We start from the raw sequence: 230,686 nt of genomic DNA on the forward strand, positions 1-230,686 counted from the left end.
TCGTGCGCCTTGGCCTGATCCGGTGCATCGCTGTTCTTTTGCAGGGCGAACAGCGACATGACGAAGCCGGGGGTGCAGAAGCCGCACTGCGAGCCGTGGCACTCGACCATGGCTTTCTGCACGCTGTGCAGTTCGCCCTGGTGCTTGAGGTCTTCGACGCTGATCAGTTGCTTGCCGTGCAGCGACGAAACAAAGGTCAGGCACGAATTGAGGCTGCGATAGCGTATGTGTTCGCGGCCGGCGTCATCCGTTTGCAAATCGCCGACCACCACGGTGCAGGCGCCGCAGTCGCCGCTGGCGCAGCCTTCTTTGGTGCCGGACTTGCCCACATGTTCGCGCAGGTAATTGAGCACGGTCAGATTCGGGTCCAGGGCGTGCTCGCTACGGAGTTCCTGGTTAAGTAAAAACTGGATCACGGAAGGCCTCGCAGACTCATTATTGTTGTTAACCGACTTCAACCGAATTTAGCAGGTCTGACTTTTCGGTCAATGGTTTTCTGACTTAAAGGTCAGGAAAAACGGTTTTGTCGATTAACCTGTGCTCTATTGAGTATTGACCCTGAGCGGATCCACTGCTTTTTTGCTTGAATCGTGCCAAAAAGCGCCGTGCGGGCACTCCGCCATGCACCTGCATTTGCGCTACACTGCGCCGCTTGTGCAGATCGAAGAGTTTGAAGGACAACCATGACGTTCAAGGCGCCGGACAGCCTCGCCGAGCAAATCGCTCACCACCTCGCCGAACGCATCATTCGCGGCGAAATGAAGCCGGGAGAGCGCATTCAGGAACAGAAGGTCACGCTGGCCCTCAATGTCAGCCGCGGATCGGTCCGCGAAGCCCTGCTGATCCTCGAACGCCGCCACCTGATCGCGATCCTGCCGCGACGTGGCGCCCATGTCACCGAACTCACCGCGCACAAGGTGCAGAGCCTGTGCACGCTGATGAGCGAGCTGTACATCCTGCTCGGCAATGCGGTCGCCAATGGCTGGCAGACCCAGGCCGACATGGCGCCGTTCGTGCAGATTCAGCAGCGCCTGACCGCCAGCTACGAGCGTCAGGACATCCGCACCTTCGTCGACGACAGCTTCGCCGTGATGCGCGCTGCGTACCCGTTTGCCAACAACCCGTACCTGCAAGAGACCGTCGAGAACCTGCAGCCGGCCATGAGCCGTGCGTATTTCCTCGCCCTCGAACAGCGCAAGGCCGAAATGAGCGAGTTCCTCGAACTGTTCGAACGCCTGCTGGCCGCTGTGCTCGCCCGTGATTTGCCGCAGATCCGCATCGTGCTGACGGCTTACGCCCAGCGCAGCTGCGATCTGGTGGTCTCCGCTCTGACGGTTGCCTGAGCGTGCGGCTGAAGTGCATCAAACTGGCGGGGTTCAAGTCCTTCGTCGATCCGACCACGGTGAACTTCCCCAGTAACATGGCGGCGGTCGTCGGGCCGAACGGTTGCGGCAAGTCGAACATCATCGACGCCGTACGCTGGGTGATGGGCGAAAGTTCGGCGAAGAACCTGCGTGGCGAGTCGATGACCGACGTCATCTTCAACGGCTCGACCAGCCGTAAACCGGTGAGCCAGGCGAGCATCGAACTGGTGTTCGACAACTCCGACGGCACGCTGGTCGGCGAGTACGCGGCTTACGCCGAGATCTCCATTCGCCGCAAAGTCACCCGCGACAGCCAGAACAGCTATTTCCTCAACGGCGCCAAGTGCCGTCGTCGCGACATTACCGATATCTTCCTCGGCACCGGCCTCGGCCCGCGCAGCTACTCGATCATCGAGCAGGGGATGATCTCCAAGCTGATCGAAGCCAAACCTGAAGACCTGCGCAACTTCATCGAAGAAGCGGCAGGCATCTCCAAGTACAAGGAGCGCCGGCGCGAGACCGAAAACCGCATCCGCCGCACCCACGAAAACCTTGCGCGTCTGACCGACCTGCGTGAAGAGCTTGAGCGTCAGCTCGAACGACTGCACCGTCAGGCCGAGTCCGCAAAGAAGTATCAGGAATACAAATCCGAAGAGCGCCAGCTCAAGGCGCAACTGTCGGCCCTGCGCTGGCAGGATCTGAACGATCAGGTCGGCCAGCGCGAATCGATCATCGGCAACCAGGAAGTCAGTTTCGAAGCACTGGTCGCCGAGCAGCGCAATGCCGATGCGGCCATTGAGCGCTTGCGCGACGGGCACCACGAACTGTCCGAGCGCTTCAATCTGGTGCAGGGACGCTTCTATTCGGTCGGCGGCGACATCGCCCGGGTCGAGCAGAGCATCCAGCACGGCCAGCAGCGCTTGCGCCAGTTGCAGGACGATCTGAAAGAGGCCGAGCGCGCGCGTCTGGAAACCGAATCGCACCTGGGCCACGACCGCACGCTGCTGCTGACCCTCGGCGAAGAGCTGGACATGCTCACCCCCGAGCAGGAAGTCACCAGCGCCGCTGCCGAAGAAGCCGCCGCTGCGCTGGAAGATTCCGAAAGCGTCATGCACGGCTGGCAGGAGCAGTGGGATACCTTCAACCTGACCGCTGCCGAACCCCGGCGCCAGGCCGAAGTGCAGCAGTCGCGGATCCAGCAGCTGGAAACCAGCATGGAGCGCCTGGCCGATCGGCAAAAGCGTCTCGCTGAAGAGCGCGATCTGCTTTCCGCCGACCCGGAAGACGCGGCGATCATGGCGCTCAACGAGCAGCTCGCCGAATCCGAAGCGACCCTCGAAGATTTGCAGACCAGCGAAGAAGCGCAGGTCGAAAAACTTGAACAGCTGCGTCAGGAACTGCAACAGGCACTGACCGCGCAGCAGCAGGCGCAGGGCGATTTGCAGCGCCTCAACGGGCGACTGGCCTCGCTGGAAGCCTTGCAGCAAGCCGCGCTCGATCCGGGCACCGGCACCGCCGAATGGCTGAAGGAACACAACCTTGCTGAACGTCCGCGTCTCGCCGAAGGCCTGAAGGTTGAGGCTGGTTGGGAGCTGGCGGTGGAAACCGTGCTCGGCGCCGATCTGCAAGCGGTGCTGGTGGACGACTTCAGCGGTTTCGATCTGTCCGGTTTCACCCAAGGCGATCTGCGCCTGCTCAGCCCCGCCAGCGATGGTGTGCGGGTAGCGGGCAGCCTGCTGGATAAAGTCGAGGCGCAGATCGATCTGTCGCCATGGCTCGGCCAAGTCAAACCGGTCGACAGCCTCGAACAAGCGTTGGCCCTGCGCAGCCAGTTGAGTGCCGGGCAGAGCCTGATCAGTCGCGACGGTTACTGGGTTGGCCGACACTTCCTGCGGGTGCGTCGCGCCAGTGAAGCCGAGAGCGGCATGCTCGCCCGTGGCCAGGAAATCGAGACGCTGCAGGCCGAACGCGAAGAGCGCGAAGCCACGGTCGAAGCCATGGAAACCCGTTTGCAAACCCTGCGGGCGCAACAGCGTCAGCAGGAAAACGGCCGCGAACACTTGCGTCGTTTGCTGCAGGACGAAGCCCGCTCACAAGGTGAATTGAAAGCCCAGCTGTCTGCCGGTAAAGCCAAGGCCGAACAACTGACGCTGCGCCGCACCCGCCTCGATGAAGAGCTGATCGAGCTCGGCGAGCAGCGCGCACTGGAACACGAGCAGATCGGCGAAGCGCGCATGCAATTGCAGGAAGCGCTCGACGCCATGGCGCTGGACACCGAGCAGCGCGAATTGCTGCTGGCCCAGCGTGACAGCCTGCGCGAACGCCTTGACCGCGTGCGTCAGGAAGCCCGTCAGCACAAGGATCACGCCCATCAACTGGCGGTGCGTCTCGGTTCGTTGCGCGCGCAGCACGATTCCACGCGGCAGGCGTTGGAGCGTCTGGAGATGCAGGCCGAGCGCCTGACCGAAAAGCGTGAGCAGTTGAGTCTGAATCTGGAGGAGGGCGAGGCCCCACTGGAAGAGCTGCGCCTGAAACTCGAAGAGCTGCTCGACAAGCGCATGACCGTCGACGAAGAACTGAAGACCGCGCAGATCGCGCTGGAAGACGCCGACCGCGAACTGCGCGAGGCGGAAAAACGCCGGACTCAGGCCGAGCAGCAATCGCAACTGATCCGTGGCCAGCTCGAACAACAGCGCATGGAATGGCAAGCGCTGACCGTGCGGCGCAAGGCGTTGCAGGATCAATTGCTCGAAGACGGCTACGATCTCAATGGCGTGCTCGCGACATTGACCCCCGAGGCCAGTGAACGCGCCGCCGAAGAAGAACTCGAACGGATCAATGCGCGGATTCAGCGCCTGGGCGCGATCAACCTCGCGGCCATCGACGAATACACGCAACAATCCGAGCGTAAACGTTATCTGGATGCGCAGGACGCCGATCTGGTCGAAGCACTGGAGACCCTGGAAAACGTCATTCGCAAGATCGACAAGGAAACCCGTAACCGCTTCAAAGATACCTTTGATCAGATCAATGGCGGATTACAGGCACTTTTCCCGAAAGTTTTCGGTGGCGGCAGCGCGTATTTGGAACTGACGGGCGAAGATCTACTCGATACAGGGGTGACGATCATGGCGCGGCCGCCAGGAAAGAAGAACAGCACCATCCATTTGCTCTCCGGCGGGGAAAAAGCCCTGACCGCACTGGCACTGGTTTTTGCGATCTTCAAATTGAATCCGGCGCCGTTCTGCATGCTCGATGAAGTTGACGCGCCACTGGATGACGCTAACGTTGGACGCTACGCACGATTGGTTAAAGAAATGTCGCAGACCGTGCAGTTCATCTATATCACCCACAACAAGATCGCCATGGAAATGGCCGATCAACTGATGGGCGTGACGATGCACGAGCCGGGTTGTTCGCGATTGGTTGCAGTGGATGTCGAGGAGGCGATGGCGATGGTGGACGCCTGAGTCAGCGTGGTGTCGGAAGGGTATGAGTAGTCTGTAGGACTTTTTTACCGACTTCGACTTGCTGGCCAATCGACATATTCGCGCAAGCCAATGTGACAGACGGTGTAAAGTTGTCTTTGGTCGTGCTAGTTTAATGTCAATTTTTCGTATACGTGGGCAAAACGCCTGTCAGAACATAGAGTTGGCGCCACGTTTTAAAGCGGTTTGCACAATGTAAACCCCTTATTTTTCAGCATTTTTTATAGAGGCACGGGATTACATGGAAATCGGTCTGCGCGAGTGGCTGATCGTCATCGGCATCATTGTGATAGCCGGTATTCTTTTCGATGGCTGGCGCCGTATGCGCGGCGGCAAGGGAAAACTGAAGTTCCGTCTTGACCGAAGTCTGTCCAACCTGCCGGACGAGGACACCAGCGCTGAGCTGTTGGGCCCGGCCCGCGTGCTGGATACGCATAAAGAGCCGCAACTGGACGAACACGATCTGCCGTCGGTGAGCATGCCGGCCCGCGAAGCACGCGAGCCTCGCGAATCCGGTTCGAAACGTGGCAAGCGCGGCAGCAATGGTCCGGCCCAGGGCGACCTGAACCTCGACCTGGACCTGGACGGCGGCCCGAGCTTCAGCAGCCGTGATGATGACTTCGTCGACGACAGCAAGCCGGCGCCGGCCGTTGCCGACAAGGATCAGCCGCAAGCCGAAGAAGTGCTGGTGATCAGCGTGATCTGCCGCGACGCCGCCGGCTTCAAAGGCCCGGCATTGCTGCAGAACATTCTCGAAAGCGGTCTGCGTTTTGGCGAGATGGATATTTTCCACCGTCACGAAAGCATGGCCGGCAACGGTGAAGTGCTGTTCTCCATGGCCAACGCGGTCAAGCCGGGTATCTTCGATCTGGACGACATCGACCATTTCAGCACCCCGGCGGTGAGCTTCTTCCTCGGCCTGCCAGGCCCGCGTCATCCGAAGCAGGCCTTCGACGTGATGGTGGCGGCAGCGCGCAAGCTGTCGCAGGAACTGAACGGCGAGCTGAAAGACGACCAGCGCAGCGTGCTGACCGCGCAGACCATCGAGCACTATCGTCAGCGCATCGTCGAATTCGAACGCCGCGCCCTGACCCAGAAGCGCTAAGGCCTAAGATCAAAAGATCGCAGCCTCGTTTCACTCGACAGCTCCTACAGGAATCATGCTTTTCTGTAGGAGCTGCCGCAGGCTGCGATCTTTTGATTCTGCTGCCAATGAAGTATTGAGATAGAGCAGCCTCGGCTGCTCTTTTGCTTTATGAGAGAACACCCATGACCGCCGCCCAAAACCGCATTCTAGAGCTGCGCGCTGAACTCGATCAGCACAACTACCGCTACCACGTCCTCGACGAGCCGAGCATTCCGGACGCCGAGTACGACCGGTTGTTCCACGAGCTCAAGGCGCTGGAAGCGGCCAATCCGGAATTGATCACCAGCGACTCGCCGACCCAGCGTGTCGGCAGCGTGGCGCTGACCGCGTTCACCCAGGTGCGTCACGAAGTGCCGATGCTCAGCCTCGGCAACGCCTTCGAAGAAACCGACATGCGCGAGTTCGACCGTCGGGTGACCGAAGGTCTGGATCTGCCGGCCGGCGATCTGTTCGGTGGCGGTGCGGCGGTGGAATACAGCTGCGAGCCGAAACTCGATGGCCTGGCGGTCAGCCTGCTGTATCAGGACGGCGTGCTGGTGCGCGGCGCCACCCGTGGCGATGGCACTACCGGTGAAGACATCAGCGTCAACGTGCGCACCGTGCGCAACATCCCGTTGAAGCTGCATGGCACAGGCTGGCCGGCGACTCTGGAGGTGCGTGGTGAAGTGTTCATGTCCAAGGCCGGTTTCGAGCGCCTCAACGCCTCGCAACTGGAAGTCGGCGGCAAGACCTTCGCCAACCCGCGCAACGCCGCTGCCGGCAGCCTGCGTCAGCTGGATTCGAAGATCACCGCCAACCGCCCGCTGGAATTCTGCTGCTACGGTATCGGTCAGGTGTCCCACGATATCTCCGACACCCACATCGGCAACCTCAAGCAATTGCAGAAGTGGGGCATGCCGATCAGCCACGAGCTGAAACTGGCCAAAGGCATCGGCGAATGCCTGGATTACTACCGCGACATCGGTGAGCGACGTAACGCGCTGGCCTACGAAATCGACGGTGTGGTGTTCAAGGTCAACAGCATCGCCGATCAGCGTGAGCTGGGCTTCCGTGCTCGCGAACCGCGCTGGGCGATCGCGCACAAATTCCCGGCCATGGAAGAACTCACCGAACTGCTCGACGTGGAGTTCCAGGTCGGTCGCACTGGCGCGGTCACTCCGGTGGCGCGGCTGAAGCCGGTCAAGGTCGCGGGCGTCACCGTGGCCAACGCCACCCTGCACAACATGGACGAAGTGGCGCGCCTGGGCCTGATGATCGGCGATACGGTGATCATCCGTCGCGCCGGTGACGTGATCCCGCAGGTGGTGCAAGTGGTCACCGAGCGTCGCCCGGAGAATGCGCGTCCAGTGGCGATTCCAGAGAACTGCCCGGCCTGCGGCTCCCATGTCGAGCGCACGCAACTGGTCAAGCGCAGCAAAGGCAAGGAAACCATCAGCGAAGGCGCGGTGTACCGCTGCGTCGGCCGTCTGGCCTGTGGCGCGCAACTGAAGCAGGCGATCATTCACTTCGTCTCGCGCCGGGCGATGGACATCGAAGGCCTTGGCGACAAGAGCGTCGAGCAACTAGTCGATGAAGGTCTGGTCAGCTCGCCGGCCGATCTGTACGCGTTGAAGTTCGACGACATTGTCGATCTGGAAGGCTTCGCCGAAGTCTCCAGCAACAAGCTGTTGGCGGCCATCGAAGACAGCAAGCAGCCGGGATTGGCGCGGTTCATTTATGCGCTGGGCATTCCCGATGTCGGCGAGGAAACGGCCAAGGTGTTGGCGCGCTCGCTGGGTTCGCTGGAGCGCGTGCAGCAGGCGTTGCCGCAAGTGCTGACCTACCTGCCGGACATCGGCCTGGAAGTGGCGCACGAGATTCATAGTTTCTTTGAAGATGCGCATAACCAGCAGGTAATCACCGAGTTGTTGGGACATGGCCTGCAGATTCAGGATCAGGGCGAACTGGGTGCCGAGTTCGCCGCCAGCACCACCCTCGGCGGTCTGCTCGACAAGCTGCACATTCCCTTTGTCGGCCCGGGCGGTGCGCAGAAACTGGCAGACAAGTTCGGCTCGCTGGACGCGGTAATGAATGCCGACTGGCTGGACATGCGTCAGGCGCTGCCGGAGAAGCAGGCCAATTCGGTGCGCGAGTTTTTTGCTGTGCCCGAGCATCGGCAGATCGCCGAGGCCGCCGAGAAACAGCTGCGGGATTTCGGCATGCACTGGCTGAGCGAGAAGAAAGTCGTCGAAGGCCTGCCGCTGTCCGGCGAGACCTGGGTGCTGACCGGCAAGGTCGAGTTGATGAGCCGTGATGTGGCCAAAGAACACCTGGAAAGCCTCGGCGCCAAGGTGGCTGGCTCAGTCTCGGCGAAGACGCATTGTGTGGTCGCAGGGCCCGGTGCCGGCTCGAAACTGACCAAGGCCAATGAGCTGGGGGTGAAGGTGATGGATGAAGAGGCGTTTATCGCGTTCCTCAAAACCCATGGCATTTCTGCCTGATACCGTTTAGTTCGGCAGCCTGCTTTTGTGGCGAGGGAGCTTGCTCCCGCTCGGCGACGAAGTCGTCGTAAACCCTGCAAACCCGGTATACCTGAAAGAAAGCAGGGGGAGCGCTTCGCACTCCAGCGGGAGCAAGCTCCCTCGCCACATCAACAGTGTCACTCAGCAGCTGCGCTGTATTCGGGAACATTGTTGACTGCAGGATGATCTAGTCTTGGCAAGCCCAAGGGAGAGATCGCCATGTACCGCTTTTTCGAGCAGCTCAGTTCTCGCATTGTCGCGCCGTTCATGGGCGAATCTTCACGCAACAGCAAAATCTGGCCGTGCCGCTGCGGCCAGTCGCTGTTCTTTCGCAACAGTCAGTGCCTGGCTTGCAGCGCCTTGTTGGGCTATCAGCCTGAAGAAAGTCGCCTGACCTCGCTGCAACCGGGGCCGCAGGACGGCAACTGGACACTCGATGCCGATCCCGACGCCGGGTCGTTTCGTCGCTGCGCCAACCTCGATACGCCCGCCGCGTGCAACTGGTTGCTGCCGGATAACGGCCACGACAGCCTGTGCATCGCTTGCAGCCTCAACCGCACCATCCCCGACCTGTCGGTTCCGGAAAACCCCGAACGCTGGCGCAAAGTCGAAATCGCCAAGCGCCGGCTGGTGGCGCAACTGATCACCCTCGGGCTGCCGGTCATCCCGAAAACCGTGGATGAGGCCACCGGTCTGGCCTTCGACTTCATCGGCGTCGACCTCGAAGGCAATGCGCCGATGACCGGCCACGCCAACGGCCTGATCACCCTCGACATCAAAGAAGCCGACGACGCCCATCGCGAGCAGGTGCGGGCGGCGATGCATGAACCCTATCGCACGCTGCTCGGGCATTTCCGGCATGAGGTCGGGCATTATTATTGGGATCGTCTGATCGCCAATGGCCCGTGGCTGGAACCGTTTCGCAACCTGTTCGGCGACGAGCGCGCCAGTTACGCCGAAGCGCTCGACCGTCATTATCAACAGGGTGCGCCGCAGGATTGGTCGCAACACTACGTCAGCGCCTACGCGACCATGCACCCATGGGAAGATTGGGCCGAAACCTGGGCGCATTACCTGCACATGATGGATGCGGTGGACACCGCACTGGGTTTCGGCATGAGCGCGCGGGAAATGGACTTCGACTACCAGCCGTTTCCGCCCAGTACCCTGTACGACCCGGAGCACCCCGGCGGCGCGGCTTTCCTGTCGTTCGTCAATGCGTGGATCGAACTGGCGGGCATGCTCAACGAGCTGTCACGCAGCATGGGGCAGCCGGATTTCTACCCGTTCGTGCTGCCGGCGGCGGCGATTGCCAAGTTGCACTTCATCCATCTGGTGATCCAGCAGGCGGGCGGCAAGGCGGACGAGGTGCTGACCCTGTAAGAGCTGCCGCAGGCTGCGATCTTTTCGGGCGCAGCGCATGTCCTTGAACCCGTTCATATTTTTTATCTGAAACCAACGGTTGTAACTTCATCTCAGATAGGTACAATGGCGCGGCTCGCCGACAGGTGAGTGTCGTTATGGTGACCCCATCGGTCCCCCCGCAACGATTACCCGTGAACCTGGTCAGAGCCGGAAGGCAGCAGCCACAGCGGGAACATTGTGTGCCGGGGTGTGGCTGGTGGGGTTACCACCTTAACGAACGAAGATCGCTACAACAGAACTGCATGGGTTTCGCCCACTGCGGTTTTTTTATGCCCGCGATTTGGGCTTTCACGCCAGCCCCTGTGGGAGCGAGCCTGCTCGCGAAGGCTGCTACCCGATGCCTGTTCAGTCACCAAGGTTGAACAGTGGCATACTCCACCGTCTTGCTGCGCGCGTCGTTGACAAGTTCGCGCCCTGGCTACGAGGTTGTATGCACCCGGAACATCACGATTTATCCACCGCCGTGTACTTGCCCGTGACGGACGAGACCTGCGCGAGTCTGTTGCAGCCCGATGGCGCGAAAACCCTTGGCGAGCTGACGGATGCGCAACTGGCCGCCGTGCTGGTCATCCAGAATCTGGCTCAGGCCGCGGAAAAGGATCTCACCGCCGCTGCGGCGGAGAAGGTGCTGGCGCGACTGATCGCCTGGGCGGTCGATGGCGGGACAGGGCTGCTGTCCGAGGCGCAACGACTGTTCGACCCACGCCAGTTGTACTTCGGTCTGAACGCCATCAGAGGTTTGAACCTGCGTTTACTGTTGGCCGACGAGGTGTCGGCGCAGGACTACCTGCTGCCCGATGGCAAGTGGGATGACGAGTTCAAGACGCGCCACCACGCGATCAACAATCCTTTCAGCCAGCAGATGATCAGCCCGGCGCATCGCGAGCGCTGGCTCAGCGCCGCGCAAGACAAACTGGTCAGAACCTTCCGCGCCAACCTCGATGAAGACCTGCACGTGCAAGGCTATGCCGGGATCGGCAAGAGCCACCTGGTCGGTGCCTTGACTGAGTGCCTGGACCCCGGGAAAACCCTGTTGCTGGCACGTACCCCGGAAAAACTTGCGACCCTGTGCCAGCGCATGGGCGTTGCCAGTGAGCGCAAGCCCGGCATCACCTTTGAGGCGTTCGCCCGCGGGCTGATTTACGGACGCAAACCGCAGCCGCCAGGCGCCGCCGGCCGAGTCGCGAGCAAACAGAGTCTGGCCCAGGAGTTGAATATCCTTGGCTTTCGCGAGCATGACGCGCAACGAACGCTGAACGTCTGCCTGGAAACCCTTGAGCGCTATTGCCAATCCCGGGACTACAGCCTGTCGGCGCATCATCTGCCGTATTTCAAGCTGTCCTTGTCCAGCCTTGAGTCGAAGGTACTGCTGGAGTATTCGAGCCGCGTCTGGACTTACCTTGAGGCCAATCCGGCGTGGGGCCGGCAGAGCGGCTTCGAAGCGTTGTTGCTGATCAAACGGGCAAGTCTGGCGGGCTGCGTGGTGCCGCCGCGTTATACCCATGTGCTGATCGACGAGAGCCAGGACATTCCCGCTTCGCTGCTGCAGATTATCGAGCGTGGCCGACAGGTGCTGATCACATTGGGCGATGAGTACCAGCACGCCGAGCGCGACCTGGTGAAAAGAAAGCGTGAAGTGCGCCAGAGCGATATCACCTACTCGGTGCGTTCGGGGCGCAATGTCGAGCGTCTGGTCAATCCGCTGATTTCCCGGCACTCGGAGAAGAGCAAGGTGCCCTTCGAAGGCGCGCGTGAGGCGGACGTCGGCATCGAGTTTTATCCGCAGGGCTTTGTCCCGCCGGAAGGCTGTGTGGTGTTGACGGCGTCACCGTGGGACACCATGAAGTGGGCCATGCAGCTGCACGATGCCAATTGCCTGTTCAGTTTTGCCGACATGAAGGCGCAGCGCGACCTCGAACACTTCATGATCACCGCCATCGAACTGTTCAAGGTCGACTTCTACAGTGCCGAACACAGCGAGAAGGGCCCGCATCGCTATTTCAGCGATCTGCCGAAGTGGCAGCAGGTGCGCGATGCCAACCAGTTCGACGAGGCGTTTCTGTGGGTCGAGGCCGAGCTGGAGAAGGGCTTCAAGGTGGCTGACCTGACCCGGCTCAACCGGATGATCGGCGGCCCCGGCAAAAGCTGCCTGCTGATGCAGGCGCAAGAGGCGGGCGGCATGGAGTTCGACCGCGTTCTGCTGACGCCCGAGCTGCTGACCAACGTGCAGTTCAAGGACGCCTACGCGTTCGATCAGCGAATCTGCGCCGTGTACATCGCCATCTCCCGCGCCCGGCAGCAGCTTTACCTGCCGTACGACGTGGTCGAGTGGATCGAATTTCACGACTACCAGAAATTCCGCGAGTCGCACGGCTACTGAATAATTCTCTGTCGGAAATGCCCCCACCCCTGTGGGAGCGGGCTTGCTCGCGAAGGCGGTGTGCCAGGTAACGAATCAGGTGACTGACACACCGCCTTCGCGAGCAAGCCCGCTCCCACAATGGGTTATGGGGTGGCTTCAGCGGACCCGGTATACAACCGGATAATCTCATCAATCTCCCCCGACATTTTCATCCGCAGCAACGTGCGCAGGATCCGCTGCACCGGCACCTGTGGGTCATTCCTCACGTAGCAGCCGACATGCTGCTCCTGCAGCACCGCGACGCCGTGCAGTTACCTACGCGTTCGATCAGCGAATCTGCGCCGTGTACATCGCCATCTCCCGCGCCCGGCAGCAGCTTTATCTGCCGTACGATGTGGTCGAATGGATCGAATTTCACGACTACCAGAAATTCCGCGAGTCGCACGGCTACTGAATAATTCTCTGTCGGAAATGCCCCCCCTGTGGGAGCGGGCTTGCTCGCGAAAGCGGTGTGCCAGTTAACGAATCAGGTGACTGACACACCGCGTTCGCGAGCAAGCCCGCTCCCACAATGGGTTATGGGGTGGCTTCAGCGGACCCGGTATACAACCGGATAATCTCATCAATCTCCCCCGACATTTTCATCCGCAGCAACGTGCGCAGGATCCGCTGCACCGGCACCTGCGGGTCATTCCTCACGTAGCAGCCGACATGCTGCTCCTGCAGCACCGCGACGCCGTGCAGTTGCTGTCCGGGCAGCAGGCGCTGATTGAACCAGTCCAGCGTCCATTGATTGCTCACCGCATAGCGGTAGCGGCCGGCCAGGAGTTTTTCCAGCACTTGTTCCTGATTACGCGCGTCCTCGCGTTGCAGGCGATCGGCATCGAACAGCGGTTGCAGGGTCGGATAGGTATAGCCGAGCACGGTGCCGATCGATTGGCGGGGGAGGTTGGCGGGATCGACCCGGGGCGGCCGCGCTCACGCTCAGACTGATCCCCAACAAAGCTCCCAAGGCCCAACGCATAAATGCTCCGATGAGTCCCGATCACGAGCGAAATTGCCCCGCCAACAGCAGCTCAACCAGATTAGACGAGCACACCGGATGCAATTTTGCCCTTGCTCCGCTAGCATTAGCCGCTTCAGCTTCCTTCGTTGCGACGGTTTTCGATGAGTTATCAGGTTCTTGCACGTAAATGGCGTCCGCGCTCGTTCCGCGAAATGGTCGGCCAGACCCATGTGCTCAAGGCTCTGATCAATGCCTTGGACAGCCAGCGGCTGCACCATGCGTACCTGTTCACCGGTACGCGCGGGGTCGGTAAGACCACCATTGCGCGGATCATTGCCAAATGCCTGAACTGTGAGACAGGTATCACTTCCAGCCCCTGCGGCGAGTGTTCGGTGTGCCGCGAGATCGATGAGGGGCGCTTCGTCGACCTGATCGAGATCGACGCCGCGAGCCGGACCAAGGTCGAAGACACCCGCGAACTGCTAGACAACGTGCAGTACGCGCCGAGCCGTGGACGCTTCAAGGTCTACCTGATCGACGAAGTGCACATGCTCTCCAGCCATTCCTTCAATGCGCTGCTGAAAACCCTTGAAGAGCCGCCGCCGTACGTCAAGTTCATCCTGGCGACCACCGACCCGCAGAAACTTCCGGCAACGATTTTGTCGCGTTGCCTGCAGTTCTCGCTGAAGAACATGACGCCCGAGCGCGTGGTCGAGCATCTGACCCACGTGCTCGGCGCCGAAAACGTGCCGTTCGAAGACGACGCGCTGTGGCTGCTGGGCCGCGCCGCTGACGGCTCGATGCGTGACGCCATGAGCCTGACCGACCAGGCCATCGCCTTCGGTGAAGGCAAGGTATTGGCCGCCGACGTGCGGGCGATGCTCGGCACGCTGGATCACGGCCAGGTCTTCGACGTGCTGCACGCGCTGATCGAAGGCGACGCCAAAGCGTTGCTCGAAGCCGTGCGCCATCTGGCCGAGCAAGGACCGGACTGGAATGGCGTGCTCTCGGAAATTCTCAATGTGCTGCACCGCGTCGCCATCGCCCAGGCGTTGCCTGAAGGTGTCGATAACGGCCATGGCGACCGTGATCGGGTGCTGGCGCTGGCGCAGGCGCTGCCGGCCGAAGACGTGCAGTTCTATTACCAGATGGGCCTGATCGGTCGCCGCGACTTGCCGCTGGCGCCGGATCCCCGTGGTGGTTTCGAAATGGTCCTGCTGCGGATGCTGGCCTTCCGGCCCGCGGACACCGCGGACGCCCCGAGGCAACCGCTAAAGCCAGTGGGGATCAGCCAGGCCACAGTTGATTCCGCAAACTCAGTGGCTGCCGCGCCCAAGCCTGCGCCGGTAGTCGCTGCGGCTGTTGCACCTGCACCGGTTGTTGCGCCAGCGCCAGCGCCTGCAGCTGTGGTTGCCGCTGCACCCGCGCCAGCGCCAGAAGCAGATCCTGAACCAGAGCCAGTCGCCGCCGAAGAAGTGGTCGACCTGCCGTGGAACGATCCGGTCGAACCCGAGCCGGAACCCGAGCCGGTGCAGCAACCAGCCGTCGAGCCGGTGCTGGAAACCGCCAGCGAGCAGCCCGAGTTGCCGCCGATGCCGCTGCCGACCCCGGACAGCGTGGTGCCGGATGCGCCGGAGTGGGCGGCCGCGCCGATTCCCGAGCCGTCGGTCGCCGACGTCGATGCCGCCACCCCGGGCATGGACCTCGACGACGAACCGCCGCTGGACGAAGACTACATCGAGCCGGACATGGATTCGGCCTACAGCTACCTCGACGATCTGGCCAGCGAACACACTGCCGAGCCGGCCCCGGAACCCGAGCCGGAGCCTGCCGCCGCGCCGGCCACCGGTCTGGCGTTGCAATGGCTGGAACTGTTCCCGCAACTGCCGATCTCCGGCATGACCGGCAGCATCGCTGCCAACTGCACGCTGATCGCGGTCGATGGCGACCACTGGCTGATGCACCTGGACCCGGCGCACAGCGCGCTGTTCAACGCCACGCAACAGCGGCGCCTGAACGATGCGTTGAACCAGTTCCACGGTAGCACGCTGACCCTGACCATCGAACTGATCAAGCCCGAGCAGGAAACCCCGGCGCAGGCCGCGTCCCGTCGCCGGGCCAACCGTCAGCGCGAGGCGGAGGAATCGATCCACGGTGATCCGTTCATCCAGCAGATGGTCCAGCAGTTCGGTGCAGTGGTGCGACACGATACTATTGAACCTGTCGATGCCTTGGTCGCCCAAGGCTAATAACTGAGGGCGTCCGGCCTCGCTGGCCGGGCGCTGTTTTGATCCAAGTACTTTTGAGGTGATTCCCATGATGAAAGGTGGCATGGCCGGCCTGATGAAGCAGGCGCAGCAGATGCAGGAAAAAATGGCCAAGATGCAGGAAGAACTGGCCAACGCCGAAGTCACCGGCAAGGCTGGTGGCGATATGGTCACCGTGGTGATGACCGGTCGTCACGACGTGAAAAGCGTCAGCATCGACCCAAACCTGGTTGAAGGCCTGAGCGAAGACGACAAGGAAATGCTCGAAGCCGTGGTCGCCGCCGCCGTCAACGACGCCGTGCGCAAGATCGAAGCCAACAGCCAGGAAAAAATGGGCAGCATGACCGCCGGCATGAACCTGCCAGCAGGTATGAAACTGCCGTTCTGATTCGCCTTTGCGGGTTGGATGAGCTACAAAAAGTGCCAGGCATCGCGCCTGGCATTTTTGTTTCTGCCTGAGTGTCATGTGTTGGCAGAGCTGACGCTTTCGCGAGCAAGCCCGCTCCCACCTTTGGAATGTGTTCTTCCTGTGGGAGCGGGCTTGCTCGCGAAGGCGTCGACTCGGCCTGACTGAAGAAACATCGAACCCACCACCGCCGCCAAAGGTCTGCTCCCTATACCGCCGAATTCATCATTCACAGGAGACGCTGACATGTCCGACCCTCTGACCCTCAATCAACGCTTCGTCCTCGCCTCGCGCCCGGTCGGCGCGCCGACTCCGGAAAACTTCCGTCTGGAGCGCGAAGCGTTGCCGGATCTCGAAGACGGCCAGGTGTTGCTGAAAACCCTGTACCTGTCACTGGACCCTTACATGCGCGGACGCATGAGTGACGCGCCGTCCTACGCCGCGCCGGTACAAATCGGCGAAGTGATGACCGGTGGCGCTGTCAGCCGTGTCGAGAACTCCCGTCATCCGAAATTCCACCAGGGCGATCTGGTGGTCGGCCTCACCGGCTGGCAGAGCCACAGCATCAGCGACGGGCGCAACATCATGCCGATTCCGTCCGGCCTGCCGAGCCCGTCAATGGCCCTTGGTGTGCTGGGCATGCCGGGGATGACCGCGTACATGGGCTTGATCGACATTGGTCAGCCGAAAGAGGGCGAGACCCTGGTGGTCGCTGCGGCGTCCGGTGCCGTCGGCTCGGTGGTCGGTCAGGTAGCGAAGATCAAGGGCCTGCGCGCCGTGGGTGTGGCCGGTGGCGCCGACAAATGCAAATACGTGGTCGAAGAGCTGGGGTTTGATGCCTGCATCGATCACAAGGCGCCGGACTTTGCCGAACAACTGGCCAAGGCTTGCCCGAATGGCATCGACATCTATTACGAAAACGTCGGCGGGCATGTGTTCGACGCCGTGGTGCCGTTGCTCAATCCCAAGGCGCGGATCCCGCTGTGCGGGCTGATTGCCGGTTACAACGCCACTGAAGCGCCGCAAGGCCCGGATCGTCTGCCAATGCTGCAGCGTACGTTGCTGACCAAGCGCGTGCGGATTCAGGGCTTCATCGTGTTTGATGACTACGGCGACCGTCAGCCGGAATTCATCAGCCACATGGTGCCGTGGGTGCGCGACGGCAAGGTCAAATTCCGTGAAGACGTTGTGGAAGGCCTGGAGCAGGCGCCCGAGGCGTTTATCGGTCTGCTGGAGGGGCGCAACTTCGGCAAACTGGTGGTGAAGGTTGCCCAAGACTGAGCATTTGACGCTGGCCAGAGGCGCGGGTATAAACCGCGTCTCGTTGTTTTGTCGGACTTTTTACCCATGAGCTTCAGCCCTTTGATTCGCCAACTGATCGACGCCCTGCGCACCTTGCCGGGCGTGGGTCAGAAAACCGCCCAGCGCATGGCGTTGCAGTTGCTCGAACGTGACCGCAGCGGCGGCACGCGCCTGGCCCAGGCTTTGAGCCAGGCCATGGAAGGGGTGGGTCACTGCCGTCAGTGCCGCACGTTGACCGAAGACGATCTGTGCCCGCAATGCGCCGACACGCGCCGCGACGACACGCTGCTGTGCGTGGTGGAAGGGCCGATGGACGTCTACGCGGTGGAGCAAACCGGTTTCCGTGGACGCTACTTCGTGCTCAAGGGCCACCTGTCGCCGCTCGACGGTCTCGGGCCGGAAGCCATTGGCATTCCGCAGTTGATGGCGCGCATTGAAGAGGCGGGCACTTTTACTGAAGTCATCCTCGCAACCAACCCGACGGTGGAAGGTGAGGCGACCGCGCATTACATCGCTCAGCTGCTCAGCAACAAAGGCCTGATCGCCTCGCGGATTGCCCACGGCGTGCCGCTGGGTGGGGAGCTGGAGTTGGTGGATGGCGGGACGCTGGCGCATTCGTTTGCCGGGCGTAAACCGATTTCCCTCTGAGTTCAGCGGTGCCTTGACTGGCGCCTTCGCGAGCAAGCCCGCTCCCACATTGGAATGCATTCTCCTGTGGGAGCGGGCTTGCTCGCGAATGGCGCACCTCGGTGTGACTGATTCACACAAACATATTGAAAACCAAGCAAGCGCTCGGTTAACGTCGGCCAACCCTTCGATGGAGTTCGCCGATGCCTGCCTTCCAGGAATACTTCGACCCCAGCCACCAAATGGTCCGCGACAGCGTCAGACGTTTCGTCGAGCGCGAGATCTTGCCGGACATCGATGCGTGGGAAGAAGCCGAAGGCTTTCCCCGTGAGCTGTACCTGAAGGCCGGGGCAGCGGGGATTCTCGGTATCGGTTATCCCGAAGCGCTGGGCGGCAGCCACGAAGGTGATGTGTTCGCCAAAGTCGCCGCCAGCGAAGAGCTGATGCGCTGTGGCTCCGGTGGTCTGGTCGCCGGCCTCGGTTCGCTGGATATCGGTCTGCCACCGATCGTCAAATGGGCCCGGCCCGAGGTGCGCGACCGCGTGGTGCCAGCAGTGCTCAGCGGCGAGAAAATCAGCGCCCTGGCGGTCACCGAGCCCGGCGGCGGTTCCGACGTCGCCAACCTGCAAACCCGCGCCGTGCGTGACGGCGAGTTCTACCGGGTCAGCGGCAGCAAAACCTTCATCACCAGCGGCGTACGTGCCGATTTTTACACCGTCGCGGTGCGCACCGGCGCGCCGGGTTTTGGCGGCATCAGCCTGCTGTTGATCGAGAAGGGCACCCCAGGCTTCACCGTAGGCCGCCAGCTGAAGAAGATGGGCTGGTGGGCCTCGGATACCGCTGAACTGTTCTTCGACGCCTGTCGGGTGCCTGTGGGCAATCTGATCGGCGCCGAGAACATGGGCTTCGCCTGCATCATGGGCAATTTTCAGAGCGAACGATTGGCACTGGCGCTGATGGCTAACATGACCTCGCAGCTCGCGCTCGAAGAAGCGCTGAAATGGGCGCGCGAGCGTGAGGCCTTCGGCAAACCCATCGGCAAATTTCAGGTGATCAAGCACCGGCTGGCCGAGATGGCCACGGCGCTGGAAGTATCGCGCGAGTTCACCTACCGCCAGGCGGCGAAAATGGCGGCGGGGCAGAGCGTGATCAAGGAGATTTCTATGGCCAAGAACGTTGCCACGGACACGTCGGACCGGATCACCACCGAGGCAGTGCAGATTCTTGGCGGCCTGGGTTATATGCGCGAAAGCCTGGTGGAGCGGCTGTATCGGGATAACCGCATTCTGTCGATAGGCGGCGGGACGCGGGAGGTGATGAACGAGATTATCAGCAAGCAAATGGGACTTTAGGTTTGCGGTGAGGCTGCCGGCCCCTTCGCGAGCAAGCCCGCTCCCACATTGGATCTGTGGCGTTCACAAATCCCCTGTGGGAGCGGGCTTGCTCGCGAAGGCGGCAGTACAGACGCCGCTTACTTGTCAGTCAAAGCAAACTGCGTCAGACAGAAAGTAGGGATGCCCATATCTTCCAGACGCTGCGAACCCCCCAGCTCCGGCAGATCGATAATCGCCGCCGCCTCATGCACCCGCGCGCCCATGCGGCGTATCAGGTTGGCCGCAGCGATCAGCGTGCCGCCAGTGGCGATCAAATCATCGAACATCACCACCGAATCGCCTTCACACAGGCTGTCGGCGTGCACTTCGAGGAAGGCTTCGCCGTACTCGGTCGCGTAACCTTCGGCCAGCACGTCCGCCGGCAGTTTGCCTTGCTTGCGGAACAGCACCAGCGGCTTGTTCAACTGATAGGCCAGCACCGAGCCGATCAGGAAGCCGCGCGCATCCATCGCGCCGATGTGGGTGAAGTCGGCTTCCACGTAACGGTGGGCGAAGCTGTCCATCACCAGGCGCAGGGCCTTGGGCGACTGGAACAGCGGGGTGATGTCGCGAAAGATCACGCCCGGTTTCGGGAAGTCGATCACGGGGCGGATCAGGGATTTGATGTCGAAGGAATCGAAGACCATCGTCGAGGTGTCCTGGCAGGGCTGCAAACGGCGCAGTATACCCGCGGCTGAAACGCTTCGCTCAACCGCGGATCGAGATCAGCCCTCGAGGGAGCCGCCGGCCAGGGCGCAAAGCTGGATCGGGTCGAGGATGTGGATCTCTTTGCCCTCGGCGGCGATCAGTTCGTTCTGCTGGAAGCGGGTGAACACCCGCGACACGGTTTCCACCGCCAGGCCCAGATAATTGCCGATTTCGTTGCGCGACATACTCAGACGGAACTGGTTGGCCGAGAACCCGCGAGCACGGAAGCGTGCCGACAGATTGACCAGGAACGTGGCGATGCGCTCATCGGCGGTTTTTTTCGACAGCAGCAGCATCATTTGCTGGTCGTCACGGATTTCGCGGCTCATCACCCGCATCAACTGACGACGCAGTTGCGGCAGTTGCAGGGCCAGTTCATCAAGGCGTTCGAAAGGAATTTCACAGACCGAGGTGGTTTCCAGCGCCTGAGCCGACACTGGGTGTTTTTCGGTGTCCATGCCGGACAGGCCGACCAGTTCGCTCGGCAGGTGGAAACCGGTGAGCTGTTCTTCGCCGCTGTCGCTCAGGCTGAAGGTCTTCAGGGCGCCGGAGCGTACTGCATAAACGGAATCGAAGGTGTCGCCCTGGCGGAACAGGAACTCACCCTTTTTCAACGGGCGGCCACGTTTTACGATTTCGTCCAGCGCATCCATGTCTTCCAGATTCAGAGAAAGTGGCAGGCATAGAGGGGCCAGGCTGCAATCCTTGCAATGGGCCTGGTTGTGAGCGCGCAGTTTGACTGGCTCGGACATTTCTTAAATCCTTGTGGGAAAACACACATAAGCCGTAAGGGTAACCCACGGGAGGACATTCAGGCCAGTCTGCGGCGAGTTTGTCCCACGGGCGTAAAGCCGCAGGGCAAGTGGCCGATAAAGGGGTATCACCACGCATGCAAGGAATCGCTTCGATGGCCGCCATTGACACGCTGAACCCCGGTAACAGCGGCGTTGCGTCTGCGCCGAGCACCGCCAGGACAGGGACCAGTGACGAGCAGAATGCCGCCTCTGCGCCGTTGGCAACCCCGACCTTGGTCGAGGGCGTCAAAGTGTCGCTGTCCGGCGCCTCCATCGAAAAATCCTTCAGCGTCGGTGGCGAGAACAGCGACATCGAAGACAGCGGCTTGCCCGAGAATGTCCAGCAGTTGCTGAAGATGATCCGCAAACTGCAAAAAGAGATCGCCGAGAAGAAAGCCCGGATGGCGGCGGTCATGTCCGACAGAACCCTGACCAATGAAGCCAAAGTCAATATGCTCGCCGCGCTGCGCGGTGCCATCGCCGCGCTGAATACCGGGCTGATCAGCGCCAATCTGGCCCTGTCCAAAGTCATGGATCAGTCCGGCCTCACTTCCGAGCAGAACCTCAAGCTCGGCTCACTGCTGACGAAAAACTAGATCACCCGCGAGAAACGCTGGCGGTTCTGCTGTTCCAGATACGCGTCGAACACCATGCACACCGAGCGCACCAGCAGGCGTCCGGCAGGCAACACTTCGATGCGTTCGCGCTCCAGCTTGATCAGCCCGTCATTGGCCATGCCTTGCAGTTGCGGCCACAGCGCGCCGAAATAGCCCTGAAAATCAATGTTGAACGCTTGCTCGATTTCGGCGAATTCCAGGCTGAAATTGCAGATCAGTTGCTGGATCACGGCACGCCGCAGGCGATCGTCGGCATTGCACACCAGGCCACGGCTGGTCGCCAGTTGCGCGGCGGCGAGGGTGTTCTGGTACTGGTTCAGATCGCTATTGTTCTGGCAGTAGAGATCGCCGATCTGGCTGATCGCCGACACCCCCAGACCAATCAGGTCGCAATGGCCGTGGGTGGTGTAGCCCTGAAAGTTGCGTTGTAGGGTCTGTTCTTCCTGAGCAATCGCCAGCTCATCGTCGGGCAGGGCGAAGTGATCCATGCCGATGTAGCGGTAGCCGGCGGCGGTCAGTTGTTCGATGGTGCGCTGGAGCATCTCGAGTTTTTGCGCAGGGCTTGGCAGCTCATGGCTGTTGATCCGCCGCTGCGGCATGAAGCGCTCCGGCAGGTGCGCATAATTGAACACCGAGAGTCGGTCCGGTTGCAGGCTGATGACTTCCTCGACGGTGCGCGCGAAGTTCTCCGGTGTCTGCTTGGGCAGACCGTAGATCAGGTCGATGTTGATCGAGCGAAATTGCAGGGTGCGCGCGGCGTCGATTACTGCGCGGGTTTCTTCCAGGCTCTGTAGGCGATTGACCGCCCGTTGTACCGCCGGATCAAGGTCTTGCAGGCCGATGCTGACCCGATTGAAGCCGAGTTCGCGCAGCAGGCCCATGGTCGACCAGTCGGCCTCGCGTGGGTCGATCTCGATGCCGTAGTCGCCGGAATCGTCATCCAGCAGATTGAAGTGTTTGCGCAGGTGCGCCATCAACTGCCGCAGTTCGTCGTGGCTGAGAAAGGTCGGGGTGCCGCCGCCGAAGTGCAGTTGCTCGACTTTCTGCGCCGGTTCCAGGTGGCAGGCGATCAACTGGATTTCCTGCTCCAGCCGTTGCAGATACGGCTGCGCTCGCCCGCGATCCTTGGTGATGACCTTGTTGCAGGCGCAGTAATAGCAAATGTTCGCGCAGAACGGCACGTGCACGTACAGCGACAATGGGCGCAACGCCTTGCGGCTGTCGCGCAGGGCATGGAACAGGTCGAAGGTGCCGACCTGGCTGTTGAATTGCACGGCCGTCGGGTACGAGGTGTAGCGCGGCCCCGCCAGGTCGTAGCGGCGGATCAGATCAGTGTCCCAACGAATGGCGTCGAGCATGCGGGCATTCCCCCGGATAGGCTGGCAGTGTGGCGAGTCTATCGGGGTGCGGCGACGGGGCTGTTGATTTGCATCAAGAGCATAAGAGCAAAAGATCGCAGCCTGCGGCAGCTCCTACATTTGGAATCTGTTCCCCTGTAGGAGCTGCCGAAGGCTGCGATCTTTTGCTGTTAATGGCCCATCAACCAATGTTGGTGAGGGCCCGGAAGCGTCCAGATTCCGAACACAATCACCAGCAGGCCCCCGGCCATGCGCACGCTTCGTTTGCGCAGTAACGCTGTCACCCGCTCGGCCGCCAGCCCGGTCGCCAGCAGCACCGGCCATGTGCCCAGCCCGAACGCCAGCATCAACAGCGCACTGTCCAGCGCATTACCCTGGCTCGCCGACCACAGCAGCGTGCTGTAAACCAGTCCACACGGCAGCCAGCCCCACAGCGCGCCGAGCAATAACGCACGGGGCAGTGTCGACACCGGCAGCAAGCGATTGGCCACCGGCTGAATGTAACGCCACAAACCACGACCCAGGCTTTCGATGCGGGTCAGGCCGCTCCACCAGCCGGCCAGATACAGGCCCATGGCGATCAGCAGCAACCCGGCGAGAATTCGCATGACCATCGCCGCCGGGCTGTTCGCCACCGCCCAACCGGCGAGGCCGATCAGCAAACCGGCGGTCGCGTAACTGAGGATGCGTCCGAGGTTGTACGCCAGCAGCAGACGAAAGCGTCGGCTGCGCTGCTCCTTGGGAATCGCCAGGGTCAGCGCGCCCATCAGGCCGCCGCACATGCCCAGGCAATGCCCGCCACCGAGCAGGCCGAGGATCAGTGCCGAGACCAGCAGAGGCGCCAGCTCAAGCATGGGGTGGCGCCTTGTCCTGCGGTTTGTCGGATTTGGCTTCGTCCACGGCGGCGGTGTGGTTCGGGTCCTGATCATCGAACAGGATGCTGTGGGCCGGGCCATCGAGGTCGTCGTACTGTCCGCTGTCCACCGCCCAGAAAAAGATGTACACGGCGATGGCCACGATCAGCAGGGCGGCCGGGATCATCACGTAAAGAGCTGGCATCGGTACTCCAGGCCCGCGCGGCTCAGGCCGGCAACGGGCGGGTTTCTGAACGGGTGCCGGCGGCCGGCGCGCTCGGCAGGCGAGTCAGGCGCAGGGCGTTGAGCACCACGGTCAACGAACTGATCGACATGCCGACCGCCGCCCATACCGGAGTGATCCAGCCGAGGGCGGCGAACGGCAACATGAGGCCATTGTACAGCGCTGCCCACAGCAGGTTCTCGATGATTACCCGACGGGTTCTGCGCGCTAAGGTAAAGGCTTGTACCAGCGCGTCGAGGCGGTTGGACAGCAGCACCGCGTCGGCGCTGGTTTTCGCCAGATCGGTGGCCGAACCCATGGCCACGCTGATGTCGGCAGCAGCCAGCACCGGCACGTCGTTCACACCATCGCCGAGCATCAACACCTTGCGTCCTTCTTGATGAAGCTGTTGCAGCACCTGCAATTTGTCGTCCGGACGCAGACCGCCACGGGCTTCGTCGATACCCAGTTCGGCGGCGACGCTGGCGACCATCGGCGAGCTGTCGCCGGACAACAGCAGCGTGCGCCAGCCACGGGCCTTGCAGGCGGCGAGCAGGGCGGGCGCATCGTCGCGCAGGCGATCGTCGAGAACGAACCACGCCAGCGGCCCTTGATCGTCCCCCAACAGCAGCCACTGACCCGGTTCATCCGGCATCGCCGGCAACGGCGAACCGCTGAGGGCGCAGACAAACTCGGCCTGACCAATGCGCAAACGCTGCGCGCCGACCAGCCCTTCGAGGCCAAGTCCCGGCGTGCTGTGCACTTCTTCAGCCGCCAGTGGCGCGCGCCCGAAGGCACGAGCAATCGGGTGTTCCGAACGATTTTCCAATGCGGCGGCAAGGCTCAGGCACTGGTCACTGTTCAACGCGCCCAGTGGACGGATCGAACGCAAAACCAGCCGCCCCTCGGTGAGCGTGCCGGTCTTGTCGAAGATCACCGTGTCGATCTGGTTCAGGCCTTCCAGCACATGGCCGCGTGTCAGCAACAGGCCGAGTTTGTGCAGGGTGCCAGTGGCGGCGGTCAACGCCGTCGGGGTTGCCAGCGACAGCGCACAAGGGCAGGTCGCCACCAGCATCGCCAGGACGATCCAGAACGCCCGCGACGAATCCAGCTGCCACCACAACAGGCCGATCGCTGCGGCCGCAATCAGCGACAACAGCAGGAACCACTGCGCAGCGCGGTCGGCGATTTCCGCCAATCGCGGTTTCTCGGCCTGGGCGCGATCAAGCAGACGGACGATGGCCGACAGGCGCGTGTCCTGACCCAGTGCCAGTACCTCGACGGTGAGTGCGCCTTCGACATTCAGCGTACCAGCGGTCACCGCATCGCCCAGCGTGCGCGGTTGCGGCAGGTATTCGCCGGTCAGCAGCGATTCGTCGATGCTCGACTGGCCGTCGAGGATCTTGCCATCCGCCGGGAGGATCGAACCCGGTTGCACCAGCACCCGGTCGCCCAGGCGCAATTCGCTGAGCAGGATGCGTTCGCTCTGGCCATTGGCGTCGAGGCGCAGGCACGAGGCGGGCAACAGGTTCACAAGCTGCGCGGTGGCAGCGGCGGTACGTTCGCGGGCGCGGCGTTCCAGATAGCGCCCGGCGAGCAGGAACAGTGCAAACATCCCGACCGCATCGAAATACAGTTCGCCGACCCCGGTGATCGAGGTCCAGATCCCGGCGATGTAGGCGCTGCCGATCGCCAGTGACACCGAGACGTCCATGGTCAGGTGGCGGGTGCGCAGATCGCGCATCGCACCTTTGAAAAACGGCGCGCAGCTGTAGAACACGATCGGTGTGGTCAGGAACAGCGCGACCCAGCGCAGGATCGTGTGCAGTTCGGGGCTGAGGTCGATGTTGAATTCCGGCCAGGTCGCCATGGTCGCCATCATTGCCTGGAACCACAGCAATCCGGCGACGCCGAGCTGGCGCAGGGCGAGGCGGTTTTCGCTGGCCAGTTGTTCGCTGGCGCGGTCGGCCTGATACGGATGGGCGGCGTAACCGATGTGGCGCAGCTCGGCGAGGATCTGGCTCAGCGGTAACTGTGCGTCGGCCCATCGCACATGCAGGCGATGGTTGGACAGGTTCAGCCGCGCCTCGGCCACTGCCGGCAGGCTGCGCAGGTGTTTCTCGATCAGCCAGCCGCAGGCGGCGCAACTGATGCCTTCCATCAACAGGGTGGTTTCGGCGAGTTCGCCCTCGTGACGGACGAAGGGTTTTTGCACGTCGGCGCGGTCGTACAGCACCAGTTCATCGGTCAATTGCACCGGCAAGGCTTCGGGATTGGCCGAAGCTTCGCTGCGATGCTGGTAATAGCTTTCCAGACCACCGGCGACGATGGCTTCGGCCACGGCCTGGCAGCCGGGGCAGCAGAACTCGCGGGACTCCCCGAGCACGACGGCGGTGAAGCGACTGCCTGACGGGACGGGCAGGGCGCAGTGGTAGCAGGGGAGTGGGGTGGTCATTTAGTTGGCCATAAAAGCGATATTGGCAAAACTGACTTGGCTTTTGTGGCGAGGGGATTTATCCCCGATCGGCTGCGTAGCAGTCGTTAAGCTTGCGCGCGCAATGCCTGAAAGAAAGCAGGGGGCGCTGCGCGCCCCATCGGGGATAAATCCCCTCGCCACAGTGCAGATTTTTATTTATCCAGGTCTTCGGCGCCCTGCAGCGGTTCATCACCGAGCAGCAGATCCTTGTCGTGGCTGACCTGTTCTTCTTCGAACATGCGCCACACGTGGTCGTCCTGCGTGCCCAGCAATTCGACAAAACGCCGGCCTTCGACCTTGTCACCGAGCTGGCCAATGTAACGGCCGGTTTCGGTTTCGCTGCGGGTCAGGACGATCTTGCGATCCTTCTCCGGCTGGGTCGGCGAGATCAGGTTCAGTTCCAGGGTTTTCGGCTGGCTGTCGCCGCTCAGGCGCAGGTCGACTTCGCCGGTCAGGTCATCCAGATGCACGCTGGCGCGCATCTTCAGATCCTGCGCCAGCAGCTCGCGATCCAGCGAGCGGTTGATGCCTTTGCCGGCCTCGTAGTAGTTGTCGTTGACCAGGTTGTCCGGGTTGTTCACCGCAATGGTCACCATCGACAGGGTCAAGGTCACCGAACAGGCCAGAATCCCGATGATGATCCATGGCCAAAGGTGCTTGTACCAAGGGCTGGCGGCGTTTGCTGCGGGCATGTTCAGTTCTCTCAACGGGTTTGTGGGCCGATGAATCGGCTCTTGGCTTCTACGTGAACGCTGTCGTCATCGGCATCCTTGAGGATGAATTTCACCTCGTTGGTGCTTGATGGCAATTGTTCCGGTGCGCTCGACAACTCCACCGGCATGCTGAAGATTTCGCCGGCCGGGACCTTGATCTCGCGTTTGCCCTGCAGGCGCAGATCCGGCAGACCGGCGGCTTCCAGCACGTAAGTGTGGTCGCGCTGATCCTTGTTCATGATCTTCAGGCTGTAGACGTTTTCGATCCGGCCTTCGGCGTTCTCGCGGTACAGCACGCGATCCTTGCTGACGTCGAAGCCGACCAGCGAACGCATGAAGAACGCGGTCACCAGCAGGCTGATCATTGCCAGCAGCACCACCGCGTAGCCAATCAGGCGTGGCCGCAGTTTATGGGTTTTCTGGCCGGACAGGTTGTGTTCGGTGGTGTAGCTAATGAGGCCACGCGGGTAGTCCATCTTGTCCATGATTGCGTCGCAGGCGTCGATGCACGCGGCGCAACCGATGCACTCGATCTGCAGACCGTCACGGATGTCGATACCGGTCGGGCATACCTGAACGCACATGGTGCAGTCGATGCAATCACCCAGGCCCATGGCCTTGTAATCGACACCTTTCTTGCGCGGGCCACGGCTTTCGCCGCGACGCGGGTCGTAGGAAACGATCAGGGTGTCCTTGTCGAACATCACGCTCTGAAAGCGCGCATACGGACACATGTAGATGCACACTTGCTCGCGCAGCCAACCGGCGTTGCCATAGGTAGCGAGGGTGAAGAAACCGACCCAGAAATACGACCAGCCATCGGCCTGGCCGGTGAAGAACTCGATTACCAGCTCACGGATCGGCGAGAAGTAACCGACAAAGGTCATACCGGTGACGAACCCGATCAGCAGCCACAGCGAATGCTTGGCGAGCTTGCGCAGGAATTTGTTGCCGCTCATTGGCGCTTTATCGAGCTTGATCCGCTGGTTGCGGTCGCCTTCGGTGACCTTCTCGCACCACATGAAAATCCACGTCCATACGCTTTGCGGACAGGTGTAGCCGCACCAGACGCGGCCGGCGTAAACGGTGATGAAGAACAGGCCGAATGCCGCAATGATCAGCAGACCGGACAGCAGAATGAAATCCTGCGGCCAGAAGGTCGCACCAAAGATAAAGAACTTGCGTTCCGGCAGGTTCCACCACACCGCCTGATGCCCGCCCCAGTTCAGCCACACCGTACCGAAATACAACAGGAACAGCGCGGCACCGCCGATCATCCGCAGATTGCGGAACAGGCCGGTGAAGGCACGGGTGTAGATTTTTTCTCGAGAGGCGTAAAGGTCGACGCTGCTGTTCGCGTTTTGGCTCGGTGGTGTGACGTCGTGTACCGGAATCTGGTTGCTCATCATTGCATCCCACGGCAGTGGACAAATGCCTCGGTCGATACGTGCCGACCGCGGTCAGAAAGGGGTGTTGCAGTGGCGCAATGATACGCCTGTCGCTCTAACTCAAGGGTGCGACCTTTGGTCGCGTTGGGAAAAAGGCATTATTGGTGTAGCGAATGCAGCAAAGCCTGATGCAGATCAATTGACTTGTTGAGTATGGACGGTTTTGGGGTGGCGGCTAATTCAATGTTCCCATGGGTTGATCAGGGCGACGCCGCTCGAGCGGAAATCACCGACATTGCGCGTGACCACCGTGAGTCCATGCACCAGGGCCGTGGCAGCGATCAACGCATCGCTTTCATTGGCCTCGTCGGGAACATGCAGGCTGGCACAACGCAGTGTCACCGCGGCATCGACCGGCAGGATTCGGGCTTCGAATGCCGGCATGACGTGACGCGTCAGCCAGCTGCGCAACAGCTTTCCTTGAACAGGATCACGCCGTTCCATTCGCAGTACTCCGGTTTCCAGTTCTTTCAAAGTAATGGCGGAAATGTACAGGCGCGGGGCGATGACGCCTTTGGCCCAACTGACCACATTGGCATCGGAGGCTGATCAACCGGGAGAGGGTTTTTGCTGTCATTCAACATCGCGGCTTCATCCTTGAAGTGGCTCCGATGAGGGTCACCGGGCTGTGGAGGACCCTACAGAGCATAGCGAATCGAGTCCATCAGGCATGTGTCTCAAAGTATTAATTTCGAAGGTGATTTTAATATTCTGGAAATATCATTAGTTAATTAATGGGTTTTGTTTTCTTGTTTTTTTCGAATAGCTTAGTGGCTGTTCTGCAGCGTGTTAGTTGCATGTTCATGTGTCGAAAATTAACGGAATAATGGAATGTTATGAAAATCAAGGAAGTTAAAAACTTTTTCGTGTGTCTGTGCCTGTTGTCACTGACTTCTCTCGCCAGTGCCAATGAAGGTGCTCCGCAACACATGGTGTTCGCCTCGGATCCGCAATACCCGTGGACGGAGAAATCGGACAGTGGTGAAGATGAATCGAGTGCAGATTTCGAGAAGCGCGCGAAATGGCTGGTGGAAACCCAGTTCGCGAGCATTGCCCAGTTCCGCAGCGAGATGGGCGGGCAGGACGCTGTGCCTTTAATGATCAACGGTGACATGACCGCATTCGGCCATGGCTGGCAGCGCTCTTACATCGGTTCGATGCTGAAGAAACACTTTGGTGAACACTTTCTCTACGGTCTGGGTAATCACGATTATCAGAACAACGTGAATGACTGTTTCAGCGAAAATTGTGCAGCGGGCAGTATTGTTGATTACCGTGATCATCATGTCGATAAAGTCGATGAGTTCGATCTGGAAATTACCGGTAGTTTTTTGAACAAGCATTATCTGGGTAGTCTGGCTTATTCAAAGAATATCGGTGAAGTGCACTTGGTGCAGTTGAACAATGAGCCCACTTACACGGTGAAAATTTCCCATGCGTTGAATCCGACCACCTTCGACATCAGGGAGTCGCTGGACTGGCTGGAAAATGATTTGCGAACGGCGCGCGCGCAGGGTTACGCGATCATTATCAACATGCACAAACCCTATGAGTGGAAAGGCAGTTGGGATCAAGAGAAGCGCTTTCGCGAAATGATTGAAAAGTATCAGGTGACGGCGATGTTCGCCGGGCATTTCCACGGCGAGGGTGGCAGCCAGACCTCCATGGGGGGCGTGCCGGTGTTTCTCAGCGGTTCGGCTTCTCAGCAGACGTACCTGACCGCCAGTTTTTCCAAGGATCGCAAGCAATTGGAGGTGAGTCTGGTCGAGGACAATCAGTGGCGCAAACGTACGCCGGTGGCCACCGTGCCGGTGAAGTCGATCTGGGCCAGTGCCCCATAAAAAAATCCCCCGCCAGGGCACTGGCGGGGGATTCTTCATTGCATCAAGCGTTGGCCTTACTGGGCCTCTGCTTCCGGGGCTTTTTCACCGTGGGACAGGCTGTAGACGTAGGCCGCCAGCAGGTGCACCTTGTCGTTGCCTTGCAGTTGTTCCTGCGCAGGCATCTGGCCCTGACGGCCGTAACGGATGGTCTGCTGCAGTTGTGCGAAGCTCGAACCGTAGATGAACGCGCCCGGGTGGGTCAGGTCAGGCGCGCCCATGGCCGGGGTGCCTTTGCCTGCTGGACCGTGGCAGGCCACGCAGTTGGCTGCGAACAGTTTGCCGCCGTTGGCCGGGTCAGCCTTGGTGCCTTCCGGCAGTTTGCGGCCATCGAGTTGGGTCACCACGAAGGCAGCCACGTCGGCTACGCCTTGCTCGCCAATGACGTCGGCCCAGGCCGGCATCACCGCGTGACGACCGCCCATGATGGTGGTCTTGATGGTTTCCGGCTCGCCGCCCCAGCGCCAGTCAGCGTCGGTCAGGTTCGGGAAACCATAGGCGCCCTTGGCGTCGGAACCGTGGCACACCGAGCAGTTGGAGGCGAACAGACGGCCACCCATTTTCAGTGCTTGCGGATCCTTGGCGACTTCCTCGATCGGCATCGCCGCGAACTTGGCGAAGATCGGACCGAATTTAGCGTCCGAGCGGGCCATTTCCTTTTCCCACTCGTGCACGCCGGTCCAGCCGGTCTGGCCGTTGGCGAACGCGGTCTGCTTGTCGTTATCGAGGTAGTTGTAGCCCGGCAGCAGGCCTTTCCAGTTGCCCAGGCCCGGGTACAGCACCAGATAACCCAAGGCAAACACGATGGTGCCCACGAACAGCATGAACCACCATTTCGGCAGCGGGTTGTCGTACTCCTCGATCCCGTCGAAGGAGTGGCCCACCGTCTCGTCCGTCTGCTCGCTGCGCTGGCCCTTGCGGGTCGACAGCAGCAGCCAGGTCAGGGAAAAGATCGTACCGAGACTGAGGACTGTGACGTACAGACTCCAGAATGTAGTCATTCTTTGTTACTCCTAGAAGCTTGCTCGACGTGCTTGATGGCTTCGGGATCATCCGCAAAAGGCAGCAAGGTTGCGTCTTCAAACTCCGACTTGCGCTTGGGGCTGAACACCCACAACGCCAAACCGATGAAGGCCACCATCACGACAACGGTGCCCAGGCCGCGAATCATCCCGATATCCATGAAGAATCACCGTTTGCTTTTGATGATGGTGCCCAGGCCCTGAAGGTAGGCCACCAGCGCGTCCATTTCGGTTTTGCCCTTCACGGCATCTTTTGCACCGGCGATGTCTTCGTCGGTGTAAGGGACGCCGAGCGTGCGCAACACTTCCATCTTCTTGGCCGTGTCTTTGCCGTCGAGCTTGTTTTCCACGAGGAACGGGTAAGCCGGCATTTTCGACTCAGGCACCACGTTGCGCGGGTTGTACAGGTGCGCACGTTGCCAGTCATCGGAGTAACGACCGCCGACGCGAGCCAGATCCGGGCCGGTACGTTTGGAACCCCACAGGAACGGGTGATCCCAGACACTTTCACCGGCGACCGAGTAGTGGCCATAGCGTTCGGTTTCAGCGCGGAACGGACGGATCATCTGCGAGTGGCAGCCGACACAACCGTTGGCGATATAGACGTCGCGGCCTTCCAGTTCCAGTGCCGAGCGCGGCTTCATGCCTTCGACCGGCTTGTTGGTGACGTCCTGGAAGAACAGCGGAACGATCTGGGTCAGGCCGCCAATGCTGACGGCGATGACCATGAAGAAGGCCAGCAGGCCAATATTCTTCTCGACAGCTTCATGCTTCATCAGTGAGCTCCAACAACAGCGATCTGGGCGGCGGCTTCGGCTTCAGCCGCGTTCGAGGCGCGCACGGTGCGCCAGACGTTGTAAGCCATCAGGAACATGCCGCTGGCGAAGAAAGCACCGCCCAGGGCACGGACGATGTAGCCCGGGTGGCTGGCCTGCAGCGCTTCGACGAACGAGTAGGTGAGGGTGCCGTCATCGTTGATTGCACGCCACATCAGGCCTTGAGTGATGCCGTTGACCCACATCGAGGCGATATACAGCACGGTACCGATGGTCGCGAGCCAGAAGTGCGCGTTGATCAGGCCGACGCTGTGCATCTGCGCACGGCCGAACAGTTTCGGGATCATGTGGTAGATCGCGCCGATCGAGATCATCGCCACCCAGCCCAGAGCGCCGGCGTGAACGTGGCCGATGGTCCAGTCGGTGTAGTGCGAGAGCGAGTTGACGGTCTTGATCGCCATCATCGGACCTTCGAAGGTCGACATGCCGTAGAACGCCAGAGACACCACGAGGAAGCGCAGGATCGGGTCGGTGCGCAGCTTATGCCAGGCGCCCGACAGGGTCATCATGCCGTTGATCATGCCGCCCCAGCTTGGCGCCAGCAGGATGATCGACATCGCCATGCCCAGCGACTGTGCCCAGTCCGGCAGTGCGGTGTAGTGCAGGTGGTGCGGGCCGGCCCAGATGTACAGGGTGATCAGCGCCCAGAAGTGCACGATCGACAGACGATAGGAGTAGATCGGACGCTCGGCCTGTTTCGGCACGAAGTAGTACATCATCCCGAGGAAGCCGGTGGTCAGGAAGAAACCCACGGCGTTGTGGCCGTACCACCACTGGATCATCGCGTCGGTCGCGCCCGAGTAGGCGGAGTAGGACTTGAAGAAACTTACCGGCAAGGAGGCGTGGTTGACGATGTGCAGCATCGCGGTCACGACGATGAATGCGCCGTAGAACCAGTTACCGACGTAGATGTGTTTGGTCTTGCGCTTGGTGATGGTGCCGAAGAACACCAGCCCGTAGGAGACCCAGACAATCGCCAGCAGGATGGCCAGCGGCCATTCCAGTTCGGCGTATTCCTTGGTGGTGGTGTAACCCAGCGGCAAGGTAATGATTGCGCCGACGATGACCGCCTGCCAGCCCCAGAAGGTGAAGGCGGCGAGGCTGTCGGAGATCAGTCGCGTCTGGCAGGTTCGCTGCACGACATAGTAGGAAGTGGCAAACAGTGCACAACCACCGAAGGCGAAAATCACCAGGTTTGTGTGCAACGGGCGCAGGCGTCCAAAGCTCGTCCACGGCAGACCGAAGTTCAACTCCGGCCAGACCAGTTGCGAGGCGATGAAGACACCGAGCCCCATGCCAAGGATCCCCCAGACCACCGTCATGATGGCGAACTGGCGGACTACCTTATAGTTATAAGCAGTCGGACTGATTGCTGTGCTCATTCTAAGGTTCCACGGTTTAGGTGTTTTATTAGGATTAAAATCGGCCGCAAGTATGCAGAGAGCAGGGGGTCATTGCAACGCGCCATGACCTGGGTCAATGCTTTCCAACGCTGATTCTGCGGCCTTTCCATACGCCGCGTAAGGTCAAAATTGGCCTCGGACAAAATGTCGCAGCGGACGAAAAAAGCGAGGGGGTCAGGTCGCTTGTAACGGGGTGTGTTCAAACGCTCAGTTCGGGTGACGGACGGTAAATGGCACGACAGCCGGTATCTACCGGCGTTTGCGGCCACATCAGTCAGCCGGTTCGCAGAACACAGCAGTCAGCGTTGACCTGGAACCAGCACAAGCCAGTCCGCATCGAGCAAGCGTAGACCCGAATCCGGGGAACCGAAAGGAGAGGGTGTGACGGGGTGCGACAATGCGTCGCAAAGGGGCGGGATGCTGCCGCACCGAGAATGGTGCGGCAGCGGTGTGTGCAATGCTTACTGTTTGCTGTCTTCAGTAATCAGTTTTTCTGTACTCAATCCATGGCTCAGGCTGTACACATAAGCGGCGAGCAATTGCACTTTATCATTGCCCAGCAATTCGTTCTGTGCCGGCATGTGACCTTGGCGACCATGGCGAATGGTCTGCTCAAGCTGCGTCAAACTGGTGCCATAGATAAACCCGGCCGGGTGCGTCAGATTCGGCGCGCCCATGGCTTCAGTGCCGTGGCCGGTTGCCCCATGACAGGCTACGCAGGTGGTGCTGAACGCTTGCTGTCCGGCTTGCAGGTCAGCCTTGCTGTCCGCGGGCAGCGGCAGGCCGGCCAGTTCGTGACGTACATACGCGGCGACGTTCTTCACCCCGGCTTCGCCCAGCACTTCGCCCCAGGCCGGCATCGCCGCCATCCGCCCACCCATGATGGTGGTTTTGATGGTTTCGGCGTCGCCGCCCCAGCGCCAGTCCTCGTCGGCCAGGTTAGGGAAGCCGAAAGCCCCCTTGGCGTCGGAACCGTGGCACACCGAGCAGTTGGAGGCGAACAACCGGCCACCCATTTTCAGCGCCTGCGGATCCTTCGCCACTTCCTCCACCGGCATGGCGGCGAATTTGGCGAAGATCGGCCCGAATTTGGCGTCGGCCTTGTTCATTTCCTTTTCCCATTCGTGCACGCCGGTCCAGCCGTCCTCGTAGCCGGGCAGGATGCCTTTCCAGTTGCCCAGGCCCGGATACAGGATCAGATAGCCCACGGAAAACACCAGCGTGCCGGCGAACAGCATGAACCACCATTGCGGCAGCGGGTTGTCGTACTCCTCGATGCCGTCGAAGCTGTGGCCCATGGTCTGGTCGACGCTGCCCTTGGTCTCGCCCCGGCGGGTGCCGATCAGCAGCCAGGTCAGGCCGATCAGGCTGCCGATGGTCAGTACGCAGATCCACGTACTCCAGAAGGTGGTCATGGCCGGGTACTCCTTGGTTCAGGTGCTTGGGTAATGTCGGGTTGCGGCTCGTCGGCGAACGGCAGCAGGCGCGCTTCGGCGAACTCCGGCGTGCGCTTGCGGTTGAACACCCAGATCGTCAGGCCGACGAAGGCGACGAACACCACGACGGTGCCGAGGCCGCGAATCAGCCCTGCACTCATTTCAATGATCATCGTGCTCACCTCTTGCTCTTGATCGCAGTGCCGAGCACTTGCAGGTAGGAGACGAGGGCGTCCATTTCGGTCTTGCCCTTGAGGCTGGCGACCGCGCCGCTGATGTCGTCGTCGGTGTACGGCACGCCGAGGGTGCGCATGGTCTTGAGCTTGGTTTCGGTGTGGCTGCTGTCGACCGCTTGCGTCACCAGCCACGGGTAGGCCGGCATTTTCGATTCCGGTACGACGTTGCGCGGGTTGTACAAGTGCGCGCGGTGCCAGTCATCCGAGTAGCGCGCGCCGACTCGGGCCAAGTCCGGCCCGGTACGTTTCGAACCCCAGAGGAACGGGTGATCCCAGACGCTCTCACCGGCCACCGAGTAGTGCCCGTAGCGTTCGGTTTCGGCGCGGAACGGGCGGATCATCTGCGAGTGGCAACCGACGCAGCCTTCGCGGATGTAGATGTCGCGGCCTTCCAGTTGCAGCGCGGTGTAGGGCTTCATGCCTTCCACCGGTTTGTTGGTGACGTCCTGGAAGAACAGCGGGACGATCTGGGTCAGGCCGCCGATGCTCACGGCGAACACCATCAGCAGCATCAGCAGGCCGACGTTCTTTTCAATCGTTTCGTGTTTCATGGCGGACTCCTCAGGCCATCTGCGCGGCAGCAACGACGTCAGCAGGCTGCGAGGCCCGCACGGTGCGCCAGGTGTTGTAAGCCATCAGGAACATGCCGCTGAGGAAGATCGCCCCACCCACCAGACGCACGATGAAGCCTGGGTGGCTGGCCACCAGGGTTTCGACGAAGGAGTAAGTCAGCGTGCCGTCCTCGTTGACTGCGCGCCACATCAGGCCCTGAGCGATGCCGTTGACCCACATCGAGGCGATGTAAAGCACGGTGCCGATGGTCGCGAGCCAGAAGTGCGCGTTGATCAGGCCGATGCTGTGCATCTGCTCTTTGCCGAAGACTTTCGGGATCATGTGGTACAGCGCGCCGATCGAGATCATCGCCACCCAGCCGAGAGCGCCGGCGTGAACGTGGCCGATGGTCCAGTCGGTGTAGTGGGAGAGCGCGTTGACCGTCTTGATCGCCATCATCGGCCCTTCGAAGGTCGACATGCCGTAGAACGCCAGCGACACCACGAGGAAACGCAGGATCGGGTCGCTGCGCAACTTATGCCAGGCGCCCGAGAGGGTCATCATGCCGTTGATCATGCCGCCCCAGCTCGGTGCCAGCAGAATCAGCGACATCACCATGCCCAGCGACTGTGCCCAGTCCGGCAGCGCGGTGTAGTGCAAATGGTGCGGGCCGGCCCAGATGTACAGAGTGATCAGCGCCCAGAAGTGCACGATCGACAGGCGATACGAATACACTGGACGTTCGGCCTGTTTCGGCACGAAGTAGTACATCATCCCGAGGAAACCGGCGGTGAGGAAAAAGCCTACGGCGTTGTGGCCGTACCACCATTGCACCATCGCGTCGGTTGCACCGGCATACACCGAGTAGGACTTGGTGAAACTCACCGGCAACTCAAGGTTGTTGACGATGTGCAGGATCGCCACGGTGATGATGAACGCGCCGAAGAACCAGTTGCCGACGTAGATGTGCTTGGTCTTGCGCTGCATGATCGTGCCGAAGAACACGATGGCGTAGGCGACCCAGACGATGGTGATCAGGATGTCGATCGGCCATTCCAGTTCGGCGTATTCCTTGGAACTGGTGTAACCCAGTGGCAGGCTGATCGCTGCCAATAGAATCACAAGTTGCCAGCCCCAGAAGCAGAACGCGGCGATTTTTGGCGCGAACAATTGCGTCTGGCAGGTGCGTTGCACCGAGTAGAACGAACTGGCGAACAGCGCGCAGCCACCGAAGGCGAAGATCACCGCGTTGGTGTGCAGCGGGCGCAGACGGCCGAAACTGGTCCAGGGCAAATTGAAGTTGAGTTCAGGCCAGACCAATTGGGCCGCGAGAAAAACCCCGAGCCCCATGCCGACGATGCCCCACACCACCGTCATAATGGCGAATTGGCGGACCACCTTGTAGTTGTAGGCGGTACTGATAGAAGTGTTCATGGTTCCCCATCCACGGTTCAGCCGAAGTGAGCGCGCGCAGAAAACGCCGCGAATCCTTCGTCTGGAGTTATAGGCAGACTAAAAGCGAGGCAAGCATGGACAAACAGCACAAGGCCAGTATTGACGGGGATCAATGGGCGCAGTGCGTGCGGGATCGTGGGTGGCTTTGGGACGCCGCTGTTGGCGAGGCTTCGGCGACTTTGATCCTGGCGCATGGGGCAGGGGCGCCGATGGACAGTGAGTGGATGACGGATATGGCTGGGCGCCTTGCTGCATCGGGCGTGAACGTGTTGCGGTTCGAGTTTCCGTATATGGCGCAGCGGCGGGTGGATGGTAGTAAACGGCCGCCTAATCCGGCGCCGAAACTGCTGGAATGCTGGCGTGAGGTGTATGGCTTGGTGCGACTTCATGTCGCTGGGGTTTTGGCGATTGGCGGGAAGTCGATGGGCGGGCGGATGGCCAGTCTCCTGGCTGATGAGTTGGGCGCTGATGCGCTTGTCTGTCTCGGTTATCCGTTTTATGCGGTTGGGAAGCCTGAGAAACCGCGGGTTGAGCATCTGGCTTCTTTGCGGACTCGGACGTTGATTGTTCAGGGGGAGCGGGATGCGCTGGGTAATCGGGACGCTGTCGAGGCTTACGATCTATCGCCGAGTATTGAGGTGTTTTGGTTGGCCTCTGGGGATCATGATTTGAAGCCGTTGAAGGTTTCCGGGTTTACGCATTCGGACCATTTGGCTTCGGCGGTGGAGAAGGTTGCCGGGTTTCTTCGTTGAGGTTTGGTTGGGGGGGATATCCGTTGCTGCGGGTGTGGCTGATTACGGTTTCGCCCTTACGGCGAGTCACTTTTGACAAACGCCTCAAAAGTAACCAAAAACGCTTGCTCCTGCGTTCGGCCCGCTCGCTGGGGCTCGGGGTTCCTTCGCTCCGGGATCCATCCGGGCGCAGCGCCTACGGTTTGCTTCGCTGCACCTCCTCTCGCTGTGTTTGGCTGCGCCAAACGGTCGCTGCGCTCCCACGCCCGGATGAACCCCTCCACTCAGCCTTCCGATGTCGCCCGTGGATCAAGATCAAGAGCTGCAGCCGAGCTTGCGCTCATCCTGTTGAGTGGTGAGGGGCAAGAGCGGTGCGCGTTCTGCTCTTGCCTTTGTGTGGAGCCTGACAGCCGACCATTCTCTTACTGATGTAACCCGGCCCCACTGTGGGAGCGGGCTTGCTCGCGAAGGCGGCCTGACAGCCGACCAATTCCTTACTGAAGTACCCGGCCCTACTGTGGGAGCGAGCTTGCTCGCGAAAGCTGTCTGCCAAGCGCCATCCATTTCAAACAGGCAATAAAAAACCGGAAACTTTCGCTAACCGGTTTTTCAGGATCAAAAGATCGCAGCCTGCGGCAGCTCCTACAGGGAGTCATTCTTGCAAATTACATTGAAGGGGTACTCCTCCGGAGTTGCTGCGAGCATGCCTGCCAAAGTTAGCCAGCATCCGACGGTCTCAGTCTCGTCATGGTGAAAGTCCCCTTGGGATTCAGGCGATAGCGATGACTTTTGAATACGGCCTCGAATGATCCCGTAGCGATGTCCGTTTCAGCATCATATTTAACGCTGAGGATCGCCGAGTCGGCGTCCACCGAAGCCATTCCGATAAATCCCGGTGGCGCAGGGATCCAATGGCTGTGGACAAATGTCAGCCCGTCGTCGAGGTTATAGACGCCCGTGAGTGCCTCATCGGATTGGTAGGGCAGCGTCATGGAGAACGAAAAATAGCTTTCATCGTCGAAATTTCCTGTTCCACCACTGATGGACCAATACCGCTGACCCAAGAACTCGTCCTGATAGAAAGATCTGAATTTCGCTGTTTTCCGTTTACCGCCCAATCTCCATTGAAACCTGTCATCACTGACGAGTGGTTTTTTCGGGAGAAACATAACGTGAGTGGTCATTGTTAAACCTGCCTTTTCGAGTAAGAGGAGGTGTTACAACCGACTGCAATTACGGTTTCTCTTGATACCCGCTCGGATAACGGTGCGTCTACTGTCAGATCTGACAGGTGCACAAGCAATAAAAAACCCGGAAGCTTTCGCTGTCCGGGTTTTTTGCGGGGAGATCAGCAAGTGTTTTGCTTTTAGCGGTTAAACCGCTCCACCAACGAATACTGGGTATTCGCCGTCTTGGTCAGCTCTTCACTCAGCAATGCCGAGTTATGCGCTTGCTCGGACGTCTGGTCTGCCAGTTCCGAAATGTTGCTGATGTTGCGGCTGATTTCTTCAGCAACAGCACTTTGCTCTTCGGTGGCCGCGGCGATCTGCGTGGTCATGTCGGTGATGTTGGCCACGGCTTCGCTGATGCCGACCAGTGCCTGATCCGCTTCCAGCACTCGTGCCACACCTTCTTCCGCCTGGCGATGGCCGGCTTCCATGGTCTGCACGGCACTCGAAGCCGTCTGCTGCAGCTTGGCGATCAAGGCATGGATCTGTCCGGTGGATTCGCTGGTGCGTTGCGCCAGTTGACGGACTTCATCAGCGACTACGGCAAAACCACGGCCCATCTCGCCGGCACGTGCCGCTTCGATGGCGGCGTTGAGGGCGAGCAGGTTGGTCTGGTCGGCGATGCCTTTGATCACGTCGACCACGCCACCGATTTCGTCGCTGTCCTTGGCCAGTTGGGTGACGGTCAGGCCGGTTTCGCCGACCACCACCGACAAGCGCTGGATGGCTTCGCGGGTTTCGCCGGCGATGTCACGGCCGCGACCGGTCAGACGGTTGGCTTCCTGCGTCGCGTCAGCCGTACGCTGGACGTGGCTGGCCACTTCCTGAGTGGTGGCGGCCATCTGGTTGACGGCGGTGGCGACCTGTTCGGTTTCCACGCGCTGACGTTCCAGACCGCTGGAGCTGTTGTGCGCCAGGGCGTCGGACTGTTTCGCTTGATCGGTCAGGTGCTCTGCAGTGTCCTGCAGACGGGTCAGGCAGGTTTTCAGGCGGGCTTCCTGGCTGAGGATCGACATTTCCAGACGCGCCTGCGCGCCACGGCTGTCGGTGTACATCTGCGCGATCAGCGGGTCGGAGGTAGTCTGTTCGGCCAGGCGCAGCAGGCGCTTGAGCCCGCGTTGCTGCCATTGCAGACCCATCAGGCCCAACGGTACCGACAGACCGGCAGCGAGGGCGAAGCCCCATTGCGAGTTCAGGGTCGCGCCGATCACGAAGCTCAACTGGCTGACCAGTATGAATGGCAGCCAGTCCTGCAGCACCGGCAGCCATTTGTCGCTGGAAGGAATTGCCGACTTGCCCTGGTTGATGCGTTGGTAGAGCGCTTCGGCACGGCGGATCTGTTCGGCGGTGGGTTTGATCCGCACCGACTCGTAACCGATCACCTGATTGCCCTCGAACACCGGTGTCACGTAGGCGTTCACCCAGTAGTGGTCACCGGATTTGCAGCGATTCTTGACAATGCCCATCCATGGCAAGCCTTGTTTCAGTGTGCCCCACATGTGCGAAAACACCGCAGCCGGGACGTCAGGGTGACGAACCAGGTTGTGCGGCGCACGGATCAGCTCTTCACGCGAAAACCCGCTGATTTCGACGAAAGCGTCGTTGCAGTAGGTGATCACGCCTTTGGCGTCGGTTGTGGAAATCAACCGCTGCTGAGCCGGGAAAGTCCGTTCGCGTTGTGTAATGGGCTGGTTATTACGCATGGTTTTTCAATCCGCAAGGCTTTGAAAGGTTGTCGGCGCTGTCAGGAAATTATTGAAGTTTTTTTTCAGATATAAGTACGGCGTCGCAAAACCGCTCTTGCTTCAACCGGCCAGCATCGGATAGGTGAACAGCGCAAAATGCAGCAGGTTCAGCCCGAAATGCGTGGCGATCGCCGCAGCAAGGCCACCAAAACGGTAGGCCAGACCATAGCCGACACCTGCCAGCCCCGCCAGCAACACCCAGTGCCATCCCGCGCCCACATGCGCCAGGGCAAAGATCAGCGACGCCAGCAGCAGAGCGAGGTTGTCGCCGTGGGGCAGGTGCTTGAACAGTCGGCTCAAGCCGCCCTGTATATAGCCGCGAAACAGCGCCTCCTCGACCAGCGTCACCAACAGCAGATTGTTCAGCAGCCACAGCCACGCCTGATCGGGCCACTTCGGCGCCCAGGCAATCATGCCGAACAACAGCGCGCCGCCCAGCGCCAGGACGGCGCTCAACGTCAGGGCGAGGACGCTGGCGTACACCGTCGAACGCAGCGTGCGTGCCGCGACAATCCATGGGCAGGCGAGCAACAGCCAGAAGCCGATCAAGGGTTTGTCCAGATTCAGGTACATCGCGAACGGCACGGCGTCGTCGGTGAAACGCAGCGGGGCGATGGCCCGGCCGTTGGCGAACCCCGGCAACCAGTGCAGCGCCAGTGACAGGGCGAGGAAGATAAACAGCGCGTGCCCCAGCAGACGCGCCACCGGCACTTGCTGTTGGCGTACGGCGAAACCGCTCACCAGCAATAGTCCCACGGAGATCAGCGCGAGCCAGCCGAGTTGGCCAAAGCTCAACGCCAATCCATAACCGAGGCTGAGAAGTGCCAGATAGAGCCATGGCAACGCCTTCATCGAAAGTCCTTGTGCAGAATTTTGTGGAAGGGCTTTCTACACGGGTGAGGGCGTTGGGACAAGTAAAGCTGTGGCGGGATGCGGGGACAGGCTGCAAACCTGAGGCCATTCACAAAACCCATTGTGGGAGCGGGCTTGCTCGCGAATGCGGTGTGTCAGGCGATAACAATCTCGACGGATACACCGCAATCGCGAGCAAGCCCACTCCCACAGTAGATCTGTGTGTAGCTGAGGGATCAGCGCAGATCGAGTTTCGCCGCCGCGCGCTCGGTGATTTCCGTGCGCAGTTTCAACGAAGGCGCCGCGCGGTGCCGAGCCTCATCGACGACAGCATTCGGCGCCGTCTGCGGGCTGCCCGATTCAAACGGCGGTGCCGGCGCATATTCCAGCTGCAGTTGAATCAACTGCGCCGCCTCGGCACCCACCAGTTCAGCCGCGAGCACCAGCGCAAAGTCGATGCCTGCGGTAATTCCGCCACCGGTAAACAGATTGCCGTCGCGTACCACCCGGTCCTGCACCGCAATCGCGCCGAGTTTCGGCAGCAGTTCGTGATAGGCCCAGTGGGTGGTCGCGCGTTTGCCTTTCAGCAGTCCCGCCGCGCCCAGTACCAGCGAACCGGTGCACACCGACGTCACATACCTGGCCTGCGCCGCCTGGCGTTTGATGAACCCCAGCGTCTGCTCATCTTCCATCAGCGGCCCGACCCCGGCGCCGCCGGGAATGCAGATCACATCCAGATTCGGGCAGTCCTCGAAGGTGGTGGTCGGTTTCAACAGCAGGCCGGTGCTGGCGGTGACCGGCACCAGATCTTTCCAGATCAGATGCACCTGCACGTCCGGCAGCGAGGCCAGTACGTCATAGGGACCGGTCAGGTCGAGTTGCTGCACCTGCGGAAATAACAGAAAACCGATCTGCAACGTCATGGGGTTTTTCTCCAGTTGAGGGGTGGACGGCTTCACTGTAGGCGCGTAGGTTCTGGCGTATACGCCAATAACCCCACGAATTACGCCAAATGCCCAAAGCCATTCACGTACTCGCGTTCGCCAACATGCAGATCCTCGACGTCACTGGCCCGCTGCAAGTGTTCGCCTCGGCCAACGACATCGCTCGCCAACGCGGCTTGCCGGTGCCTTATACGCCGTCGGTGATTGCCAGTGAGGGCGGCGCGGTGATGTCGTCGGCGGGGTTGGCGGTGCTCGCCGAACCGTTGCCGCAAGACGCCAGCGACACGCTGATTATCGCGGGTGGTTGGGGGATCTATCCGGCATCCGAAGATGAGTCGCTGGTGGATTGGGTACGCGAGCACGCAGCGAAATGTCGACGCGTCGCCTCGGTGTGTACGGGGGCATTTCTACTGGCGGCCAGTGGCTGGCTCGACGGACGTCGCGTGGTCACCCACTGGACCCGCTGCGAACAACTGGCGCAGCAGCACCCGAAGTTGCAGGTCGAAGCCAACCCGATTTTCATCAACGACGGCCCGGTCTGGACCTCGGCCGGCGTTACCGCTGGCATTGATCTGGCGTTGGCGATGGTCGAGGAAGATCTGGGCCGCGACATCGCCCTCGACGTCGCCCGGCATCTGGTGGTGTTCCTCAAACGCCCCGGCGGGCAATCGCAATTCAGCGTGACCCTGGCCCTGCAGAATCAGGGCAATCGCTTTGATGAGCTGCACGCCTGGATCGCCGAAAACCTCACCTGCGACCTCGGCGTCCCGACCCTGGCCGAACAGGCCGGCATGAGCGAACGCAGCTTCGTCCGCCACTACCGCGCCGACACCGGCCAGACCCCGGCCCGCGCCATCGAACTGATCCGCGTCGAAACTGCGCGGCGCCTGCTCAGTGATACAGGGCTGCCGGTGAAACGGATTGCGGCCAATTGCGGGTTTGGCAGCGAGGAGACGTTGCGCCGCAGTTTCCTGCGGGCGATCGGGGTGACGCCTCAGGCGTACCGGGAGAGGTTTTCGGTCAGTGCTGGCGAAGCAGATTCAGCGATGCCCTTCGGGGCAATTACCCGAACAGAACCTTCTGCCAATGATCTTCGCTGATGATCGCAATCGGCACGCCGCTGTCTCTCAGTTCAACGGCCTTCTTGATCTTGGTGCCGTAAGAGCTGTGAAGCCACTGATCATTGCCAATGCTGCCCACTACCAAATAGTGAATCTTTTTGCTGACGGAACCACCAATAAGGCCGCCGCGTTCAAGGATCTGCGACTCACATTCTTTACGTGGTCCATAGGCCATGACGCCTGTAAACAGGAAGACCCGATCAACCAGGCATAACTGCGGGGCAGGGTTGTCGAGAGGAAGGCTGGTCGGAGCGGCAAACGTTGTTGTTTGTGTTGGTGCGGTTGGCAGACCGGTGAACTGATGCAGCATTTCCAGCAGCTCCGCAGACTCGTCGGCGTCCAGAACTCCGTCGCTGAGCATGTCGGCAAGACGTCTGTAAAGGATGTTCACAACCGGATCGTCCAGGTGCACCAAATGGGTTTCAATCCAGGTTCTGAGAAACTCGGCCTCTTGCTGGTTGATCGTGCCGTCAGCGGCAAGCCCGGCTGCGATGCCGATGAGAGCATCGACTGAGCGCCGCTCGATCCTTGCCTGGTGAAAGAACACGCTGCTGTGAAATTCCTGATGCAAATCGACCATCGTTGCTTCTCCTTAAGCCTCGGCTTCCGCCACCTGATTGAAGTACTTCGTCCGATCCGGGGTAAACGTCACCCGCATCTTCGTTCGCGAGCAGGTCAGCGAGCGCTCTTCACCCAGAGCAATATCCAGATCCTCGCCACGCAAGCCCTGCCACTGCGCCAGGTATTTCAGCGAGCCGTATTTCTCGTTTTTCTTCAGGCTGCGGCTCACGCCGCCTTTCCAGCCGAGTACCGGCAGTTCGCCGGCGAGGCATTGTTGGGCGAGGTCGGGGAAGCGGGTGGCGCGCTGGCGGCCGATTTCCCAGCACTTGATCAGGCCTTTGTCGGCGGCTTCCCAGAGTTGGGTGCGGGTCAGGCCGGTGCGCAGGGGCGTGGCGATGGGGCGGTGGACGTGCTGGGTCATTCTGGTTCCTTGAATTCGGGTTTTATTGGACAGCTCCGCTGTGCCCGTTGCGGTGGATGGTAGGGGGGGATGTAACAGCTGGCAACAGGGTATTTCAGGGTGTAAGTGCAGGTTGCGGGGGAGGGAGTGGTTCGGGTTTGTTTAGACGGAGTAGGGGCTGAATGACCTGGCATGTGGCGAGGGAGCTTGCTCCCGCTCGGCTGCGAAGCAGGCGCAAAGCCAGGCAATGCGGTTCTTCTGAAGAAATGATGGCGCAGGGATTGGGGTCGCTTCGCGACCCGGCGGGAGCAAGCTCCCTCGCCACAGAAACTCACCAACGTTTATTTTTGTGTAGGAATTCGTCCTGCAAAATCCGAGTTGAAGGGATATTTCCGACAGAGTGCGGCGAATATTACGGCTGCCACTCACCCTTCTCCCCACTCAAACGCCGATCAAGAAAACTCGCCGCACTGATCAGCGCCAGATGCGTCAGCGCCTGCGGGGTGTTGCCCAGATGCCGGCCATGGCTATCAAACTCTTCGGCGTACAGCCCCAGCGGGTTCGCATAACGCAGCAATTGCTCGAATTCCAGATGCGCCTTTTCCACCTGACCGGCCCGGGCCAGGCATTCGACGTACCAGAACGAGCAAGCGGCGAAGGCGCCTTCGGTGCCGGCCAAACCGTCGATGTTGGCGTCATCGTTACGGTAGCGGTAGACCATGCCGTCGCGCACCAGAGACTTTTCGATCGCTTCCAGAGTCGACAACCAGCGTGGGTCCTTGGCGCTGACGAAACGCACCAGCGGCATCAGCAGCATCGAGCCGTCGAGCGCGGTGCCGCCCTTGTACTGGACGAAATGCCCGCGCTCTTCGTCCCAGAAGTTGTCCCAGATGTCGGCGTAGATCGCCTGCCGGGTCTGATCCCACTGGACGAACGGCGCGGGCAGCGAGCGTTTCGAGGCCAGGCGGATGGCCCGGTCAAGCGCCACCCAACACATCAGTCGCGAGTGCAGGAAGTGATGCTGCTCACCGCGCATTTCCCAAATGCCTACGTCGGTTGTCTGCCAGGTCTCACACACCTGATCGACCACTTCGCGCACATGGTTCCAGCCCTGGTGGGAAATCGCGTCGCCGTACTTGTTGACCAGGTACACCGCGTCCATCAGTTCGCCAAAGATGTCGAGCTGAATCTGGTCGTACGCGCCATTGCCGATGCGCACTGGTTGCGCGCCGCCATGACCGCAGAGGTGAGAGAGTTCGGTTTCCGGCAGTTCCTGACGACCGTCGATGGCATACAGAATGTTCAGTTTCGTTGGCTGGCCGCAGCAATCGCTGACCCGCCCGCGCAGCCAGCCCATGTAGGCGTTGGCCTCATCGACAAAGCCCAGACGCATGAACGCGTAGACCGTGAACGAGGCGTCGCGGATCCAGGTGTAGCGATAGTCCCAGTTGCGCTCGCCGCCGGGGGTTTCCGGCAGGCCGAAGGTGGCGGCGGCGAGGATTGCGCCGTGCTTGCGCGAGGTCAGCAACTTAAGCGCCAGTGCCGAACGATTGACCATCTCCCGCCAGCGCCCGCGGTAGTTGGACTGGCCAATCCAGTCGCGCCAGAACTTCAGCGTGCGCTCCAGGCACATTTTTGCGCCGTCATCCTTGAAGCGCGGATCGTCGGCGCCACCGAGGACGAATTCGGCGTGCTGATCCTGTTTCAAGTTGAAGGAAGCAACGGCCGCTTCGCCATCGATGTGCAGCGCCTGATCCGCCACCAGCCGCAACGAAGGCTGACCCTCGGCGCTGAAAATCACCGATTGTTGATCCATCTGCGCCCGAGTGTTGGCGCGCGCGTAGTCATGGCGCACTGCGCAGCGCATGTGAAAGGTCGCTTCACCGCTGACCACCCGCACCCGGCGCATCAGCAGCGGCAGGTCATCGACACTGTCGCCGATCGGCAGCAGGTCGGTGATTTCCACCACCGCATACTCGCTGAGCCAGCGCGTCTGCAGCACGTTAGTGTCCGGCAGGTAGATCTGCTCGCGCCGGGCATCTGGCAAGTCCGGCGCGAGCTGGAAAATTCCTGCCTCGGGCGTGTCCAGCAACGAACAGAAGATCGACGGGCTGTCGAATTCCGGCCAGCAGAAAAAATCCACGCTGCCCTTGTCGTTGACCAGTGCGGCACTGCGCAGGTCGCCGATGATGCCGTGGGCGTCGATCGGGCTTTGTCGTTCAGGATGATGCTCAGCCATTGCCACGAAACTCCGGATAAAGACTCATGCCGCCGTCGATGAACAGGGTGGTGCCGACGATGTAGTCGGCGGCGTCGGAGGCGAGAAAGACCACCGCGTTGGCGATGTCTTCGACGTCGCCGATGCGCCCGTAAGGGATCAGCTCCAGCAGTTTTTCACCGGCAGCGCCTTCGGTGGCTTGCTGATTGATTGCCGTGCGAATCGCCCCCGGCGCGATGCCGTTGATGCGGATGCGCTGCTGGCTGACTTCCTGGGCGAGGGTCTGCATCAACTGATCGACGCCGCCCTTGGACGCCGCATAGTTGACGTGCCCGGCCCACGGAATGCGTTGATGCACCGAACTCATGTGAATGATCTTGCCGGCGGCACGGGACACGCCTTCGCGCACCCCTTGGCGGTTGAAGATCCGCAGCGCGGCGCGGGCGCAGAGAAACTGGCCGGTGAGGTTGACGCCGATCACCGTGTTCCAGTCTTCCAGGGTCATGTCGACCGCCGGCGCATCCTTTTGCAGGCCGGAATTGGCCACCAGAATGTCCAGCGCGCCAAAGGCCTCGAGGGTCTCGGCGAACAACCGTTCGACCTCGTCTTCCTTTGAAATATCGGCGCCGATGGCCAGCGCCTGACCGCCGTCGGCGATGATTTGTCGCGCCAGCGCTTCGGCAGGTTCCGCCTGACGGTTGTAATTGATCACGACAGCTGCGCCGGCAGCGGCCAGCGCTTTGGCGGCGGCGTGGCCGATGCCGGAGCTGGCGCCGGTGACCAGTGCCACTTGGCGGGCGAGGGATATTTGCATGCGAAGTCGTGCCTTGATTGAGGGCTTATTTAGCTGACTGGTTGCAAGCCGGGAGAGTTCATTCGACGGTGCGGTGTTGTGGTGAATATGCCGGCCTCTTCGCGAGCAGGCTCGCTCCCACGGTTAGAATGCGTTGCCCCTGTGGGAGCGGGCTTGCTCGCGAAGAGGCCTTCACATTCCACCAACAATTCCTCGCTTCCACGCTCGTCTGCCTTTATGGCAACTTGGCGGCCCTTGATGAGGCTGTCCCCATGGCAAACCCCTACCGCGAATTATTCACCGCCCCCGGCGCCCGGGCTTTTGTACTGGCCGGGATGATCGCGCGCATGCCGATTTCCATGACCGGCATCGGCGTGATCACCATGCTTTCGCAGCTCAAGGGCGGGTACGCGCTGGCCGGTGCGGTGGCGGCGACGTTTGCCCTCGCCACGGCGTTTTGTGCGCCGCAGGTCTCGCGTCTGGTGGATCGTTTCGGCCAGGGCAAAGTGCTGCCGCTGTCGGCATTGATCGGTGGCGGGGCGCTGCTGATGTTGCTGCTGTGTACGCGTTTGCAGGCGCCGACCTGGACGCTGTTCATCTTCGCCGCGCTGGCCGGGTGCATGCCGAGCATGTCGGCGATGGTGCGTGCGCGCTGGACCGAGATCTATCGCGGCCAGCCGCAATTGCAGACCGCCTACGCGCTGGAATCGGTGCTCGATGAAGTCTGTTTCATCGTCGGCCCGCCACTGTCGGTGGGTTTGTGCGTGGTGGCGTTTCCCGAAGCCGGGCCGTTGGCCGCGCTGCTGGCACTGGCGATCGGCGTGACCGCGTTTGTTGCTCAGCGCAGTACCGAGCCGGCGGTGCACCCGCAGGAATCACAGCATCAGGTTTCGATCATTCGCTCGACCGACGTGCAATGGCTGCTGGCATTGATGCTCGCCATGGGCGTTATCGTTGGCGTCGTCGATGTGGTCAGCGTCGCCTTCGCCCAGCAGCAGGGCCAGCCGGCGGCGGCGAGCATCGTGTTGTCGGTGTACGCCATCGGCTCGTGTCTGGCCGGTATCGCGTTCGGCGCGATGCGTTCGAAACTGCCGTTGCCGCGTCTGTTTCTCTACGGCGGCGTGGCGACGGCGGTGACCACACTGCCGTTGTTGCTGGCGAGCAATATTGTCGGTTTGTCGCTGGCGGTGTTTGTCGCCGGGCTGTTCTTCTCGCCGACGCTGATCGTGGCGATGGCGCTGATCGAGCGCATCGTGCCGCCGGCCAAATTGACTGAAGGCCTGACCTGGCTGGTGACGGGCTTGAGCATCGGCGTGGCGATTGGCGCCGCCGGCTCGGGCGCTCTGGTGGATGCTTTCGGTGCACGCAGCGGATTCTGGCTGGCGATTATGGCGGGGGCGGTGGTCCTCATGTCGGCAGTACAAAGCTTCCGCCATTTGAAATGAGCTCACCATTGTGGGAGCGGGCTTGCTCGCGAAGGCGTCAGATCAGTCGACATCGATGTTGAATGAACGACCGCTTTCGCGAGCAAGCACGCTCCCACAGGATTTACGGGGTTACCAGCCTCTGCCCGAATTCACCCAGAAATTCACTGACAGCGACGTCGACACCGATTCCACCTGATGGAACCAGCCCTCCGGCAAAAACAGCAGATCCCCGGCCTCCAGCGTCACGCGCAGGAATGTCACATCGCGTGCTGCAGGAAAGCGCTCATAGTCCGGCGCATCGGGGTTGAAGTCGCAGCCGTCCAGGCCACCCTTTGGCGCCGTCGACCAGGTGCCCAGTGCTTCGCGGTGATGCGGGGCGGCGAGGGTGAACTGCTTCTGGCCCCAGACCTGCGCGAACAAGTTGTCGGTGTCGTCGCGGTGCAGCGGCGTCAGCGTGCCTTTGGGGCCGATCCAGATCCGTGGCGGGATGAACAGCGAGGCATCGAAGTAGGGCGGGTACTTGATCTGCTGCAGCAATTGCGCCGGCAAGATGTTGTTGCCCATGTAGGCCGGCGGTTCGCCGTCAGCCCGTTTGACTGCCGGTTGATCCAGCGAGGCAATGAACTCGGCCATCGACGTCGAGCGGAAATCACGTTCGGTGGAAAAGGTTTTCTTCACGTAATCGCCGTGGCGGGTGATGCCCTGCAGTTCGGCGAAATGCACCAGTGATTCTTCGCGACTGAGCTTGAACAGCGGCCAGTCCTGCAGGGCATTGCTGATCACCACCGGGATGCCGTTGGGCAAATACTTGCTTTTGAACTCGCTGACCGACAAATCATTGCGCGCATGGCGCTCGATGCGGGTCTGAGTCGGCAGGCCGGCGGTGAGTTTTTCGCTGAAGCGTGGCGGGGTCGGGTAGCGCTTGTTCATGTCGACTTTTTCCACCACGGCGCCACCGTGCATCGCATGCTCGATGATCTGCGGCAGCAGCGTCGCCAGGCCCATGTTGCCGCCGATTTTCAGACGGCCGCTGGCGAACAGTTCTTCGACATTGACCCGGCCGCCCATGATCCCGAGAAAATCGCTCTCGGCCACTTCAATGGTCACGTCGGGGCTGGGATGGCGTCCGGGCGCGGTGCGGCTGCTGGCCTTGACCTCGGACCAGTAGGCCTGCTGCGGGCCAAACACGAATTGGAAAACGCCTTCGATGCCGACGGCACCGGCGTTGGCGAACAACTTGCCCAGGATGCTCTGCAGGTCCACGGTGAATCCTCATTATTGGTTTTGGCCTGAACAGTTAACGAGCGCCTGTTGGTGCAATTTACCGGTGCACGACTAATTTGCCGGGCGGGTAATCCGTTTCTCTCTACAGACAAATTTTTCGAGGAAAGCCGGGTGAACAAGCTGACCCTGCTGTGCCTGCCGTACTCCGGCGCCAGCGCCATGGTCTACAGCCGCTGGCGGCCAAAACTGCCGCAATGGCTGCAATTGCAACCGGTGGAACTGCCGGGGCGCGGCGCACGTTTCGACGAGCCGCTGCACACGGATATGCGTGTGCTGGCGATGCAACTGGCCAAGGAATTGCGGCCGAATCTCAAGGCGCCGTATGCGTTGTTCGGCCATAGTCTGGGCGCGTTGCTGGCCTGCGAAATCGCTCATGCGTTGCGCCTGTTGGGCTGTCCGGAACCGGTGGCGCTGTTTGCCTCGGGCACGGCGGCGCCGACGATGCGCGCCGATTACGATCGCGGTTTTGCCGAGCCGAAAACCGACGCCGAACTGATCGATCAGTTGCGCACACTCAACGGCACCAGCGAAGAAGTGCTGGCCAATGCCGAACTGATGAGCCTGACCCTGCCGATCCTGCGCGCGGATTTTCTGCTCTGCGGCAAATTCGAGCCGTTGCAGCGGCCGTTGCTCAACTGCCCGGTGCACGTACTGGGCGGCAAGGCAGATCGCGCGACCACCGAGCAACTGATCGCCTGGAGCAAGGAAACCCGCGGCAGCTTTTCGGTGGACATGCTCGCCGGCGGGCACTTCTTCATTCATGAGCATGAGGCCAAAGTGCTCAAGGTGATCAAGGATCAACTGGAAGGGCATCATCGTCGGCATGCCATGGCCGCCACCGCCTGAACAGCGCATCACCCAATGTGGGAGCGGGCTTGCTCGCGAAAGCGGTATTTCAGTTATTGCATCGTTGACTGACACACCGCTTTCGCGAGCAAGCCCGCTCCCACATTTGATTTGTGTTCATGAAAAAAGCCGCTCAACCGCCCGCCTGACAGTTGTTCTCATTCGCTAATTTTTCCGGTCTGCATTCGTTTTATAGGGACGACGTGCCTTTGTGCTTCCTGCCTACTGATCCGGATGCTGAGAAATGAATGCTGAAGACTCCTTGAAACTTGCTCGCCGGTTTATCGGGTTGCCCCTGGAAAAGCGCCAGATGTTCCTCGCGGCCCTGCACAAGGAGGGCGTGGATTTCGCGCGGTTCCCGATACCGGCCGGCATCGCAGCCGAGGATCGTCAGGCGCTGTCTTACGCGCAGCGCCGCATGTGGTTCCTGTGGCAACTCGACCCGCAGAGCGGCGCCTACAACCTGCCCGGTGCGGTGCGGCTCAACGGGCGGCTGAACCTGGCGGCGCTGGAGCAAGCCTTCACCAGCCTCGTGGAGCGTCACGAAACCCTGCGTACGGTGTTCCAGCGCCAGGCCGATGACAGCCTGCTGCAAGTGCCAGCCACCGCGCCGCTGCTGATTAACCGGGAAGACTTCAGCGCATTGCCGGCCAGCGAGCGCGAGCAGGCGGTGATCCGCGCCGCCGAACAGCAGTCGGTGCTGCCATTTGATCTGGCGGTCGGCCCGTTGCTGCGAGTGACCTTGCTCAAGCTCGCCGAGCAGGAACACGTGCTGCTGCTGACCCTGCACCACATCGTCTCCGATGGCTGGTCGATGAACGTGTTGATCGACGAATTCATCCGTTGCTACGACGCGTTCGACGCCGGGCAGGCGCCGCAATTGCCGCCACTGCCGATCCAGTACAGCGACTATGCGCTGTGGCAACGCCGCTGGCTGGAGGCCGGTGAGCAGGCGCGCCAGCTCGACTATTGGCAAGCGCAACTGGGCGACGAACACCCGGTGCTGGAGCTGCCACTGGATCATTCGCGCCCGGCGATGCCGAGCTATCGCGGCACTCGTTACGAGTTTGCGGTCGACGGCCAACTCGCCGAGCAACTGCGTAGCACCGCGCAACAACATCAGGTCACCGTGTTCATGTTCCTGCTCGGCGCTTTCAATGCGCTGCTGCACCGTTACACCGGGCAGACCGATCTGCGTGTCGGCGTGCCGATCGCCAACCGCAATCGCGGCGAGATTGAGGGCCTGATCGGCTTCTTCGTCAACACCCAAGTGCTGCGCACGCAGCTGCACGGCCAGACCCGGGTCGATGAACTGCTGCGGGCGGTCAAGGAAACCGCGCTCGGTGCCCAGGCGCATCAGGATCTGCCGTTCGAGCAACTGGTCGAAGCGCTGAAGCTGGAACGCAGCCTCAGCCACACACCGCTGTTCCAGGTGATGTACAACCATCAGCCGCACGTGGCTGATATCGCCACCATCAGCACCGCATCCGGCCTGCAACTCGACAGTCTCGACTGGCAGAGCCGCACCACCCAGTTCGACCTGACGCTGGACACCTGGGAGAAGGGCGGCAAGCTGCACGCCGCCCTGACCTACGCCAGCGACCTGTTCGATGCACCGACCATCGAACGCATGGCGCGGCACTGGCTGCGCTTGCTGACGGCGATGGTCGCTGATCCGTCGCAGCGCATTGGTGAGTTGCCGCTGCTGGAGGCAGACGAGCAGCGCATGCTGGTGCACGACTGGAACAACGTCCATGCGCAGTACCCGAGCGACACGCCGATTCATCATCTGATCGAAGCGCAGGTCGCGCGTACGCCGCAGGCATCGGCACTGGTGTTCGGCGAGCAGACCCTGAGTTACGCCGAACTGGATGCCCGGGCCAATCGCCTGGCGCATCTGCTGCGCGAACAAGGTGTGCAGGCGGACAGTCTGGTCGGCGTTTGCGCTCTGCGTTCGGTGGAAATGGTCGTCGCGCTGCTGGCGATTCTCAAGGCCGGCGGCGCCTACGTGCCGCTGGATCCGGAGTACCCGCAGGAGCGTCTGGCCTACATGATCGAGGACAGCGGCATCAGCTTGCTGCTGACGCAACAGGCGCTGCTGGCAGCGCTGCCGACTGACGGCGTGAAACTCATCACCCTGGATCAGCCGGGGCTGCTCGACCGTTACAGCGATAGCCGTCCGGAGGTCAGCGTTGATCCGCTGAACCTGGCTTACGTGATTTACACCTCGGGTTCCACCGGCAAACCGAAGGGCGCTGGCAACAGCCACGCGGCGCTGGTCAACCGTTTGTGCTGGATGCAGGAAGCCTATGCGCTGGACGCCAGTGATTCGGTGCTGCAGAAAACCCCGTTCAGTTTCGACGTGTCGGTGTGGGAGTTCTTCTGGCCGCTGCTGACCGGCGCGCGGCTGGTGGTAGCTGCGCCGGGTGCGCACCGTGATCCGCTGCAACTGATCGATAGCATCAACCGCTATGGCATCAGCACGCTGCACTTTGTGCCGTCGATGTTGCAGGCGTTTATTCACGAGACCGGCGTGGAAAGCTGCAGCGGTCTCAAGCGGATTGTCTGCAGCGGTGAAGCGTTGCCGCTGGATGCGCAGCTGCAGGTTTTCGCCAAGCTGCCGAACGCCAGCCTCTACAACTTGTATGGCCCGACCGAAGCGGCCATCGACGTCACCCACTGGACCTGTGTCGATGAAGGCGCGGACAGCGTGCCGATCGGCCGGCCGATCGCCAACCTGCGCACCCATGTCCTCGATGCCGAATTGCTGCCGGTGCCGAGCGGTGTCGCCGGTGAACTGTATCTGGGCGGCGCCGGGCTGGCGCGCAGTTATCACCAGCGCCCGGCGCTGACGGCGGAGCGTTTTGTGCCGTGCCCGTTCCATGACGGCGCGCGCCTGTACCGCACCGGTGACCGTGTGCGGCAGCGTGCCGACGGGGTGATCGAATACCTCGGGCGTCTCGACCATCAGGTTAAGTTGCGCGGTTTGCGCATTGAGTTGGGTGAAATCGAGACCCGCCTGATGCAGCACTCGCTGGTGCGTGAGGCGGTGGTGCTGGTGCAGGGCGGCAAGCATCTGGCGGCGTATCTGGTGCTGGAGCAGGCGCAGGCCGACGAACAGTGGCAGCAAGACGTCAAGGCGTGGCTGCTCGGCAGCCTGCCGGAATTCATGGTGCCGACCTACCTGATCACCCTCGATAAATTGCCGGTCACCGCCAACGGCAAACTCGACCGCAAGGCCTTGCCGCAACCGGATGCCGCACCGCAACAGGCGTTCGTGGCGCCACAGGACGCCATGCAAAAAGCCCTCGCGGCGATCTGGGAAGCTGTGCTCGGCCTCGAACGCGTCGGCCTCGAAGACAACTTCTTCGAGCTGGGCGGCGATTCGATCATCTCGATTCAAGTGGTCAGCCGCGCGCGGCAGGCCGGGATCCGTATCAGCCCGCGTGACCTGTTCCAGTACCAGACCGTGCGCAGTCTGGCGCTGGTCGCGAGCCACGATAATCTGTCCTCGGTGGATCAGGGCCCGGTGACCGGCGACGCCGTGCTCGGGCCGATCCAGCAGGATTTCTTCAGCCGGGCGATGCCGGTGCGCGAGCACTGGAACCAGTCGTTGCTGCTGACCCCGCGTGAGGCATTGAACGCGCAATGGCTCGATGCGGCGCTGACGCACCTGATCAATCACCACGACGTCTTGCGCCTGCGTTTTGTCGAAAGCACCGAAGGCTGGCAGCAAAGCCACGGCCCGCTGCTGAGCAGCGCTGAGCTGTGGCAACGCGATGCCGAATCTGCCGAACAGTTGCAGGCGCTATGCAACGAAGCTCAGCGCAGCCTCGACCTGCAAAACGGCCCGCTGCTGCGCGCGTTGCTGGTGACGATGGCCGACGGCTCGCAACGACTGGCACTGATCATTCATCACCTGGCGGTCGATGGCGTTTCCTGGCGGGTGCTGCTGGAAGATCTGCAGCAGGCTTACGAGCAACTGGCGGCGGGTGGCGGCATTCAGTTGCCGGCGAAGACCAGCGCGTTCCAGAGCTGGACGGTGCGTCTGGCGCAGGAAGCGTCGCGTTTCGATGAGCAATTGAACTATTGGAAAGCCCAGCATCAGGGCGCCGAGGATCTGCCGTGCGACCGCCCGGATGGCAGCCTGAAAAATTTGCATGGCGAGAAAATCGAATGGCGCCTCGACGCCGAGCGCACCCGCCAGTTGCTGCAACAGGCGCCCGCCGCGTATCGCACCCAAGTCAACGATCTGTTGCTCACCGCCTTGGCGCGCACCATCAGCCGCTGGAGCCAGCAGCCGGGCACGCTGATCGAACTGGAAGGCCACGGCCGCGAAGACCTGTTTGATGACGTCGACCTGACCCGCACCGTGGGTTGGTTCACCAGTCTGTTCGCGGTCAACCTGACCGCCAGCGCTGATCTCGACGGCTCGATCAAGGCGATCAAGGAGCAACTGCGCGCGGTGCCGGACAAAGGTCTGGGTTACGGCGTGCTACGGCATCTGGCCGCGCCGTCGGTGCGCGCCGAACTGGCCGCGCTGCCGCAGCCGCGTATCACCTTCAACTACCTCGGCCAGTTCGACCGCCAATTCGACGAGACGGCGCTGTTCGTGCCGTCGGTTGAAACCAGCGGCGTGGCGCAGGATCCTTCGGCGCCTCTGGGCAACTGGCTGACCGTGGAAGGTCAGGTGTATGGCGGCGAACTGTCGATGAGCTGGGGCTTCAGCCGCGAGATGTTCGACAGCGCCACGGTGCAGCACTTGGTCGATCAATACGCTATCGAATTGCAGGCGCTGATCGAACACTGCTGCACGCTACCCATTGCGCAAGCGACGCCATCGGACTTCCCGCTGGCTCGGGTGACTCAGGCGCAACTGGATGCGCTGCCGGTGCCGGCCGGTCAGCTCGATGATGTCTACCCACTGTCGCCGATGCAGCAGGGTTTGCTGTTCCACACCCTCTACGAGCAGGCGGCGGGTGAGTACATCAACCAATTGAGCGTTGACGTGCTAGGCCTTGACCCTGAGCGTTTCCGCGCCGCGTGGCAGGCCACCGTCGATGCGCAGGACATTCTGCGCAGCGGTTTCGTCTGGCAGGGCGAACTGGCGCAACCGCTGCAGATCGTCCACAAACAGGTGCAGTTACCGTTCAGCGTTCTCGACTGGCGTCAGCGCGACGATCAGCCGGCAGCCCTCGCGGCGCTGGCCGATGCCGAGCGTCAGCAAGGGTTCGATCTGAGCCATGCACCGTTGCTGCGTCTGGTGCTGGTGCAGACCGCTGCCGAGCAATGGCACCTGATCTACACCCATCACCACATCCTGATGGACGGCTGGAGCAACTCGCAGTTGCTCGGCGAAGTGTTGCAGCGCTACAGCGGTCGCACCCCGGCCCATGGCGGCGGACGTTATCGCGACTACATCGCCTGGCTGCAGCGTCAGGACGGCCAGCTCAGTCAGGACTTCTGGAACGCTCAGTTGGCCGCGCTGCAAGAGCCGACCCGACTGGCCCGCGCCGCTACTGGCGGCGAGCGCGACAGTGGTCACGGCGACCATTACCTGACGCTGGACGTGCCGCGCACCCAGGCGCTGGAAGCGTTTGCCCGCCAGCAGAAAGTCACCGTCAACACCCTGGTGCAAGCTGCGTGGCTGCTGTTGCTGCAACGCTACACCGGTCACGAAGCGGTGGCGTTCGGTGCGACCGTGGCCGGGCGTCCGGCGGATTTGCCGGGCATCGAGCAGCAGGTCGGCCTGTTCATCAACACCCTGCCGGTGATCGGCACGCCGCGTCCGGACCAAAGCGTTGGCCAATGGCTGCAAGCGGTGCAGGCACAAAACCTCAGCCTGCGCGACTTCGAACACACGCCGCTGGCGGATATCCAGCGCTGGGCCGGGCAGGGCGGTGAGGCGCTGTTCGACAACATTCTGGTGTTCGAAAACTACCCGGTCGCCCAGGCGCTGAGTCAGGCCGGGCAGGGCCTGCAGTTCGGTGATGTCGGCAACCTGGAGCAGACCCACTACGCCCTGAGCGTGGCGGTCACCCTCGGTCAGCAACTGGCGCTGCACTACAGCTTCGACCGCAGCCAGTTTGCCGGTGAGGTGATCGAAGGCATCAGTGCCCACCTGCTGCAATTGCTTGAGCAATTCGCCGTGTCGGCCGAACGCAACCTTGGCGAAATCGCTCTGGCCAGCGCGCAAGAGCATGCCCGCCAGCAAGCCGAAAACCAGCCGCAGCCGTACCCGGTGGACATCGCTGTGCATCAGCGCATTGCTGCGCTGGCGGTCGAGCGTCCGCAGCGCACCGCGGTGATCTTCAACGGTCAGCACTTCAGCTATGGCGAGATCGAGCAGCGTGCCAATCAACTGGCTCACGCGCTGATCGCCCGTGGTGTCGGCGCCGAGACCCGGGTCGGCGTGGCCCTGCCGCGCAGCGAGGCGGTGATCGTCGCGCTGCTGGCGGTGCTCAAGGCCGGCGGTGCCTATGTGCCGCTGGACACCAGTTATCCGCGTGAACGCCTGGCCTATCTGATCGAAGATTCGGGGCTGGCGCTGCTGATCAGCGATTCGTCGGTGTCGGCGCAATTGCCGGTGGCCGAATCGGTGCCATTGCTGGAGCTGGATCGTCTCGACCTGCGCCAGTTGCCGATCACGGCGCCACAGGTGCCAGTCGATCCGCATAACCTCGCGTACGTGATCTACACCTCCGGCTCCACCGGCAATCCGAAAGGCGTCAGCGTTGCCCACGGCCCATTGGCGATGCATTGCCAGGCCATCGGTCAGCGCTACGAAATGCGCGACAGCGACTGCGAATTCCACTTCATGTCGTTCGCCTTCGACGGCGCCCACGAACGCTGGCTGACCAGCCTGACCCACGGTGCTTCGCTGCTGATTCGCGACGACACGCTGTGGACGCCGGAGCAGACCTACAACGCGATGATCGAACACGGCGTGAGCGTGGTCGCGTTCCCGCCGGTGTACCTGCAACAACTGGCCGAACACGCCGAGCGTGTCGGCCACCCGCCGAAAGTACGGATCTATTGCTTCGGCGGCGATGCGGTGCCGAACGCCAGTTTCGAGCGGGTCAAACGCGCGCTCGATCCGGACTACATCATCAACGGCTACGGCCCGACCGAAACCGTGGTCACCCCGTTGATCTGGAAGGCTGGCCGTGAAGAGCCATGCGGTGCCGCTTACGCGCCGATCGGCAGCCGGATCGGCGACCGCAGCGCCTATGTGCTCGACACCGATCTGAACCTGCTGCCACAAGGCATGGCCGGTGAGTTGTACCTTGGTGGTACCGGGTTGGCGCGGGGTTATCTGAACCGTCCGGGGCTGACCGCCGAGCGTTTTGTTGCCGACCCGTTCAGCGCAAATGGCGGCTTGCTCTATCGCACCGGCGACCTGGTGCGCCAGCGTGTCGACGGCACGTTCGACTATCTGGATCGCATCGACAATCAGGTGAAGATTCGCGGTTTCCGTATTGAATTGGGCGAAGTCGAAGCGGCGCTGCAAGCCCTCGACGGCGTGCGTGAAGCGGTGGTCGTGGCGCAGGAAGGCAGCGCCGGCAGTGGCAAGCGGCTGGTGGCCTACGTGGTCGGTGATTCGGCTCGTGCCGAGTTCACCGAAGACCTGCGCGCGCAGCTCAAGGCCAGCCTGCCGGCGCACATGGTGCCGGCGTATGTTCTGCGTCTTGAACGCATGCCGCTGACGCCGAATGGCAAGCTCGATCGCAAGAACCTGCCAAAACCGGACGTCAGCCAACTGCAACAAACCTATGTCGCGCCACAGACGGCGCTGGAGCAGCAACTGGCGGCGATCTGGCAGGACGTACTCAAGCTTGAGCAAGTCGGTGTCAGCGACAACTTCTTCGAACTGGGCGGCGACTCGATCATCTCGATTCAGGTGGTCAGCCGGGCGCGGCAGGCCGGGATCCGCTTCAGTCCCAAAGACCTGTTCCAGCACCAGACCATTCAGGCTCTCGCTACAGTCGCGCAGACCGGCGAGGCGGTGCAGCCCATCGATCAGCATGCGCAAACCGGCAAAACCGCGCTGCTGCCGATTCATCAGGCATTCTTCACCGAAGCGATTCCCGACCGTCACCACTGGAACCAGTCGGTGATGCTCAAGCCGACGCAGGCGTTGGACGCTCAGGTACTGGAGCAAGCGCTGGATGCGTTGGTCGTTCAGCACGACAGTTTGCGTCTGGACTTTGTCGAGCAGGCCGCGGGTTGGTCGGCGCACTACCGCGACGTCGCCACGCAAGCGGGGCAAACCATTCTCTGGCAAGTCGAGGTCGCTGATCTCGCCGCCCTTGAGGCACTGGGCGACAAGGCCCAGCGCAGTCTGCAACTGAGCGGCGGTTCGCTGATCCGCGCGGTGCTGGCGAACCTGGCTGATGGCAGTCAGCGCCTGCTGCTGATCGTCCATCACCTGGTGGTCGATGGCGTGTCGTGGCGGATTCTATTCGAAGACCTGCAAAACGCTTATCGCCAGCTCCTCGCAGGTAAGCCTGTGCAATTGCCGGCGAAAACCAGCGCCGTCAAAGCTTGGGCGGCAGCGTTGCAGGACTACGCTCAAACCCCGGCGTTGCAGGCCGAACTGGGCTTCTGGCAGCAGCAGTTGCAGGGCGCTTCGGCGGCCTTGCCTTACGACCGGCCGCAGGGTGGTCAGCAACACGATCAGGCACTGACCCTGCGCAGCAAACTGGATCAGACCCTGACCCGTCAGCTGTTGCAGGAAGCTCCGGCGGCCTATCGCACCCAGGTCAACGACCTGTTGCTGACCGCGCTGGCGCGGGTGCTGGTGCGCTGGACCGGGGACGACAATGCCTTGGTATTGCTTGAGGGCCATGGTCGCGAAGACCTGTTCGAACACATCGATCTGACCCGCACCGTGGGCTGGTTCACCAGCGTATTCCCGGCACGCCTGGCACCGGCTGCGGAACTCGGCGCGTCGCTCAAGCAGATCAAGGAACAGCTGCGGGCGATTCCCCACAAAGGCATCGGCTTCGGCGCACTCGCGCACCTCGGTGATGAGCCGGCGCGTGCCACCCTGCAAGCCTTGCCTGTGCCGCGCCTGACCTTCAACTATCTTGGCCAGTTCGACGGCAGCTTCGACGCTGCCGGCGATGCTCTGTTCGTGCCGACCAGCGAGTCCGGCGGCGCAGAGGTCAATCTGCAAGGGCCGCTGGGCAATCCGCTGGCGCTCAACAGCAAGGTGTTCGGCGGCGAGCTGGACCTGAGCTGGACCTACAGCGGCGCGATGTTCGACACCATCACCATCCAGCGTCTGGCCGACGACTATGTGCAGGAACTGACCGCGCTGATCGGCCACTGCTGCGACACTGGCAACCGTAGCGTGACGCCATCGGACTTCCCGCTGGCGCAACTGTCGCAAGCGCAACTCGACGCACTGGTGCTGGAGCCGCAAGGCATCGACGACATCTATCCGCTGTCGCCGATGCAGCAGGGCATGCTGTTCCACACCTTGCTCGAACACGGCAATGGCGACTACATCAACCAGATGCGTCTCGACGTCGACGGCGTCGATCCGCAACGCTTCCGCGCGGCGTGGCAGGCAGCGGTGGATGCGCATGACATCCTGCGCAGCGGCTTCTTCTGGCAAGGCGATCTGCCGCAACCGGTGCAAGTGGTGCAGCGTCAGGTCGAGGTACCGTTCAGCGTGCTCGACTGGCACGGCAGAACTGATCTGGAGGCAGCGCTGCAAACCCTCGCCGATGAGGAGCGCGCCCTGGGTCTGGACCTGAGCTGTGCGCCGCTGATGCGCCTGGTGCTGGTGCGCACTGCAGCCGAGCGTTATCACCTGATCTACACCAACCATCACATCCTGATGGACGGCTGGAGCAGCGCGCAGTTGCTCGGCGAAGTGTTGCAGCACTACAGCGGCGAAGCGGTCGCCCGTGGCGCGGGTCGCTACCGCGATTACATCGCCTGGCTGCAACGCCAGGATGGCGCGGCGGCTGAAGCCTACTGGCGGGCGACGCTGGGCAATCTGCAGGAACCGACACGTTTGGCCAATGCCATCGCGCGGCCGCAGGCCGGTTTGCCGAGCGTGGGTTACGGCGATCATTACCAGGTGCTGGACGCTGAGCTGAGCCAGCGCCTGGGCGAGTTTGCCCGGGCCGCGAAAGTCACCGTCAACACGCTGGTGCAAGCAGCGTGGCTGCTGCTGTTGCAGCGCTACACCGGCAAGGATTGCGTGGCGTTCGGCGCCACCGTCGCCGGGCGTCCGGCGGACTTGCCGGGTGCCGAAGCGCAGATCGGCCTGTTCATCAACACGCTGCCGGTGATCGCCGCACCGCCCGCGCAGCAGAGCGTGATCGCCTGGCTGCAAGCAGTGCAGGCGCAGAACCTCGCCTCGCGCGAGTTCGAACACACACCACTGGCGGATATTCAGCGCTGGGCCGGGCAGGGCGGTGACGCGCTGTTCGACAGCCTGATGGTGTTCGAGAACTACCCGATCGGCGAAGCACTGGAACGCGGTGCGCCGCAAGGTCTGCGCTTCGGCGCGGTGGCCAATCAGGAGCAGACCAACTATCCGCTGACCCTGCTGGTGAACATGGGCGCGCAACTGTCGGTGCATTTCAGTTATCAGCGCGACAGCTTCGCTGCGGCCAGCGTGGCGCAGTTGGGCGCGCATCTGCAGCGTCTGCTTAGCCAGATGGCGGATGGCGGGGAACGGTCGCTCAGTGAACTGAACCTGATCGACCACCGCCCGCCGGTGAACATCGATTTCGTTACCGAGCAGTGCATCCATCAAGCCATCGCCAATCAGGTGGCGGCGACCCCGGATGCCTTGGCGGTGACCTTCGCCCATAAGCAACTGAGCTACGCCGAACTGGATGCCCACGCCAACCGTCTGGCGCATAAATTGGTAGAACTGGGCGTCGGCCCGGAAGTGCGCGTGGGCGTGGCGATGCCGCGTTCCGAGCAGTTGCTGATTGCCTTGCTCGCGGTGCTCAAGGCCGGTGGTGCCTATGTGCCGCTGGACCCGGATTACCCGGCGGATCGCGTTGCCTACATGCTGGAGGACAGCCGGGCGCGGGTGTTGCTGACCGAACAGGCGGTTGCCGCGACCCTGAGCGTGCCAAGCGAAACCCAAGTGCTGCTGTTGGATCAGCTGTCGCTGATTGGTTATTCGGCCGTTGCGCCACAGACCACAGTGCAGCCGGACAACCTTGCCTACGTGATCTACACCTCCGGTTCCACCGGCAAACCAAAAGGCGTGGCGATTGCCCATCGCAACGTCATGGCGCTGATCGACTGGTCGGCCAAGGTCTACCGCCGCGACGACATTCAAGGCGTACTGGCCTCGACTTCGGTGTGCTTCGACCTGTCGGTCTGGGAACTGTTTGTCACCCTGGCCAACGGTGGCTCGCTGATCATCGCCCGTAATGCGCTGGAGCTGGCACAACTGCCGGCGCGCGATCAGGTGCGTCTGATCAACTCTGTGCCGTCGGCGATTGCCGCGCTGCAGCGTGCCGGGCAGATTCCGCCGAGCGTGCGCATCATCAACCTGGCGGGTGAACCGCTGAAACAAGCCCTGGTGGAGGCGCTGTATCAGCAGTCGACGGTCGAGCACGTCTACGACCTGTACGGCCCGTCGGAAGACACCACCTATTCGACCTGGACCCGCCGCAGTGCTGGCGGTCAGGCACGGATTGGTCGTGCGCTCGAGCACAGTGCCAGTCATCTGCTCGACGCCGATCTGCACGCTGTTCCGCAAGGCGTTTCGGCCGAGCTGTACCTGTCCGGCGCCGGCATCACTCGCGGTTATCTGGGGCGTGCGGCGATGACCGCCGAGCGCTTCGTACCGAATCCTTTCGTCGGTAACGGCGAGCGCATGTATCGCACCGGCGACCTGATTCGAGAGCGCGAAGAAGGCGAGCTGGAGTACATGGGCCGGATCGACCATCAGGTGAAAATTCGTGGATTCCGCATCGAACTGGGGGAGATCGAGGCGCGATTGCTCGCACAACCGGCAGTCACCGAGGCGGCGGTGCTGGCCGTCGAGAGCGACACCGGCGCGCAACTGGTGGCGTATGTGGTCGCCCCGCAACTGGAGATGCACGACGGGGACGCGCAGCGCCAACTGCGCGAGGGACTAAAGACTGGCCTCAAGTCTTCGTTACCTGACTACATGATTCCCGCGCACCTGCTGTTCCTTGAGCAGTTGCCACTGACCCCCAACGGCAAACTCGACCGCAAGGCCCTGCCGGCGGTCGATGCCAGCCAGATGCAGGCCGCGTATGTCGCGCCGCACAGTGAGCTTGAGCAGCAGGTCGCGGCGATCTGGCAGCAAGTGCTCGAAGTGCAACGCATCGGCTTGAACGATCACTTCTTCGAACTCGGCGGGCACTCGCTGCTGGCGGTCAACGTGGTGTCGCGCATGGCTCTTGAACTGGGCCTGACGCTGACCCCGCAACTGTTATTCCAGCACCCCGTCCTGAGCGATTTTGTCGCTCGACTCGATACAGGAGGCGGGGCAATCAACGAACAGAAACTGAGCAAGCTGGAAGCCCTGCTTGACGATATGGAGGAAGTCTGATGGACAAGAGTGTTGCTTTGAGGGTAGCCAAGCGCTTTATCACTCTGCCGCTGGACAAACGTAAGCTGTACCTGGAAAAGATGCTCGAAGAGGGCGTCTCTCCGGCCAACCTGCCGATCCCGGAAACACGTTCCGGGTTTGCGGCGATTCCTCTGTCGTACGCTCAGGAACGTCAACTGTTCCTCTGGCAAATGGACCCGCACAGCACCGCGTATCACATCCCCAGCGCCCTGCGCCTCAAGGGTCGGCTGGATGTGGCGGCGCTGGAGCGCAGCTTCAACGCCGTGGCGGCACGCCACGAAAGCCTGCGCACCACTTTCGCCGAGCAGGGTGAAAGCTTTTGCCAGGTGATTCACCCGCAGTTGCCGCTGAGCATCAGCCTGACGCCATTGCCGGAGGGCCTCGATGCCGCCGGGGAAGACGCCGCGATCAAGGCCTTCGTCGAGAACGAAACCGCACGCCCGTTCAATTTGCAGCAGGGCCCGCTGTTGCGGGTGGCGCTGCTCGAAGTGGCACCGGACGATCATGTACTGGTGCTGATCCAGCACCACATCATCTCCGATGGCTGGTCGATCAAAGTCCTGGTCAACGAGCTGATCCAGCATTACGCCGCCGACACCGCCGGGCAGCCGCTGAGTCTGCCGGAGCTGGAAATACAATACGCCGACTACGCGATCTGGCAGCGGCACTGGCTGGAAGCGGGCGAGCGTGAACGCCAGTTGGCCTACTGGGTCAAGACCCTGGGCGGCGAGCAGCCGGTGCTGGAGTTGCCGATCGACTTCCCGCGTCCGGCCGTGCAAAGCCTGCGCGGTGCGCGGCTGGAGCTGAACCTGCCGACAGACCTCGGTGACGCCCTCAAACAGCTGGCGCAGCGCGAAGGTGCGAGCCTGTTCATGCTGCTGCTGGCGTCGTTCCAGGCGTTGCTGCATCGCTACAGCGGTCAGGCGCAGATTCGCGTCGGGGTGCCGACCGCCAACCGTAACCGGGTCGAGACCGAAGGCCTGATCGGCTTCTTCGTCAACACGCAGGTGCTGAGTGCCGAGGTCAGCGGGCAGTTGCCGTTCAACCAGTTGCTGGCTCAGGTCAAGCAGGCGGCGATGGCCGCGCAGGCGCATCAGGATCTGCCGTTCGAGCAACTGATCGAAGCCCTGCAACCGGAGCGCAGCCTGAGCCACAGCCCGGTGTTCCAGGTGATGTTCAACCACCAGACCAGCCGCGATCAGGGCCGCAGCGCCGCGCAGTTGCCGCAGTTGAGTGTCGAGGACGTGCAGTGGGAAGGGCGCACCGCGCAGTTCGACCTGACGCTGAATACTTACGAGTCCAGCGACGGCTTTGCCGCCGAGCTGACCTACGCCACTGATCTGTTCAAAGCTGAAACCGTCGAGCGTCTGGCACGTCATTGGCAAAACCTGCTAAGTGGCATCGTCGCCGCGCCGAGCCAGCGCGTCGGCGAATTGCCGTTGCTGGAAAGCGCAGAGCACGGCGTGCTGTTGCAGGACTGGTTGCGCAGCGCCGACCGCAGCGCGCAAGCCGAATGCGTGCAGCAGGATTTCTCCCGGCGTGCGCAGCAAACACCGCAGGCCACTGCACTGATCATCGGCGAAGACGTGCTGAGCTACGGCGAGCTGGATGCCCGCTCCAGTCAACTGGCGCACAAGCTGATCGAGGCCGGTGTCGGCCCGGATCAACTGGTTGGCATCGCCGTCGAGCGCAGCGCGGAAATGATCGTCGGCCTGCTGGCGATCCTCAAGGCTGGCGGTGCTTATGTGCCGCTGGATCCGGCGTATCCGCAGGATCGCCTGGCCTACATGATCGAGGACAGCGGCCTGCAATTGCTGCTGACCCAAAGCCATTTGCAGGCGCAGCTGCCGATCCCGCCGGGCGTGCAAACGCTGCTGCTGGATCAACCTCGCGAGTGGCTGGCGGCTTATCCACAGACCGCGCCGGAAGTGGCAGTCAATGGCGAGCATCTGGCCTACACGATCTACACCTCCGGTTCCACTGGCAAACCGAAAGGCGTGATGGTGCGCCACGCGGCGCTGAGCAATTTTGTCGCGAGCATGATCGAACAGCCGGGCATCTGTGCCGCCGATCGCATGCTGTCGCTGACCACCTTTTCGTTCGACATTTTCGGCCTGGAAATCTACGGTCCATTGCTGGCCGGCGCCTGTGTGGTGCTGACCGGCAAGGACGTGCATCAAGACCCGCAAGCGGTGCTCGAACTGATCGATCGTCATGCCGTGACTACGCTGCAAGCCACGCCCTCGACCTGGCGCATGCTGCTGGACAATGAACAGGCGCCAATCCTGGCGGGCCGCACGTTCCTCTGTGGCGGTGAAGCGCTGCCGCAGGAACTGGCACAACGCATGCTCGCACTGACGCCGAGCGTGTGGAACCTCTACGGCCCGACCGAAACCACTATCTGGTCGGCGCAGCACGCCTTGAGTGCGGACAGCAGCCGTCCATTCCTCGGCACGCCGATCGACAACACCGCGTTGTACATCCTCGGCAGCGACCTTGAGCTCAATCCGCTCGGCGCCCCGGGTGAGCTGCTGATCGGCGGCGACGGCCTCGCTCGTGGTTACTTCCAGCGCCCAGGCCTTACCGCCGAACGTTTTGTCCCGGATCCCTTTTCGACTACCGGCGCGCGTCTGTACCGCACCGGCGACCTGACCCGTTACCGCGCCGAGGGCGTGATCGAGTACATCGGGCGGATCGACCATCAGGTGAAAATCCGTGGTTTCCGGATTGAACTCGGCGAGATCGAAGCGCGTTTGCTCGCCCTCGATAGCGTGCGCGAAACCGTGGTAGTCGCTCAGGATAGCCCGACCGGCCCGCAACTGGTCGGCTATGTGGTGCCGACCGCCGACGATATTGATGAAGGCGAACTGCGCGCCGCATTGAAAGCCAGCCTCAAGGCCGAGCTGCCGGAATACATGGTGCCGGCGCACCTGTTGTTCCTCGCGCAACTGCCGGTGACGCCGAACGGCAAAGTCGACCGCAAAGCCTTGCCGGCACCTGACGCCAGCCAGTTGCAATCAACTTACATCGCCCCGCAAACTGCCACGCAACACAGCGTTGCCGAGATCTGGCAAGCAGTGCTCAAGCTTGATCGCGTAGGCCTGAGTGACAACTTCTTTGAACTGGGCGGCCACTCGTTGCTGGTCACGCAAGTGGTCTCGCGGGTGCGTCAGGCGCTGAACGTTCAAGTGCCGCTGCGCACGTTGTTCGAACACAGCACGCTGGAAGACTTCGTCGCCGCGCTGGGTGTCGATCAGGCACATCAGCAGCCGCCGATTGTTGCCTTGCCACGCCTGCAACCGCTGGCGCTGTCCTATGCCCAGGAGCGTCAATGGTTCCTCTGGCAACTGGAACCGACCAGCACCGCTTATCACGTGCCGGCGGCGTTGCGTCTGCGCGGTGAGCTGGATCTGCCGGCGTTGCAGCGCAGCTTCGACGCGCTGATCGAGCGCCACGAATCGCTGCGCACCTGCTTCGTCGAACAGCAGGGCCAGACCCTGCAAGTGATCCAGGCTCATGGCACGCTCGATCTGCAGGTGCAGGACGTGGCAGCGGATCTCGACGAGGCGGCGCTGCAAGCGCTGGTCGCCGCCGAAACCCTGCACCTGTTCAATCTGCAGCAAGGCCCGTTGCTGCGGGTCAAACTGCTGCGTCTGGCCGCCGACGACCACGCACTGGTCATCACCCTGCATCACATCGTCTCCGATGGCTGGTCGATGAATGTCATGGTTGATGAACTGGTGGCGTTGTATGCCGCCTACAGCCAGGGCCAGAACGTGCAATTGCCGGTGCTGCCGGTGCAATACGCCGACTACGCCGTGTGGCAGAAACAGTGGATGGACGCCGGTGAACGCGAGCGTCAATTGAGCTACTGGACAGCACAACTCGGCGATGGTGATCAACCGCTGCTGGAGTTGCCGACCGACCGTCCGCGTCCAGCCGAGCAGAGCTATCGTGGCGCCCGTCGCGATATCCCGCTGAGCCTCGAACTGGCCACCGCGCTCAAGCACCTGGCGCAGCGTGAGAATGTCACGCTGTTTGCGCTGTTGCTGGCGTCGTTCCAGACCTTGCTGCATCGCTACAGCGGTCAGGCCGATATCCGCGTCGGGGTGCCGGTGGCCAACCGCAACCGGGTCGAGACCGAAGGCCTGATCGGCTTCTTCGTCAACACCCAAGTATTGAAGGCCGAGTTCGACAGTCAGCAGACGTTCCGCAGCCTGCTGCAGCAAGTGAAAAACACCGTGCTGGGTGCGCAGGCGCATCAGGATCTGCCGTTCGAGCAACTGGTCGACGCGCTGCAACCGGAGCGCAGCCTCAGCCACAGCCCGCTGTTCCAGGTGATGCATAACCATCAGAGCCAGGTGCGTCAGGCGCAGGGCGCCACGCGTCTGCCAAAACTGGCGATTGAAGGCTTGCCTTGGGCGTCCAATACAGCGCAGTTCGACCTGACCCTGAACACTTTTGAATCGAGCGACAACGTCTGGGCCGAGCTGACCTATGCCACCGACCTGTTCGACGTCGAGACCATCGAGCGCCTGGCGCAACACTGGACCCGTCTGCTGCAAGGCATCGTTGCCGACAGCGCTCAGCGCATCGCCGAACTGCCGCTGCATGACGCCGCCGAACGCGCGGCGACCTTGCAGCAGTGGAACCCGGCCATCCGCGATTTCCCGAGCGAGCAGTGCCTGCATCAACGGATCGAACAACAAGCCGCCCGCGCCCCGCAAGCGATTGCCGTGAGCTGTGCCGGGCAGTCCCTGAGCTACGGCGAGCTGAACAGCCGCGCCAACCAGTTGGCCCACAAGCTGATTGCCAGCGGTGTCGGCCCGGACGTGCGCGTCGGTCTGGCGGTGGAGCGCAGCCTCGACATGCTGGTCGGCCTGCTGGCGATTCTCAAGGCCGGCGGCGCCTATGTGCCGCTGGACCCGACGTACCCGGAAGAACGCCTGAGCTACATGATCGGCGACAGCGGCATCGCCTTGCTGCTGACCCAGAGTCATCTGCTGGGGCGTCTGCCGGTGCCGGATTCGCTGCGCAGCCTGATGCTCGATCAGGAACGTGACGGTCTGGAAGGCTACAGCGACAGCAATCCGCAGGTGCGCATGAGTCCAGACAACCTGGCTTACGTGATCTACACCTCCGGTTCCACCGGTCAGCCGAAGGGCACATTGCTGGCCCATCGCAACGTGCTGCGCCTGTTTGAGGCCACTGATGCGTGGTTCGATTTTGGCGCCACGGATGTCTGGAGCCTGTTCCATTCCTACGCCTTCGACTTCTCGGTGTGGGAGATTTTCGGGGCGCTGCTGTACGGCGGCAAACTGCTGGTGGTGCCTTACGAGGTCAGCCGCTCGCCGGAAGATTTCTTCGCCTTGCTTTGCCGCGAAGGCGTCACCGTGCTCAACCAGACGCCGTCGGCGTTCAAGCAATTGATGCAAGTGGCCTGCGCCCCGCAGCACGCGGCGCAAGCACTGGCGCTGCGTTACGTGGTGTTCGGCGGCGAGGCGCTGGAGGTCAAGAGCCTGCGTCCGTGGTTCGAGCGTTTCGGCGATCAGGCACCGCAACTGATCAACATGTATGGCATCACCGAAACCACCGTGCACGTGACCTACCGGCCGATTTCGCTGGCCGACTTGCAGCGTGATGCCAGCAGTCCGATCGGCGAACCGATTCCCGATCTGTCCTGGTACTTGCTCGACGGAGATCTGAACCCGGTCGCCAAAGGTTGCATCGGTGAGCTGTACGTCGGTCGTGCCGGCCTGGCTCGCGGTTACCTGAACCGTGCGGATCTGACCAGCCTGCGCTTCATTCCCGACCCGTTCGCCGCCGATGGCGGGCGTCTGTACCGTACCGGTGACCTGGCGCGCTATCGCGCCGACGGCGTGATCGAATACATCGGCCGGATCGACCATCAGGTGAAGATTCGCGGTTTCCGTATCGAACTCGGCGAGATCGAAGCGCAACTGCTGGAACAGGCTGCCGTGCGTCAGGCCGTGGTGCTGGCGCAGCCGGGCCTCAGCGGTCAGCAACTGGTGGCATATCTGGTGCCAGGCGACGCCGCGCTGCTCGACGCAAGCCCGGCCGAACAGGCGCTGTGGCGCGACAGCGTGCGCACCGAACTCAAGGCCAATCTGCCGGATCACATGGTCCCGGCGCACCTGTTGCTGTTGGCGCAATTGCCGTTGACCGCCAACGGCAAACTCAATCGCAATGCCTTGCCGTCACCGGACGCCAGCCAGGCGCAGCAGACCTATCAGGCGCCGCAAAGCGCGATGGAGCAGGGTCTGGCCGCGATCTGGCAGGACGTGCTGAAGCTGCCGCAAGTCGGCATCCACGACAACTTCTTCGAATTGGGCGGCGACTCAATCATCTCGATTCAGGTGGTCAGTCGCGCCCGTCAGGCCGGCATCCGCCTCAATCCCAAAGACCTGTTCCAGCACCAGACCGTGCAGCGTCTGGCGCTGGTCGCGCAGTGGGGTGGCGACGAATCGACGATTGATCAGCAAGCCGCGAGCGGTGCAGCGTTGCTGCTGCCGATCCAGCAGCAGTTCTTCGCCGACGAGATTCCGCAGCGTCATCACTGGAACCAGTCGGTACTGCTGCAACCGCGGCAGGCGCTGGACGCTGAAAAACTCGAGCAGGTGTTGCGCGCACTGGTCGCTCATCACGATGCCTTGCGCCTGAGCTTCACCCAGCGCGATGGCGGGTGGCAGGCCGAGCATCGCGCGGTCGAAGCGCTGCCGCAGAACCTGCTCTGGCAGGAACAGGTCGCGGATGCCGCCGCCCTTGAAGCCTTGGGTAATCGCGCCCAGCGCAGCCTCGATCTGCAACACGGGCCGTTGCTGCGTGCGGTGCTGGCAAATCTGGCCGATGGCACTCAGCGTTTGCAGTTGGTGATTCATCACCTGGCGGTGGACGGCGTGTCGTGGCGGATTCTGCTGGAAGACCTGCAGAACGCTTATCAGCAACTGCTCAACGATCAGCCGCTGAGCCTGCCGTCCCGGACCAGTGCCTTCAAGAACTGGGGTGAGCACTTGCAGCGCTACGCCAACAGCCCGGCGTTGCAGGCAGAGCTGGCTTGGTGGCAGGCCTGCCTGAGCGATGTGAGTACCGATCTGCCGTGCAAACGCGTTGACGCCAGTCAGGACAATCGTCTGGCCCAGACCGTACAAACCCGCCTCGGCGCCGAGCTGACACGGCAACTGTTGCAAGAGGCCCCGGCGGCATACCGCACTCAGGTCAACGACCTGTTGCTGACGGCGCTGGCGCGAGTCATTGGACGCTGGAGCGGGCAGGCGTCGACGCTGATCCAGCTCGAAGGCCATGGTCGCGAAGAACTGTTCGACGGTGTCGATCTGACCCGCACGGTGGGCTGGTTCACCAGCCTGTTCCCGGTGCGCCTGACGCCGGCAGACACGCTTGGCGAGTCGATCAAGCAGATCAAGGAACAGCTGCGCTCGATCCCCAACAAGGGCATCGGTTTCGGCGCTTTGCGTTACCTCGGTGATGCGCAGGCGCAGCAGAGCCTGCAGGCCTTGCCGAGCCCGCGCATCACCTTCAACTACCTCGGGCAGTTCGACGGCAGTTTCGCCGGCGACGAGGCTGCGCTGTTCGTGCCGTCGCCGGACAACGCCGGCCTCGATCAGAGCCCGGAGGCGCCGCTGGGCAACTGGTTGACCCTCAACGGTCAAGTGTATGGCGGCGAGCTGCGGGTGGGCTGGACGTTCAGCCGCGAGCGTTTCGACAGCGCGGTGATCGAAGCCCTGGCCGAAGATTACGCCGCAGAACTCGCAGCGTTGATCGGCCATTGCCTGACCCCGGGCATCGAAGGCCTGACCCCGTCGGACTTCCCGTTGGCCGGCCTGACGCAGGCGCAGCTTGATCAGTTCCCGCTGGCAACGCGCCAGGTCGCCGATGTGTATCCGCTGTCGGCGATGCAGCAGGGCATGTTGTTCCACAGCCTCTACGAGCAGGCCACCGGCGATTACATCAACCAGGTCCGGCTCGATGTCGAAGGCCTCGATCCGCAGCGCTTCCAGCAAGCCTGGCAGGCGGCGGTGGACAACCACGACATCCTGCGCAGCAGCTTTGTCTGGCAGGGTGAACTGGCGCGTCCGGTGCAGGTGGTGCACAAGCAACTGGACATGCCGTTCCGCGTGCTCGACTGGCGTGATCGCGACGATTGCCAGGGTGATCTGAATGCGCTGGCGGCAGCCGAACAGGCGCAAGGTTTCGACCTGAGCCAGGGGCCGCTGTTGCGCATGGTCGTGGTGCGTCTGGACGAGCAGCGCTGCCACTTGATCTACACCAACCACCACATTCTGATGGACGGCTGGAGCAACTCGCAATTGCTTGGTGAAGTCCTGCAGCGCTACAGCGGGGTTGCCCAGCCGCCACTGGCCGGACGTTATCGCGATTACATCGAATGGCTGCAACGGCAGGACGTGCAGGCCAGCGAGCGTTACTGGACCGCGCAACTGGCTGATCTGCAAGCGCCGACCTTGCTGGCGCAAGCGTTGCAGGCGCAGCGCGGCGATGCACCGCGCGACGGCCATGGCGAACATTTCTGCGTGCTCGATGCTGAGCAGACGCGGCGTCTGGGCGAGTTTGCGCGCCAGCAGAAAGTCACCCTCAACACGCTGATTCAGGCGGCATGGCTGCTGCTGTTGCAGCGTCTGACCGGCCAGCCGTGTGTGGCGTTCGGCGCCACGGTGGCGGGGCGTCCGGCCGAGCTCAAAGGGGTCGAGCAGCAGATCGGTCTGTTCATCAACACCTTGCCGGTCATCGCCAGCCCGCAGTCGCCATCGAGCGTTGGCGAATGGTTGCAGAGCGTGCAGGCGCAGAACCTGGCCTTGCGTGAGCATGAACATACCCCGTTGTTCGACATTCAGCGCTGGGCGGCTCGCAATGGTGAGGCGCTGTTCGACAACATTCTGGTGTTCGAGAACTACCCGGTGTCCGAGGCGCTGGCGCAGGGCGCACCACAAGAACTGCGCTTCGGTGAAATCCACAATCATGAGCAGACCAACTACCCGCTGACGCTGCTGGTGCACTTGAGCGACGAGCTGTCGATGCACTTCAGCTACCAGTGCGAAAGCTTTGCGGCGCACAGCGTGGTGCAACTGGCTGGGTATCTGCAGCGCTTGCTCGGGCAAATGACCGAGTCGGGGGAGCGTTCGCTCAGCGAACTGAATCTGATCGAGCACAGCCCGCAGGTGAGTACCGACTTCTCCACCGATCTGTGCATCCATCAAGCCATCGCCCGTCAAGTGGCGGCGACCCCGGATGCCTTGGCGGTGACCTTCGCCCATACGCAACTGACCTACGCCGAACTGGACGCGCAGGCCAACCGTCTGGCGCACAAACTACTTGAGTTGGGTGTCGGCCCGGAAGTGCGCGTGGGCGTGGCGATGCCGCGTTCCGAGCAGTTGCTGATTGCCTTGCTCGCGGTGCTCAAGGCCGGTGGTGCGTATGTGCCGCTGGATCCGGACTACCCGGCGGATCGCGTGGCTTACATGCTCGAAGACAGCCGGGCGCGGGTGTTGCTCACCGAGCAGGCCGTTGCCGCGACCCTGAGCGTGCCGGGCGATACCCAAGTGCTGCTGCTGGATCAGCTTTCGTTGAGCGATTATTCGGCTGTTGCACCACAGACTGCGGTGCAACCGGACAACCTCGCCTACGTGATCTACACCTCCGGCTCCACCGGCAAACCCAAAGGCGTAGCAATTGCCCATCGCAACGTCATGGCGCTGATCGACTGGTCGGCCAAGGTCTACAGCCGCGAGGACATTCAAGGCGTGCTGGCCTCGACGTCGGTGTGCTTCGACCTGTCGGTCTGGGAGCTGTTTGTCACCCTCGCCAACGGCGGCTCGCTGATCATTGCGCGAAATGCGCTGGAGCTGGCGCAACTGCCGGCCCGCGATCAGGTGCGCCTGATCAACACTGTGCCGTCGGCGATTGCCGCACTGCACCGCGCGGGGCAGATTCCGCCGAGCGTGCGCATCATCAACTTGGCGGGTGAACCGCTGAAACAAGCGCTGGTGGAGGCGCTGTATCAGCAGTCGACGGTCGAGCACGTCTACGACCTGTACGGCCCGTCGGAAGACACCACCTATTCGACCTGGACCCGCCGCAGTGCCGGTGGTCAGGCGCGGATTGGTCGTGCGCTCGATCACAGTGCCAGCCATCTGCTGGATGCCGATCTGCACGCTGTTCCGCAAGGCGTTTCGGCCGAGCTGTACCTGTCCGGCGCCGGCATCACTCGCGGTTATCTGGGGCGTGCAGCGATGACCGCCGAGCGCTTCGTACCGAATCCTTTCGTCGACAACGGCGAGCGCATGTACCGCACCGGCGACCTGATTCGAGAGCGCGAGGAGGGCGAACTGGAGTACATGGGCCGGATTGACCATCAGGTGAAGATTCGCGGCTTGCGTATCGAACTGGGCGAAATCGAAGCGCGTCTGCTGGCGCATGCCGCCGTGCGTGAAGCGGTGGTCGTGGCCAGCGAAGTCTCGGGTAGTCAGCAGCTGATTGCCTATCTGGTGCCGAGCGATCCGGCGATCATCGACGCCAGCGCCGAGCAACAGGCCGAACTGCAGCAAGCCCTCGGCAATTGGCTGGGTGCGACCCTGCCGGATTACATGGTGCCGAGCCATCGCCTGTGGCTGGCGCAACTGCCGCTGACCCCCAACGGCAAGATCGATCGCAAGCGCCTGCCAGCACTGGAGCTGAGTGCCGCGCAGTTGCATGTCGAACCGGCGAATGCCACCGAGCAAATGTTGGTGGAGATCTGGAAAGAGGTGCTGGGCCTTGAGCAGATCAGCACCCACGACAGTTTCTTTGCCTTGGGCGGCGACTCGATCATCTCGATTCAGGTGGTCAGTCGCGCCCGTCAGCAAGGGCTGGAGCTGAGCCCGAAAGACCTGTTCCAGCAACCGACCATTCAACAATTGGCCCTGTGCGTGCAGGCTGCCGAAGGGCGTGTGGCGCCGGAGCCGGCGCTGATCGACCTGCCGCTGCACGGCTTGAGCGAGGCGCAGGTGGCGCAACTGCCACTGCCGGCCGGGCAACTGGACGGGCTCTATCGCTTGTCGCCAATGCAGCAGGGCATGCTGTTCCTTGGCCTGAATTCGCCGGAAGCGGATCTCTACGTCAACCAGTTGAGCGTTCCGGTGCAGGGCCTTGAGCCGCTGCGTCTGCAAGCCGCGTGGGAAACCGTCAGCCGTCGCCACGACATTCTGCGCACCGGTTTCCTCTGGCAGGACATGGCCGAGCCGCTGCAATTTGTGCTCGCCGATCCGCAGTTGCCGTTCAGTCTGCTCGACTGGCGTGAGCAGGATCATTCGGCCGAAGCCTTGCAAGGCCTGGCGGATGCCGAGCGGGCCAAGGGCTTCGACCTTGACCAGCCACCGCTGCAACGGCTGACGCTGGTGCAAGTCGGCGAGCACAGCTATCAACTGATCTGGACTTACCATCATATTTTGATCGACGGCTGGAGCAGTTCGCAGTTGATCGGTGAGGTGCTGAGCCAGTATTCCGGGCGACCACTGGCCGACGCGGTGCCGTACCGCGGTTACATCAACTGGCTGCAGCAGCAGGACGCGAATGCCAGCGAAGGTTTCTGGCGTCAGCACCTTAGCCTGCTCGACGAGCCGACCTATCTGGCGGACGCGGTGACGCGCACCGGCAGTGGTCGCGGTCACCAGGCGCTGTACAGCCGTTTGGGCGCAACCCGCACCGAGCAGTTGAAAGCCTTTGCCCAGTCGCAGCAGGTCACCCTCAACACCTTGGTGCAGGGCGCGTGGCTGGTGCTGCTGAGCCGGTACAGTGGGCAGCGTTGCGTGGCGTTCGGCGCCACCGTGGCGGGGCGTCCGGCGAGTCTGCCGGCGTCGGAATCGATCCTCGGCCTGTTCATCAACACCTTGCCGGTGATCAAGGACGTGCCGGCCGAGCAGGCCGTGGGCGCCTGGTTGCGCGAGTTGCAGGATTTCAACCTGGAACTGCGCGAGCGCGAATACACCCCGCTGACCGACGTCCAGCGTTGGGGCGGGCGTGCCGGGCAGTCGCTGTTCGACAGCATCATCGTGTTCGAGAACCACCCGATCGATCAGGCGCTGCGCGAGTGGCGCGATGATTCGCTGAAGTTTGGCGAGATCAATAACTCGGGCCTGACCAACTTCCCGATGGACCTGATGGTCACCCTCGAAGACGGGCTGGTGATCGAGTACATGTTCCTGCGCGAACATTTTGATCTGGCGACTGTGGAAGGCATCCGCAGCAACATGGAAGGCCTGCTCACCGCACTGGTTCAGGACGCCGGGCAGGCGCTGGGACGCATCGGTCTGCCGACCGGGCAAGTCGCGCCCGCGCCGGACGTTGTCGCGCAAGCGCAGACCAAGCTGGTGCACCAGCGCATTGCCGGTTGGGCCGCGCAACGTGCCGAACAAACCGCAGTGATCTTCAATGAGCAAGCCTTCAGCTACGGTCAGATCGAAGCGCGGGCCAATCGTCTGGCGCATGCGCTGATCGCCGAAGGTGTCGGTCCGGAAGTGCGGGTCGGTGTGGCCCTGCCACGCAGCGAAAACATGATCGTCGCGCTGTTGGCGGTGCTCAAGGCCGGGGGTGCCTACGTGCCGCTGGACGCGACTTATCCGCGCGAGCGCTTGAGTTATCTGATGCACGATTCGGGCATCGCCTTGTTGCTCAGCGATTCGAGTCTGCGTCAGGTGCTGCCGACCCAGGCCAACCTGCATGTGCTGGAACTCGATCAGCTGGATCTGCGCACTCAGCCGGATTCGGCGCCGCAGGTCGCGGTGCAGCCGGGCAACCTGGCTTACGTGATCTACACCTCCGGCTCCACCGGTCAGCCGAAAGGTGTCGGCGTGGCGCACGGGCCGCTGGCGATGCACTGCCAGGCGATCGGTCAGCGTTACGAAATGAGCGCGGCCGATTGCGAATTGCACTTCATGTCGTTCGCCTTCGACGGCGCGCATGAGCGCTGGCTGACCACCCTGACGCACGGCGCGCGTTTGCTGATTCGCGACGACAGCCTGTGGACTGCGGAACAGACCTACGACGCCCTGCATCAGCATGGCGTGACCGTGGCCGCGTTCCCGCCGGTGTACCTGCAGCAACTGGCCGAACACGCTGAGCAGCACGGCAATCCGCCGCCGGTACGGATCTACTGCTTCGGCGGGGACGCGGTGCCGGTGGCGAGTTTCGAACTGGCCAAACGCGCACTGCAACCGCAGTACATCATCAACGGCTATGGCCCGACTGAAACGGTGGTCACGCCGCTGATCTGGAAGGCCGCGGTCGACGATCAATGCGGCGCGGCCTATGCGCCGATCGGCAGCGTGGTCGGCGAGCGCAGCGGTTATGTGCTCGACAGCGATCTCAACCCGCTACCGGCCGGCATTGCCGGTGAGTTGTACCTGGGGGGCGCGTTGGCGCGCGGTTATCTGGGGCGTGCCGGTGGCACCGCCGAACGTTTCGTCGCCAACCCGTTCAGCGCCGATGGCAGTCGCCTGTACCGCACCGGCGACCTGGTGCGCCAGCGTGCCGACGGCACCGTCGATTACCTCGGGCGGATCGACCATCAGGTGAAGATCCGTGGTTTCCGCATCGAGCTGGGTGAAATCGAAGCGCGTCTCAAGCAGCAGTCGGGCGTGCGTGACGCCGCCGTGGTGGCCCGCGAGGGTGTCAGCGGCAAGCAACTGCTCGGCTACGTACTGGTCGCTGCCGAGACGCCGGCCGACGGTTTGGGCGAACGTCTGCGCGAGCAACTCAAGGCCAGCCTGCCGGATTACATGGTGCCGGCACACCTGATGGTGCTTGAGCGCATGCCGCTGACGCCGAACGGCAAACTCGACCGCAAGGCCCTGCCGAATCCGGATGCCGAACAGCGTCTGGCCTACGTCGAGCCGCGCACCGAGCTGGAAAAAGCCCTGGCGAAGATCTGGCAGGAAGTGCTGAAAATCGAACGTGTCGGGCTCACCGACAACTTCTTCGAACTGGGTGGCGACTCGATCCTCAGCCTGCAAGTGGTGGCTCGCAGCCGCGTGCTCAAGGCTCAGGGCCTGAGCCTGAAACTGCGCGACCTGATGCAGAAACCGAGCATCGGCGAACTGGTAGCGAGCGTTCAGGGCACGGCGGAAAAAGCCTCCGGGCTGCTGGCGATGAACGCCGAGGTCAAGGGCGTGGCGCCGTTATTCTGCCTTCATGCCGGTTTCGGCACGGTGTTCGACTACGAGCCGCTGGCGCGGCGCCTGAGCGGTCAACGCCAGGTGTTGGCGATTCAGTCGCGGATGCTGCTGGATCCGGCGTTCAACGACACCTCGCTGCAGGAAATGGCCAGTGATTACCTGGCGCAGATTCGTCAGAAACAGCCGCAGGGGCCTTACCACCTGTTGGGCTGGTCGCTGGGCGGTACGCTGGCGATGTTGATCGCCGCGCAACTGGAGCAGGCCGGGCAACAGGTCAAGTTTGTCGGGCTGGTCGACAGCTTCGTGCCGTCGGCGGCGGTCGACGCCGGGGCGGTCGATGACTGGCAAGCCGACCTGCGCGACTTCCTGCAGGTAACGCTGCCGGACGCCGCACCGGGCCTGTCCATCGACGGTGAAGAAACGCCGCACAACCTGCGTGCGCTGTTCAAGCGTGCCATCAGCGCCGAGCGCGGAGCGTCGACCTATGTGGCGCTGGGCGCCGAAGAACTGGCGCATGTGTTCAGCGTGGCGCGCCGGCTCAAGCAGCTGTCGCTCAAGCTTGAGCGCTGTGCGCCGCTGACCGTCAACCCGGTGTGCTGGTGGACCTTGGGTCGCGAAGCCGAGGCACTGGAGCTGGCGGCGCAACTCGGCCAGCCGGGCATGGGCGGTGAATGGCTTGATTGCGGGCACTTCCAGATCCCGCGCGATGAAACTTTCCTGTCCGAGGCTGAAGAAATGCTCGGCCAGATCGTTGAATCAGTAGTCATGTCCTGAACCCTGCTGTGAAACCCAAGTAAAACCGATCGGGCGCTGATGGCGCCCGATCGCTTTGGAGATTTGAATGTCATTGAATCCTGATATCGCCGCATTTCTGCAATTGGTCGGCAACGGCCGGGCCAGTGGCAAACGCGTCGGCATGCACGAGTTGAGCCCGACCGAGGCCCGTGAACAATTCGATCAGTCATCGTTGCTGATGGACGCCGGCGGTGAAGAACTGGCCGTAGTCGATGAGCTGCAATTGCCGGTGCGTGACGGTGCACTGTTGAACGCACGGATCTACAGCAATCATCCGTTGCAGGCGGGCGCCGGACGTCCGGCACTGTTGTATTTTCATGGCGGCGGCTATGTGGTCGGCAGCCTCGACTCGCATGATTCGCTGTGCCGCGCGTTGGCTTCGCTGGCCGATTGTGTGGTGCTGTCGGTGGCGTATCGACTGGCACCGGAACATCGTTTCCCGACAGCGGCCGACGACGCCCGCGATGCCTGGGACTGGCTGGTGGCGAGTGCTGCTGATCTGGGCATCAATGCCGCGCGCCTGGCGATTGCCGGTGACAGCGTCGGTGGCAGCCTGGCCACGGTGCTGGCTGCGCAACTGACGGATGCTGCTGTGCAGCCGCGTTTGCAGGTGCTGATTTATCCGGTCACCGATGCCAGTCGCAGCACGCCTTCGATCGAGCGTTTTGCCGAAGGCTATCTGCTGGAAAAGGCTTCGCTGCAGTGGTTCTACGTGCACTATCAGCGTGATGCCAGCGATCGTCTTGATCCGCGTTTCTCGCCGTTGCTCGGCGAAGTTCCGGCCGATGTCGCGCCGGTGCTGATGGTGTTGGCCGAGTGTGATCCGTTGCACGATGAGGGGGTGGCTTATGCCCGGCATTTGCAGGCGGCGGGGGTTGTTGTGGATTTGCAGGTGTACGCGGGCATGACCCATGACTTTATGCGGATGGGGGCGATTGTTGATGAGGCTGAAGAGGCGCTGGGGTTGATTGCTGGGCGTTTGGTAGAGGTGTTTGCTTTGGCTTGATGGGGTGGGTGGGGTGAATATCCGTTGCTGCGGTAACGGCCGCCTAGGGTTCCGCCCTTACGGCGGGTCACTTTTGGCAAACGCCCCAAAAGTAACCAAAAGGTCTATGCCCTGACGTTCGGCCCTCGCTTAGGCTCGGGTTCCTTCGCTGCGGGATTCATCCGGGGGGCAGCGCCTACGGTTTGCTTCGCTGCACCTCCTCTCGCTGTGTTTGGCTGCGCCAAACGGTCGCTGCGCTCCCACCCCCGGATAAATCCCTCCACTCAGCCTGCCGACGGGCCCTGAGATCAAAAGCGGTACTCGAGCTAACGCTCATTGTGTTGAGTGGGGCGGCTTCGCCGCATGCGGGGCACGCAATCTGAACTGTAGGAGCCAGCCTGCTGGCGATGGCGGCCTGCGAGCCGACCAAATTTCTAACTGAATACACCCATTCCAATTGTGGGAGCTGGCTTGCCAGCGAAGGCGGCCTGACAGCCGACCAAACCCCAACTGAATGCACTCAATCCAACTGTGGGAGCGGGCTTGCTCGCGAAGGCGGCCTGCCAGTCGACCAAACTCCAACTGAATGCACTCAATCCAACTGTGGGAGCGGGCTTGCTCGCGAAGGCGGCCAGCCAGCCAACCAAACTCCAACTGAACACACCCAATCCGTGCAGGAGCTGCCGAAGGCTGCGATCTTTTGATCTGCTTTGGCTTTGGCTTTGGCTTTGGCTTTGGCTTTGGCTCTTGATGTGGCTCTTGATGTGGCTTTTGATCTTCAGCCCCTTCGGCAGGCCGAGCGTAGGTGTCCATCCGGGGGATAGGCGCGCAGCGCCATGCGGCGGAGCCGCATACATCGAGAGGAGGTGCAGCGAAGCAAACCGTAGGCGATGCCCCCGGATGGACACCGTAGCGAGGGAACACTGAGCCTCAGCGAAGTGCCGTACGCCGGGGGAAGCCTTTTTGGTTACTTTTTCGGCGTTTGGAAAAAGTGACCCGCCGTAAGGGCGGAACCATAGGAGGCCGTTACCGCAGCAACGGATATCCCCCCAAACCCCCAAGAGCCTGGTCGGCCCAAAGGCCGCCAAGTCTCCCAAAAAAAACGCCGGCAAATGCCGGCGTTTCAGTGAGCGCTAAACGTATTACCAGTTATAGGTCACGTCAGCAGTCATGGTCCGGCCTTCGCCGTAATAGCAGTCGAGGGTACCGTTGCACGCGGCCACGTATTTCTCGTCGGTGAGGTTCTGCAGGTTGGCTTGCAGTTTCACGCCTTTGACATGCAGCGGCGATTTTTCCAGGTCGTAGGAGACCATGGCGTCATACACGGTGTAGGACGGAATCTGGAACGAGTCCGACTCGTAATCCGAACCGTAGCTGCTGCGCACGTAACGGGCGCCCAGGCCCATGCCGAAACCGGCGAGGGCGGTAGAGATGTCGAAGTCATAGTTGACCCACGCGGAGGCGGTCAGCGGTGGACGCATGGCCAGGGTGCGACCTTCGCGACCGTCGTTGTCCTTCTCCCACTTGGTCTGGTTACGCGACACCGCCGCCAGCACGCGCAGGTTGCGGGTGACGTTGACCTTGCCTTCCAGCTCGATACCGCGCGAACGCACGGAGCCGCTCTGGGTGCTGAAGCCCGGGTTGTTGAGGTCGGTGGTCAGCATGTTGTCCTGGTCGATCTGGTACGCCGACAGCTGAATGAAACCGTCGATCGACTTCGGCTCGTACTTGACGCCGACTTCGTACTGCTTGCCGGTGGTCGGTTCGAAGGCGCCGCCGCTCATGTCGGTACCGGTTTGCGGCAGGAAGGATTCGGCGTAGCTGACGTACGGCGTGATGCCGTTGTCGAACTCGTAGCCCAGGCCGGCACGACCGGTGAACTTCTCGTCCTTCTGGTTGCTGTGGCCGCCGCTCAGCGGTTGCTTGTTGTCGGTTTCGGCGAAGTCATAACGACCGCCGAGGGTCAGGAACCACTGGTTCCAGCGCAGTTGATCCTGAGCGTACAGGCCGGTCTGAGTAATGGTGTTGTCCCATTTGTACGGCTGACGGAAATTGATCTGGCTGCCATACACCGGGTTGTACAGATCCAGACCTGGAGCGGTGCGGTCGTACAGGCCGAGGAATTTCGAATTGTAGTGGTAGTAGTCCACGCCCAGCAGCACGGTGTGCTCGACGTCGGCGGTGTGGAACTTGGCCTGGGCGATGTTATCGATGCCGTAGACCTTGTTGTGCTGCGACCAGTCCACGCCGTAACGGGTCTGGTAGCTGCCGTCGTTGAGACCGGTGACCGGGTTGGTCGGGAACGCATAACCGTGCAGCGGCGCCACGTACTGGTCGTTGATGTCGGCGTAACGCGCGTTCTGCTTCAGGGTCCAGACGTCGTTGAGTTCGTGGGCGATCTCGTAACCGACCACGAACTGCTCGCGATGGTACTTGTTCACGTCCGGCTCGCCGAGGAACAGGCTGCGGCTGATGCGCCCGGCCTGGCTGCGATGCACCGTGCCGTTGGCCGGCAGGCCCTGGGCTTCCGGTACGTCGTGGTCTTTCTGGTACTGACCGAACACGGTGATGGTGGTCTGGTCGTTGGGCAGCCAGGTCAGGCTTGGCGCCAGCAGCATGCGGTTCTGGCTGGCGTAGTCGATGGCCGAGCCGCTGTCGTTGACCACACCGGTCAGGCGATAGAGGAATTCGCCCTGATCGTCGATCGGGCCGCCGAGGTCGAAGGCACCGTACTTGCGGTCATAGCTGCCGCCACCGAGCTTCACTTCGTGCAGCGGGGTCGCGGTCGGACGCTTGCTGACCATGTTGACGATACCGCCCGGCTGGTTCTGGCCGTACAGCACCGAGGCCGGGCCCTTGAGCACTTCGACGCGCTCCAGGGTGTACGGGTCGATCTGCAGCGAACCGCCGGTGCTGCCGCCGCCGTAAGGCATGTGCAGGCCGTCGAGGTACAGCGGAGTAGGGGAGAAGCCACGGGAGGTCGGTTCGTCGAAGATCTTCACCCGATCCGAGAAACCGCCGCCGGTCATGCCGGGCGTGTATTGCAGGGCCTCGGTGACGGTCTTCGAGCCGCGCATCTTGATTTCGTCTTGAGTGACGACGTTGATGGTCTGCGGGATTTCCTTGAGCGACGAATCGGTCTTCGAACCGGTGGCGCTGCGCTTGGCGACGATCCCGTCTACCGGGCCCCAGGCCGATTCGGCGGTGGCGGAAATGCTGGTCGGGGCCAGATCGAGGCTGGCACCGCCGGTGCTGCGCGAGCGCAAGGCGACGTTGTTGCCTTCGACGCTGTAGGCGATGTTGGTGCCTTGCAGCAGTTGCGCGATGGCGGCGGTCGGTTCCAGGTTGCCACTGACGGCGCTGCTGCGCAGGCCGCTGACTTCATCCGGGCTGTAAAGCACTTGGAGGTTGGTCTGGCGACCGAATTCCTGCAACGCGCTCCCCAGCGACTGTGCAGGAATATTGATCGCCACGGCGGCGGCCTGGGCCTGGCCGATCATCGGCACAGTCAGGGCCATGGCGCAGAACGCTGGCAAGGTGCAACGGAAGGAGCGGCGGATCAGCAGGGCCTTGGCGAGCGGGTGGAGTCCGTGCGGTGCGGGCATTGTTCTTCTACTCTTCAAAGTGTTGACTGAGAACTATTTCTATTAACTGTTAGTAAGACGTTGAGCCTTCCGAAAACCGGAAAGCTCAACGCAATTTTTTTACAAATTTTTCACAGTCAGGCGGGTTGCAACTCAGTGACCACTTTGCCGGCGCTCATGCGCACCAGTTGGTCGGCGACATCGAAGTAACGATCGTCGTGGGAAATGACGATGATGGTCTTGCCCAGACGCTTCAGGTCCGGCAGCAGCTCGGTGTAGAAAATCCGCCGGAAAGTCGGATCCTGATCGGCGGCCCACTCGTCGAACACCAGCACCGGACGCTCTTCCAGCCAGGCATTGATCAGGGCCAGACGCTTGCGCTGGCCGGTGGACAGGTCGGTGGTGGTGAACGAGCCGTCACGCACACTGACCTTGTGCGCAATTTCCAGACGCTCCAGGTATTGGTTGGCGTCTTCCGGGATATGCGTATCGCCCTGGACCACGTCGTCGAACAGGTAGTAGTCGGCGAAAATCGTGGTGAACAACTGGCGGTAATCGTCGCGGTTGGCAGCATCGACGAGCTGCTGGTTGAGGCGGATTTCGCCTTGCTGTGGCGCGTACAGGCCCAGCAGCAACTTGATCAGCGTGGTCTTGCCGCAGCCGTTTTCGCCGACGATGAAAATGATGTCGCCCTGTTCGATTTTCAGGTTCACCGGCCCCAGCCGGAACGGCTTGGCGCCTTCTACCGTCGGGAAGCTGTACGAGACATCGGTCAGTTCCAGGCTGTGCACCGGGGTCTTTTGGTGGCCCTGATCGCTGAGCAGCAGGTGCGGCTCTGGCGAGGAAAACTGCTCGGACAGATCGGCGATCCGGCGGAACGCGATTTGCGCGCGACTGACGATCGGCAAGGTGCCAATGATGTGTTCCAGCGGCCCTTTCATGTACAGCAGCACCAGCACAAAACCGCTCATCACCGCTTTGTCGGCACTCGGCCACAGCGATTGCAGGCCCAGCGCCAGACCGATCACCACGAAGAACAGCATCGAACCCAAGGTCTTGGCGACCACGAAAATGTTCACCGAACGCACCTGCGTGTCGCAGATCTTGTCGGCCGTGCCTTCGATACCCGAGACGAACATGCGATGCCGGCGCGGGCGGTGGATGCGCAGCTCCTTGGCGCCCTCGGCGACTGCGTGATAGTGCTTCTGCAACTCGTCTTCGTAGTCACGGGCCTTGAGGAAACCCTGCATGCCGCGCCCGCGTGCGATGTATTGAATGACCGTGCCGATCAGGATCGCCACCGCCATCATCAGGAACATCGGCCACGACAGCATCGCCAGGTAGCCCATGCAACCGAGGGTAACAGTCAGGGAAATCGCCAGCGGCGCAAAGGCGAAAGCGAAGTCGCTGATGGTGTCGACGTCGTGGGTCAGCACCGGAATCAGCCGATGGCTGCGATAGCGCTCGATCTGCTCGATCGGCGCCGAGAGGACTTTCTCGCCCAGCTCTTTGCGCAACTTGGCGATGATGTGCTGGCCGACGAAATTGGTGCCGATGTCGGAAAAGATCGAACTGGTCAGGGCAAGCAGGCACAGGCCGGCAAACACCGCGACCATGGTGCTGGTCAGTGCGCCCTCGGCGTGCAGCACGTTATTGATGGTCGCCAGCAGTGCGGTGACGCTCAGGCCACCGACCATGCCGAGCAGGATCGACACGCTGACGATCAGTCGAAAGGGTTTGAGCAGGGCGAACAATTCATTGATCACCCCGCGTGTTGGTTTGCTCATGGAGGTTCCCTGCTTGAAGGAGCGGCGAACACCGGCACTGCTCGGGCGGTTCGCCTGGATGACGTAGAGGGCGGTGGGCGCGCCATGGAGGATCGCGCCCACCTGTAGAACGACTGGCAGGACGGCTAATTTAGCCGGGTGATGGCCTTACAGATCGCGGGCGACCCGGAAGCCGATCCAGTCGCCACGGGTGTCGGTGTAGGTGGCGTTGCGATTGCCCGAACGCGAGAACACCGGCGCTTCGCCCCAGTCGTTGCCACGGATGCGCCGCACTTCGCACTTGCCGCTCAGCCAGGCACTGCCATCGCCTGGCGCGCCGACGTAATTCTCGTTGTAGCAATCGGCGGTCCACTCATAAATATTGCCGTGCATGTCGTAGACGCCGAAGGCGTTGGCCGGAAAGCTGCCGGCAGGGGCGGTGAAGTTGTAGCCATCGGCGGCGCCATAGGTGTTGGCGTGTTTGGCGATGCTGTATTCCTTGCCTTCATCGAACGGGAAGGGGAAGGGCCCCGTGCTGCCGGCGCGGGCGGCGTATTCACGCAGCGACTCGCTGACCAGCCGGTATTGCTGGCCGGTCTTCTTCGACAGCCAGGCCACGTAAGCTTCGACCTCCGGGAAATCCATGCACACCGCCGGGTGCTTGTCGGTGTACTGCTTGCGCGGGTCGCTGCCCTGATAATCCGGGATCCCGGCCTTGCACGCGCGACCGGGACGTGTGTCGCCGTCGGGCATTTTGTAGCCGCTGTCCTTGAGGTAGGCGTCCCACTCGCCGCGCAGGATCTGGAAACGGCTGATCGCCAGCGGTTTGGCAAACGTCACCGGGTGCAGCGGTCCTTCATCCGGCTCGCGGCCGACCTCATCTTCCGGGGTGCCCATGGTGAACGTGCCGGTGGGCAGCACGACCATTTCCGGGCAGTCCTTGCAGTCTTTGAACACCTTGCCCGGCGCAGGCGGGGTGGCGGCCTGCGCGGCGCCCGGCAGCAGGCCGACGGCGAGGGCGGTGAGCATCAGCGCCGGCAGCGCCTTCAAGGAAAATCGACGCAGTTCACTGTTCATTGCGAGTCTCGCTAAAAGGAAAAAGGGATCGTTCGGATCAGAGGGCCTGATCGAGCACGGCCAGCAAACGATCGATTTGCTTTTCGTCGTTGAGCAGCCCCGGCGCGGTGCGAATCACCGGGCCGACATCGCGGTGCACGGCATCGGCCACCACGCGGTTGGCCATCAGGTGCGCGGCGATCTTGTCGCTGTCCTTGCCCTTGACCCGGAAGAAGGTGAAACCGGCGGACAGTTCGGGACTCAGTGGCGTGACCAGTTCGATCGGCGGACGCTGCTGCAGACGTTGTTTCAGGTAGCTGTTGAGCGCGTGAATACGCGCCTCGACCTCGGCCTTGCCCAGCTCAAGATGCAATTTGAACGCTTCGTCCAGCGCCCAGCGGTGCTCGAACGAGTGGTAGCCGCCGGGCGTCATGGTGGTGGAAAACGCCGTGGCTTCGGAGAACGTCGGAATGATCGGGGTGACGTATCTGACTTCGGCGAAGCGGCTGCAGACGATGCCGGTGCCACGTGGGCCGAACATCCACTTGTGGGTGCCGGCGATGAAGAAGTCGCAGTTCATCTGCGCGAAGTTCAGGTTGTCCACGCCGAAGCCATGCACCCCGTCGACCACGTAAACGATGCGGTCAGCGTCGCTGCGGCCGCGGTTGTGTTTGTCGACGATGGCGCCGATCTCACCGATGGGCAGTTTCATGCCGCTGCCCGAATGCACCCAGCACATGCCCAGCACCCGGGTTTCGGGGCGGATGGCGCCGTCGATGGCAGCAAGGATTTCCGCTTTGGTGGCGCTATACGAATCCTTGAACAGACGAATCTTGCGCACCCGGGTGCTGTCGCGTTCGCTGCGCAGGGCGAGGATGGTGTGGGTCGCGTAGTGCTCGTGCTCGGTGGTGAGGATTTCCTGATCGGGGCGCACGCGCACGCCGCCGTAAATCATCGCCAGACCTTCGGTGGTGCTACCGGTCAGGGCGATCTGTTTGGCATCGGCTTGCAGGTAGCGTCCGGCCCAGACGCGGACGTTCTCTTCGCGCTGTTCGATCACGCCGAGGTCCCAATCCATGGCCAGTCCGGGATTTTTGTCGAGGGCGGCGCGGTGCCGCTCAATCGCGTCGCGCACCGGTTTCGGGTGCGAGGTGATCAGAAAATTGGAGAAGTGCAGATACGCCGGATCCTGATCGAACAGCTGCTGCAACTGCGCCCACTTGTTGCCGGTCACGGGTGCGGCGTTCGCGGCACCGGCGACATTCGGCAGGCTCGCGCCCAGTGGCAGCGCCGCCGCGAGAATCCCCGCCTGCTTCAAGAACTCACGACGATTGCTCATGGCTTGGCAGTTCCCGGCGCAGCGGCCAGTGCCGGTTTCGCGGCTTTCTCGACCTGATCCCAGACCCGCAGGAAGTTGCCGCCCCAGAGCTTGGCGATGTTCGCTTCGGAGTAACCGCGCGAGAGCAGCTCGGCGGTGACGTTACGGATTTCGCCGACGTTCTCGAAGCCTTTGACGCCACCACCTTCGTTGAAGTCGGAGCTGATGCCGACATGGTCGATGCCGATCTTGCGCACCGCGTAATCGATGGCATCGCCCAGATCCTTGAGGCTGGCTTTCGGTTCTTCTTCGAGGATGCCGTAGAGGCGACTGGCGTACTGGCCGAACTTCTGCTCGGACCACGCCGCAATGATCGGGTCGCCGGGCATCAGCGCCATCGCCAGGTTCGGCAGCGGCGGCAGGTCGAAGTCCTTGCGCATCTCGTTGAGCTTGTCCTGGGTCTGCTGGGTGAGCGGACGCAGGTACTGCGAGAACGCGACGATCTGCACCACGCCGCCGCTGTTTTTGATCAGTTGCATTTCCTTGTCGCTGAGGTTGCGCGGAATGTCGACCATCGCACGCGGTGCCGAATGCGAGGCCACCAGCGGCGTGCGGCTCAGTTGCGCGACTTGCTCGAGGGCCTTGGTCGACATTTGCGAGACGTCGATGATCACGCCCAGATCGTTGAGGCGCTTGACCGCTTGCTTGCCCAGATCCGAGAGGCCGTCGAGGGCGTCCGGCGAATCGTTGAGAAATGGCAGCGGCCGCGACGAATCCGCCCAGTCGTTGTTGCCGATGTAGCTGAAACCGAACATGCGCATGCCGCGCGCCGTCCACAGGTCCAGCAGGTTCAGATCGTGGCCCAGTGGATAGGCGTTGAGCATGCTGATGAAAATCGCGAATTTGCCTTCGCCGTGCAAGCGCCGGAAGTCGTCGGGGGTGTAGGCGATGGCCACCTGATTGGGGTAGTCGCGAACCATCCCGGAGATGATCTTGAAACGGATTTCCTGCTGGTTGCGCGCCTCGTCGACGAAGCCGGGTGTCGGCTTGTGCGGAGCGTTCGGGCCGTTCCACATTTCCGGCCAGCCGAAGATGGTCAGCGCGGCGCCGGACAGGCGCCCGCGGTTGGCCTTGGCGAGGTCGAACTGGCCGTCGCCGTCCTTGTCGGCTTCGTGGCCATCGGTGCCGAAATTTTGCGTCAGGCTGACATGGCTGTCGAAAGAGAGCATGCGTTCGTGCAGCTCATCGGCCTGTTTCATGACTTTGACCGGATAGCCGAGGTCGTCCTTGAACCAGTGGTGCCACACGGCAAAGCCTGCGCCGGCGCTGATCGCCAGGGCCAACGGCAGGCCGATGAATAGAGCCTTTTTCGAACGTGGTTTTGTCATTGCCATCTCAGTCAGGTTCGCCATCGAGGTGCAGGCGCGGGGGCCTTCGCTATCTGGGAAGAACGAGTGGTTGGCCGTGGAATTTAGGTTGCCAGGTTAAAAGATCGCAGCCTGCGGCAGCTCCTACATTGGAACGCGATCACTGTAGGAGCTGCCGCAGGCTGCGATCTTTTCAGGTACCCCCGTAAATTTGTGCATGGAGCAAACGTTCTAGCTTGGATAAAGCCTGCTTCATGGCTGACACAGGTAGGGCAATGAAGATTTCTCGACGATGGTTCATGGCGGGCCTGGCGCTGACCGGCGCTGCCGTGCCTGCGGCGTATTTCGGGCATCGTGAATGGACGAAGCCGGACCCGACGATCACCCCGGGCGAAGCGTCTTTCGACGTCGCCGACATGGCCGGACAGCGCCTGGCGAATGCGTTGCGCGGGGTGTGGGATATCCGTTTCGAAGGTACCGATGCCGGCCTCGAAGGCTTGCCGCTCAAGGGCCTGCAAGTGTTTCTCGATATCGGCCAGAAGGGCCGCGGCGTGTGCGGTTTTCTCGACACGCCCGAGCGCCTGCGTTCCGCTGAAACACCGCGTTATCGAATTCTTGGCGACCTCGCGAAAGCCGATGCGGCGAAGCTGAGCTGGCGCCTGATCGGCGCCGATGGCCAGATCAGTTACGAGCTGGAGATGATCCTTGATGAGGTCTGGGCCGACTTCGGCAATGCCGGCAGTGGCACCCTCAGCGGCAAGGCTTTGCGCCTGGATCGGTCGCTGGCCTTGCCGGCGCAGGACAACCGCTTCGTCGCCGTCAAGCGGCTGTTTCCCGAAGCGCGCGAGCGCACGCCGCTCAACCCGACGTTGCTGGCGTGGTTGATCTCTCCCGAGCATCGCCTGTTTCACCAGTTGTGGCATGCGACCCGGGACAAGTGGCACAAACTGCCCGAGGACAAACGCGAGGCCTTGCGCGGCATCGGCTGGCAGCCTGGCCCGCGCGACAAGGAGCGTGATGCCCGTGGCCCGCGCAAGGATCGCAATGGCTCGGGCGTGGACTTTTTCTTCATGCACCGGCACATGCTCGGGACGGCGCGCTCGATGCAGGATCTGCCGTCGTGGGAGTTTTTCCCGCTGCCGCAACCGGAGCTGATCCGCGACCGCGTCGGCTTCGCCCGCTATTTCGATAACCACGACGGCACGGCCTTGCCGCCGACCTGGACGGCGGCGGGCGATGACGAATTCAGCCAGTGGGTCAGCGACATCAAGACTGCCGAAACCTACGAAAGCAACTTCCAGGTCTGGGAGTCTCAGTACCGCGATCCGGCGTATCTGGCCCGGCTCACCCTCGGCCAGTTCGGCTCCGAAGTCGAGTTGGGCCTGCATGACTGGCTGCACATGCGTTGGGCCTCCGTGCCGCGCGATCCGTCCAACGGTCAGCCGGTGCCGTTTGCCCGCGATCCGGCGGACTTCGCTGCCCGCTGGTACAACGCCGAAAACGACTTCCTCGGCGATCCGTTTTCTTCCCACGTCAACCCGACGTTCTGGCATTTCCATGGCTGGATCGACGATCGCATCGAGGACTGGTTCCGCGCCCACGAGCGTTTCCATCCGGGCGAAGTCACGCGGCTGCAGGTCAATGGCGTGCCATGGTTTGCACCGGGGCGTTGGGTGGAAGTCGACGACCCGTGGCTCGGGCCGATCACCCATGGCTGCAGCACCACGCCGGGATTGCAGATGGGCAAGACGGTGGAAATGGATCCGGAAACCATGAAACTGGCGCTGCGCATCACCTTCATCACCGACGAGGAAAAACTCGCCGGCCTGTTCCGCCGCGTGCCGCAACGGCCATGGTATGCGCGCAATCTGAAGGCTAAAACCAGCCCGGCTTGAGCACCGCGTTATCGTTCTTCGCGAGCAAGCCCGCTCCCACAGGGATATGTGTCAGACCACAATGTTCGGGCTGACTCCTGCATGAGAACGCATTCTTACTGATGGAACGCGTTCAAATGTGGGAGCGGGCTTGCTCGCGAAAGCGCTCTGTCAGTCGCTGCAATTACCGAACCTGCCAACCCCCACCCAACGCCTTGTACAGCGCAATGCTCGCCTGCATCCGCGCCAGGCGCAGTTGCACGCTCTGGTCTTGCGCGGCATACAAGGTGCGCTGGGTTTCGAGCACAGTCAGCAAGTCTTCGGCGCCGGCCTGGTAACGGCTCTGGGCGATGTCGAAGGCGGTCTGCGCCTGATTCAGTTCTTCGCTTTGCCACTGCCGCTGACGATCCAGCCCGCGAATGCTGTTCAGGGCTTTTTCCACGTCGGCGAAACCATTGATGATCGCGCCACGATAGGTTTCCAGCAGTTCCTCCTGACGCGCCCTGGCCTTGTCGCGTTCGGCGCTCAAGCGACCGTTGTTGAAGACCGGTGCGACCAGTCCAGCCGTGAGGTTGTAGAACGGGTTGCGCAGCAGATCATCGAACTGATTGGCGCCCGAGCCGAGCTGGGCGGTCAGGGTCAGCTTCGGCAGCATGGCGGCGCGAGCGACCTTGACGTCCGCTTCGGCGGCGGCCAGTTGCGCCTCGGCGCGGGCGATGTCCGGCCGACGGTTGAGCAATTCACTGGGCACTCCGGCATCAATCTGTGGCCATTGCAGTTGCGCGAAGGACGCCTGCGGTGCCACCTGCTGCACCGGTCGGCCGAGCAGGGCGGCGAGGCCGATCAGCGCGTCCTCGGCCTGTTGCTGCACCCGTGGCAGTTGCCATTGCTGGGCGGCAACCAGGCTTTTCTGCTGGGCCAGTTCCAGCGCAGTAGCGGAGCCTGCATCGAAGCGGGTCTGCACCAGTTTCAGCACGCTCTGCGCGTTTGCCAGGTTCAATTCGGCGATGCGGCTTTGTTCGCGCAGGGACAAGGTTTGCGCATAGCTGTTGGCGACGCCGCTGAGCAGCGTCAGCTCAACCGTCGCCCGATCGAACTCGCTGGCTTGCAGGCTGAACTGCGCACTGTCGCGAGCGGCGCGATTGCCGCCCCAGAAATCCACCTCGTAAGTGGCGCTCAGGTTGCTGTCGAAATAGTCCACGGCGTTGTTGCTGCTGTTGGTATCGAGTTGGCTATAGCCGCTGCCGCGCAGCAGTTTCTGCCGGTTGGCATTCAGGCCGGCCTTGACCTCGGGCAGCAGCGAACCACCGGCAATCACCGTCTCGGCCTGGGCCTGACGCACGCGAGCGACAGCCGCTGCGAGGTCGAAGCTGCCGACTTGCGCCTGTTCGATCAAGCGGTCGAGTTCGGGGCTGCCGAACTGTGTCCACCATTGCGGATCGATGCGTGCGACGCTGGCGGCATGAGGCGATTGCCAGGCAGCAGGCGCCTGCACACCGCTGTCGGGGCGTTGAACGGGACTGCCGCAGGCGCTGAGGATCAGGCACACGGTCAACAGGCTGAGGCGCGGTTTCATAGATCGATCATTCACTGGTAAGGGCCGTGACCGGGTCGAGCCGGGCAGCTTTGCGGGCAGGCATGAAGCCGAAGACAACACCGGTGACCAGAGCGCAGCCGAACGCGCCGAGTACCGCCATCAAGGAGAAGGCCACGGCCACTTCGCTGAGGATCAGCACACCGCCGACGATCAGTGCCAGGGCGATCCCGGCAATGCCGCCGACCACCGAGAGCATCACCGCTTCGGTGAGGAACTGGCGGAGGATGTCGCGCTGGCGGGCGCCGGTGGCCATGCGAATGCCGATCTCGCGAGTCCGCTCACGCACGGTCATGAGCATGATGTTCATCACGCCGATGCCGCCGACCAGCAGCGAAATCGCGGCAATCGAACCGAGCATCAGCGACAGGGTGTTCTGGGTGCGTGCCTCGGCCTGAATCATCGCGGCATTGTTGGTCAGTTCGAAATCCTTCTTGCCGTTGTGCAGGCGCAGCATCAGTTGCTCGATGGCCTGCTCGGTGTCCTTGACCTTGCGCGCGTCGGCGGCGGCGATGGCGACGTATTCCGGATTGCGCGTGCCGAACAGCCGAACGCTGGCCGCCGAATAGGGGATAGCGATGCGATTGTCGCTGTCGGAGTCGCCGGAGCTGGCGCCTTTTTCCGCGAGCACGCCGACCACCTGTAACGGTACATTCTCGATCAGGATGAATTGGCCGATCGGGTTCGGCACATCCTTGAGCAGTTTGCTGCGCACCTTGTGGCCGATCACCGCAACGGCTGCAGCGTTCTGCTCATCGGCTTCGGTGAAGTAACTGCCTTGCACCACCGGCCAATTGAAGATCGCCGGGAAGTTGGTGTCGTTGCCGCCGACGTAACTCAGGTGGTCGGCGTTGCCGTACCGCACGCCGGCCTCGGCACCGTTGACCGGCATGATCCGCTGCACTTGCGGCAGGCTGGCCAGCGCGTGCACATCGTCGAGGGTGATGATCCCCGGCGGCGTGCGTGGGTTGGGGGCCGAGCCGCTGAGGTAAATGATGTTCGAACCGAACGCGCCCATCTGCGCCATCACCTGGCGTTTGCTGCCTTCACCGACCGCCAGCATGACCACCACCGACGCCACGCCGATGATGATCCCGAGCAGGGTCAGTGCGGTGCGAAAGCGGTTGATCCACATCACTCGCCACGCGGCATGCAGAGCGTCCACCAGTTCACCTTTCCAGGCGCCGGTGGCTTCGGCGCCGTCGGCCAGACGCTGGCGCAGATCCACCGCTTGCAGGGCGCCGGGCTTGGCGCTGGTCTGGGCTTCTGGGTTGTCGCGGGCGCTGTCGCTGATGATCAGGCCGTCGCGGATTTCGATGATGCGTTTGGCCCGGGCTGCGACTTCGCGGTCGTGGGTGATGAGGATCACCACGTGGCCCTGGCTCGCCAGTTCATCGAGCAGCGTCATCACTTCTTTGCCGCTGTGGCTGTCGAGGGCGCCGGTGGGTTCGTCGGCGAGGATGATGTGGCCGCCGTTCATCAACGCCCGGGCAATCGACACCCGTTGCTGTTGGCCACCGGACAACTGATGCGGGCGGTTGCCGGTGCGCGAGGCCAGGCCGAGTCGGTCGAGCAGGGCGGCGGCGCGGGCGTGACGCTCGGCGGCCGGGGTGCCGGCATAGATCGCCGGCATCTCGACGTTTTCCTGGGCCGAGCCGGACGGAATCAGGTGATAGCCCTGGAACACAAATCCAAAGGCTTCGCGGCGCAACCAGGCCAGCTCGTCGCTGTCGAGGCCGGCGACGTTTTCCCCGGCAAAGCGATACTCGCCGGAGGTCGGCCGGTCGAGGCAGCCGAGGATGTTCATCAAGGTTGATTTGCCGGAGCCGGAAGCGCCGACAATCGCCACGAATTCACCGGCGTGGATCGACAGGTCGATGCCGCGCAGCACGTGAACCTCGGGCGCGTCACCACCGCCGTAGGATTTGCGAATGTCCTGCAGGTCGATCAGAGGCGTTTGCATTCAGCCTCCGCTGCCGTCGACCGGGCCGATCAACAGGTGATCGCCTTCGTTGAGGCCGTCGACGATCTGCACCTTGAGCCGGTCGCTGATGCCGGTGCGCACCTCACGCGGCTGAATCTCGCCGTTGGCCGCCACCACCTGAGCGGTTTGCAGGTTGGCGCTAGTGCTGCCTTGCAGCGCGGCGACCGGCGCGGTGAGCACGCCTTTGGCCTGATTGGCGACGAAAAACACCTGAGTGGTCATCTCGGCCATCAAGGCGTTGTCGGCGTTATCGACGTCGAGCAAAACCGTGTACAGCACAACGCGGGCGCTGCCGCTTTTACTGCTGCTGGCCGGGCTGCCGCCGCCCTGGCTGGTCTGATCCAGTGGCTTGGGCGGCACCGGCAGAATCTGCCGCACGGTGCTGCTCCAGCGCCGCTGGCCGCCGCTGAGGGTGGTGAAGTAGGCGGTCATGCCCGGTTTGACGTGACCGATGTCGGCCTCGGAAACCTCGGCCCACACGGTCATCGGTGACAGCTTGGCGATACGCAGGATCAGCGGCGTCTGCTGTTGCGCGTTGAGGGTCTGGCCTTCGCGGGCGTCGAGGGCAACCACGGTGCCGGCCATCGGCGCGTAGATCCGTGTGTACCCGAGTTCGGCCTGATCGCTGCGCAGGCTGGCCTCGGCCTGGCGGATCTGCGCCTGGAACATGTCGATGCGCGCCTGAGTGGCTTTCAGTTCGGCGCGGGCGGTCTGCACGTCTTCTTCACGAGTGGCGCCGCCGGCGACGAGATTCTGCTGCCGCTGATACTTCTGCCGCGCCAGTTCATGCTGGGCGCGCTGCTCCTGCAATTGCGCCTTGAGGTTTTCGATCGAGAAGCGCCCGGCATCGAGTTTGGCCTTCTGCGTGGACGGATCAATCTCCACCAGCAGTTGACCTTCCTTGACCACGTCGCCGACTTCGACGTGGATCTTCTGGATCTGCCCGGAGGCCTGCGCACCGACATCGACGTAACGGCGCGGTTGCAGGGTACCCAGCGCGGTGACGCTGCTTTCGATGTCGCCACGGCTGACTTGCACGGTGGCGAAGCGGTCGCGGCCCGGCGGCATGATTTGCCACGCGGCGTAGGCAACAACGGGAATCAGACAAAGGACTGCGAGCAGGGCGCGTCGAGCGGGGCGGGGACGTTTCATGCAGGGTTCCGGCCAGTGGAATTCGGCCCGTCGTCCGGCTGCACGCCACAGCGCGCAGCCGCAGAACGCTGTCGCAGGACGCGACAGACACGGGGAGCTGTCCTGTAAACGATGAATGCGCAGGGGAATTTAAGCGAAGACACAGGATGTTACAGGTATAGAACGGCACTATTTAGCGGGCAACGACAAACGCCACTTTAAATCTATATGAGAATTACTATAAATTACGCACCTCAGTTGCCACTATCTTGCTACCCGTGTTCGCGGGCCGTCGATCAGTGTGCTCAAGGATCGAATCCGCATCGATGCGGCCGGGAGTCATGTTGGAAAACTACTATCGCGAGCTGGTGTGTTTCCTGAACGCCAAGCTCGGCAACCGTCAGGTCGCCGAAGATGTGGTGCATGACGCTTATGTGCGCGTACTGGAACGCTCCAGCGACACGCCCATCGAGCAGCCGCGGGCGTTTCTTTATCGCACGGCGCTGAATCTGGTGATCGACGATCATCGGCGCAACGCCTTGCGTCAGGTCGAACCGCTGGAAGTGCTCGACAACGAAGAGCGCTATTTCACCCCGTCGCCCCACGGCACCCTCGATCACGGCCAGCGTCTGGAGATGCTCCAGCGCGCACTGGCGGAATTGTCGCCGCTGTGTCGCGACAGTTTTCTGCTGCGCAAGATCGAAGGCCTGTCGCACCCGCAGATCGCCGAACATCTGGGGATTTCCAAGGCACTGGTGGAAAAACACATCGTCAACGCGATGAAGCATTGCCGCCTGCGCATCAAGCAATGGGATGCCCATTGAGCCGCCATCGCTAAATTTTATTTCACTGTCCTCGTTCCTACTCAACAGACGACCTGCTGTCCTGCCAAGGCCAGTCGGGTCACTTAGGCTCTCCTTTCCCCTTGTTGAGGGGTTCATCCAGAGGACACTGGAAATGACTCAGGCAATTGCATCGCCCATCGTTCACGACCTGATCGGCGTCGGTTTCGGCCCTTCGAACCTGGCGCTGGCCATCGCTCTGCAAGAGCGCGGCCCGACCCACGGCGAGCTGGATGTGCTGTTCCTCGACAAGCAGGCCGACTACAGCTGGCACGGCAACACTCTTTCGACCCAAAGCGAATTGCAGATTTCCTTCCTCAAGGATCTGGTGACCCTGCGCAACCCGACCAGCCCGTACTCGTTCGTCAATTACCTGAAGGCCCACGGCCGTCTGGTCGACTTCATCAACCTCGGCACCTTCTACCCGTGCCGCATGGAGTACAACGACTACCTGCGCTGGGTCGCCGGGCAGTTCACCGAGCAGAGCCGCTATGGCGAAGAAGTGCTGACCATCGAACCGGTGCTGCACAACCATCAAGTTGAAGCGCTGCGCGTGATCTCCCGCGACAGCGAAGGTCAGCAGTTCGTGCGCACTGCGCGTTCGGTGGTGGTCAGTGCCGGTGGCACGCCGCGGATTCCTGAAGCGTTCAAGGCGCTGAAGGGCGACAGCCGCGTGTTCCACCACTCGCAGTATCTGTCGCAGATGGCCAAGCAGCCGTGCGTGAACAATCAACCGATGAGCATCGCGATCATCGGCGGCGGGCAGAGCGCGGCGGAAGCCTTTATCGATCTGAACGATTCGTTCCCGTCGGTGCAGGTCGACATGATCCTGCGCGGCTCGGCGCTCAAGCCTGCGGATGACAGCCCGTTCGTCAACGAAGTGTTCTCGCCGGAGTTCACCGATCTGGTGTTCCAGCAAAACAGCGCCGAGCGTGAGCGGCTGGTCAACGAGTACCACAACACCAACTACTCGGTGGTCGACATCGACCTGATCGAACGCATCTACGGCATCTTCTATCGCCAGAAAGTTTCGGGTATCGCCCGTCATGCGTTCCGTACCCTGACCACCGTCGAGAGTGCCACCGCCACCGAGCGCGGCATCGAACTGGCGGTGCGCAACAACGCCACCGGCGAAGTCACCGTGCGTATCTATGACGCCGTGGTCCTGGCCACCGGTTACGAGCGGCAGATGCACCGCAAACTGCTGGCACCGCTGGAAGAATACCTCGGTGATTTCGAGGTCGATCGCAACTACAAACTGATCACCGATGAACGCTGCAAGGCCGGCTTGTACATGCAGGGCTTCTGCCAGGCCAGCCATGGCCTGAGTGATACGTTGCTGTCGGTGTTGCCGGTGCGTGCCGACGAGATTGCCGGATCGTTGTATGAGCATGGCAAGAACCGTGGGCACAGCCGTTCGATGGCGGATCTGCTGTTGGCGACTGCCAGCTGATTCTGTAGCGCCTGACACACCGCTTTCGCGAGCAAGCTCGCTCCCACATTGGATCTCTGTCGACCACAAAATCTGTGTTCAATGAAGATGCCCTGTGGGAGCGGGCTTGCTCGCGAAGGGGCCCTTCAGCAATACCGCAAAACTCATTCCTGAACCCTTCCTGAACATCCCCGACACACCTTCTTTCACGGGTTTACTCTCGAATCATCGAGGCGTAAGCTTCGCGCGTTTTCATCAATAGCGGAGACCCACAGTGGGTACTTGTTCGAGTGACAGTTGTCGGCCGGTCTCGGTAACCGGCAGATTCTCGGCAAGATAACGCGCAGCCTTTCTCTGCCGTTGTCTCGCCGTAAAGCGAGCAGCGGCATCCCGATCATGGTCAGTTGAGACCATGTCCCGACGTCCTTCTCATCGACACTGAACGTATGTGATTTCGACCGTGTGGTCGCGATCGCAAACCTATCGACACGCCTGTCTTTTCTGACCGGCGCGCCAAGCCTTGCCGTGCCGGATTTTCCGGTGAACGAGGCATGGTCGTACCTGCTCGACGGTTTCCCGGCTGACCATAGGGGCAACAGCCATGAAACTTACGCTCAAGGAATTTTTCGCAGGCTTCCTGCGTACACGCCACATCGCCCGGCACTTCCGTCGTCTGGCGCTGCTGGAATCGATCACCGACACCACGGTCAGCCGTGAAGTCCCGCCCACTCTGGCCAATACCCTGGTCGATGCGGCCCAGCGCGACAGCGGCGAACTGCTGGCGTCACTGGGTACCCACGCCGATGGCCTGACCGACTTTGAGGTCGATGCACTGCGCGCGCAGCACGGCCTCAACGAAGTCGAACACGAGCAGCCGCTGCCGTGGTGGACTCACCTGTGGCACTGCTACAAAAACCCGTTCAACCTGCTGCTGACTCTGTTGGCGGTGATCTCGTGGCTGACCGAAGACCTGAAAGCCGCTACGGTGATTTTCTCCATGGTGGTGCTGTCGACGCTGCTGCGCTTCTGGCAGGAAAGCAAATCCAACCAGGCCGCCGATGCGCTCAAGGCGATGGTCAGCAACACCGCCACGGTGATGCGCCGCGACGAGCCGCGCATCGAACTGCCGATCAAACAACTGGTGCCGGGCGATCTGATCGTACTGTCGGCTGGCGACATGATTCCCGCCGACTGCCGGGTGCTCAGCGCCAAGGATTTGTTCGTCAGCCAGGCGGCTATGACCGGTGAATCGATGCCGGTGGAAAAATTCGCCCGGCAGGCCGACCGCGACACGCGCAACCCGCTGGAGCTGGAGAACATCCTGTTCATGGGCACCAACGTGGTGTCCGGCACGGCGGTGGCGGTGATTCTGACCACCGGCAACAGCACCTATTTCGGCGCGTTGGCGCAGCGGGTCGGCGCGACTGACCGCGCGGTGACCTCGTTCCAGCTGGGCGTGAACAAAGTCAGCTGGCTGCTGATCCGCTTCATGTTCGTGATGGCGCCGCTGGTGCTGTTCATCAACGGTTTCACCAAGGGCGACTGGACCGAAGCGCTGCTGTTCGCGCTGTCGATTGCCGTGGGCCTGACCCCGGAAATGCTGCCGATGATCGTCACCTCGACCCTGGCCAAAGGTGCGGTGTTCCTGTCGCGCAAGAAGGTCATCGTCAAACGTCTGGACGCGATCCAGAACTTCGGCGCCATGGACGTGCTGTGCACCGACAAGACCGGCACCCTGACCCAGGACAAGATCTTCCTCGCGCGCAATGTCGATGTCTGGGGTGAAGACTCTGATGACGTGCTGGAAAAGGCCTACCTCAACAGCTACTACCAGACCGGGCTGAAAAACCTGCTCGACGTGGCGGTGCTGGAACACGTGGAAATCCATCGTGAACTGAAGGTCGGCACGGCATTTCGCAAGGTCGATGAGATCCCGTTCGACTTCAACCGCCGGCGCATGTCGGTGGTCGTGGAGGGGCGTGGCGAACCGCATCTGCTGATCTGCAAAGGCGCGGTGGAAGAAGTGTTGGCGGTGTGCACCCGCGTGCAGCACGGCGAAGTCGAAGAAGCCTTGAGCGATGAATTGCTGACCCGGATTCGTCAGGTCACCGCAGCATTCAACGCTGAGGGCTTGCGCGTGGTGGCGGTGGCTGCCCGCTCGATGCCGGAAGGTCGCGACACTTACAGCCTGGCGGATGAACAGGAACTGACGCTGATCGGTTACGTGGCATTCCTCGATCCACCGAAGGAAAGCACCGCGCCGGCGCTCAAGGCTCTGGCCGAACACGGCGTGGCGGTCAAAGTGCTGACCGGTGACAACGAACTGGTGACCGCCAAGATCTGCCGCGAAGTCGGTCTGGCGCAACAGGGCTTGCTGCTGGGCAACGACATCGAGCGCATGAGCGACGCCGAGCTGGCCGTGGCGGTGGAGAAAACCAATGTGTTCGCCAAGCTGACGCCGTCGCACAAGGAACGCATCGTGCGCATCCTCAAGGGTAACGGTCATGTGGTCGGTTTCATGGGCGACGGCATCAACGACGCGCCGGCGTTGCGCACTGCCGACATCGGGATCTCGGTAGACAGCGCGGTGGACATCGCCAAGGAAGCCGCTGACATCATCCTCCTGGAAAAGAGCCTGATGGTGCTGGAGGAGGGCGTACTCGAGGGGCGCCGCACCTTCGCCAACATGCTCAAGTACATCAAGATGACCGCCAGCTCGAACTTCGGCAACGTGTTCTCGGTGCTGGTCGCCAGTGCGTTCATTCCGTTCCTGCCGATGCTGCCGATGCACCTGCTGGTACAGAACCTGCTCTACGACATTTCGCAGATCGCGATTCCGTTCGACAACGTCGATGACGAGATGCTGAAAAAGCCGCAACGCTGGCAGCCGGCGGATGTCGGACGCTTCATGCTGTTCTTCGGGCCGATCAGTTCGATCTTTGACATCACCACGTTCGCCTTGATGTGGTACGTGTTCGATGCCAACACCCCGGATCACCAGACGCTGTTCCAGTCCGGCTGGTTCGTGGTGGGCTTGCTGACCCAGACGTTGATCGTGCACATGATCCGCACGCCGAAGATTCCGTTCCTGCAAAGCCGCGCAGCCATGCCGCTGCTGGTGATGACCGGAATCATCATGGCGGTCGGGATCTTCCTGCCGATGGGGCCGCTGGCCAACTACTTCAAACTGCAGGCGCTGCCGTCGCTGTACTTCGTGTTCCTGCCGATGATCCTGCTGGCGTACATGGCGCTGACCCAGGCGGTGAAAGGCTTCTACATCCGCCGGTTCGGCTGGCAATAACAGCAGGACAACGCTGTTCCCTCTGTAGGAGTGAGCCTGCTCGCGATGGCAATCCGTCAGTCAAAATTTCAACGACTGACACACCGCTATCGCGAGCAGGCTCACTCCTACAGGGGATTCGGATGTTTTCAAGGACAAGACTATGCAAGCCATCAACAACCTCAACCTCGATTCACTGCTCGACACGCTGGTCAGCCTCAGCGCAGCGTTCATCCTCGGTGGCCTGATCGGTTTCGAGCGCCAGTACCGGCAGCGCACCGCCGGCCTGCGCACCAACGTGCTGGTGGCGGTCGGCGCGGCGATTTTTGTCGACATGGCCAACCGTCTCGGCGGCGCTGAAGGCGCGGTGCGGGTGGTCGCCTACGTGGTTTCCGGCATCGGCTTTCTCGGCGCCGGGGTGATCATGCGCGAAGAAGGCAACGTGCGCGGCCTCAACACCGCCGCGACCCTGTGGACGTCAGCTGCCGTTGGCGCCTGCGCCGGTGCCGACCTGCTGGCCGAAGCGCTGCTCGGCACGCTGTTCATCCTCGCCGCCAACACGTTGCTGCGGCCGATCGTCAACAACATCAACCGCCAGCCACTGGACGTGGTCTCGGCCGAAGTCACCAACATCGTTTACGTGATCGCCCGGCGCTCGCAGCAGAAAGCCGTGTTCGCCCTGCTCGAAGCCGAGCTGGAACGCAGCAACTACCCGGCCAGCGACGTCGATGTACACGCCTTCGGTGCCGACGAAATCGAGATCGAAGCCACGTTGGCGACGACTTCGGTCGACGGCGATGAACTTGATGCCCTGGTGGCACGCATCTCGACTTCAGCGTTGGTGGTGCAGGCGTTCTGGAGTCCGAGTACCACCGAATAAGGCCACAACGTTGGGCAGCCATTCGGCATGGCTCATGGGTGCGGATGAATGACCGGTTTTTTAGGAAAAGTCCTACAGAACTGCTCCTGAGGCTTGCGTAGTCTTGGCGCACCCATCCACCTCACGAGATCGAGCATGATCAATAAAGCCCTGCGTATCCTGATTGCCGATTCGCAGCATTTTCACCGGATGAAAATCGAGCGCCTGTTCAATGGCCTCGAATACTTCCGGGTTGCTCCGGTACAGAGTCTGTTTGAGCTGCTGACCCTGGTGGACTATGGCTGTGCACCGTTCGACGTCGTGGTCATCAACGCCGAGCTGGCGGCCGGATCGCTGGACCTGCCGGGGTTTTTCCTCAACAACCCGCAGGTGCGCCACGCCCTGATCTATAACGAGCCCTCGGCACCTGCGCTGACACCCGCAGGCTTCGCTCAGGAAAACCTGCAGATCAGCCATGTCGGCCTGCCCAATGCGGCCGCGATCAAGCACCTGATGGCGCGGGTCGACGTTGCCCCAGTATGTGCTGCCAATGCCTGGAACCCGGCGCCAGCCTTGCAACGCCGGGCTTGAGCACGAATTCCACTTTTGCGCAACTGTCAGATCTGACAGGTAGATACGACTGGCTTCCCGTGTAACAGTTCTTGCGCAGCCACCCCGGCCGGAACAGCCGATACCGGTGGCGCCATCGTCTTGTTTTTGCCCTGGGAGCGGTCATGAAGTCAGCGCTGATCGTCGATGATCATCCGGTGGTGCGGGCTGCCGTGAAACTTGTGCTCGAAGCCGAAAGGTTCAGGGTGATTCATGAAGCGTCGAGCGCCAGCGAAGCCCTCGAGCTTAGCCGTGAGCAAAAACCGGAACTGGTGATACTCGATCTCAAGTTGCCGGGGGTGGGTGGACTGGAAGCGCTGGAGCGGCTGAAGGCCAACGACCCCGAATGCAAGGTTCTGATCTTTACTTCCCAGGATCCGCTCTACTATCAGGACCGCTGTATGCGCGGCGGTGCGATGGGCTACGTAGCCAAAACCAACCAGTTGCTGCAACTGCACAAGGCAATCCAGGCACTGATGTCTGGCTATTCCTATTTTGCTGCGCTGCCTGAAAAAGCGCATTCGTCGAGCCCGTTGCACCGCAGCGAAACCCAACTGATCGACCAGCTCTCCAATCGTGAACTGAGCATTCTCGAGCAACTGGCGATGGGCAAACTCAACAAGGCGATCGCCGAAACCATGCACCTGAGTCATAAAACCGTCAGCACTTACAAAACCCGCTTGATGAAAAAGCTCGGTATCAATTCAACTGTGCACTTGCGCGATTTCGCCAAGCGCAACCATCTGATCTGAGTGCTCGGTTGAATCCGCGACGCTGGTGCTGGTTGCTGTGGTTGAGCTTCACGGCCACCTGCTGGGCCAGTGAGTCGCCGCAGCCTCTGGAGTTATTGAGCCAGGCCGCACTGGAGAACATTCAGGTTCCGCTCGACCCACAGGATCAACAGTGGCTACGCCGCCATCCGACGTTGCGCATCGGGATTTCCGGGCCCGATTATCCACCGTTCGAGATCACGCGAAATCGGCAGGAGCTGGAAGGCCTCACCGCCGACTATGCCGAGCTGCTGGCGCAACTGCTCGGGGTGCGGATCGAGGTGCAACGCTACGCCAACCGCGACGCGGTGATGAGCGCACTCAAGCGCGGCGAACTCGATCTGCTGGGCACCTCGAACAATTTCGAGCTGGCCGACCCGGATTTCATCCTGTCGCGCCCTTATGCCGAAGACCAACCGATGCTGGTGACCCGGCTCGACGACACGTTGCCGGCCGACCTGGCAGGCAAACGCATCGCCATGGTCGAGGACTATCTGCCGCTGGCCAGTGTGCAGTCGTTATATCCCGAGGCGAACGTGCAGCGTTACTCCTCGGCAATGGATGCGCTGGGTGCGGTGGCATTCGGAGTCGATGACGGCTATCTCGGCGACCTGATCAGCGCCAACTACCTGATCAACACCAATTACCGCAATGACCTGCAACTGGCCGGGCCATCGGGCCTGGATGCCAATCCCTTCGGTTTCGCCCTGCTGCGCAGTGAGGTGCGCCTCAAACGCATCATCGACAAGGCGCTGGCGGCCATTCCCATGGAGCGCCGACAGCTTATCGAGCAGCGCTGGAGTGCGGGGGGCGCGCACATGGCCGCGCAGTCACGGGTACGCCTCAGTGTCAGCGAGCAGCAGTGGCTGGAGCAACATCCTCGGGTGCGGGTCGGGGTGATCGAGGATTTCGCCCCGCTGACATTTTTTGATGCCGACGGGCGATTCAACGGGTTATCGGCGCAATTGCTCAACTTGATCAGTCAGCGCAGCGGGCTGCAATTCGAGGTGATCCGTGGGCGTTCGCTGGACCGCCAGATCGTGCAGCTCAAGGCCGGTGAACTCGACGTGTTGCCGGTGGTGACCCCGAGCAGCGAACGGGAAACCGAGCTGCAATTCACCCGTGCCTATCTGAACAATCCGTTTGTGCTGGTCAGCGCGACGACGGCCGGCAGCCCGCGCAGCCTCGCCGATCTGCCGGGCAAACGGCTGGCGATTTATCGCGGTCATCCATTGCGCGACTTTATTCTGCAGCAGGTGCCCGGGATCCGTCTGGTGGAGGTGCGCAGCCCGGCCGAGGGCATGGAGCAGATCGCCAAAGGCCAGGCCGACGTGACCGTCAGCTCGCTGCTGGTGGCGCGGTTTCTGATTGCCCGTCATTACCGCGAGCGCCTGCGCATCACCAATACCATCGGCGATCAGCCGGCACGTATTGCCCTGGCCACCGCAGCGCAGGATACGGCGCTGCACACGATTCTGAACAAGGCGCTGCTGAGCATCGCGCCACAACAGATGGACGAACTGGTCGAGCGCTGGAGCCATGACGTGGTCGTGGAAGAGAGCTATTGGCAGCGTCATCGCCGCGAAATCCTGCTGGCGTTTGCCGCTGCGGCAGGGTTGCTGTTGCTGGCCTTGGCCTGGATCGGTTTTCAGCGCTCGCAACTGCGCCAGCGTCAGCAGTGGCTGCAGCAGTTGCAGCAAGCCAAGGATGCCGCCGACGACGCCAATCGGGCCAAGACTACGTTTCTGGCGACCATGAGCCATGAAATCCGCACGCCCATGAATGCCCTGATCGGCATGCTCGAAATGGCCCTCAAACGTGCCGAGGAGGGCGTCATCGACAAGCTGGCAATCGAGGTCGCGTCCGCTGCCGGCCAGCAATTACTGGCGTTGATCGGTGACATTCTCGATATCGCACGCATCGAGTCCGGGCATTTGTCCCTCGCGCCGGAGCGGGCCAATCTGCGTGAACAAGTGATCGCGGTGTGCCGCGTATTCGAGGGGTTGGCGCGGGAGAAACGCCTGCTGTGGCAGGTCGAACTGGATGCGCACAGTGACGTTGAGGTTCTGCTCGACCCGACACGCTTCAAGCAAGTGCTGTCAAACCTGTTGAGCAACGCGATCAAGTTCACCGAGCACGGGCAGGTCAGTCTGCAACTGGCGGTGACCAGGGCGGCGCTTGGCCAGTTGGCCGTGAAACTAGCGATTGCAGACAGCGGAATTGGCATCAGTGCCGATGACCGCAAACGCCTGTTCAGTCCGTTCGTCCAGGCCGCTAATCAAGGCCAGTCAGCGCGTAGCGGTTCGGGGCTGGGCCTGGTGATCAGCCGTAACCTCTGCGAAATGATGGGTGGCACTCTGCGCCTGAACAGCGAGCCGGGGCATGGAACGCGGGTTGAGGTAAACCTGCAGCTGCCGCTGTTGACCGCGCTCGAACCCGAGACGGCAGGCCCGCAAGTGGCGGATACGCCAGCGCGTTCGCTGAGCGTGCTGGTGGTGGACGATCATCCGGTCAACCGCTTGCTCCTGTGCCGGCAACTGAGTGAACTGGGCCACGCTACGGTCGATGTCGAGGATGGTGAGCTGGGCTTGCAGCGCTGGCGAACACAGGCTTTCGATGTGCTGATCACCGATTGCAACATGCCCCGGCGCAACGGTTACGAACTCGCTCGGACACTTCGTGAAGAAGAGGCGGCGAGCGGTCGGGCACGCTGCGTGATCCTCGGCTTTACCGCCAACGCGCAGGTCGAGGAGAAAATCCGTTGTCTTGAGGCCGGCATGGACGATTGTCTGTTCAAGCCAATTCGCTTGCACGATCTGCAACAGGCATTGAAGACGGTCAGCCGCGGCGACAGAGATCACCTCTCGAACCCGACACCGCCGCTGCCCGAGATCGACCTGAGCGCGCTTGAGCAGATGGCCGGGGACAATCCTGCAGTGATGCAACGCCTGCGCGAACAAGTGCTGCGCAGTTTGCAAGAGGATCTGCAACGGCTGGACGCTGCGCGCCAGCCACAGGATCTGAGCGAATTAACCACCCTGGCGCACCACATCAAGGGCGGTGCGCAAATGGTCGGTGCCGCGCGGGTGGCGGCGGCGTGCGCGGAGCTCGAACAGGCGTGTCGCGACGCCGAAACCCTGGCGGTCCACCGCTCGGCGGATGCGCTGCGCACGGCCATGCTCGGCCTCGCGCAGCGGCTTCAGGACTGAGCGATCAATCCCACTGCGGCGCAATGCCTTTCGGGCTGGTCAGGCGCTGGCCGCGCTCCAGACCGGCGATCAGCGCCATGTCGGACTCGCTCAGGGTCAGCGCGGTGGCGCCGAGGTTGCTTTGCAGGTTGGCGCGTTTGGTCGACGATGGAATCACCGCGTACCCCGACTGCATCGCCCAGGCCAGCGTGACCTGCGCCGGGGTCGCTTGCAGGCGTTCCGCGATCTGCTGGATCACCGGATCCTTCAGCACTTCGCCATAGGCGAGGGTCATGTAGGAAGTGATCTGGATGCCCTGGCTGCGGGCGAACTCGATCACTTTGCGGTTTTGCAGGTACGGGTGCAGTTCGATCTGGTTGGTGGCGATGTTGTCTGCGCCAACCGCTGCGATGGCCTGTTGCATCAGCTCGATGGTGAAGTTGGACACGCCGATCTGCCGGGTCAGGCCCAGACGTTTGGCTTCGAGCAGCGCGCCCATGAATTCGGCGACCGGCACCTGATCTTCCGGCGACGGCCAGTGGATCAGCGTCAGGTCGAGGTAGTCGGTCTGCAGCTTCTGCAGGCTTTCCTTGAGGCTGTCGATGAGACGATCCTTGGCGAAGTTGGCGACCCAGATCTTGCTGGTGATGAACAGCTCTTCACGAGCAATGCCGCTGGCGGCGATGGCCTGGCCAACCTCGGCTTCGTTTTCGTAGATCTGTGCGGTGTCGATGGCGCGGTAACCGAGTTCAAGGCCGGTGCGCACCGAATCGATGACCACCTGACCTTGCAGGCGAAACGTACCCAGACCAAAAGCGGGAACAGACATTGATGACTCCAGGGTTGCAGTGGGAATGGGCAGGAGTATCCGCGTCTGTGTCCTTGAGAAAAACCGCTGGTGGGGCAAAGCACTGTTGAGCAGAAGTCATGAATCTTTCCCGATAGTTGTGTTGTCCGGACTGGCACCTTCGCGAGCAAGCCCGCTCCCACAAGGGATCGAGATTCAAAAGTGGGACTGTTCTAAATATGGAACACTAAAGCCGGTTTTTGCCGGCTAGTCCTCCAGCCGTCATGGATTTAAGCTCAATCCATTGCGTCACCCACCTTTTGGAGGCAACCATGAAAAACATCATCGGTATCTACACCAGCCCTCGCGGCCATTGGGTCGGCGATGGCTTCCCGGTTCGCACCCTGTTTTCCTACGACAACCTGGGCAAACACATCAGCCCGTTTCTGCTGCTCGATCACGCAGGACCTGCCGAATTCACTCCGACCACCGAGCGCCGTGGCGTCGGCCAGCACCCGCACCGTGGTTTTGAAACGGTGACCATCGTCTACGACGGCGAAGTGCAGCACCGCGACTCCACCGGCAGCGGCGGCACCATCGGCCCCGGCGATGTGCAGTGGATGACCGCCGCGTCCGGGATCCTTCACGAGGAGTTCCACTCGGATGATTTCGCCAGAACCGGCGGCAAGCTGGAAATGGTGCAGCTGTGGGTCAACCTGCCGGCCAAGGACAAAATGGCTGCGCCCGGCTACCAGACCATTCTCGACGGCGATATTCCGAATATCGCGCTGAAGGACGATGCCGGCCGGCTGCGGCTGATCGCTGGTGAGTTCGATGGGCATAAAGGCCCGTCGCACACTTTCACGCCGATCGACGTCTGGGATCTGCGGCTCAATGCCGGCAAGTTGCTGACGCTCGATCTGCACGAAGGGCGCAACACCGCGCTGGTGCTGTTGAAAGGTTCGGTGCAGATCAACGGTGTGGAAACTGCGGGTGTCGGGCAGTTGGTGCTGTTCGAGCGCGACGGTCGTCAGTTGACCCTTGAGGCCAGTGAAGATGCAGTGGTGCTGCTGCTCAGCGGCGAGCCGATTGACGAACCGATTGTCGGCCACGGCCCGTTCGTGATGAACACCGAGCAGGAGATTCATCAGGCATTCGCCGACTTCCAGTCCGGGCGTTTTGGCCAAATGCGCGGGTAAATTCTCACCCCTGTGGGAGCGGGCTTGCTCGCGAAGGCGGAGGGTCAGTCAATGCATGTTTGACTGACCCTCCGCCTTCGCGAGCAAGCCCGCTCCCACATTGGTTTCCGGATGTTTTTGCGCGGGCGTTGTTCCTCTGAAATCAATTACTCCTACACTTGCCCAATCTGTGCGATCTTCTCGCGATTGGGCCCTGTCGGAGTGCGTTGATGTTGTCTTTTTTGACCGAACATCCGTTGTTTTGCGCGTTGATCCTGATCCTCCTCGATCTGGGTCTGTGGCGCCTGATCAGCTCCCGTGGCAGCGAGTGGAAGCTGCTGGTGCGGGTGCTGATTTTCACCCTGTTCAGTGCGGTATTGTTCAACGAAGGCCTCAACCCGATGGAGCCGGCGCCGTGGGCTGACAACGTGCCGCTGCATCTGGCGGCGACGGGGTTGCAGATCGGCTGGTGGCTGTTCGGCGCGCGTACCCTGACCGTGCTGATCGGCGCGGTGATGATGCAGCGCGTCGGGCACACCGGACGACTGTTGCAGGATCTGCTCGGTGCGGTGATTTTCCTGATCGCGATTATCGCGGCCCTGGCTTACGTGCTGGATCTGCCGGTCAAAGGTGTGCTGGCGACGTCCGGCGCCTTGGCGATCATCGTCGGTCTGGCGTTGCAGAGTACTCTGAGCGACGTGTTCTCCGGGATCGTGCTCAACACCACCAAGCCGTATCAGATCGATGACTGGATCTCGATCGATGGCACCGAAGGCCGGGTCATCGACATCGACTGGCGCGCCACGCGTCTGCAGACCAGTCAGGGCAGCATGGCGGTGATTCCCAACTCGCTGGCGGCCAAGGCCAAGATCATCAACTTCAGCCGACCGAGCAACATGTTCGGCCTGGCTGTCAGTGTGCAGGTCAGCCCGCATGCGCGACCGACCACCGTGATCGATGCATTGGAGCGGGCGATGCAGGGCTGCCGCCCGCTGCTGGACAATCCTTCGCCAAGCGTCGCGCTCAAGAGCTCCAGCAGCGCTGGCGCGGAATATGAGATCAGCGGTTTTGTCTCGTCGATGGATCAGAAACGCTCGGTGCGCAATCAGCTGTTCGATCTGGCTTACCGGCACTTGCAGGCGTCCGGGGTAAATCTGTTGTCGAGCGTGGAGCCGAATGCGCCAAGCGGCCTGTCGCGGCCACGGGCGCTGCTCGACAGTTCGCCGATTTTCTCCACCCTGCGCCAGGAAGAGAAAGACACCTTCAGCCAGAACATGACCCTGCAAACCTTCCGCGCCGGGGAAACGATCCTGGAGGCCGGGGAGGTCAGCGATCATTTGTTCATCATCGAATCGGGCGTGGTCAGCGTGACCTTGACCCGCCATGGCAGCCCGTTTGAATCCGGGCGCATGGGGCCGGGGGAGGTGATCGGCGAGGCCGGGATCCTCTCCGATTCGTCGGTGCCGGCGACCTTCGTGGCGAAAACCTTCTGCGCGTTGTATCGCATCGAGAAGACCTACCTGAAGCCGTGTCTGGATGCCCGCCACGACATCAACGAGGCGATGAAAGCCTTGCTCGATTATCGCCTGCACAAGGCTCAGACCCTGACCCAGGACGTGCCGCCCGTGGTGGCGAAATCCGGGTTTCTGCAGTGGTTGCGCAATCGCGTGTGATGCGGTGGTCTACTCGTCTTCCGGGAGATTGGCTATTTGTGCGGAGCGGGGGTGGGACTACCTTAGTCACACATTCACTGGCCCCGGAAACTCACCATGCAAACTCGTACCGATTTCTACACCGCTTCCCCTGACGCCCTGAAAGCGATGATGGCCCTGGAAACCGCGGTCTCGAAACTGCCGCTGGAAAAGACCCTGGTTGAACTGGTCAAGCTGCGCGCTTCGCAGATCAACGGCTGCGCCTTCTGCATCGACATGCACACCGCTGACGCGATCAAGGGCGGCGAAACCCCGCGCCGGCTGTTCGCCCTCACCGCGTGGCGTGAAGCGCCATTCTTCACCGAGCGCGAACGTGCTGCACTGCTGTGGACCGAGTCGCTGACCCAACTGAGCCTGACCCACGCCCCGGACGAAGACTACGACATCGTCGCGGCGCAATTCACGCCCAAGGAAATGGTCGACCTGAGCGTGGCGATCAACACCATCAACAGCTGGAACCGTCTGGCGGTGGGCTTCCGCAAAATCCCGCAGCTCTAAGCCCCAGACACAATCTTTTGTAGGAGTGAGCCTGCTCGCGATAGCGATTATCCGTTCAACATTAATGTTGAATGAACTGGCGCCATCGCGAGCAGGCTCACTCCTACAGGGGGCATGCATTGCAGATCTGGATCAATGCCCATCCGCACTCGGCGCGGCCGGTGGTTGTACCTTGCGCATCAAGGGCACCATCGCCGTGGCGATGATGAAGCACAGCATGATCATCAAAAAGGTGTCGCCGTAGGTCTGGGTCTGCGCCTCGCGGTAGGTCAGTAGCCATAGCTGACGCAGGCCGGCGGTGACGCCGACGTCACCGCTCTGACCCAGCGTCGCCAGGTTGCCACCGACCTGCGCCAGCCACTGATTCATCGCCTCGTTGCTGCTGTTCAAATGCTCGGCCAAGCGGGTGAAGTGCAAGTTGGTGCGGTCATTGAGAATGGTCGCGCACGCGGCAATACCGATCGCCCCGCCCAGATTGCGCATCAGGTTGAACAGCCCCGAAGCGTGCTTCAAGCGTGCCGGTGCCAAACCTCCCAATGTCAGTGTCACTGCCGGCGGCACCGCCAGTTGCTGGGCGATCCCGCGCAGCGCTTGCGGTAGCATCAACTCAGCGGAACCCCAGTCGTGGGTGATCGGACTGAACTCCCACATCGACACCGCAAACAAGCCCAGGCCGATCATCATGATCCAGCGCAGATCCATGCGATTGGCGAGAAAGGCATACAGCGGAATCGCCATGATCTGGAACACCCCGGTGGAAAAAACCGCCAGACCAATGTCCAGCGCGCTATAGCCACGCACCCGTCCAAGAAACAGCGGAGTCAGGTAAATCGTTGCGAACAGGCCGATCCCGGTGACAAAGGAAAAGAAACAACCCAAGGCAAAGTTGCGATCCTTGAGCGCGCGTAGATCGACGATCGGGTTGGCCACGTGCAAGGTGCGCCCGATAAAGGCCAGACCCGCCAGAGCGCTGATCCACGCCGTGGTCAGAATCGTTTGATCGCTGAACCAGTTCCAGCGCGGGCCTTCTTCGAGGGTGTATTCCAGGCAGCCGAGAAACAGCGCAAGAAACCCCATGCTCAGGTAGTCCGCACCCTTGAGCAGCGACAGCTCCGGCTGGTCGATCTTCACCAGCATCGGCACGGCCACGGCGACGAAAATCCCCGGCACCAGATTGATGTAGAACAGCCAGTGCCACGATGAAATGTCGGTGATCCAGCCGCCGATCACCGGCCCCAAGGTCGGCGCCAGCGACGCCACCGCACCGATGGTCGCGGCGGCGATTACCCGTTGTTTGCCGCTGAAGAAAAAGAACGCGGTGGTGAACACCAGCGGGATCATCGAACCGCCGAGAAAGCCTTGCAGCGCGCGAAAGGCGATCATGCTCTGGATGTTCCAGGCCACGCCGCAGAGCAGGCTGGCCAGAGTAAAACCGACCGCCGAGGCGCAGAACAGCCAGCGTGTGGAGAACACCCGCGACAGCCAGCCCGACAGCGGGATCACGATGATTTCGGCGATCAGGTAACTGGTCTGCACCCACGCGGTTTCGTCGGTGCCGGCCGAGAGTCCGCCGCCGATGTCACGCAGCGACGCCGAGACGATCTGGATGTCCAGCAGCGCGATGAACATGCCGATGCACATCGTGGCGAAGGCGAACACTTTGGTCGCGGTGGCCATGTCGGCGGCGTTGAACGGTTGCGCCGGGGCGGTGAGGGCGGTGCTCATGGCGCGACGGCCACGGCGCTGGTTTCGGCTTGTGCGCGGGTGTCGACTTCAGCGGTGACCGACAGCCCCGGCCGCAGATGCCCGAGTACGCCGTCGGCCGGATCGAGCAGGATGCGCACCGGCACCCGCTGGACGATTTTGGTGAAGTTGCCGGTGGCGTTCTCCGGCGGCAGCACGCTGAATTGCGAGCCGGTGGCCGGGGCGAGGCTGTCGAGGCGGCCGTGGAACTCCTGGCCGGAAAGCACGTCAGCACGGATGCTCACCCGTTGTCCGGGTTTCATCCGCGCCAGTTGGTCCTCCTTGAAATTCGCATCCACCCACAGACCGCTGGCCGGCACCACCGACAACTGTTGCGAACCGGCCTGGGCATAGGCGCCGACCCGCGCGCGGCGGTTGCCGATCACGCCGTCAACCGGCGCGCGCAGCTCGGTGTAGCCGAGATTCAACTGCGCCAGATCACGCTCGGCGCGGGCCTGTTGCAGGGCGGCGCGGGCCTGTTGTTTCTGAGTGTCGATCACCGCCAGTTGGCGCTGTGCGGCGAGCAGTTCGGCCTGGGCACGCGCACTCAGGGCCTGAGCGGTCTTGAAGGTGGCGTCGGCGCGCTGGGCACTTTTCACCGACACGGCATTGGTGCTGACCAGGCGTTTGTAGCGCGCATTGTCATCCCGCGAGCGGGCGGTTTCGGCACCGGCGGCATCGATGCCGGCGCGGGCCTGGCCGATCACTGCTTGCTGCAATTGCTCGGTAGCGTCGAGGTTAGCCAACAGCGCTTCTTCGGCGGCGACTGCGCCTTCGGCTTTGGCGAGGTTGGCGCGATAGTCGCGCGCGTCGAGGCGGATCAGCACGTCGCCGGCCTTCACCGACTGGTTGTCGCTGACCAGCACTTCTTCGATGTACCCGGCGACCTTCGGCCCGATCACCGTGACGTTGCCACCGATGTAGGCATCGTCGGTCTCTTCGAGAAAACGCCCGGTGCCCCACCAATGACTGGCGTACACGCCGACCACGATCAGCGCGATCAGGCCAGAGCCGGTCAGCAGCAGGCGCTTGCGCAGTGGCGGCTTGGCGGGGGAGACCGGGGCAGACAGGTCTGGCTCAAGGGTGGGCATGCTGGTCATTGCGTAATACCTGCGAAAACGGGCTGTTATTACGGCTGTAATATGACGTGAGTAATATTTTGTGGCAATTGAATTTTTGTGCCGGCCGTCAGTTGCTTGCCAGCACTCGGGGTTTGGAGCGGGTTAGATAAACGACAGCGTCGTTAATACGGGACAGGTCTTCGAGAACCCAATGAAAAGCCTCGGGGAAACCCTGATGGAGTGGCGTTGAACACAGCAAAATCAATTGTTTAAGAAATGTAAGCGCTGTAGGAAGCGTCTTGCATTTGTGTAGGAAGGCTCTGACTATCACCAGCATTGATGAAGTGGCATTACGCCATTTTATGATTGCAAGGATGTTGCGTGCCGTATTCGCTTCGCGTTGTTTCTCGTCGTCGTTCTACGCTTTGCCCGCTGTTGTCGGCCTTTGTGTTGAGTGTGTGTGCTTCCTCGATTCAAGCGGCTGACCCTGTTGCGCCGGGCCAGGAAGTGCTGCGCCAGCAGCAACAGCAACAGCGCGATCTGCAACAACTGCAAATGGAACAGCGCAAGCGCCAACTGGAGCGCGGTGCGTTCGGCCCGGCACCGGTCACCCCGGCGATCCCGCAAACCGTCACCCCCGATGAGCGCTGCTGGCCGCTAAGCGGCACGCGCATTGGCGGCGTCACGCTGATCGACAGCGCCAAGCTCAACGCCCGGATCAAACCGCTGCTGGCGCCGTGCATGGGCGTCGGTCAGATCAACCATCTGCTGGCGACCATCACCGCCGCCTACGTCGAGCAGGGCTACATCGCCAGCCGCCCGTACCTGTTGAGCGCGCCGGCGGCGGGGCAGTCGCTGGACATCATGATCGACGAGGGCTACATCGAGTCCATCGAACTGGCCGATCAGAGCCTGCCCGTTTCGCTGGGCGGCGCGTTCCCGCACATGCTCGGCCAGCCGCTGAACCTGCGCGATCTGGAGCAGGGCCTGGATCAGTTGAACCGCTTGCGCTCGATTGACCTGACCGCCGACATCGCCCCCGGCAGCCAGCCCGGCGCGTCGCGAATCATCCTGCGTTCGCGCACGGCCGGGCAGTCGCGCTGGGCGTTGGGCCTGGGCATGGACAACCTCGGCAGCGCCAGCACCGGGCGTGATCGCGATACCGTCAGCCTGAGCTTCGACAGCCCGTTGCAACTCAACGATCTGTTGAGCCTCAGTGCCAGCGACACGTCGAATCAGGGCGACCGCTACAGTCGCAACGCCAGCCTGTATTACGCGATTCCCTACGGCTACTGGACCTACAGCGCGTTCGCCAGCCACGCCGAATATCGCGCGCCGTTCAAACTGCCCAGCGCGACCTTGTACAGCACCGGCATCACCGATCAACTGAGCCTGCGCGCCGACCGCGTGTTGTGGCGCGACCAGAGCCGCCAGCTCAGCGCCAACCTGCAACTGGCGCACAAAGACGTCGACAGCTATCTGGAAAATGTCCGTCTGGGCATTCAAAGCCCGACGCTGACCGTGGCCGAAGCCGGACTCAATCTGTTCTGGCTCGACCGTGCGGTGTGGAACCTCGACTTCACCTATTCGCAAGGCCTGCGCTGGCTGGGCGCCGATGACGACGCCAATCACGTGGTCAGCAACCTGCCCAAAGCGCAGTTTCGCAAGTACCGCGCCGGCCTCAGCCAGTGGCGCAACGGCCAGTTCGGCGCGCAAGCGTGGCAGTGGCAGAGTCAGCTCAATCTGCAATACAGCCCCGACCCGTTGCCGGCCATCGAACAACTGCTCGGCACCGACGATTCGGCGGTGCGCGGTTATCGGGTCAGCAGCGCATCCGGTGCCAGCGGCGCGATCTGGCGCAACACCTTGCGTCTGCCGCTGCGCAGCGATTGGCCGCTGCAGATCACCCCGCGCGTGGGCTTGGACAACGGCTGGCTCAAGGCCGATCACGGTGCTCAGGGCCAACGCCTGAGCGGTGCCAGCGTCGGGCTGAATCTGGGCTGGAAGAATCTGCAAGTGGACGTCGATTACCAACGCGCCCTCAACACCCCTAAAGGTTTGCAGCACGAGCCAGAGACCTGGCTGATGCGCGTGGGGTTGCAGATATGAGCACCACCGAAACCTATCAAGCAGTGAACAAACAGCCGTCGGATCTGAGCGTGACAGCCACGGCCAAGACCAAATCGCGCGCCGTGATGCCGTACTTACATGGAGACGTTTTTATGCCAGCACACACCTTTGCATTCCATCTTTCTCCTCGGGGCAAATTGCGCTGGGCGATCGCCAGCCTGTTCTTCGCCGTGCACCTGCCCAGCGCCATCGCCGGCGGTGTGGTGGTCGCTCCCGGCCCCGGCGGCACCGCGCAATTGCAGACCCAGGGCGGCGTGCCCATCGTCAACATCGTCGCGCCCAACGGTGCGGGCCTGTCGCACAACCAGTTCCTCGACTACAACGTCGACCGTCAGGGGCTGGTGCTGAACAACGCCTTGCAGGCCGGGCAGTCGCAGCTCGCCGGGCAACTGGCGGCCAACCCGCAATTGCAGGGGCAGGCGGCGAGCGTGATCCTCAACGAGGTGATCAGCCGCAACCCTTCGGCCATCAACGGCGCCCAGGAAATCTTCGGCCGCGCGGCCGATTATGTGCTGGCCAACCCCAACGGCATCTCGGTGAACGGCGGCAGTTTCATCAACACGCCTAACGCCAGTCTGCTGGTCGGTCGTCCGGAGTTGAACGACGGCAAACTGCAAGCCTTGAACACCCGCGACGCCAGCGGTCAGTTGCAGATTCAGAGTGGCGGCCTGCGTAACGCCGAGGGTTCGGTCAACCTGATCGCCCCGCGTATCGACAGCCAGGGCCGCATCGACGTCCGCGATCAACTGAACCTCACGGTCGGACGCAATCAGGTCGATTACGCCAGCGGGCAGGTCAAAGCTGTGGATCCGGCTGGCAGCACTAAAGATCAACGCATCGACGCCAGCCTGTTCGGCGCGATGCAGGCCGGGCGCATCAACATCGTCAGCACCGCCGAAGGCGCGGGCGTGCGTGTGGGGGCGGTGCAAGTGGCCGGACGTGACGGCGTGCAGATTCGTTCCGCCGGCGACCTCAGCGTCAGCGGTGAAGCCATCCCCAACAGCCTCGAAGTGACCCGTGCCGGCATTCGCAGCAGTCAGGGTGATGTCGGCCTGCACAGCGGCAACGATCTGACGCTGGCCGCCACAGATGTCAGTGCTCGCGACGTCAACGTCAATGCCAAGCGCAACCTGACCCTGAGCAGCGTCGAAAGCCGCAAGCTCCAGGAGCAGCGTGAAAACTGGAGCAACAGCACCATCGGCATCACCTGGGAAACCTACGACCGCACCCAGACCGACAGTGACACTCGCCAGCACGGCAGCCAGATCGTCGCCAGCCGCGACGTCAAGCTGAATTCCGGCAAAGACACCGAACTCAAAGCCGCCAAGGTTGAAGCGGCGAAAAATCTCGATGTGCAGAGTGGCGGCGATCTGCGCCTGAGCGCGGCCAGCGAAAGCCACACCCAGACCGATCAGGGCAACCATCGCAAGCATCTCTGGAAGGCTGACTGGAACAACAGCAGCGAAGAACAGCGCAGCATCGGCAGTCAGTTGAAGGGCGGCAATATCGCGCTGCAAACCGCCGCGTTGCTGCGTTCCGAAGGTGCTGAACTGAACAGCGCCGGCGATGTGAAACTGGCGGGCAAGCAAGTTGACGTCACCACCGCCACGCGCACCAGTCGCAGCAACAACAACAGTTACTCCGGCGATCTGGTGGGCGGCGGTTTCTTCGGCAAGACCGGTGACGCTGACAAGGGTCAGACCCGGCATCAGGGCAGCAAAATCAATGCGGCGGGCAAACTGATCGTCAAGGCTGACGACGTGCGCATCAGCGGCAGCGAGGTCCGTGGCGGCACCGAGGCCAGCGTGATCAGCGATCAGGGTTCGCTGGTGATCGACGGTGTGCAGGACACTTCGCACAGCAACAACCACGACAAGGACAGCAAGTTCTTCGGTATCAGCAAGGATGAGTCGCGGCAGAACGCCAAAGACAGCACCACGCTGCGCAGCGAGCTGGTGTCCGACAGCAACCTCAAGCTCAAAAGTGCAAAGGACATCGAAGTCGCCGGCTCCACGGTCAAGGCCGGTGGTGCGCTGACGGCGGACGCTGCCGGTGATGTGAACGTGCATTCCACGCAGAACACTCACGACAGCAGCTCGACCACTGAGACCCGTGGCTTCGAAGCCTACGCCAAAGAGCAAACGCCGGAGCAATACCGCGCCGGGGTGCACTACGAAGACAAGCAGCAAACCGTCACCCGTAACGACGTCAACCAGCAAGGCTCGAGCCTCAGCGGTGGCAGCGTGCAAGTGAAGGCCGGCGGCGATCTGACGATCAAGGGCGGTGAAGTCAAATCCACTGCTGGCGACACTACGCTGAGCGGCAAGAATGTGTCGTTGCTGGCCGAACAGGACAGCCACAAAACTTCGACCGACACCTCCAGCACCGGCGGTGGTTTCTACTACACCGGTGGCCTCGACCGCGCTGGCAGTGGCGTCGACTTTGCCCACAGCACCACGCAAGACAGCAGCAGCAAAACCACCGCGCAAACCACCAATGTGCAAAGCAGCGGCAGCCTGAACATCAATGCCGACAAACTGCTGACCGAAGGCGCGCAGGTCAAGGCTGGCAACGGTTTGAACGTCGCGGCCAACGAGATCGACAACCGCGCCGCGAGCAACACCGAAAGCAGCACTCACAACCAGAGCAACTGGTCGGCGGATATCGGCGCCAACGTCGAATACAAGGACATCGCCCGCCCGATTGCCGGTGCAGTCAAGGATGTGCTCAACGGCAAGGTGCCGGACAAGGAAGCCCTGAGCAATCTTGGCCAGCCGAACGTCGGCCTCGACGTGGCGATCGGTCACGGCAGCGCCGACAAGACCGAGCACAACAGCAACGCCGTAGTCAGCCGTTTCGACGGTGGCAGTGTCGAGGTGAAAACTGCCGGCACCCTGCACGACCAGGGCACCCAGTACAGCGCGAGCAACGGCAAGGTCAACATCAGCGCCGACAAACTGGTCGCCGATGCCGCGAGCAACACCCACAGCAGCACCGATAACTCAGTGGACGCCAAGGTCGACGTGCGGGTCTACACCAAGACCGGCGAAGACGTGAACGTCGCCGGCAGCGGTGCCGGTGGCAACAGCTATAGCAGCAAGGACAGCAGCACCGCAGTGGTCGGCGGTTTTGCCGGCAGTCAGGGCGTGAACATCAAAGTGGGCGGTGACGCGCAGTTCGCCGGCAGCCGTTTCGACGGCGGCCAGGGCGGTGTGAGCATCAAGACCGGCGGCGATCTGGCGCTGAATCAGGCCACTGACCGCCAGAGCAGCAGCGACTCCAGCCTGCGCGGCAACGGCTCGCTGACGGTCGGTACCTTGCCGGGCACCGACGGCACCAACGTCGACCTCGGCGCCGGGTTCCAGCTCGATCACACCGGCAAGCAGACCACTGACACTCAGGCCCATGTGGCGAGCATCAGCGGCAACGGTCCGGTGCAACTGAGCAGCGGCGGCAATCAGGTTCAGCAAGGCACGAAGATCGACAGCGTCGGCGCTATCGATCTGCACGCTGATGGCAAGCTTGATCTGCAAGCGGCCGTTGATACGCACACCGCGACTGGCAGCAATCTCGGCGGCGGTTTGAAGGGCGGCGGCAGCAAATCCAGCAGCGAGAAGAGTCGTGATCAGGGCGGTAACCTGAGCGGCAACTTCAACATCGGCCGGATCAACGAAAGCTCGCAGACGTTGACCGGTGGCCAGCTCAACAGCCAGAGCGGGGTCGCGCTGAGCGGTGACGCGGTGCACCTGCAAGGCACGCAAGTCAGTGCGCCGAACGTGAGCATCGATACGCAGAAGGGCGGTTTGATTCAGGAGTCGGCGCAGTCCACCGAGAGCCGCAACAACTGGAACGTTGCACTGAATGCCGGCGGCAATCTGAGCAGCAAGACCCCGACCGCAGCCGATGAAAAGGCCAGCAGTGACCACGGCTTCAACGCCGGGGCCAAGGTCGGCGTCGATTACCTGCAAGGCACCACCCGGCAGAACAGCCAGATCAAGGCTGACAGCGTGGTACTCAATAGCGCAGGCGATGCGCAACTGTCGGGCGCGCGGATCGATGCGAAAACGGCCAGCGGCAAGGTTGCCGGTGATCTGACCGTCGAAAGCCGTCAGGACTCGAAGACGCAAGCCAAGGTCGATGTCGATCTGGGCCTGACCGCGAAGAAGAACCCACCAAGCGACAAGGAAAAACTCGCCGGCACCGACTACAAACCGACGCTGAAAGCGCAGGGTGAATACGCGCATAAAGACAGCGTGGCGCAGGCGTCCGCCATCAGTGGCAATCAGGGTGTGAAGTTGAACGTTGGTGGTGGCACGCAGCTGACCGGCGCGCGGATCTCGGCGACTGAGGGCAAAGTGGATCTGGGGGCTTCGAAAGTCGGTAGCAGCGATCTGGTCAACCGTGAATACGGAGTGAAAGCCGGACTGGATCTGCCGCAGAAAACCGAGGAGAACGCACCCAAGGTGTCGTTCGATAACGGCAATCTGAAAGTCGGTCCGGTGACCCTGAGCGGCAATCTGGACAGCCAGACCCTACAGGCCGGGATCGACGAAAAAGGCTGAGCAGCACCGCTGTAAAAACTGTGGGAGCGGGCTTGCTCGCGAAGGCGGTGGTTCAGTCGATAAATTAGCTGACTGAATTGACGCTTTCGCGAGCAAGCCCGCTCCCACATTGGTTTTCTGTCTCGACCCGATCTGGCGGTCAGCTCGAAGCCTTCGCCTTACCCGCATTCATCAGCACGACCACCGCCAGCAGCGCCGACAGGATCGAACCCAGCAATACGCCGACCTTCACCGAATCGACCAGATGCGGCGCGCCCGGGAAGGCCAGTGCGCCGATGAACAGGCTCATGGTGAAGCCGATCCCGCAGAGCAGGGCGACGCCGTACAGTTGCAGCCAGCTCGCGCCTTGCGGCAGTTGCGCCAGGCCGCTGCGAATCGCCAGAGCGCCGAGGCCGAGGATGCCGATCTGCTTGCCGAACAACAACCCCAGCGCCACGCCCAGTGGCACCGGCTCAAGCAGGTTGCTCGGGGAAATGCCAGTCAGCGACACCCCTGCGTTGGCAAAGCCGAAAATCGGCACCACGGCGAACGCTACCCACGGATGCATTTTTTCTTCGAGGTACAGCAGTGGCGAGTTGTGCTCGTCTTCCGGGTTACCCAGCGGAATGCACAGGGCCAGAATCACCCCGGCGAGGGTCGCGTGAATCCCCGATTGCAGCATGAAGAACCACAGCAGGGCGCCGGCGAACAGGTACGGCCACAGCTTTCTGACGCCGCAGCGGTTGAGGATCACCAGCAATGCGATCACCGCCAACGAGGCCAGCAGCATGCTTAACGACAGGCCGCTGGTGTAGAAAATCGCGATGATCACCACTGCGCCCAGATCATCAAGGATGGCCAGCGCAGAGAGGAAGATTTTCAGCGACACGGGCACCCGTTTGCCCAGCAACGACAGCACGCCCAAAGCGAAAGCAATGTCGGTGGCCGCGGGGATCGCCCAACCGCTCAGGGTCTGTGGATTGCCCCAGTTGATCGCAACGTAGATCAAGGCCGGGACCAGCATCCCGCCCAGCGCGGCGAAGCCCGGCAGCGCGCGCTGACCCCAGGTCGACAATTGACCGGCGAGCATTTCGCGCTTGATCTCCAGGCCCACCAGCATGAAGAAGATCGCCATCAGGCCATCATTCACCCAATGCTCGATCGACAGACCGGCGATCTTGATGTGCAAGGTCGAGAAATACGTGGCCGCCCAAGGCGAGTTGGCGACCAGCAGCGCGGCCAGGGCAGCGGCCATCAGAATCAGGCCACCGGCGGACTCGGCGGCGAAGAATCGGGTGAGAAAGGCCAGGGCAGACGGCGACTGCTGACGGGCAGGGGCAGCATGCGGGCGTGACGGATCGTGGCTCATAGGCACGGCGACTCCGCGCGGCGGCCCGACCTGCGCTGAATTAAACCTGCCCTGCCGCGTTGTTGCGGTGGCACCCGGGCGGCATTTTACACAATAGGTGGGGGAAGGCGCGGTTTTACTGACGGTTGCCCTTGAATCGAGCGTTTCCAAGGAATGAATTGCCGGGCTTAATAGGAAGCATTACTATTCACGCCTCTTTCCCCCAGCACGCTGTCATGAACCCCATGCTGCCCCGCAGACCCGGCTTTTTCGAGCATTACGAAGAGTTGATCGGCACCTGGACCCGGCGCCTGCGCAATCGCGCGCAGGCCGAGGATCTGGCGCACGACACCTTTGTGCGGGTGCTTGAATCCGATTCGGCAGCGGTGCAGCAGCCACGGGCGTATCTGCACCAGACCGCACGCAATATTGCGGTCGACGGTTATCGGCGTGAGGACCGGCGGGAAGCCATGGAGTCGCAGGCGATCGATCACAGTGTGTCGTCCACCGGCGACCCGGAGCATTACATGCAGGCGATCCAGCTGGCCGACTCCATCGAACGGGCGCTGCAGGAACTGCCGCTCAACTGCCGGAAGATTTTCGTCTGGCAGAAGATCGAAGGCCTGACCCAGGCGGAAATCGCTGAACGCCTGGGGCTGTCGAGGAACATGGTCGAAAAGTATATGATCCGCACCCTGCGCCACTTGCGCGATCGCCTCGACGGCATGCAGTCATGAGCGGCCGCCGCTTTTCATCCTCAGCCCGACAGGACATTCCATGATGGATACCCGTGATTGCGCGTGCGGGCAAACAACGGTGCGCGATGAAGCGGCAAGCTGGTTTGTGCGTTTACAGGAACCGCTGATCAGCGCCGACGAACAGCAGCGCTTCGACGACTGGCTGAACCAGCATCCGCAACACCGTGACGAATTCCAGTTGCTGCAAGGCCTGTGGACAGCGGCCGATCTGCTGCCGGCGCCACGCCTCAAGGCCCTGGTCGAAGCCCCGCCAACTCGCCGCGAACGTCGCCCGCTGCTGCGCTATGCGGTGGCGGCCAGTGTGCTGGCGGTGGCGCTCGGCCTCGGTTTGTTCAGTGGTCTGAATCACCCGGACGGCTATAGCGCCGAGTTCGCGACGGCGTTGGGTGAGCGCAAACATGTGGCGCTGCCGGACGGATCGGTGATCGACCTGAACAGCCGCAGCCGTCTGCAGGTTCGTTTTGAGAAGGATCGGCGGCTGATCGAATTGAGCGAAGGCGAGGCGCTGTTCAGCGTTCAGCACGACACCGCGCGCCCGTTCGTGGTCGAGGCCGGCAGCGGCAAGGTCACGGTCACCGGTACCCGTTTCGACGTGCGCCGCGATGTCACGCAAACCCGGGTCGCGGTGGAGCAGGGCACGGTCAAGGTGCAGGGGCGCAGTGCGCCGGACGACCAATTCATCAACCTGACCGCAGGCCTTGGCACCCATGTCGATGCCGAGGGCAAAGTCGCTGCCGCCTACGCGGTCAACCCCGCCGAACTGACGGCGTGGCGCAGCGGCAAACTGGTGTTCAACAACGCCAGACTCGGCGAAGTGGCGGCGGAAGTTTCGCGTTATCGCGACAAGCCGCTGACGGTCAGCAATCCGGCCGTGGCCAGTCTGCGCCTGACCAGCGTGTTCAAATCCGACAATACCGACGCCTTGCTCAAGGCCCTGCCAGACATCCTGCCGGTGGCCGTTCGCACCTTGGCCGATGGCAGTCAGGAAATAATTTCAAAATAAAATTCAGGTTTTTTTCGAGTTCATCGTCTTCCTGTTCAACTGCAACTGGTTTGCATTAACAGACGCACACTCTTGCGCTCCACAGGACTACGTTCGACGTGAAAAACACCTCAGCCAACAACAAAAAATCCCCTTGGTTGCCGCTGGCCCTCGCGCTGGCGGTCAATGCGGCGATGCCGCTGGCCTATGCCGTCGAGGCCATTCACATCCGCGCCCAGCCGCTGGGTCAGGCCCTGAGCGAACTGGCCCAGCAAACCTCGCTGCAAGTGTTTTTCAGCCCGGATCTGGTCGCCGGCAAACAGGCGCCGGCGGTTGACGGCAATCTTTCCCCCGAGCAGGCGTTGCGCCAATTGCTTCAGGGCAGCGGCCTCGACTATCAGATCAACGAAGGCTCGGTGACTCTGGCGCCAGTCGCAACCGCCGCCAGCAATGGCCCGCTGGAACTGGGCGTGACCGACATCAAAGTGGTCGGCGACTGGCTCGGTGACGCCGACGCCGCCGTGGTGCAGAACCACCCGGGCGCACGCACGGTGATCCGTCGCGAAGCCATGGTCGAACAGGGCGCGATGAACGTCAGTGATGTGCTCAAGCGTGTGCCCGGCGTGCAGGTGCAGGACTCCAACGGCACCGGCGGCAGCGACATTGCGCTGAACGTCGGCGTGCGTGGCCTGACTTCGCGCCTGTCGCCACGCTCCACCGTGCTGATCGACGGCGTGCCGGCCGCGTTCGCACCGTACGGCCAGCCGCAACTGTCGATGGCGCCGATCTCCTCGGGCAACCTCGACAGCATCGACGTGGTACGCGGTGCCGGTTCCGTGCGTTACGGCCCGCAAAACGTCGGCGGGGTGATCAACTTCGTCACCCGCGCCATTCCGGAAAAAGCCACCGGGGAAATCGGCACTACCCTGGAAACCACCCGTTACGGCGGCTGGAAGCACATCGACACGGCGTTTCTCGGCGGCACCGCCGACAACGGCATGGGCGTGGCGCTGTTGTATTCCGGGGTCAACGGCAACGGTTATCGCGAGCGCAACAACGGCAACGACATCGACGACGTGCTGCTCAAGACCCACTGGGCGCCGACCGATCAGGACGACTTCAGCCTCAATTTCCATTACTACGATGCCAGCGCCGACATGCCCGGTGGCCTGACGCAGAAGCAGTACGACGACAAGCCGTACGACTCGGTGCGCGATTACGACAACTTCAGCGGTCGGCGCAAAGACGTGTCGTTCAAGTGGATTCGGCAGATCGACGAGCGCACTCAGGCAGAAATCCTCACCTACTACACCGACAGCTTTCGCGGCAGCACCATCGCCGCCCGCGATCAGAAAACCCTCAGCTCGTACCCGCGATCCTATTACACCCTCGGTGTCGAGCCGCGAGTGTCGCGCGTGTTTGACGTCGGCCCGACCACCCAGGAAGTCAGCATTGGTTATCGCTACCTGAAAGAGGCGATGCACGAGCAGTCGAGCCGTCTGGCGCTGGTCAACAATCAGCCGGTGGTCACGCCGACGTCCGACGGCCATGTGTTCCAGGACCGCACCGGCGGCACCGAGGCCAACTCGGTGTATGTCGACAACAAGATCGACGTCGGCAACTGGACCATCACCCCGGGCATTCGCTTCGAACACATCAGCACTGACTGGCATGACCGCGCCGTGCTCGACACCGCAGGCAAACGCGTGCCGGAGAAAAACCGCAGCATCGAAAGCAACGAACCGCTACCAGCGCTGAGCGTGATGTATCACCTGTCGGACGCGTGGAAACTGTTCGCCAACTACGAAACCTCGTTCGGCAGTCTGCAGTATTTCCAGCTCGGCCAGGGCGGCGCGGGTGACCAGACCGCCAACGGCCTGGAGCCGGAAAAGGCCAAGACCTACGAGATCGGTACGCGCTACAACAATGACGTGTGGGGCGGGGAAGTGACGCTGTTCTACATCGACTTCGATGACGAGCTGCAATACATCAGCAACGATGTCGGCTGGACCAACCTCGGCGCGACCAAGCATCAGGGCATCGAAGCCTCGGTGCACTACGACATGGCAGCGCTCGATCCGCGTCTCGACGGTCTGACCGCCAACGCCGGTTTCACCTACACCCGTGCGACTTACGAAGGTGAAATTCCGGGCTTCAAGGGGCGTGATCTGCCGTTCTATTCGCGGCAGGTGGCGACTGTTGGCTTGCGCTACGACGTCAATCGCTGGACCTACAACATCGACGGTTTCGCCCAATCGAAACAGCGCTCGCCGGGCACCGGGGTCAACGCCGATGGCAGCTTCAACGGCAACTACATCACCGAAGGCACGGCCGACGGGCAGTACGGCGACATCCCGGGTTACGTGACCTGGAACGTGCGCGGCGGGTATGACTTCGGGCCGCAGGTGTCGAACCTGAAGCTCGGCGCCGGGGTGAAAAACGTCTTCGACAAGCAGTACTTCACCCGGTCCAGCGACAACAATTCGGGGATGTATGTGGGCGCGCCGCGGACGTTCTTTGTGCAGGCCAGCGTCGGATTCTAATGACGCCTGACCCTGTGGCGAGGGAGCTTGCTCCCGCTGGACTGCGCAGCAGGCCCGATTTTTTTGGGTCGCTTCGCAACCCGGCGGGAGCAAGCTCCCTCGCCACAATGATGGTGTTCAGACCTTGAGGACTTTGCCGCCAATCGCCACCGCCACCAACAGCACCGCCATCAACCCGAACGCAAAACTCAAACTGCTGGCATGGGCGACAAAGCCGATCACCGCCGGCCCCGCCAGAATTCCTGCGTAACCCAGCGTGGTGATCGCCGGCACCGCGATGCTTTCCGGCATCACCGTCTGCTTGCCCACCGCCGTGTACAGCACCGGCACGATGTTCGAGCAGCCGGCGCCGACCAGCGCATAACCGAGCAGCGCCGCTTCCCAGCTCGGGGCGAAGGTCGCCAGAAACAGGCCTGCCGCTGCCAACAGCCCGCCGAACAGAATGATCCGCGTGGCCCCGACACTGCGCACGATCCGGTCGCCCAGCAAGCGTCCCGCCGTCATGGTCAGGGCAAACGCGGCGTAACCCAATCCTGCATACGCCGTGTCGATCCCGCGTTCCTGCGCGAGAAACACCGCGCTCCAGTCCAGCGCCGCGCCTTCGGTGAGGAACACGATGAAGCACATCCCGCCGATGAACAGCACGATGCCGTGGGGAATGGCGAATGCCGGGCCGGAACTTTCACTGCCGTACGGCAGCATGTGTGGCACCGCTTTGAACAGCGCGCCGATCAATACCGCCACCACCACCAGCATCGCCGCCAGCGGCGTCAGCCCGAGGCCGAGCAGGGCGCTGACACCGGCCGCGCCGACAATCCCGCCGAGGCTGAACAGGCCATGAAACCCCGACATCATATTCTTGCCGCTGGCCCGCTCGACGATCACCGCTTGCAGGTTGACGGTCGAATCCACCGTGCCCAACCCGGCGCCAAACATGAACAGCGTGGCGATCAGCGCCGGTATCGACGACACCGTCGCCAGCAACGGCAGTGCCGCGCAAATCAGCAGGGTACCGCCGGTGGCGACTTTGCGGCAGCCGAAGCGCGTGGCGAGAATCCCCGCCAGCGGCATCGCCAGAATTGAGCCGACCCCCAGGCACAGCAACAGCAGACCCAACGTACCCTCATCGAGTCCGGCCCGGGCCTTGGCGTACGGCACCAGCGGCGCCCACGCGGCAATGCCGAGGCCGGCGATGAAAAAAGCGATGCGCGTCGACATCTGTTGCAGGCGTCCGGGGACGAAGGTGTCTTGGGGATTGAGGCTGGTCATATCGGTCCTTGGCAAAAAACGTCGCGTCCCCGAATGACAGTGATAGCGCGTCGAGGTTCGATCGCAGGTCTCGGGGGAGTGCAGCCGATATCCTAACCTGTAGGGATGAGTCTGCTCGCGATAGTGGTGTGTCAGCCAAAGAATATAGTGAGTGACACACCGCCTTCGCGAGCAAGCTCGCTTCCACAGTGATCTGCGCATGACAGCAGATTTGTGAGCGCCCGCCATTTAATGTGGGAGCGGGCTTGCTCGCGAAGGCGGTGGCTCCGGCAATGAATATGGCCGCTGACAAACCGCCATCGCGAGCAGGCTCACTCCTACAGGGGATCGCGGTTTACAGTGATGGCTTCGACTAGGTGAGTGAGGCTAGTGATGACGCAGTTTTACGATGCACGGGGCAATATCTACGGGGTGGTTTCGCCTCAGGCACTTCGTGAGGCGGGGATCGATTTGCCTGTCGGTGCCGCGCAGTGTGCCTTGTCGAGACAGGCATGGAGTCAGGCAGCCATTGCGCTGTGCTGCGACTGGCCCGAGGGGCAGCGTCCGGCGGGGAGCAAATCGCACCGCAGCGATGGCCTGCTGATCGGCCCGTTTCAGTCGGCAGCGCCGTTCGATGTGCTGATCGTCAACACTGACGGCACCTTGGCCGAGCGCAGTGGCAACGGTCTGACGATCTTTTCCCAAGCGTTGCTTGAGCAGGGGCTGATGCCGGAAGAAGGCGCGTTGCTGAAGGTGCATCACGACAAGGGTGATGCTGTGCAAACCGTGGTGAAACCGGCCGCAGTCGAAGACGCTAACGGCTTCTGGCTGGACCTCGGTCAACCGGGCTTCGGGCCTTCAGCGGTGGCCGCTCAAGGTGTTGAAAGCCGCGAATTCAATGGTCATGAAGTGAGCCACGTAACACCCTTGGCACAGCTCGATCCCGCGTGGCAGCACAGCCAGTTTGTGCGCATCGGCAACCCGCATTGTGTGACGTTGTTGAGCGACGTCGCCGAGCTGCCGAACAACTCACAAATGCGCGAATCGCCCTTGGCTGAAGGCCTGACCCGAATCGCCTACGCCATGCCGACTGGCGCCGGATTGCCATGCCCGGCGGGCGTCAATCTGCAATGGGCCGCGCTTGAGTCCGCGCAGCGCATCGTCGCCCGAGTATTCGAGCGTGGCGAAGGGCCGACGGCGTCTTCCGGCACCAGTGCCAGTGCGGTGGCGTGTGCGGCATGGCGAGTGAATTGGGTGACGGCGGGGGAGGTGGAAGTGATCATGCCCGGCGGCACCGCGCCGATTCTGCTCGAAGAAGTGCACGGAGAGCTGGTGCGGGTCAGGTTGTTCGGTGCGGCGCGGTTGATGGGCTGAGTTCTGAATCGTCATCGCTGGCAAGCCCGGCGCCCACATTGGATTCAGGTGGACACGAATAATGTTTCCACACAAAACCCTATGGGAGCCTGGCTTGCCAGCGATGAGGCCCGCAGAGTTACCCTGTCAAATGAGCCTTGAACAACGTCACCGACACTACATGATCATCCTGCACCGTCAACCAGAGCAGTGCACGTGGCGAAAGCTCATCCTCGAAACATTCAACAATCACCGTGTGCGCCGAACTGGCCTGTAGCGCCAGCCTTTGCGCATGTTTCAACTGGCGCTTTACCGCGCCACTCACAGGAATCGGTGCATGCCCGGCGCACACTTTTTCACAGAAGGCCTGTGCGACTTCACGGGGTGTCGGTGGGGGCGGTGAGGTCAGGCCGGCTTCGTCGAACAGCCGATTGAGTTGCTCCGCTGCGCTGACCGCCCGAGGAAAACCGGCAAATGCCGAGGCCTGCAACAACACTTCGGTCATTTCGCCGGGCGCCAGCCCCGAGGCCATTCCCGTCTTGAGGTGCACACTCAGCGGCGGACCGACCATCCCCGAGGCGACAATTGCAGCAAACGATACGGCTTCACGCAAACGCGGGTCGAGGCCGGGGCGCGCATGCAAATGCCCGTAAACCACACCCACCGCCAACTCGCCCAACGCGGGCACGGTGTGAAACAGTGCATCGAGACGAGCGCCTCCATCGGGTACAAGTCCGGTAAAGGTATGACGGCCTTCTTGGTACAGCGTGGCCATGGGAGAAGGTTTGTGATTCATGGAGAAATCCTCAAGCCAATGAGGATGGCGGTTGATCAACTACGCACGAACTTCAGCATGAAAAAGCGTCCATCGAGGTGGGGGGAAATCGGCGTCATCGCGACGCCGATATGATTATCCTAGACGAACTCCACCACCGGCATCTGCCGCTGCATCAGCACCTTGCCGCCGCGAATCGAATACAGCGGCAGGCCCTGGCTGCGGATCACTTCGTAATCGCTGTCCGCCGACAGAATCAGCAGGTTCGCCGGGCGTCCCTCTACCAGCCCATAACGCTCGCCCAGGTGCATGGCCTTGGCGCTGTTGTCGGTGACCAGATCCAGCGCGTTCTGCAGGTTGCGGTAACCGAGCATGTGGCAGATGTGCAACCCGGCTTCCAGCACGCGCAGGATGTTGCCGTTGCCCAGCGGGTACCACGGATCGACGATCGAGTCCTGGCCGAAACACACGTTCATCCCGGCCTCCAGCAATTCATTCACGCGGGTCACGCCACGGCGTTTCGGGAAGTTGTCGAAGCGCCCCTGCAGGTGAATGCTTTCGGTCGGGCACGAGACGAAACTGATCCCGGAATGCCCGAGCAGGCGAAACAGTTTGGCGCAGTAGGCGTTGTCGTAAGAGCCCATTGCCGTGGTGTGGCTGGCGGTGACCCGCGCACCCATGTCGCGGCTGCGCGCCTCTTCGGCGAGCACCTCAAGAAAGCGCGAGTGCGGGTCGTCGGTCTCGTCGCAATGCACATCGACCAGGCAGCCGGTGCGTTCGGCCAGGTCCATCAGAAACTTCACCGAACTGACGCCCTGATCACGGGTGTACTCGAAATGCGGAATGCCGCCGACCACATCGGCGCCCATGCGAATCGCTTCCTCCATCAGCTCGCGACCGTTGCGGAACGACTCGATGCCCTCTTGCGGGAACGCAACGATTTGCAGGTCGATCAGATGCCGGGATTCTTCGCGCACTTCGAGCATCGCCTTGAGCGCGGTGAGCTGCGGATCGGTGACATCGACGTGGGTGCGCACGTGCTGGATGCCGTGGGCGGCCAGGGCCTGGATGGTTTTCTTGGCGCGGGTTTTGGTGTCTTCTTCGGTGATGGTGACCTTGCGCTCGCCCCAGCACTCGATGCCCTCGAACAGCGTGCCACTCATGTTCCAGCGCGGCTCACCGGCCGTCAACGTGGCGTCGAGGTGGATGTGCGGCTCGACGAAGGGCGGCACCACCAGATTGCCGCCGGCGTCGAGGTCGCCGGGGTTGAGGGTCGGGGCTTCGGTCTGGCGGCCGATGCTGCGGATCAGGCCGTCTTCCAGGTGCAATTCGTGCAAACCGTCCTGGTTGCGCAGTCGGGCGTTGATGATGTGCATCAGGCGAATCCTTCTTATAGGTCTGGTAGTGGCGCACTGGCGCGACGGGCGCCGAGCAGGCCGGTGACGATGACATACGTTAGCGCGGCGGCGGCAATCCCTACCAGCGGCGCGACCCAGGGCGAGTGGAACGCGGCGAGCGTGCCGACCGCGTAAGCCCCCAGCCCCGGCCAGTTGAACGCCGGTAGCCGTGCGTCGGCCAGCCGCGGATAGCGCCCGCGCCAGCGGAAGAAAAAGTCGGCCATGATCACCCCGCCAATCGGCGGAATCACCGTGCCCAGCAGAATCAGGTACGGCACCAGCATGTCGTACATACCCAGCAGGGCGAGCAGGGTGCCGATCACCGCGCCGGCCAGGGTCACGGTTTTGCGCCGTCCGGTGCGCAGCAGGTTGCAGCCGGCGACGGCAAAGTTGTAGATGGTGTTGTCCTGGGTGCTCCAGATATTCAGCAACAGCATCGCCATCGCGGCCATGGCGAAACCTTGCAGCAGCAACACTTCAACCACGTCGGGCTGCTGATAGACAATCGCACCGTAGGCGCCGATCAGCACCATCAGGCCATTGCCGATGAAAAATCCGATCAGGCTGGCCAGCACGGCAACCCGTGCCGAGCGCGAGAAGCGGGTCCAGTTGGTGGCCTGGGTCGCGCCGCTGACAAAGGTGCCGAACACCAGCGTGATCGCGGTCGACCAGTCCAGCGAACCCGTCGGCACCACGCTGAGCAAACCTTCGAGGCCACCGACTTTCACTGTCGCGACCCACATCGACAGCATCAGCAGCAACATCATCGCCGGCACCGCGATGTACGACAGAATCTCCAGACCGCGATACCCGACATACGCCGTGGCGCAGAACACCAGGCCGAACAGCACCATCAAGCCGAGCACCGCGCCTTGCTCCAGATCGAAGTATTTGCCGAGCACCACGGCGGCGGTTGCAGTGCCCCAGGCGTACCAGCCGATCTGGGTGAAACCGAGGATCAGGTCGCTGAGCTTGCTGCCGACTTCACCAAAACAGAAGCGCCCCATCAGCACGGAGTTAAGTCCGCTCTTGAAGGCGATATAACCGAGGCCCGCCGCATACAGACCGAGCAGCAGGTTACCGACGATGATCACCGCCAGCATCTCGCCAAAACTGAAGGCGACCCCAAGCTTGCCGCCGGCAAACATGGTTGCGGTGAAAAATGTGAATCCCAGTAACACCATGGCCGTGGAGGCCAGACCTTTTCGCGCGTGCATTGGGACTTCGCTGAGGGGGTAATCGTTGCCGGGGGCGTTCTGCGTCATGGGGCGTTCCTTGCTGGATTGGGGAGACGCGAAGCAAGTTGCAGTGGTCGTGCCAAATACCGTTATGCGGATTATGTATAGCCGAGTCAGGGATTTCGGCGCGAAAGCAGTGCACCAGAACGCACACAGGCCCAATGTGGGAGCGGGCTTGCTCGCGAAGGCGCCGGGTCAGCCATTGCAGGTGGCGACTGATGCAGCGCTTTCGCGAGCAAGCCCGCTCCCACCGTTTTGAACTGTGTTGGGGGTCAGAGGAAGCGCAGCAGGGCGGCGACGATGGCTTCCGGGGCGTCCTCCTGGACCAGATGGCCGGCGTTGGCGATTGGGTGAAATTGCGAACCGGGAATCATCTTGTGCAACGCCCGACCCCGCTTGATCGGAATCCACTGATCGGCTTCACCCCAGAGAATCTGCACCGGACAGCGGATGTTCGGGTACAGCGGTTCGGCCTCGCGGGTGTAGCGCTCGTCCATCTGCGCGATTTGCCGATAGAACGCCGCTTGCCCGGGATTGCCGAGCCACGGCTGCACGTAGGGCGCCAGTTCTGCGTCGGGGATGTCGCGGTGAATCGCCCCGCGAATGTAAGTCGGGACGATCGCGCGCTGAATGTAATCGGGCAGGCCGCTGAACGCCGCTTCATGCTGACGCACATGCTGCACGAACGGCGAACCCCACGGCGTCAGCGCCACCGGATCGATCAGCGTCAGGCTGCGGTAGTCCCTGCCATTGAGCAAGTGCGTGCGCAGTGCGGTGGCACCGCCGAAGTCGTGGGCGACCACGTCCGGGCGCTGGATGTTCCAGTGATCGAGCAACTGCGCGAGAAGTTGATTCTGTACGCCGAGGGAAACGTCGGCGTCCGGTTGTGCGGAGCGACCGTAGCCCAGCAGATCGAAATAATGCACCCGATGACTGGCAAAGAAATGCGGCGCGATGCGGTGCCACACATACGATGAAAACGGCGTGCCATGCACGAACACCAGTGGCGGGCCGTCACCGCGCACGGCGTGGCGCACCGGATGCCCATTGAAATCGAAGACCTGATCCAGCAGCCAGTCCGTCATCGACCTGTCCTCTTGGCGGGGTTGAGCCAAAAAGCATAGGCATAAAAAAACAGCCGTGAAGGCTGTTCTCTATTTTCCTGACAAACACCGATCCCTGTGTAGGAGCTGCCGAAGGCTGCGATCTTTTGACCTTGATCTTTAAAAACAAGATCAAAAGATCGCAGCCTGCGGCAGCTCCTACAGGGGGATTTGTGTTGGATCACTCACCGCGATAAATGCAACCGCTGGTGCAGGTCTCGTGAATGCGGATCGCGCTGAGTTCCGGCAGCAGGGGCTTCATTTCATTCCAGATGAATTTGGCCAGGACTTCGCTGGTCGGGTTTTCCAGGCCGGGAATGTCGTTCAGGTAGTTGTGATCCAGACGCTCGTACAGCGGCTTGAAAATCGCCTTGATCTCAGAGAAATCGCGGATCCAGCCGGTGTGCGGATCGAGGTCGCCGCTCAGGTGAATCGCCACCTTGAACGAGTGACCGTGCAGGCGTCCGCACTTGTGGCCGTCCGGGACGTGCGGCAAGCGGTGGGCGGATTCGAAAGTAAATTCCTTGAAGATTTCCACAGTATTTTCGGCTCTGTTCAGGTGGCGTTCGCCGCAGCGATTCGGGCAGGCGGCGAGTTTACCAGCTTGTGTTTGGCGATGCGGGAAAACACTGACTAAAGGGTCAGCAAGCGCTCGACGAGGCGACCGTTGGTGGTCAGTTCGAGAAACTCGTCGCCCAGTCGGCGGCTCTCGTCCATCGCCGCGTGCCAGTACTTTTGGCGGCTCGGCGCATCACCCATGAAGCGCTTGAAGTCGTTACGGTCGGGCAGTTTGCCGTAGGGCAGCCGTGCCAGATATTCCTTGGATGGCGCGAGCAACAGCACGTCCTGCAAGCGCTCGACCGACGCGCGGCGCCACGGCAGGGTCTTGTCGAACCAGCCCGGAATCACCCGGTCGGTGAAGTGCGGATAGAGCACGATGCCGTCGCCGCTGTAGGGCAGGTCGAGGTGGTAGTCGAGCAGCCCGCCATCGCGGAACGTGCCGGCACCGGCACCCGGCAGGTCACGCACGCCTTCCATGACCATCGGGATCGAGCCCGAGGCCAGCAGCGCCTGACGCAAGTTGCCGGCATTCAGGGCGACGAAGCGCGACGGAAAGTCATTCAGCGCATTCACCGGCGGGGCGAGGCGCGGGTCATGAATGATCAGCCGTTCGAAGTGCCGCGACAGCCGCGCGCGGCCGCGCAGGTTATCGGCGATCACCGAACCCAGCGCCAGACCGAGGCGGCCACGATGATCGTCGGCCAGGCGTCCGTGGCTTTTCACCACCATGATGTTCAGGCGGTAGTCGGCGTTGTTGAGGATGCTGGCGTCGCGGCCGTCGAGCAGGTCATTGAGCATGCGCTGCGAGCTCTGGCTGATCGCGGCCATGGTCACGCCTTTGTTGAAGTTCTGCTCGGCGTACAACTGACCGAGGCGGCGTATGCCTTCGGCGGCGTCCGGCAGGCAGGCGCTGGCGAAGCGCCAGGAACCGACCGACGCGCCGATCAGCGAGCGCTCACGCGGCGCGCTCGGCAGCCATTCACCGAACAACGCCAGGTCCAGCCCCTGAATCCCCAGAGCCTTCGGCCCGCCGGCCGCACCGGGCAGGGTGCCGACGTCAGCGGCGTTCAGACCCTGAGCGCGAATGCGCGCCATGGCCCGTGGGCCGGCCTTGAGGGTGAGGGCGGGGAACTTGATGTGGATGGCAGTCATACCGGTCTCGATCGTTAGCAAGCGAACAATTATAAGCACATGTTGCAAAACACTGTAGGAGTGAGCCTGCTCGCGATAGCGGTGTATCAGACATATCAATGCTCAATGACACATCGTAATCGCGAGCAGGCTCACTCCTACAGGGGAAATGTGTTGCTCTGGGGCAATGATGGCAATTCAGTTTCAGTTAAGTTCGCACCGCTATGGTGCCCACCGTAGCTGCACATAAAAATACGGAGACACCCATGAGAACCCTGACTGCCCTGTCCATTGCCTCGATCATCGGCCTGACCGCCAGCCTCGCCCATGCCCGCGATCTTGGCCCCGATGAAGCCCTGCGCCTGCGCGACGCTGGTACTATCGTCTCCTTCGAGAAGCTCAACGCCACGGCGCTGACCAAACATCCGGGGTCGACCATCACCGATACCGAGCTGGAAGAGCAGTACGGCAAGTACATCTATCAGATCGAAATGCGTGATCCGCAAGGGCTGGAGTGGGACCTGGAATTGGACGCTGTGACTGGGCAGGTTCTCAAGGATCATCAGGATACGTAATGAAGGTTAATGTTCGCGCCACCCGCCGCACGGCGCTGGCGCTGGTGATGTGTTGTTCGACGGCCATGGCCCGCGATCTCGGTCCGGACGAAGCGCTGGATCTGCGCAAGCAGGGCGTGATTCTGCCGCTTGAGCAAGTGCTGCAGCAGGCAATGGATCGTTACCCCGGCGCAAAACTGCTGGAAGTCGAGCTGGAAGAAAAACACGACGTCTACATTTATGAAGTCGAGTTGCTGACCGTCGAAGGTGTCGCCCGTGAGTTGCACCTGAAGGCCGATACCGGCGAACTCGTGAAAGACAAGGAAGATTGACCGATGCGTTTGCTACTGGTGGAAGACCACGTGCCGCTGGCCGACGAACTGATCGCCGGCCTGCAGCGCCAAGGCTACGCGGTGGACTGGCTGGCGGACGGGCGCGATGCGGTTTATCAGGGCAGCAGCGAGCCCTATGACCTGATCATTCTCGACCTCGGCCTGCCCGGCGTTCCCGGGCTGGAGGTGCTGGCGCAGTGGCGTGCCGGTGGCCTGGCGACCCCGGTGCTGATCCTCACCGCCCGCGATTCCTGGGCCGAGCGCATCGAAGGCCTGAAGGCTGGCGCCGACGATTACCTGACCAAACCGTTCCACCCTGAAGAACTGCACCTGCGGGTGCAGTCGTTGCTGCGCCGCTCCAAGGGCCAGGCCAACCAGCCGACGCTCAAGGCCGCCGGCCTGCATCTGGACGAAGGCCGCCAGTGCGTGATTCGCGACGGCAGCGAGATTCAGCTGACCGCCGCCGAATTCCGCCTGCTGCGTTATTTCATGCTGCACCCGGAACAGATCCTGTCGAAAACCCACCTCGCCGAGCACCTCTACGACGGCGAGACCGAGCGTGACTCCAACGTCCTTGAAGTTCACGTCAACCACCTGCGGCGCAAGCTCGGCAAAGCGGTGATCGAAACCCGTCGCGGCCAGGGTTACCTGTTCGGCGGGCAAGCTTCGTGAGGTCGATCCAGCGCCGTTTGAGCCTGGGATTGATCAGCGTGATGGTGATCGTCGGCCTGGTGCTGGCGCAAACCAGCCTGTGGCTGTTTGAAGTCGGTTTGCAGCGTTATCTCGAAGCCGGTCTGCGCAACGACAGCGAAAGCCTGCTGGTCGCGCTGGTGCGTGGCCCGCAAGGTTTGCAACTGGATGAGCGGCACCTGTCGCCGGCCTATCAGCGACCGTTTTCCGGGCATTACTTCCGCATCGACTTTGCCGACAGCCACTGGCGCTCGCGTTCGCTGTGGGATCAGGATCTGCCGCTGCTGGACCACCCGGGTTTGCACAGCAACCTGCAACTGGGGCCGGACGGTCAGCAGTTGCTGGTATTGCGTTCGGACTATCGCCGGCTGGGGCAGTCGATCTCGATCAGCGTCGCCCAGGATTACACCCCGGTGCGCGAGAGTTTCCAGCGCATGCGCCAGATCGGCCTCGGTCTGGGCCTGGCCGGTTTGCTGCTGATTCTGCTGCTGCAACGGCTGACGGTGCGCCGCGCGTTGAAGCCGCTGGAACGCGCTCGCGAGCAGATCGCCCAGTTGCAACAGGGCCAGCGCTCGCAACTGGACGATCAGGTGCCGGTCGAGCTGGAGCCGCTGGTGGCGCAGATCAACCATTTGCTCGCGCACACCGAAGACAGCCTCAAGCGCTCGCGCAATGCGCTGGGCAATCTGGGGCATGCGCTGAAAACCCCGCTGGCGGTGCTGCTGAGTCTGGCCTCGAGCGAGAAACTCGACGCCCACCCGGAGTTGCGCCGAATCCTCAAGGAGCAACTGGAGCAGGTGCAACAGCGGCTCAATCGTGAACTCAATCGCGCACGGTTGTCCGGAGATGCGCTGCCCGGTGCGCTGTTTGATTGTGATGCGGAACTGCCGGGACTGCTGGCGACGCTGAACATGATCCACGGCGAGCATCTGGCGCTGAGCTACGTTGCGCCGCCGGGGCTGCAACTGCCGTGGGATCGCGAGGACTTGCTGGAGCTGCTCGGCAACCTGCTGGACAACGCCTGCAAATGGGCGGACGCCGAGGTGCGTCTGAGTGTGATCGAACGTACTGACGGCTACGCCCTGAGCATTGAAGATGACGGGCCGGGGATTCCTGAAGAGCAGCGCACTCAAGTGTTCAGCCGTGGCACGCGGCTCGATGAGCAGACTGACGGGCATGGGTTGGGGCTGGGAATTGTGCGCGATATCGTCGAGACGTGGGGCGGGTTGCTGGTGTTGGGCGAGAGTGAGTGGGGCGGGTTGAAGGTGGTGATCGAGTTGCCTAAACGCTAACCCCGCCCTGCCAAAGAACTGTAGGAGTGAGCCTGCTCGCGATTGCGCCGATACATTCGAAATCAATGTGTCTGACAAACCGCTATCGCGAGCAGGCTCACTCCTACAGGGACGGATGGTTTTCAGACCCGGAACTGATCCATCAGACTCTGCTGCTGATTCGCCAGGCTGTTCAGCGACTGGCTGACGCGCGCCGACTCATTGGCCTGTCCGGACAGCGATTCGGTCACGTCACGAATGGTGGCCACGTTGTTGTTGATCTCCTCGGCCACCGCGCTCTGTTCTTCCGCCGCGCTGGCGATCTGCAGGTTCATGTCGCTGATCACCGTCACCGCATCGCCGATCTGGCGCAGTGCGGTCACCGCTTGCCCGACCTGTTCGACACTGCCCTGAGCCTGACGATGGCTGTTGCCCATCGACCCCACCACGTCCTGGGTGCCGGTCTGCAGTTGCTCGATGACCTGACGGGTTTCCTCCACCGACTCTTGGGTGCGGCGGGCGAGGTTGCGCACTTCGTCGGCGACCACGGCAAAACCACGCCCGGCTTCACCGGCACGCGCTGCTTCGATCGCCGCGTTGAGCGCCAACAGGTTGGTCTGTTCGGCGATGGCGCGGATGGTTTCCAGCACGGTGCCGATCTTCTCGCTGTTGGCGGCCAGGCCTTCGACCTGCACCATCGCAGCGCTCATGTCGGCGGCGAGGGTGTCGATGCTCGCGGTGGTGCGGTCGATCACGGTCAGGCCCTGACGGGTGGCGCGGTCGGCGTCCTTGGCCGCTTCGGCGGCTTGCGCGGCGCTGCGTGCAACGTCCTGCGCGGTGGCGCTCATTTCGTGGGAGGCAGTGGCGACCTGATCGACCTGACGGTATTGCTGCTCCATGCCGGCGCTGGTCTGGGTGGCGATGGCCGAGGACTGGTCGGCGGTGTTGCGCGCATCCTGCACCGAGCGTTTCACCTCGGCGATGATCGGCTGCAACTTGTCGAGGAACTTGTTGAACCAGCCGGCCAGTTGACCGAGTTCATCCTGCTTGTCGTAGGCCAGACGCCGGGTCAGATCACCTTCGCCACTGGCGATGTCTTCGAGCATGTTGGCCACGCCGAGGATCGGTTTGGTCACGCTGCGCGCCATCAGCCACACCAGCAGCAGGCCGACCAGGGCTGCGAGCACGCCGAGGCTCAGTTCGATCAGAGTACCGGAGTTGTTGCTCGCATCCAGTTGCTGCTTGAGCGCTTCGGCGCGGCTGACCAGCACCTTTTCCGGCACGTCGAGCAACACGGCCCACGACGGCCCGCCGGGGATCGGCTGGAACGGCGACAGGACTTTCAACTGGCCGTTGCTGTGCAGGCTGCTGACGCTGCTGCTGGCCGCGAGCTGACGCAACAGTTCGGCACCACTGACGGTGTCCACGGCATCCAGACGCTTGCTCAGCTTGCTGGCGTCCGGGCTGTAGCCGGCGAGCAGGCCGGTGGGGCTGATGATGCTCACGGCGGTCTGGCCGTCGTAGAGTTTTTTGCTCGCGCCCTGGCTGATCGCCTGCAGGCTGTTGAGATTGATGTCCACCGACAGCGAGGCGATGACTTTGCCGTTGACCATCAGCGGGAAGACGATGCTGGTCATCAGCACGTTCTGGCCGTCGATCACATAGAAGTACGGTTCGATCACGCACGGCTTGAGCGTGGTGCGCGGGCAGGTGAACCAGGCGTTGGCCGCCTGACCGCTGGGGCCGGTGCTGGTATCGGTCATGTCGCTTTCCGGCAGGGCCATCGAGGTGACTTTGCCGGGAGTCGGCTGCGACCAGTACAGGGCGAAGCGGCCCTTGTCGTTGCTGCCGAGTTCAGCCTGACCGGCGAACAGTTCATCCTTGCCATCCAGCGCGTTGGCTTCGAACACCAGCGACAGACCGAGCAGATCCGGGTTGGCCTGCAGGGCGGACTTGACCTGACGGGTCATGTCTTCGCGCAGGTCGAAGGCGTCGAGGAAGCGCTTCTCGGCCTGTTCACGCAGGAACAGCACCTGACGCGAGAAGCCGTGGCCGTACTGATAGGCATCCATGAACTGCTGGCGAATCCCGGCAGCCTGCACTTCGCCTTGCGATTCAATGCGCGCTTGGGCCGACTCGGTCAGCATCTCCATGCTCGAAGCCTTCACCAGCTCGGAGCTGTGCTCCATGCGGTACAGCGAAAGACCCACCAGCAGGGTCACGATGCCCGCCAGGCACAGGCCGGCGAGCAGGGTGATTTTCCATTGAATGGAAAGTTGTCTGAGCGACATGGAGACGTCCTTATTCGATAAATATCTGAGACTTTGCACTGTAACGGCCGCGTTTCGGCTTTCTTTATTGTTCAAGTGCAATATGACTAATTGCCGCAGCTGAGTGACATTTAGCCCCCTGTGGCGAGGGAGCTTGCTCCCGCTGAGGTGCGCAGCGCCCCAAACTCTGTTAATGCGGTCATTCAGGCATAACGCGTCTACCGGTTTTGCGACTGCTGCGCAGCCGAGCGGGAGCAAGCTCCCTCGCCACAGGGATCTCCTGCATCACAGGGTTGTGCATTGGCAGTTACATTTCAGTTCAGCCGCTCGCTTTGACACCGCCGCCACTCTGCGGCACAGTGCGCGCCCTTCTAATAAGACCCTCTTTGCAAATCCGCCGGTTAACCGTTGGCGGACTCATCCTGTCTGGCGGTGATATTTCATCGCAGTGTTTTTGAGGTAGTGAAATGAATGCAGTGATTGCTGCGGTCGGCGTCATGCTGATCCTCAGCCTGTCCCGCGTGCACGTGGTGATCGCCCTGATCGTCGGTGCGCTGGTCGGTGGCCTGACCGGTGGTCTGGGCATCGACGCCACGCTCAAGGCGTTCAACAGCGGCCTGGGTGGCGGGGCGACGGTGGCGTTGTCCTACGCGTTGCTCGGCGCTTTCGCTGTGGCGATTGCCAAGTCCGGCCTGGCCCATGCGCTGGCCGACAAGGCCCTGGCGATGGTCGATCGTCAGCATTCGACCGGCGGCGGCAGCGTCAAGTGGCTGCTGATCGGCCTGCTGTGGGTGGTGGCGATTGCCTCGCAGAATATCCTGCCGATCCACATTGCGTTCATTCCGCTGCTGGTGCCGCCACTGTTATATGTGCTGACCAAGTTGCAGCTGGATCGCCGGCTGATCGCCTGCGTCATGACCTTCGGCCTGATCACCCCGTACATGGTGTTCCCGGTGGGGTTCGGCAACATCTTCCTCAACCAGATCCTGCTGGCCAACGTCAGCAAGGCCGGGGTCGATATCAGCCAGATCAACGTCATGCACGCCATGGCGATTCCGGCGCTGGGCATGGTCTTCGGCCTGTTGCTGGCGGTGTTTTTCAGTTATCGGAAAAAGCGCGTTTACGATCTGCAGAAGATCGAACAGGTCGAGCAAGTCAGCGTGGCGTACAACCCGAAGACCATTGGTATTGCCGGCCTGGCGATTGCCGCCGCGTTCATTATTCAGCTGCTGCTGGACTCGATGATTATCGGTGCGCTGGCCGGGTTCCTGATCTTCTCGGCCTCGGGCATCGTCAAGTGGCGTGAGACCGACGACCTGTTCACCGAAGGCATGAAGATGATGGCGATGATCGGCTTCATCATGATCTCCGCTTCGGGTTTCGCCGAAGTGCTCAAGGCCACCGGCGAAGTGCGTTCGCTGGTGGAAAGCGCGGCGGCGTGGATCGATCACAGCCAGGCGATCGGCGCGTTGTTGATGCTGCTGGTGGGCCTGATGGTGACCATCGGTATCGGCTCGTCGTTCTCCACGGTGCCGATTCTGGCGGCGATTTTCGTGCCGCTGTGCGTGCAACTGGGCTTCAGCCCGATGGCCATCGTGTGCATCGTCGGCACCGCCGGGGCATTGGGCGATACCGGTTCGCCGGCCTCCGACTCGACGCTGGGCCCGACCTCGGGTCTGAACGTCGATGGCCAGCATCACCACATCTGGGACACCGTGGTTCCGACCTTCCTGCACTACAACTTGCCGCTGCTGGCGTTCGGCTGGGTGGCGGCGATGGTCCTCTAAACCCGCCAATCCTCTGTGGGAGCGGGCTTGCTCGCGAAAGCGGTGTATCAGAAACATAAATGTGGACTGACACGACGCTTTCGCGAGCAAGCCCGCTCCCACAGGGGAATGCGGTGAATCCCCCGCTCAACTTTTGCTATTGCGTGCCGTTAACGCCTTTAACCACGCCAATAAAACCAAAAGAGTGAGCCCCCCCAATGCGCTTGAGTCTCAAGGCCAAAGTCCTGTCCCTTGCCGTCCTGCCGGTGCTGCTCTTTGCGCTGGTCATCAGCCTGACCATGCTGTTCATCCTCCAGCAGCAGGCGCACACCGAGGTCGAACAGACCCGCGAACGCTTGCTCGCCGACGCCAAGGCCACCCTGCAAAGTTACGTCGCCGTGGCCATGACCACGATCAAACCGCTGTACGACGCGGCTGCCCCCGGTGACAACGCGGCGCGGGCGCAGGCGATCAAGCTGCTGTCGGGCATCCGCTACGGCAAGGACGGCTACTTCTTCGGCTACGACTCCGAGACCGTGCGCCTGTTCAAGGCCAACGACCCCGAAGGCGTGGGCAAAAGCTTCAAGGACAACCGCGACCCGAATGGCGTCTACGTCAACCTCGGCCTGGTGAAAGTGGCGAAGGACGGCACCCACTATCTGCAATACAGCTCACCGCTGCCGGGCAATGCCAGCGTGCTGGTGCCGAAACTCGGCTACACCGAGTACCTGGCGAAGTGGGACATGGCAGTCGGCACCTCGGTCAACCTCGACGGCATTGAAGCGCAAGTGGCGGTGGTCGAGGCACAAGTGCAGGAGCGCATGCAAGGCGTGATTCTCAGCATCGTCGGCGTGGCGGTGCTGGTGCTGCTGGTGATTGCCATCGCGGGGATGCTGCTGGCCAACACCATTCTGCGGCCGTTGAACCTGATGAAAGCCAACCTCGACGACATCGCGGCGGGCGAGGGCGATCTGACGCGCCGGTTGAACATCACCAGCCAGGACGAACTCGGCGAACTGGCCGGCTCGTTCAACCGCTTCGTCGACAAGATCCACGGTCTGGTGCGGCAGATCACCGAGATGACCACGCAACTCACCGGCCTGGTGACCCAGGTGTCGGATCAGGCCCAGCGCTCGGATCAGGCGATGGAGCGTCAGCGCCACGAGACCGATCAGGTCGCCACGGCGATCAACGAGATGTCCGCCGCCGCCCAGGAAGTCGCCAAGAGCGCGCAGAACGCCGCGGTCGCTGCGCAGCAGACCGACGAAGAAGGCCAGAGCGCCAAACGCGTGGTGGCCGGCAGCATCAAACAGATTCATGCGCTGGTGGATGACATTCGCAGCAGCGGCGTGTCGCTCGACAGCCTGCAGCAGGACGTGTCGTCGATTGTCGGTGTGCTCGGGGTGATCCGCTCGATTGCCGAGCAGACCAACCTGCTGGCGCTCAACGCGGCGATTGAAGCGGCGCGGGCCGGGGAGGCCGGGCGCGGCTTTGCGGTAGTGGCGGACGAAGTGCGGGCGCTGGCCAGCCGTACGCAGATCAGTACCCAGGAAATTCAGGGCATGATCGATCGCCTGCAAGCGGGTACCCAGTCGGCGGTCGAGGCGATGCGCCGTTCCAGTGAAGCGGGCGATGGCACCTCGGCGCAGGCCAATCAGGCCGGGGCGTCGCTGGACGCGATGGCCGAACTGATCGCGACCATCAACTCGATGAACGCGCAGATCGCCAGCGCGGCCGAGGAACAAACGGCGGTGGCCGAAGAGATCAACCGCAGCGTGCATCAGATCGCGGTGGCGGTGGACAGCGTGGCGGACGAGACCCAATTGGGCGCGCAGACTTCGCGCAGTCTGGCGGAGCTGGGGCAGCGGTTGGGCAAACTGGTGGGCCAGTTCCGCATTTAAAAAACTCTGCAAAAAACCATTGTGGGAGCGGGCTTGCTCGCGAAGGCGTCATGTCAGTCAGTATTTTTGTATCTGACACACCGCCTTCGCGAGCTAGCCCGCTCCCACATTGGGTTTTGTGTAGGGCTCAGGGTCTGTCCCAGTAGGGCACTTCGCCAAAGCACTCGACAAAGAAATCGATCACCGTACGCACCTTCACCGACAGCCGCCGGCTCCCCGGCCACAGCACCGCAATCTGCTGCGGCTCCAGGCTGTTCGATACCTGATATTCGCCCAGCACTGGCACCAGCGTGCCTTCGCGCACCGCCTCACCAATCAGCCAGGACGGAAACATCACCAGCCCCAGGCCTTGCTCGGCGGCCTGGGTGAGGGTGTCGGCGTGGTTGCCGGTGATCGGACCTTTGACCGACCAGGGCGTCCAGTCGCCCTGGTCCTGACGGAAGAACCAGCGCTGCTGACCGGTCGCACCTTTGTAGGCCAGGCATTGGTGTTGCGCGAGTTCGTCGGGATGCTGCGGTGTGCCATGGCGCTTGAGATACGCCGGGCTGGCCGCGACCTGAAAGCGATGCGGCGCGAGGATCCGCGCCTGCATGCTCGAGTCGTGCATCGGACCGATGCGAAACAGCAGGTCGGCGCCTTCCTGCAACGGGTCGACGTAATGGTCGGTTTGCTGGATGTCCAGTTGCAGCTTCGGATAGCGCGCGCACAACTGACCGAGCCACGGCGTCAGATGACGTTGGCCGAACACCACCGGTGCGTTGATCCGCACCAGTCCGGTGGGTTCGCTTTGCTGCTCCTGCAACGCCTGCTCGGCTTCCTCCAGTTGCACCAGCACCAGCCGCGCATGGTGGCCGAGCATGCGCCCGGCCTCGGTCGGGGTGACAGCGCGGGTGTGGCGGTAGAGCAATTGCTGGTTCAGCGCCTGCTCCATCAACTGGATCTGCCGCGAAATCGAAGAGGGCGCCACACCCTCGCGACGGGCGACTTCGGAAAAGCTGCCGTGGTCGAGCACCGCCACAAACAGCCTGAGTGCCTTGAATCCCAGTTCATTGAGCCCGTGCATGAATCATCCTGCTGTGCATGTTGCGCAAAAGTGTTGTCCGGATGCTCCCATTTATCGCACAGCTGCGCCAGCCGATAATCCGCGCCATCGTTTACTTGCACGGGTTTTGGATATGCAGACGTTGGATGAAGTGAGTGTGGCGGCGCCGGCGACCCGGTCGTGGTTGCGCCTGTTGTTGCTGCCGCTGGTGATTCTGGCCGGCATGGGCCTGTCGGTGGAGGCCGGGTTGCTGGGGCCGTTGGGGGAGCAGGTCGGGCATCTGTGGGCGACTTTGAGCATCTTCGGCGTGGGTTCGGCGATTCTGTTTTTGCTGCTGTTGTTCGCCGGCCCGCAGAAAGGCCCGGCGCTGACCGATCTGCCGCGCTGGCAATTGATCGGCGGGTTTCTCGGGCCGATGTACGTGGTGGTGCTGACCCTGGCAACGCCGCATATCGGGATTGCGATGACGATGATCGCGATCCTGTCCGGGCAGGTCGGCAAGAGTGTGCTGATCGACCATTTCGGCTGGTTCGGCGCGACGCGCAAGAAGGTCAATGCCGAGCGCTGGCTGGCGTTGGGGTTGATTGTGGTGGCACTGGTTCTGATTGCGCGGGGTTGAGAATATGAGTCTGGTTATTTTGTTGGCAGTGGTGGTGTTGGCGGGCGCGGTGTTGAGCGTCCAGGCGGCGATCAATGGGCGCCTTGGTGAAAGCGTCGGGGTGTTGCGCAGCAGTTTGCTGACGTTTTTCGTCGGGGCTGTGGTCACCGGGTTGTTGATTGTGTTTTTTGAGCCGGCGCATGCGGTGAGTTTGCTTGATGTGCCGAAGTGGCAGGTCTGCGGGGCGCTGTTTGGCGTGGTTTACATGATGGTCATGGTGGGGGCGGTGCCTGTTGTGGGGACTGCAGTGGCGACTGTTGCGGTGATTGTCGGGCAGCTTGGGATGGGGATGTTGATCGATAATTTTGGCTGGCTTGGGAATCCGGCGATCGAGCTTTCGTCTTCTCGGGTGTTGGCGATGGTTTGTCTGGGGTTGGCTTTGGTTTTTATGTATCGGAGCAGTGTTCGGGGTTCTGATTGAGTTTTGGGTGTATATCCGTTGCTGCGGTAACGGCGGCTTAGGGTTCCGCCCTTACGGCGGGTCACTTTTGGCAAACGCCCCAAAAGTAACCAAAAGGTCTATGCCCTGACGTTCGGCCCTCGCCTAGGCTCGGGTTCCTTCGCTGCGGGATTCATCCGGGGGGCAGCGCCTACGGTTTGCTTCGCTGCACCTCCTCTCGCTGTGTTTGGCTGCGCCAAACGGTCGCTGCGCTCCCACCCCCGGATAAATCCCTCCACTCAGCCTGCCGACGGGCCCTGAGATCAAAAGCGGTACTCGGGCTAACGCTCATTGTGTTGAGTGGGGCGGCTTCGCCGCATGCGGGGCACGCTCTCTAAAATGTAGGAGCCAGCCTGCTGGCGAAGGCGGCCTACGAGCCGACCAGTCTCTAACTGACCACACCCCATCCCCCTGTGGGAGTGAGCTTGCTCGCGAAGGCGGCCAGCCAGCCGACCAAACTCCAACTGAATGCACTCAATCCAACTGTGGGAGCGAGCTTGCTCGCGAAGGCGGCCTGCCAGTCGACCAAACTTCAACTGAATGCACTCAATCCAACTGTGGGAGCGAGCTTGCTCGCGAAGGCGGCCTGACAGCCGACCAAACTCCAACTGAATGCACTCAATCCAACTGTGGGAGCGAGCTTGCTCGCGAAGGCGGCCTGCCAGTCGACCAAACTCCAACTGAACACACCCATTCCAACTGTGGGAGCGGGCTTGCTCGCGAAGGCGGCCTGACAGCCAACCAGTCTCTAACTGAAAACACCCCATCCCATGTAGGAGCTGCCGAAGGCTGCGATCTTTTGATCTGGCTCTGGCTCTGGCTCTGGCTTTGGCTCTTGATGTGGCTTTTGATTTTTTGCCCCTTCGGCAGGCCGAGCGAAGGTGTCCATCAGGGGGTTAGGCGCGCAGCGCCATGCGGCGGAGCCGCATACATCGAGAGGAGGTGCAGCGAAGCAAACCGGAGGCGATGCCCCCGGGTGGGCACCGTAGCGAGGGAACACTGAGCCTAAGCGAAGTGCCGTACGCCGGGGCAAAGCCTTTTGCTTACTTTTCGGCGTCTGGAAAAGTGAGTCGCTGTAAGAGCGAAACCGCCAGCGGCAGCACCCGCAGAAACGGATATTCACCCAATCCCCCCAAAAAAACCAGATCAAAAGATCGCAACCTTCGGCAACTCCTACACTGGTATCTACGGCTTATCCCAAAAGCCCCAGACAACCACCCAAAAAGGAGTCTGCCCCCATGACCGAAAGAAAATGCGATTGCCCCAACTGCAAATGCACGATCAAGGAAGGCGACCACGCCTACGCCGTGCACGGCAAACACTATTGCTGTGAAGCCTGCGCCCACCACCACAAGGACGGTGCGGAGTGTTCAAGCAAAGGCTGCCATTGCGCCCACCCCAAATAATCGCGCGCATAAAAAAGTGGAGCCTAATCAGGCTCCACTTCCAGCTTCAGGCTTTTATCATCCAGCCGTTCGGTATGGCGAACCGTGCCTTGCAGTCGCCGACCGTCAACCCGCACCACCACGGTTTTCGCCTGGTCCAGGTCTTCCGGTAGCGGCGCCGGCACGCGCACGGCAAAGCGGTACGGGTCATCTTCGACAGGTTCCAGGCCCAGCTCACAGTCGACGCTTTTGGTGATACGGCCGAACAGGGTGTCGAGGCCGTAATCCAGATGCGCCAAGCTGAAGAGGTTGCTCATATGTATCCCCCGAAAAGTCGCCGTTGCCTGGCGGGAGTCTAGCCCGCCGGTCGCCATGTGACGTTTTCCACGCCGAATTTCTCCGCCATCGGTTTGCTGGTCTTTTGCACTTTTTCCCGGCCGAAACGCGGGATGCGACCCACACCGGCGTCGCAGCTTGCCCAGTGCCACGCCTCGGCGTTGTCCATTCTGTCCGAGCGGATAATGAACGACTTAGGCGTGCCGTGAAGGGTGTAATCGATGACAAACAGTTTTGCGTTGTTCATAAAGCCCGTATTCCTCCCTGTGGTATTAGAAGGATCGCGGCGCGTCGGGAAAATTCACTCGGATTGTCCGACGGTATCTATCGTTGTCGACGCTGTGACCGACTGGTTACCATGCGCCTTCCGCCAACCCCAATGAATGCTCGCCATGGCCCTCGCCGCACCCCCTGATCTCACGGATACCGATGTGCCGGTGCAACCGCTGGCGCGAACCTATCCGCGTGGGTTGTTCATCGAGCCGCACGAGCATGTCTGGGGTCAGTTGCTGTATGCGATGAGCGGGGTGATGTGGGTCGAGACCCCGCACGAGGCGCTGGTGGTGCCGCCGCAGCGCGCGGTGTGGTTGCCGCCCGGGGTGCCGCACGGGATTCGCGTTGTCTCGGACTTGCAAATGCGCAATATCTACCTGCGCCCGGCGCTGGCGGCGACGCTTGATCCGACGGTGCAGGTGATCGAGGTCGGTGGCCTGTTGCGTGAGTTGATCGTCGGGCTGGTGGAGCAGGGCGACAGCGGTGAGCCGGCTTATTACGACGCCTTGGTCGGGCTGGCGTTGCTGGAGCTCAAGCGCGCCCGGCGCTCACAATTAAAGATCCCGCTACCGGACGATTCCGACCGGCGTCTGATGAACTTGTGTCAGGCAGTGATGGCGGCGCCGTCGCTGGACATTCCGTTCGAGCAGCACGCGGAAAACGCCGGGGCCAGTGTGCGGACGCTGGCGCGGCTGTTCAAGGACAGCCTTGGCATGGGCTTCGCCGAATGGCGGCGGCAGGTGCAACTGGCGACGGCGGTGGCGGAGTTGATTCAGGGCGTGCCGGTGAGCGCGATCGCTCGCGAGCTGGGCTATTCGCCGAGCAGTTTCAGTGACATGTTCCGCCGCGAGCTGGGTGTGGCGCCTTCGCAATTTACGATCACCTGAACGCAACCCCTGTGGGAGCGGGCTTGCTCGCGAAAGCGGTGTGTCAGCGAAGCAAATGTTGGCTGATACAACGCATTCGCGAGCAAGCCCGCTCCCACATGTTTACCGTGTTGTACTCAGGATTACGGGACACCGTTTTCCCACGCCGACCAGTGTTTCAGGATGTCTGCACCAGCGGACTGCCTGTGCGATAGAGGTTCTCCAGCTACGGCTTCCCTGACACCGCAAAACAACTGTGGGAGCGGGCTTGCTCGCGAAAGCGGTGGGTCTGTGAAGCATAAAGGGACTGACCTGCTGCCTTCGCGAGCAAGCCCGCTCCCACATGTTTACCGTGTTGTACTCAGGATTACGGGACGCCGTTTTCCCACGCCGACCAGTGTTTCAGGATGTCTGCACCAGCGGACTGCCTGTGCGATAGAGGTTCTCCAGCTACGGCTCCCCTGACACCGCAAAACAACTGTGGGAGCGGGCTTGCTCGCGAAAGCGGTGGGTCTGTGAAGCATAAGGTGACTGACCCGCCGCCTTCGCGAGCAAGCCCGCTCCCACAGGGGACGGCAGTGAACGCGGGGAATTGGCCGAAATTCAGAAGTCCTTGGCCGATACCTCTGCCGATCCTTCCCTAGACTTTGCCCATTCCTTCACGCGGCGGAGTTTCCTCCCATGAACTACCTGATTTCGCTGGGCATCGGTCTCGGTGTCGGCCTGCTCTATGGCGCGCTGGATTTTCGTTCGCCGGCACCTCCGGCGATTGCGCTGGTGGGGCTGCTGGGCATGCTTGCGGGTGAGCAGCTGTGGCCGATGGGCCGGCAACTGGTCGCCGGTTGGCTGTCTTGAATGTCCTTTTTTTCCCTTTGGTGGATGTCCTCATGAAAGCACTGCAATTCGATAAAACCGGCGACCTGTCTTCCCTGCATTTCGTCGACGTACCGACCCCGGTGCCCGGCGCTGATGAAGTGCTGGTCGAGATCAAGGCGGCCGGACTGAACCCCAGCGATGTGAAGAACGTGCTCGGGCGATTTCCGTACACCACATTGCCACGGATTCCCGGGCGTGATTTTGCCGGTGTCGTGGTCGAGGGGCCGCAGGCGTTGCTCGGTCAGGAAGTCTGGGGCACCGGGCGCGAGTTGGGCTTTTTCGCCGATGGTTCGCACGCGCAGTTCGTCAAACTGCCGGCCAATGGCGTGGCGCACAAGCCCTCGCACTTGAGTTTCGCCCAGGCCGCCAGCCTCGGCGTGCCGTACACCACGGCGTGGGATGCGCTGGAGCGTAGTTCGGTAAAGGCTGAAACCCGTTTGCTGGTGATCGGCGGCGGTGCGGTGGCCACGGCGGCGTTGGCGTTGGCCAAGGTACGCGGGGCGCAGATCCTCGCGGCCGCGCGTAGGCCGGAGCAGGTCAAGGAGTTGCAGGCGCAGGGCTTCCAGACGATTCAGCTGGATAAACCCGAAGACCTCGGCGCGCAGGTCAACGCGGTGTACAGCGGTGGCGCTGACGTGATCTTCGACACCACCGGTTTCTGGCTGCCGGCCTCGGTGGCGGCACTAGCAGCCTTCGGGCGCATCGCGATCATCGCCGCACCGGTCGACGGCCATGTGCAATTGCCGGCGCTGGCGCTGTACCGCAAGGGCGGTTCGGTGGTCGGGATCAACTCGCTGCTGTACGGCGTGCAAGCCTGTGCGGCGATGCTCGAGCAGTTTGGGCGGTTCTTTGATGAGGATCTGTTGCCGTTGCCGCAGGGGTTGGTGGAGGTGCCATTGGCGGAGGGGTTGGACAGCTACGCGCAGGTGAATCAAGGCAGTGGCGACAAGATAATTCTCATCCCCTGACACCACAAAACAACTGTGGGAGCGGGCTTGCTCGCGAAAGCGGTGTGTCAGCGAAGCAAATATTGACTGACACAGCGCATTCGCGAGCGAGCCCGCTCCCACATTTTTTACCGTGTTGTACTCAGGATTGCGGGACGCCGTTTTCCCACGCCGACCAGTTTTTCAGAATGTCCTGCACCAGCGGATTGCCGGCGCGATAGAGGTTTTCCAGCGCCGGCACGAACCCGCCCTGATCGGCGTACTTCAACAGATTGTCCACCTCACTGCCGCCCGGAGCAGGACGGTCGAAGTCAGAGCCGGCACGCACCACGGCCAGACGCTGCACATCCACCAGACCTTCGCGACTGGCACGCAGCAGCGCTTCATAGGTGGAGTTGTCTTCCTGTTGCGTGGTGCAATATTCACCCTTGTTATCAGTCAACAGTTTGGTCCAGACCTCGGCGCGTTCGCTCAGGCGTGTGCCGGAGAACCAGGTGTTGCCCGCCAGTGTGTCGCAACGCGTGACGACCGGCGGCTGATTGGCCGGGGCTGACGGGTATTTCCGGCGCCAGGCCGCCGATTCCTTGCTCTCGCTCAGTTCGACCTTGTGGCTCAGGGCGAAGGCCTTGGCCTGCAATTTCGGGTTGAGTTCGAAGACTTCGGTCTTGTAGTCCAGCGGCGGTTTTTCGTTCGGCCCCTTGGTGTTGATGCCCAGGTAGCCAGTCGGCCAGCTCGCCGGCGCGTCGCGCGAATCCAGCTCCCATTGGGTACCGAATTCCACCAGGTAGTGCGCCCACGCGGCGGTGCCGATGGTCCCGTGTTTGGGGCTGATGCCGGCGATCCCGGCGATCAGAAACCAGCTTTTGCGCAGGTCGAATTTCGGCGACAGCGCCAGTGCCAGGGTCGAGGCGGCGGCATTGGTCTGGCCCATGCCGGTGGTCAGCAGGCACACCTGTTGCGCGTTGCAGCGCACAGTCGGGTACTCGGCAGACAGGCCCGGCACGCGGATTTCCTGTTTCAGATCGAGGCGCTCGATCCAGTTCTGCGCCTCGGGGGCGAACATGGTGATCAGCACGACTTTCGGCTGGATCGGCGCTTCAGCCGCCCAGGTGGTGGAAGAGAGCAGGGCCGCAGCGGCCAGGGTCAGACGCGTCATTGCTTGCATGAGAATCTCCTGATTTCAGAACTGGTAGCCGATGCCGGCGTAGTAACCCCAACCATTGGAGCGTGCGCGGAAATTGCCGTCGCCGAAGTTCAGCTCGCTGCCGTCCTCCCAGTTGCCGCCGTTGTGGAAATAACGGCCGACCAGGGTGAAGCGCAGGTGGGTGAACGAGTACAGCAAGACGTTGGTCGCCACCGTGGCATTGGCGGTGCGCGCCGGGTTGTCCTTGTGGATGTCTGAGCCGAAGTCGAAGTTGGTGAAACCGATGTAGGTCAGCGACGCGCCGTTGCTGAATTTGTCGATGGGCACGATGTACTTGAGCTGCGCGCGGTAGCCGTCCCACGAATACTCATTGCTCGCGCCGTAGTTTTCCCACTGATAGCGCCCGTACAGGTTGGCGGACAGGTTGACCCGCGAATGGGTGTCGATGTCGGTGCCGAAGCCGCTGTACAGGGTGTTGGCGCGGTTCTCTTTACGGCTGCCGTGATCGTAGATCCAGTCGAACGCCACGTACCATTCCTTGAACGGGCCGATGGCCAGGCTGCGGCCGGCGAGGTAGTCGATGGAGATGCGCGGCTCGTGCTCCATGAACACCGGTGAGCCGTGATCCCACACGCCTTTGTCGTGGCTGTTGCCGATGTTGAAGATCTTCGGAATGTCGACATAGCCGTACAGCTCGAACGGACCCTTGCGCCCGAAGTACTCGTATTCCAGGTAGATATCGTCGGCCGGTTGCGGGCCGAAACTGATGTCTTTGCTGCCGATCAGCGTCAGGTCCTGGTTGTACCAGTCCGACAGATACGCACCTTGTTTGGGCGGGCTGGCCTCGGGGCTGAGGGTTTCGCCTTGCGCCGATTCTTCGGGAAGCGCCGGTTGCGCCAATGCGCTGTGGCTGAGAACTCCGGTAACGCCGGTCAGTAGCAAGGAAACAGCAAACGTGCGCGCAAACGGGGCGCGTAGAGGGGAAGCAGCGTGCATTCAAAGTCCTTTTTTTGCGGATCGAGGCCCGGGTTCTGCGGGTCTGTACGGTTTTGTTACGAAAAAGCGGTTATAGGCAGGTCGCAAACGTTTGCACAAGGCGTACCAAGTCGCTTGAGCCTAGTGATCCTCCTTGTAGGAGTGAGCCTGCTCGCGATGGCGTTGTGTCAGGCGATTAGATTTTTTCTGGTACACCGCCATCGCGAGCAGGCTCACTCCTACAAGGGGGAATCAAGCGGTCAGAGTCCAGTGTTTACTGGCCGAAACCCCCGTTCTAGACGGCCCTAGTATTAAAGTATTAACACCATTTAATCAGTGCTCCATGGCGGGGCGTCTACTAGCTTGTCACCCAGAACGCGGTTTTGTGATGACCGTCGCAGTCTTGATTCGCGTGTGGAATAAGCACGGTTTGCACGCCTTCAAGGAAGAATTTGGCCACGACAAGGAGTAGCCCGTGGAAGCAAGGTTTGGTGTCGCCCTCGTTTCGCGTTTTTCCCCACTTTCCCTTGCTGTGCACCTGAGCGTTGCCGGGCTGTTGTTCGGCGGCGTCAGCGCACCTGCACTGGCCACATGCTCCACGGCGGGTTCCACAGTGACCTGTACCGGCGTGCCGAGTCTGCCGCTGTTTCTCAACAATTTCGCCAGTGCCACCAACGGTCTGACGGTCAACGTCAACTCCGGGGCGCAGATGAACGCGACGCTCGGCGGCCACGTGATGGACCTGACCGGGGTCAACATCAGCCTGAACAACTCCGGGACGATCGACCCGGCGCTGCTCGGGCTGGTCTCGGTGTTGAGCGGCGGCGCCTTCATCGGCACCGGCGCAACCAGTACGGTCAGCGTGCTCAACAATGCCAGCGGGATCATTCGCGGTACCGGCATGTTGCTCGGGCTCAACCTGACCAGCCTCGACGGCTTGGGTATTGCGGTGAACAACGCCGCGGCCGGCACCACCAGCATCACCAACAACGGCACCATCACTTCGACCGGACTCTCGATCGGCGGCATCACCTTGGCTGATACTCCGGTGGTCGGTGTGTACGGCGGCTCGCAGGTCAACATGACCAACAGCAGCACTGGCGTGATCAACGGCCGGATTGCCTTCGAGACCTCGGCGGCGGGCAACACTTTCACCAACGCCGGTGCGATCACTGGCGGCGTTTCGATGGGCGCGGCCAGTACCAACACCTTCACGGCGGTAACCGGCTCCAGCGTCAACGTGGGTGACGGCGTACAGATCAGCGTCGGCCTCGGCGGGCTGATTGGCATCAACCTGACCTTCGCCCCCACCGGTACCGTCGACGGTGGCGCAGGCGGCACCAACAGTCTGATCCTGCAGAACCCGATTGGCGTCGGCGGCGGCACCACCGGGGTCGGCACGGCGTCCAGCGCGACCTACGTCAATTTCAATAACCTGACCATCAACAGCGGCACCTGGACCTTGCAGGGACCACTGGTCAGCGGCGCGACCACGCTCAATGGCGGTGTCGCCCAGTTCAACAACAACGCCACGTTCGGCAGCGGGGTGCTTACCTCCAACGGCGGGATCCTCCAGGCCAGCAACGCCGGGTTGAACCTCAGCAACCTGATCTCCCTCGGTGCCGGTGGCGTGACCGTGCAGGGCACCAACGCCACCACCCTGAGCGGGGTGATTTCCGGCAGCGGCGGTCTGACCAAAATCGGCACAGGGCAACTGAGCCTCAGCGCCGCCAACACCTACCTGGGCAACACCACGCTCAACGGCGGCACGGTGCAGTTGGGCAACAACCTGGCGCTGAGCACCGGAACCCTCAACGTCACCGGCGCGACGACGCTGAGTGCACCGGGCACCGTCAGCCTGGCCAACGCCATCAGCCTCGGCGGCACTTTGACGGCTGGCGGCGCGGGGGCACTGACCCTTGGTGGCCTGATCAGCGGCAGCAGCGGCCTGACCAAGACCGGCACCGGCAGCCTGACCCTCAGCGGGGTCAACAGCGGCTTCACCGGCACCACCACCCTCAGCGCCGGCAGCCTGCTGGTGACCAATAACAACTCGCTGGGCAGTGGTGCACTGAACACCGCCGCCGGCACCAGTCTGGACAGCACCACCAACGTCACGCTGGCCAACAACATAGGCATGACCGGCGCGCTCAACGTGCTCGGCAGCAATGCGCTGACCCTCGGTGGCGTGTTGTCCGGTACAGGCGGGATTACCAAATCCGGCACCGCCAGCCTGACCCTGACGGGCAACAACACCAACTCCGGCAACACGCTACTGAACGCCGGCAGCCTGTTTGTCGGCAGCAACACTGCGCTGGGGACTGGCGCGTTGAACGCAGCGGCCGGCACCACGCTGGATGCGACCACCGCTGTCACCCTGGCCAACGCCGTCGCGCTGGCAGCGGATCTGACCATTGGCGGCACCCAGGCACTGGGCCTGAGCGGGGTGGTCAGCGGGGCGGGCAATCTGATCAAGAACGGCACTGCGAGCCTGAGCCTCAGTGGCAACAACACTTTCTCCGGCGGAACTGCGCTGAATGCCGGTACGCTGACGGTCGGCAGCAACACCGCGCTGGGTACCGGGGCATTGGCTGCAGCGGCAGGTACCAAGCTCGATGCCAGCACCACGGTCGCGCTGACCAACGCAGTGTCCCTTGGTGGTGATCTGGAAGTCCTCGGCAGCGCTGATCTGACCCTAGGCGGTTTGATCAGCGGCAGTGGCGGGCTGATCAAGCGCGGGTTCACCAACCTGGTACTCAACGGAGCCAACACCTTCACCGGCGGCACCACGCTGACAGCCGGCACGCTCACAGTAGGCAACGCCGGGGCGTTGGGCAGCGGCGCCTTATCGGTTACCGATACGGCAACGCTGGACAGCAATACTGCCGTCACCCTGAACAACAACGTCAACCTCAACAGCGCCCTGACCATTGGTGGCAGTAGCGGCCTGACCCTCTCCGGTTTGATCAACGGTTCCGGCCAGTTGCTCAAAAATGGCGCGGCCAACCTGACGCTCAGTGGCGCCAATACCTACAGCGGCGGCACCACCCTGAATGCCGGCAGCCTGACCGTTGGCAACGGTGCTTCACTTGGCAGCGGAGCACTCACTGTTGCCGGGGCCGGAACGCTCAACAGCAGTTCGGCGGTAACGCTGAACAACGCGATCACTCTCAATGCCAACCTCACCGCAGGCGGCGCCAACGCGCTGACCCTCGGCGGGGTAATCAGTGGCGCGAACGGCCTGATCAAGACCGGCGCATCGAGCCTGACCCTGACGGGCAACAATACCTACACCGGCACCACGGCACTCAATGCCGGTTCGCTGGTGGTCGGCTCCAACACCGCACTCGGCACCGGCACGCTCAACGCGTCGAATGGCACCACGCTGGATGCAAGCACGGCGGCGACCCTGGCCAACAACGTCAACCTCGGCGGCACGCTGACCGTCGGCGGCAGTAATGCGCTGACTCTCGGCGGGGTGGTCGCCGGCATCGGTGGGCTGACCAAGAACGGCGCCGCAGACCTGACCCTCAATGGCGCCAACACCTATTTCGGTAACACCGCGCTGAACACCGGCAAACTGACCGTCGGCAGCAACAGCGCGCTGGGCGCCGGTACGCTGAACGCGGCGGCCAACACCACGCTGGATGCAAACACGGCGGTTAGCCTGAACAATGCCGTGGCACTCGCCGGTGCCTTGAACATCGGCGGCACGGCGAATATGACGCTGACCGGTCTGGTCAGCGGCGCGGGCAGTCTGGTGAAAGACGGCGCGGCCAATCTGATTCTCAATGCGGCCAACAACTACCTCGGCGGTACCACGTTGAACGCCGGTACGCTGACTGTCGGCAACAGCTCGGCGCTGGGTTCCGGCGCACTGACCGTCGCTGGCGCTGCCACACTGGACAGCAATTCGCCGCTGGTCAGCCTCAACAACGCGGTCGCCTTGAATGCGGCGCTGACCGTGGGTGGCACGCAGAATCTCACCCTTGGCGGCGTCACCAGCGGCACCGGTCAGTTGATCAAGAACGGCGCGGCCAATCTCACCCTCAACGGCAACAACACTTTCAGCGGCGGCACCACCCTCAACGCCGGTACCCTGACCCTGGGCAATGCCAACGGTCTGGGCAGCGGCGGCTTGACCGTCGGCGGTGCGGCGACTCTGGATAACAGCGCCTCGTTCGGCATCGGCAACGCAATCACCCTCAACGCCGGGCTGACGGTGGCCGGCAATAACGACCTGAGCCTCAACGGCATCATCGACGGCGCCGGCAGCCTGACCAAAAACGGTTTGTCTGACCTGACTCTGGCCGGCAACAACACCTTTACCGGCGCACTGAATATCGTCTCCGGCAGCGTCACCACCCTCAACAGCAATGCGCTGGGCAGCACTTCCGGCGTCAACATCAGTGCCGGTGCCGGCCTGAATCTCGGTAGCGATGCCAGCCTCGGCGCGCTGACCGGCAGCGGCAGTGTGCAATTGACCGGCAGCAATACCCTGACTGTCGGAGGCGGTAACGTCACCAGTACGTTTGACGGTGATCTCAGTGGCAGCGGCGGCCTGACCAAAATCGGCACCGGTACTTTGAACCTCACTGGCATCAACGGCATCACCGGCAATACCGCGATCGATGGCGGTATCGTGAACCTGAGCGGTTCGTTGGGCAGTGCGCAGGTCAACGTCAACACCGGTGGCACGCTGACCGGTACCGGCTCGGCGCTCGGCGCGGTGAACATCAATAGCGGCGGTCATCTGGCGCTGTCATCGGGCAACACCCTGTCGGCGGGTGCGCTGACCCTTGGGGCCGGCAGCAATGTCGATGTGGCGCTGGGGACTCCGTCGACCAGTTCGCTGATGAACGTCGGCGGCAACCTCACCCTCGACGGCAATCTCAACGTCAGCGATGCCGGCGGTTTCGGCGTCGGCGTGTATCGCCTGTTCAACTACACCGGGGCCCTGACCAATCTCGGTCTGGACGTCGCCAGCGTGCCGGTCGGTTACGCCCTCGGCGATCTGGTGGTGCAGACTGGCGTGGCCAATCAGATCAACATTCAAGTGTCGGCACCGAACAGCAACATCCGTTACTGGGACGGCAGCCAGACCATCGCCAACGGCGTGGTCGATGGCGGTAGCGGAACCTGGAGCGCGGTCGGGACCAACTGGACCGATGCCAACGGTCTGGTCAACCAGCCGTGGGCCGGTGATTTCGCGGTGTTCCAGGGCACCGCCGGCACCGTGACGGTGAACGGCACACAAGCATTCACCGGCATGCAATTCCTTACCGATGGTTACAGCCTGGTCAACGGCGCGGCGGGGCAACTCACAGCGGTAAACGGCACCGGCGGCACCACTTCGTTGCGCGTCGATCCGGGTGTGACGGCGACCATCAATGCCAATATCGATGGCAGCGGCATTCTCAATAAACTCGACGCCGGCACCTTGGTGCTCGGCGGTGCCAACACCTACACCGGCGGCACGCAACTGGACGGCGGAAAAATCATCGTCGGCAGCAACACCGCGCTCGGTACCGGTACGCTGACGGCGAATGCCGGCACACAACTGGACAGCAACGCGGCGGTGACACTGGCCAACGCGGCGACACTCAACGGCAACCTCACCGTGGTCGGCAGCAATGCGCTGACGCTTAACGGCGTAATTGGCGGCACTGGTGGCCTGATCAAAACCGGCACGGCGAACCTGACCCTCGGCGGCAACAACGCCTTCCTCGGCCCGGTAGCCTTGAACGCCGGCGGGCTGATTCTGGCGTCGAACTCGGCGCTGGGTTCCGGCACCTTGAACGCGGCGGGCGGCACCACGCTGGATGCGAGCACGGCGGTTTCGCTGAACAACGCGGTGAATCTGGCCGGTAATCTAGGCATTGGCGGCACCGCGGATCTGACCCTGGCCGGCACGGTCAACGGCGCCGGCAGCCTGAGCAAAAATGGCGCAGCCAACCTGACCCTCAGCGGCAACAACAACTTCCTCGGTGGCACCACCCTCAACGCCGGCACCCTGACCGCCGGTAGCAACTCGGCACTCGGCCTGGGCAACCTGACCGTGGCCGGCGCTTCGGCGCTGGACAGCAGCAGTGCGCTGAGCCTGGGCAACAACGTCGTGCTCAATGCCAATCTGAGCAACTCCGGCAGCAACAACCTGACCCTCGCTGGTGTGGTCAGCGGCGCGGGCGGGCTGATCAAGAATGGCGCGTCGAACCTGACGCTCAACGGCATCAACACCTACTCCGGTGGCACCACGCTGAACGCCGGTACGCTGACCCTCGGCACGGGCGGCTCCCTGGGCAGCGGCGCGCTGACTGTGACCGGCGCTTCGACCCTCGACAACTCCGCGCCTCTGGTGCTGGCCAACAACATCAACCTCAACGCCAACCTCGGTCTGACCGGTAACAACAACCTGACCCTCGGCGGCGTGATCGCCGGGGCGGGCACCCTGACCAAGAATGGTCTGGCCGACGTGACACTGTCCGGCAGCAACACCTTCAGCGGCACTTTCGATGTGCTCTCCGGCAGTCTGACCACCCTGAGCGGCACGGCATTGGGCAACAACGCCACGGTCAATCTCGCGGGTGGCGCGGCGCTGAATCTCGGCGCTTCGGGCAGCCTCGCCAGCCTGACCGGCAGCGGTACCGCGCTGGTCGGCACCGGCAACAACCTGAGCCTGGGTGGCAACAACGTCAGCAGCACCTTCGCCGGTATCCTCAGCGGTGACGGCGGGCTGACCAAACTTGGCTCGGGTACGCTGACCCTCAGCGGCATCAGCGATCTGACCGGCGATACCAACGTCAACGCCGGCACCTTGCAGGTCAACGGTTCGCTGGCCAGCGGCAACGTGCTGGTCAACAGCGGCGGCACCCTCGGCGGCAGCGGCACCCTGACCGGTGCGGTGACGGTGGCCGATGGCGGGCATCTGGCGGGCGTTACCGGCAGCACCCTGTCGGTGGACTCGTTGGTGCTCAACGGCAATGCCAACTTCGACGTCGGCCTCGGCACACCGGTGTCCGGTGGCGGCAATGCGCTGGTGAATGTCGGTGGCAACCTGACCCTCGACGGCAACCTCAATGTCAGCGACATCGGTGGTTTCGGCAGCGGCGTGTATCGGCTGATCAACTACACCGGCGGCCTGACCGACAACGGCATGCTGATCGGTACGGTGCCGGGCAGCGTCACCCCGGGCGATCTGACCCTGCAAACCGCGCTGGCCAATCAGATCAACCTGCTGGTCACCGCACCGGGCGTCACCGTGCAGTTCTGGGACGGCAACCAACTGGTGGCCAACGGCTCGGTGGAGGGCGGCAGCGGTACCTGGAGCACCGGCACCACCAACTGGACCGACGTCAACGGCACAAGCAATCAGGCCTGGACCAATAATTTCGCGGTGTTCCAGGGCGCGGCGGGCACGGTCACCGTGAACGGTGCACAAACCATCACCGGCATGCAGTTCGTCACCGACGGCTACAGCCTGGTGAACGGCACGGCGGGTTCGCTGAATCTGGTCAACGGTTCGCTGGGCAATGCCACGGTGCGGGTTGATCCGAACGCTACCGCGACCGTCGGCGTTGCGCTCAACGGCAGCGGCACCCTCGGCAAATACGACAGCGGTACGCTGGTGCTCAACGCCGCCAACGGTTACACCGGCGGCACCGCGCTCAATGGCGGCAAAATCGTGGTCGGCAATAACGCAGCGCTGGGCACTGGCGTGTTGACCGCAGCGGACGGCACCGCACTGGACAGCAACGCGGCCGTCACGCTGGGCAACGCTGTGGTGGTGAACGGTGGCCTGACTGTCGCCGGCAGCAACGCCTTGACCCTCGACGGTGTCGTCAGCGGTGCGGGCAGCCTGATCAAGACTGGCGCATCGAGCCTGACCCTCAACGGCAGCAACACCTACAGCGGCGGCACGCAACTGGCTGGCGGCACCCTGGTGCTGGGCAACAACAGCGCAATCAGCAGCGGTGCATTGAGTGTGACCGGCAACGCCAGCCTCGACAGCAGCGCGGCGCTGCAATTGGCCAATGCCGTCAACCTCGGTGCGCAACTGACCCTGGCCGGCAATCAGAACACCACGCTGCTCGGTGCCATCACTGGCACCGGCAGTCTGGTGAAAAACGGTGCCGGCGATCTGGTGCTCAGCGGCGCCAATACCTACAGCGGCGGTACCACGTTGAATGCCGGAACTACGCGCGGTGACACCAGCAGCCTGCAAGGTGCGATCGTCAACAACGCGACGCTGACCTTCGAACAAAACGCCGACGGCAGCTACACCGGTAACCTCACGGGTGCCGGTACGCTGAACAAAACCGGTACGGGTGAGTTGCTGCTGACTGGCAACAACAGTTTCACCGGCAACACCTCGGTGCAGGCCGGCAACCTGATCGTCAACGGCGTGCTCAACAGCGCCAATGTCAGTGTCGCCAGCGGCGCGAGCATCGGCGGTGGCGGTCAGCTCGGTGGCGCTGTGCAACTGGCCGACGGTGCGACGCTGGCCGGTGGCGGCACCGCGACGCCGTTGTCGGTCGGTTCGCTGGCACTGTCCTCGGGGACCAATCTGGACTTCAGCCTTGGCTCGGCAACCAGTTCGACCACCGTGGTCAATGTCGCTGACAACCTGACCCTCGACGGTACGCTCAACGTCAGCAATGCCGGCGGGTTCGGTACCGGGGTCTATCAACTGTTCAGCTACGGCGGCAGCCTGACCGACAACGGTCTGGTCTATGGCAGCCTGCCGGTGTCGGAGGCCAATCTGACCCTGCAAACCGCGATCGCCAATCAGGTCAACCTGCTGGTGCAAGGTACGCCGGGTGAGGTGCAGTTCTGGAACGGTGGCAAAACCAATCCGGACGGCAGCATTGGTGGCGGCAGTGGCGTGTGGGGGCCGGGGACCAACTGGACTGATCCGAACGGCACCCAGGCACTCGTTTCGAATGGCCAGTTTGCGGTGTTCGGTGGTCAGGGCGGCACGGTCACCGTGCAGGGCAATCAGAACTTCACCGGCCTGCAATTCCTCGCCAATGGCTACAGCCTGACGCCGGGTGCCGGTGGCTCACTGACCCCGGTCAACGGCACGGACGGCAGCCTCGCACCGGTACGGGTCAATGCCGGCGCGAGTGCGGAAATCTCCGCGCCGCTGGTGGGCACGGGGGGTATCGAGAAGCTTGATTCCGGCACGCTGGTATTGAGCGGCGCCAACACCTACAGCGGTGGCACCACGGTCAGCGGCGGTACGCTGGTCGGTAACACCACCAGCCTGCAAGGCAACATCCTCAACAACGCTTCGCTGTTGTTCGTGCAGAACTTCAACGGTCAGTTCAACGGGTCGCTGCGCGGACTTGGTGCGATGCTCAAACGCGGTACCGGCACCTTGCTGTTGACCGGTGACAATCCGTTCAGCGGCACGGTCGCGGTCGATCAAGGCGTGCTGCAAGTCGGCAGCCGTGCGGCGCGGGCTTCGCTGGGCGGACAAGTCACCGTGGCCAACGGTGCGGGTCTGAGCGGTAATGGCAGCGTCGGTTCGGTGGTCAACCATGGCGTTGTCGCCTCGGGTTCTGAAGCGGGCACCTTGAGCGTGGCCGGTAACCTGACCAACGCCAGTGACGGTGTGCTGGCGCTGACCGTCAGTTCACCAACCGCAACGCCACTGGCAATCGGCGGCACGGCGACCCTGGGCGGCGGCTTGCAAGTCAACTCGCTGGCCCCGTTCACCGGTAACACCACGTATTCGCTGATCACGGCGGGCGGCGGGGTAAACGGCACTTTCAGCGCTGCAGACCTGCCGCAATACGCGTTCCTCAACAGCGCACTGGTGTATGACGCCAACGCGGTGAATCTGGTGGTCAGTCGCAATGGCAATTCCTTTGCCGATGTCGCCGCCACCGGCAACCAGTTCCGGACCGCCACTGCGCTGTCGAACAACGGCCCGGCGGGCGCAGCGTTGCAGAACGAAATCGTCAATCTCAGTGTCGCCGGTGCACGTAATGCCTTCGACAGCCTGTCCGGCGAAATCCACGCCAGCACCGCCAGCGCCATCCTCGAGGATTCGCGCTACGTGCGTGAGGCCGTCAACGACCGCATGCGTCAGCCATCGTGCAGCGCGCCGGATGATCCACGCCGTGCCCTGGCGCCGAGCGACAACCAACTGAGCAGCAACGGTTGCCACGGTGAAATGGTCGGCTGGGCGCGCGCACTCGGTGCCTGGGGAGAATCGGATGGTGACAGCAACAGCGCCAAGCTTGATCGCAACCTCAGCGGCTTCATGCTCGGTACCGACAAGCAACTCGATGACCAGTGGCGCGTGGGCATGGCCGCCGGTTACACCCGCAGCGACCTCGATGCGCATGATCGTCGCTCGGATGCCACTGTCGAAAGCTACCACCTGGCGGCCTACCTCAACTCGCAGTTCGATGCCCTGGCGGTGCGCCTCGGCGCGGCTTACAGCTGGCACGACATCGAAACCAAACGCGACGTCAGCGTTGGAGGCTACAACGACCGTCTGAAGGCCAACTACGACGCACGCAGTGCGCAGGTGTTCGGTGAAGTCGGTTACACGATTGAAGCTGGCGGCATTGCGCTTGAGCCGTTCGCCGGGCTGGTCTACGTCAATTACGACACCGACAAGGCCAAGGAAAAAGGCGGAGTAGGGCGCCTGGAGGCCGATGCCGATCAAGACATCACCTTCTCGACCCTCGGTGTGCGCGCCGGCAAGGTCATCACCCTGGCCAGCGGCGGGCAATTCACCCCGCGCGCGGCCATCGGCTGGCGCCACGCGTTTGGTGACACCAAGCCTGACGCTGATCTGACCTTCATCGACGGCGGCGCGTCGTTCAGCACCCAGGGCGTGCCGATCGCCAAGGACAGCGCCATCGTCGAAGCGGGAGTGGACTTCCAGATCAGCCCGACCGGCAAACTCGGGGTTGGCTACTCGGGTCAACTGTCGAACGACAGCAACGACCATGCGATGACCATCAGCTTCAGCCTGGGCTTCTGAATTTAGGGTCGAAGCACTTTTAGCCGCCCGTAAGGGCGGTTTTTTTTGGCTTGGCAGAAAGTCCGGCCGTGAAGTCGCGTTGACCGGGCGACAGCTTTCGCGAGCAAGCCCGCTCCCACACTGGATCTGAAGTGAACACAGGATTTGTGAATGACAGCGATCTGCTGTGGGAGCGGGCTTGCTCGCGAAGGGGCCCGGCCATTCAACGCAAAATTCAGCCGGCCCGCGCTCTGTTAGAATCGCCCCCATCAACTGCCAGAGACTCCCCCATGAGCGAGCCGATTCGTCTGACCCAATACAGCCACGGTGCCGGTTGCGGCTGCAAGATTTCCCCGCAAGTACTGGAAGTGATTCTGGCCGGCAGCGGTGCACAGAACCTTGATCCGAAGCTGTGGGTTGGTAATGCCTCGCGTGATGACGCGGCGGTGTACGAGATCGATGCCGAGCGCGGTGTGGTGTCGACCACTGATTTTTTCATGCCGATCGTCGACGACCCGTTCGACTTCGGTCGTATCGCCGCGACCAATGCGATCAGCGACATCTATGCGATGGGCGGCGATCCGCTGATGGCGATTGCGATCCTCGGCTGGCCGGTCAATGTGCTGGCGCCGGAAGTGGCGCGGGAAGTGATTCGCGGTGGGCGCGCGGTGTGTGACGCCGCCGGCATTCCGCTGGCCGGCGGGCATTCGATCGATGCGCCGGAGCCGATCTTCGGCCTGGCCGTGACCGGTCTCGTCGAAAAGCGCCACATGAAACGCAACGACACCGCCACCGCCGGTTGCCTGCTGTACCTGACCAAGCCATTGGGCATCGGCATCCTCACCACCGCCGAGAAAAAGGGCAAATTACGCCCCGGCGATGTCGGTGTGGCCCGTGACTGGATGTGCACCCTGAACAAACCCGGCAGCCGTTTCGGCAAACTCGCCGGCGTCACCGCGATGACCGATGTCACCGGTTTCGGCCTGCTCGGGCATCTGGTGGAAATGGCCGATGGCAGCGGCCTGACGGCACGCATCGCCTATGCTCGGGTGCCGCGTCTGGACAGCGTCGAGTATTACCTCGATCAGGGCTGCGTGCCCGGCGGCACGCTGCGCAACTTTGACAGCTATTCGAGCAAGGTCGGCCGCGTGCAGGAGCTGCACAAGCGTGTGCTATGTGACCCGCAAACCAGCGGCGGTCTGCTGATTGCAGTCACTCCCGAAGGCAACGACGAGTTCCTTGCCGTCGCTGCTGAACTGGGCCTGGACCTGATGCCGATCGGCGAGCTGGTCGAGCGACAGACCCACGCAGTCGAGGTGATCTGATGTCACGCGACTGCACTGATTACCGCGACATTTTTCTCAACGACCGGCCAATGATGGATGCCCGTGCGCCGATCGAATTTGCCCACGGCGCGTTTCCCGGCGTGGTCAACTTGCCGCTGATGAACGACCGCGAGCGCGAACAGGTAGGCACCTGCTACAAGCAGCATGGGCAACAAGCCGCCATCGCCCTGGGTGAGCGGCTGGTGTCTGCCGAAGTGCGTGAGCAGCGCATTCAGGGCTGGGTCGAGTTTGCCCGGGCGCACCCCGACGGCTACCTGTATTGCTTTCGCGGCGGCTTGCGTTCGCAGATCGTCCAGCAATGGATCAAGGAGGAGGGCGGGATCGATTACCCGCGGGTCGGCGGTGGCTACAAGGCGATGCGTACGTTCCTGCTGGAGACGATCGATCAGGCCGTGGCCGAGTGCGATCTGGTGCTGCTGGGCGGGATGACCGGCACCGGCAAGACCGAACTGCTGGTGCAATTGCGCAACGGTCTGGATCTGGAAGGTCACGCCAATCATCGGGGATCGAGCTTCGGCAAGCGCGCCACCGGCCAACCGACCAACATCGACTTTGAAAACCGTCTGGCCGTTGATCTGCTGAAAAAACGCGCCGGCGGGATCCAGCAGTTTGTGCTGGAAGACGAGAGCCGGGTAGTCGGCAGTTGTGCCTTGCCATTGCCGCTGTACCGAGGCATGCAAGTGGCGCCGATGGTCTGGCTCGAAGACAGCCTGGAGCAGCGGGTCGAGCGGATCCTGCAGGACTATGTGATCGACCTGCACGCGGAGTTCGTCGCCGTGCATGGCGAGCAGGGCTTTGCGCTGTATGCCGAGCGGTTGATTGCGAGTTTGAACAATATCCAGCGCCGGCTGGGTGGCGAACGCCATCAGCGGATGTTCCTGCAGATGGAAGAGGCCCTGGCCGAGCAGGCGCGCAGCGGTTCGGTCGAGATGTTCCGGGACTGGATCAGCGTGTTGCTAAGGGAATACTACGACCCGATGTATGCGTTCCAGCGTGAGAAAAAGGGCGGGCGGATTGAGTTTGCCGGGGAGCGTGGGGCGGTGCTGGAGTATCTGCGTGAGCGGGTGACTCCGCGGGTTTGAGGGTGTTGCTGCCGGCCTCTTCGCGAGCAAGCCCGCTCCCACAGGGTATTTGCGCAGATCGAATGTGGGAGCGGGCTTGCTCGCGAAAGGGGCGGCACAGGCAGCCAATCACTCAAGTCGGACAGGTCGCCTTGCCGTTATCCAGCCCCTGTTTGTAGCTGTGGCTTTGCAGGCTGGCCTTGCCGTTGTGCCAGGTCAGGGTCAGTACGTACAGCGAATCGAAATCACTTGAGGCCCAGTCGTCGGTGATGTTCTGCTTCTCGCCGACGGCCTTGCCCGCGACCTTGTTGATCAGCTCCGGCAAGTAGCCGTGCGACCAGGCGGTGTAGATCGTCGCGTTGTGGTACTTGTCCTCGGTCAGTTCACGCGCCAGGTCACTGGTGTCGTTGGCGGAGAACTCGATGTTCACCGGCAGGCCGAGCTTGATCGCGGCGGGGCTGATGGTCATCAACGGACGGATGTAGCTGTAGGAATTGTCCAGTTCGCCTTCCTCGACATTGCGCGTCGGGTTGGCGGCGAACACATAATCGGCCTTGCCGAATTTTTCCGGCAACAGGGTCGACAGGTCGATGGCGCGATTCAGGCCCTGACAATTGAGCTGGCCGAGACCGCCCTCGGGCTTTTCCGCATGGCGCAGGAAAACCAGCGTCTGCGTACCGTCCACCGGTTGCGCGCGAATCTGGCTCGACTCCAGCGACAGGAACAATGCACTGACCGCCAGCAGCGAAGGCAGGGCCACGTAGGCGCGATGTTTGAAACGTTTGGCGAAACTCATGAGGTTCGTCATTGAATATAGGTTCTTCAGCAAATTCGGTTGGGGCTGACCAACCCTTACACCACGGGCTCCCAGCACCGGATGTTGTCCATGTCGTGTGTCGCGCTTCCTCTGCGAAGGGCTTAGCTCAGAGTCCTCTGAAGCCGGTTTGGTTCATGCACAGTACCCGCAAGATGTTACGGTTCGTGTAGGAGCTGCCGCAGGCTGCGATCTTTTGATTTGGTTTTTAGAAGCCAGATCAAAAGATCGCAGCCTGCGGCAGCTCCTACATTATGATCAGCGCTTCCCATGTGACTGGATGTTTCCAATGACCGATCTGTCCGCGTTCCAAATTACCCAGAAATGGCCGGCGCAGTACCCCGACTGGATTCAGCTCTACTCCCTGCCGACCCCCAACGGCGTCAAGGTCTCGATCATGCTCGAAGAAATCGGCCTGCCCTACGAGCCGCACCGAGTGGGCTTCGATACCCAGGATCAGCTGTCCCCCGAGTTCCTGTCGCTGAACCCCAACAACAAGATCCCGGCGATCCTCGACCCCCACGGCCCACAAGACCAGCCGTTGCCGCTGTTCGAGTCCGGCGCGATCCTGATCTACCTCGCCGACAAGAGCGGCCAGTTGCTGGCCCAGGAAGGCGCGCTGCGTTACGAGACGATTCAGTGGCTGATGTTCCAGATGGGCGGGATCGGCCCGATGTTCGGCCAGCTCGGCTTCTTCAACAAATTCGCCGGCAAGGACTACGAGGACAAGCGTCCGCGTGATCGTTACGTCGAGGAGAGCAGACGCCTGCTCAACGTGCTCGACAAACGCCTGCAAGGTCGCGACTGGATCATGGGCGAGCGCTACACCATCGCCGACATCGCCACGTTCCCGTGGGTGCGCAACCTGATCGGGTTTTATGAGGCCGGGGATCTGGTCGGGATCAGTAATTTCCCCAATGTGACCCGGGTGCTGGAGCGCTTTCTGGCGCGCCCGGCTGTGGTGCGCGGGTTGACCATTCCTTCCTGAGGCCACACATAACCCTGTGGGAGCGGGCTTGCTCGCGAAGGCGTCGTGTCAGTCAACACGTCTTTTTCTGATACACCTCCTTCGCGAGCAAGCCCACTCCCACAGGAATAGTGATGACGCCCGCAGATTATTGCGTCCTTGGTAACGCACTGTTGATTGATCCAGGTTTGTACCTGCGCCCACCGAAGGCATAAGCTTCGCCCCCTACGACTTTCGTCTCATCTGCCGTTTTCAGGAAGCGCCATGTCCAGCCAGTTCCCCGAAGCACGTCCCCGCCGTCTGCGCCGCAATGCGAGCCTGCGCAGTCTGTTCCAGGAAACCGAGTTCAGCCTGAATGATCTGGTGCTGCCGATTTTTGTCGAAGAAGAGATCGACGACTTCGTACCGATCAAGAGCATGCCGGGGGTGATGCGCATTCCCGAGCGCAAGCTGGCCAGTGAAATCGAGCGTTATGCCCGTGCCGGGATCAAGTCGGTAATGACCTTCGGTGTGTCCCATCACCTGGACGAGAACGGCAGCGACACCTGGCGCGAAGACGGTCTGGTTTCGCGCATGTCGCGGATTGCCAAGGACGCCGTGCCGGAAATGATCGTGATGTCCGACACCTGCTTCTGCGAATACACCGATCATGGCCACTGTGGCGTGATGCACAACCACGAAGTCGACAACGACCAGACCCTGATCAACCTCGGCAAGCAAGCCGTGGCGGCGGCGCGTGCCGGTGCTGACGTGATCGCCCCGTCCGCGGCGATGGACGGCCAGGTACGGGCGATCCGCCAAGCGCTGGACGCCGCCGGTTTCACCCAGATTCCGATCATGGCCTACTCGACCAAATTCGCCTCGGCGCTGTATGGCCCGTTCCGCGAGGCCGGCGGCAGCGCGCTGAAGGGTGATCGCAAAAGCTATCAGATGAACCCGATGAACCGCCGCGAAGCCCTGCGCGAATCGCTGCTCGACGAACAGGAAGGCGCCGATGCGCTCATGGTCAAACCGGCCGGCGCGTACCTCGACATCATCCGCGACATTCGCGAAGCCTCGAACCTGCCGCTGTCGGCGTATCAGGTCAGCGGCGAGTACGCGATGATCAAGTTCGGCGCCCAGGCCGGTGCAATCGACGAGGATCGCGTGGTGCGCGAAAGCCTGGGCGCGATCAAGCGCGCGGGTGCGGACCTGATCTTCACCTACTTTGCGATGGATCTGGCGCTGGCCGGGATCTGACAGACACCACAGAACCCCCTGTGGGAGCGGGCTTGCTCGCGAATGCGGTGTATCAGCAACGATTAGGTTGACTGACACGACGCCTTCGCGAGCAAGCCCGCTCCCACATTGTGACTGTGTAGTGTCACGGACAGTTGAAGTAGGGGCGGATCCCGTGGTCGCGAAAGTACCGCTCGATCACCTTCGGATCCGCGCTGTTATCGGCAATCGCCACATAGGTATCCGGGCGCAACAGGTAAAAGCCGTTACGCCCCAACCCCGCCGTTTCAAACGCCGGCCGCCAGTCGAACACGTGCAGCGGCAGATGGTGTTCATTGCACCAGGCGATCATCTCGTCGCTGGTGTCGCCGTACACGTGCACCTGCCAGCAGGGCTGGCGCAGCGGCTCGAAATTATCCCCCTCGCCATCATGCGCCCACGGCAAGCGGTCGCCGCCATGCACATGGCCGGCCGTGCCCTGGCTCAGCGGCATGCCGCGATAGTTGAGGGTGACCTGTGAGACGGTGCGAAAGAGGAATTCGCGGCTGGCCTCGAACGTGGCCATTTTCGGGATCAGAAACGGTGCCAGGCGCGTGCGCAGCAGATCGGCAATGCGCCCTTCGGCGGTGACGAAGCTGAACACCTTGTCGGTGGTCGACACCAGCCTGTGGGCGAAGGCGATGCGCTCGGTTTCGTAGGTGTCGAGCAGTTGCGCCGTGGCGCTGCCGTTGAGCACCGCGGCGAGTTTCCAGGCCAGGTTGATCGCATCGCCAATCCCGGTGTTCATGCCCTGGCCGCCGGCGGGGCTGTGCACGTGCGCCGCGTCGCCTAGCAGAAACGCCCGGCCGCTGCGAAAGTGCTCGGCCACGCGGTGATGCACGCGGTAGGTGGAGAACCAGTTGACCTCGTCGATATGCACTTTCAAATGTTCGATGGCGCGGCTGCTGACGTCGGCAAATTGCAGGGTTTCAGCACGGTCGGCACGTTCGTCACGCACCGTGCCGATCAGCCGGGCGCGGCCTTCACCGGCCAGCGGGAACACCGCGAGAAAATCCGCTTCGTCCAGATCCAGATGCAGCTCGCCATTGAGTGCCGGGCCGCTGGCCTGCACATCCGCGACGTAGAAAATCTGCTGATAGGTGCCGCCCGGGAATCCGGTGTCGAGGGTTTTGCGCACCACCGAGCGCGCGCCATCGCAGCCTGCCAGAAAACACGCCTGACAGATTTCCTGCTGCCCGTCCGGCAAGCGCAAATGCGCGCTGAGGCCGTCGCCGGTTTCTTCGAAACTCTCCAGTTCGGTGTTGCGCTCAACCGTCACGTCATAGTCTTCGAGGCGTTCGAGCAGCAGCCGTTCGTGCAGGTCCTGGGGAAATATTTCGATGAACGAGTAGGGCGTCAGGCCTTCGCCGATGCGCTGCAACGGTAACTGCGCGACCGGTTTGCCCTTGACCCAGAAATTCGCCGCCGCGACCTTGTGACCGTTGCGCACCACGGTATCGGCCAGGTCCAGCTGGCGGTACAACTCCAGGGTGCGCGCCTGCACCGCCAGTGCCCGTGAGGTGGTGCCGGGCGCAGAGGTCTTGTCGATGATGCGCACGCGCACGCCCAGTTTGCTCAGCCACAGGGCCAGCACCAGACCGGTCGGGCCGGCGCCGATGATCAGTACGTCGCTGCGGTTCATGGGCCTGTCCTCCGTTTGCTGTGGAGCAAGTATGGATCAGATGGAAAGGGTAGCCAGTGCCGGCCCCTTCGCGAGCAAGCCCGCTCCCACAGTCGAACGCATTCCAATGTGGGAGCGGGCTTGCTCGCGAAGGGGACTTATGACCCGCCACAAAAACAAAAAAAGGCCCCGCAACGCTGAAGCTGCGGGGCCTTTGTTACGACGGGATGACGCTTAGAAATCGATCGTCCCCGACAGCTTCGCCACCCGTGGCTCACCCTGGGTCAAGTAGCCACCCTGAGCCGATTCCCAATACTTCTTGTTGGCCAGGTTTTCAACGCCCAGACGCAACGTCACGTCTTTCTGCGAGACCTTGAAGGCGTAACGCGCGCCGGCGTCAAAACGGTTCCAGCTCGGCAGGCTGAGGTTGTTGGCCGCGTCGGCGTACTGGCCGCCGGTGCGCAGCATCCGTGCATTCAGCGCCACGCCTTGCAGGCCCGGTACATCCCAGTCGGCGCCGGCGTTGAACTGGAAGCTCGGCACGCCGATCGCTCGGTTGCCGTCGTTGGCACCGTTCTGAGTGTTGCGCAGTTCAGTGTCCATCAGGGTCAGGCCGCTGATCAGGCGCAGGCCGTTGATCGGCTCGCCGAACACGTTCATCTCTACGCCTTTGTTGATCTGCTCGCCTTCACGCACGTAGGTGCAGGTGGTGGCGCTGTTGATTTCGCAGTAACCGTCGCTCGGCTGCTCGATGCGATAGACGCCCAGGCTCGCGCCGTAAGTGCCCATGTCGACCTTGACCCCGGCCTCGGTCTGCTTGGAGCGCGCCGGCGCGTAGACTTCGTTGCCGTTGGTCACGCGCAAGCCGCCGGCGCTGGTCGGCGAGGTCGGGCCTTGTGCCAGGCCTTCGATGTGGTTGGCGTAGAACGACACGTGCTCCCACGGCTTGAACACGATGCCGTAGACCGGCGTGGTGATCGATTCGTCGTAGCTCGACTTGCGGCTGCCGCTGCCGTAACTGGCGTAGTTGTAGCCTTGCACCACCAGTTGCTGACGACGCAGGCCGGCGGTGATCAGCAGGCGATCATCGAAGAAACCGAGGGTGTCGGAGAGCGCGAGGCTGCGGTTGAAAGTCTTGCCGACAATGCCCGGGTCGCTGACGTCGCCGCCGGAAAAATTGCCGACCGGCGATGGGGTTTGCACCGGGTGGTAGATGTTGTTGGCGTATTGGGTCAGGTCGAAATCATAGGCGCTGCGCTGTTCGGCCCACAGACCGCTGAGGCCGAAGTTGAGCTTGTGGCTGACGGCGCCGGTGTTGAATTTGCCGTTGAGGCCGGCCATCAGGCTGGTGTTGTCTTCATCGTGGGGGATGAACGAGCCGGTGGTGTAGGAGGCGCCGTTGTTGCCCACCAGCGTGGTCGAGTTGTAGCGGCCGACTTCGCGGGTGTGCTTGGCGCCGCCGGCGACGTACGCGGTCCAGTTGTCGTTCAGGTCGTATTCGGCGCGGAGCATGCCGAAGGTGTCTTCGATGTCGGTGTAACCCCACTTCGGCGCGTAATTGGTGTCGGCTGACGGCGCGTCCGGAATGTGCGTGGCGGTGCCGAGGTTGACCGAGTTGCGACCACCGTTGACGCGTTCTTTCTGGTAGGCGAAGTCGCCGGAAATACGCAGCGCGTCACCACGGTAATCAAGGCCGATGCTGAACAGTTTCGAGCGCTGGTTTTCGTGATCGATGCCGGTGTCGCCCTCGCGCTGCGACAGGTTGATCCGCGCGCCGAAGCGGTTGTCTTCGCCGAAGCGCTGGCCGATATCGAAGTGCTGACCGATGCGACCTTCGCTGTTGATCTCGGTGGTGGAGCGGCGCAGCGGCTCGTCGCCGGCACGCTTGGGCTGCAGGTTGACGCCGCCACCGATGCCGGAGCCGGTCGGGGTTACGCCGTTGATGAAGGCGTTGGGGCCTTTGAACACTTCCACGCGCTCCAGCGCGTCGGTGGAAATGATCTGCCGGGGCAGCACGCCGTACAGGCCGTTATAGGAAATGTCGTCACCGTTCAGCGGCAGACCGCGGATCATGAACACCTGCGCCTGGTTGGAGAAACCCGAAGCCTGACGCACCGAAGCATCGTTGAGCAGGACGTCGGCAACGTTTTCCGCTTGCTGATCCTGAATCAGTTGTTCGGTGTACGACGCGGCGCTGAACGGCACGTCCATCATGTCCTGATTGCCGAGCACGCCGAGCTGACCACCACGGGCGACCTGACCACCGGCGTAGACCGGGGGCAGGGCGTTGGCCGTCGGTGCCTGGGCATTGATGTTGACGTTGTCGAGCACCAACTCCTTGCCGTTTTCATCGGCAGCGTGAGCGGTGACAGTCAGGGAGCACAGCAGGGCGAGAAGCGTCGGGCGAAACGGGACGGCGAGTCGAGCTGAAACGGGCATGTCGATACCTGGAGGCGTACGGCCGGTGAGAAAATTAGAACGGCGCGGGGAACTCCTTGCGCAAATACGACTCCAGGCGCAAATGATAGGAGTTCGCAGTAACGTTTTGCAAACTGTTTGTCATCAACCCGGAAAACTCATTCACCTGTAGGAGCTGCCGCAGGCTGCGATCTGTTGACTTGGTTTTTAAAAGACAAGATCAAAAGATCGCAGCCTGCGGCAGCTCCTACACGGATTGTGTATGGTGTTCGGGCTTACTGGATTGGATTAAGCAACATGCGATTACTTATTACCCTCGCCGCGCTGTTGGTGCTCGCCGGTTGCGCCGGCCAGCGCAGCCAGGAGCCGGCGCCGCGTGCGCCGGCCGAAGTGAAGGCCGAAATCGTCCGGCTGATGCCGGCCAAAACCGCTGATCGGCAAGGCTGGGCCACCGACATCTATGCCGCGTTTGCCGCGCAGAACATCAGCCCGACCACGCAGAATCTGTGTTCGGTGCTGGCCGTTGCCGAGCAGGAATCGACCTTCCAGGCCGACCCCACCGTGCCGGGCCTGGGCAAGATCGCCCGCGACGAAATCGACCGTCGTGCCGCCAAAGTGCATATCCCCGGCCTGCTGGTCAGCGGCGCGCTGCAAGTGCGCTCCACCAACGGCAAGACCTACAGCGAACGCTTGAACGCGGCACGCAGTGAAAAAGAACTCAGCGCCATTTTCGACGACTTCATCGGCAGAGTGCCGATGGGCCGCACCTTGTTCGGCGGCTTCAACCCGGTGCACACCGGCGGGCCGATGCAGGTCAGCATCGAATTCGCCGAGCAGCACGCCAAGGAGTATCCATACCCGGTAGACGGCACGATCCGCCGCGAAGTGTTTACCCGCCGTGGCGGCATGTACTTCGGCATCGCGCACTTGCTTGGCTACCCGGTGAGTTATCGCGAACCGCTGTACCGCTTCGCCGACTTCAACGCCGGCTGGTATGCCAGCCGCAATGCCGCGTTTCAGAACGCCGTCAGCCGAGCCTCGGGCATCCCATTAGCGCTGGATGGCGACTTGATCCGCTACGACTCGATCATGCCTGGCAGCACCGAACTGGCGGTGCGCACCCTCGGCAAGTCGCTGGGCATGCGCAACCCGACCATTCGCGATCAACTGGAGAAAGGCAAGACTCTGGAGTTTGAAGACACCAAGCTTTATCAGCGGGTGTTCGAACTGGCGGAGCAAGCGGAGGGAAAAAAACTGCCGCGTGCGGTGTTGCCGGGGATCGTGCTGCAGAGCCCGAAAATCACGCGCAAACTGACCACGGCGTGGTTCGCCAAGCGCGTGGATGAGCGCTACAAGCGTTGCATGGCCAAGGCCGGTTGACGCCGGTTCAAAGCACTTTGACGGCTCGGCCAATCGCCTGAATCGGCCCGGTTGGTTTGCCGATCGGTGAGCCATTGGCGCCTTCCAGCGTCAGCTCGAACAGCTGATTCGGTTGCAGCGGCGGCAATTTGTCCAGCGGCACCGACAGCGTCTGCCCCGGTTTGACCAGCCCCAGCGACACCGGCCCTTGCCAGCCGTCAGCCTTGGTCCAGAACTCCAGCGCCTTATCCGCCGGCACTTCGACCACGCCCAGCGGGATCAACTGGATTTCACGCGGATTGCTGGCTTGGATCACCCAGCCCGGCGCCTTGTCCTGCGGGGCGACCAGCACCACCAGATAATTCGGCTTCGGCGGGGGCTGGGTCAGCAGAATTGAACCCAGGACCAACGTCGCAGCCAGTCCGGCAGCGCTCAGCCCGCGCCACAGCGGCAGCAGATTCCACCACGAGGTGGTGGACGTTTCAGGCGTCAGTCGCTCGACGCTGCGCTCGATTCGCGGCCACAGGAACGCCGACGGTTGCTGCGCTTCGGCATAGTCCGTCAGCTCCAGCAGCCTCCGTTCCCAGGCGTCCACCGCTGCGCGCAGATCCGGCTCATGCGGCAGGCGTTTCTGCACCTCGATCCGCTGTTCAGCAGAGAGTGTGCCGAGCACGTATTCGCCGGCCAGTTCATCACGTTCCTGCGCCGATTCAGTGGTCATCCCATGCACTCCCGCAAAGCGTTGAGGCTGCGTTTGATCCAGGCTTTGACCGTGCCCAGCGGCGTGCCCAGCCGTTGGGAAATCTGCGCGTGGCTGTAGCCATCGACATAGGCGTGGAGGATGCAGCTTCGGCGTTGTGGGTCGAGTTGTTCCAGGCAGCGATGGATGCGCCCCGAATGCGCCTGGGCATCGAAGCCGTCATCTTCTTCGGCAGGCATTTCATGATCTTCGCTGAACGGGGTTTCCCGAGCCTGATTGCGCAGCAGATTCAGCGCCAGATGCCGGGTCACGCTGAACATCCAGCCCCGCGCCGAGCCGCGCGCCGGATCGAACTGCGCCGCACCGTTCCAGATCTTGATGAACGCCTCATGCACGATGTCCTCCGCCAGTGCCGTGTCACGCACCAGCCGTTTGGCCACGCCGAGCAGGCGCGGGCCTTCCTGCACGTACAAATCGCGCAGGGCCTGACGCTCGCCGCGGGCACAGGCAGCGAGGCGGGCTTCGTAATCAAACACTGATTCGGGCAAGGACATGTGGTGCAATCTAGCTCACATTCCGCAAACATCCAGACAACTCGGCTCTCCCTATGGACTCCTCTGTGGGAGGGGGCTTGCTCCCGAATGCAGTGTGCCAGTGAACGAGATGCTGGCTGACACGCCGCCTTCGGGAGCAAGCCCCCTCCCACTAGGAAGATTGGAGTGGGCCAGAAACTCAGTTCGCCGCCCAGAAAATGTAATCGGCCTGATATTTCACCACTTCCTGCTTGCCCTTGTTCGCCGCCGTGCATTCGCTGCCCGGGGCCACGCCGCCCTTGAGCGCGACCCGCTGGATATAACTCACGCCGCTCATCGCGCCTTTGCCTTCAGCCGGGTTGGCCTTGACCAGTTGATAGGGCAGGTTGCCCGGGCTCGACGGAGCGACGGCCAATTGCGTGCCGGTGACTTTCGATCCGTCCTTGGCCTGCCAGGTGGCGGGCGGGCCGAAGTAGGTGCCGACCTGCTTGCCGCTGCGATCATTGAGCACCGCTTTCGGGCCGACGAAGGTCCATTCGGTCTGCCCGGCGGCATTGGGCTTGTCGCGGCATTCGTAAGTGATCTCGCCGACCCCGGTGGTTTCCATCGCGATCTTGTGGCCTTCCGGGACTTTGATTGCGTCGGGATAGTTGCTTTGGGCGAAGGTTGTCGAGGACAGGACAAGCAAACCGGTGAGGCCAATCAGTTGAGTGATGTTCATCAGTGTTATCTCCGAAAGGGGTAGACCGCTGACAGCCGAAGAGGGCTGTTACAGGGACTACCCGTGGCGGAGGCGTTTGGATGCAGTGCCCGAAAAATATTTTCCACCTCCACCGATCTCCCCCTGTGGGAGCGGGCCTGCTCGCGAAGGCGTCCTGTCAGTCGATATTCATGTCACAGGCATATCGCATTCGCGAGCAAGCCCGCTCCCACAGGGATTTGCGTCGGGCTTGAGGCCGGAGGCTTTCAGCAGTTCCTGGGTGTAGGGGTGGGTTGGCGCAGCAAAAATCTCCCGCGACGAACCCTGTTCCACCACTTTGCCATCCTTGATCACCAGCAAGTCATGGGCCAGCGCATGCACCACCGCCAGGTCATGGCTGATGAACAGATAGGTCAGCCCATGCTTGATCTGCAGTTGCCGCAACAGATCCACCACTTGTTTCTGCACCGTGCGATCCAGCGCCGAGGTCGGCTCGTCGAGCAGGATCAGCGCCGGCTCCAGCACCAGCGCGCGGGCGATGGAGATGCGCTGACGCTGGCCGCCGGAAAATTCGTGGGGGTAGCGATGACGACTCTTTGGGTCGAGGCCGACTTCCTCCAGCACGCGAATCACCGCTGCTTCGCGCTCCGCCTCAGTGCCGATGCCGTGGGTCAGCAACCCTTCGGCAATGATCTGCTGCACCGACATCCGCGGGCTCAGGCTGCCGAACGGGTCCTGGAACACCACCTGAATCTGCCGTCGCAGGGGGCGCATCAAACGTTGATTGAGCAGGCTCAGCTGCTTGTTGCCGAAGCGGATATCGCCCTCGGATTCCACCAGCCGCAGGATCGCCTGACCCAGCGTCGATTTGCCCGAACCGGACTCGCCGACAATCCCCAGGGTCTTGCCGCGTTGCAGGCGGAAACTGACCCCGTCCACCGCTTTGACGTACGCCTGTGAACGACTGAACAGCGTCTTGGGCAGGGCAAACCAGACCTTCAAATCATCGACTTCCAGCAGATTGTGTTCGTACGGGCTCGGCACCGGCGCACCGCTCGGTTCAGCTTCGATCAGCAAGCGGCTGTAAGGATGCTGCGGCGCGCGAAACAGCGTCTCGCAGTCGGCCTGTTCGACGATTTCGCCGCGGCGCATCACGCACACCCGTTGCGCGATGCGCCGCACCAGATTGAGATCGTGACTGATCAGCAGCATCGACATGCCGAGCCGCTGTTGCAACTCGATCAACAGTTCGAGAATTTTCTGCTGCACGGTGACGTCCAGCGCCGTGGTCGGCTCATCGGCGATCAGCAGTTCTGGCTCGTTGGCCAGCGCCATGGCAATCATCACCCGTTGCCGTTGACCGCCGGAGAGCTGATGTGGATAGGCTTTCAAACGCTGCAGAGGTTGGCGAATGCCCACCAGTTCCAGCAGTTCCAACGTGCGCTCACGGGCGGCGCGACCCTTGAGACCCTTGTGGATCTCCAGCACTTCGCTGACCTGTCGTTCCACGGTGTGCAGGGGATTGAGGGAGGTCATCGGCTCCTGGAAAATCATCGCAATCCGGTTGCCGCGCAAACCACGCATCTGCTGCTCGCTGGCGTGCAGCAGGTTCACCCCGTTATAAGCAATCGAACCATTGCTGCTGACGGTTTTACCCGGCAACAGACGCAAAATCGAATGCGCCGTGACCGACTTGCCCGAGCCGGACTCACCGACCAGCGCCAGACACTCGCCACGCCGAATATCGAGGTTCAGACCGTGCACCACTTCCTGCCCGGCGAAGGCGACACGCAGGTCGCGGATTTCAATCAGGTTGTCGCTCATGTCAGCTCCTCGGATCAAGATCTTGGATCAAACGCATCACGGCAAGCCTCACCGATGAACACCAGCAACGACAGAATCAGCGCCAAGGCAAAAAATGCCGTCAGCCCCAGCCACGGCGCTTGCAGATTGCGCTTGGCCTGGCCGATCAGTTCGCCCAGCGAGGCGGTGCCGGCGGGCATGCCGAAACCGAGGAAATCCAGGGCGGTGAGGGTGGCGATGGCGCCAGTCAGAATGAACGGCAGGTAGGTCAGGGTGGAGGTCATCGCGTTGGGCAGGATGTGCCGCAGCATCAGTTCGCTGTCGGTCAGCCCCAGCGCCCGCGCGGCTTTGACGTATTCCAGATTACGGCCACGCAGGAACTCGGCGCGCACCACGTCGACCAATGCCAGCCAGGAAAACAGCGCCATGATTCCCAGCAGCCACCAGAAACTCGGCGAGACGAACCCGGACAAGATGATCAGCAGATACAGCACCGGCAGCCCCGACCAGATCTCCAGCACCCGTTGCCCGAGCAGGTCGACCCAGCCGCCGTAGTAACCCTGCAGCGCCCCGGCAACGATGCCGACCAGCGCACTGATGCCGGTGAGGATCAGCGCAAACAGAATTGAAATCCGTGTGCCGAAAATCACCCGTGCCAACACGTCCCGCGCCTGATCGTCGGTGCCCAGCCAATTGCTGGAAGAGGGTGGGCTGGGTGCCGGTTCAGTCAGGTCGTAATTGACCGTGTCGTAGCTGAACGGGATCGGCGGAAACAGCATCCAGCCGCCCTGATCCTCGATCAGCCCGTGCACGTAAGCGCTGGCGTAATCCGGCTGGAACGGCAGTTCGCCGCCGAAATCGGTTTCCAGGTATTCGCTGAGAATCGGGAAGTACAAGGCGCCGTGGTAGCGGATCACCAACGGTTTGTCGTTGGCAATCAGTTCGCCGCCGAGGCAGATCAGGCACAGGCCAATGAACAGCCACAGCGACCAGCGTCCACGGCGGTTGGCCTTGAACTGCGCGACCCGGCGCTGACCCAGAGGAGAAAGTGTGAACATCAGGCAGTCCTCGCCGAGAAGTCGATGCGCGGGTCGAGCAGGGTGTAGCAGAGGTCACCGATCAGCTTGATCAGCAGGCCAAACAGGGTGAACAGAAACAGCGCGCCGAACACCACCGGATAGTCACGCGACACTGCCGCCTCGTAACTCATGCGCCCGAGGCCGTCGAGGTTGAAGATGGTTTCGATCAGCAAGGAACCGGCGAAAAACACCTCGATCAGCGCCGAGGGCACACCGGCCACCACCAGCAGCATCGCGTTGCGAAACACGTGGCCGTAGAGCACGCGGCGCTCGGTCAAACCCTTGGCCCGCGCGGTGATCACGTATTGGCGGCTGATCTCGTTGAGGAAGCTGTTTTTGGTGAGGATGGTCAGGGTGGCGAAACCGCCGATCACCAGTGCCGTGACCGGCAACACCAGGTGCCAGAGGTAGTCGCCGACCTTGCCCAGGGTGCTGAGGCTGTCGAAGTTATCCGACACCAGCCCCTGCACCGGGAACCAGTTGACGTAGCTGCCGCCGGCGAACACCACGATCAGTAGCATCGCAAACAGAAACGCCGGCATCGCGTAGCCGATGATGATCGCCGTGCTGCTCCAGACATCGAACGCACTGCCGTTTCTGATTGCCTTGCGGATGCCCAGCGGGATTGAAATCAGGTAGGTGATCAGCGTTGCCCAAAGACCCAGGGATAGTGACACTGGCAGCTTCTGCATGATCAGATCGGTGACCTTGGCGCCGCGAAAGAAACTGCTGCCCAGATCCAGCTGCGCGTAGTTTTTCAGCATCAGCCACAGGCGTTCGTGCATCGGTTTGTCGAAGCCGTAGTGGTGTTTGATTTCTTCGATCAGCGCCGGGTCCAGCCCGCGACTGCTGCGCCCGGCACCGCCAATCGCGGCGACTTCGCCACCACCGCCCATGCCGTGCCCGCCGAAACCTTGCAGGCGCGCAATGGCTTGCTCGACCGGCCCCCCCGGTGCGGCCTGCACAATCACGAAGTTGACCACCAGAATGCACAGCAGCGTGGGGATGATCAGCAGCAAACGTCGACTCAGATAACGCAGCATGTCATTGACCCCCTGCGAGCTGGGTGTGCATCTGTTGCGTGGTCAACGGCTTGGCCGAGACCTCCCACCAGGTGTTGAGGCCTTCGTCGTACGCCGGTTGCACCGCCGGCATGCCGAAGCGGTTCTGATACACCGTCGGCGTGCCCTTGGAGTAGTAGTTGGGAATCATGTAGTAACCCCATTGCAGCACCCGATCGAGGGCGCGGGCGTAATGCACCATGGCGTCGCGGGTGTCGGCCTTGACCAGCCCGTCGATCAGTTGATCGACCGCCGGGTTGGCCAGCACCATCGAGTTCGAACTGCCGACCTGCGTGGCACTTTGCGAGGCGTACAGGCTGTACAGCTCGCGGCCGGGGGAGACGATCGGATCGCCACTGCGCGGGAAACTGGTGACGATCATGTCGTAGTCGCGGGCGTTGAGGCGGTTGACGTATTGCGCCGAGTCGATCCGGCGCAGATTGAGGGTGATGCCGATCTGCGCGAGGGTGCGTTTGAACGGCAAAAGCATGCGGTCGAAACCGCCCTGACCATCGAGGAAGGTGAACTCCAGAGGTTCGCCGGCGGCGTTGACCAGTCGGCTGTGTTGCGGCGTCCAGCCGGCCTCGGCGAGCAGCTTGAGGGCTTGCAGTTGCTTGTCGCGGATGTAGCCGCTGCCGTCGGTTTTCGGTGCCTGATACACCGTGGTGAACACCTCGTCCGGAATCTGCCCGCGCAACGGTTCAAGGATCTTCAGTTCCTCGGCGTCGGGCAGGGCGGTGGCGGCCATTTCACTTTTTGGCCAGAAGCTGTTCTGGCGCACGTAGAAGCCGCGCATCATCTGCTTGTTGGTCCATTCGAAATCCCACAGCAGGCTGATCGCCTGGCGCACGCGGCGATCCTGGAAGATCGGGTTTTGCAGGTTGAACACGAAGCCTTGGGCCGCCGTCGGTTTCTGCGGGGCGAGGATCGCCTGTTGCAAGCGACCGTCACGCAGTGCCGGGCTGTCGTAGCCGACCACGTAGCCGGACGAGGAAAACTCGCGGTTGTAGTCGAAAGCGCCGGCCTGCAACAGTTGGCGCGCGACGTCGGTATCGCCGTAGAAATTCACCGTGAGCGTGTCGAAGTTGTACATGCCGCGACTGACCGGCAGGTCCTTGCCCCACCAGTCCGGGTCGCGCTGGAAACTGATGCTGCGTCCGGCATCGACTTTGCTCACGCGGTACGGGCCGCTGCCCAGCGGGGGTTCGAAGCCGCCGCCGTTGGCGAAATCGCGCGTCTTCCACCAGTGTTCGGGCACCACGCGCAGTGTCGCCAGATCCAGCGCCAGGGTGCGGTTGAGGTTGTTCTTGAAAGTGAAACGCACCTGCCGTGGGCCTTCGATCAGCACGTCCTGCACGTCGGCGTACTGCTGACGATAACTGAGGCTGCCCTTGGTCATCAGCAGGTTGAAGGTGTAGCGCACGTCCTCGGCGGTGATCGGCGTGCCGTCGGCGAAGCGTGCCTTGGGGTTCAGGGTGAAGCGCACCCAGAGGCCTTCGGGATCGCGTTCCATCTGTTGCGCGACCAGACCGTAAACGGTGTAGGGCTCGTCGAGCGAGCGGAACGCCAGCGGCGCATACACCCAGTCGTTGACCTGCACAACGGAAATGCCCTGATCGGCATACGGAGTGATGTAGTTGTACTGGCCGATCTCCATCGACGCGCGGCTGAGCGAACCACCCTTGGGCGCCTTGGGATCAACGAAATCAAAATGCTCGAAACCCGCGGGATACTTCGGCGCCTCGCCGTACACCGTCATTGCGTAGCTGCCGGCGGCCATTGCCGGCACGGCGGCGCAGAGCAAGGCGCCGCCGAGCAGCAGGCCTGCCATGTTGCGCAAAACACTCATGCAATCACTCCTCAAAATCCCTGGAAAAGCTCAGCTCAACCTGTGGGAGATCTACTGTGGGAGGGGGCTTGCTCCCGAAGGCGGTGTGTCAGTCAACACACCCTTCACGGATATACCGCCTTCGGGAGCAAGCCCCCTCCCACAGTGGAAACATCTCCCACAGGAGAGACATCCGGTGCTCTCGGTCAGAAGTGATACGTCATGCGCGCAAACAGCGTGCGGCCCAGCGGGTCGGTGTAGCGCGGGTCATAGCCGCTCTGGAAGTTGTAGGCCTGGTTGGAGAACGGTGGGTTGCGGTCGAACATGTTCTTCATCCCGGCATCGACATCCAGCACCTTGTTGAAGGTGTAGCCGGCCGACAGGTCCCACACCGAATACGAGGCCACGCGCGCATGGGTATCGCGGTCGTAGTCGTTGTAACCGGTGGTGAAGCGGTTGGTCAGCGACGCCCGCGCCGCGCCGAAGGTCCAGCTGCCGGTGAGGTTGTGTTTCCAGCGCGCGATCACGCCGTCACCCTGGAAGTCGCCGACCTTGTCAGTGAACGGGCCCTTGATGGTGCTCTGGAAGTCGTACTCGTCCACGTAGGTGCCTTGCAGGCCCAGACCGAACTGGCCGTAAGGCGTGTTCGGGAAGCGGTAGTCCAGCGACACATCGACACCGTTGGTCTCGACGATGCCGAGGTTGGCGTTGCCGGTGACGATGTAGTTCAGCGTGCCGTCGGCGTTGCGCACGAAGCGATCCGGGTAGCTGCCGGCCTGATCGAACACGGTGGATTCGGGGAACGGCTGGATCTGGTTGGAAATGTGAATCCACCAGAAATCCAGACCCACCGACAGGTTGTTGACCGGTTGATAGACAAAGCCCAGGGTCACGTTACGCGCCTTCTCCGGGGCCAGATCTTCGTTGCCGCCAATCTGGTTGAGGAACTGCTGGCCGCAATCGCGCCCGCCGTTGCCGCCCGGTTGCACCACGCCACCGGTACACAGCACCGGGTCGTTGTAATAGCCCTGGGTGAAGGTGATGCTGCGCGGCGAATACAGCTCGTACAGCGACGGCGCACGGAACCCTTCGCTGTACGCGCCACGCACTACCAGCTCTTTCAAGGGCTGATAACGGAACGAATATTTCGGGTTGGTGGTGCTGCCGAAGTCGCTGTATTTGTCGTGGCGCACGGCGGCGGACAGTTCGAGGCTGTCGAGCACCGGCACGTTGATTTCGGCGTACGCGGCTTTCACGCTGCGGTCGCCCTCGACGCTGCCGGCCGGGTCGATGCCGAGGCTCTGAATGTCGCCGGCAAACTGCTCGAAATCCTGATGGAATTTCTCTTTGCGGTACTCGCCGCCCAGCGCCAGACCGGAGGGACCGGCACCGAACCAGTCGCCGATTTCGCGGCTGATCCTCCCGTCAAACCCGGCGACCCGACCAACAGCGGTGGAATAGGCGCCGTGGTAGGCGGCGGCGTCGATGTACTGCTGACCGGCGGCCGATTGCGGGCCGAACGGGTTGAGCAGACCGCTGGCCAGGCCATCGATCATCGCCTGATCGCTGACATAACCGCTGGTGACGCTGGAGACGATTTTGTTCTGGTTGTACGAGGCGCCGACGTTGTAATCCCAACCGCCGACCAGACCGTCAAAACTCAGCAGAAAGCGCTGGCTGGTGTTCTGGTCTTTCGATTCACGCGGGCCAGCGGCGGTTTCGCGCCAGTTGACGTCGACCGGCTGCGTCGGGTCGAGGGCGAAATCGGTCGGGGCCGGGGTAATGCCGTTGCCGGGGTAGTAGGGCGACGAGGAATCCAGGCTCAGGCCGGTGAGCGGGGCCGGGCCGACTGCGGTGGCGTTGTTGTTGCGTGACCAGAAGTATTCGAGGTTGACGTTGTGATCGTCGCCGAGCTTGCCGGTGGTCTTGCCGAAAAACGAAGTCTTCTCGGTTTGCGGCACCAGGTCGATGTATTCGCGGGTGCTGAAGCGGCATAGGCCATCACGGGCCACCAGGTTGGGGCCGTTGCAATTGCTGTTGGCCAACGGGTTGGTGGCGTTGCCGTTCTGGCTGTAGTTGCCGGGGAATGCGGTGCCGGAGGTCTGGTCCAGGCCACGACCAGGATCGTAGTCGCGGGCGAAGGAGCGGTCGTTGGCATCGAGGTTCTGCTGCTTGTTGTAGTTGAACACGCCGAGCACGTTGAAGCGGTCTTGCTCAAGGTCGCCGTAGCCCCAACTGGCGCTCATGTCTTTGGTCGCGCCGCCGCCGCTGTGGGTCGGGGTTTCGCCACCGAGGGTGAGCTGGCCGTCGGTCAGGGATTTTTTGGTGATGAAGTTGATCACGCCGCCGATGGCGTCGGTGCCGTACAGGGCTGACGCGCCATCGCGCAGCACCTCCACGCGCTCGATCGCGGCAAACGGGATCATGTTCAGATCCACCGCGCCGCCGGCCGAGTTGGTGCCCGACAAGGCGTTGTTCGCCAGGCGTCGGCCGTTGAGCAGCACCAGGGTCTTGTTCGCGCCGATGCCGCGCATGTCGGCAAATGAAGCGCCGCCAGTAGCCGCGCCCACCGAGCCGGCGCTGTTGTTGATCGACTGGCTGCCGGTGATTCGCTGCACCAGTTCGGCGGTGGTGGTCACGCCCTGTTTGCGCAGCTCATCGGCCTTGAGAATGGTGATCGGCACGGCCGTTTCCGCATCGACCCGGCGAATCGCCGAACCCGTCACTTCCACCCGTTGCAGTTGCGTGGTCGGCGCCTCCACCGCTGCCGCAGCGGGCACGGTGGCGTTGTCATCCTCGGCGGCTTGCACAGTCCCGGCGCCCATCCCCATGGCCACCAGATACAACGGAACAAAACGGTGACGAGAGATCGTTGCCACCAAAGGTTTGAGCGTGAAGCGTGGAGTGTTCATCAGCATGGTTGTTTCCGACTTGTCAGACGTTATCGAATTGGCCTTGTGAGCCCCTCATTGCTCCGCTATCGGTGATACCGCGTGCGGAAAACCACTTTCTTCAAGCAAGCCGATCCCCTCCGAAGACGCGTGGCGTTTTTTCGGTCGGCTGGTTGCGACGGGAGTCAGCGAACGGTGGCGGGCGTGCCCTCAATGCGCGCCCGCCACCGCACTCAATGGGTGGTCATCACCGAAATCTTGGTAATGCCCGAGCGTTCGATCGACGCCATGGCTTTCGCCACCTGGCCGTAATTGACGGCGGAGTCGGCCTGCAACTGCACGCGAACTTCGGCGTCCTTGGCCTTGACCTCCTTGAGGCTGGCTTCCAGCGATTCCGGCGCCAGTTCGGTTTTCGCCAGGTAGAACTTGCCGTCCTGATCGACGCTGACCACCACCGGGTCTTTCTTTTCAGCGGGGGCGACGGCATCGGTTTTCGGCAGGTTGACCTTGATCGCGTTGGTCATCAGCGGCGCGGTGACGATGAACACCACCAGCAGCACGAGCATCACGTCCACCAGCGGCGTGACGTTCATTTCGCTGAGCACTTCATCGCTGTCTTGGGTAGAAAAGGACATCAGCTGGCCTCCCGCACGGCGGCTGTGGTTTTGCTGGCGATGGCCTGGCGGCTGATGGAGAACGCGCTGCGCGAGGCCAGGGCGTCGAAGTCGTGGGCGAAGTCATCCATGTCCGCCGAGGCGAGTTTCAGGCGGCGCAGGAAGAAGTTGTAAATCAGCACTGCCGGGACCGCGACGGCGATCCCCACACCTGTGGCGATCAGTGCATGACCGATGGGGCCGGCGACCGCTTCAAGGCTGGCCGAACCGGTTTCGCCAATGCTTTGCAGGGCTTCCATGATTCCCCACACGGTGCCGAACAGACCAATGAACGGCGCGGTGCTGCCGATACTGGCGAGGATCGCCTGACCGTTTTCCAGCGAGCGGCGTTCCTTCTGAATCTGCTGGCGCAGGTTGCGCTCCAGGCGATCGGAACGGTTGATGGTGTGCGCCAGTTGTTGCGTGGTACGTGGCGATTCTTCCACCAGCAAGGCTTCGAAACCGCTGCTGGCGATGCGCGCCAGCGAGCCCGGATACTGGCTGGCGTGTTCGGCGGCAGTCAGCAGATCCGGCGCGCCCCAGAAAGCTTTGCTGAACTGTTTGTTCTGGGATTTCTGGCGCAGGTATTGCGCCGACTTGACCAGCAGGATCGCCCAGCTGACCACGGAAAACAGCACCAGGCCCCAGAGCACACCGGGGACAATCATCGAAGACAGTGAATTGTTCATCGCTACACCTCGCTTGCATTAAGTCGGTTGTGAGTTCGTCGGGTTGTGCCGTTATTGCGGCAATTTGAAATCGATGGTCTGGGTGGCGAAGCCGTCAATCGGCGTGTCACCGCGTTTGGCCGGAATGAACTTCCAGTTCTTCACCGCCGCGACGGCGGCGTCATCCAGTTGCGGCTTGCCGCTGGACTTGGTCACTGTCACCGTGCCGGCGCGACCATTGGCCAGCACCTGAATGCGCAGCACCACGCTGCCTTCCCAATTGCGTCGCAGCGCCAGCGACGGGTATTCCGGCGGCGGGTTGCCAAGGCTGGCGAGACCGGAAATCGCTGCCGATTCCTTGACCGGGCCAGGCGCGGCGGCCGGGGCCGGTGGCGCGCTCGGTGTCGCCGGCGCAGCGGGAGCGGCCGGTTGTGCCGGGGCGGGCGGAGCTTTTGGCGGCTCGACTTTCTTCACTGGTTTGGGCTTCTCGACCGGTTTCGGTTTTTCGATCGGCTTGGGTTTCTCTACCGGTTTTGGCGGTGGCTTGACCGCGTCTTCGTCTTCCACCGGTTGTTCAGGTTCCGGAGGGGGCGGCGGTGGCGGTGGGGGCGGCGGTTCCGGTGTGGGCGGTGCCGGCGGCGTCGGGCTGGTCAACTCGACGGTCATTTCCGGAATCTGCGGCGGAGTCGGCAGTGGCTCGGGTCGGGTCTGCTGGAAAAACCACCAGGCGCCGCCGTGTATCAGCGCCGACACAGCCACCAGCAACAGCATCTGCTGTTTGTTCAACCCGCCGGGTTGCGAGGTATTGGCCGTGAAGGCTGGCCTGTCCGGCGACGGCGGGACGGGCGCTTCCCGTAACGACCCCGGCAGGGTTCTGTGCTTTACCGCATCGTTCATTAAAGCTCCCTCGGGTTGATGAAGGGCAATAAGGTGCCGTCCGAACATTGGGGTGATGTTCGAGTGGGTGGGTGTAACTTTCTTTAAGGTGTGCGCAGGCCGATAGTTGAACTATCCATTGAACAGGGCTTGCTTACAGTTACTGGCTTAGAGCCATCGACTTCGAGTGTTCATTACCCATTCCCTGGTTGTTTTTGTGCCTTATGTAGGAGCTGCCGCAGGCTGCGATCTTTTGATCTTAAAAGCAAAGATCGCAGCCTTCGGCAGCCCCTACAAATTTCGTGTTCGCAGTTCAATTAGCAACCGCTGTGCCAGATATTGCTGAAATGTAGAGCGCTTATTTCATCAATGTTACCCATGTCGCATTTATATAAGTTTTGCCTTGGTCGTGTATTTCTCCGGCCAACAGTTTCCCGTAACGCCCGTGAGTGGAGTTTTTTCAGAGGCGAGTCAGGCTATACGCGGTATCACGCTGATCGGCGGGATAGAGCGGCGGCTTGGCTAACGGCCGGGGCACTTGCTGGTGCGCGGCGGACTGATTTGGTGCGGGTCTCTGTTTTAGCGGATCACGGCGTTTATTCCTTGTTCTTGTTTAAATGAAATCAGTGTTTTCAGTGTTGAGTAGTTCGGGTTGCTGGAGCCGTTTTGGTGCACTTGCAAAGTATTTGAAAGTTATTGTCCGACAATCTCGTTTACGCTCATTTAATACGGCGCTCGTGCAGTAACTTTTGCAGTTGTATTTAAAAAATAAATAGCACGCCATTGTCGGCGAAGAGCTCATCGCCAATCACGGTATGCGGTCATGCAGTCAGGTAATAAAGTACAGGCGCTCGCCGCCGGGACTGTTCGAACGAACTCGGCGTTGTGGATAAACAAGCAAGCAGCGGTTGATGCGGCAGAGCGTTTGAAGATTCACGCGGTGAACTCCTTGTTGCCAGCTCGGATACGCGAACTTTTGGTTCGGTATCGCACCTTACAAGAACGCGGATAGCGTTCGATGATTGCTCTTGGTGCGGGATGGGCACCGCCAGCGCTGTTTTGCGAGGTTTGAATTCGCAAGTCGCCAATGCATGGGAAAAACGTGCCAAAGCGGATACACCCGCTATAAATAGGGCTACACAGATCTGTCGAGATCGAGGAGGGGGCATGTATCAACTGTACGGACATCGCAATTCAGGTGCCGCAGCCATCGAGGCGGCGCTGGAGTTATGCCAGATCGCCTATCGCTTTATCGATATCGAAGCCTCGACCGAGGCCGCGGAGGCACTGGCGCGCCTCAATCCACTGAAGCAGGTGCCGACCCTGCAATTGCCCGATGGCAGTGCGATCACCGAGAGTGTGGCGATTCTGATTCATCTGGGCCTGAGCTTTCCCGAATCCGGCCTGTTGCCGGCCAAGGCTGCCGATCGCGATCAGGCGATTCGCGGCATGGTCTACATCGCCAGCAATTGCTATGCGGCCATCGGCGTCATCGATTATCCCGAGCGCTGGCTGGTGATGCCGGACGAAGCCTCACGGCAGAACCTGATGGCCGGCGCACGTGAGCGCCTGCACTGGAGTTGGGAAGTGTTTGCCGACCAGTTTTCCGCCGAGTTGTACCTGGACGACGAAGCGCCCGGCGCGCTGGACGTGCTGGCGGCAGTGGTGACGCGCTGGGCGGGGAGCCGCGAGCATCTGCGCCAGACCCGTCCAGGGTTTTATGCGTGGCTGCAACGCATCGACCGGCACCCGGTGCTGGCGCCGGTGTTTGCCCGGCATTGGCCGTCCTGAACACCCGGTAAACCAATGTGGGAGCGGGCTTGCTCGCGAATGCGGTGTGTCAGTCAGAGATGTTTCGACTGATACACCGCATTCGCGAGCAAGCCCGCTCCCACAGGGGATTTGCGGTGCTCGGACGGAAGGAGATCACTCCCCGCGAATGTACTGCTCCAACTGCTTGATCAGCTCTGCCTGTTCGGCAATCGCCTCTTTCACCAGGTCGCCGATCGACAGCAGGCCGATCAGCTTGCCGTTCTCCACCACCGGCAAGTGGCGCAGGCGTTTGTCGGACATGATGCCCAGGCAGGTGTCGACGGTCTGGTGGGTGTCCACGGTGATGACATCCTTGACCATGATGTCGCGCACCGGTGTGCCGACTGACGAGCGCCCGTGCAGTACCAGTTTGCGTGCGTAATCACGCTCACTGATGATGCCGACCACTTTGTCATCTTCCATCACCACCAAGGCCCCGACGTTTTTTTCGGCCATTTTCATCAGCGCTTCGAGCACCATGTGACCGGGATCGATATGGTGCACTTCCTGATTTTTCTGATCTTTGAGTTTGAGCAGTTGGGCGACGGTCTTCATGGCGGTTACTCAGGTGTTGTCGTTGTTCTTCAAGCATCGTAGACCCTTGCGCGCAGGGCAAGGTGGCAAAGCGGCAGATAGCACGCAAAAAACGTCATTTGGCGGTTTTTCCGGGTTGGCTCTAACCCTGTGGCGAGGGAGCTTGCTCCCGCTGGACTGCGTAGCAGGCCCAAACCCTGAGAATTCGGTTTGTCTGATACGCCGCATTGCCTGGTTTTGCGACTGCTGCACAGCCGAGCGGGAGCAAGCTCCCTCGCCACAGGGGATGGGGTTATCTCGGACGATGCCGCGTAGAATGCCCCTCTGATTCAATTCCTGAGGTTGCAGTGGTGGATTTACAGCAGGGCTTCGTCCTGACCCGGCATTGGCGCGATACCCCGGCCGGCACCGAAGTCGAGTTCTGGCTGGCGACCGACGCCGGGCCGCGCCGTGTGCGCCTGGCGCCGCAAACGTCGGTAGCGTTTATCCCTGCCGCACAACGCGAAGCGGCCGAACGCCTGCTGCACGACGAAAAGAACGTCGAACTGCGACCATTGGCCTTGCAGGATTTCGAACATCGCCCGGTGTTGGGCCTGTATTGCCAGCAACACGGCCAGTTGATGCGCCTGGAAACCGCGCTCAGCCGGGCCGGGGTCGACGTCTTTGAGGCCGATGTGCGTCCGCCCGAGCGTTATCTGATGGAGCGTTTCATCACCGCACCAGTGCTGTTCGGCGGTAGCGCCGACGCTGACGGCGTATTGCTCAACGCCCAACTTAAACCTGATCCGAAATACCGACCTCAACTACGGCTGGTCTCGCTGGATATCGAAACCACCGAAACCGGCGAGCTTTATTCCATTGCCCTCGAAGGCTGCGGCCAGCGTCAGGTGTACATGCTCGGCGCGCCCAACGGCGACGCCAGCATCGTCGACTTCGATCTCGAATACTGTGATTCGCGCACCGTGATCCTGAAAAAGCTCAACGACTGGTTCGCGCTGCACGACCCCGACGCAATCATCGGCTGGAACGTCGTGCAGTTCGACCTGCGCATCCTTCACGAACACGCGCGACGCCTCGGTGTGCCGCTGAAAATCGGCCGTGGCGGTGAGGAGATGCAGTGGCGCGAACACGGCAGCCGCACGCACTACTTTGCCTCGGCAGCGGGGCGCTTGATCATCGACGGCATCGAATCGCTGCGTTCGGCGACCTGGAGTTTTCCCTCGTTCAGCCTGGAAAACGTCGCCCAGACCTTGCTCGGCGAGGGCAAGGCGATCGACAACCCGTACCAGCGCATGGACGAAATCAACCGCATGTTCGCCGAGGACAAACCGGCGCTCGCCAAGTACAACCTTAAGGACTGTGAGCTGGTCACGCGGATCTTCGCCAAGACCGAGCTGCTGACGTTTCTCCTGGAACGCGCCAGCGTTACCGGCCTGCCTGCGGATCGCAGCGGCGGCTCGGTGGCGGCGTTTACCCATTTGTATATGCCGCTGATGCACCGTCAGGGTTTCGTTGCGCCGAACCTGGGCACCAATCCGCCACAGGCCAGCCCCGGTGGCTTCGTCATGGATTCGCAGCCGGGGCTGTACGAGTCGGTGCTGGTGCTCGATTACAAGAGCCTGTATCCGTCGATCATCCGCACCTTTCTGATCGACCCGGTGGGTCTGATCGAAGGCCTGCAACACCCGGACGATGCCGATTCGGTGCCGGGTTTTCGCGGCGCACGGTTTTCGCGCACCCGGCATTGCCTGCCGTCGATTGTCGCGCGGGTCGCCGAGGGCCGCGAGACCGCCAAGCGCGAGCACAACGCACCGTTGTCGCAAGCGCTGAAGATCATCATGAACGCCTTCTACGGCGTGCTCGGTTCCAGCGGTTGCCGGTTTTTCGATACGCGTCTGGCGTCGTCGATCACTCTGCGCGGCCACGAGATCATGCTGCGCACCCGTCAACTCATCGAAGCGCAGGGCCACGCGGTGATCTACGGCGACACCGACTCGACCTTCGTCTGGCTGCGTCGCGCGCATGGGCAGGAGGAAGCGGCGCAGATCGGGCAGGCGCTGGTCAAGCACGTCAACGACTGGTGGCGCGAGCACGTGCGTAAGGAATACGGCCTGCAAAGCGCCCTCGAATTGCAGTACGAGACCCACTACAAACGCTTTCTGATGCCGACCATTCGCGGCGCCGAGGAGGGCAGCAAGAAGCGCTACGCCGGACTGGTGACACGCGCCGATGGCAGCGAAGAAATGGTCTACAAGGGCCTGGAAACCGTGCGCACCGACTGGTCGCTGCTGGCCCGGCAGTTCCAGCAGGAACTCTACGAGCGGATTTTCCAGCGCAAGCCGTATCAGGATTACGTGCGCGATTACGTGCGCAAGACCCTGGCCGGCGAGTTCGATGAGCGACTGGTCTACCGCAAACGCCTGCGCCGCACCCTCGACGACTACGAACGCAACGTACCGCCGCATGTTCGCGCTGCACGGCTGGCAGACGATTACAACGCGCGGCAGGGTCGCCCGCGGCAATACCAGAACGGCGGCTGGATCAGTTACGTCATCACCCTGGCCGGGCCGGAACCGCTGGAAGTGCGTCGCGCCGCGATTGACTACGACCACTACATCACCCGCCAGCTGCAACCGGTGGCGGACGCGATTCTGCCGTTCGTCGACGACGATTTCTCAACCCTGATCGGGGGGCAACTGGGCCTGTTTTGAGTCCAGCAGTTGCAGGGTCCATTCATCGAGGATGCCGTGGAAGTAGCGCTCCAGTGCCTGAGCAAACGGGCAATCTTCGGCGCTGAACTGCGCAAACAGGGTCATCGAGGAGTGGAATTTCAGGTCATCCGGGTGGCCGAAAATCTCGGCAATCGAACGCTGGCGGATGTTCAGCACCAGTTGCGTGCAGGTGCGCAGCCGCGCACCGAGCAGGTCGTGGGCCAGATAGGCCCGCGCCTCGTCAGCGGATTGAATGGCGAAGCGCCTGGACATTTCGCTGCCGCCCAGCCCGGCGAACTGCGGGAACACAAACCACATCCAGTGGCTGCGCTTGCGCCCCTCGTTGAGCTCACGCTGGACCCGTTCGAACACCGGGTCCTGGGCCTGGACGAAACGCTGCAGATTGAACGGGTCGTACTGATCAGTGCTTCTCATGACGAAGCCCTCGCCAGCAGCCAGCGACTCAGACCATCGCCAGCCGCTGCTTGCGTTGTGGCGCTTTGAATACCTGGTCCAGCGCCGCCAGATCCCCGGCATCCAGTTGCAACTGCGCCGCTTGTGCATTGAGTTGCACGTGTTCCGGTCGCACAGCCTTGGGAATCGCAATTACACCATCCTGACGCAGAATCCACGCCAGCGAAACCTGTGCCGGAGTCACGTTGTGACGGGCGGCAATCTTGTTCAGTACCGGTTCGGCCAGCATCGCACCGCCCTGGCCGATCGGGCAGTACGCCATCAACGGCATGCGCTCCTGTTGGCACCATGGCAGCAAGTCGAATTCGACGCCGCGCTCCTCCAGGTTGTACAGCACCTGATTGGTCGCGCAGGCCGGGTTGGCCAGTTCTTCGAGGTCATCGACATCGAAATTCGACACGCCCCAACGGCCGATCTTGCCGTCCTCGCGCAGGCGTTCGAAGGCTTCGACGGTTTCTTCCAGCGGATACTGGCCGCGCCAGTGCAGCAGATAGAGGTCGATGTAGTCGGTGTCGAGCCGGCGCTGACTGCGCTCGCAGGCTTGCGGGATGCCTTTGCGGCTGGCGTTGTGCGGATAGACTTTGCTCACCAGAAACACCTGATCACGCAGGCCGGCAATGGCTTCGCCGACCACGCTTTCGGCGCCGCCTTCGGCGTACATTTCTGCGGTGTCGATGAGGGTCATGCCCAACTCGATACCTTGTCGCAGCGCGGACACTTCACGCTGGTGCGCCGAACGGTCTTCGCCCATGCGCCAGGTGCCCTGGCCGATCACTGGAACCTGCACGCCTGCCAGTTCAAGGGTACGCATTCAAACCTCCTGTGCTGATGGTCATACCTTAGTGGGCAGCAGGATAGCGCAGGGGTTCCATGGGGCTCAAAAGCAAAAGATCGCAGCCTTCGGCAGCTCCTACAGGAGGGATGGGGTCCCACTGTAGGAGCTGCCGCAGGCTGCGATCTCTTGATCTTCAGCTTTTACCTGGCAGAAAACTTCAACACCACGCTATGGTTGTAAGTCTGCCCCGGATCCAGCCGCGTGCTCGGGAAGTCCGGCTGATTCGGCGCATCCGGATAGTGCTGGGTCTCCAGGGTAAACGCGCCCCAGTGCGGATAGACCTTGCCACCCTTGCCCTTGACCGTGCCGTCGAGGAAGTTACTGGTATAGAACTGCACACCAGGCTCGCTGGTGAACAACTGCAAATGCCGCCCTGACTGCGGATCGCTGACCTCGGCGGCGACTTTGCTCACATCACCTTTGGTATCCAGCACCCAGTTGAAATCGAAGCCACCCTGTTTCGGTTCGGCGAATTTCAGCTGCGGGTGATCGGCCTTGATGCGCGTACCAATGGCGGTGGGTTTGGTGAAGTCCATTGGTGTGCCGGCCACTGGCGCCAGTTCGCCGGTCGGGATCAGTTTGCCGGTGACCGGGGTGTAATGGCTGGCGTGCAAGGTGGCAACCTGCTTGAGGATGTCGCCATTGCCGGCACCCGCGAGGTTGAAGTAGCTGTGGTTGGTCAGGTTGAGCACCGTCGGTTTATCAGTGCTGGCCTTATAGTCGATGCGCAACTCGTTGCTGTCGGTCAGGCGGTAGGTCACTTCGGTGGTGAGGTTGCCGGGGAAGCCCATTTCACCGTCCGCCGACAGATAGGTCAGGGTCACGCCGACTGAATCCTTGTCCTTGGTTTCCTGCGCTTTCCAGACCTTCTTGTCGAAGCCCTGAGTGCCGCCGTGCAAAGCGTTGGACTTGTCGTTCTGCGGCACCTGATAGCGCTTGCCGTCCAGTTCGAAGGCGCCGTCGGCGAGGCGATTGCCGAAACGGCCGATGGTCGCGCCGAAATACGCCGTGCCTTTCTGGTAACCCTGAACATCGTCGAAACCCAGTACTACATCGGCGGCTTTGCCGTGTTTGTCCGGCACCAGCAGTGATTGCAGGGTGGCGCCGTAGGTGATGACGGTCGCCTGCATGCCGTGGCTGTTGCGCAGGATGTATTGCTCGACGGGCGTGCCGTCGTTGGTTTTGCCGAAGGCTTTGTGTTCAGCGGTCAGGCCCGCCGCATTGGCGGAAAGGGTGGCAATCATCAGGGACAGTCCGAGGCCGGAGAGCAGGTGACGTGATTGAAGCATGGTTGACCTTCCTTTTTGTTGTTGTTTTCAAAACACCACAATTCCCCTGTAGGAGCTGCCGAAGGCTGCGATCTTTTGATCTTCGTTTTTTAGAATCAAGATCAATAGATCGCAGCCTGCGGCAGCTCCTACATGGTACTAGTCAATCTATTTTGACGTCTGAAGAAGATTTATAGTTGATTGATCGTGTATTTCAACAATAAAGACTGACTAATTGGCTTGACGCTCCTTCGCCGTCAATCGACCGGGAAAATCCGCCACTGCACTTTTTCGCAATTGCCGGCTCTATCCATGGCCAGGATGCGGCGACGCCCGCCGCACAGGAATGTGCCTGTTCGAGAATTCATGCCGAGAGTTTTTCATCAGATCGCCCGATTTGTTCACCGCCCGTGCCTGGTGCTGGCCTGTCTGTCATTGCTGTCTGTCAGCGGTTGCTCGCATCAGGACGGCAATGGCTTTATCGCTCAGATGCGTGAAGGACAACCGCAGGAATTCCTGCAGACCAGCGTCGACCGCATGGCCACGCTGGCGATGCGCGACAACCTCAACAGTCTTTATCGGCTAATGGGCAAGCTGTACCTGCGCAACCCGGAAGAGCTGCGCAAATCGGGATTCCTCGACATCAACACCGCGGTGAAACAGGTGCGCCTGGCGGTCGAGCAGCAGCAACCGTTGCCCGTGCTGGGCGGCCGCAAGGATCTCGCAGCGCTCAGCTACGCGATGAGTCCGGAGTTTCTCGGGGATCGGGTCGGCGCCTTCATCTATGCCATCGGCAGCATGCTGGTCACCGCCCATGGCAATCGCGTCGAGTTCTACATGACTGATGCGATCAACCCGACCTTCGTCCACAACGCCGCGCGCAACATCGAGAAAGCCACGTGGATTCTGGCCCAGCGCCAGAACAAGGAAGGCCAGCCGTTGCTGTTCTCCAACGAAATCTCGGAGGAGGGCAGCAACCTCAGCTTCGCCACCGAGTTCGGCAAGATCGTCGCGCGGCTCGATCTGCTGACGCAGATGCTCGACGAACGCTACCGGCGCATCGGGTTGAATTATGCGCAGAGTCTGTTGTTCCTGAATTTCCTGCCGGTGCAATAAAACCGTGGGGAGCGGGAGTGGTATCGAGAAGGCATAACGATAGACCGCATCGATATATGTGGTTATATGAAAAATCGCTATGCTGCGGGCCAGATTTTTCCTGTCGTTTTTCTGGACGTCTTAATGGAATTGGCAAATTTCGGCCTGGTGATTGCCGGGCTGGTGGTGGGTTTTATTGTCGGCATGACCGGTGTCGGCGGCGGTTCGTTGATGACGCCGATCCTGCTGTGGTTCGGCATCAACCCGGCAACAGCGGTGGGCACTGACCTGCTGTATGCGGCCATTACCAAATCCAGTGGCGTGCTGGTGCACAAGAAGAACAACAACATCGACTGGGCCATCACTGGATGGCTGACCCTCGGCAGCGTGCCGGCAGTCGCCATGACGTTGTGGTTTCTCAGCACCCTGCACACCGCGCCCGAAGCGATGAACGCGATCATCAAACAAGCCTTGGGCTTCGTGCTGTTCGCCACGGCGCTGGCGATTCTGTTCAAGAAACGCCTGCTCGAATTCGCCCACAAACGCGCGGGCGGCCACTACAACCCGAGCGGCGCGCGCCTGAATGTGATGACGGTGATCACCGGGTTGATCCTCGGCACCATGGTCGCCCTGACCTCGATCGGCGCTGGCGCCCTCGGCACCGTCGCGTTGTTCATCCTCTATCCGCTGCTGCCGACCCGGCGGCTGGTCGGCACCGAAATCGCCCACGCCGTGCCGCTGACGCTGGTTGCAGGTCTGGGCCACGCGAGCATGGGCAACATGGACTGGGGCGTGCTGGGCTTTTTGCTCATGGGTTCGTTGCCGGGCATCTGGCTCGGCAGCCACCTGACCGGGCGCATTTCCGATGAATTGCTGCGCCCGTGCCTGGCGACCATGTTGCTGTTGATCGGCTATAAACTGGCGTTCTGAACCAGCCCTTTCGAGACGCCGCAGTCCCCCTGTAGGAGCTGCCGCAGGCTGCGATCTTTTGACCTTGAAAATCAAAAGATCGCAGCCTGCGGCAGCTCCTACAGTGGGTCTTGAAGGATGTTGAATTTCATGACGGTCACTGGCAGTTCTTCGTAAACCAGATCCTCGACCACCTCCCACCCCAGCCGCGCATACAGCGATTGCGCGGCGTCGGTGTACAGATACAACTCGGTCACTCCCAGCGCCGCCGCTTCATCGACGATCCGATTGACCAGCTGCGAAGCAACCCCGCGTCCACGCTCCTCGGCCTTCACATAAACCCCGGCCAGCCACGGCGTCAGTTGCGGGCGGATCTTCATGTCGCTGTCGATCAGCAGCGCCCCACCGAGCAATCTGCCGTCTTCAATGGCCACCACCACGCTGGGAACCGCACCCTTGCCGCAGGCCGCGCGCATTCGCTCGGTGCGGGCTTCAAGAGTATCGCCGTCACGGAATTCGCCCCATTCCTTGAAATTGAGCGCAGCCAGTTCCTCAATCAAATGCGGGTGATCGCAAAGGTAGTCGATGTGCATGGGTTGAACTCCATTTCGTGGGCAGAACGACCACCCTAATGCGCTCATAAAAGGTAATCAAATCCGCGTCACGATTACCCCGGTGCGGTTGCGCAATGACGCGGCTGGCCTAAGCTTCTGACAAGGCGAAACATATTTGCCGGGCACGACCCCGGAACAATCGCCGCGATGCGCAATCATTAGAGCGTGGATATCAAAAGGAGATGCGCATGCTCATCAGGTCACTGACCCTGACACTCTTGCTGGCGATTGCCGGCCCCTTGTTCGCCGCTGACAACGATTCGCCCATAGCCGGGGACATGGGGCGGGCCCGACCGTTGATCGTGATCGCACAAAGCACCGTCGACCCGGTGTGGGTGGGGCTGAAAAAGTCGCTGGAAGATCCGGCGAACAAGAAGGGCGTCACCGATCGCAACATCAAGGTCTACACCATTCTCAATATGGCCGGCCAGCTCGACGGCAAGGATCTTGGTCAGCAGGACACCATGGCCCTGTTGCGTTCGTTGAAGCTGGGCGCCGGGGCGTATCCAAAAGTCTTCCTGGTGGGCAAGGACGGCGAGATCAAGCTTTCGGCCTCGGGTGATGAAGCGAAATCGGTGGACCTGAAGAAAATCTTCGACACTATCGACGCCATGCCAATGGCCGAGAAAGAAGCGGCCGCTGCAGCCGCCGCTCAGCCCCCGGCCGCCGCTGAGTCTGAACCGGCCAAAGGTGTAAAGGGGGCCAAACCGGGCAAGCCTGCGAAACCGAGCAAGCCACCGCAGATGCCGGATGACTGATGGCGTGGCCTGAATCAGAAAAATGGGCGACCTCTGCAGGTCGCCCATTTTTATTGCCCGTCAAAAAGATCGCAGCCTGCGGCAGCTCCTACATGGGATCGGTGTAGGAGCTGCCGAAGGCTGCGATCTTTTGATTTTCAGTCGGTCAAAACGCTGAGGATCGTGTGAGCAATCTTCACCCGCTCCGGAATCGGAAAGTTCTTGTTCGCCAGAATCACCACGCCGACATCCTTCGACGGCACAAACGCCACGTAACTGCCAAAACCACCCGTAGATCCGGTTTTGTTCAGCAGCACATTATCCACCTGCGGCTGTGGCGGGTTGAGCCATTGCACCTTGTGCGGCTGCATGGCCATTTCCGTGCTGTTACCGGCCAGCAAGCGCTCGAGGCTGATCGGGTAACGGTACATTTCCCAGCCCAGACCCTGGGTCATGTCGCCGACGCTGTAATAACCGGTGTGGGTGTTGGCGATGGCTTGTTGCAGCGGGGTTTCCAGGCTTGCCGGTTTCAGGTTGGCCTGCACGTATCGCAGCATGTCGGCGGCGCTGGTTTTCACGCCGTAGGCTTCTGAATCCATTGCGCCCGGGGTGACGCGCACCGGTTGGTTATTCTTGTCGTAGCCCTGCGCGTACAGGTTCATTTGTGCTTTCGGCACCTGCAGGTAGGTGTGTTGCAGGCCGAGTTTCGGCAGCAGGGTTTCGCTCATCGCCTGATCATAGGGCTGGCCAAGGGTCTTGGCGGCCAGATAACCGAAAAGACCCAGGCTCGGGTTGGAGTACAGACGCTGGCTGCCGGCCGGGAAGCTCGGTTTCCACTGTTGGTAATAGCCAAGCATCTTGTTGGCCGAATCCCACTCGGCCGGGAATTGCAGCGGCAGGCCGCCAGCGCTGTAGGTGCCCAGTTGCAGCACGCTGATGTTGTCGAAAGCGCTGCCTTTCAGTTCCGGCCAGAGCTGGCTGGCCTTGGTCGACAGATCCAGTTTGCCGGTCGCCTGCGCATAGCCGGCCAAGGTGGCGGCGAAGGTTTTGCTCACCGAGCCGATTTCGAACAGAGTGTTTTCGCTGACTTTCTGCCCGGTATCCTTGGCGGCGACGCCGTAGTTAAAGTAATGCGGCTGACCCCTGACGGTGATAGCCACGACCAGGCCCGGAACCTGCTGTTGCTGCATCACCGGGGTGACGGCTTTATTCACCAGGGCTTGCAGTTGCTCGTCGCTGGGCGTGGCAGCCATGCACGCGTTTGCAGCGAAAATTACGCCGAATGCGCTGCAGGAAATGACTTTGCTCGGGTTGATGAAGGACATGAGTGAACCACTCTCCATGAGTGTTGAGGGTGATATCCCGCTAGACTGCGGGCAATTGAAACGTTAGTCGACTGATCAGCGCCGACAATTTAGGCAGTCTGGCACTCGTCGACAAACGATGATATTTCGCATGAGCCATTAGAAAAATTTGGGACTTGGCATGATTCGACCTCAATTGCCGCTCAATGCACTGCGCGCGTTCGAAGCCTCGGCGCGGCATCTGAGCTTTACCCGTGCCGCCGTCGAGCTGTGCGTGACCCAGGCGGCGGTGAGCCATCAGGTGAAAAGCCTTGAGGCGCAGCTCAACGTCACCCTGTTCAAGCGTCTGCCGCGTGGGCTGATGCTGACGGGGGAGGGCGAAACCCTGTTGCCAGTGCTGACCACCTCGTTCGATCACATTGCGCAGATGCTTGAACGTCTGGCTGGAGGACAGTACCGCGAAACGTTGACCGTCGGCGCCGTGGGGACGTTCGCGGTCGGCTGGCTGTTGCCGCGGCTGGCGGATTTTCAGGCGAAACATCCGCTGATCGATTTGCGCCTGTCGACCCACAACAACCGGGTCGACGTCGCCGCCGAAGGGCTGGATTACGCGATTCGTTTCGGCGCCGGGGCGTGGCATGGGATCGAGGCGACGCGACTGCTCGATGCGCCCCTGTCGGTGTTGTGCGTGCCGGAAATCGCCCGGCAACTGCACACGCCGACGGATCTGCTGCAACAGCGCTTGCTGCGTTCCTATCGCACCGATGAATGGCCGGAATGGTTTCACGCCGCCGGCCTGGCGACTCACGCGGCGCCGCCGCAGAGCATTGTCTTCGACTCATCGCTGGCGATGATGGAAGCCGCGCTGCAGGGCAGCGGGGTAGCGTTGGCACCGCCGCTGATGTTCGCCCGGCAACTGGCGGCGGACGTGATTCGCCAGCCGTTTGCGATTGAAATCACCACTGGCAGTTATTGGCTGACGCGCTTGCAGTCAAGGCCGGAGACGGCGGCGATGACGGCGTTCAAAAACTGGCTGCTGCAAATCTCTGTCTGACATAAATCCCCCCTGTGGGAGCGGGCTTGCTCGCGAAGGCGGTGTGTCAGTCAATATTTGAGTTGAATGACACGCCGCCTTCGCGAGCAAGCCCGCTCCCACATTTGAAGTACGGTGAGCTTGAGAATGTCAGCGCACCAGACACGGCCGCTTGTTATCGAACGTCCATCCCGGAATCAAAAACTGCATCGCCACGCTGTCGTCCCGCGCACCGAGGCCCATGCCTTTGTACAGTTCGTGAGCCTTGGCCAGCTGATCCATGTCCAGCTCCACACCCAGCCCCGGTTTCTGTGGCACTTGCACGCAACCGTCGACAATTTGCAGCGGTGCCTTGGTCAGACGCTGGCCGTCCTGCCAGATCCAGTGCGTGTCGATGGCGGTGATGTCGCCCGGTGCCGCCGCCGCGACATGGGTAAACATCGCCAGGGAAATATCGAAATGATTGTTGGAGTGCGAGCCCCAGGTCAGGCCCCACTCATGGCACAACTGCGCGACACGCACCGAGCCTTGCATGGTCCAGAAGTGCGGGTCGGCCAACGGGATGTCCACCGACTGCAACTGGATGGCGTGGCCCATCTCGCGCCAGTCGGTGGCGATCATGTTGGTCGCCGTCTTCAGCCCGGTGGCGCGGCGGAACTCGGCCATGACTTCGCGCCCCGAGTAACCGTTTTCCGCACCGCACGGGTCTTCGGCGTAAGCCAGCACGTGATGTTGGTCGCGGCACAGGCGGATCGCTTCTTTCAGTGACCAGGCGCCGTTCGGGTCGAGGGTGATTCGTGCCTCGGGAAAGCGTTCGGCCAGTGCCGTCACGGCTTCGATTTCCGCGTCGCCGCTGAGCACGCCGCCCTTGAGTTTGAAGTCCTGGAAACCGTATTTCGCCTGCGCCGCTTCGGCCAGACGCACCACCGCTTCGGCGCTCATGGCTTTCTCGTGACGGACGCGGAACCAGTCGTTATCGGCATCCGGTTCGCTGCGGTAGGCGAGGTCGGTCTCGCGTTGATCGCCGACGTAAAACAGATAACCGAGCATCTTCACTTGGTCGCGTTGCTGGCCTTCGCCGAGCAACGCCGCGACCGGCACGTCGAGGTGTTGCCCGAGCAGGTCGAGCAGGGCGGCTTCGAGTCCGGTGACCGCGTGGATGGTGATGCGCAGGTCGAACGTCTGCAGGCCACGGCCGCCGGCGTCACGCTCGGCGAAGGTCTGGCGCACCTGATTGAGGATTTTCTGATAGTTGCCGATCGCGTTGCCGAGCACCAGGCTGCGGGCGTCCTCCAGCGTCTGGCGGATGCGCTCGCCACCGGGCACTTCACCGACGCCGGTGTGCCCGGCGTTGTCCTTGAGGATGACGATATTGCGGGTGAAAAATGGCCCGTGGGCGCCGCTCAAGTTGAGCAGCATGCCGTCGTGGCCGGCCACGGGAATCACCTGCATGTCAGTGATGATTGGCGCTTTGGCAGTGTCGTATGCGGTCATGGTTTTTATCCTAATCAGACAGAGTTCAAGCGTGCTTCGGCGCGGTTTCGGCCACGGCGATGTCAGCAGCGGGTTTCGGGGTGGTGCGTGCAGCGAAGACGATGACCGCGGCGATGATCGAGGTCGCGGCCAGGCCGTAGAGGCCGCCCTGAATCGAACCGGTGTGTTCTTCGAGCAGGCCGAAGGTGGTGGGCGCGACGAAGCCGCCGAGGTTGCCCACCGAGTTGATCAGTGCGATCACTGCCGCGGCGATCCGTGCATCCAGATAGGCCTGCGGAATCGGCCAAAACAACGATGAGGCGGACTTGAAACCCAGCGCGGCAAAACAGATCGCGACAAAGGCGAAAATCGGCCCGCCGGTGGTGGACATGAACATCCCCGCTGCGGCGATCAGCAATGCGGTGGCGACCCAGGCTTGCTGGTGCTTCCACTTGGTCGAGAGCGAGGCGAACGCGTACATGCCGACGATCGACAGCAACCACGGAATCGAGTTGAACAGGCCGACCTGGAAATCGCTCATCTCGCCCATTTTCTTGATGATGCTCGGCAGCCAGAACGTCGCGGCGTAGATCGTCAGCTGAATGAAAAAGTAGATCAGACAGAACAGGATGATCTGCCGGTCCTTGAGCAGTTTGCCCATTGATGGACGGATCGGCGTCGCGGCTTCGCGGGCCTTCTGTTCATCGTCGATGGCGCTGACCAGTGCGTCCTGTTCGGCGCGGGTCAGCCATTTCGCGTCGTGGGGTTTGGCGTCGAGCCAGAACCAGACGAACACGCACAGGCCTACGGAAAACATCCCTTCGATGAAGTACATCCATTGCCAGCCGTGCATGCCCAGGCCGTTGATCTGCAAGAGCAGGCCGGAAAGCGGGCCGGAGATCAGCGAGGCCACCGCCGAACCACTGAGGAAAATCGCGATGGCCTTGCCGCGTTCGGCGCCGGGTAGCCAGCGGGTGAAGTAGTAGATCACCCCGGGAAAGAACCCGGCTTCGGCCACGCCGAGCAGAAAGCGCAGGATGTAGAAGTGTGTTTCGTTCTGGATGAACGCCATGCCGGCGGCGACCAGACCCCAGGTGAACATGATGCGGGTCAGCCAGATACGCGCGCCGACTTTCTGCAGGAGCATGTTGGACGGCACTTCGAACAGTGCGTAACCGATGAAGAACAGACCGGCGCCGAAGCCGTAGGCGGCAGCGCCGATGCCCAGATCATGTTCCATGTGGGTGCGGACGAAACCGATGTTCACCCGGTCAATGTAATTGACGATGAACATGATCACGAAGAGCGGCAGGACGTGGCGTTTCACTTTCGAGATGGCGGACGCGAGTGTCGAATCGACGCCCTCGTTCATCCCGGAGACGGAGGTTTTCACTTGGTTTTCTCCCACTGATTATTTTTATGCGGGGTAGGGCTGGGTGCTGCGTTGTTGATAGACATCATACAACTGAGATTTTTTGTCCTACAAGTGGGGTGCAGCGATTAAATTTGTCTGGTGAACCAATTTTTTATTTCTTTTTGGTGGTTGGCCCAGTTTTTATTGGTTCTAGACGCACCCGTCAGACGCACTTCACGGTTCACCATCCAAATGTTCAAACAGGGCGTAGCGCTTGCTTGTTGCAGTTATTTTCTTTTGCATTGAGTGTTGTCATACAAGTTGAAGGCTGATTCGGCGCTAAAATCAAATCTCGTCAGCCACCGCGCAGTGCTACGATCGCCATGCCTCGATCACCGGAACCGAACATGCAAGAAGACCTCGACGCTCCCGCCCGCAAACGTGCGCATAACCTTGCGCATGATCTGGTGGAAAAACTCACCCAGAGCATCCTGCTCGGCCAGCTGTCGCCCGGCGACAAACTGCCGTCGGAGAACGCCATCGTTCAGGAGCACGGCGTCAGTCGCACAGTGGTGCGCGAGGCGATTTCCAAGTTGCAGGCGTCGGGGCTGGTGGAGACGCGGCACGGCATCGGCACGTTCGTCATCGAGCGCGTCGCGGAGCAGGGCTTGCGCCTGAATGTCGACACCGCGCTTGGGGTGCGCAGCATTCTTGAATTGCGCATGGGCCTGGAGACCCAGGCCGCCGCGTTGGCCGCGCAACGGCGCAGCGAGCAGCAACTGCTGCAGATGCGCCAAGCGCTGGATGACTATCAGCGCCTGCTGGACAGCAATGACAGTTGTGTTGAAGCCGACCGACGTTTTCACCTGCTGATCGCCGAAGCCACCGGCAACGTCTGTTTCAGCGAAATCATGCAGCACCTGGGCAGCGCGATGATTCCGCGTCAGCGGCTCAATGCCGCCGAGCGTGGCGCGGCGGATCTGAGCAAGCTGGGGCAGTTGGCGCATCTGGAGCACGAAGCGATCCTGAATGCGATCAAGCGTCAGGATCCGGACGCGGCGCGCGCGGCCATGTGGCTGCACCTGACCAACAGCCGCGACCGCTTTGGTGCACACGGCTGATTGCCGTTGGTCTGCTCGAAGGCACGGCCTGCGCAGGCACGCTTCCAAGCTGTATGGCCCGGGTTCTCCGGACCTCCTTGGTGAGGTGTGTCATGGCTAATGATTTGCTGTTTCAAGGTGGTGTGCTGCCGACCGATCCGACCCGTCCGGTGCCTGGCACGGATGAGCCGACACTGGCCGATCACGATGCGCCGCCGGGCATGAGCCCCGGGCGTGATCCGTTGAGTGATGCCGATCGGCCGGAAGACTGGAAGGACCCAGCGGCGGACGATGATGATGTGCCGCCAGCGGATGAGCCGACGCCGTTGTCGGATGACAGGCGCTGAGGCTGACCCGGCACGAGATATTTATAGTCTGCGCCGGCCCTTTCGCGAGCAAGCTCGCTCCCACAGGTAAAACGCATCCCCCTGTAGGAGTGAGCCTGCTCGCGATGGGGTCATCAGCCTCAGTAAAATCCTCGATCAGACCTCAACCGGTCGACCCTCCACCCGCCGCTCCAGATTCAACGCCAGCACACTGATCAACACCACCGTCGACCCCGCCAGCACCATCAGCGTCGGCCGCTCGCCCAATCCCAGCGAAGCAATCCCCATCGCCGTCGGTGGTATCAGGTACAACGTCATCGTCGCCCGGCTCAAGTCCACATGCCTGAGCACAAAGCCCCAGGCCAGATACGCCAGCGCGCTGGGAAACATCCCCAACGCCAGCACCGCCCATTGCACTCGCAGCGGTGCTTTGGCTACCGCCGCACCCAGCCCCGGCAGATAAATCAGTAACAGCAGCGTCCCCGACCACACCGCATAACAGGCCAGACTGAAGCCGTCATAACGCCGGGCGTGATGTTTTTGCAGGGCGAAGTAAATGCTCCATGACAGCGCTGCCAGCAGGATCAGCAAACCATGCGCGTCGATCTGCCCCAGGCCCCGATCGGCGCTGACCACGACCACCACCCCGACCAGTCCCAGCAAGATGCAGCCCCAACGCCAGACACTGACCTGATCCTTGAATACGTAGCGCGCCAGCAGCGTACTGAACAATGGGCTCGACTGCGCCAGTACGCTGGAGGCGCCGGCGCTGACGCTTTGCTGGCCGATGTTCAGCGCCACGTGATGCAGGCTGACGGCAAAAAATCCCAGGGCGAACAACAGCGCCACGTCGCGCGGTTGCGGCAGGCGAATGCCTTTGAGCGCCGCGATCACGGCCATGAACAGCGACGCCAGGAGAAACCGCAATAACGCCAGATGCCCGGGGTCGTAGGCTTGCAGGCCGATGTGAATGCCGGTCGGCGAATAGGCCCAGCAGCCGACCACGAAGGCCATGGCCAGAATGATTTTTACAGGAGAAGGACACGGCATGATCGGCGCACCGCAAGGGTTGATGCGCCGAGTATCCGGGCGGTCAACAGGTCTCCACAACTGACTTATACTGCGCTGAATGTTCACTTTGAGTGATGAGTATGGAGCTGGCGCAGATCCGCATGTTCAAGACCGTGGCCGACGAGGGCAGCATTGCCCGCGCTGCTGAAAAGTTGTTTTGTGTGCCGTCAAACATCACCGCACGGATCAAGGCATTGGAAGCGGAGCTCGGTGTGGCGCTGTTTCTGCGCGAGGGGCGCGGGCTGCGGATCAGCCCGGCGGGACAGACGTTTCTCGCTTATGCCGAGCGGATTCTGGCACTGACCGCCGAAGCCAAGCGCGCAGTAGATCCCGCCGCCGAACCGTCCGGCCCGCTGCGTATCGGTGCGATCGAGTCCTCGGCCACCGGGCGTTTGCCCCGACTGTTGGCCAAGTTTCACCAGCGCTATCCGCAGGTGGCACTGGAGTTGACCACTGGCACCTGGGGCCAATTGCTCGACGACACCGTCAACCATCGCCTCGACGGCGCAATCGTCGCAGTGGACGTCGAGCGCTCGCAGCTCAAACGCACACCGATGTACCGCGAGGAGCTGCTGCTGATTGCTTCCACGTCGTTCGGCCCGGTGTGCGACATCCACGATCTGCAGGACAAAACCATGTTCATGTGGCCGCAAGGCTGCCCGTATCGGGCGGCGCTGGAGCATTGGTTGTTGCGTCAGGGCCAGGCGCTGCCGATTGTCAGCCTGGCCAGTTACGGGGCGATTGTCGGTTGCGTAAGTGCTGGCGCCGGCGTGGCCTTGGTGCCTAAAAGCGTGTTCGAGCAATACGCCAGAGGCGCTGGCTGCGTGGGCTATGAGTTTCCTGAACTGACGGCGATCGACAACCTGTTTTACTGGCACGAAAACGCCGGGGTACACCCGGCGCGTGAGGCGTTCGTGGCGATGTTGCGCGAGGAATTCCTCTGATCCCGTTACCCCCGCGTTTCCTCTGTAGGAGCTGCCGCAGGCTGCGATCTTTTGACTTTGTTGTTGAAAAACCAGATCAAAAGATCGCAGCCTGCGGCAGCTCCTACAGGGTGGATTCAGGAACTCAGGTCGCGCATCAGCAGGCCAAAGCGCAAATCCACCGCGTCCGGAATCGGCAGGTAAACCGTGTGCCCGTCACCGGGGGCGACGTCAATGGCTTCGCCCTTGGCACTCTGCAACTGGTGCAGGTCGAAGTGGAAATTGCCCTTGGGCGTCATCAGTTCCAGATGATCGCCGAGGGCAAAACGGTTCTTCACCTTGACCTCGGCCAGTCGGTCGCGGCGCTCGCCGGTCAGTTCGCCAACGAACTGCTGGCGCTCGGACACCGAGCTGCCGTTCTGATAATTCTGGTATTCGTCATGCACATGGCGGCGCAGAAAACCTTCGGTGTAGCCGCGCTGGGCCAGTGATTCCAGATCGGTCATCAGGCTGCGATCGAACTCGCGTCCGGCCACTGCATCGTCGATCGCCCGGCGATAGACCTGGGTGGTGCGCGCGCAATAGAAGTGCGATTTGGTCCGGCCCTCGATCTTCAGCGAATGCACGCCCATGCGCGTCAGGCGTTCGACGTGCTGCACCGCGCGCAGATCCTTGGCGTTCATGATGTAGGTGCCGTGCTCGTCTTCAAATGCCGGCATCAACTCATCGGGGCGATTGGCTTCCTGCAGCAGGAACACTTGATCGGTCGGCGCGCCGATGCCCAGGGTCGGCTCCGGCTGGAAAATCTGTACGATCTCGCCGAGCTGATTTTCCGTGGCTTGCTGCGCCGAATACTTCCAGCGGCAGGCGTTGGTGCAAGTGCCCTGATTGGCGTCGCGTTTGTTCATGTAGCCCGACAGCAGGCAGCGCCCGGAGTAGGCCATGCACAGTGCTCCGTGGACGAACACTTCCAGCTCCATGCCGGGCACCTGTTCGCGGATTTCGCCGATTTCTTCCAGCGACAATTCCCGCGACAGGATGATCCGGCTCAGCCCCTGTTGCTGCCAGAATTCGACGCTCGCCCAGTTCACCGTGTTGGCCTGCACCGAAAGGTGGATCGGCATCTGCGGGAAGTGCCGGCGCACCAGCATGATCAGGCCCGGGTCGGACATGATCAGCGCGTCCGGCGCCATCTCGATCACCGGCGCCAGATCCTTGAGGAAGGTCTTCAGTTTGGCGTTGTGCGGGGCGATGTTGACCACCACGTAGAAGCGCTTGCCCTGGGCCTGCGCTTCGCGAATACCGAGGGCGAGGTTGGCGTGGTCGAACTCGTTATTGCGCACCCGCAGGCTGTACCGCGGCTGGCCGGCGTAGACCGCATCGGCACCGTAGGCGAAGGCGTAGCGCATGTTCTTCAGGGTGCCGGCGGGGGCGAGCAATTCCGGGGCGGCGAGGGGGAGGTCTGGCTTCATGGCGGCATCGGTCGCAAAAACGCGGCAGGGTAGTGCAGTGGCAAAAGCGGTTTATTGATCTGGATCTACGTTTGCGTGCGCGGAGTCTATCTGTGCAGAAAGGGCACAGATCATGTGCCGGTTCACTGTGTTCGGTGCGGCGGTGGCTGCTTAAGATTCGCTTATCAAATCAACCGACGCAGGACTTTCCCATGCAGAACTTTACTAACCGCTTTCTCACCGCTTGTGCATTTTCCGGTGTATTGGCCAGCAGCGCAGCGATGGCCGACAACCACCCGACCATTCGGGCAATGTCCGGCGCTACACCGGTCGATCATTTGCCAGCCGGAAAGTCTGCGCTGGTGGTGATCGACTTCCAGAATGAATATTTCAGCGGCCGGATGCCGATCCCGGACGGTGCCGCTGCGTTGGCGAAAACCCGAGAGCTGATCACCTTTGCCGACAGTCACAAGATCCCGGTGTATCACGTGCAGCACATCGCGCCGGCCGGTTCGCCGGTGTTTGCCATCGATGGTCAGACCGTCAAATTTCACCAAGACATGCAGCCGCGCCCGCAAGACGTGGTGCTGCAAAAAAGCACCGTCAGCGTGTTCGCCAGTACCGACCTTGACCAGCAACTGAAAAAGGCCGGCATCCAGACACTGATCATTTCCGGCCTGATGACCCACGCCTGCGTGGCGGGTGCTGCGCGGGATGCCGCGCCTCTGGGCTACAACGTGATTGTCGCTTCCGATGCTTCGGCGACCCGCGCCATCACCCGGGCCAACGGTGTGTCCATCGACAAGGACTCCCTGCACAAAGCCGCATTGGCGGAAGTCGAAGACACCTTCGGCGACGTGTTGAGCACTGCGCAGATCGTCAAACTGCCGGTGCGCTGATTAGCCGGGCTGCATCGTCCAGGCAATCTATGCTCCATGAACAAAGATGGCACTCGCGCGCGCCCCGGCTGACTAAGGTTCGGGGCGTGCGAGACGCCTGACTGACATGGATCGGACATGAACGAAAAAACCCTGCAATTCAAATCCCTCACCGTGCTGTTGCTGTTGGTGACGGTCGCCTTCATCTGGATTCTGCTGCCGTTCTACGGCGCGGTGTTCTGGGCGGTGATTCTCGGCATTCTGTTTGCGCCGATGCAGCGCAAGTTACAGCTCAAATTTGGCTGGCGGCGCAACCTGACAGCGCTCTGCACTCTGGGCATCTGCCTGGTGATCGCGATTCTGCCGGTGATCATCCTCAGCATCCTGTTGGTCCAGGAAGGCGCAACGCTGTACAACAACATCGAAAGCGGCCAACTGGACATCGGTGCCTATCTGGCGCAGTTCAAGCACAGCCTGCCCCCGTACTTCCAGCATCTGCTCGATCGCTTCGGCATGGGCGAGCTTAACGGCGTGCGCGAGAAAATCGTCAAGGCGTCGATGCAGGGCAGCCAGGTGCTGGCGAGTCAGGCCTTCAGTTTCGGCCAGGGGACGTTCGAGTTCGTGGTCAGCTTCGGCATCATGCTGTACCTGCTGTTTTTCTTTTTGCGTGATGGCGCCGAACTGGTGCGCAAGGTACGCACCGCGGTGCCACTGGAAGAGAGCCACAAGCGCCGTTTGCAGTTGAAGTTCAATCGGGTGGTACGCGCGACGGTCAAGGGCAACCTGGTGGTGGCGGTCACTCAGGGCGCATTGGGTGGGGCGATTTTCTGGTTTCTCGACATCCCCAGCGCGTTGCTGTGGGCGGTGTTGATGGGCTTTCTGTCGCTGTTGCCGGCGGTGGGTGCGGGGATTGTCTGGGCGCCGGTGGCGCTGTACTTCCTGCTCAGCGGGATGATCTGGCAGGGCGTGGTGCTGGCGCTATTCGGCGTGTTTGTGATTGGTCTGGTGGACAACCTGCTGCGCCCGATCCTGGTCGGCAAGGACACGCGAATGCCGGATTACATGATCCTGATCTCGACCCTCGGCGGTCTCGCGGTGTTTGGCCTCAACGGTTTCGTGATCGGGCCGCTGATCGCGGCGCTGTTCATGTCCAGTTGGGCGCTGTTCATCGAGACCAAACCGAAAGTCCAGTTGCCTTAGGCGTGGAAGGCACTGACCAACTTCTGTGACAGGGCCTGCGCCGCTGTCAGCGACGTGAGCGGGCCGCTGATTGGCTCGCCTTCGCGCACCAGATACCAGCAGGCGAGCAATCCCGACGCTCTGAGCGATGCGGGAACAGCGCTGCCGATTACCGACATGATTTGAACCTGAGCCATGAAAAGTACCTCCATCAATCTGTGGAGTTACCTTAGGGATTCGCTGCGCTCAGGAACAATCAACGCTTTCGATAGTGGTCATTGATCACAGTGAGGGCTGAATCAGTCGACAACCTGGTCGAGCATGTGCACCACTTCGCGCTCATTGAGCAGGCCCTTGTGCACGAGATTCTCCGCCAGCAGCGAAAGAAACTTGGCGCAGCGGTGGCCTTCCAGGTGTTTCAGTTCAGTCAGCGCGCTGTACACCTTGCTTGAAGTGCACAGGCCGACGATGCGGTGCGGATTTTGTGTAGGCATGGGTCGTCCTTGTTTTTATCAACCTGTTGTTTACGGACGGATTCAGATTGCGGTTCCGTCATGACAAATAGATGACCGTTCTGTGTTTTGCCCCCGACGGTCAAGTCCATCATGCCGACTTTAGCTGCTGGAACTGTCCTCACAGCGACCTTGACGAGATTTTTTCAGACTTTGCCCGACCGACGGTCATAAAAAAGCCCCGCTATAAAGCGGGGCTTGTTGTTTGCGATTACCAGCGTGGGCCACCGTAGTAGCCATGTGGCCGGCCGTAGTAGCCGCGTGGCGGGCCGTAGTAGACCGGGCCTGGCACATAAACCGGTTGTTGCACGTACACCGGGGCCGGCTGGTAGTAGACCGGTGGTGGCGGTTGTTGCACATAAACCGGTGCCGGTTGAGCGTAAACGGGCTGTTGCACGTAGACCGGCCGGTCCTGGTTGATCAATGCGGAGCCGATGATGGCCGAGCCGACGATCGCACCAAACACTGCCGGACCCTGCCAGCCACCGCCGTGGGCTTCTGCCTGACCTGTGAAAGCAAATGCACCAATCAACAAGGCCACGATGGGGAGTTTACGAATCATGATAATTCCTCGGTTCTTCGACCCGGCGTCCGGGCCTGCACCAGGCCCAACGTTGTCGCGGGGATACTTCTATGACAGCCAAATTCTGAAAATCAGCACAGCCGTTGGGTAAATTTTGTGTAAGGTCTGTACCGGTTTCTTTACCGGCAGGTCAAAGGGGCTCGCGGCCCGTTGCAGACAGGCGCTAATGATCGTCCAGAACCCGATGGAATGGCTAACTCCGTCCATCCGAAAGTCCGTTTTGAAGGAGAAGTTTCATGCAGATGAATCCCAACAAAGACACCCAGCTGTGCATGTCCCTGTCCGGGCGCCCCGGGAATTTCGGTCTGCGCTTTCATAACCATTTGTACGAGCAGTTGGGCCTGAACTTCTATTACAAGGCGTTCAGCAGTCAGGACTTGCCGGGTGCGGTGGGCGGCATTCGTGCGCTGGGGATTCGCGGTTGTGGCGTGTCGATGCCGTTCAAAGAAGCGTGCATCGCGCTGGTCGATGAGCTGGATGCGTCGGCGGCGGCGATCCAGTCGATCAACACCATCGTCAACACCCACGGCCACCTCAAGGCTTACAACACCGATTACATCGCTATCGCCCAGTTGCTGGAAACCCACGCGGTGCCAAAGGACACGACGTTCGCCCTGCGCGGCAGCGGCGGCATGGCCAAAGCGGTGGCCAGTGCCTTGCGCGATGGTGGCTACAAAAATGGCTTGATCGTTGCGCGTAACGAGCGCGCCGGACGGGCACTGGCGGACTCGCTGGGCTATCGCTGGCAGGCGGAGCTGGATGAAGAGCGGCCACAGATGCTGATCAACGTCACCCCGGTGGGCATGGACGGCGGGCCGGAAGCCGGGCAGCTGGCGTTCGAGCCTGAAGTGATCCAGGCAGCCGAGATCGTGTTCGATGTGGTGGCGATTCCGTCCGAGACGCCGCTGATCGTGCGGGGGCGGGCCGAGGGCAAGAAAGTGATTACCGGGCTGGAGGTGATTGCGATCCAGGCGCTGGAGCAGTTTGTCCTGTACACCGGGGTGCGGCCAAATGAAGAGCAGTTTGCGGCGGCGGTGGCATTTGCTCGCAGCTGATCATTGAGTTTTGCGCTGATCCATCGGGCCTCTTCGCGAGCAAGCCCGCTCCCACAGGTATCAGGTTGCAACACAAATAGGTAAGCAACCACAAATCCTGTGGGAGCGGGCTTGCTCGCGAAGGCCGCGACTCGGTTGTTAGTCGGTTGCCTATACTGCGGCCTCAGCAAGCCCAGACTTGCCCCTCATAAAAAACCTGATCGAGGCTCCCCATGCATCCGCCCATCCTCAACCTGCACCAGGTCGAACTCGAACCTTTACCCGAAGCCCTCGCCCCGGAAGGCGAAACCGCTGGCCGCTATCAACAACGCATGGCGCGCATTGGCCAGCAGCTTGGTGCGCAGAAACTCGGCTATCGGTTGTACGCATTGCCGCCAGGCATGCGCGGCAGTCCGTTTCACAGCCATCGGGTCAATGAAGAGATGTTCTATGTGGTGGCCGGGGAGGGCGAAGTGCGGTTAGGAGCCGAACGCTTTCCGATCCGTGCGGGTGACGTGATTGCCTGCCCGCCGGGCGGCCCGGAAACGGCGCATCAGATCATCAACACCAGCGACGCGGAACTGCGTTACCTGGCAGTCAGCACCCAGCAGCAACCGGATATCTGTGAATACCCGGACTCCAACAAATACGCGGTGATGGACAACTTCAAAGTCGATGACCAGGGCAATGCGTCAGGCTTTGTTGCCGTGGCGCGGCAGGCGGATGGGGTGGATTACTGGGATGGGGAATAAATAGAGATCTTCGGCTTGGTATAGATCCTGTGGGAGCGGGCTTGCTCGCGAATGCGGTGTGTCAGTCACAGTGATTTGACTGACACAGCCCCTTCGCGAGCAAGCCCGCTCCCACCATAGGACTGTGGTGATTATTCGAGACGCGCCAGGCGCTCTTCCAGTGCGGCAATCCGTGCTTCCAGCTCTTCGATGCGTTCAACTGACACACCGCTTGGCGCGCGTTCCCCCGGATTCTGCCGCGCCGCCAGAATCGCCTCGATATCTGCCGGATCGCCCAGTGCATGGGTGTAGCGGTCTTCACGCTGACCGGCCTGACGCGGAATCAACACCGCCAGCCCGCGCGCGATCAGGCGTTCAAGCTGATGCACCACTTGCTCGGCATCTTCGAAGTCGTGCATGCGGCCGCTGCGGGTCAGCAGCTCATTTACCGTCTGCGGGCCACGCAGGAACATCAAGCCAGTGAGAATCACCTGGGCCGGCACCAGTTCCAGCGCCTTGTCGAGCTTGTGCTCCCAGCGGTCGGCGCGACTGCCCATGACCAGTCTGGCGTAACCGTGGCTTTCCAGCGCGCGCAGGCTCTGGCCGACCTGGCCTTGAGTCAGGTTCATCACCGGCTCGCGGCTGGTTTTCTGATTGCAGGCCAGCACCAGCGCATTGAGGGTCAGCGGATAGGTTTCCGGGCTGGTGGCCTGTTTTTCGATCAACGCACCCAGAATGCGGATTTCCGTGGCGTTGAGCCGTGGTTCGTCGGTAGTTGTTTCAAGTTCTGTGGTCATCGCGCGTTCCCTCTGCAGTCGAAGGCGCCTAGCCTAATCCTTGGCTAACAAAAGGCAAGCCGTGCGGTCATCAAGCATGGCTATAATCGCCTCCACGTTCCACCCAGCCACTACACGAGACTGCCATGACCATTTCCCTGTACGCCGCATCCGTCCCGGTTTTTCAACAAATGCTCAACGCCCTGAGCGATGTCCTGAAAAAGGCTGAAGCCCACGCCACCGAGAAAAACATCGACCCGAACGCCTTCCTGCAAGCGCGACTGTACCCGGACATGTTCCCGCTGGTGCGTCAGGTGCAGATCGCCGTCGACTTCGCCAAGGGCGTTTCCTCGCGTCTGGCCGAAGTCGAAATCCCGAAATATGACGACACCGAAACCACCTTCGCCGAGCTGCAGGCGCTGATTGCCAAGGTCCTGGCCTACATCGGCGAGATCAAGCCGGAGCAGATCAATGGCAAAGAAGGCATCGAGATCGTGACTCGTCCGGGCACCCCGAAGGAGAAGCGCTTCAGCGGCCAGGCTTACCTGCTGAGCTACGGTCTGCCGCAGTTCTTCTTCCACGTCACCACCACCTACGCGCTGCTGCGCCACAACGGTGTTGAAGTGGGTAAACGCGATTACATGGGCGCGTACTAAAACACCCAGCTACAAAAAAGCCCGCCAAGGTTTGCGCCTTGGCGGGCTTTTTATTGCTTTTTGTAGGAGTGAGCCTGCTCGCGAAGGCGGTGTGTCATTCAAAGGTGAGTTTGCAGATCAGACACTATCGCGAGCAGGCTCACTCCTACAGGGGTTATGCGGTGCGTTGGGCTTTCGCTTCTTCACCCAGGCATGCCGCAGCGGTGAACAAAACGTCAGTCGAGGAGTTCAGCGCGGTCTCGGCGGAGTCTTGCAGAACGCCGATGATGAAACCGACCGCCACCACCTGCATGGCAATCTCGCTCGGAATGCCGAACAGGCTGCACGCCAGCGGAATCAGCAACAGCGAACCACCGGCCACGCCCGAGGCGCCACAGGCGCAGATCGCCGCGACGACGCTGAGCAGAATCGCGGTCGGAATGTCCACGGCAATCCCCAGCGTGTGCACGGCGGCCAGGGTCAGTACGGTGATGGTGATCGCCGCGCCGGCCATGTTGATGGTCGCGCCCAGCGGGATCGATACCGAGTAGGTGTCTTCGTGCAGGCCCAGGCGCTTGCTCAGTTCCAGGTTGACCGGAATGTTCGCCGCCGAGCTGCGGGTGAAGAACGCGGTGATCCCGCTTTCGCGCAGGCACTTGAGGGTCAGCGGATACGGGTTGCGGCGCAGTTTCCAGAACACGATCAACGGGTTCATCACCAGCGCGACGAACAGCATGCAGCCCAGCAGTACGCCCAGCAGGTGCGCGTAACCGATCAGTGCACCGAAGCCCGAAGTGGCCAGAGTCGAAGCCACCAGACCGAAAATGCCCAGGGGGGCGAAGCGAATCACTACACGCACGATCAGCGTCACGCCGTTGGACAGATCGCCAACCACTTCGCGGGTGGTGTCACCGGCATGGCGAATCGCGACGCCCATGCCGATCGCCCAGGCCAGAATGCCGATGAAGTTGGCGTTCATCAGCGCGCTGACCGGGTTGTCGACCACGCTCAACAGCAGGCTCTGCAGAACTTCAGTGATCCCGCCCGGAGCCGTCACCGCCACGTTCTCGGTGGACAGCACCAGATGCGAGGGAAACGCCATGCTGGCGATAACGGCGACCACCGCCGCAGCAAAGGTACCGAGCAGATACAGAAACAGGATCGGCCGGATGTGGGTTTCCTGGCCGTGCTTGTGGTTGGCAATCGACGCCATCACCAGCACGAACACCAGAATCGGCGCCACGGCTTTCAGCGCCGAGACGAACACTTTGCCGATGAACGCGGAGCCTTTCGCCGCTTCCGGGGCGAACAGCGCCAGGGCGATACCGGCAATCAGGCCGATCAGGATCTGCGTGACCAGGCTGAGGTTTTTCAGGCGTTGCAATAGAGAAGGGGATGAAGCGGTCATAACGGCATCTCTGATTTTTTATAGGGTGCAAGGTTGCGTGAAACCGGTGATACATCGGGGGCAGGTCACCGGCACCAACCGAAAGGGCTGACGCGCCATCAACGCTGTTAAACAGGTCGCTGAATAGGGTGTACGTTTTTCAGGGCGCGGACTTTATCACAGCGTAGGCGTTATCCTTCAGGCCTGTGACGATCTGCCACCGGATTGATCGGCAAGTCGGCAGGTTTGTGCAAGTCAGCCCGGAAACACTCTGTTAAGATTCGCCATCCTCATTTTCATAGTCTGCCAGCGGGCCTCTTGGTCATCGCTGGTGTCGTCGTTTTGCTGGAGTTGCTCATGCTGTTGCCCATTCTTCTGTTGTCCGCCGCCGGATTCACGGTGCTGACCACGGAATTCGTCATCGTCGGCCTGTTGCCGGCCATTGCCCGCGACCTGGCGGTAACCATTCCGCAGGCCGGCTTGCTGGTGACCTTATTCGCTTTCACGGTGGCGATGTTCGGTCCATTTTTGACCGCGTATTTCGCCCGCTTCGAGCGGCGCAAGCTGTTCATCACCATTCTGATCATGTTCGGTCTGGCCAACACCGTGGCGGCGCTGGCACCGAACATCTGGGTCATGGCTATCGCCCGGTTGATCCCGGCGCTCGGCCTGCCGGTGTTCTGGGCCTTGGCCAGTGAGACGGCAGTGGACATCGTCGGCCCGGATCACGCTGGCCGTGCGATTGCCAAGATCGGCTTCGGCATTGTTTGCGCGACGGTGTTCGGCATTCCGGTGGGTACGTTGATTTCCGATGCGTTCGGCTGGCGCAGTGCGTTCGCGATTCTGGCGGTGATCGCTTTCGCCAAGGCCTTGCTGCTGTTGGTTTACCTGCCGAAAACCAGCCTGCACCAGCATCAGGTCAGCTTCGCCTCGCAGTTCAAGATCCTGCGCAGCCCGCTGATGCTCGGCCATGTGCTGTTGTCGATCCTGGTGTTCAGCGGCATGTTCACCGCTTACACCTATCTGGCCGACATTCTTGAGCGTCTGGCCGGGTTCAACGGCACGCTGGTTGGTTGGTGCCTGATGGGCTTCGGTGCGGTCGGGCTGATCGGCAACTCGCTGGGCGGCCGGGCGGTGGATCGTCATCCGTTGGGCGCCTCGGTGCTGTTCTGCGCGTTCATGATTGCCGGCATGGTCTCGCTGGTGCCGAACATTCACTCGACGGTGGGTCTGGCGGTGGCCATGGGCATCTGGGGCATTACTCAGGCTGCGCTGTTTCTGGTCAGCCATGTACGTCTGATGAAAGCCGCGCCGGAAGCACCAGCCTTTGCCGCGTCGCTGAATATCGCCGGGGCCAACCTCGGGATTGGTCTGGGTGCGATGATCGGCGGGCGGGTAATCGACAGTGCCGGCCTCGGCTTTCTGGGGTTCGCCGCTGCCGGGTTCATTCTGTTGTCGGTGTTCCTCGCCATGGTGCTGATGACGCTCAAGCCGCGCGAAGCGTGCGCCCAGGCGTCATAACGCGGTAAACAGCTCGCGTCGGGCACCTTCGGTAATCGCAACGATGCCGGGGTGCTTGACCTTTCGCTCCACCGAAATGGCATAGAACGACTCGGTCACCGCATCGGTCTGGCCAATCACTTCGACGCCATACTGGCGTTTCACTTCATCGGCAATCACGCTCGGACCGATGAAAATCCCGCTGCCCGATTGGCCGAAAGCCTGCATCAGGGCGCTGTCATCGAACTCCCCGACGATTCGCGGCTGAATCTGTTGCTCGGCGAACCAGCGCTGCAAACGGCTGCGCACTACGGTTTCCGCCCCGGGAATCAACAGCGGTGCACCGTTGAGGCTACGCGGGAAATCCTGCCCGTATTGTGCCGCCAGCTGCGCGGTGGCGAAGAAACTGATCCCACATTCCCCGAGCTTCTGGCTGTAGCCCTTGATGTCGAGATGCGATGGCATCGGGCTGTCGGAAATCACCAGGTCCAGGCGCTGGATCGCCAGATCCGCCAGCAGGCGTTCGAGTTTGTCTTCGCGGCAGGTGATGCGCAGTGGCTCGTGCAACTCCATGGTCGGCGCAATCAGGCGGTAGACGATGGATTTGGGCACCACGTCCGCCACGCCGACGCGAAACAGGATCTGCTGCTCGTCAGGCTGCGCGCGCAGCATCAACTCCAGTTCGCCGCCTAACTGAAACATCTGCTCGGCGTAGGGCAGGGCCTGGCGTCCGGCTTCAGTCAGCTCCAGTTGGCGGCCGACCCGTTGAAACAGTTCGATGCCGTAGGTTTGTTCGAGCAGCGAGATCTGCCCGCTGATGGTTTGCGGGGTCAGGTTGAGCTGTTCGCAGGCGCGCACGATGCTGCCGGTCTTGGCGACCACCCAGAAGTAATGCAGTTGTCGGTAATTCAGCATCCGTCGCGCCCCTCTGTAGGAGCTGCCGCAGGCTGCGATCTTTTGATCTTGCTTTAAAAAATCAAAAGATCGCAGCCTTCGGCAGCTTCTACACTGATTGTCATAGTTCGTTAGGGACGAAGTATAGCCGCTAAAAATACGAATTTTCCTGAAGTGTTTGTCTCCCTAGAATGCCCAGCCATCGACGGGCGGTCTGTGGCCCTGTCTGTTCATTCGAAGGAAAGCCTCATGAAATACACAATTCCAGCATTGATGTTTACGTCTTTACTGTTTATGGCCGGTTGCGACCAGGCCGAAAAAAGCGCCCAGCAGTTGATGGGCAAGGCCGCCGAGAGCGCCAAACAGGCGATCGACGATACGCACAAGGCTGCTGAACAAGCGCTCAGCGACGCCACCGGCGGCTTGATCGAGAAAAAAGAAACACCGGAAAAAGACGCGGAAAAATCCGAATCTTCCTCCAAGACCATCTAAATCGTCTTACACAGAGTCAGGACTGACCCATGGAATATCTATTAGAACTCGCCGCCAGCCCCGCCGCCTGGGTTGCTTTGGCCACACTGGTGGTGATGGAAATCGTGCTCGGCATCGATAACCTGATCTTTATTTCGATCCTGACCAACAAGCTGCCCGTGCAGCATCGGCAGAAGGCGCGGCGCATCGGTATCGGCATGGCGCTGATTCTGCGTCTGGCTCTGTTGAGCACCATCGCCTTTATCGTGCAGTTGACCGAACCTGTGATCGAAATCATGGGCCAGGCGTTCTCCTGGAAGGACATGATCCTGATTGCCGGTGGTCTGTTCCTGGTGTGGAAAGCCACGACCGAGATCCATCACAGCATGGACCCGGCGCCGGAAGACCCGAAATCCGCGACGTCGACCGTGACCCTGGGTTTTGCGGCTGCGATCGGTCAGATCCTGATGCTGGACATGGTGTTCTCCATCGACAGCATCATTACCGCGGTGGGCATGACTGAGCACTTGCCGATCATGGTGATCGCGGTAGTGGTGTCGGTGATGGTGATGCTGTTCGCGGCTGAGCCGCTGGCCAAGTTCATCAACGACAACCCGACGGTGGTGATGCTGGCGCTGGGCTTCCTGATCATGATCGGCATGACGCTGATCGCCGAAGGCTTCGGCGCCCACGTACCGAAAGGTTATGTGTACGCGGCCATGGCCTTCTCGGCAGCGATTGAGGTGCTGAACATGATGTCGCGCCGGGCGAGACAGAAGAAGCTGGCTGAGCAGGCGTAAACCGTAACAAATAAAAAGGCCGGCTGAACTTCAGGAGTTCAGCCGGCCTTTTTGTCTTTTGCGTTATGTAGGAGCTGCCGAGGGCTGCGATCTTTTGATCTTCGAAGTCAAAAGATCGCAGCCTTCGGCAGCTCCTACAGAGGTTTTACGTCAACTGACCGATCAGTGCGCGGTCGCGTGGCGGGTACGGTGCTTTTCAGGCTTGTGAGCCGAGGCGGATTCGACTGGGTGGTGATGGCGCCGCGCGATTCGCAGCACGCCCCACAACATGGCGCTGGCCACGGCCAGCCAGCCGGCTATCAACATTACGATGGTGATGGTCAGGCTCATCAGTGCCTCCTCTTTGCCCTGCATCGGGCACACACTTTTTCAATTCGCTCTGTTTCAGAGACAGTCTAGACAATGGGGTGTTTCAGACTATTGACCAAAGGTCGGTAGTGACCAATCAGTTCGCTCTATGCAAATGATCGGTCTGCGGTTTAAGGCTATACCGCAGGCGTGCGCCGCCCTATGATCGCAAGCGTTGCCGGAACACGATGACCGGCGTCTGATGAGAGTGATCATGGTGCAGGTATTTTCTCGATTGCGAGGGGCGTTGCTGGTGGCCGGTTGCGTGGCCGTGTTAGCGGGTTGTGCGGGCAGTGTGGCGCCGCAGGTCAAGCGTCTGCCGGAGCGGGTCGAGCTCAGCGGCACCTTCTATCGCGGCGAAGCCAATCAAAGTGGTCCGCAAGTGCTGGCCAGCCTGTTGTCGCAGCAGGGCATCATGATCACCCCGGGGCTGCTGGAAAAACCGTTGCATCTGCCGGATGCACAAGAGCAATTGCAGCAGAATCTGCAGAGCCTGGCTCGTGATTACGGCATGGTGGTCTATCCGCTGGACAAGAATTTGCCTGCCCTGTTGACCCAGGTCGCGGCAGGTTATCCGGTAATGGTGCGCTTCAGTGAAGGTTCGGCGTTCTGGGCCGAACCGCGTTACGCGATCCTTTCCGGGTATGACCGGTTGAAACAGAAGGTGTTGTTGCGCGCCGGAATGAATCGCCGCGAACTGATGAGCTTCAGCTCTTTTGAGTCGGCGTTCGAAAAGTCAGGCGGCTGGGCGGTGCTGATCCAGAAACCGTCGCAGATTCCCGCCGAGGTTGATCGCCAGCGCTGGCTCGCCGCAGCGGATGAGCTGGCGCAGGCCGGGCAGGAACGTGAAGCGGCGCAAGCCAAAAAGGCTCTGGCCGCACATTAAGGCTCCGTTCGTCATCTGCCGGGCACCCTCACGCCCGGCAGGCCTCTCACTGATAGAGCCCGAATGTGCGGGTGAATCAGGAGGCGAGCATGGCAGATTCCCCATCCCCGAAAGGCCCACACTCAAGCGAGCATTCGTCCGGTCATGATCTGGGTTTCGATCCGGATTCACCGGATCTCGACGATCCGCAGGTCGACCCCGTCGGCCCGGCCAAGGCGCCGAAAGACGTGGAACACGGCGAAGACAGCAAGCGTCCCGCCAAACCTTACGATCCTTTGGCTGACTTGAAACCGTGAAGTGAGGTGCGTATGAGTACCGATTCAAGTTTCGACGATAAACATCCCGACAGTGTGCCGACCACGCCTGAAGAGGAGGTGGATCCGGTACTGGACCCGGACAGCCCGCTGCGGGATCCGCTGGCCCGGCCTAATGTGCTGACGCCAGATCCGAGCGCTGGCGACGGCATTCCTGATGACGACAAAATGCCGTTACCCAATGATTGAATAACGGGTTTTTAAAGACTGGCTAATAACCTCTGTGGCGAGGGAGCAAGCTCTCTCGCCACAGTTGGATATTTCGGTTACTTCGAGGCTTCAACCACGCCGCTCTGGCGTGCCTTGAGGTTCTTCTGAGCCTTGTATTGTTGAGCCACTGCCGGAACGTTGGCGCTCCGGCCGGTTTCCATCCAGCTGCGGATACGGCTGGCATCGGCAAAATGAGTGTACTTGCCGAACGCATCGAGAATCACCAGGGCAACCGGGCGGTTGCTCATCCGCGTCACCAGCACCAGGCAATGACCCGCCGGGTTGGTGAAGCCGGTTTTGGTGATCTTGATGTCCCAGTCGGCCTTGTTCACCAAGTGATCGGTATTGCGGAAACCCAGGGTGTAATTGGGTTTGCGGAACGCTACGGTTTTTTCCTTGGTGGTGGTCAACTCGCTGAGGATCGGATGCTTGCTCGCCGCCACCAGCAGTTTGGCCAGATCGCGTGCAGTGGACACGTTGCGTTCCGACAGACCGGTCGGCTCGACATAGTGAGTGTTGGTCATCCCCAGCGCTTTGGCCTTGGCATTCATCGCCGCGATGAACGCGGCGTAACCACCGGGATAGTGATGCGCGAGGCTGGCGGCCGCACGGTTCTCCGAGGACATCAGGGCAATCAGCAGCATCTCGCGACGCGGCAATTCGCTCTTCAGTTTGACTCGGGAGAATACGCCTTTCATTTCCGGCGTATGGCTGATGTCGACGTCGATCCATTCGTCCATGTTCTGGTGCGCTTCGACCACCACCAGTCCGGTCATCAGTTTGCTCACCGAGGCGATCGGCACGATCACATCCGGGTTGCTCGAATAGATGACCTTATTGGTCTGCAAATCCATAAGCAGGGCGCTGCCGGAAGCGATCTTCAGTTGTGAAGCGTCGCGTGGCGCGGCGGTAGTTTCTGCGGCGTTGACCGTTGGCGTGACGAATGTGCCTGAAACAGCAAATAACAGGCTCAGGATCGAAAGACGAATTTTCACGCGGGCGAACTCATAAAGGTTGGATATTCCGTTAGTTTGTAACGGGTTATTTCTTCAAAGCGTCGCATTCTAGAAGTATGGCTGAAGATCTGTCGATGGTTGTTTGAATGACCTGAAAATCTCGTGAAAAGGCCTGTAAAAAGAGGGGTTTCCGGCGAACGGTTAGTGTTTTTTCTCAGATACGAAAAACATCGCACAAGGCGGGGTTCTTTTACTGCGCAAAAACGTCTCAGGCGTGCAGGGTTTCTGCCGCGTAGAGGGTGTTTTCCAGCAGGCAGGCACGGGTCATCGGGCCAACGCCGCCGGGAACCGGAGTGATCCAGCCGGCGCGGGGCAAAAGATCCAGTGTGATCGTTTGATGTTGGTATGTTAGACGCGAATACAGTCCATTTTTGCATGAAGAAGGCAGGCAGGCCCGGCGCTAGGCCGGGCTTGTATCCAGGCTTAAATCCAAGGTAGCGCTTTGAGCATGTACCTAGGATTGCTCGAGCCTATTCTTCTCGCGGTAACCTGGATGGTCACTTGAGTATAGAGATGCCCATTTATGTCATTGGGGCTGGCTATTTCGCTAGCAATTCTCCCGTAAATCACTTCGCCTCCAACAGTTTTGAATTCGAAAACCCTTTTATCGGGCAGTACTCCTACGAATGTACCAGTAAAGGTTTCATCATCCTCTTTAATGTTGTCCCGGCTTAGACGCGCCTTACTGCGGCGAACCTGTTCAACGTCAGAGAACTGGAACCTGCGTGTGTTCGTTGTCAGTGCGCAAGACGCATCATTCTCCGAAAGCTCACTGAGGAAATCTGAAACGGCGGCTATCGCTCTATCGGCCAAACGAGAGACTGGCTCAGACAGTTCTTCATCGCTTTTTGTTGTGGCCTCAAGCAGTTCGGTAAGAATATCGATTGCTTGTGATACAGGCGTAGTGCCCTCTATATCAAGCTGTTTATCAGCAGGTATTTCTTCAAGCTCAAACCCGAAGGAACCCCGGGCTGGTCCAGTAATCAAGAGCTGGTTGCTTAGCCGGTTAGGTATAGGCCCTTTGTCCGCGAGTGATCCTGAAACCGAAGCTGCGATCGCTGTTATCGCGACGCTGAAAGCTTTAGTCGCTGTGGCGCCGAACTCAGCGAGCACGCCATGCGTGCCCCAAACAGGGACGCCACGATAGGTTAATCGGACCTTCGCTGGTCGATAAGCATGCTTGCCGTTGTCCTCAAGAAAGGCTCGAGCCTGTTCGATTCTTGCTTGTATCGACATAAGGGTAAGCTTGCTTATGCCCGGCGCTGTCGCTTGCTTTTCAAGGAAGTCGAGTTCCGCGGCCTTGTGGGTGTATTCAGATCTGTTCATGTTCAAGCTCCTGCCGACGTACCGCTAGCAAGCTTTCTGCATCTATATCCTGAGCAGGAGAAAGGTCAACTTTCAAAAACCCTTTCCACTGTCCGGTACGTCTGTGAGACCACATGCTGTACCAATAGGTGGTCATGGCTACCAACGACTCGGCTGGATCAGCCAGTGATTGGATATAGAAGTCGATCTTGAACTCTTGCTTTAGATTAGCCCGGTCGCCACCAAGAAGGTTGATATCGTAATCTCCAAGCGAATCGAAAAACGCATCGCTAACCGGTGCGAAGGTCACGACGTCAATATCTCGCGGAGGGCGATGTTCCAACATCTCAATGTCTTCAGTAAAGCTGCCATCCAGCCACTGAAAGCCGCTATGTATGCCCATCCTATGCAACTCTGCTCGATGAGCGAGATATCCAGCCAAAATATCACACCGTTCTGGACTGGTAGCGAACCTATCGACCACCTGCCCAAGGCTCACCTCGTAAGGTGCTCGGTCAAACCCTGTTGGGTCATCCTCGTTAATGGGAGGTAACACCCCCTCAGCGTTCCATTCTGGTATCAATCCAGCCTCCGTGCATTTCGTAGGTCCAGTAAGCCATCTCGCAATGAAAAAACCTGACACGCCACGATACGCCCAATTGCTATGTTCTCGCATTGCAGAAGTGCTTCAGCACATTAAATCCAGCGCGACGATGCCGCTTTTTCAGTCATCGAGGTAGCAATTAGGTAGCAGACCTTTGATGTAAAAAGAAGCGTAGCGATTTGAAGTATTAAAAAACCCCGCACAAGGCGGGGTTTTTTTCTTGCTGAAATTACGCCTCAGGCGTGCAGGGTTTCTGCCGCGTAGAGGGTGTTTTCCAGCAGGCAGGCACGGGTCATCGGGCCAACGCCGCCGGGAACCGGAGTGATCCAGCCGGCGCGGGGCAGGGCGGTTTCGTATACCACGTCACCGACCAGCTTGCCGTCGTCCTGACGGTTGATGCCGACGTCGATGACGATCGCACCTTCCTTGATCCACTCGCCCTTGACCAGGCCCGGCTTGCCGGCGGCGACCACCACCAGATCGGCGCGGCCGACGTGGCCGGCCAGGTCCTTGGTGAAACGGTGGGTGACGGTCACGGTGCAACCGGCCAGCAGCAGCTCCATCGCCATCGGACGACCGACGATGTTGGACGCGCCAACCACGACCGCATCCAGACCATAAAGATCGACGCCGGTGCTTTCCAGCAAGGTCATGATGCCTTTTGGCGTGCACGGCCGCAGCAGCGGAATGCGCTGGGCCAGGCGACCGACGTTATAAGGATGGAAGCCGTCGACGTCTTTGTCCGGGCGAATGCGCTCCAGCAGTTTGGAGGCGTCCAGGTGCTCGGGCAGCGGCAGTTGCAGCAGCACGCCGTCGATGGCCGGGTCGTCGTTGAGGCGATCGATCAGATCGGTCAGCGCTTCTTGAGTGGTGTGGGAAGGCAGGTCGTAGGCTTGAGAGAGGAAGCCAACCTCTTCACAGTCTTTACGCTTGTGCGAGACATAAACCTGAGAGGCGGGATCGCTGCCGACCAGGATCACCGCGAGGCCGGGAGTGCGCAGGCCTTGCTGGCGACGCTCGGCAACTCGTTGGGCGATCTGCTGGCGCAGGCTGGCGGCGATCGATTTGCCGTCGATTAGTTGTGCAGTCATTGCGCGTGATTAACCATCGAGAGGGGAAAAAAAGAGAACGCATTCTCGCATGTCAGACGGTGAGGGCAAAGGCGCTTGGTCAGCAAATTCCCCTAACTCCTTTAATTAAATGAATTTTTTTCAAAAAGGATTTGACGACCTTGGGAGCGCTCTATACTATTCGTCGCACTTGTCGGGCACAGCCTAGCACTGGTTAAGAAGGTTGAGCGGAATTAGCGTTCTGCGAAGCTGGAAAGCATTTAGTTTGTAGTCCTCCAAGAGTACAGATTAATAAGGCGCCCGTAGCTCAGCTGGATAGAGCATCCGCCTTCTAAGCGGATGGTCGCAGGTTCGAGTCCTGCCGGGTGCGCCATTAGGCAGCTTTGGCACAAGTAGCGCGATATGGTGGGCGTAGCTCAGTTGGTAGAGCACGGGATTGTGACTCCCGTTGTCGTGGGTTCGATCCCCATCGTCCACCCCATATTTCGAAAGGCGCCAGATGTAACAGTCTGGCGCCTTTGCTTTAAAAAGCTTCATCTGCGGATGTGGTGGAATTGGTAGACACACTGGATTTAGGTTCCAGCGCCGCGAGGCGTAAGAGTTCGAGTCTCTTCATCCGCACCAATTAAAGCTTCATTCATGCCGCAGGCCTGATGAAGTTCAGCAAAGAAGTTGAATGGCTTTTTTGTGACGCAATATGGTGGGCGTAGCTCAGTTGGTAGAGCACGGGATTGTGACTCCCGTTGTCGTGGGTTCGATCCCCATCGTCCACCCCATATTTCGAAAGGCGCCAGATTTAACAGTCTGGCGCCTTTTTTGTTTTACGGCTGGTGGTTTGTCGCGCAGCGTTTCGGGTCGAAGGGCAGGGCGTTTCGTCGTGTTCAGGGGTTTGCTGCCAGCGTGCCGACCGCCGGCCATATTCGCGGGATCAGCCGTCAGGGAGATGGTTCGCGGTCTCTTCTATATATAGAAGCGGTTGAACAGAGCCCTGGCGTGATGGTCTTTATTCGTCTTCGGGGTGGAGTGCATTGCTGCATTCACACCTATAAATGGCCTGCTGTTTTTTTACCCGTTTTCAGTAGGGTGACTTCTTGAGTTTGACCCACTAGAATGCATGCCCTTGATTCTGGGGTCGGAAACGGCCGGCTAACGTCTGTGCAACGAGGAATATCCATGCAAGTTTCTGTTGAAAATACTACTGCTCTTGAGCGCCGCATGAGCGTCACCGTGCCGGCTGAGCGCATTGAGAGCCAGGTCAACAAGCGTCTGCAGCAGACTGCCCAAAAGGCCAAGATTGCTGGCTTCCGTCCAGGCAAAGTGCCAATGAGCGAAATCAAGCGCCGTTTCGGTGCTGACGCTCGTCAGGAAGCTGTTGGTGATGTCATCCAGTCCTCCTTCTACGAAGCCGTGGTTGAGCAGAAGCTGAACCCTGCCGGTTCGCCTTCGATCGAGCCAAAGTCGCTGGAAGCTGGCAAGGACCTGGAATACGTAGCCGTATTCGAAGTGTTCCCTGAGTTCACCGTTGCCGGTTTCGACGGCATCACTGTCGAGCGCCTGAGCGCTGAAGTGGCTGACGCCGATCTGGACAAGATGCTGGACATCCTGCGCAAGCAGAACACCCGTTTCGAAGTGGCCGATCGCGCTGCTCAGAACGAAGACCAGCTGAACATCGATTTCGTTGGCAAGGTTGACGGCGAAGTGTTCGCTGGCGGCTCGGCCAAAGGTACTCAGCTGGTGCTGGGTTCCGGTCGCATGATCCCGGGCTTCGAAGAAGGCCTGGTTGGTGCTAAAGCTGGTGAAGAGCGCGTTCTGAACCTGACCTTCCCTGAGGACTATCAGAACCTGGATCTGGCCGGCAAAACCGCCGAGTTCACCGTGACTGTAAACACCGTTTCCGAGCCAAAGCTGCCTGAGCTTAACGAAGAGTTCTTCGCTCAATTCGGCATCAAGGAAAGCGGCATCGACGGTTTCCGCACCGAAGTTCGCAAGAACATGGAGCGTGAGCTGCGTCAGGCCATCAAGTCCAAAGTAAAAAATCAGGTAATGGACGGTCTGCTGGCCACCAACCCGATCGAAGTGCCAAAGGCTCTGCTGTCCAACGAAGTTGATCGTCTGCGCGTGCAGGCTGTTCAGCAGTTCGGCGGCAACATCAAGCCTGACCAACTGCCGGCCGAGCTGTTCGAAGAACAAGCCAAGCGTCGTGTAGTGCTGGGTCTGATCGTGGCTGAAGTGGTCAAGCAATTCGACCTGAAGCCTGACGAAGCCCGCGTTCGCGAAATGATCCAGGAAATGGCTTCGGCTTACCAGGAACCTGAGCAGGTCGTGTCCTGGTACTACAAGAACGAGCAGCAACTGAACGAAGTTCGTTCGGTTGTGCTGGAAGAACAAGTTGTGGATACTGTTCTGCAGAAAGCTAGCGTGACCGACAAATCGGTCTCTTACGAAGAAGCGGTCAAGCCGGTAGAAGCTCCAAAAGCCGACTGATTGTTTTTGCGTTAAGAAGTACACACATAAGCCAGCCTTCGAGCTGGCTTATGCGTATTCAAGACATAACTATTTGGGAGTGACTGCAGAGCATGTTCCGTAATTCGTATATTCAGCAGAACTCTGATATCCAGGCCGCCGGCGGCCTGGTCCCGATGGTTGTCGAGCAATCTGCTCGTGGCGAGCGCGCCTATGACATCTACTCGCGCCTTCTGAAGGAGCGCGTCATTTTTCTGGTGGGTCCTGTAGAGGACTACATGGCCAACCTGATCTGTGCGCAATTGCTGTTCCTTGAAGCGGAAAACCCGGACAAGGACATCCATCTCTATATCAACTCCCCGGGCGGTTCGGTGACAGCGGGCATGTCGATCTACGACACCATGCAGTTCATCAAGCCAAACGTATCGACGACGTGCATTGGTCAAGCGTGCAGCATGGGTGCATTCCTGCTGACGGCCGGTGCTCCAGGCAAGCGTTTCTGCCTGCCGAACTCGCGTGTGATGATTCACCAGCCACTGGGCGGTTTCCAGGGCCAGGCGTCGGATATCGAAATCCATGCCAAGGAAATCCTCTTCATTCGCGAGCGTCTGAACACGCTGATGGCCAAGCACAGCGGTCGTACGCTTGAAGAAATCGAGCGTGACACCAACCGCGACAACTTCATGAGTGCAGAAGCTGCGAAGGAATACGGCCTGATCGACGAAGTCATCAACCAGCGTCCTGCGTAAAATAAGCAGCTCAAAATAAGGTGGGTCGGCAGGTCCGACCACCAGCGGGCTTGAAAAAGCCCGCAATAGCCTTCATCTTGTGTTGCAAGCCTATCGGATTTGGATCGAACGAATGACTGACACCCGCAACGGCGAGGACAACGGCAAGCTGCTCTATTGCTCCTTCTGTGGCAAAAGCCAGCATGAAGTGCGCAAATTGATTGCCGGCCCCTCGGTCTTTATCTGCGACGAGTGCGTCGACCTGTGCAATGACATCATCCGCGAGGAGGTGCAGGAAGCACAGGCCGAAAGCAGCGCGCATAAATTGCCTTCGCCTAAAGAAATCAGCGGCATCCTTGACCAGTATGTAATCGGTCAGGAGCGTGCGAAGAAGGTTCTGGCCGTAGCGGTGTACAACCACTACAAGCGCCTGAACCAGCGTGACAAGAAGGCTGACGACGTCGAACTCGGCAAGAGCAACATCCTGCTGATCGGCCCGACAGGCTCCGGTAAAACCCTGCTGGCCGAAACACTGGCCCGCCTGCTGAACGTTCCGTTCACCATCGCCGACGCAACTACCCTCACCGAGGCCGGTTACGTAGGTGAAGATGTCGAGAACATCATTCAGAAGCTGCTGCAAAAGTGCGATTACGACGTGGAAAAGGCCCAGATGGGCATTGTCTACATCGACGAAATCGACAAGATTTCCCGCAAGTCCGACAACCCGTCGATCACCCGCGATGTTTCCGGTGAAGGCGTGCAGCAGGCCTTGCTCAAGTTGATCGAAGGCACGGTCGCTTCCGTCCCGCCGCAAGGTGGTCGCAAGCATCCGCAGCAGGAATTCCTGCAGGTCGACACCCGTAACATCCTGTTCATCTGCGGTGGTGCATTCTCCGGTCTGGAAAAGGTTATTCAAAACCGTTCCACCAAGGGCGGCATCGGTTTCAATGCAGAAGTGCGCAGCAAGGAAGAAGGCAAGAAAGTCGGTGAATCCCTGCGTGAAGTCGAGCCTGACGATCTGGTCAAGTTCGGTCTGATCCCGGAATTCGTCGGTCGTCTGCCGGTTCTTGCGACGCTGGACGAGCTGGATGAGGCTGCGCTGATGCAGATCCTCACCGAGCCGAAAAATGCTCTGACCAAACAGTATGCCAAGCTGTTCGAGATGGAAGGCGTGGATCTGGAATTCCGGACCGACGCACTGAAATCGGTCGCCAAGCGTGCCCTGGAACGTAAAACCGGTGCCCGTGGCCTGCGCTCGATTCTCGAAGGTGTGCTGCTCGACACGATGTACGAAATCCCTTCGCAGTCCGAAGTGAGTAAAGTCGTCATCGATGAAAGCGTGATTGAAGGCAAGTCCAAGCCACTGTATATCTACGAAAACAGTGAGCCGACGGCCAAGGCAGCGCCGGACGCGTAAGCGTCCACACTGCCGGAACAAAGAAGGGGCCTTCGGGCCTCTTTTTTTTTATGTCGTTTTTTACATCCGCTTTGCGCTTGTTTTTTTTCAAGGCAGCCCCCATCTTGGTTTCAAGTTTAATTCCATCTGATTACGGCCATATGGCCGCCGTAGAGGCGAAATCATGAAGACAACCATCGAATTGCCTCTCCTGCCATTGCGTGATGTCGTGGTTTATCCGCACATGGTTATCCCGCTGTTCGTGGGGCGCGAGAAATCCATCGAAGCCCTCGAGGCCGCGATGACGGGCGACAAGCAGATCCTGCTGCTGGCCCAGAGAAACCCGGCTGACGATGATCCCGGTGAAGACGCTCTCTATCGCGTAGGTACTATCGCCACTGTATTGCAGCTGCTGAAGCTGCCGGACGGCACCGTCAAGGTTCTGGTCGAAGGTGAGCAGCGCGGCGCTGTAGAGCGCTTCAGCGAAGTCGACGGGCATTGCCGCGCCGAAGTCTCGCTGATCGACGAAGTCGACGCCGCTGAGCGCGAATCTGAAGTGTTCGTGCGTAGCCTGCTGTCGCAGTTCGAACAATATGTGCAGTTGGGCAAGAAAGTCCCGGCTGAAGTCCTGTCTTCGCTCAACAGCATCGATGAGCCTGGCCGCCTGGTCGACACCATGGCCGCGCACATGGCGCTGAAAATCGAGCAAAAGCAGGAAATCCTCGAAATCATCGATCTGTCGGCCCGGGTCGAGCACGTGCTCGCCTTGCTGGATGCCGAGATCGATCTGCTGCAAGTTGAAAAACGCATTCGCGGCCGCGTCAAAAAGCAAATGGAGCGCAGCCAGCGCGAGTACTACCTGAATG

Annotated in this window: 165 protein-coding genes, 4 tRNA genes, 1 other RNA gene and 6 pseudogenes (2 of these 176 running past the window's edge); 85 read left to right on the forward strand and 91 right to left on the reverse strand. The window is 61.5% G+C overall.

Annotated features, from left to right (window positions below; translation table 11 throughout):
* Positions 1-416: the start of a xanthine dehydrogenase small subunit gene (gene xdhA, locus ACS4NR_RS03510; RefSeq protein WP_456019098.1), read on the reverse strand. Its footprint begins 1,039 nt before the window's first position; 416 of the gene's 1,455 nt are visible here — the first part of the coding sequence; its start codon is at positions 414-416; the stop codon falls past the left edge of the window.
* Positions 417-683: 267 nt separating this feature from the next.
* Between xdhA and ACS4NR_RS03515 the strand changes: the two genes are divergently transcribed.
* The 7 genes from ACS4NR_RS03515 (at position 684) to ACS4NR_RS03545 (ending at position 12,305) form a co-directional block, all read left to right on the forward strand.
* The gene (locus ACS4NR_RS03515) at positions 684-1,343 is read left to right on the forward strand and encodes a GntR family transcriptional regulator (RefSeq protein ID WP_007961062.1); all 660 of its coding nucleotides are present in this window, start codon (positions 684-686) and stop codon (positions 1,341-1,343) included.
* A 2-nt stretch (positions 1,344-1,345) separates the two neighbouring features.
* Complete coding sequence (smc, locus tag ACS4NR_RS03520) at positions 1,346-4,834, forward strand: chromosome segregation protein SMC (RefSeq protein WP_456019099.1); 3,489 nt, start codon at positions 1,346-1,348, stop codon at positions 4,832-4,834.
* A 259-nt stretch (positions 4,835-5,093) separates the two neighbouring features.
* Positions 5,094-5,957, forward strand: coding sequence for a cell division protein ZipA (gene zipA, locus ACS4NR_RS03525; RefSeq protein ID WP_027613270.1), 864 nt, complete (start codon positions 5,094-5,096; stop codon positions 5,955-5,957).
* Between the two features lie 164 nt (positions 5,958-6,121).
* Positions 6,122-8,479, forward strand: coding sequence for an NAD-dependent DNA ligase LigA (gene ligA, locus ACS4NR_RS03530; RefSeq protein WP_456019100.1), 2,358 nt, complete (start codon positions 6,122-6,124; stop codon positions 8,477-8,479).
* Between the two features lie 240 nt (positions 8,480-8,719).
* Positions 8,720-9,883 (forward strand): zinc-binding metallopeptidase family protein, encoded by a 1,164-nt coding sequence (locus ACS4NR_RS03535; protein ID WP_456019101.1) that lies wholly within the window; start codon positions 8,720-8,722, stop codon positions 9,881-9,883.
* A gap of 147 nt (positions 9,884-10,030) precedes the next feature.
* Positions 10,031-10,127: signal recognition particle sRNA small type (ffs, locus tag ACS4NR_RS03540), an RNA gene on the forward strand.
* A 228-nt stretch (positions 10,128-10,355) separates the two neighbouring features.
* Positions 10,356-12,305 carry a hypothetical protein gene (locus ACS4NR_RS03545; RefSeq protein ID WP_456019102.1) on the forward strand — a complete coding sequence of 650 codons (1,950 nt, stop codon included), beginning with the start codon at positions 10,356-10,358 and terminating at the stop codon, positions 12,303-12,305.
* 125 nt (positions 12,306-12,430) lie between these two features.
* Here ACS4NR_RS03545 and ACS4NR_RS03550 read toward each other — a convergent pair.
* Positions 12,431-12,598 (reverse strand): annotated as a pseudogene (locus tag ACS4NR_RS03550) (amino acid ABC transporter substrate-binding protein); the annotation flags it as partial.
* Positions 12,599-12,863: 265 nt separating this feature from the next.
* A pseudogene (locus ACS4NR_RS03555) lies at positions 12,864-13,256 on the reverse strand (amino acid ABC transporter substrate-binding protein); the annotation flags it as partial.
* Between the two features lie 198 nt (positions 13,257-13,454).
* Between ACS4NR_RS03555 and dnaX the strand changes: the two are divergent.
* The 5 genes from dnaX (at position 13,455) to ACS4NR_RS03580 (ending at position 19,247) form a co-directional block, all read left to right on the forward strand.
* Positions 13,455-15,542 carry a DNA polymerase III subunit gamma/tau gene (dnaX, locus tag ACS4NR_RS03560; protein ID WP_456019103.1) on the forward strand — a complete coding sequence of 696 codons (2,088 nt, stop codon included), beginning with the start codon at positions 13,455-13,457 and terminating at the stop codon, positions 15,540-15,542.
* A 67-nt stretch (positions 15,543-15,609) separates the two neighbouring features.
* Entirely contained in the window at positions 15,610-15,948 is a 339-nt protein-coding gene (locus tag ACS4NR_RS03565) for a YbaB/EbfC family nucleoid-associated protein (protein WP_456019104.1), read from the forward strand.
* Between the two features lie 264 nt (positions 15,949-16,212).
* Positions 16,213-17,247, forward strand: a complete 1,035-nt coding sequence (locus tag ACS4NR_RS03570; protein WP_095138663.1) for an NADP-dependent oxidoreductase — start codon at positions 16,213-16,215, stop codon at positions 17,245-17,247.
* Positions 17,248-17,313: 66 nt separating this feature from the next.
* Positions 17,314-17,916 (forward strand): recombination mediator RecR, encoded by a 603-nt coding sequence (gene recR / locus ACS4NR_RS03575; protein WP_003223341.1) that lies wholly within the window; start codon positions 17,314-17,316, stop codon positions 17,914-17,916.
* Positions 17,917-18,098: 182 nt separating this feature from the next.
* Positions 18,099-19,247 carry an acyl-CoA dehydrogenase family protein gene (locus tag ACS4NR_RS03580; RefSeq protein WP_456019105.1) on the forward strand — a complete coding sequence of 383 codons (1,149 nt, stop codon included), beginning with the start codon at positions 18,099-18,101 and terminating at the stop codon, positions 19,245-19,247.
* A gap of 119 nt (positions 19,248-19,366) precedes the next feature.
* Here the strand turns inward: ACS4NR_RS03580 and ACS4NR_RS03585 are convergent, their stop codons facing one another.
* Entirely contained in the window at positions 19,367-19,915 is a 549-nt protein-coding gene (locus tag ACS4NR_RS03585; protein WP_003223345.1) for an adenine phosphoribosyltransferase, read from the reverse strand.
* 78 nt (positions 19,916-19,993) lie between these two features.
* On the reverse strand, positions 19,994-20,728 hold the full coding sequence (gene fnr, locus ACS4NR_RS03590; RefSeq protein WP_003223347.1) for a fumarate/nitrate reduction transcriptional regulator Fnr: 735 nt from the start codon (positions 20,726-20,728) through the stop codon (positions 19,994-19,996).
* 155 nt (positions 20,729-20,883) lie between these two features.
* Between fnr and ACS4NR_RS03595 the strand changes: the two genes are divergently transcribed.
* A complete protein-coding gene (locus ACS4NR_RS03595; RefSeq protein WP_166495600.1) occupies positions 20,884-21,366 on the forward strand; it encodes a hypothetical protein in 483 nt (160 codons plus the stop codon).
* Here the strand turns inward: ACS4NR_RS03595 and hemN are convergent.
* The 7 genes from hemN to ACS4NR_RS03630 all read right to left on the reverse strand — a co-directional run bounded on the left by hemN (position 21,363) and on the right by ACS4NR_RS03630 (position 28,990).
* The gene (hemN, locus tag ACS4NR_RS03600; RefSeq protein ID WP_047599083.1) at positions 21,363-22,745 is read right to left on the reverse strand and encodes an oxygen-independent coproporphyrinogen III oxidase; all 1,383 of its coding nucleotides are present in this window, start codon (positions 22,743-22,745) and stop codon (positions 21,363-21,365) included. The two genes, ACS4NR_RS03595 and hemN, sit on opposite strands and share 4 nt — an antisense overlap.
* Before the next feature lie 170 nt (positions 22,746-22,915).
* Complete coding sequence (locus tag ACS4NR_RS03605) at positions 22,916-23,599, reverse strand: sulfite exporter TauE/SafE family protein (protein ID WP_097087645.1); 684 nt, start codon at positions 23,597-23,599, stop codon at positions 22,916-22,918.
* A complete protein-coding gene (ccoS, locus tag ACS4NR_RS03610) occupies positions 23,592-23,804 on the reverse strand; it encodes a cbb3-type cytochrome oxidase assembly protein CcoS (protein WP_025110359.1) in 213 nt (70 codons plus the stop codon). Before ccoS ends, ACS4NR_RS03605 begins: the two co-directional genes overlap by 8 nt.
* Positions 23,805-23,826: 22 nt before the next feature.
* Complete coding sequence (locus tag ACS4NR_RS03615) at positions 23,827-26,277, reverse strand: heavy metal translocating P-type ATPase (protein ID WP_456019106.1); 2,451 nt, start codon at positions 26,275-26,277, stop codon at positions 23,827-23,829.
* 173 nt (positions 26,278-26,450) lie between these two features.
* A complete protein-coding gene (locus tag ACS4NR_RS03620) occupies positions 26,451-26,990 on the reverse strand; it encodes a FixH family protein (protein WP_150369775.1) in 540 nt (179 codons plus the stop codon).
* Between the two features lie 11 nt (positions 26,991-27,001).
* Positions 27,002-28,417, reverse strand: a complete 1,416-nt coding sequence (ccoG, locus tag ACS4NR_RS03625) for a cytochrome c oxidase accessory protein CcoG (protein ID WP_095138670.1) — start codon at positions 28,415-28,417, stop codon at positions 27,002-27,004.
* Between the two features lie 222 nt (positions 28,418-28,639).
* Complete coding sequence (locus ACS4NR_RS03630; protein ID WP_456019107.1) at positions 28,640-28,990, reverse strand: PIN domain-containing protein; 351 nt, start codon at positions 28,988-28,990, stop codon at positions 28,640-28,642.
* A gap of 305 nt (positions 28,991-29,295) precedes the next feature.
* Here ACS4NR_RS03630 and ACS4NR_RS03635 point away from each other — a divergent pair, with 305 nt between their 5' ends.
* The gene (locus ACS4NR_RS03635) at positions 29,296-30,300 is read left to right on the forward strand and encodes a metallophosphoesterase (RefSeq protein WP_456019108.1); all 1,005 of its coding nucleotides are present in this window, start codon (positions 29,296-29,298) and stop codon (positions 30,298-30,300) included.
* A 56-nt stretch (positions 30,301-30,356) separates the two neighbouring features.
* Here ACS4NR_RS03635 and ccoP (ACS4NR_RS03640) read toward each other — a convergent pair whose 3' ends face one another.
* The 8 genes from ccoP (ACS4NR_RS03640) to ccoN (ACS4NR_RS03675) all read right to left on the reverse strand — a co-directional run bounded on the left by ccoP (ACS4NR_RS03640) (position 30,357) and on the right by ccoN (ACS4NR_RS03675) (position 37,258).
* Positions 30,357-31,340 (reverse strand): cytochrome-c oxidase, cbb3-type subunit III, encoded by a 984-nt coding sequence (gene ccoP, locus ACS4NR_RS03640; RefSeq protein ID WP_456019109.1) that lies wholly within the window; start codon positions 31,338-31,340, stop codon positions 30,357-30,359.
* Complete coding sequence (locus ACS4NR_RS03645) at positions 31,337-31,522, reverse strand: CcoQ/FixQ family Cbb3-type cytochrome c oxidase assembly chaperone (RefSeq protein WP_003175465.1); 186 nt, start codon at positions 31,520-31,522, stop codon at positions 31,337-31,339. Before ACS4NR_RS03645 ends, ccoP (ACS4NR_RS03640) begins: the two co-directional genes overlap by 4 nt.
* Positions 31,523-31,528: 6 nt before the next feature.
* On the reverse strand, positions 31,529-32,137 hold the full coding sequence (gene ccoO / locus ACS4NR_RS03650) for a cytochrome-c oxidase, cbb3-type subunit II (RefSeq protein ID WP_024164411.1): 609 nt from the start codon (positions 32,135-32,137) through the stop codon (positions 31,529-31,531).
* Positions 32,137-33,579 carry a cytochrome-c oxidase, cbb3-type subunit I gene (gene ccoN, locus ACS4NR_RS03655; protein ID WP_007969186.1) on the reverse strand — a complete coding sequence of 481 codons (1,443 nt, stop codon included), beginning with the start codon at positions 33,577-33,579 and terminating at the stop codon, positions 32,137-32,139. The genes ccoO (ACS4NR_RS03650) and ccoN (ACS4NR_RS03655) overlap by 1 nt, the downstream gene beginning before the upstream one ends.
* Before the next feature lie 482 nt (positions 33,580-34,061).
* Positions 34,062-35,015, reverse strand: coding sequence for a cytochrome-c oxidase, cbb3-type subunit III (gene ccoP, locus ACS4NR_RS03660; RefSeq protein ID WP_456019110.1), 954 nt, complete (start codon positions 35,013-35,015; stop codon positions 34,062-34,064).
* Positions 35,012-35,209 (reverse strand): cbb3-type cytochrome oxidase subunit 3, encoded by a 198-nt coding sequence (locus ACS4NR_RS03665; protein WP_098968495.1) that lies wholly within the window; start codon positions 35,207-35,209, stop codon positions 35,012-35,014. Before ACS4NR_RS03665 ends, ccoP (ACS4NR_RS03660) begins: the two co-directional genes overlap by 4 nt.
* A gap of 5 nt (positions 35,210-35,214) precedes the next feature.
* A complete protein-coding gene (ccoO, locus tag ACS4NR_RS03670) occupies positions 35,215-35,823 on the reverse strand; it encodes a cytochrome-c oxidase, cbb3-type subunit II (RefSeq protein WP_003223389.1) in 609 nt (202 codons plus the stop codon).
* A 10-nt stretch (positions 35,824-35,833) separates the two neighbouring features.
* The gene (ccoN, locus tag ACS4NR_RS03675; RefSeq protein WP_041067879.1) at positions 35,834-37,258 is read right to left on the reverse strand and encodes a cytochrome-c oxidase, cbb3-type subunit I; all 1,425 of its coding nucleotides are present in this window, start codon (positions 37,256-37,258) and stop codon (positions 35,834-35,836) included.
* A gap of 95 nt (positions 37,259-37,353) precedes the next feature.
* Here ccoN (ACS4NR_RS03675) and ACS4NR_RS03680 point away from each other — a divergent pair, with 95 nt between their 5' ends.
* Entirely contained in the window at positions 37,354-38,031 is a 678-nt protein-coding gene (locus ACS4NR_RS03680; RefSeq protein ID WP_166495609.1) for an alpha/beta family hydrolase, read from the forward strand.
* A gap of 695 nt (positions 38,032-38,726) precedes the next feature.
* On the opposite strand, the gene ACS4NR_RS03685 is transcribed toward ACS4NR_RS03680, so the two are convergent.
* The 4 genes from ACS4NR_RS03685 to inhA form a co-directional block, all read right to left on the reverse strand.
* Positions 38,727-39,194 carry a hypothetical protein gene (locus ACS4NR_RS03685; RefSeq protein WP_253150101.1) on the reverse strand — a complete coding sequence of 156 codons (468 nt, stop codon included), beginning with the start codon at positions 39,192-39,194 and terminating at the stop codon, positions 38,727-38,729.
* Between the two features lie 182 nt (positions 39,195-39,376).
* Positions 39,377-40,942, reverse strand: a complete 1,566-nt coding sequence (locus tag ACS4NR_RS03690; protein ID WP_253150102.1) for a methyl-accepting chemotaxis protein — start codon at positions 40,940-40,942, stop codon at positions 39,377-39,379.
* Positions 40,943-41,044: 102 nt separating this feature from the next.
* Positions 41,045-41,836: a CPBP family intramembrane glutamic endopeptidase gene (locus tag ACS4NR_RS03695; protein ID WP_456019111.1), complete on the reverse strand. Its 792-nt coding sequence runs from the start codon at positions 41,834-41,836 to the stop codon at positions 41,045-41,047.
* 236 nt (positions 41,837-42,072) lie between these two features.
* Entirely contained in the window at positions 42,073-42,759 is a 687-nt protein-coding gene (gene inhA, locus ACS4NR_RS03700; RefSeq protein WP_456019112.1) for an isonitrile hydratase, read from the reverse strand.
* Between the two features lie 89 nt (positions 42,760-42,848).
* On the opposite strand from inhA, the gene ACS4NR_RS03705 reads away from it, so the two are divergent.
* Entirely contained in the window at positions 42,849-43,880 is a 1,032-nt protein-coding gene (locus tag ACS4NR_RS03705; protein WP_456019113.1) for a GlxA family transcriptional regulator, read from the forward strand.
* On the opposite strand, the gene ACS4NR_RS03710 is transcribed toward ACS4NR_RS03705, so the two are convergent.
* The 4 genes from ACS4NR_RS03710 to ACS4NR_RS03725 all read right to left on the reverse strand — a co-directional run bounded on the left by ACS4NR_RS03710 (position 43,843) and on the right by ACS4NR_RS03725 (position 47,894).
* Positions 43,843-44,481: a BRCT domain-containing protein gene (locus ACS4NR_RS03710; protein ID WP_253150105.1), complete on the reverse strand. Its 639-nt coding sequence runs from the start codon at positions 44,479-44,481 to the stop codon at positions 43,843-43,845. The genes ACS4NR_RS03705 and ACS4NR_RS03710 overlap by 38 nt on opposite strands.
* A gap of 12 nt (positions 44,482-44,493) precedes the next feature.
* On the reverse strand, positions 44,494-44,883 hold the full coding sequence (locus tag ACS4NR_RS03715) for a hypothetical protein (RefSeq protein WP_166495614.1): 390 nt from the start codon (positions 44,881-44,883) through the stop codon (positions 44,494-44,496).
* A 391-nt stretch (positions 44,884-45,274) separates the two neighbouring features.
* A complete protein-coding gene (locus ACS4NR_RS03720) occupies positions 45,275-47,101 on the reverse strand; it encodes a glycoside hydrolase family 15 protein (RefSeq protein ID WP_456019114.1) in 1,827 nt (608 codons plus the stop codon).
* Positions 47,094-47,894, reverse strand: a complete 801-nt coding sequence (locus ACS4NR_RS03725) for a glucose 1-dehydrogenase (protein WP_456019115.1) — start codon at positions 47,892-47,894, stop codon at positions 47,094-47,096. Before ACS4NR_RS03725 ends, ACS4NR_RS03720 begins: the two co-directional genes overlap by 8 nt.
* A gap of 251 nt (positions 47,895-48,145) precedes the next feature.
* Between ACS4NR_RS03725 and ACS4NR_RS03730 the strand changes: the two genes are divergently transcribed.
* Complete coding sequence (locus tag ACS4NR_RS03730; RefSeq protein ID WP_456019116.1) at positions 48,146-49,318, forward strand: MFS transporter; 1,173 nt, start codon at positions 48,146-48,148, stop codon at positions 49,316-49,318.
* Between the two features lie 111 nt (positions 49,319-49,429).
* Here the strand turns inward: ACS4NR_RS03730 and ACS4NR_RS03735 are convergent, their stop codons facing one another.
* Complete coding sequence (locus ACS4NR_RS03735; protein WP_166495618.1) at positions 49,430-50,563, reverse strand: cupin-like domain-containing protein; 1,134 nt, start codon at positions 50,561-50,563, stop codon at positions 49,430-49,432.
* Positions 50,564-50,695: 132 nt separating this feature from the next.
* Here ACS4NR_RS03735 and ACS4NR_RS03740 point away from each other — a divergent pair, with 132 nt between their 5' ends.
* The 4 genes from ACS4NR_RS03740 to ACS4NR_RS03755 all read left to right on the forward strand — a co-directional run bounded on the left by ACS4NR_RS03740 (position 50,696) and on the right by ACS4NR_RS03755 (position 80,018).
* A complete protein-coding gene (locus ACS4NR_RS03740; RefSeq protein WP_456019117.1) occupies positions 50,696-51,430 on the forward strand; it encodes a thioesterase II family protein in 735 nt (244 codons plus the stop codon).
* Between the two features lie 244 nt (positions 51,431-51,674).
* Positions 51,675-63,995: a non-ribosomal peptide synthase/polyketide synthase gene (locus tag ACS4NR_RS03745; RefSeq protein WP_456019118.1), complete on the forward strand. Its 12,321-nt coding sequence runs from the start codon at positions 51,675-51,677 to the stop codon at positions 63,993-63,995.
* Positions 63,995-78,991 (forward strand): non-ribosomal peptide synthase/polyketide synthase, encoded by a 14,997-nt coding sequence (locus tag ACS4NR_RS03750; protein WP_456019119.1) that lies wholly within the window; start codon positions 63,995-63,997, stop codon positions 78,989-78,991. Before ACS4NR_RS03745 ends, ACS4NR_RS03750 begins: the two co-directional genes overlap by 1 nt.
* Positions 78,992-79,058: 67 nt before the next feature.
* Complete coding sequence (locus ACS4NR_RS03755) at positions 79,059-80,018, forward strand: alpha/beta hydrolase (RefSeq protein WP_456019120.1); 960 nt, start codon at positions 79,059-79,061, stop codon at positions 80,016-80,018.
* Between the two features lie 1,121 nt (positions 80,019-81,139).
* Here ACS4NR_RS03755 and ACS4NR_RS03760 read toward each other — a convergent pair.
* The 5 genes from ACS4NR_RS03760 to pvdM all read right to left on the reverse strand — a co-directional run bounded on the left by ACS4NR_RS03760 (position 81,140) and on the right by pvdM (position 89,109).
* Positions 81,140-83,602, reverse strand: coding sequence for a TonB-dependent siderophore receptor (locus ACS4NR_RS03760; RefSeq protein ID WP_103369042.1), 2,463 nt, complete (start codon positions 83,600-83,602; stop codon positions 81,140-81,142).
* A 116-nt stretch (positions 83,603-83,718) separates the two neighbouring features.
* Complete coding sequence (locus ACS4NR_RS03765) at positions 83,719-85,368, reverse strand: cyclic peptide export ABC transporter (protein ID WP_007968743.1); 1,650 nt, start codon at positions 85,366-85,368, stop codon at positions 83,719-83,721.
* A 147-nt stretch (positions 85,369-85,515) separates the two neighbouring features.
* Complete coding sequence (pvdO, locus tag ACS4NR_RS03770; RefSeq protein WP_095138695.1) at positions 85,516-86,424, reverse strand: dihydropyoverdine dehydrogenase; 909 nt, start codon at positions 86,422-86,424, stop codon at positions 85,516-85,518.
* A gap of 37 nt (positions 86,425-86,461) precedes the next feature.
* Complete coding sequence (gene pvdN / locus ACS4NR_RS03775; protein ID WP_456019121.1) at positions 86,462-87,742, reverse strand: pyoverdine-tailoring periplasmic protein PvdN; 1,281 nt, start codon at positions 87,740-87,742, stop codon at positions 86,462-86,464.
* Complete coding sequence (gene pvdM / locus ACS4NR_RS03780; protein ID WP_456019122.1) at positions 87,739-89,109, reverse strand: pyoverdine-tailoring dipeptidase-like protein PvdM; 1,371 nt, start codon at positions 89,107-89,109, stop codon at positions 87,739-87,741. The genes pvdN and pvdM overlap by 4 nt, the downstream gene beginning before the upstream one ends.
* A gap of 254 nt (positions 89,110-89,363) precedes the next feature.
* Between pvdM and pvdP the strand changes: the two genes are divergently transcribed.
* Complete coding sequence (pvdP, locus tag ACS4NR_RS03785) at positions 89,364-90,983, forward strand: pyoverdine maturation tyrosinase PvdP (RefSeq protein ID WP_456019123.1); 1,620 nt, start codon at positions 89,364-89,366, stop codon at positions 90,981-90,983.
* A gap of 163 nt (positions 90,984-91,146) precedes the next feature.
* Here the strand turns inward: pvdP and ACS4NR_RS03790 are convergent, their stop codons facing one another.
* Genes ACS4NR_RS03790 through ACS4NR_RS03800 form a run of 3 tightly spaced genes read right to left on the reverse strand, consistent with a single transcriptional unit; the run spans position 91,147 to position 95,692 of the window.
* Positions 91,147-92,538, reverse strand: a complete 1,392-nt coding sequence (locus ACS4NR_RS03790) for an efflux transporter outer membrane subunit (RefSeq protein WP_456019124.1) — start codon at positions 92,536-92,538, stop codon at positions 91,147-91,149.
* A 7-nt stretch (positions 92,539-92,545) separates the two neighbouring features.
* Positions 92,546-94,519, reverse strand: a complete 1,974-nt coding sequence (locus ACS4NR_RS03795; RefSeq protein WP_456019125.1) for a MacB family efflux pump subunit — start codon at positions 94,517-94,519, stop codon at positions 92,546-92,548.
* Positions 94,520-95,692: an efflux RND transporter periplasmic adaptor subunit gene (locus ACS4NR_RS03800; RefSeq protein WP_456019126.1), complete on the reverse strand. Its 1,173-nt coding sequence runs from the start codon at positions 95,690-95,692 to the stop codon at positions 94,520-94,522.
* Between the two features lie 320 nt (positions 95,693-96,012).
* Between ACS4NR_RS03800 and ACS4NR_RS03805 the strand changes: the two genes are divergently transcribed.
* The 7 genes from ACS4NR_RS03805 to ACS4NR_RS03835 all read left to right on the forward strand — a co-directional run bounded on the left by ACS4NR_RS03805 (position 96,013) and on the right by ACS4NR_RS03835 (position 106,672).
* Complete coding sequence (locus ACS4NR_RS03805) at positions 96,013-96,495, forward strand: sigma-70 family RNA polymerase sigma factor (RefSeq protein ID WP_095138702.1); 483 nt, start codon at positions 96,013-96,015, stop codon at positions 96,493-96,495.
* Between the two features lie 133 nt (positions 96,496-96,628).
* The gene (locus ACS4NR_RS03810; RefSeq protein ID WP_115985748.1) at positions 96,629-97,966 is read left to right on the forward strand and encodes a SidA/IucD/PvdA family monooxygenase; all 1,338 of its coding nucleotides are present in this window, start codon (positions 96,629-96,631) and stop codon (positions 97,964-97,966) included.
* Between the two features lie 580 nt (positions 97,967-98,546).
* Positions 98,547-101,246 carry a magnesium-translocating P-type ATPase gene (gene mgtA / locus ACS4NR_RS03815; RefSeq protein WP_456019127.1) on the forward strand — a complete coding sequence of 900 codons (2,700 nt, stop codon included), beginning with the start codon at positions 98,547-98,549 and terminating at the stop codon, positions 101,244-101,246.
* A 142-nt stretch (positions 101,247-101,388) separates the two neighbouring features.
* On the forward strand, positions 101,389-102,105 hold the full coding sequence (locus ACS4NR_RS03820; RefSeq protein ID WP_330207829.1) for an MgtC/SapB family protein: 717 nt from the start codon (positions 101,389-101,391) through the stop codon (positions 102,103-102,105).
* 135 nt (positions 102,106-102,240) lie between these two features.
* Positions 102,241-102,675, forward strand: a complete 435-nt coding sequence (locus tag ACS4NR_RS03825) for a chemotaxis protein CheY (protein ID WP_095138706.1) — start codon at positions 102,241-102,243, stop codon at positions 102,673-102,675.
* A gap of 143 nt (positions 102,676-102,818) precedes the next feature.
* A complete protein-coding gene (locus ACS4NR_RS03830) occupies positions 102,819-103,445 on the forward strand; it encodes a response regulator (RefSeq protein ID WP_456019128.1) in 627 nt (208 codons plus the stop codon).
* Between the two features lie 8 nt (positions 103,446-103,453).
* Positions 103,454-106,672 (forward strand): transporter substrate-binding domain-containing protein, encoded by a 3,219-nt coding sequence (locus ACS4NR_RS03835; protein ID WP_456019129.1) that lies wholly within the window; start codon positions 103,454-103,456, stop codon positions 106,670-106,672.
* Between the two features lie 4 nt (positions 106,673-106,676).
* On the opposite strand, the gene dkgB is transcribed toward ACS4NR_RS03835, so the two are convergent.
* Positions 106,677-107,480: a 2,5-didehydrogluconate reductase DkgB gene (gene dkgB / locus ACS4NR_RS03840; RefSeq protein WP_456019130.1), complete on the reverse strand. Its 804-nt coding sequence runs from the start codon at positions 107,478-107,480 to the stop codon at positions 106,677-106,679.
* Positions 107,481-107,770: 290 nt separating this feature from the next.
* Between dkgB and ACS4NR_RS03845 the strand changes: the two genes are divergently transcribed.
* The 3 genes from ACS4NR_RS03845 to ACS4NR_RS03855 all read left to right on the forward strand — a co-directional run bounded on the left by ACS4NR_RS03845 (position 107,771) and on the right by ACS4NR_RS03855 (position 110,826).
* Entirely contained in the window at positions 107,771-108,637 is an 867-nt protein-coding gene (locus ACS4NR_RS03845) for a pirin family protein (RefSeq protein WP_456019131.1), read from the forward strand.
* Positions 108,638-108,846: 209 nt separating this feature from the next.
* Positions 108,847-110,289 carry a mechanosensitive ion channel domain-containing protein gene (locus ACS4NR_RS03850; protein ID WP_456019132.1) on the forward strand — a complete coding sequence of 481 codons (1,443 nt, stop codon included), beginning with the start codon at positions 108,847-108,849 and terminating at the stop codon, positions 110,287-110,289.
* 96 nt (positions 110,290-110,385) lie between these two features.
* Complete coding sequence (locus ACS4NR_RS03855; protein WP_456019133.1) at positions 110,386-110,826, forward strand: carboxymuconolactone decarboxylase family protein; 441 nt, start codon at positions 110,386-110,388, stop codon at positions 110,824-110,826.
* 132 nt (positions 110,827-110,958) lie between these two features.
* Here ACS4NR_RS03855 and ACS4NR_RS03860 read toward each other — a convergent pair whose 3' ends face one another.
* Positions 110,959-112,551 carry a DHA2 family efflux MFS transporter permease subunit gene (locus ACS4NR_RS03860; RefSeq protein ID WP_456019134.1) on the reverse strand — a complete coding sequence of 531 codons (1,593 nt, stop codon included), beginning with the start codon at positions 112,549-112,551 and terminating at the stop codon, positions 110,959-110,961.
* Positions 112,548-113,669: an HlyD family secretion protein gene (locus tag ACS4NR_RS03865; RefSeq protein ID WP_456019135.1), complete on the reverse strand. Its 1,122-nt coding sequence runs from the start codon at positions 113,667-113,669 to the stop codon at positions 112,548-112,550. Before ACS4NR_RS03865 ends, ACS4NR_RS03860 begins: the two co-directional genes overlap by 4 nt.
* A gap of 342 nt (positions 113,670-114,011) precedes the next feature.
* Here ACS4NR_RS03865 and ACS4NR_RS03870 point away from each other — a divergent pair, with 342 nt between their 5' ends.
* Both ACS4NR_RS03870 and ACS4NR_RS03875 read left to right on the forward strand, forming a co-directional pair.
* The gene (locus tag ACS4NR_RS03870) at positions 114,012-115,739 is read left to right on the forward strand and encodes a ShlB/FhaC/HecB family hemolysin secretion/activation protein (protein WP_456019136.1); all 1,728 of its coding nucleotides are present in this window, start codon (positions 114,012-114,014) and stop codon (positions 115,737-115,739) included.
* A gap of 113 nt (positions 115,740-115,852) precedes the next feature.
* On the forward strand, positions 115,853-120,322 hold the full coding sequence (locus ACS4NR_RS03875) for a hemagglutinin repeat-containing protein (protein ID WP_456019137.1): 4,470 nt from the start codon (positions 115,853-115,855) through the stop codon (positions 120,320-120,322).
* Positions 120,323-120,461: 139 nt separating this feature from the next.
* Here ACS4NR_RS03875 and nhaA read toward each other — a convergent pair whose 3' ends face one another.
* Positions 120,462-121,670 carry a Na+/H+ antiporter NhaA gene (nhaA, locus tag ACS4NR_RS03880; protein ID WP_456020353.1) on the reverse strand — a complete coding sequence of 403 codons (1,209 nt, stop codon included), beginning with the start codon at positions 121,668-121,670 and terminating at the stop codon, positions 120,462-120,464.
* Positions 121,671-121,885: 215 nt separating this feature from the next.
* Here nhaA and ACS4NR_RS03885 point away from each other — a divergent pair, with 215 nt between their 5' ends.
* The 3 genes from ACS4NR_RS03885 to ACS4NR_RS03895 all read left to right on the forward strand — a co-directional run bounded on the left by ACS4NR_RS03885 (position 121,886) and on the right by ACS4NR_RS03895 (position 125,932).
* Positions 121,886-122,386, forward strand: a complete 501-nt coding sequence (locus tag ACS4NR_RS03885; RefSeq protein WP_003223490.1) for a sigma-70 family RNA polymerase sigma factor — start codon at positions 121,886-121,888, stop codon at positions 122,384-122,386.
* A 40-nt stretch (positions 122,387-122,426) separates the two neighbouring features.
* Positions 122,427-123,410, forward strand: a complete 984-nt coding sequence (locus ACS4NR_RS03890) for a FecR family protein (protein WP_456019138.1) — start codon at positions 122,427-122,429, stop codon at positions 123,408-123,410.
* 98 nt (positions 123,411-123,508) lie between these two features.
* On the forward strand, positions 123,509-125,932 hold the full coding sequence (locus ACS4NR_RS03895) for a TonB-dependent siderophore receptor (protein ID WP_456019139.1): 2,424 nt from the start codon (positions 123,509-123,511) through the stop codon (positions 125,930-125,932).
* Between the two features lie 117 nt (positions 125,933-126,049).
* Here the strand turns inward: ACS4NR_RS03895 and ACS4NR_RS03900 are convergent, their stop codons facing one another.
* Positions 126,050-127,201 carry an MFS transporter gene (locus ACS4NR_RS03900; RefSeq protein ID WP_007968263.1) on the reverse strand — a complete coding sequence of 384 codons (1,152 nt, stop codon included), beginning with the start codon at positions 127,199-127,201 and terminating at the stop codon, positions 126,050-126,052.
* A 372-nt stretch (positions 127,202-127,573) separates the two neighbouring features.
* Here ACS4NR_RS03900 and ACS4NR_RS03905 point away from each other — a divergent pair, with 372 nt between their 5' ends.
* Positions 127,574-128,554: a diaminopimelate epimerase gene (locus ACS4NR_RS03905; RefSeq protein ID WP_456019140.1), complete on the forward strand. Its 981-nt coding sequence runs from the start codon at positions 127,574-127,576 to the stop codon at positions 128,552-128,554.
* 118 nt (positions 128,555-128,672) lie between these two features.
* On the opposite strand, the gene ACS4NR_RS03910 is transcribed toward ACS4NR_RS03905, so the two are convergent.
* From ACS4NR_RS03910 to ACS4NR_RS03935, 6 genes are all read right to left on the reverse strand, one after another.
* Positions 128,673-129,329 carry a carboxymuconolactone decarboxylase family protein gene (locus tag ACS4NR_RS03910; RefSeq protein ID WP_456019141.1) on the reverse strand — a complete coding sequence of 219 codons (657 nt, stop codon included), beginning with the start codon at positions 129,327-129,329 and terminating at the stop codon, positions 128,673-128,675.
* A gap of 119 nt (positions 129,330-129,448) precedes the next feature.
* Positions 129,449-130,684 (reverse strand): cytosine deaminase, encoded by a 1,236-nt coding sequence (gene codA / locus ACS4NR_RS03915; RefSeq protein WP_456019142.1) that lies wholly within the window; start codon positions 130,682-130,684, stop codon positions 129,449-129,451.
* A 14-nt stretch (positions 130,685-130,698) separates the two neighbouring features.
* On the reverse strand, positions 130,699-131,970 hold the full coding sequence (codB, locus tag ACS4NR_RS03920; protein WP_456019143.1) for a cytosine permease: 1,272 nt from the start codon (positions 131,968-131,970) through the stop codon (positions 130,699-130,701).
* 245 nt (positions 131,971-132,215) lie between these two features.
* Positions 132,216-133,028 (reverse strand): alpha/beta fold hydrolase, encoded by an 813-nt coding sequence (locus ACS4NR_RS03925; protein ID WP_456019144.1) that lies wholly within the window; start codon positions 133,026-133,028, stop codon positions 132,216-132,218.
* Between the two features lie 199 nt (positions 133,029-133,227).
* Positions 133,228-133,584: a 6-carboxytetrahydropterin synthase QueD gene (gene queD / locus ACS4NR_RS03930; protein ID WP_003223505.1), complete on the reverse strand. Its 357-nt coding sequence runs from the start codon at positions 133,582-133,584 to the stop codon at positions 133,228-133,230.
* A gap of 95 nt (positions 133,585-133,679) precedes the next feature.
* Positions 133,680-134,759 carry a patatin-like phospholipase family protein gene (locus tag ACS4NR_RS03935; RefSeq protein WP_456019145.1) on the reverse strand — a complete coding sequence of 360 codons (1,080 nt, stop codon included), beginning with the start codon at positions 134,757-134,759 and terminating at the stop codon, positions 133,680-133,682.
* A 245-nt stretch (positions 134,760-135,004) separates the two neighbouring features.
* Between ACS4NR_RS03935 and ACS4NR_RS03940 the strand changes: the two genes are divergently transcribed.
* The 4 genes from ACS4NR_RS03940 to ACS4NR_RS03955 are packed head-to-tail and all read left to right on the forward strand — an operon-like array spanning position 135,005 to position 137,606.
* Positions 135,005-135,313 (forward strand): PepSY domain-containing protein, encoded by a 309-nt coding sequence (locus ACS4NR_RS03940; protein ID WP_095138727.1) that lies wholly within the window; start codon positions 135,005-135,007, stop codon positions 135,311-135,313.
* A complete protein-coding gene (locus ACS4NR_RS03945; protein ID WP_007915591.1) occupies positions 135,313-135,624 on the forward strand; it encodes a PepSY domain-containing protein in 312 nt (103 codons plus the stop codon). Before ACS4NR_RS03940 ends, ACS4NR_RS03945 begins: the two co-directional genes overlap by 1 nt.
* Before the next feature lie 3 nt (positions 135,625-135,627).
* Positions 135,628-136,296 carry a response regulator transcription factor gene (locus ACS4NR_RS03950; protein ID WP_095138728.1) on the forward strand — a complete coding sequence of 223 codons (669 nt, stop codon included), beginning with the start codon at positions 135,628-135,630 and terminating at the stop codon, positions 136,294-136,296.
* Positions 136,293-137,606, forward strand: a complete 1,314-nt coding sequence (locus tag ACS4NR_RS03955) for a sensor histidine kinase (RefSeq protein WP_443532245.1) — start codon at positions 136,293-136,295, stop codon at positions 137,604-137,606. Before ACS4NR_RS03950 ends, ACS4NR_RS03955 begins: the two co-directional genes overlap by 4 nt.
* A gap of 122 nt (positions 137,607-137,728) precedes the next feature.
* Here ACS4NR_RS03955 and ACS4NR_RS03960 read toward each other — a convergent pair whose 3' ends face one another.
* Both ACS4NR_RS03960 and ACS4NR_RS03965 read right to left on the reverse strand, forming a co-directional pair.
* On the reverse strand, positions 137,729-138,484 hold the full coding sequence (locus tag ACS4NR_RS03960) for a methyl-accepting chemotaxis protein (RefSeq protein WP_371262551.1): 756 nt from the start codon (positions 138,482-138,484) through the stop codon (positions 137,729-137,731).
* A gap of 102 nt (positions 138,485-138,586) precedes the next feature.
* Positions 138,587-139,876: pseudogene (locus ACS4NR_RS03965) on the reverse strand (HAMP domain-containing protein); the annotation flags it as partial.
* A 446-nt stretch (positions 139,877-140,322) separates the two neighbouring features.
* Between ACS4NR_RS03965 and ACS4NR_RS03970 the strand changes: the two are divergent.
* The 3 genes and pseudogenes from ACS4NR_RS03970 to ACS4NR_RS03980 form a co-directional block, all read left to right on the forward strand.
* On the forward strand, positions 140,323-141,642 hold the full coding sequence (locus tag ACS4NR_RS03970) for a Na+/H+ antiporter family protein (RefSeq protein WP_027613996.1): 1,320 nt from the start codon (positions 140,323-140,325) through the stop codon (positions 141,640-141,642).
* A 278-nt stretch (positions 141,643-141,920) separates the two neighbouring features.
* Positions 141,921-142,616 (forward strand): annotated as a pseudogene (locus ACS4NR_RS03975) (cache domain-containing protein); the annotation flags it as partial.
* 312 nt (positions 142,617-142,928) lie between these two features.
* Positions 142,929-143,522: pseudogene (locus ACS4NR_RS03980) on the forward strand (methyl-accepting chemotaxis protein); the annotation flags it as partial.
* A gap of 127 nt (positions 143,523-143,649) precedes the next feature.
* Here the strand turns inward: ACS4NR_RS03980 and ACS4NR_RS03985 are convergent.
* Positions 143,650-144,585: a LysR family transcriptional regulator gene (locus ACS4NR_RS03985; RefSeq protein ID WP_456019146.1), complete on the reverse strand. Its 936-nt coding sequence runs from the start codon at positions 144,583-144,585 to the stop codon at positions 143,650-143,652.
* 112 nt (positions 144,586-144,697) lie between these two features.
* Here ACS4NR_RS03985 and ACS4NR_RS03990 point away from each other — a divergent pair, with 112 nt between their 5' ends.
* From ACS4NR_RS03990 to ACS4NR_RS04000, 3 genes are all read left to right on the forward strand, one after another.
* Complete coding sequence (locus ACS4NR_RS03990) at positions 144,698-145,183, forward strand: DMT family transporter (protein WP_166495649.1); 486 nt, start codon at positions 144,698-144,700, stop codon at positions 145,181-145,183.
* Positions 145,184-145,187: 4 nt separating this feature from the next.
* Positions 145,188-145,643, forward strand: coding sequence for a DMT family transporter (locus ACS4NR_RS03995; protein ID WP_027614318.1), 456 nt, complete (start codon positions 145,188-145,190; stop codon positions 145,641-145,643).
* Positions 145,644-146,899: 1,256 nt separating this feature from the next.
* Complete coding sequence (locus ACS4NR_RS04000) at positions 146,900-147,067, forward strand: metallothionein (protein ID WP_095138737.1); 168 nt, start codon at positions 146,900-146,902, stop codon at positions 147,065-147,067.
* A 23-nt stretch (positions 147,068-147,090) separates the two neighbouring features.
* On the opposite strand, the gene ACS4NR_RS04005 is transcribed toward ACS4NR_RS04000, so the two are convergent.
* Complete coding sequence (locus tag ACS4NR_RS04005) at positions 147,091-147,363, reverse strand: hypothetical protein (protein ID WP_456019147.1); 273 nt, start codon at positions 147,361-147,363, stop codon at positions 147,091-147,093.
* Between the two features lie 38 nt (positions 147,364-147,401).
* The gene (locus tag ACS4NR_RS04010; RefSeq protein ID WP_095138739.1) at positions 147,402-147,629 is read right to left on the reverse strand and encodes a DUF6555 family protein; all 228 of its coding nucleotides are present in this window, start codon (positions 147,627-147,629) and stop codon (positions 147,402-147,404) included.
* A 136-nt stretch (positions 147,630-147,765) separates the two neighbouring features.
* Between ACS4NR_RS04010 and ACS4NR_RS04015 the strand changes: the two genes are divergently transcribed.
* From ACS4NR_RS04015 to ACS4NR_RS04025, 3 genes are all read left to right on the forward strand, one after another.
* Positions 147,766-148,542 carry an AraC family transcriptional regulator gene (locus tag ACS4NR_RS04015; protein ID WP_166496661.1) on the forward strand — a complete coding sequence of 259 codons (777 nt, stop codon included), beginning with the start codon at positions 147,766-147,768 and terminating at the stop codon, positions 148,540-148,542.
* A 660-nt stretch (positions 148,543-149,202) separates the two neighbouring features.
* Positions 149,203-149,376, forward strand: coding sequence for a DUF1427 family protein (locus ACS4NR_RS04020; protein WP_095138741.1), 174 nt, complete (start codon positions 149,203-149,205; stop codon positions 149,374-149,376).
* A gap of 32 nt (positions 149,377-149,408) precedes the next feature.
* The gene (locus ACS4NR_RS04025) at positions 149,409-150,365 is read left to right on the forward strand and encodes a quinone oxidoreductase family protein (RefSeq protein ID WP_456019148.1); all 957 of its coding nucleotides are present in this window, start codon (positions 149,409-149,411) and stop codon (positions 150,363-150,365) included.
* A gap of 121 nt (positions 150,366-150,486) precedes the next feature.
* On the opposite strand, the gene ACS4NR_RS04030 is transcribed toward ACS4NR_RS04025, so the two are convergent.
* Entirely contained in the window at positions 150,487-151,509 is a 1,023-nt protein-coding gene (locus tag ACS4NR_RS04030; RefSeq protein ID WP_456019149.1) for a purine-nucleoside phosphorylase, read from the reverse strand.
* Between the two features lie 15 nt (positions 151,510-151,524).
* The gene (locus ACS4NR_RS04035; RefSeq protein WP_115985668.1) at positions 151,525-152,484 is read right to left on the reverse strand and encodes a nucleoside-specific channel-forming protein Tsx; all 960 of its coding nucleotides are present in this window, start codon (positions 152,482-152,484) and stop codon (positions 151,525-151,527) included.
* Positions 152,485-152,938: 454 nt separating this feature from the next.
* Between ACS4NR_RS04035 and ACS4NR_RS04040 the strand changes: the two genes are divergently transcribed.
* The 3 genes from ACS4NR_RS04040 to mnmH all read left to right on the forward strand — a co-directional run bounded on the left by ACS4NR_RS04040 (position 152,939) and on the right by mnmH (position 165,869).
* Positions 152,939-163,462 carry an autotransporter-associated beta strand repeat-containing protein gene (locus ACS4NR_RS04040; RefSeq protein ID WP_456019150.1) on the forward strand — a complete coding sequence of 3,508 codons (10,524 nt, stop codon included), beginning with the start codon at positions 152,939-152,941 and terminating at the stop codon, positions 163,460-163,462.
* Positions 163,463-163,731: 269 nt separating this feature from the next.
* Positions 163,732-164,766 (forward strand): selenide, water dikinase SelD, encoded by a 1,035-nt coding sequence (gene selD / locus ACS4NR_RS04045; RefSeq protein WP_456019151.1) that lies wholly within the window; start codon positions 163,732-163,734, stop codon positions 164,764-164,766.
* The gene (mnmH, locus tag ACS4NR_RS04050) at positions 164,766-165,869 is read left to right on the forward strand and encodes a tRNA 2-selenouridine(34) synthase MnmH (protein ID WP_166496666.1); all 1,104 of its coding nucleotides are present in this window, start codon (positions 164,766-164,768) and stop codon (positions 165,867-165,869) included. Before selD ends, mnmH begins: the two co-directional genes overlap by 1 nt.
* Positions 165,870-165,981: 112 nt before the next feature.
* On the opposite strand, the gene ACS4NR_RS04055 is transcribed toward mnmH, so the two are convergent.
* Positions 165,982-166,656: a histidine phosphatase family protein gene (locus tag ACS4NR_RS04055; protein ID WP_456019152.1), complete on the reverse strand. Its 675-nt coding sequence runs from the start codon at positions 166,654-166,656 to the stop codon at positions 165,982-165,984.
* A gap of 295 nt (positions 166,657-166,951) precedes the next feature.
* Between ACS4NR_RS04055 and ACS4NR_RS04060 the strand changes: the two genes are divergently transcribed.
* Both ACS4NR_RS04060 and hemB read left to right on the forward strand, forming a co-directional pair.
* The gene (locus tag ACS4NR_RS04060; protein WP_115985663.1) at positions 166,952-167,650 is read left to right on the forward strand and encodes a glutathione binding-like protein; all 699 of its coding nucleotides are present in this window, start codon (positions 166,952-166,954) and stop codon (positions 167,648-167,650) included.
* A gap of 243 nt (positions 167,651-167,893) precedes the next feature.
* Positions 167,894-168,868 (forward strand): porphobilinogen synthase, encoded by a 975-nt coding sequence (gene hemB / locus ACS4NR_RS04065; protein ID WP_456019153.1) that lies wholly within the window; start codon positions 167,894-167,896, stop codon positions 168,866-168,868.
* 124 nt (positions 168,869-168,992) lie between these two features.
* On the opposite strand, the gene ACS4NR_RS04070 is transcribed toward hemB, so the two are convergent.
* The gene (locus ACS4NR_RS04070) at positions 168,993-170,528 is read right to left on the reverse strand and encodes an FAD-dependent oxidoreductase (protein WP_456019154.1); all 1,536 of its coding nucleotides are present in this window, start codon (positions 170,526-170,528) and stop codon (positions 168,993-168,995) included.
* A 213-nt stretch (positions 170,529-170,741) separates the two neighbouring features.
* Positions 170,742-172,946 carry a TonB-dependent receptor gene (locus tag ACS4NR_RS04075; RefSeq protein ID WP_456019155.1) on the reverse strand — a complete coding sequence of 735 codons (2,205 nt, stop codon included), beginning with the start codon at positions 172,944-172,946 and terminating at the stop codon, positions 170,742-170,744.
* 276 nt (positions 172,947-173,222) lie between these two features.
* Between ACS4NR_RS04075 and ACS4NR_RS04080 the strand changes: the two genes are divergently transcribed.
* Positions 173,223-174,305 carry a DUF1615 domain-containing protein gene (locus ACS4NR_RS04080; RefSeq protein ID WP_456019156.1) on the forward strand — a complete coding sequence of 361 codons (1,083 nt, stop codon included), beginning with the start codon at positions 173,223-173,225 and terminating at the stop codon, positions 174,303-174,305.
* Positions 174,306-174,312: 7 nt separating this feature from the next.
* On the opposite strand, the gene ACS4NR_RS04085 is transcribed toward ACS4NR_RS04080, so the two are convergent.
* The 11 genes from ACS4NR_RS04085 to ACS4NR_RS04135 form a co-directional block, all read right to left on the reverse strand.
* Complete coding sequence (locus ACS4NR_RS04085; protein WP_456019157.1) at positions 174,313-175,005, reverse strand: anti-sigma factor; 693 nt, start codon at positions 175,003-175,005, stop codon at positions 174,313-174,315.
* On the reverse strand, positions 175,002-175,538 hold the full coding sequence (locus ACS4NR_RS04090; protein ID WP_166496672.1) for a sigma-70 family RNA polymerase sigma factor: 537 nt from the start codon (positions 175,536-175,538) through the stop codon (positions 175,002-175,004). The genes ACS4NR_RS04085 and ACS4NR_RS04090 overlap by 4 nt, the downstream gene beginning before the upstream one ends.
* A gap of 178 nt (positions 175,539-175,716) precedes the next feature.
* Positions 175,717-176,238, reverse strand: a complete 522-nt coding sequence (locus tag ACS4NR_RS04095; RefSeq protein ID WP_346650874.1) for a DUF3455 domain-containing protein — start codon at positions 176,236-176,238, stop codon at positions 175,717-175,719.
* 168 nt (positions 176,239-176,406) lie between these two features.
* The gene (locus tag ACS4NR_RS04100; RefSeq protein WP_456019158.1) at positions 176,407-178,041 is read right to left on the reverse strand and encodes an ABC transporter ATP-binding protein; all 1,635 of its coding nucleotides are present in this window, start codon (positions 178,039-178,041) and stop codon (positions 176,407-176,409) included.
* 14 nt (positions 178,042-178,055) lie between these two features.
* Positions 178,056-179,078, reverse strand: coding sequence for an ABC transporter permease (locus tag ACS4NR_RS04105; protein ID WP_115985656.1), 1,023 nt, complete (start codon positions 179,076-179,078; stop codon positions 178,056-178,058).
* Entirely contained in the window at positions 179,078-180,142 is a 1,065-nt protein-coding gene (locus ACS4NR_RS04110) for a microcin C ABC transporter permease YejB (protein WP_166496675.1), read from the reverse strand. Before ACS4NR_RS04110 ends, ACS4NR_RS04105 begins: the two co-directional genes overlap by 1 nt.
* Before the next feature lies 1 nt (position 180,143).
* Positions 180,144-182,009 carry an extracellular solute-binding protein gene (locus tag ACS4NR_RS04115; protein ID WP_456019159.1) on the reverse strand — a complete coding sequence of 622 codons (1,866 nt, stop codon included), beginning with the start codon at positions 182,007-182,009 and terminating at the stop codon, positions 180,144-180,146.
* A gap of 185 nt (positions 182,010-182,194) precedes the next feature.
* On the reverse strand, positions 182,195-184,906 hold the full coding sequence (locus tag ACS4NR_RS04120; RefSeq protein WP_456019160.1) for a TonB-dependent receptor: 2,712 nt from the start codon (positions 184,904-184,906) through the stop codon (positions 182,195-182,197).
* A gap of 206 nt (positions 184,907-185,112) precedes the next feature.
* Positions 185,113-185,514, reverse strand: a complete 402-nt coding sequence (locus ACS4NR_RS04125; protein ID WP_007918272.1) for an ExbD/TolR family protein — start codon at positions 185,512-185,514, stop codon at positions 185,113-185,115.
* Positions 185,514-186,221, reverse strand: a complete 708-nt coding sequence (locus tag ACS4NR_RS04130; RefSeq protein WP_095138764.1) for a MotA/TolQ/ExbB proton channel family protein — start codon at positions 186,219-186,221, stop codon at positions 185,514-185,516. Before ACS4NR_RS04130 ends, ACS4NR_RS04125 begins: the two co-directional genes overlap by 1 nt.
* 51 nt (positions 186,222-186,272) lie before the next feature.
* The gene (locus tag ACS4NR_RS04135; RefSeq protein ID WP_095138765.1) at positions 186,273-187,097 is read right to left on the reverse strand and encodes an energy transducer TonB; all 825 of its coding nucleotides are present in this window, start codon (positions 187,095-187,097) and stop codon (positions 186,273-186,275) included.
* Positions 187,098-188,243: 1,146 nt separating this feature from the next.
* Between ACS4NR_RS04135 and ACS4NR_RS04140 the strand changes: the two genes are divergently transcribed.
* Positions 188,244-188,867, forward strand: coding sequence for a glutathione S-transferase (locus tag ACS4NR_RS04140; RefSeq protein WP_456019161.1), 624 nt, complete (start codon positions 188,244-188,246; stop codon positions 188,865-188,867).
* Positions 188,868-189,002: 135 nt separating this feature from the next.
* On the opposite strand, the gene ACS4NR_RS04145 is transcribed toward ACS4NR_RS04140, so the two are convergent.
* On the reverse strand, positions 189,003-189,443 hold the full coding sequence (locus ACS4NR_RS04145; RefSeq protein ID WP_027613875.1) for a CBS domain-containing protein: 441 nt from the start codon (positions 189,441-189,443) through the stop codon (positions 189,003-189,005).
* 329 nt (positions 189,444-189,772) lie between these two features.
* Between ACS4NR_RS04145 and ACS4NR_RS04150 the strand changes: the two genes are divergently transcribed.
* The gene (locus ACS4NR_RS04150; protein ID WP_456019162.1) at positions 189,773-192,133 is read left to right on the forward strand and encodes a DNA polymerase II; all 2,361 of its coding nucleotides are present in this window, start codon (positions 189,773-189,775) and stop codon (positions 192,131-192,133) included.
* On the opposite strand, the gene ACS4NR_RS04155 is transcribed toward ACS4NR_RS04150, so the two are convergent.
* The 3 genes from ACS4NR_RS04155 to ACS4NR_RS04165 all read right to left on the reverse strand — a co-directional run bounded on the left by ACS4NR_RS04155 (position 192,098) and on the right by ACS4NR_RS04165 (position 194,731).
* Positions 192,098-192,568, reverse strand: coding sequence for a DUF1810 domain-containing protein (locus tag ACS4NR_RS04155; protein WP_456019163.1), 471 nt, complete (start codon positions 192,566-192,568; stop codon positions 192,098-192,100). The genes ACS4NR_RS04150 and ACS4NR_RS04155 overlap by 36 nt on opposite strands.
* Before the next feature lie 28 nt (positions 192,569-192,596).
* A complete protein-coding gene (locus tag ACS4NR_RS04160) occupies positions 192,597-193,418 on the reverse strand; it encodes an aldo/keto reductase (protein ID WP_456019164.1) in 822 nt (273 codons plus the stop codon).
* A 164-nt stretch (positions 193,419-193,582) separates the two neighbouring features.
* Positions 193,583-194,731 carry an aldose epimerase family protein gene (locus ACS4NR_RS04165; protein ID WP_456019165.1) on the reverse strand — a complete coding sequence of 383 codons (1,149 nt, stop codon included), beginning with the start codon at positions 194,729-194,731 and terminating at the stop codon, positions 193,583-193,585.
* A 345-nt stretch (positions 194,732-195,076) separates the two neighbouring features.
* On the opposite strand from ACS4NR_RS04165, the gene ACS4NR_RS04170 reads away from it, so the two are divergent.
* A complete protein-coding gene (locus tag ACS4NR_RS04170) occupies positions 195,077-195,826 on the forward strand; it encodes a hypothetical protein (RefSeq protein ID WP_456019166.1) in 750 nt (249 codons plus the stop codon).
* Between the two features lie 123 nt (positions 195,827-195,949).
* Entirely contained in the window at positions 195,950-196,735 is a 786-nt protein-coding gene (locus tag ACS4NR_RS04175) for a sulfite exporter TauE/SafE family protein (protein WP_456019167.1), read from the forward strand.
* Between the two features lie 98 nt (positions 196,736-196,833).
* On the opposite strand, the gene ACS4NR_RS04180 is transcribed toward ACS4NR_RS04175, so the two are convergent.
* Entirely contained in the window at positions 196,834-197,307 is a 474-nt protein-coding gene (locus ACS4NR_RS04180) for a GNAT family N-acetyltransferase (RefSeq protein WP_456019168.1), read from the reverse strand.
* Positions 197,308-197,516: 209 nt separating this feature from the next.
* Here ACS4NR_RS04180 and ACS4NR_RS04185 point away from each other — a divergent pair, with 209 nt between their 5' ends.
* The gene (locus tag ACS4NR_RS04185) at positions 197,517-198,086 is read left to right on the forward strand and encodes a DUF4174 domain-containing protein (RefSeq protein ID WP_456019169.1); all 570 of its coding nucleotides are present in this window, start codon (positions 197,517-197,519) and stop codon (positions 198,084-198,086) included.
* A 137-nt stretch (positions 198,087-198,223) separates the two neighbouring features.
* On the opposite strand, the gene ampC is transcribed toward ACS4NR_RS04185, so the two are convergent.
* A complete protein-coding gene (gene ampC, locus ACS4NR_RS04190) occupies positions 198,224-199,390 on the reverse strand; it encodes a class C beta-lactamase (RefSeq protein ID WP_456019170.1) in 1,167 nt (388 codons plus the stop codon).
* A 160-nt stretch (positions 199,391-199,550) separates the two neighbouring features.
* Between ampC and ACS4NR_RS04195 the strand changes: the two genes are divergently transcribed.
* Positions 199,551-200,423, forward strand: a complete 873-nt coding sequence (locus tag ACS4NR_RS04195) for a LysR family transcriptional regulator (RefSeq protein ID WP_456019171.1) — start codon at positions 199,551-199,553, stop codon at positions 200,421-200,423.
* Positions 200,424-200,552: 129 nt separating this feature from the next.
* On the opposite strand, the gene gudD is transcribed toward ACS4NR_RS04195, so the two are convergent.
* Positions 200,553-201,896, reverse strand: a complete 1,344-nt coding sequence (gene gudD, locus ACS4NR_RS04200) for a glucarate dehydratase (RefSeq protein ID WP_456019172.1) — start codon at positions 201,894-201,896, stop codon at positions 200,553-200,555.
* A 25-nt stretch (positions 201,897-201,921) separates the two neighbouring features.
* A complete protein-coding gene (locus tag ACS4NR_RS04205; protein ID WP_456019173.1) occupies positions 201,922-203,268 on the reverse strand; it encodes an MFS transporter in 1,347 nt (448 codons plus the stop codon).
* Between the two features lie 368 nt (positions 203,269-203,636).
* Here ACS4NR_RS04205 and ACS4NR_RS04210 point away from each other — a divergent pair, with 368 nt between their 5' ends.
* Both ACS4NR_RS04210 and ACS4NR_RS04215 read left to right on the forward strand, forming a co-directional pair.
* Positions 203,637-204,350: a FadR/GntR family transcriptional regulator gene (locus ACS4NR_RS04210; RefSeq protein WP_456019174.1), complete on the forward strand. Its 714-nt coding sequence runs from the start codon at positions 203,637-203,639 to the stop codon at positions 204,348-204,350.
* A gap of 92 nt (positions 204,351-204,442) precedes the next feature.
* Positions 204,443-204,676, forward strand: a complete 234-nt coding sequence (locus ACS4NR_RS04215) for a hypothetical protein (RefSeq protein ID WP_097087777.1) — start codon at positions 204,443-204,445, stop codon at positions 204,674-204,676.
* 135 nt (positions 204,677-204,811) lie between these two features.
* Here the strand turns inward: ACS4NR_RS04215 and ACS4NR_RS04220 are convergent, their stop codons facing one another.
* A complete protein-coding gene (locus ACS4NR_RS04220) occupies positions 204,812-205,705 on the reverse strand; it encodes a DMT family transporter (protein ID WP_456019175.1) in 894 nt (297 codons plus the stop codon).
* A 101-nt stretch (positions 205,706-205,806) separates the two neighbouring features.
* Here ACS4NR_RS04220 and ACS4NR_RS04225 point away from each other — a divergent pair, with 101 nt between their 5' ends.
* A complete protein-coding gene (locus ACS4NR_RS04225) occupies positions 205,807-206,670 on the forward strand; it encodes a LysR family transcriptional regulator (protein WP_456020354.1) in 864 nt (287 codons plus the stop codon).
* A 116-nt stretch (positions 206,671-206,786) separates the two neighbouring features.
* On the opposite strand, the gene trhP is transcribed toward ACS4NR_RS04225, so the two are convergent.
* A complete protein-coding gene (gene trhP, locus ACS4NR_RS04230; protein ID WP_456019176.1) occupies positions 206,787-208,121 on the reverse strand; it encodes a prephenate-dependent tRNA uridine(34) hydroxylase TrhP in 1,335 nt (444 codons plus the stop codon).
* Between the two features lie 191 nt (positions 208,122-208,312).
* Between trhP and ACS4NR_RS04235 the strand changes: the two genes are divergently transcribed.
* Both ACS4NR_RS04235 and ACS4NR_RS04240 read left to right on the forward strand, forming a co-directional pair.
* Positions 208,313-208,999, forward strand: coding sequence for a cysteine hydrolase family protein (locus ACS4NR_RS04235; RefSeq protein WP_456019177.1), 687 nt, complete (start codon positions 208,313-208,315; stop codon positions 208,997-208,999).
* A 117-nt stretch (positions 209,000-209,116) separates the two neighbouring features.
* Positions 209,117-210,178 (forward strand): AI-2E family transporter, encoded by a 1,062-nt coding sequence (locus ACS4NR_RS04240; RefSeq protein ID WP_095138783.1) that lies wholly within the window; start codon positions 209,117-209,119, stop codon positions 210,176-210,178.
* Here ACS4NR_RS04240 and ACS4NR_RS04245 read toward each other — a convergent pair.
* The 3 genes from ACS4NR_RS04245 to ACS4NR_RS04255 form a co-directional block, all read right to left on the reverse strand.
* Positions 210,175-210,354: a hypothetical protein gene (locus ACS4NR_RS04245; protein WP_115985635.1), complete on the reverse strand. Its 180-nt coding sequence runs from the start codon at positions 210,352-210,354 to the stop codon at positions 210,175-210,177. The genes ACS4NR_RS04240 and ACS4NR_RS04245 overlap by 4 nt on opposite strands.
* Before the next feature lie 102 nt (positions 210,355-210,456).
* Positions 210,457-210,651, reverse strand: coding sequence for a hypothetical protein (locus ACS4NR_RS04250; protein WP_025108897.1), 195 nt, complete (start codon positions 210,649-210,651; stop codon positions 210,457-210,459).
* 229 nt (positions 210,652-210,880) lie between these two features.
* Positions 210,881-211,231: a hypothetical protein gene (locus ACS4NR_RS04255; protein WP_204894867.1), complete on the reverse strand. Its 351-nt coding sequence runs from the start codon at positions 211,229-211,231 to the stop codon at positions 210,881-210,883.
* 257 nt (positions 211,232-211,488) lie between these two features.
* Here ACS4NR_RS04255 and ACS4NR_RS04260 point away from each other — a divergent pair, with 257 nt between their 5' ends.
* Together ACS4NR_RS04260 and ACS4NR_RS04265 are read left to right on the forward strand one after the other, a co-directional pair.
* Positions 211,489-212,307 (forward strand): shikimate 5-dehydrogenase, encoded by an 819-nt coding sequence (locus tag ACS4NR_RS04260; RefSeq protein WP_456019178.1) that lies wholly within the window; start codon positions 211,489-211,491, stop codon positions 212,305-212,307.
* A 212-nt stretch (positions 212,308-212,519) separates the two neighbouring features.
* Complete coding sequence (locus ACS4NR_RS04265) at positions 212,520-213,038, forward strand: cupin domain-containing protein (protein WP_204894865.1); 519 nt, start codon at positions 212,520-212,522, stop codon at positions 213,036-213,038.
* A gap of 131 nt (positions 213,039-213,169) precedes the next feature.
* Here the strand turns inward: ACS4NR_RS04265 and ACS4NR_RS04270 are convergent, their stop codons facing one another.
* Positions 213,170-213,814: a YceH family protein gene (locus ACS4NR_RS04270; RefSeq protein WP_095138787.1), complete on the reverse strand. Its 645-nt coding sequence runs from the start codon at positions 213,812-213,814 to the stop codon at positions 213,170-213,172.
* Positions 213,815-213,939: 125 nt separating this feature from the next.
* Here ACS4NR_RS04270 and ACS4NR_RS04275 point away from each other — a divergent pair, with 125 nt between their 5' ends.
* Positions 213,940-214,449 (forward strand): DUF1993 domain-containing protein, encoded by a 510-nt coding sequence (locus tag ACS4NR_RS04275; protein ID WP_007965386.1) that lies wholly within the window; start codon positions 213,940-213,942, stop codon positions 214,447-214,449.
* A gap of 154 nt (positions 214,450-214,603) precedes the next feature.
* On the opposite strand, the gene sstT is transcribed toward ACS4NR_RS04275, so the two are convergent.
* Positions 214,604-215,836, reverse strand: a complete 1,233-nt coding sequence (gene sstT, locus ACS4NR_RS04280; protein ID WP_166496698.1) for a serine/threonine transporter SstT — start codon at positions 215,834-215,836, stop codon at positions 214,604-214,606.
* Between the two features lie 336 nt (positions 215,837-216,172).
* On the opposite strand from sstT, the gene ACS4NR_RS04285 reads away from it, so the two are divergent.
* Positions 216,173-217,336 carry an MFS transporter gene (locus ACS4NR_RS04285; protein WP_095138789.1) on the forward strand — a complete coding sequence of 388 codons (1,164 nt, stop codon included), beginning with the start codon at positions 216,173-216,175 and terminating at the stop codon, positions 217,334-217,336.
* Here ACS4NR_RS04285 and nhaR read toward each other — a convergent pair.
* On the reverse strand, positions 217,331-218,230 hold the full coding sequence (gene nhaR / locus ACS4NR_RS04290) for a transcriptional activator NhaR (RefSeq protein ID WP_095138790.1): 900 nt from the start codon (positions 218,228-218,230) through the stop codon (positions 217,331-217,333). The genes ACS4NR_RS04285 and nhaR overlap by 6 nt on opposite strands.
* Before the next feature lie 228 nt (positions 218,231-218,458).
* Here nhaR and ACS4NR_RS04295 point away from each other — a divergent pair, with 228 nt between their 5' ends.
* Entirely contained in the window at positions 218,459-218,701 is a 243-nt protein-coding gene (locus tag ACS4NR_RS04295; protein WP_115985628.1) for a hypothetical protein, read from the forward strand.
* 29 nt (positions 218,702-218,730) lie between these two features.
* Positions 218,731-219,480: a TerC family protein gene (locus tag ACS4NR_RS04300; protein ID WP_095138792.1), complete on the forward strand. Its 750-nt coding sequence runs from the start codon at positions 218,731-218,733 to the stop codon at positions 219,478-219,480.
* 162 nt (positions 219,481-219,642) lie between these two features.
* On the opposite strand, the gene ACS4NR_RS04305 is transcribed toward ACS4NR_RS04300, so the two are convergent.
* On the reverse strand, positions 219,643-219,810 hold the full coding sequence (locus ACS4NR_RS04305; protein WP_456019179.1) for a hypothetical protein: 168 nt from the start codon (positions 219,808-219,810) through the stop codon (positions 219,643-219,645).
* Positions 219,811-220,042: 232 nt separating this feature from the next.
* On the opposite strand from ACS4NR_RS04305, the gene ACS4NR_RS04310 reads away from it, so the two are divergent.
* From ACS4NR_RS04310 to ACS4NR_RS04320, 3 genes are all read left to right on the forward strand, one after another.
* The gene (locus ACS4NR_RS04310; RefSeq protein WP_095138793.1) at positions 220,043-220,714 is read left to right on the forward strand and encodes a peptidase C39 family protein; all 672 of its coding nucleotides are present in this window, start codon (positions 220,043-220,045) and stop codon (positions 220,712-220,714) included.
* An 89-nt stretch (positions 220,715-220,803) separates the two neighbouring features.
* Positions 220,804-221,010 (forward strand): DUF6021 family protein, encoded by a 207-nt coding sequence (locus tag ACS4NR_RS04315; RefSeq protein ID WP_115985626.1) that lies wholly within the window; start codon positions 220,804-220,806, stop codon positions 221,008-221,010.
* Positions 221,011-221,022: 12 nt separating this feature from the next.
* Entirely contained in the window at positions 221,023-221,217 is a 195-nt protein-coding gene (locus ACS4NR_RS04320) for a hypothetical protein (protein ID WP_115985625.1), read from the forward strand.
* Between the two features lie 77 nt (positions 221,218-221,294).
* Here the strand turns inward: ACS4NR_RS04320 and pbpG are convergent, their stop codons facing one another.
* The 5 genes and pseudogenes from pbpG to folD form a co-directional block, all read right to left on the reverse strand.
* Positions 221,295-222,233, reverse strand: coding sequence for a D-alanyl-D-alanine endopeptidase (gene pbpG / locus ACS4NR_RS04325; RefSeq protein WP_095138796.1), 939 nt, complete (start codon positions 222,231-222,233; stop codon positions 221,295-221,297).
* Between the two features lie 229 nt (positions 222,234-222,462).
* Positions 222,463-222,564 (reverse strand): annotated as a pseudogene (locus ACS4NR_RS04330) (bifunctional methylenetetrahydrofolate dehydrogenase/methenyltetrahydrofolate cyclohydrolase); the annotation flags it as partial.
* 113 nt (positions 222,565-222,677) lie between these two features.
* Positions 222,678-223,580, reverse strand: a complete 903-nt coding sequence (locus tag ACS4NR_RS04335) for a hypothetical protein (RefSeq protein WP_456019180.1) — start codon at positions 223,578-223,580, stop codon at positions 222,678-222,680.
* On the reverse strand, positions 223,567-224,235 hold the full coding sequence (locus ACS4NR_RS04340; RefSeq protein WP_415752804.1) for a DUF6932 family protein: 669 nt from the start codon (positions 224,233-224,235) through the stop codon (positions 223,567-223,569). The genes ACS4NR_RS04335 and ACS4NR_RS04340 overlap by 14 nt, the downstream gene beginning before the upstream one ends.
* 164 nt (positions 224,236-224,399) lie before the next feature.
* Positions 224,400-225,254 carry a bifunctional methylenetetrahydrofolate dehydrogenase/methenyltetrahydrofolate cyclohydrolase FolD gene (folD, locus tag ACS4NR_RS04345; protein ID WP_456019181.1) on the reverse strand — a complete coding sequence of 285 codons (855 nt, stop codon included), beginning with the start codon at positions 225,252-225,254 and terminating at the stop codon, positions 224,400-224,402.
* Between the two features lie 275 nt (positions 225,255-225,529).
* Here folD and ACS4NR_RS04350 point away from each other — a divergent pair.
* The 8 genes from ACS4NR_RS04350 to lon all read left to right on the forward strand — a co-directional run.
* Positions 225,530-225,606, forward strand: a tRNA-Arg gene (locus ACS4NR_RS04350).
* A 32-nt stretch (positions 225,607-225,638) separates the two neighbouring features.
* A tRNA-His gene (locus tag ACS4NR_RS04355) sits at positions 225,639-225,714 on the forward strand.
* A 58-nt stretch (positions 225,715-225,772) separates the two neighbouring features.
* A tRNA-Leu gene (locus ACS4NR_RS04360) sits at positions 225,773-225,857 on the forward strand.
* A 76-nt stretch (positions 225,858-225,933) separates the two neighbouring features.
* Positions 225,934-226,009 (forward strand) — tRNA-His (locus ACS4NR_RS04365).
* Between the two features lie 397 nt (positions 226,010-226,406).
* Entirely contained in the window at positions 226,407-227,717 is a 1,311-nt protein-coding gene (tig, locus tag ACS4NR_RS04370) for a trigger factor (protein ID WP_095138797.1), read from the forward strand.
* 92 nt (positions 227,718-227,809) lie between these two features.
* Positions 227,810-228,445, forward strand: coding sequence for an ATP-dependent Clp endopeptidase proteolytic subunit ClpP (clpP, locus tag ACS4NR_RS04375; RefSeq protein WP_007951559.1), 636 nt, complete (start codon positions 227,810-227,812; stop codon positions 228,443-228,445).
* A 112-nt stretch (positions 228,446-228,557) separates the two neighbouring features.
* The gene (clpX, locus tag ACS4NR_RS04380) at positions 228,558-229,841 is read left to right on the forward strand and encodes an ATP-dependent Clp protease ATP-binding subunit ClpX (RefSeq protein WP_003223632.1); all 1,284 of its coding nucleotides are present in this window, start codon (positions 228,558-228,560) and stop codon (positions 229,839-229,841) included.
* A 163-nt stretch (positions 229,842-230,004) separates the two neighbouring features.
* Positions 230,005-230,686, forward strand: partial view of an endopeptidase La gene (gene lon / locus ACS4NR_RS04385; protein WP_003223634.1) — the beginning only. It continues 1,715 nt past the right edge of the window; only the first 682 of its 2,397 coding nucleotides appear in the window; the start codon lies at positions 230,005-230,007; its stop codon lies beyond the right edge, outside the window.

The organism is Pseudomonas sp. JQ36, from assembly GCF_053851495.1.

What these genes read in the sequence shown, in the direction of transcription:
- ACS4NR_RS03515 (WP_007961062.1), top strand. Translation starts at nt 684, where the DNA reads ATGACGTTCAAGGCGCCGGACAGCCTCGCCGAGCAAATCGCTCACCAC.
- zipA (WP_027613270.1), top strand. Translation starts at nt 5,094, where the DNA reads ATGGAAATCGGTCTGCGCGAGTGGCTGATCGTCATCGGCATCATTGTG.
- ligA (WP_456019100.1), top strand. Translation starts at nt 6,122, where the DNA reads ATGACCGCCGCCCAAAACCGCATTCTAGAGCTGCGCGCTGAACTCGAT.
- ACS4NR_RS03535 (WP_456019101.1), top strand. Translation starts at nt 8,720, where the DNA reads ATGTACCGCTTTTTCGAGCAGCTCAGTTCTCGCATTGTCGCGCCGTTC.
- ACS4NR_RS03545 (WP_456019102.1), top strand. Translation starts at nt 10,356, where the DNA reads ATGCACCCGGAACATCACGATTTATCCACCGCCGTGTACTTGCCCGTG.
- dnaX (WP_456019103.1), top strand. Translation starts at nt 13,455, where the DNA reads ATGAGTTATCAGGTTCTTGCACGTAAATGGCGTCCGCGCTCGTTCCGC.
- ACS4NR_RS03565 (WP_456019104.1), top strand. Translation starts at nt 15,610, where the DNA reads ATGATGAAAGGTGGCATGGCCGGCCTGATGAAGCAGGCGCAGCAGATG.
- ACS4NR_RS03570 (WP_095138663.1), top strand. Translation starts at nt 16,213, where the DNA reads ATGTCCGACCCTCTGACCCTCAATCAACGCTTCGTCCTCGCCTCGCGC.
- recR (WP_003223341.1), top strand. Translation starts at nt 17,314, where the DNA reads ATGAGCTTCAGCCCTTTGATTCGCCAACTGATCGACGCCCTGCGCACC.
- ACS4NR_RS03580 (WP_456019105.1), top strand. Translation starts at nt 18,099, where the DNA reads ATGCCTGCCTTCCAGGAATACTTCGACCCCAGCCACCAAATGGTCCGC.
- ACS4NR_RS03585 (WP_003223345.1), bottom strand. Translation starts at nt 19,915, where the DNA reads ATGGTCTTCGATTCCTTCGACATCAAATCCCTGATCCGCCCCGTGATC.
- fnr (WP_003223347.1), bottom strand. Translation starts at nt 20,728, where the DNA reads ATGTCCGAGCCAGTCAAACTGCGCGCTCACAACCAGGCCCATTGCAAG.
- ACS4NR_RS03595 (WP_166495600.1), top strand. Translation starts at nt 20,884, where the DNA reads ATGGCCGCCATTGACACGCTGAACCCCGGTAACAGCGGCGTTGCGTCT.
- hemN (WP_047599083.1), bottom strand. Translation starts at nt 22,745, where the DNA reads ATGCTCGACGCCATTCGTTGGGACACTGATCTGATCCGCCGCTACGAC.
- ACS4NR_RS03605 (WP_097087645.1), bottom strand. Translation starts at nt 23,599, where the DNA reads ATGCTTGAGCTGGCGCCTCTGCTGGTCTCGGCACTGATCCTCGGCCTG.
- ccoS (WP_025110359.1), bottom strand. Translation starts at nt 23,804, where the DNA reads ATGCCAGCTCTTTACGTGATGATCCCGGCCGCCCTGCTGATCGTGGCC.
- ACS4NR_RS03615 (WP_456019106.1), bottom strand. Translation starts at nt 26,277, where the DNA reads ATGACCACCCCACTCCCCTGCTACCACTGCGCCCTGCCCGTCCCGTCA.
- ACS4NR_RS03620 (WP_150369775.1), bottom strand. Translation starts at nt 26,990, where the DNA reads ATGCCCGCAGCAAACGCCGCCAGCCCTTGGTACAAGCACCTTTGGCCA.
- ccoG (WP_095138670.1), bottom strand. Translation starts at nt 28,417, where the DNA reads ATGAGCAACCAGATTCCGGTACACGACGTCACACCACCGAGCCAAAAC.
- ACS4NR_RS03635 (WP_456019108.1), top strand. Translation starts at nt 29,296, where the DNA reads ATGAAAATCAAGGAAGTTAAAAACTTTTTCGTGTGTCTGTGCCTGTTG.
- ccoP (WP_456019109.1), bottom strand. Translation starts at nt 31,340, where the DNA reads ATGACTACATTCTGGAGTCTGTACGTCACAGTCCTCAGTCTCGGTACG.
- ACS4NR_RS03645 (WP_003175465.1), bottom strand. Translation starts at nt 31,522, where the DNA reads ATGGATATCGGGATGATTCGCGGCCTGGGCACCGTTGTCGTGATGGTG.
- ccoO (WP_024164411.1), bottom strand. Translation starts at nt 32,137, where the DNA reads ATGAAGCATGAAGCTGTCGAGAAGAATATTGGCCTGCTGGCCTTCTTC.
- ccoN (WP_007969186.1), bottom strand. Translation starts at nt 33,579, where the DNA reads ATGAGCACAGCAATCAGTCCGACTGCTTATAACTATAAGGTAGTCCGC.
- ccoP (WP_456019110.1), bottom strand. Translation starts at nt 35,015, where the DNA reads ATGACCACCTTCTGGAGTACGTGGATCTGCGTACTGACCATCGGCAGC.
- ACS4NR_RS03665 (WP_098968495.1), bottom strand. Translation starts at nt 35,209, where the DNA reads ATGATCATTGAAATGAGTGCAGGGCTGATTCGCGGCCTCGGCACCGTC.
- ccoO (WP_003223389.1), bottom strand. Translation starts at nt 35,823, where the DNA reads ATGAAACACGAAACGATTGAAAAGAACGTCGGCCTGCTGATGCTGCTG.
- ccoN (WP_041067879.1), bottom strand. Translation starts at nt 37,258, where the DNA reads ATGAACACTTCTATCAGTACCGCCTACAACTACAAGGTGGTCCGCCAA.
- ACS4NR_RS03680 (WP_166495609.1), top strand. Translation starts at nt 37,354, where the DNA reads ATGGACAAACAGCACAAGGCCAGTATTGACGGGGATCAATGGGCGCAG.
- ACS4NR_RS03685 (WP_253150101.1), bottom strand. Translation starts at nt 39,194, where the DNA reads ATGACCACTCACGTTATGTTTCTCCCGAAAAAACCACTCGTCAGTGAT.
- ACS4NR_RS03690 (WP_253150102.1), bottom strand. Translation starts at nt 40,942, where the DNA reads ATGCGTAATAACCAGCCCATTACACAACGCGAACGGACTTTCCCGGCT.
- ACS4NR_RS03695 (WP_456019111.1), bottom strand. Translation starts at nt 41,836, where the DNA reads ATGAAGGCGTTGCCATGGCTCTATCTGGCACTTCTCAGCCTCGGTTAT.
- inhA (WP_456019112.1), bottom strand. Translation starts at nt 42,759, where the DNA reads ATGACGTTGCAGATCGGTTTTCTGTTATTTCCGCAGGTGCAGCAACTC.
- ACS4NR_RS03705 (WP_456019113.1), top strand. Translation starts at nt 42,849, where the DNA reads ATGCCCAAAGCCATTCACGTACTCGCGTTCGCCAACATGCAGATCCTC.
- ACS4NR_RS03710 (WP_253150105.1), bottom strand. Translation starts at nt 44,481, where the DNA reads ATGGTCGATTTGCATCAGGAATTTCACAGCAGCGTGTTCTTTCACCAG.
- ACS4NR_RS03715 (WP_166495614.1), bottom strand. Translation starts at nt 44,883, where the DNA reads ATGACCCAGCACGTCCACCGCCCCATCGCCACGCCCCTGCGCACCGGC.
- ACS4NR_RS03720 (WP_456019114.1), bottom strand. Translation starts at nt 47,101, where the DNA reads ATGGCTGAGCATCATCCTGAACGACAAAGCCCGATCGACGCCCACGGC.
- ACS4NR_RS03725 (WP_456019115.1), bottom strand. Translation starts at nt 47,894, where the DNA reads ATGCAAATATCCCTCGCCCGCCAAGTGGCACTGGTCACCGGCGCCAGC.
- ACS4NR_RS03730 (WP_456019116.1), top strand. Translation starts at nt 48,146, where the DNA reads ATGGCAAACCCCTACCGCGAATTATTCACCGCCCCCGGCGCCCGGGCT.
- ACS4NR_RS03745 (WP_456019118.1), top strand. Translation starts at nt 51,675, where the DNA reads ATGAATGCTGAAGACTCCTTGAAACTTGCTCGCCGGTTTATCGGGTTG.
- ACS4NR_RS03750 (WP_456019119.1), top strand. Translation starts at nt 63,995, where the DNA reads ATGGACAAGAGTGTTGCTTTGAGGGTAGCCAAGCGCTTTATCACTCTG.
- ACS4NR_RS03755 (WP_456019120.1), top strand. Translation starts at nt 79,059, where the DNA reads ATGTCATTGAATCCTGATATCGCCGCATTTCTGCAATTGGTCGGCAAC.
- ACS4NR_RS03760 (WP_103369042.1), bottom strand. Translation starts at nt 83,602, where the DNA reads ATGCCCGCACCGCACGGACTCCACCCGCTCGCCAAGGCCCTGCTGATC.
- ACS4NR_RS03765 (WP_007968743.1), bottom strand. Translation starts at nt 85,368, where the DNA reads ATGAGCAAACCAACACGCGGGGTGATCAATGAATTGTTCGCCCTGCTC.
- pvdO (WP_095138695.1), bottom strand. Translation starts at nt 86,424, where the DNA reads ATGAACAGTGAACTGCGTCGATTTTCCTTGAAGGCGCTGCCGGCGCTG.
- pvdN (WP_456019121.1), bottom strand. Translation starts at nt 87,742, where the DNA reads ATGAGCAATCGTCGTGAGTTCTTGAAGCAGGCGGGGATTCTCGCGGCG.
- pvdM (WP_456019122.1), bottom strand. Translation starts at nt 89,109, where the DNA reads ATGACAAAACCACGTTCGAAAAAGGCTCTATTCATCGGCCTGCCGTTG.
- pvdP (WP_456019123.1), top strand. Translation starts at nt 89,364, where the DNA reads ATGAAGATTTCTCGACGATGGTTCATGGCGGGCCTGGCGCTGACCGGC.
- ACS4NR_RS03790 (WP_456019124.1), bottom strand. Translation starts at nt 92,538, where the DNA reads ATGAAACCGCGCCTCAGCCTGTTGACCGTGTGCCTGATCCTCAGCGCC.
- ACS4NR_RS03795 (WP_456019125.1), bottom strand. Translation starts at nt 94,519, where the DNA reads ATGCAAACGCCTCTGATCGACCTGCAGGACATTCGCAAATCCTACGGC.
- ACS4NR_RS03800 (WP_456019126.1), bottom strand. Translation starts at nt 95,692, where the DNA reads ATGAAACGTCCCCGCCCCGCTCGACGCGCCCTGCTCGCAGTCCTTTGT.
- ACS4NR_RS03805 (WP_095138702.1), top strand. Translation starts at nt 96,013, where the DNA reads ATGTTGGAAAACTACTATCGCGAGCTGGTGTGTTTCCTGAACGCCAAG.
- ACS4NR_RS03810 (WP_115985748.1), top strand. Translation starts at nt 96,629, where the DNA reads ATGACTCAGGCAATTGCATCGCCCATCGTTCACGACCTGATCGGCGTC.
- mgtA (WP_456019127.1), top strand. Translation starts at nt 98,547, where the DNA reads ATGAAACTTACGCTCAAGGAATTTTTCGCAGGCTTCCTGCGTACACGC.
- ACS4NR_RS03820 (WP_330207829.1), top strand. Translation starts at nt 101,389, where the DNA reads ATGCAAGCCATCAACAACCTCAACCTCGATTCACTGCTCGACACGCTG.
- ACS4NR_RS03825 (WP_095138706.1), top strand. Translation starts at nt 102,241, where the DNA reads ATGATCAATAAAGCCCTGCGTATCCTGATTGCCGATTCGCAGCATTTT.
- ACS4NR_RS03830 (WP_456019128.1), top strand. Translation starts at nt 102,819, where the DNA reads ATGAAGTCAGCGCTGATCGTCGATGATCATCCGGTGGTGCGGGCTGCC.
- dkgB (WP_456019130.1), bottom strand. Translation starts at nt 107,480, where the DNA reads ATGTCTGTTCCCGCTTTTGGTCTGGGTACGTTTCGCCTGCAAGGTCAG.
- ACS4NR_RS03845 (WP_456019131.1), top strand. Translation starts at nt 107,771, where the DNA reads ATGAAAAACATCATCGGTATCTACACCAGCCCTCGCGGCCATTGGGTC.
- ACS4NR_RS03850 (WP_456019132.1), top strand. Translation starts at nt 108,847, where the DNA reads ATGTTGTCTTTTTTGACCGAACATCCGTTGTTTTGCGCGTTGATCCTG.
- ACS4NR_RS03855 (WP_456019133.1), top strand. Translation starts at nt 110,386, where the DNA reads ATGCAAACTCGTACCGATTTCTACACCGCTTCCCCTGACGCCCTGAAA.
- ACS4NR_RS03860 (WP_456019134.1), bottom strand. Translation starts at nt 112,551, where the DNA reads ATGAGCACCGCCCTCACCGCCCCGGCGCAACCGTTCAACGCCGCCGAC.
- ACS4NR_RS03865 (WP_456019135.1), bottom strand. Translation starts at nt 113,669, where the DNA reads ATGACCAGCATGCCCACCCTTGAGCCAGACCTGTCTGCCCCGGTCTCC.
- ACS4NR_RS03875 (WP_456019137.1), top strand. Translation starts at nt 115,853, where the DNA reads ATGCCAGCACACACCTTTGCATTCCATCTTTCTCCTCGGGGCAAATTG.
- nhaA (WP_456020353.1), bottom strand. Translation starts at nt 121,670, where the DNA reads ATGAGCCACGATCCGTCACGCCCGCATGCTGCCCCTGCCCGTCAGCAG.
- ACS4NR_RS03885 (WP_003223490.1), top strand. Translation starts at nt 121,886, where the DNA reads ATGAACCCCATGCTGCCCCGCAGACCCGGCTTTTTCGAGCATTACGAA.
- ACS4NR_RS03890 (WP_456019138.1), top strand. Translation starts at nt 122,427, where the DNA reads ATGATGGATACCCGTGATTGCGCGTGCGGGCAAACAACGGTGCGCGAT.
- ACS4NR_RS03900 (WP_007968263.1), bottom strand. Translation starts at nt 127,201, where the DNA reads ATGACCAGCCTCAATCCCCAAGACACCTTCGTCCCCGGACGCCTGCAA.
- ACS4NR_RS03905 (WP_456019140.1), top strand. Translation starts at nt 127,574, where the DNA reads ATGACGCAGTTTTACGATGCACGGGGCAATATCTACGGGGTGGTTTCG.
- ACS4NR_RS03910 (WP_456019141.1), bottom strand. Translation starts at nt 129,329, where the DNA reads ATGAATCACAAACCTTCTCCCATGGCCACGCTGTACCAAGAAGGCCGT.
- codA (WP_456019142.1), bottom strand. Translation starts at nt 130,684, where the DNA reads ATGCACATCATCAACGCCCGACTGCGCAACCAGGACGGTTTGCACGAA.
- codB (WP_456019143.1), bottom strand. Translation starts at nt 131,970, where the DNA reads ATGACGCAGAACGCCCCCGGCAACGATTACCCCCTCAGCGAAGTCCCA.
- ACS4NR_RS03925 (WP_456019144.1), bottom strand. Translation starts at nt 133,028, where the DNA reads ATGACGGACTGGCTGCTGGATCAGGTCTTCGATTTCAATGGGCATCCG.
- ACS4NR_RS03935 (WP_456019145.1), bottom strand. Translation starts at nt 134,759, where the DNA reads ATGACTGCCATCCACATCAAGTTCCCCGCCCTCACCCTCAAGGCCGGC.
- ACS4NR_RS03940 (WP_095138727.1), top strand. Translation starts at nt 135,005, where the DNA reads ATGAGAACCCTGACTGCCCTGTCCATTGCCTCGATCATCGGCCTGACC.
- ACS4NR_RS03945 (WP_007915591.1), top strand. Translation starts at nt 135,313, where the DNA reads ATGAAGGTTAATGTTCGCGCCACCCGCCGCACGGCGCTGGCGCTGGTG.
- ACS4NR_RS03950 (WP_095138728.1), top strand. Translation starts at nt 135,628, where the DNA reads ATGCGTTTGCTACTGGTGGAAGACCACGTGCCGCTGGCCGACGAACTG.
- ACS4NR_RS03960 (WP_371262551.1), bottom strand. Translation starts at nt 138,484, where the DNA reads ATGGAGCAGCAATACCGTCAGGTCGATCAGGTCGCCACTGCCTCCCAC.
- ACS4NR_RS03970 (WP_027613996.1), top strand. Translation starts at nt 140,323, where the DNA reads ATGAATGCAGTGATTGCTGCGGTCGGCGTCATGCTGATCCTCAGCCTG.
- ACS4NR_RS03985 (WP_456019146.1), bottom strand. Translation starts at nt 144,585, where the DNA reads ATGCACGGGCTCAATGAACTGGGATTCAAGGCACTCAGGCTGTTTGTG.
- ACS4NR_RS03990 (WP_166495649.1), top strand. Translation starts at nt 144,698, where the DNA reads ATGCAGACGTTGGATGAAGTGAGTGTGGCGGCGCCGGCGACCCGGTCG.
- ACS4NR_RS03995 (WP_027614318.1), top strand. Translation starts at nt 145,188, where the DNA reads ATGAGTCTGGTTATTTTGTTGGCAGTGGTGGTGTTGGCGGGCGCGGTG.
- ACS4NR_RS04000 (WP_095138737.1), top strand. Translation starts at nt 146,900, where the DNA reads ATGACCGAAAGAAAATGCGATTGCCCCAACTGCAAATGCACGATCAAG.
- ACS4NR_RS04005 (WP_456019147.1), bottom strand. Translation starts at nt 147,363, where the DNA reads ATGAGCAACCTCTTCAGCTTGGCGCATCTGGATTACGGCCTCGACACC.
- ACS4NR_RS04010 (WP_095138739.1), bottom strand. Translation starts at nt 147,629, where the DNA reads ATGAACAACGCAAAACTGTTTGTCATCGATTACACCCTTCACGGCACG.
- ACS4NR_RS04015 (WP_166496661.1), top strand. Translation starts at nt 147,766, where the DNA reads ATGCTCGCCATGGCCCTCGCCGCACCCCCTGATCTCACGGATACCGAT.
- ACS4NR_RS04020 (WP_095138741.1), top strand. Translation starts at nt 149,203, where the DNA reads ATGAACTACCTGATTTCGCTGGGCATCGGTCTCGGTGTCGGCCTGCTC.
- ACS4NR_RS04025 (WP_456019148.1), top strand. Translation starts at nt 149,409, where the DNA reads ATGAAAGCACTGCAATTCGATAAAACCGGCGACCTGTCTTCCCTGCAT.
- ACS4NR_RS04030 (WP_456019149.1), bottom strand. Translation starts at nt 151,509, where the DNA reads ATGCAAGCAATGACGCGTCTGACCCTGGCCGCTGCGGCCCTGCTCTCT.
- ACS4NR_RS04035 (WP_115985668.1), bottom strand. Translation starts at nt 152,484, where the DNA reads ATGCACGCTGCTTCCCCTCTACGCGCCCCGTTTGCGCGCACGTTTGCT.
- selD (WP_456019151.1), top strand. Translation starts at nt 163,732, where the DNA reads ATGAGCGAGCCGATTCGTCTGACCCAATACAGCCACGGTGCCGGTTGC.
- mnmH (WP_166496666.1), top strand. Translation starts at nt 164,766, where the DNA reads ATGTCACGCGACTGCACTGATTACCGCGACATTTTTCTCAACGACCGG.
- ACS4NR_RS04055 (WP_456019152.1), bottom strand. Translation starts at nt 166,656, where the DNA reads ATGACGAACCTCATGAGTTTCGCCAAACGTTTCAAACATCGCGCCTAC.
- ACS4NR_RS04060 (WP_115985663.1), top strand. Translation starts at nt 166,952, where the DNA reads ATGACCGATCTGTCCGCGTTCCAAATTACCCAGAAATGGCCGGCGCAG.
- hemB (WP_456019153.1), top strand. Translation starts at nt 167,894, where the DNA reads ATGTCCAGCCAGTTCCCCGAAGCACGTCCCCGCCGTCTGCGCCGCAAT.
- ACS4NR_RS04070 (WP_456019154.1), bottom strand. Translation starts at nt 170,528, where the DNA reads ATGAACCGCAGCGACGTACTGATCATCGGCGCCGGCCCGACCGGTCTG.
- ACS4NR_RS04075 (WP_456019155.1), bottom strand. Translation starts at nt 172,946, where the DNA reads ATGCCCGTTTCAGCTCGACTCGCCGTCCCGTTTCGCCCGACGCTTCTC.
- ACS4NR_RS04080 (WP_456019156.1), top strand. Translation starts at nt 173,223, where the DNA reads ATGCGATTACTTATTACCCTCGCCGCGCTGTTGGTGCTCGCCGGTTGC.
- ACS4NR_RS04085 (WP_456019157.1), bottom strand. Translation starts at nt 175,005, where the DNA reads ATGACCACTGAATCGGCGCAGGAACGTGATGAACTGGCCGGCGAATAC.
- ACS4NR_RS04090 (WP_166496672.1), bottom strand. Translation starts at nt 175,538, where the DNA reads ATGTCCTTGCCCGAATCAGTGTTTGATTACGAAGCCCGCCTCGCTGCC.
- ACS4NR_RS04095 (WP_346650874.1), bottom strand. Translation starts at nt 176,238, where the DNA reads ATGAACATCACTCAACTGATTGGCCTCACCGGTTTGCTTGTCCTGTCC.
- ACS4NR_RS04100 (WP_456019158.1), bottom strand. Translation starts at nt 178,041, where the DNA reads ATGAGCGACAACCTGATTGAAATCCGCGACCTGCGTGTCGCCTTCGCC.
- ACS4NR_RS04105 (WP_115985656.1), bottom strand. Translation starts at nt 179,078, where the DNA reads ATGTTCACACTTTCTCCTCTGGGTCAGCGCCGGGTCGCGCAGTTCAAG.
- ACS4NR_RS04110 (WP_166496675.1), bottom strand. Translation starts at nt 180,142, where the DNA reads ATGCTGCGTTATCTGAGTCGACGTTTGCTGCTGATCATCCCCACGCTG.
- ACS4NR_RS04115 (WP_456019159.1), bottom strand. Translation starts at nt 182,009, where the DNA reads ATGAGTGTTTTGCGCAACATGGCAGGCCTGCTGCTCGGCGGCGCCTTG.
- ACS4NR_RS04120 (WP_456019160.1), bottom strand. Translation starts at nt 184,906, where the DNA reads ATGCTGATGAACACTCCACGCTTCACGCTCAAACCTTTGGTGGCAACG.
- ACS4NR_RS04125 (WP_007918272.1), bottom strand. Translation starts at nt 185,514, where the DNA reads ATGTCCTTTTCTACCCAAGACAGCGATGAAGTGCTCAGCGAAATGAAC.
- ACS4NR_RS04130 (WP_095138764.1), bottom strand. Translation starts at nt 186,221, where the DNA reads ATGAACAATTCACTGTCTTCGATGATTGTCCCCGGTGTGCTCTGGGGC.
- ACS4NR_RS04135 (WP_095138765.1), bottom strand. Translation starts at nt 187,097, where the DNA reads ATGAACGATGCGGTAAAGCACAGAACCCTGCCGGGGTCGTTACGGGAA.
- ACS4NR_RS04140 (WP_456019161.1), top strand. Translation starts at nt 188,244, where the DNA reads ATGTATCAACTGTACGGACATCGCAATTCAGGTGCCGCAGCCATCGAG.
- ACS4NR_RS04145 (WP_027613875.1), bottom strand. Translation starts at nt 189,443, where the DNA reads ATGAAGACCGTCGCCCAACTGCTCAAACTCAAAGATCAGAAAAATCAG.
- ACS4NR_RS04155 (WP_456019163.1), bottom strand. Translation starts at nt 192,568, where the DNA reads ATGAGAAGCACTGATCAGTACGACCCGTTCAATCTGCAGCGTTTCGTC.
- ACS4NR_RS04160 (WP_456019164.1), bottom strand. Translation starts at nt 193,418, where the DNA reads ATGCGTACCCTTGAACTGGCAGGCGTGCAGGTTCCAGTGATCGGCCAG.
- ACS4NR_RS04165 (WP_456019165.1), bottom strand. Translation starts at nt 194,731, where the DNA reads ATGCTTCAATCACGTCACCTGCTCTCCGGCCTCGGACTGTCCCTGATG.
- ACS4NR_RS04170 (WP_456019166.1), top strand. Translation starts at nt 195,077, where the DNA reads ATGCCGAGAGTTTTTCATCAGATCGCCCGATTTGTTCACCGCCCGTGC.
- ACS4NR_RS04175 (WP_456019167.1), top strand. Translation starts at nt 195,950, where the DNA reads ATGGAATTGGCAAATTTCGGCCTGGTGATTGCCGGGCTGGTGGTGGGT.
- ACS4NR_RS04180 (WP_456019168.1), bottom strand. Translation starts at nt 197,307, where the DNA reads ATGCACATCGACTACCTTTGCGATCACCCGCATTTGATTGAGGAACTG.
- ACS4NR_RS04185 (WP_456019169.1), top strand. Translation starts at nt 197,517, where the DNA reads ATGCTCATCAGGTCACTGACCCTGACACTCTTGCTGGCGATTGCCGGC.
- ampC (WP_456019170.1), bottom strand. Translation starts at nt 199,390, where the DNA reads ATGTCCTTCATCAACCCGAGCAAAGTCATTTCCTGCAGCGCATTCGGC.
- ACS4NR_RS04195 (WP_456019171.1), top strand. Translation starts at nt 199,551, where the DNA reads ATGATTCGACCTCAATTGCCGCTCAATGCACTGCGCGCGTTCGAAGCC.
- gudD (WP_456019172.1), bottom strand. Translation starts at nt 201,896, where the DNA reads ATGACCGCATACGACACTGCCAAAGCGCCAATCATCACTGACATGCAG.
- ACS4NR_RS04210 (WP_456019174.1), top strand. Translation starts at nt 203,637, where the DNA reads ATGCAAGAAGACCTCGACGCTCCCGCCCGCAAACGTGCGCATAACCTT.
- ACS4NR_RS04215 (WP_097087777.1), top strand. Translation starts at nt 204,443, where the DNA reads ATGGCTAATGATTTGCTGTTTCAAGGTGGTGTGCTGCCGACCGATCCG.
- ACS4NR_RS04220 (WP_456019175.1), bottom strand. Translation starts at nt 205,705, where the DNA reads ATGCCGTGTCCTTCTCCTGTAAAAATCATTCTGGCCATGGCCTTCGTG.
- ACS4NR_RS04225 (WP_456020354.1), top strand. Translation starts at nt 205,807, where the DNA reads ATGGAGCTGGCGCAGATCCGCATGTTCAAGACCGTGGCCGACGAGGGC.
- trhP (WP_456019176.1), bottom strand. Translation starts at nt 208,121, where the DNA reads ATGAAGCCAGACCTCCCCCTCGCCGCCCCGGAATTGCTCGCCCCCGCC.
- ACS4NR_RS04235 (WP_456019177.1), top strand. Translation starts at nt 208,313, where the DNA reads ATGCAGAACTTTACTAACCGCTTTCTCACCGCTTGTGCATTTTCCGGT.
- ACS4NR_RS04240 (WP_095138783.1), top strand. Translation starts at nt 209,117, where the DNA reads ATGAACGAAAAAACCCTGCAATTCAAATCCCTCACCGTGCTGTTGCTG.
- ACS4NR_RS04245 (WP_115985635.1), bottom strand. Translation starts at nt 210,354, where the DNA reads ATGGCTCAGGTTCAAATCATGTCGGTAATCGGCAGCGCTGTTCCCGCA.
- ACS4NR_RS04250 (WP_025108897.1), bottom strand. Translation starts at nt 210,651, where the DNA reads ATGCCTACACAAAATCCGCACCGCATCGTCGGCCTGTGCACTTCAAGC.
- ACS4NR_RS04255 (WP_204894867.1), bottom strand. Translation starts at nt 211,231, where the DNA reads ATGATTCGTAAACTCCCCATCGTGGCCTTGTTGATTGGTGCATTTGCT.
- ACS4NR_RS04260 (WP_456019178.1), top strand. Translation starts at nt 211,489, where the DNA reads ATGCAGATGAATCCCAACAAAGACACCCAGCTGTGCATGTCCCTGTCC.
- ACS4NR_RS04265 (WP_204894865.1), top strand. Translation starts at nt 212,520, where the DNA reads ATGCATCCGCCCATCCTCAACCTGCACCAGGTCGAACTCGAACCTTTA.
- ACS4NR_RS04270 (WP_095138787.1), bottom strand. Translation starts at nt 213,814, where the DNA reads ATGACCACAGAACTTGAAACAACTACCGACGAACCACGGCTCAACGCC.
- ACS4NR_RS04275 (WP_007965386.1), top strand. Translation starts at nt 213,940, where the DNA reads ATGACCATTTCCCTGTACGCCGCATCCGTCCCGGTTTTTCAACAAATG.
- sstT (WP_166496698.1), bottom strand. Translation starts at nt 215,836, where the DNA reads ATGACCGCTTCATCCCCTTCTCTATTGCAACGCCTGAAAAACCTCAGC.
- ACS4NR_RS04285 (WP_095138789.1), top strand. Translation starts at nt 216,173, where the DNA reads ATGCTGTTGCCCATTCTTCTGTTGTCCGCCGCCGGATTCACGGTGCTG.
- nhaR (WP_095138790.1), bottom strand. Translation starts at nt 218,230, where the DNA reads ATGCTGAATTACCGACAACTGCATTACTTCTGGGTGGTCGCCAAGACC.
- ACS4NR_RS04295 (WP_115985628.1), top strand. Translation starts at nt 218,459, where the DNA reads ATGAAATACACAATTCCAGCATTGATGTTTACGTCTTTACTGTTTATG.
- ACS4NR_RS04300 (WP_095138792.1), top strand. Translation starts at nt 218,731, where the DNA reads ATGGAATATCTATTAGAACTCGCCGCCAGCCCCGCCGCCTGGGTTGCT.
- ACS4NR_RS04305 (WP_456019179.1), bottom strand. Translation starts at nt 219,810, where the DNA reads ATGAGCCTGACCATCACCATCGTAATGTTGATAGCCGGCTGGCTGGCC.
- ACS4NR_RS04310 (WP_095138793.1), top strand. Translation starts at nt 220,043, where the DNA reads ATGGTGCAGGTATTTTCTCGATTGCGAGGGGCGTTGCTGGTGGCCGGT.
- ACS4NR_RS04315 (WP_115985626.1), top strand. Translation starts at nt 220,804, where the DNA reads ATGGCAGATTCCCCATCCCCGAAAGGCCCACACTCAAGCGAGCATTCG.
- ACS4NR_RS04320 (WP_115985625.1), top strand. Translation starts at nt 221,023, where the DNA reads ATGAGTACCGATTCAAGTTTCGACGATAAACATCCCGACAGTGTGCCG.
- ACS4NR_RS04335 (WP_456019180.1), bottom strand. Translation starts at nt 223,580, where the DNA reads ATGAACAGATCTGAATACACCCACAAGGCCGCGGAACTCGACTTCCTT.
- ACS4NR_RS04340 (WP_415752804.1), bottom strand. Translation starts at nt 224,235, where the DNA reads ATGCGAGAACATAGCAATTGGGCGTATCGTGGCGTGTCAGGTTTTTTC.
- folD (WP_456019181.1), bottom strand. Translation starts at nt 225,254, where the DNA reads ATGACTGCACAACTAATCGACGGCAAATCGATCGCCGCCAGCCTGCGC.
- tig (WP_095138797.1), top strand. Translation starts at nt 226,407, where the DNA reads ATGCAAGTTTCTGTTGAAAATACTACTGCTCTTGAGCGCCGCATGAGC.
- clpP (WP_007951559.1), top strand. Translation starts at nt 227,810, where the DNA reads ATGTTCCGTAATTCGTATATTCAGCAGAACTCTGATATCCAGGCCGCC.
- clpX (WP_003223632.1), top strand. Translation starts at nt 228,558, where the DNA reads ATGACTGACACCCGCAACGGCGAGGACAACGGCAAGCTGCTCTATTGC.